Raw genomic sequence first — 169,400 nt, forward strand, 5'->3', positions numbered from 1 at the left:
TACGGGGTTTCATCATGACGGCACTCGCTGGCTTGGTTCGATGTCAGGATTTTACCCAGCCGCAGGCGTCTCGGCCGAGGTTTTTAGAGGTGGCCATAACTGATGAGTCCGACGCCGACCATGATTCGCGTCGTGAGAAGTTTCCCCGCCAGTGTCGAGGGCGTGCAATATAGAATAACCAGCACAGTGCCGACTGTCGGCGCCAGGGTATACAGGCTGGGGAACGGAGTATGCTCGTCATACAGGACAATGCTCGCTGCAATCAGGCCAAGCCCGAGCATTGCCAGGATCTCGTCACGCACCAGAGAACGCGATTCGCCCGATTTATTGGTGTACATGGCAGCCAGTGCGCCGATACCCATCTCCCATCCACGCATGGGCAGCAGATAAAACGTTGCGGTTGGATCGATAGTCGAGGCGAACTGCGCCAGTGAGAGACTCAGAATAATCAGCAAAGAGACGAGTATTGCCAGGATCGGTCTACCCAGACGCCACGTCATCAACAAGAATACCGGGAACAGAAGGTAATACTGCTCTTCGACCGCAAGACTCCATGTGTGAAGTAGTGGCTTGAGGTCGACGGCCGTCTCGAAATAACCGCTGGATTGCCAGAACAGGATATTGGACGAGAAGAGAATGACCGCAACGATGCTCTTGCTGAATTCCTTGAAATCCGAAGGGATCAACCACATCCACGCAAAAGGGATGGATATGGCCATTACCAGAAAGAGCGCCGGCAGAATCCGTCTCGCCCGCCGCTCATAGAAAGTGATGATACTGAATCGACCCTCTTCCATTTCCTTCAAAATAATGGAAGTGATCAGATAGCCGCTGATGACAAAAAAGATATCTACGCCAACATAACCACCGCTGAACAGCGAGAAGCCCGCGTGGAAAAGTATGACTGGAAGAACCGCAACGGCCCTGAGCCCGTCAATTTCGGCACGATAGTGCATGTGGTCGCAGACTGTATCAACATGGGATCGGAGACGGTGCGGACAGCACTATCCATTCTTGCAGTCGTAAAAACGGCTACGACGGCTACTTGTTTCCGAAATGTTAATCTCTGCCTTACATTCCAGTCTAGTTATTTAGAGCATGTGTTGTAAAAATATGAACAACCGTTTCAAGATTAATTTGTAAATATTACAAATTCCGAAGAAACAATATTTGAGGAAGAACAAATCGTTAGCATGTGCACTCATCTGCAGTGCTGATCGCCAAGCCACGCTCCACGCGCCGGCTATGACGAGGATATTGAGAAACCGCTGGCCTGACGTCTTGATGTGCCATGGATCACACTTGCTCGAGCGTGCGGGCCACCTCAGCCGCCACCGTCTCGCTGTATCGCCTCATGACCACAGGCTTGCGTCCAGGCCCATGCAGCTCATTGTCGGCCCTACCGCCTCGTGCGGCAGGTGATCCCCGCGCGCAGCGGAAAACCGATGAGCGCGCGCACTTGCGGCCCTTCGTCATCCTTGCCGTCGATACGTGTGGGAGGTGACGTGGAGCCGGCCATGACGCCGTAGCCATCGGAGTCGAGATACATCTGCGACTGCCCGGCTTCGCCTCCATACAGCGATTCGGCCGTGCCCCAGGTGTCCGCCAGGTGAGCCGGCAAGACGTCGGCCGCTGCTGGCCTGCATGCCAGCAAACATGCAGGCCAGCAGCGCGATGTGCCTGCCCGGCGCGGGCGGGAGTCTGGAATGACGTCCCATCCTCTCTCCCTTGTCGGCTTGTGCGCTCACGGCGTGAGCATCACCACCTCGTCATCCGGCCCCGGCTCGCACGCCGCGCCAAGCGGCTCCCAGCCGCGCCGCACGACGATGCGCCCCTTGTCGTGGCAGATCTCCACGCGCTGCGTCTGCGGCGCGCGCTGACGCGCGAAGGCTTCGATCGAGGCCGGCACGCTCACCTGCAACGCGAGGGCGTGCAGGTCGTCCACCGGATGGTCGTCCACGTGCACCAGCGGCACGAACTGCCCGGCGAACATCAGCAAGTGACCCGGCACCCTGACCGGCCCGGCGACGTAGCCCTGCGCGCGCAGCCAGTCCTGCGCCCGCTCGCGCACCTGCCCGCCCTGCACTGCCACGTCGCCCCAGGCGAGCGCCAGCATTTCGGCCACCCACTGGTTGCAGTTCTGGTAATCGGTGCTGAAGGCATAGGCGTTGGCGCTGTACTTCCCCGCCAGCAGCGCCAGCGCCAGCCCCTTGTCGCGCGCGGCGCGCTCGAGCTGCGCGCCGTCGTGCTCGGGCAGGAACAGCAGCGACACATGGCCGCTCGATGGCGCATCGGCCCCGAGCGCGAAGCCCGAGATGCCCTGGTCGAACAGGTGCGGACGGGCGTCGTCGCAGGCGTAGTACAGTTGGCGCACGGCCCAGGCGCCATCGGCATCGTCGCGTAGGGCGACGCCGGCATGCGAATACAGCAGGCCGAAGCGGCTCAGGTCCACGCCGGCACGGGAAATCAGGGCGACCTTGCCGCCCGAGCGTTCGAGTTCCTGGCGGACCACGCCGGCAAAGCGCAGCACGCGGTCCTGTTCGAGCGCGGTGATGTCGCTCTCGCGCTCGCAGAACGTCGGCAGGCCGGCCCAGGCCGCGCCGCTGAAGGTGGCGCAGAGGCCGAGCGCCAGCGCTGCCGTGGCGGCCGCCCTGCGCAGCCGCATCAGATGACGACTTTGCGCGACGCCAGGTCGCGCTGCCAGTCGTCCTGCAGGGCCAGGAAGAACGCGCGCTGGGTGTCGGCGTGGGCGAATTCGTAGCCGTAGACGCGCTCGTTCACGCGCACCACGTCGCCGGCATTGACCTGGCGCTGGGCCATGGCGCGGTTCGGCACGTCGAGGAAGAAGGTGCGGGCCTGGCCGGCTTCGGCACGCAGGGTCAGGCGGGTGGTGTCGGGCTTGTTCGGCGCGTTGGCGATGTCGATCACGCGGTAGTCGCCCGCCGCCACCTTGTCGTCGCCGCTCGAACTGGTGCTGGAATCGCTGATCGAATCCGAAATGCTGGCCGAGGACGCCGAGCCGGCGCTGGAGGCCGAGGAGGCGAAGCTTTCGGCCTGGACGGGAATGGCGCAGGCGGCCGCAAACACGGCCAGACACACGGAACGGGAGAGAATTTGCAAGGTCATAAGATGCTTTCATTGTCGAGCAGAACGCTCACATGGTACAAGCCATTGCCACGGATGACCATAGAATCGTCGCCCCGCGTTTGCCAAACCCTACGGATTCGTCGTCAGCGCGTCTGGATGCGCGCCACGCCGTGGATGGTGCAGCCACGGCTGACGTTGTCGAGGAAGCGGATCGCCTCGGTCATCGAGACGCCTGGCGGCAGCAGGCCGCCCAGCGCGGCGTTCTCGTTCAACCGGTCGATGCCGTAGGCGATGGCGCGCGACACGTCGCGCGCCATGCGGCCGTCGCTGTTGTACAGCGCGTCATAGACGCCGGCCGCTTCCCAGACCGGGACCAGGCCGGGGCTGCTGCTGTCTTCGAAGACCACGGCGGCCGGGCCGCCCTCGTCATCACGCACGAGTTGGAAGGTAAAGCTCAAGATCGTTCCTGTTGGTTGCCACTGGTTTCCCGCCGATTGCCGGCTTCGGCGCGATCCTAACATGGCCGGGAAATCGGCGTTGCGCTCGCGCGGGCAATCAGCGCAAGGCCCGCTCGAGCAGCTCGATCCAGTGCGTGACCGCTTTGTCGGTCCCCGACTGCAGGTGAGTCAGGCAGCCGATGTTCGCCGACACGATCTCCTCGGCGCCGGTCGCATCCAGGCTGGCCAGCTTGCGGTCGCGCAGGGCGTGCGCGATCTCCGGCTGCAGGACCGAATAGGCGCCGGCCGAGCCGCAGCACAGGTGGTTGTCGACGCACAGCACCACGTCCACGCCGGCCGCGTGCAGCACGCTTTCGACCTTGCCGCGGATTTGCTGGCCATGCTGCAAGGTGCAGGGCGGGTGATAGGCGACGCGCGGCGCGTTCTTCCCCTGCGTCCGCGCCCTGATCTGCTCCTCGAACTGCGGCAGGATCTCGGACAGGTCGCGCGTGATCTCGCTGATGCGGCGCGCCTTGTCGGCGTAAGCCGGATCGTGCGCCAGCAGGTGGCCGTATTCCTTGACCGTCACGCCGCAGCCGGAGGCGGTCATCACGATCGCCTCGACCTGGCCCTGCTCCACATGGGGCCACCAGGCGTCGACGTTGCGGCGCATGTCGTCCAGGCCGCCGTCCTGGTCGTTCATGTGGTAGCGCAGCGCGCCGCAGCAGCCGGCCCTGGGCGCCACCAGCAGCTGCACGCCGAGCAGGTCGAGCACGCGCGCGGTGGCCGCGTTGATGTTCGGCGCCATCGCCGGCTGCACGCAGCCGTCCAGCAACAGCATCTTGCGCGCATGGGCTCGGGTCGGCCACAGGCCGGCGGCGCGCGCCGGCTGCAGCTTGTCCTGCAGAGCGGCCGGCAACAGGGGTCGCAGCGCCTGCCCCGCCCTGAAGGCCGGCCGGAACACGCCGGCGCGCGGCAGGCATTCCTTGAGCGTGGTGCGCTTGATCCGTTCACTCAACGGGCGCGGCACGCGCTCGTCGACCAGCTTGCGGCCGATGTCGACCAGGCGGCCATACTTGACGCCGGACGGACAGGTGGTCTCGCAGTTGCGGCAGGTGAGGCAGCGGTCCAGGTGCAGCTGGGTCTTGCGGGTCGGCTGCGCGCCCTCGAGCACCTGCTTGATCAGGTAGATGCGTCCGCGCGGGCCATCGAGTTCGTCGCCCAGCAGCTGATAGGTCGGGCAGGTGGCGGTGCAGAAGCCGCAGTGTACGCAGGCGCGCAGGATCGCCGCGGCTTCCTCGCCTTCGCGCGTGCCCTTGATGAAGTCGGCAAGTAGGGTTTGCATGATCAGCTCGCGCTTTCTGGATAAAGGCGGCCCGGATTGAAGACGTGCGCGGGATCGAAGGCGTCCTTCATGCGCGCATGGATGCGCGCCAGCGCCGGCGCCAGCGGCTGGAACACGCCGCCGCCCTTGTCGCCGCCACGGAACAGGGTCGCATGGCCGCCGCAAGCCTGTACCGTTTGCCGGATCGCCTGGGCCGTCGCGGCGTCGCCATCGGCGCGCAGCCAGCGCTGGGCGCCGCCCCATTCGATCAGCTGGTCGCCGCCGAGCGCGAGCGCGCCGGTGGTCGACGGCACCGACAGGCGCCACAGGGGCGCCGCGTTGGCCATGGCATTGGAAAAGAAGGCATGACGCTGCTCGCGCACCTCCATCCAGAATGCCGCCGCATCGGGCACCGCTTCACCGCCCAGCAGCCGCATCGCGGCGTCGACCGCCGCCTCGGCGCCGGACAGGCGCAGCGCCAGCTGGCCGCCGCACCAGGCGCTGCCCGACAGGGGCAAGGGCTGGCCGCCCCATTCGTTCAGGCGCCGGATGGCGTCGATCTCGCTCATCTCGAAGCGCAGCGTGGCCTCGGCGAAGGGCCGCGGCAGCACCTTCAGCGACACTTCCAGCAGCAGGCCGAGCGTGCCCATCGAACCGGCCAGCATGCGCGAGACGTCGTAGCCGGCCACGTTCTTCATCACCTTGCCGCCGAACGCCAGCACGTCGCCCTTCCCGTCCAGCAGTCGGGCGCCGAGCACGAAATCGCGCGTGGCGCCGCTGCTGGCGCGCCGTGGACCGGAAAGGCCCGCCGCGACCGTGCCGCCCACGGTGGCGCCGGCGCCGAAATGCGGCGGCTCGAAGGCCAGCATCTGGTTGTGCCGGGCCAGCAGCGCCTCGATCTCGGCCAGCGGCGTGCCGCAGCGCGCCGTGATCACGAGTTCGGTCGGCTCGTAGTCGACGACACCGGCATGGTCGCGGGTGTCGAGGATGGCGGCCTGTGGCGCGGCATGCGCGCCGCCATACCAGTCCTTGGTGCCGCCGCCGCGGATGCACAGCGGCGCGCGATCGCGCGCCGCGGCCAGCACCTGCTCCTGGAATCGTTCGGTCGTGCCCATATCGGCCCTCGTTCAAAAACGCGGCAGGTCCGGGAACGGGACCTCGCCATGGTGCACGTGCAGCTTGCCGAATTCGGCGCAGCGGTGCGGGGTCGGGATCGCCTTGTCCGGATTGAGCAGCGCGACCGGGTCGAAGGCATGCTTGACTGCGAAGAAGGCGTCGAGCTCCTTGCGGCCGAACTGCACGCACATCGAGTTGATCTTTTCCATGCCCACGCCGTGCTCGCCGGTGATGGTGCCGCCTACTTCGACGCACAGCGCCAGGATCGCGGCCCCGAAGGCTTCGGCGCGCTCGAATTCGCCGGGCACGCTGACGTCGAACAGGATCAGCGGATGCATGTTGCCGTCGCCGGCGTGGAACACGTTCGAGCAGCGCAGGCCGTAGGTCTGTTCCATTGCTGCGATGCCGGCCAGCACCCGCGCCAGCTGCTTGCGCGGGATGGTGCCGTCCATGCAGTAATAGTCGGGCGAGATGCGGCCGGCCGCCGGAAAGGCGTTCTTGCGGCCGGACCAGAAGCGCACCCGCTCCGCTTCGCTCTGCGACACCGTGATCGCAGTGGCGCCGGCGCGCGCGAGCACCGCGCTCATGCGCGCGATCTCCTCGGCCACTTCGAGCGCCGTGCCGTCGGCCTCGCACAGCAGGATGGCGGCGGCATCGAGGTCGTAGCCGGCCCGCACGAAGGGCTCGACCATGCGCACCGAGGTGCGGTCCATCATCTCGAGGCCGGCCGGGATGATGCCGGCCGCGATCACGTCGGCCACCGCATTGCCGGCCGTGACGACGTCATTGAACGAGGCCATGATGACCTGGGCCAGCGCCGGCCTGGGCACCAGCTTGACGGTCACCTCGGTGACGATGCCGAGCATGCCTTCGGAACCGATGAACACGGCCAGCAGGTCGAGCCCCGGCGCGTCGAGCCCCGCGCCGCCCAGTTCGACGATGTCGCCCTCGATCGTGGCCACCCGCACCCGCAGCACGTTATGCACCGTCAGTCCGTATTTGAGGCAGTGCACGCCGCCCGAATTCTCGGCCACGTTGCCGCCGATGGTGCAGGCGATCTGCGACGACGGGTCGGGCGCGTAGTACAGGCCGAACGGCGCGGCGGCTTCGGAGATCGCCAGGTTGCGCACGCCCGGCTGGACGACGGCGGTGCGCGCCAGCGGGTCGACGCGCTTGATCTGGTTCATGCGCGCGGTGGACAGCACCACGCCATCGTGGATCGGCAGCGCGCCGCCCGACAGGCCGGTGCCGGCGCCGCGCGGCACGATCGGCACCTGCAACTCACGGCAGACCGCGAGGATGGCCAGCACCTGCGCTTCGTCGGTGGGCAGGGTCACGACCAGCGGCAGCTGGCGGTAGGCGGCCAGGCCGTCGCATTCATAGGGCCGGGTGTCTTCGGGGTCGGACAGCACAGAGGACGCCGGCAGGCGCGCGCGCAGGGCCGCCGCCACCTGGGCGCGCCGCGCCGCCGGGTCGGGATGGTGATCGGGATGGGAGGTTCGATCGAGCATGCTTTGATTGTAAGCAGAAGCGAGCACATTCGCCACGTTTTATCGTATCCTGACCCCATCGTTTTTTCTCACCAACGCATAAGGCAACATCATGGGCAACCGCCTCTCGAAAATCGCGACCCGCACCGGCGACGACGGCAGCACCGGCCTGGGTGACGGCAGCCGCACCGGCAAGGACAGCGCGCGCATCCACGCGCTGGGCGAAGTCGACGAACTCAACTCCTTCGTCGGCCTGCTGCTGTGCGAAGATATGCCAGCCGCATTGCGCGAAGAGCTGGTCTCGATCCAGCACGACCTGTTCGACCTGGGCGGCGAGCTGTGCATCCCCGGCTACCAGATGATCAAGGAAGAGCACGTGGTGCGCCTGGACGGCCTGCTCGAGAAGTACAACGCCGACCTGCCGGTCCTGAAGGAATTCATCCTGCCGGCCGGCTCGCGCGCGGCCGCCACCGCCCACGTCTGCCGCACCGTGTGCCGGCGCGCCGAGCGCGCCATCGTGGCGCTGTCCAAGGCGGAGCAGATCCACGCCCACCCGCGCCAGTACGTCAACCGCCTGTCCGACCTGATGTTCGTGCTGGCGCGCGTGCTGAACCGCCATGCGGGCGGCAGCGACGTGCTGTGGCAGCACGAACGCAAGCGGGGCTGATCCATGGACGGCAGGATGGATGACTTGATCGGCGTGTACGACGGCGCGCTCACGGCGCAGCAATGCGACGCCCTGCTGGCGCGCTTCGAGGCCAGCGACAAGGTCGTGCGCGGACGCACCGGCAACGGCGTCGACGTCGGCAAGAAGGACAGCTACGACATCACCATCAACCTGCACCGCGAGTGGGACGACGTCACCCAGCTGCTGCTCGAGACGATGACGCGCCACCTGGTGCAGTACGTCGACCGCTACCGCATGCTGCTGATGGGGTCCCTGTCGCCGACGCTGGCGCATCCGTCCACCGGCACGCCGACGGTATTGTCGATGGACAACTTCGAAGAAGTCGGCCGTCCGTATATCGAAGACCTGGTGCGCGTGCTGTACCGGCCCGGCACCATCAACCTGCAGAAATACCAGCGCGGCAGCGGCGGCTACCACCACTGGCATTCCGAGATCTATCCGCAGAACGCCAGCTGCGATTCGCTGCACCGGGTGCTGCTGTGGATGGTCTATCTCAACGACGTGGAAGATGGCGGCGAGACCGAGTTCCTGTACCAGGGCCGCAAGATCGTCCCAAAAAAGGGGCGGCTGGTGATCGCGCCGGCCGGCTTCACCCACACCCACCGCGGCAACATGGCCAAGAGCGGCGACAAGTACATCGCTACTTCCTGGATCCTGTACCAGCGCGCCGAGGCGCTGTTCGGCCAGCCAGGGTGACAAGAAACCGGTCCCACGACGGCGATTCGCCCCACCGTTCGAACAGGCGGCCAGACCCAGCAAAAAGCCCCGCTTTCGCGAGAAAGCGGGGCTTTTTGCTGGTGCGCCCGGAGCGGTCAGCCGTTGTTCACCACCAGCCGCGGTTCGCCCTGCGCCACCAGGCGTGCGCGGATCGACGCCGCGATGCCCTTGGCATCCAGGCCCACCGACGCCAGCAGCGCTGCCGGATCGCCCTGGTCGATGAAGTTGTCGGGCAGGCCCAGGTTCAGTACCGGCTTGGCAATGCCCGCCGCTGCCAGCGCTTCCATCACGGCGGCGCCGGCGCCGCCCATGATGCAGCCCTCTTCCACCGTCACCAGTAAATCGTGCTCCTGCGCCAGGCGCTTGACCAGTTCGACGTCGAGCGGCTTCACGAAGCGCATATTGGCCACCGTCGCATCGAGCTCGTCGCCCGCCTTGATGCTCGGCGCCACCATCGAGCCGAAGGCCAGGATCGCGACGTCCTTGCCGGTGCGGCGCACCTCGCCCTTGCCGATCTCGATCGACACGAGCTTGTCCTCGATCTGGGCGCCGACGCCGGCGCCGCGCGGATAGCGCACCGCGGCCGGGCCGGGGTAGTGATAGGCGGTGGTCAGCATCTGGCGGCACTCGTTCTCGTCCGAGGCAGCCATCACGACCATGTTCGGGATGCAGCGCAGGTAGGCCAGGTCGTAGTTGCCGGCGTGGGTCGCGCCGTCGGCGCCCACCAGGCCCGCACGGTCCAGCGCGAAGGTCACGTCCAGGTTCTGCAGCGCCACGTCGTGGATCAGCTGGTCGTAGGCGCGCTGCAAAAAGGTCGAGTAGATCGCGATCACGGGCTTCAAGCCCTCGGTGGCGATACCGGCGCCGAAGGTCACCGAGTGCTGCTCGGCGATGCCGACGTCGAAGTAGCGCTGCGGGTACTCCTGGTGGAAGCGCACCATGCCCGAGCCTTCGCGCATGGCCGGCGTGATGCCGACCAGGCGTTTATCTGCGGCTGCCATGTCGCACAGCCAGTTGCCGAACACCTCGGTATACGTGATCTTGCCCGGCGCGGCGGCCGGCTTGATGCCCTCGAGGTGGTTGAACTTGCCGGTTCCGTGGTACAGGATCGGCTCGGCCTCGGCCAACTTGTAGCCCTGGCCCTTCTTGGTCACCACGTGCAGGAATTGCGGGCCCTTGAGCTTCTTGATGTTTTCCAGCGTCGGGATCAGGGAATCGAGGTCGTGGCCGTCGATCGGGCCGATGTAGTTGAAGCCGAATTCCTCGAACATCGTGGCCGGGACCACCATGCCCTTGGCATGCTCTTCCAGCTTGCGCGCGAGATCGAGCACCGGCGCCGGCAGCACGCTCTTGCCCACGTTCTTGGCGGCGGCGTAGAACTGGCCCGACAGCAGGCGCGCCAGGTAGCGGTTCAGGGCGCCGACCGGCGGCGAGATCGACATGTCGTTGTCGTTCAGGATGACCAGCAGGTTGACGTCTTCTTCCACGCCCGCGTTGTTCAGGGCCTCGAACGCCATGCCGGCGGTCATGGAGCCGTCGCCGATGACGGCGATCGCATGGCGGTCCTCGCCCTTGATCCTGGCCGCGGTGGCCATGCCCAGCGCCGCCGAGATCGAGGTCGACGAATGGGCGGTGCCGAAGGTGTCGTATTCGCTTTCGTCGCGCTTGGGGAAGCCCGACAGGCCGTTCAGCTGGCGCAACGTGGGCATGCGGCCGCGGCGGCCGGTGAGGATCTTGTGCGAATAGGTCTGGTGGCCGACGTCCCACACGATGCGGTCGCGCGGCGTGTCGTACACGTAGTGCAGCGCGATCGTCAGCTCCACCGTGCCCAGGTTGGACGACAGGTGGCCGCCAGTCTTCGATACCGACTCGAGCAGGAACTGGCGCAGTTCGTGCGCCAGCGGGATGAGCTGGGTGCGCGGCAATTTGCGCAGGTCGGATGGGTCGTTGATTTTTTCTAGCAGGTTCATTTAAGCCTTCCGCTGCACGATCAGGTCTGCCAGTTCGCGCAGACGCTGTGCTTTGTCTCCAAATGGCGCCAGCGCTTCGTGCGCGTCACGCCGCAGTTGTTCGGCCAGCGCGCGCGATGGCTCCAGGCCGAGGATCGACACATAGGTCGGTTTGTTGTCGGCCGCGTCCTTGCCGGCGGTCTTGCCCAGCGTGGCCGAATCGGCGGTGGCGTCGAGCACGTCGTCGACCACCTGGAACGCCAGTCCCACCGCGGCGGAATAGGCATCTAATGCTTGCAGCTCTTCCTGGGCCAGGTCGCGGCCGGCGAGCGCGCCGAGCAGCACCGACACGCGCAGCATGGCGCCGGTCTTCAGTTGGTGCATGCGCTCGAGCTGCTCGCGGGTGAGCGCCAGGCCGACGCTATCGAGGTCGATCGCCTGGCCGCCGCACATGCCGTTCGAGCCGGCGGCCTGCGCCAGCAGGCGCACCATCGTCAACTGGCGCGCCGGCGGCAGCGCCGCGACATCAAGGCCGGCCACCACCTCGAAGGCTTGCGCCTGCAGGGTGTCGCCGACCAGCAGCGCGGTCGCTTCGTCATAGGCCACGTGCACCGTCGGCTTGCCGCGGCGCAGGGCGTCGTCGTCCATGCACGGCATGTCGTCGTGCACCAGCGAATACACGTGGATCATCTCGACCGCGCTCGCGACCCGGGCTAGCGCCGAGGGGTCGGCGTCGAACAGCGCGCCGGCGGCATACGCCAGCAGCGGGCGCACGCGCTTGCCGCCGCCGAGCGTGGTGTAGCGCATCGCCTGGTGCAGCTTGTGCGGCTCCCGGTCGGCCGGCGGTAGGAACGCGTCGAGCGCTTCCTCCACGCTGGCCTGGACGGCGCGCGTCCAGGCGCTGAAATCCTGCGCCGCATCGAGGCCGGTCTTCATTGCGCCGCCTCGTCGTCGCTGAATGGCTTGAGCATGTCGCCTTCGAGCACCTTGACCTGCGACTCGACTTTTTCGAGCTGGGCCGCGCAATACCTGACCAGTTCGGAGCCGCGCGCATAGGCCGCGACCGAGGCTTCCAGCGGCAAGGCGCCGGATTCCATCTGTGTCACGAGCTGGGCCAGTTCGGCCATCGCCTGCTCGAAGGATTGCGGTGCGGTCGTCCCGGCAGCCACCGCTGCCGCGGGCGCGCCGTCCGCCGTCATATTCTTTGCCATAAGTCGCTATCGTGAGGCGCCCAGTTGTGCGCCGTGGGTCAGTCCAATCGCGTATTTTAGATCAATCCCACCCCACGGGGGGTGCACATTGCAGCATTCACAACTAGTAAGTGTGAGCAAATGCGTCAAGAATCCGGCCGACGCCCCGCTATTTGTCGCCTCGCTGCCCTTTTTTCAATATGAAAACCATGCCTCATCGGCAATACATCAAACGCCGCGCACCACAATCTCGCGCCGGCCCAGGACGGTAGAGCCCGTTACGCAGTATAATCTCCGGTTCTGTCCGAAATACCGTATTCCTCTACTTAAATACTGGTCTTTGGATTCTTTCTCTTCTTTGGAAGCTACCTTAAAGGGGGGTTGGGATGTCCGATCTGGCTACCCACGCCAAGCTGGCGCGCTCGAACGCACAGCTTCCGGTAAATGTTTATTTTGACGACGCGCTCCTCAGGCGCGAGATGCAGCAACTGTTCCACAATGGCCCGCGCTACATCGGCCATGAATTGATGGTGCCGGAAACCGGGGACTTCGCGACGCTCGCCTCCGAACACGAAGGCCGCATGCTGGTGCGTAACCCGGGAGGCATCGAAGTGCTTTCCAACGTCTGCCGTCACCGCCAGGCGCTGATGTTCAATGGCCGCGGCAATGCGAAGAACATCGTCTGCCCGCTGCACCGCTGGACCTATGACCTGAAGGGCGAATTGATCGGCGCACCGCATTTCGCGGACACGCCGTGCCTGAACCTGTCCAGGACCGCGCTGCAGAACTGGAACGGCCTGCTGTTCGAACAGAACGGCTACAACGTGATGGAAAAGCTCGGCAAGCTGTCGGTGACGAAGGACCTCGATTTTTCGGGCTATATGTTCGACCACGTCGAGATCCACGAGTGCGACTACAACTGGAAGACCTTCATCGAGGTCTACCTGGAGGACTACCACGTCGAGCCCTTCCACCCGGGCCTGGGCAACTTCGTCTCGTGCGACGACCTGAAATGGGAATTCGGCAGCGACTACAGCGTGCAGACCGTGGGCGTGAACCGCGCGCTGCAGAAGGCCGGCTCGCCGGCGTACAAGCGCTGGCAGGAGCAGGTCCTGAAGTTCAACAACGGCCAGCCGCCGAAGTACGGTGCGATCTGGCTCACCCTGTACCCGAACATCATGGTCGAGTGGTACCCGAACGTGCTGGTGGTGTCGACCCTGTGGCCGGACGGCCCGCAGAAGACCCGCAACGTGGTCGAGTTCTACTACCCCGAAGAGATCGCGCTGTTCGAGCGCGAATTCGTCGAGGCCGAGCGCGCCGCCTATATGGAAACGGCGGTCGAGGACGACGAGATCGGCCTGCGCATGGACGCCGGCCGCAAGATCCTGCTGGCGCGCGGCGTCAACGAGGTCGGTCCATACCAGTCGCCGATGGAAGACGGCATGCAGCACTTCCACGAGTGGTATCGCAGCAGGATCGCCTTGTAACTCATGTCGTAAAACCGGCGCCGCACCCTGGCGTCACGGACCGCGCGGCGCGCATGCCGCGCGGTCTTTCACTGGAAATCCGATGGCTTCCCTCTGGATGTTGTACGCCAGCTTCGCGTTCGCCGCCATGGGCGCGGGCGTGAAGCTGGCTTCCGAGTTCTATTCCACCTCCGAACTCCTGATGTACCGGGGCCTGGTCGGCACCCTCATCCTGCTGTTCATGGTGCGCCGCCAGGGCGGCACCTTCAAGACGGATTTCGGCAAGGCGCACCTGTGGCGCAGCCTGGTCGGCGTGACCTCGCTGTGGCTGTGGTTCTTCGCGATCGGCCGCCTGCCGCTGGCCACCGCGATGACGCTCAACTACATGGCCCCGATCTGGATCGCGGCCTGGATGTTCGCCATGGGCTGGTGGACCAAGACCAAGCATGCCGAATGGCCGCTGGTGGTGGCGATCGCCTCCAGCTTCTTCGGCGTGACCATGGTGCTGCAGCCGGCGGTCGAGAGCCAGCAGTGGCTGGGCGGCCTGGCCGGCGTGTGCTCGTCGATGATCTCGGCCATGGCCTATATGCAGGTGCGCAAGCTCGGCCAGCTGGGCGAGCCCGAGTACCGCGTGGTGTTCTATTTTTCGCTGACGACGACCCTGGTCGGCCTGGCCGCCACCGTGGGCGGCGACGGCCCGCAGGGCGCCCTGTTCCATGCGCACACGATGTACGGGGCCCTGCTGCTCCTGGGAATCGGCGGCGCCGCCCTGATCGCCCAGATGTGCATGACCCGCGCCTACCGCGTGGGCAAGGTGCTGGTGGTGGCCAACCTGCAGTACACCGGCATCGTGTTCTCCACCCTGTGGGGCTTGATCCTTTGGGGCGACGCCTTCGACTGGCACGTGTGGCTGGGCATCGGCGTGATCCTGTTCTCGGGACTGGCCGCGACGTTCTACAATACCCGCAAGACGGCGCGCGGCGCCGTCGTCAAGGACCAGGACCCCGTGGTCAGCGAATCGTAGAAGGAGACGTCACGTCATGTTCAAGACCCTGATTTCGGCCAGCGAACTGGCCACCCGTATCGACGACCCCAAGTGGGTGGTGGTGGACTGCCGCCACGACCTGGTGAATCTCGCCGCCGGCCGCGAAGGCTATGCCGCCGGCCACCTGCCGAACGCGGTGTTCGCCGACATCGAGACCGTGCTGTCGGGCGCCAAACATGGGCCCGACGGCGCGTTCCGCGGCCGTCATCCGCTGCCCGAGAAGGAAGCGCTGGCCGAGGCCCTGCGCGCGTTCGGCATCGACGACGACACGCAGGTGGTCGCCTACGACGCCCACGGCGGCATGTTCGCGGCGCGCCTGTGGTGGCTGCTGCGCTGGCTGGGCCACGAGGCGGTGGCGGTGCTCGACGGCGGCATGACGGCCTGGCAGGCGCTGGGCCAGCCCTTGTCGACTGAAACGCCGGCCAGGCCGCGCGGATCGCTGGGCATCCGCGCGCCCTTCGTGCCCACGGTAACGGTGCGCGAGGTGATGGACAACCTGGAGAGCGGCCAGCGCATCGTGATCGACGCCCGCGCGGCCGACCGCTTCCGCGGCGAGAACGAAACCATCGACCCGGTGGGCGGCCACATCCCGGGCGCGAAGAACCGCTTCTTCAAGGACAACCTGCAGTCCGACGGCCGGTTCAAGGATGCTGGCCAGCTACGCGCCGAGTTCGGCGCACTGGTGGATGATCCGCAACGCGCCATCATGCAGTGCGGCTCGGGCGTGACCGCCTGCCACAACCTGCTGGCGCTGGAAGTGGCGGGCATGCCGGGGGCGAGCCTGTATCCGGGATCGTGGAGCGAGTGGGTCGGCGATTCGTCTCGGCCGGTCGCGAAAGGCGCGGATTAAGCGTGTTGCCTTGGATTCCCGCCTGCGCGGGAACGACGTGCTGGCGTATGTGGACTACGTGCGTCGATATCGTCGTCTAGCTCATGAACCGTCGTTCCCGCGAAGGCGGGAACCCAAGTGAACCTTCTCAGCCACCAGCCTCAAAACGCGTGCAACGCCACCACGATCGCCACGCCAAGGCCGATCAGGAACACCTGCGGCACGGATTCCTTCAGCGTCGCCCGGCGCTGCATCTGCGGCATCAGGTCGCTCACCGCGATATAGATGAAGCCCGACGAGGCGAACACCAGCACGTAGGGAATCAGGCCGCTGGCCTGGTCCAGCGTGAAGTAGCCCAGCAGGCCGCCCGCCACCGCCAGCAGGCTGCACAGCAGGTTGAACACGTAGGCGCGCAGGCGCGAGAAGCCGGCGTTGAGCAGGACGATGAAGTCGCCGATTTCTTGCGGGATCTCGTGGGCGACGATGGCCAGGGCGGTCACGATGCCGACTTCCGGGTCGGCCAGGAAGGCCGCCGCGATCAGGATGCCGTCGGTGAAGTTGTGCATGCCGTCGCCGAGCAGGATCATCCAGCCCGACTTGCCGGCCTCGCGCGCGTCATGGCCGTGGGCGTGGTGGTGTCCGTCGCCTTCGTGGTGGTGCGAATGGCGCAGCAGCGCCACTTTTTCCAATAAAAAGAACGCCAGCAGCCCCCCCAGCAGGGTGGCGAACAGGCTCTTGATGTCGGCGCCCGATTCGAAGGCTTCGGGCAGCGCGTGCAGCAGCGACGTCGCCAGCATGATGCCGACCGACAGGCTGACCATCTTTTCGACCACTTTCGACAGCAGGGCGAACGAGAAAAGCGCAGCCCCCGAAATGCTGACGACGCCGGCGATCACGGTGGCCAGCAGGATGGAACTCAGGGTCGGGTCGAAAAGCGGGTCGATTTGAAAGCCTCTTGTTCTGTTCTTGCGACGATCCGCAAACCGGGCATTGTACCGCTCCCGGCCCGCGGTCGTCCAAGAGCCTGTCTAAAGAGACAGGCACACAGGCGTCAGGCGACGCCGTGCTTGCGGAACCAGGCCAGCGCGCGGTTCCAGCCGTCCCTGGCGTCGGCCTCGTTGTAGTTCGGGCGGTAGTCGGCGTGGAAGGCGTGGTCGGCATCCGGATACACGTGGATGGTCGAGCGGCTGTTGCCCTTGTCGAGCGCGGCCTGCATGCGCTTGACCGTGTCCAGCGGGATGCCGCCGTCCTTGCCGCCGTACAGGCCCAGCACCGGCACCTTGAGGTTCTGGGCGACGTCGACCGGGTGTTTCGGCGTGTTGGGGGTCACCTCGCCCACCAGGCGGCCATACCAGGCCACGCCGGCCTTGACGTCGAGGTTGTGCGCCGCGTACAGCCAGGTGATGCGCCCGCCCCAGCAGAAACCGGTGATGCCCAGTTTGCTGGTGTCGCCGCCGCGCTGCTTGGCCCAGGCCACCACGGTGTCGAGGTCGGACATGACCTGCGCGTCCGGGGTCCTGGACACGATGTTCTTCATCAGTTCGGCGGTGGACGGCGCCTTGGTGGCATCGCCCTGGCGCACGAACAGGTCGGGCGCGATCGCCATATAACCCTGCTTGGCGAAGCGGCGCGCCACGTCCTTGATGTGTTCATGCACGCCGAAGATCTCGGACACCACCAGGATGACCGGGACGTTGGTCTTGCCGCGCGGCTGGGCGCGGTACACGGGCACGTCCTGACCCTCGATGACGAGGATGCTGTCGGCCGCGTCGAGGCCTTCGGTATCGGTCTGGATCTGGGTCTGCGCGACCACCGGCAGCGCGGCCGCGGCAAAGCCGGTGCCGATCGCCGCCTTCAAAAAGTCGCGCCGCTTCACGCCGTCGTCATAGGCGCTGGCGCCCAGCAGGCTGTGGGCATCGTTGACGAGATCTTTCATGAACATCCCTTTCTGGACAGAGTTGGACAGGATTGCCAGTTTAGCATCGCCCGGGCCAATTGCACGCGCCGCACGGATGGGCAAGACGATGGTTCCCTAGCACCGATCTGCCGCCAGCCTGCTTGCCAATGCCTCGCGGGCGCGCGCGGGCAAGCTCGTTTTGCTGGACAATCCGTCTACCTGAACCCGCAAGCCGCCTGAGTTTATACTTGTCGGCTCGTATCGGACAACACAGGGATTTTCGTGCACCGGCTGGAAGACTATTTCACGCAACTGCAATCGACCTTGCCGCCGGACGGCCCGGGCTTCAGCGCCGCCGTCCTGTGCGAAGGCAAGCCCGTATTCGAGCTTCACCACGGCATGGCGTCGCTCGAACTGAAGGTGCCCTTGTCCTCGGACTCGGCCTATTACCTCGCATCCGAATCCAAGCAGTTCACCGCTGCCTGCGTGCTGTCGCTGGTGCGCGAGGGCGCCATCGCGCTCGATGACGACGTCTGCGCCTACCTGCCGGAGCTGGCGAAGTTCGAACAGCCCTTCCCGCTGCGCAGCCTGCTCAACCACAGCAGCGGCATTCCCGACTATTTCCAGTTCATCGAATGCCAGTTGGCGCGCCACGAGGCCGACTACTTCGACAACCGGATGATTCTCGCGCTGATCGCGCGCCTCGACACCGTCGTCTTCCCCACCTCGACCGGGTACCGCTACAGCAACAGCAACTACATCCTGCTCGCCGCCCTGGTGGAACGCCTGGGCGGCATGCCGCTCGCCCGCTACGCCCGAGATAAGCTGTTCGATCCGCTGGGCATGCGGCGCATCGCGTTCGACGAGGACCGCTTCAGCATCATCGAACACCGGGTCTTCAGTTACGAGGCCGATCCCGCGCGTCCCTTCGGCTACAGGCAGCACCTGGGCAATGCCAACACGGTCGGCGACGGCGGCGTGTATGCCAGCATCAACGAGCTGCTACGCTGGGAAAAAGATTGGCACCGCCAGTGGGCCGATCCATCGAGCCTGCTGCATGCGATGCTGCAGCCGTCACCCTTGCTGGACGGTTCGGCGCCGGCTTACCGCTTCGGGCTGGAGGTGATCCAGCGCGCAGGCCATGACGTCGTGTTCCACGGCGGCGGGCTGTGGGGATTCAATACGCTCATCCTGAGGATTCCGGCGCTGCGGATGTCGGTGATCCACCTGGCCAACTGCGAGACGGCGCAGCCGGACCAGCAGCAGATCCTGGCCGCCGCCCTGGACTGAGCACCGCAACGGCACCGACGACAGGAGACAACGATGTTTTCGCACGTATTCATCGGCACCAACCACTTCGAACGCACGTTCCGGCTGTATGCGGCGCTGATGGAAGCGCTCGGCAATCCGCTGCGCTTCTGCGACCGCGAACGGCCGTGGGCAGGATGGCAATCGCATCCCGGCCCACGCCCCCTGCTGCTGATCGGGGCGCCGTATGACGGCAATCCTCACGTGGCAGGCAACGGCCAGATGGTGGCGCTGACGGCCGCGGATCGGCTCACCGTGGACCTGGCCTACCGGGCCGCAATCGATCACGGCGCGATGCCGGAAGGCGCGCCGGGGCTGCGTCCCGAATACCATCCGCATTACTACGCGGCCTATTTCAGGGACACCGAGGGCAACAAGGTCTGCGTCGTCTGCCACGATCCGGCGCCGGGCGTGCAGCCGCAGGCCTAGTGTCCTGAATTGAAGATTCGTTGCATTGTCGGCCTGGATGACTTCCGGCTGTGGAAGGCCCGTTGATCACCCTTAGTGGGCTTCCTCCCAGTTCTTGCCCACGCCCGTCTCCGCCAGCAGCGGCACGTTCAGCCTGGCCACGCCCGCCATCAGCTCCGGCAGCTTGACCCGCACCAGTTCCAGCTCACCTTCCGGCACTTCGAGCACCAGTTCGTCGTGCACCTGCATGATCATGCGCGTGCCCAGCCCATCGCTTTCAATCCAATTCTGCACCGCGATCATCGCCAATTTGATCAGGTCGGCCGCCGTGCCCTGCATCGGCGCATTGATCGCCGCGCGTTCGGCGCCGGCGCGGCGCGGGCCGTTCGGCGAATTGATCTCGGGCAGCCACAGGCGGCGGCCGAACACGGTTTCGACGTAGCCGCGCGCCTTCGCTTCCAGGCGCGTGTTGTCCATGTACTGCTTCACGCCCGAGAAACGCGCGAAATAGCGCTCGATGTAGTTGGCGGCCGCGGCGCGTTCGATGCCCAGGTTGCCGGCCAGGCCGAAGGCGCTCATGCCGTAGATCAGGCCGAAGTTGATCACCTTGGCGTAGCGGCGCTGCTCGCTCTGCACGTCGGCGGGCGGGATGCCGAAGATCTCGGCGGCGGTGGCGCGGTGGATGTCTTCGCCGTCGGCGAAGGCCTTCAGCATCGCCGCATCGCCCGAGATGTGCGCCATGATGCGCAGTTCGATCTGCGAATAATCGGCCGAGACGATCATGTGGCCGGGGGCGGCGATGAAGGCTTCGCGGATGCGGCGGCCTTCGGCGTTGCGCACCGGGATGTTCTGCAGGTTCGGCTCGTTCGACGACAGGCGGCCGGTGATCGCCACCGCTTGCGCATAATTGGTGTGCACGCGGCCGGTGTTCGGGTTGACCATCTTCGGCAGCTTGTCGGTATAGGTCGACTTGAGCTTCGACATGCCGCGGTGCTCGAGCAGGATCTTCGGCAGCGGATAATCCTCGGCCAGCTTTTGCAGCACCTCTTCGTCGGTCGACGGCGCGCCGGTGGCGGTCTTCTTGATCACCGGCAGGCCGAGCTTGCCGAAGAAGATCTCGCCGATCTGTTTCGGCGAACCCAGGTTGAACGGGCCGCCGGCCGCCTCGTAGGCCTGCTGTTCCAGCTCCATCATGCGCTTGCCCAGTTCGCCCGATTGCACGTCGAGCAGTGCGCTGTCGATCAGCACGCCGTTGCGCTCGATCTTGTGCAGCACTTCCATGGTCGGCATCTCGATCTCGCGGTAGATGTAGGCCAGGCCCTTGTCCTTCTCGACTTCCGGCAGCATGCTCTGGTGCAGGCGCAGGGTGATGTCCGAATCCTCGGCGGCATACTCGGTGGCGCGCGCCAGCTCGACCTGGTCGAAGCAGATCTGCTTGGCGCCCTTGCCGCACACGTCCACGTAGGGAATCGTGGTGTAGCCGAGGTGGCGCATCGCCATCGTGTCCATATCGTGCGGCTTGTGCGATTCGAACACGTAGGATTGCAGCAGCGTGTCGTGCGCGACGCCGCGCAACACCACGCCGTGGTTGGCGAAGATGTGCATGTCGTATTTGAGGTTCTGACCCACCTTCGGCTTGGCCGGGTTTTCCAGCCAGCCGCGCATCTTTTCCAGCACGTGCTCGCGCGACAGCTGGTCCGGCGCGCCGGCGTAGCGGTGCGCCACCGGGATGTAGGCGCCCTTGCCCACCTCGACCGACAGCGAAATGCCGACCATCTCGGCCATCATCGGGTCGAGCGAGGTGGTTTCGGTGTCGACCGAGGTCAGTTCGGCCGCGTCGACCAGCGCCAGCCATTTGTCGAGCTGCTCGTCGGTGAGGATCGTTTCGTATTCACCCTTGATGACCGGCATGCCTGCCAGGGTGGCCGCGCCTTCGGGCGAATTGAGCGGTCCACCGCCCGGCGCGCTGCCGGCGGCCGGACGCACGCTGCCGTCGCCCGGCCTGGCGCCGCCCAGGTCGCGCAGCATGGTCTTGAAACCATAGCGCTGGAAAAAATCACGCAGCGCCTCGGCGTCCTCCGGACGGCCCACCAGTGTTTCCTCGAACGAGACCACGTGCTTGACCAGGTCGCAGTCGGTCTTGACGGTGATCAGCTCGCGGCCTTTCGGCAGCCATTCCAGGGCCGCCTGCAGGTTGGCGCCGACCGCGCCGCCAATGCTGGCCGCGTTCTGGATCACGCCATCGAGCGAGCCGTGCAGGGTGAGCCACTTGACCGCGGTCTTGGGGCCGCACTTGGCCACGCCCGGCACGTTGTCGACGGTGTCGCCGACCAGGGTCAGGTAATCGATGATGCGGTTCGGCGGCACGCCGAACTTGGCCAGCACGCCGGCCTCGTCCATGCGCTCGTTGGTCATGGTATTGATCAGCATGACCTTGTCGTTGACCAGCTGGGCCAGGTCCTTGTCGCCGGTCGAGACCACGGTCTTCATGCCGCGCGCCGTGGCCTGCACCGCCAGGGTGCCGATCACGTCGTCCGCTTCGACGCCGTCGACCATCAGGATCGGCCAGCCCATGTAGCGCACCACTTCGTGGATCGGTTCGATCTGCTTGCCCAGGTCTTCCGGCATCGAGGCGCGCGTGGCCTTGTATTCGGGATACAGGTCGTCGCGGAAGGTCTTGCCCTTGGCATCGAAGACGCAGGCGATATAGGCGGCCGGAAAGTCGGCGCGCAGGCGGCGCAGCATATTGACCATGCCGTGCATGGCCCCGGTCGGGAAGCCGTCCGGGCTGCGCAGGTCGGGCAGCGCGTGGAAGGCGCGATAAAGATAACTGGAACCGTCAACGAGCAGCAGGGTATTGTCCATAGGGGGGCGACATTCAGGAATTCAGCAGGCGGCGCCATCCGTGGCGCCAGGGTAAGCGCCATTATCGCAGAATCCGCATCAGCGCCCGTGCCTGAGCTTCAAGGCACCAGCCCCTTTGAAACATAAGGTTTTGGCACACTTTTCACTGGGCAGGGACGCTGTTTGCTACAATGGACTAAACGACATTAGGTGACCATCATGCTGCGCTCGACACCCCGCTCCGCCCTCCTGACGCTTTGCCTGCTCGCCGGCTCGGCCGCGGCCCAGCAATCGGCGTTGCCTCCGACGCAACCGACGCCGACCCCGCCGCAGAACCAGCAGCGCCCCAGCGATGCGCCGCCCCAACTCGAACGCATCGAGCCGGGCAGCGACACGCCGGCCACCACGATTCCGCCGCGCCAGCGCACCAAGATCACCGAGCGCCGCAGCAATGACGGCACGGTCACCCAGGTCGAAGTAGAAAGCGGCCCGAGCCGCTACACCATGAAGCCCAACGTTGCACCAGGCAATGCCCAACCCGGCGATGCCACCAGCAATGACATCCGTGCCCCACAATGGACGGTGATGGAATTCGACTTTGGCAATCCCAAGAAGCAGGACACAGCCGATCAGCCGGTCGCGCCGGCCCCCGCGCGTCCGGGCGTACCCGCCCGCGCCGACGTGCCGCCGCCGCCCGCGCTGGAGCCGACCACCAAACAATGATCCCCACGGCCGCGGCGCGAAGTCGCGGCGGCGGGTTCTCACCTACTCTTTTGTTAGCACATGGCAGTATTTACCGCGGTCTCGCTGGATGACCTTCACCAGTGGATCAAGCAGTACCCGCTCGGCCAGGCCGTCGGGCTCGAAGGCATTTCCTCCGGCATCGATAACAGCAATTTTTTCTTGAACACAGAGCGCGGCCAATATGTGCTGACGATCTTCGAGAACCTGCGCTTCGACCAGCTCCCCTTCTACGTCAAGCTGATGGCGCACCTGGCCGAACGCGGCATTCCGGTGCCGGCGCCGGTGCCGAACGTGGACGGCGAACTGGTGGTCGCGCTGCACGACAAGCCGGCGATCATCGTCAGCCGCCTGCAAGGCAGCTCCCAGCTCGACCCGCAGCCGGTGCACTGCGCCGAAGTGGGCCGCATGCTGGCGCGCATGCACCTGGCGGCCCGGGATTTCGCCCTGCACCAACCCAATCTGCGCGGGCTGGACTGGTGGGTGGAGACCGCGCCGGCCGTCCTGCCGTACCTGGACGAAGCCGAAGCGGCGCTGCTGCGCGCCGAAGTGGCGTACCAGAGCGCGTTCGCCACCAGTGCGACTTACGCGAAGCTGGCGCGCGGGCCGGTGCACGCCGACCTGTTCCGCAACAACGTGATGTTCGAGGGCGAGCGCCTGAGCGGCTGCTTCGACTTCTATTTCGCCGGCGTCGACACCTGGCTGTACGACGTCGCCGTGACCGTCAACGACTGGTGCGTCGACCTGGCGACGGGCGTTCTTGACGCGGCCCGGGTGCGTGCACTGCTGGACGCCTACCATGAGGTGCGGCTATTCACCGACGACGAGCGCGCCGCCTGGCAGCCGATGCTGCGCGCCGGCGCGCTTCGCTTCTGGCTGTCGCGCCTGTATGATCTGCATCTTCCCCGTGCGGCCGAGCTGTTGACGCCGCACGATCCGACCCATTTCGAACGCATCCTGCGCGAGCGTATCGCTTGCCCGGCGCCGAATTTGCCCTAAATGAACAATTTGCCTGCTATCACCGGCTGGATCTGGCTCAAACGCGGCGCCAGCCTGTTCCGTCAACAACCCGCGGCCCTCACCACGCTGCTGTTCGCGAACATCCTCATCAGCATCCTGATCAGCGCCGTGCCACTGCTGGGTCCGATGGTGGCGGTGATCCTGATTCCCTCGTTCTCGATGGCCTTCATGATGGGATGCTCGATGATCGAGAGCGGCCAGCGCGTCTCGCCCGCGGTGCTGCTGACGGGATTCCGCAAGCCGGTATTGCGCGAACTGTGCAAGGTCGGCGTGGTCTACCTGGCCGTGTCGCTGGTGCTGGCGCTGATCACCCGTTTCGCCGTCGATGCGACGTTCTGGGAGCAGGTCCGGGCCCAGGGCACGACCGGCACCCCGGCCGTGCTGGCGGGATCGGACGTGCTGGCGATGTTCCTGATCTTTGCGATCGACGTCGCGGCGCTGATCTCGCTGTGCTTCGCCGCCCCGCTCACCTATTGGCAAAAGATGCCGCCGTTCAAGGCGGTGTTCTACAGCTTCTTTGCCGTCAAGCGCAGCGCCGGCGTGTTCCTGGTGCTGCTGCTGGCCTGGTTCGCGATCTTCTTCGCCGTGTGCATGGTGATCGCCATGCTGCTGGGCGGGAACAATCTGGCGCGGGTGGTGATCATGTGGGTGATCTTCCTGTTCATCCTGCTGCTGCAGTGCGCGATGTATGTGGGGTATCGGGAGATTTTCGGCAAACCGGAAACGGCGCCGGGCGACAAGGTCAGCCTGGATAAGTAAAGCCGTCAAACGCCTGGACGGCGTATGGCCGTCCACCCTGCCCCACGGCGCCAACGACGGCGTCGCACGCGATCAGCGGCCGAGCTTCTCCAGCTTGGCGATCGACAGGTCCAGCACCTTCATCCCGGCCGAACCGAAATTGATCTGGGCCCGCGCCGCGCCGGCGCCGCCTTCGATGTTGACGATCACGCCTTCGCCGAACTTGGCGTGCGATACCGATTCACCCACGCGCCAGCCGCTGCCGCGGCCGTTATCCGACTTCGATTTCTGCGTGATCTGCTGCGCGATCTTGTTGTCGCTGCCGCCTTCGCGGAACTTGGCGTCGTCCCAGGCCGTCGTCTGCTTGCGGCCAGCGAACCAGGCGGTCTGCACGCGCGGCGACAGCCACTTGAGCGCTTCTTCGGGCAACTCGTCGAAGAAGCGCGACTTCATGTTGAAGCGGGTCTGGCCGTGCAGCATGCGCTGCTGGGTAAAGCTCATGTACAGGCGCCGGCGCGCGCGCGTGATCGCCACGTACATCAGGCGCCGCTCCTCGTCCACACCCTCGGCTTCGCGCGCGCTGCTCTCGTGCGGGAACAGGCCTTCTTCGAGGCCGGTGATGAATACCGCGTCGAATTCCAGGCCCTTGGCCGAGTGCACCGTCATCAGCTGCAACGCCTCTTGCCCGGCCTGGGCCTGGGCGTCGCCCGCCTCGAGCGAGGCATGCGACAGGAAGGCGGACAAGGGCGACATCACGGTCGGCAGCGGCGCGCCGCCGTCGATGACCTCGATGCCGTCCTGGTATACCACCGCCTCGCCGGCCTGGGCCTGGGATGGCGGGCCGAGGTGGGCCGGCGCACCGATGCCGAAGCCCTCCTCCTGCACGAACTGGGTCGCGGCGTTGACCATCTGCTCCAGATTCTCGATGCGGTCGGCGCCTTCCTTCTCGTTGCCGTAATGCGTGAGCAGGGTGCTGCGCTCGAGCACCACGCGCACCAGTTCGGGCAGCGGCAATTGCTGGGTCTCGAAACGCGCGCCTTCGATCAATTTGACGAACGCGCCCAGCGCGGTGCCGGCCTTGCCGGTCATGTAGGGCACGGCCGCGTACAGCGAAATGCCGTAGCTGTCGGCCGCCATCTGCAACTGCTCGATCGAGCGCGCGCCGATGCCGCGGGTGGGGAAGTTCACCACCCGCAGGAAAGCCGAATCGTTGTGCGGATTGTCCATCAGCTGCAGGTAGGCGATGGCGTGCTTGACCTCGGCGCGCTGGAAGTAGCGCAGGCCGCCGTAGACGGTGTACGGCAGGCCGGCCGCGAACAGCGCGTGCTCGATCACGCGGCTCTGGGCATTGCTGCGATAGAGGATGGCGATCTCGTTGCGCGGCATGCCCTCGCTCATGAGGCTTTTCGCTTCTTCGATGATCCACTGCGCTTCTTCGAGGTCGGACGAGGCCTCGTACACGCGCACCGGCTCGCCCTGGCCGGCATCCGTGCGCAGGTTCTTGCCCAGGCGCTTGGTGTTGTTGGCGATCAGGTAGTTGGCGCTGTCGAGGATGTGACCATGCGAGCGGTAGTTCTGCTCCAGCTTGATCAGGTTCTTGACCTGGTAGTCGCGCTCGAAGGCCGACATATTGCCGACGTTGGCGCCGCGGAAGGCATAGATGCTCTGGTCGTCGTCGCCGACGGCGAAGATGGCGCCGCCACCGGTCTCGCCCTGCCCCGCCAGCATTTTCAGCAGGTTGTATTGCAGGTCATTGGTGTCCTGGAACTCGTCGACCAGGATGTGGCGGAACCGCATCTGGTAGTGATGGCGCAGCGGGCCGTTGCGCGCCAGCAGTTCATACGAACGCAGCAGCAGCTCGGCGAAATCGACCACGCCCTCGCGCTGGCACTGTTGATCGTACAACTCATACAACTCGACCATGCGGCGCTCGATCGGGTCATACGCCTCGACCTGCGAGGCACGCAAGCCCTGGTCCTTGGCGTTGTTGATGAAGTACATCAGGGTCTTGGCCGGATACTTTTCGTCGTCAACATTGTGCGCCTTGAGCATGCGCTTGATGAGCGACAACTGGTCTTGCGAGTCGAGGATCTGGAAAGTCTGCGGCAGCGCGGCGTCGCGGTAATGCGTGCGCAGCAACCGGTTGCACAGGCCGTGGAAGGTGCCGATCCACATGCCGCGCGTATTGATCGGCAGCATCGCCGACAAGCGCGTGAGCATCTCCTTCGCCGCCTTGTTCGTGAACGTCACCGCCATGATGCCGGCCGGCGACACCTGGTTGGTCTGGATCAGCCAGGCGATGCGCGTGGTCAGCACGCGCGTCTTGCCGGAACCGGCGCCGGCAAGGATCAGCGCGCTCTGCGAAGGCAGTGTAACCGCGGCAAGTTGTTCGGGATTGAGGTTGTGAAGAAGGGTCTGCATCCGGCCATTATACTGCCGCGATTTACTGTATGCCCATCCAGTTCGCGCCGCCGCCACGTTTGCCGGCCGCGCTCAGGTCAAGGTCAGGGTGAGTTCAGGGTAAAAACCGCTCGACCCGCACGACCGCATCGCCGTCGCCCTGGAAGGATGCGGCCTTCGTCTCGATGCGCGCCAGCTGGTCCATGGCCGACGAGCAGGCGAAACCATATTTGGCGCGCACCCGCTCGCTGGCGGCGCCCAGCCCGCTGCGGCTGCGCGCCAGGAAATCGGCGAGCGCGTACGGCGTGCCGGCGTCCAGGTGATCCTTGATGGCCGTCGACGGCGAGTAGCAGTCGTCGGTGCTGGCATCCGGCCAGCGAACCAGAAACCGTACTTCAGGCATGATTCTCTCCTCTATCACGTTCTTCACTGAGGTTATTCACTGAGGTCCTTCACTGCGGCCGATGAAGGCTTCCCGTTCGAAATCCCACAGCGCGACCCGTTCAGCGCCGCGCCGCAGCGCGACGGCGCTGCCCGCTTGCGTGCGTCCGAACGCGGCGCAGGCGATGCCGCGCGCCGCGAAGCGCGCCAGCACGGCGTCGAGGTGCTCGTCGGCGACGCTGAGCAGGAAGCCGTAGCTGGGGAAGACGCCCAGCCAGCGCGCCAGGTCGACGCCGTCCGGACGCGGGATCAGGTCGACGTCGATGACGGCGCCGAGGCCCGAGCATTCGAGCAGCATCAGCGCCGTCCCGACGACGCCCGCCATGCTGATGTCCTTGGCCGCCGCCGCCAGGCCGTCCTCGGCCAGCGCCGGCAGGATCTCGAGGTCGGCGCGCAGGCGCTCCGGCGGCGCGCCGACGCTCGCGTTCCAATAGGCATACGGTTCGTGGAAGCGTCCGCGCAGGTCGATCGCGGCGACCAGGTGCTGGCCAGGGCCCGCATCGAAGCTGGTGAGCAGGCGCCGCGCGCGGCCGACGATGGCGACCGACAGCTGTTCGCGCTCGCTGCGCCGGTTGCTGTGGCCGCCGACGATGGGAACGCCGTATGCGAGCGAGGCCGCCGCCAGCCCTTCCAGCACCGGGGTGGCGGCGTCGCCTCCGCGGCTCCACAGCGCATCGACGACGGCGGTGGGCCGTCCCCCCATGGCATAGATGTCGCTGACGTTGACCATCACCCCGCAATACCCGGCGAACCAGGGTTCGCGCTCGACGAATTCGTTCAGGAAGCCTTCGATCGCGAACAGCAGGTAGCCGTCGCCGTCGGGGATCGCCGCGCAATCGTCGCCGATGGCGATGCCGCTGGGCGCCGCCCCGCGCAAGGCCGGCAGCACGTCCTCGATGTCGCGCTTGTGCGCGAAACCCGGGCTCGCGCGCAGCGACGCGGCGAGCGCTTCCAGCATCGTCTCTTTCATGGCGCCGGCCGCTTTTCGTAGGTGGACAGGGTCGAGCAGGCGCCGCAGCGTCCGCACCCCGCCTTGATCTCGGCCGCGCGCAGATTGCCGCGCTCGAGGATCCCGGCCAGCGGCGCGAGGATGGCGCGCATGAAGGCGGCGTCGGGCGCCGGATGGTCTTCCAGCGGGGTGCCGGTGACGGGCACGAACGGCACCACGAAGGGATACACGCCCATGCCCACCAGGCGCTCGCTCATGGCCAGGATGGCCTCGGGCGTGTCGCCCAGCCCGGCCAGGATATAGGTGCTGACCTGGCCCGGGCCGAACACCGCGACCGCGGCCTCGAAGGCGCTGAAATAGCGCTCGAGCGGCACGCTCGCCTTGCCCGGCATGATGCGCGCGCGCACCGCCGGCGTCACCGCTTCCAGGTGCATGCCCAATGAGTCGACGCCGGCATCGCGCATGCGCCGGAACCACGCGTCGTCGTCGGGCGGCTCGCACTGGCCCTGGATCGGCAGGTCGACCGCCGCCTTGACTGCGAACGCGCTCTCGCACAGGATGCGCGCGCCGCGGTCAGTGGCGTTCGGGGTGCCGGTGGTCATGACCATATGTTTCACGCCGTCGAGCAGCACCGCGGCGCGCGCGACTTCGGCCAGCTGCTCCGGCGTCTTGCGCAGGATGGTGCGGCCGGCCGCCAGCGACTGGCCGATCGCGCAGAACTGGCAGGACTTGCGCCGGCTTTCATAGCGGATGCAGCTTTGCAGGACCGTGGTGGCCAGCACGTCGGCGCCGTGCAGGGTGGCGATCTTGGAGTACGGCACGCCGTCGTAGGTTTGCAGCTTGTAGAAGCGCGGCTGGCGCGGAAAGGACACCACGGCCAGCTCGACCCCGTCACGTACGATGCGCGTCGAGCCGTCGGCGCGCGGCGTTGCGACGTAGGGCGAGCTCCAGGCGCCGGCCGTGTGCACCGGGATCATCACCGTGTGGCCGTCGATCGTGACCGCCTTGTGGTCGGTCGGGCCGGCGCCGCCGCGCCGGCTCGGCGCGCCGATGCTGGTGTCGTCCAGCCGCAGTCCGACCGACTGCAGCTGGGCGATCAACTGCTGGTTCATGGGGTTCATGGCTGCTCCAGTGCTTGGGGTGGAATGTGCGCGCCGCGCGGCTCGACCGCCTGCGCCTGCATGGGCTGCATGGGCTGCATGGGCGCCGTCTGGCGCGGATCGATCAAGAGGCTCAGGAGTTCGGGCCGCGCGTAGTGGCCGACCGAATCCATCATGCGCTTGCGTTTCGTGTTCAAGGCCAGGTCCAGGTCGGCCACGACCATGCCTTCGCCGCTGCGCAGCGGCTCGGCCAGCAGCTTGCCCTCGGGCGAGACGATGGCGGTGAAGCAGCCTCCGCGCAGCGCCTTGCGGCGTTCGGGCTCGGGCGTGATCGCCTCGATCTGGGCGTCGGTGAGCCAGCCGGTGGCGTTCACGACGAAGCAGCCCGACTCGAGCGCATGGTGGCGGATGGTCACTTCCATCTGGTCGGCGAAGACCTGCCCCACCATCGAGCCGGGGAACTGGGCGGCATGGATTTCCTCGTGCTGCGCCATCAGCGCGTAGCGCGCCAGGGGATTGTAGTGTTCCCAGCAAGCCAGCGCGCCGAGGCGGCCGACCGCGCTGTCCACCACCTTCAGGCCGCTGGCGTCGCCCTGGCCCCAGACCATCCGCTCGTGATAGGTCGGCGTGATCTTGCGCCGCTTGAGGATCAATTCGCCGTCGGCGTCGAACACCAGCTGCGTGTTGTACAGCGAGCCGTGGTCGCGCTCGTTCACGCCGAGCACCACGACGACGCCGTGGCGCCGGGCCGCGGCGCCGACGGCGTGGGTCACCGGCCCCGGCACCGTCACCGCACGCTCATACAGCAGCAGGTGCTCGGGACCCTGCTCGAAAGGCGGCTGGATGAAGGAGAAGTAGGGATAGTAGGGCACGAAGGTCTCCGGGAACACCGCCAGTTGCGCGCCCCGCGACGCGGCCTGCGCGATGGCGTCGCAGACCTTCGCGACGGTGCCGTCGGCGCTGTCCAGGTCCGGCGCGATCTGCACCGCCGCCGCCCTGACCACCCTGTTCGCTTGATTCATGGTGCCGCCCTCCTTCGCTGCCTACAGGGTCCAGGTATCGATGACGACCGCGTTGTCGCGCAGGTGCAGCAGCTTCAGGTCGAGCACATCGAGCGGGCTGATCGGACGGATGCCTTCGATCAGCGCCGGCTCGCCATGGCCGTACAGCGCCTGCAGCGCGAAGCGGCAGGCATACACCTTGCCGCCCTCTTCCATGAACTTGGTGAGCTGCCTGCTGTAGTTCTGGTGGCCCGGGAAAGCTTCGTCGCCGATGGTCGGGAAGCCGCGCTGGATGCCCAGGGTCACGCCCGGTCCGTACATCAGGATCGAGGTTTCGTAGCCCTTGCGCTGCAGGCGGGTGGCCTGCAGCATGTTGACGAAGCCGATCGATCCTTCGTACGCCACCGTGTGGAAGGTCACCAGCGCTTTCTCGCCCGGCTTCGCCTTGACGTCCTCGAATACCTTCTCCTCGTAGTCCACGAAGAAGTCGCCTTTCTGGTGCTTGGCTTGGGTAACTGCTGGCATGGTAGTGCTCCTGTCTAGTGGTTGAATTGGTGCGGGGAACCGACGTCCGCACAGGGGAATTGATTGCATGCTCCGTGCCAGTCAATGCCGCGAAGGACAGGCATTGAATGGAGCGTTGTCCATTCAAGCCGCCGTCCAAGAGGCATGCCGGCGCGGTGCGCGACAGCGATCCGGTCAAACCGTGCAGTCAATGACGACGGCATCACCGGAGCGCGGCGCGCCTGGCCTGCGGTATGCCTGGCATGCGGCGGTGCGGCGCATGCCACATGACGGCGCGCGCTGCACCGCCGCATGTCAGGCATACCGCAGCGCCGGTGCGCCGCCTTGCGCCAGCGCGGCGATGTGCGCCGCCAGGTATTCGGCATCGCGCGCCACGCCCGAGAAGCGGCCCGAACCCCAGGTATGCAGCCAGGGCAGGCCGAGGAAGTACAGTCCCGGCTGGCCACTGATGCCGCGCGCATGGACCGGATGGCCGCGCCCATTGAAGACCGGCGCATTGACCCATTTGAAATCCGGCGCGAAGCCGATGCACCAGATCACGGCCGTGACGCCCTCGGCGCGCAGGTCGAGCGTGTCCTCCTGCGCGCTGTCCGGCTCCCATGGCGCCACGTAGGCGGCGCCGGGCGGCGCGGCGATGCCCTGGGACGCGATCCAGTGGTCGATCGAGGCATTGATGCGGTTGTAGACATGGTCGGCCTGGTCCAGGTTGGCCTTCAGGTTGGGGGCGAAAGCGAGACGCGTTCCCTCCAGGCCGGTCAGGGCGCCGTGCAGCCGCATGCCCTGCAGTGCGAAGGCGCGCAGGTCGATGTCGCGCCCGCCGTCGCGCCCGGTGACGTAGTGGTTGGTGTTGTCGCGCACGCCTTCACGCAACGGATGCTCGCCGACCGCCTTGTCGTAATAGCCCATGTCGGCCAGCCAGTCGACCACGTCGCGGCCGCGATAAAAGCGCGCGCAGCGCGGCGCGTCGCCGGTGGCCAGGTGGACCCGGCGGCCGGCCAGGTGCAGGTCTTCCGCGATCTGCGCGCCGGACTGGCCTGAGCCGACCACCAGCACCGCGCCGTCGGGCAGGCTGTGCGGGTTGCGGTAGTCGGCCGAGTGCAGCTGCACGATGCCGGCCGGCAGGCGTTCGGCCAGGCGCGGCACGATCGGCTCCTGGTAGCAGCCGGAGGCCACCACGACCTGGCCCGCGGTGGTCGCGCCGATGCTGGTGCGCAGCGCGAAGCCGCCGCCCGCAAGCGGCGCCACCTCGCGCACCTCGACGCCCTCGCGCACCGGCGCGTTCACCTTGGCGATGAAGCCGTCCAGGTAGTCGACGATCTGCTCGCGCTTCATGAAGCCGTGCGGATCGTCGCCGGCATACGGATGGCCTGGCAGCTGGCATTGCCAGTTCGGGGTCACCAGCGAGAACGCGTCCCAGCGCTGGGTGCGCCAGGCATGCGCCTGCGCGTGCTTTTCGAACACGACGTGGCCGATGCCGGCCTGCTGCAGGTAGTAGCTCATGGACAGGCCGGCCTGGCCACCGCCGACGATGGCGACGTCGACATGCGCATCGAGCGCAGGCAGGATGGTGGGGATGGTCATGCGGTTTCTCCGGTAGGAAGGTTGGAAGGCGACGCCGGCCTGGCCGACCGGCCGGCGTAGCCGGCTTGCGGGGTGTGGCAGGGCGGATAGCTGGCCAGGTCGGCCTGCATCAGGTGATGCGGCCGTCCCAGCAGGGTTTCCTCGTGCAGCACATGCCAGTCGAGGCGCTGGAACAGGGGCACGTTCTGGCTTTGCACGTGGGCGCGAAACACGCGGCAGCCCAGCGCGCCGGCGCTGGCGACCGCCAGGCGGATGAGGGTGACGCCGAGCCGGGCGTGCTTGCGCCATGCGGGATCGACGGCCAGCCGCGAACCGAACCACAGGCCCCCGCCCTCGTCGTGGATGCGCACGGTGCCGATCACCTGGTCGGGCAGGCCGGCCAGGCACGACAGCGCGACCAGCAGCTGCGCGCGCTCGTCGACCGCGTCGCGGTCGTCATGCGCGAAGATGCCCTGCTCTTCGCAGAACACGGCGCGGCGCAGGCGGTAGGCTTGTTCCGATTCCCATGGCAGGGTGACCCATTTCACGCGAAACTCGCTGGGCAGATAGGCGAGAGGCAGCTCGTTCATCATGATCGTTCTCCTGGCGGGCGATGCATGGATTGAATGCATGGGGCGTGCCAATCAATCGCGCCGCAGGCTGGACTTGACTGCAGGCGCCTGCGGTCATTCCGGGCCACGGCGCGCCCGCCGCTTCTGGCACGCGCCTTGCATCGGGCCAGAGGAGGAAGGCGGTTTTTCGCGTCATCCGCGCTTTCCATACATTCGCTCCATACAATCGGCGCTAGGTGTCGCTGCACGATGGCGCGCAGTGGCGCATCATGCGGGTGCGCGTGAGCCTTTTCGGTGCCTGCGCGAGCGCAACAACGTCATGGAGGCCAGCAGCAATGAGCAAGAAATTCGATGGCTGGATGCCCAGGCTGAGGAAGACCAGCGCGCCCGGCGCCCTGCCCTTCTACCAGCAGATCGCCAATGCGATTGCCGACGACATCACGACCGGGCGCCTGATGCCGGAACAGCGGCTGCCGGCGCAGCGCCGGCTGGCCGCCGGCCTCGGGATCGACTTCACCACGGTGGCGCGCGCCTATGTCGAGGCGCAGCGGCGCGGGCTGGTCGATTCCACGGTGGGACGCGGCACATTCGTGTGCGGCAAGCGACGTCCCGCCATCCCGCGCGCGGTCGAAGGACGGCCGAACATCGACCTGTCGATGAACATGCCGCCCGAGCCGGCGTCGCCCGAACTGGCGCAGCTGATGCAGGACGGCTATGCGGAAGTCGGCGCCCACCTGCGCGACCTGCTGCGCTACCAGGACTTCTGCGGCTCGCGCGCCGATCGCGAGGCCGGCGCGCTATGGCTGCGGCGGCGCGGCCTGGTGGTTCCCGAGGAACGGGTGCTGGTCACGCCGGGCGCCCAGTGCGCGCTGCTGGCGGTGCTGGGCGCGATCGCGCCCGCGGGCTCGGTCGTGTGCTGCGAGGAGCTGACCTATCCCGGATTGCGGGCGCTGGCCGGCCAGCTGGGCCTGAAACTGGTGGGGCTGCCGATGGACGGCGAAGGCATCGATGCGGTCGCCTTCGCGGCCGCCTGCGCCCAGTACGCGCCGAAGGCGCTGTATTGCAATCCGACCCTGCTCAATCCGACCACGGCGGTGATGTCGGCGCAGCGGCGCCAGGCGCTGGTGGAAGTGGCGCGCTTTCATGGCGTGGCGATCATCGAGGACGACGCCTACGGCTTCCTGCCGCGCTCCGGCCCGCCGCCGCTGGCCAGCATGGGGCCGGACATCACCTTCTATATCGCTGGCCTCGCCAAATGCGTGGGCGCGGGCCTGCGCGTCGCCTTCCTGGTCGCCCCCGACGCCCATTCCACGGCGCGCCTGACGGCTGCCATCCGCGCCACCACGACCATGGTCTCACCCATCACGGCGGCGCTGGCGACGCGCTGGATTCGCGACGGCACGGCCGACCTGATGCTGGCCGCTATCCGCAAGGAATGCGCGGTGCGCCACAAGATCGCGCTGCGCGCCCTGCCCGACGCGACGGTTGACGCGACGCCGGACAGTTTTCATTTATGGCTGCGCCTGCCCGCGCCGTGGGGCCGCCGCCAATTCGCGGAAACGATGGCCGCGGCGGGGGTGGCGGTGGTGGCCAGCGATGCGTTCGCCGTCGGGGCGCCGGGCATGGCGCCGGAGGCGGTGCGGGTGTGCGTAGGCGGCATGGCCGACCGCTACCAGATCCAGCACGCGCTGGAACTCATGGGGCAGGCGCTGCGCCACCCGCCGCCGTGCGTCGCGCATGGCGTGTGAACGCCGTCGCGCCGGGGCGCCGGGACGCTACACGCGCCTGACGAGCAGCGCGACGTCGATCTGGTCGTCGGCGCGCACCACCACCCGTTGGCCAACCACGGCGCTGCGGATGGGCGCGGCCAGGACTTCGCCGTTGCTGGTCAGCCTGGCCAGCACGCGCAGGTTGCCATGGTGATCCATGCGGACGATCGTGAACTGCAGGGCCCATGGCGTATCGCCGTGGACGCCACGCAAGGTGATGCGCTCGGCATTCTGCGCAACCACGACCGGTTTACTGACCTCGCCGAACATGTCCAGCTTCAGCGCCACCTCGAAGCCCGTATGGTGGTTGGTATGGCCGATCCCGGCCGGAGGCAAGGGACGGGCTTGCGCGGCGGAGCCGACCATTCCCGCGACCGCGGCAACAGGCAGGGCAAGGCAAAGTCGGCGGCGCATGCGGCTGGAAGATGGTGCGCTCATGGCGGTAGCTTTCCGGGAAGTCACGATGATTCCATGCTCGCATCTTCTTGCACGGATAACAATGTCGTGCGCATGAAATTTACCTGTCAGCCTTCCGACCGGGTCGTCTGGTACTGCGGCAGGCCGTCCTGCAGCTTCAGCCAGCCCAGCCGGCTGCGCACAAAAGTGTGATCGGCCGGCGGCACCAGTTCCGGGTCATCGAGGCTGGCGGTGGCAAGGTCGATCTCGTCGGGCCAGCGTTCGTCGTGCCAGGTGAGCGTGGTGCCGCACGACGGGCAAAAACTGCGCAGCGCATGTTCGCTGGAACGGAACCGTTGCGGCGCGCTGGCGGTCCAGTGCAGGCTGGTCGTCCTGACGCTGAACCAGGCGACGGCCGGGGCTCCCGATGCCTTGCGACAATCGGTGCAATGGCACAGCGTGCTGTTGAATGGTTCACCGTGCGCCTCGAAGCGCACCGCGCCGCAGAAGCATCCACCTTGCAAGCTCATCTGACCCTCCTGTTGCATCGTCGTCGATTTCCAATAGGAAAACACATTAACATCGCGCAACTTGTTACGAATGGGATTCTCAGCCGCGCGCCCCCATCTTGTCTTTTCGCTTATTTTAATAACAGATTCGCGACAAGGTCGCGAACCCCGTCGCATGTGCATTCATTCGAGTCCAGGCGTGCGCGCCGGCCATTGTGCCGACGCCGCGCCGGGGCGAAACCTAAGGAGAATACTATGTTGGGTCGTGTAGTTACCGTGGCCGCACTGGCCGTTGGCGGCGCAATGCTGTCGAAGAAACTCAAGCGTAATCGTGGTTTTGGCACCAGCTCGTCGATCGTCGAGACGATTGAAGTCAACGTGCCTGTGCGCACTGCCTACAATCAGTTCACCCAGTTCGAAGACTTCCCGCAATTCATGAAGAGCGTGAAAGAGATTCGCCAGCTGGACGACAAGCACCTGCACTGGAAGGCCAACGTGGCCGGCGAAGACAAGGAATGGGATGCCGAGATCACCGAGCAGATCCCGGACAACCGCATCGCCTGGCGCAGCACCACCGGCGTCAAGAACGGCGGCGTGGTCACCTTCCACAAGATCTCGGACACCGTCACCCGCATCGCGCTGCAGATGGACTACGAGCCCGAAGGCCCGCTGGAAACCCTGGGCGACGCCCTGGGCGCCGTGCGCATGGAAACGCGTTCCAACCTGGCCAACTTCAAGGAGCTGCTCGAGAAGCGCGGCAGCGAAACCGGCGGCTGGCGCGGCAAGATCGAGCAGCACTGATCGATCAGCACCGCGCGGCGCCTGCCGGATCTGTTGACACCGTTCGCCGGCGTCACCAGGTCGCCCCCGCGAAGGCGGGGGCCGGCTTTCGCATGCGCTAGCATGCATGCGCCGTCGCGATGCACGCAGACCTGGATTCCCGCCTGCGCGGGAATGACGTCTCCAGGGCTTACAAGCTAACCTGACATCATGGCCGACGGCTGTTCACCGCCTTTGTCGTCACCGGCAACTCCACCCTCTCCACCGGCGTCTCCTGTGCCGCGATGAACACTTCCAATGCCCGCGACAGGTCGTCGACGACCCGGCTGCCATACGCTTCTTCGATCAATCGGTACTGCTGCTCGATCAGCGGCGCGATCTCGTCGATCAGCTTGTCCCCTTTCGGCGCCAGCCGTACCCAGATGCGGCGCTGGTCGGCCGCCACGCGCTGGCGCGCGATCAGGCCCAGTTCTTCCATGCGCGACAGCACGCCGGTCATGCTGGGACTCAGGATCTGGCACAGCTCGCACATCTCGCGCGGCTCCAGCTGCCCGTGCTCGTCCAGCACGCGCAGGATGCGCCATTGCTGCTCGGTGACGCCGAAGTGATTGAGGACGGGACGGAAATGCGACATCAACGATTCGCGGGCTTTCAGGAAAAGCTGGGGCAGGTTGCGGTGTGTGATACGGCGGGCCAATGCGTGCTCCGTGTTAAGTGTGTCTACATCAAGAATGATCGCACAAGCACCAGCGCTTGACTTACTAAGATATTAGTGATTTACTGCGAATATCTTAGTGAGTCTTTCTTGACTCGTAAATTTTTTCGAATGCGGTCGATGCCGTGATTATCCGAGAGCGCCCTTCCGGGCTCAAGCTGTTCCTCCAGTTGCGCGGCTCGGTGCTGCCCCGCATCCTGCCCACTCTGCTGGTCAATATCGCGGTGGCTACCCTGGTCACCTGGTCGCACGGCGACCTGTGGGACCTCAAGATCACCCTCACCACGATACCGTTCACGCTGATCGGGCTGCCGATCGCGATCTTCCTTGGCTTTCGCAACAATTCCGCCTATGACCGTTTCTGGGAAGGCCGCAAGCTGTGGGGCGAGCTGGTGCTGCGCTGCCGTAACCTGGCGCGCCAGTCCACGAGCCTGATCAACGATCCCCGGCCTGCCTTGGCAAGCAATGGTTTGCAGGATACACGGGTTCGCATCGTCTACCGCGCAATCGCCTTTGTCCACGCGCTGCGCGACCACCTGCGCGACCAGCCCGACTCGCCGTATGCGGCCAACTTCCTGCTGCCGGACGAGTACGAAGACATGGCGCGCGCACGCAACAAGCCCGACAGCCTGATGCGCCACATGGGCGCCGACCTGCAACGCTGCATCAAGGAGGGGCGCATCGACGCCTGCCTGGCGGCCAACATCGACAACAACTTGTCGGCGCTGACAGCCGCCTCCGCATCGTGCGAGCGCATCAAGAACACGCCGATTCCTTATTCGTACACGCTGCTGCTGCACCGCACCGCCTATATCTACTGCTTCCTGCTGCCTTTCGGCCTGGTCGACTCGATCGGCTTCATGACGCCGTTCGTGGTCGCCATCGTGGCCTACACGTTCTTCGGTCTGGACGCGCTGGGCGACGAACTGGAAGAGCCGTTCGGCATGGAAGCGAACGACCTGCCGCTCGACGCCATGTGCCGCGCCATCGAGATCGACCTGCGCAGCGCGCTGCGCGACGAACACGTGCCGCCGCCGCTGCAGCCGGTCGACTACTGCCTGACCTGAACCCCGATAGTCAATAAGAAAAACAAAGCCACACCGAGTCCGTCCCTGAGGAGAAACCATGCAACACGATCACCACCTTGCCCACGACCGCGTCCGCCTGCCGCAGCTGCGCGAACGCATCACCAGCGCTGCCCGCGCCGCCGAATGGATCCAGGACGGCATGACCGTCGGCACCAGCGGCTTCACCCGCGCCGGCGACGCCAAGGCGGTGCCGCTGGCGCTGGCCGAACGCGCACGCAGCGCGCCGCTGGCGATCACCCTGATCACCGGCGCCTCGCTCGGCGGCGAGACCGACGCGGCGCTGACCCAGGCCGGCGCGCTGGCGCGCCGCATGCCGTTCCAGACCGACCCCACCCTGCGCGCCGCGATCAACCGCGGCGAGGTCATGTTCACCGACCAGCACCTGTCCGAGACCGTCGAGCTGCTGCGCACGCGCCAGATCGCGCCGGTGGACGTCGCCATCATCGAGGCGATCGCGATCACCGAGAGCGGCGCCATCATCCCGACCACCTCGGTCGGCAACAGCGCCAGCTTCGCGATCCTGGCCGACAAGGTGATCATCGAGATCAACCTCTCCCAATCGCCGGCGCTCGAAGGCCTGCACGACATCTTCATCCCCAAGCACCGCCCGCAGCGCGAGCCGATGCCGCTCATGAACGTCAGCGACCGCATCGGCACGACGGCGATCGTCATTCCGCCCGAGAAGATCGTGGCCATCGTCATGACCGAGAAGCACGACAGCGCCTCCACCATCCAGCCGCCGGACGACGACACCGCCGCCATCGCCGGCCACCTGACCGGTTTCTTCAACGGCGAGATCGCCGCCGGCCGCCTGACCGAGCGCCTGATGCCGCTCCAGGCCGGCATCGGCACCATCGCCAACGCCGTGCTGGCCGGCCTGATCGACGGCCCGTTCAAGGGCCTCACCATGTATTCAGAAGTGCTGCAGGATTCGACGTTCGACCTGTTCGACGCCGGCAAGCTCGATTTCGCTTCCGGTTCGTCGATCACCCTGTCGGAGGAAAAGGGGCGGCAGGTATTCGCCGAGCTGCAAAAGTACAAGGACCGCCTGGTCTTGCGCCCGCAGGAAGTGAGCAACCATCCGGAAGTCATCCGCCGCCTTGGGATCATCGCCATCAACACGGCGCTCGAGTTCGACATCTACGGCAACATCAACTCGACCCACGTGGGCGGCACCCACATGATGAACGGCATCGGCGGCTCGGGCGACTTCGCGCGCAACGCCTATCTATCGGTGTTCGCGACCAAGTCGACGGCCAAGGGCGGCAAGATCTCGAGCATCGTGCCGATGGTCTCGCACGTCGACCATACCGAGCATGACGTCGACGTGGTGGTGACCGAGGTCGGCCTGGCCGACCTGCGCGGCCTGGCCCCGCGCGAGCGCGCCCAACGCATCATCGACCATTGCGTGGCCGAGCCGTACAGGCAGATGCTGCGCGACTACGTCGGGCAAGCGAACGGGCGCGGCGGCCACACGCCGCACGTGCTGGAGAAGGCGTATTCGTGGCATGAGCGGTACCGCGCGACCGGTTCGATGCTGCCGACGCCGCAGCAGCCCTGATCAGGCCCTGATCACGGCCGCGGCGCCGCCTGCGCCAGTCCCCTGGCGCGCGCATCGCGAATCAGTGCGCGCACGGTCTTGTCGGCGGCCTTGCTCTCGCGCTCCATTTCCTTGCCCAGTTCGCCCATGCGCCGGCCCAGCTTTTCCATCGGCTGGTTGGCGCTTTCCATCTGGCGGCCGATGTCTTCCATCGAGGCGCGCTGCTGGCGCGCCTGCGGGCCGTTGTAGGCGTCGCTGATACGCACGCCCGCGTCGGACATGCGCTTGCCGGTCTCGGCCATCTTTTGCTGGATGAGGCGGCGCTCCCCGTCATCCTCGGCCGCGGCCATCTGCCGGCTGAGCTCGTCCATATGCCGGCTCAGCGCCTGCATGCCGTCGTCGACCTCGCGCATGTCGCGCTCGCTCGGCAGGTTCGCGGGCCTGGCGGCGGCGCGCTCCATGTCGCGGCCCAGCGCTTCGACCTTCTTGCCGTGTTTTTCCATTTCCTTGCCATGGACGTTCATCAATTCGCCCAGCCGGTCGAGTGGGGCCCAGGCGGCGCGCGCCCGCCTGAGGGTCTCGGGGTCCTGGATCACGTAGCCGCGCCCGTCCGCGCGGAACCAGATGAATTCGCCCTTGATGGCGCGTTGGGCGGCGCGCACCTCGTCCCAGTCGTCGCTGCTGCCGCTGATGTCGAAGCCGCCGGATGTGTCGCGCACCAGGGCGTACGGCTCGTCCGCGGCCGCCACGCGCACCACGCGCGGCTTGCCGTCGGCCGCCGCCTGGGCCGGCATGGCGAACGCCGCCAGGGCGGCCAGGCCGAGAAGCGGAAGCGGAATCGGAAGCGCCAGTTTCCAGCGAGGCGATGCGGTGCGTGACATGGGTCGGTCTCCAGTGATGGGCCGGACGCGGCCGGCGATGCAGGCACTGTAGACAACACGGCATGCGCCGCCCAGCGCGCTGCGACAGACGGTCGAAATCGCGGAACAGGCGGTCAGGACGGCGCCAGAACGACAACGCGGCCCGAAGGCCGCGCAGGACAGGCATCGACGGCGGACCGGACGGCCCGCCGGCGAGGACGATCAGTACACCACGACCGAGCGGATCGACTCGCCTGACTTCATCAGGTCGAAGCCTTCGTTGATGCGCTCCAGCGGCAGGTGGTGGGTGATCAGGTCGTCGATATTGATCTTGTTTTCCATATACCAGTCGACGATCTTCGGCACGTCGGTACGGCCGCGCGCGCCACCGAAGGCCGAGCCCTTCCACTCGCGACCGGTCACCAGCTGGAACGGACGGGTGGAAATTTCTTGGCCGGCAGCCGCCACGCCGATGATGATCGACTGGCCCCAACCCTTGTGGCAGCACTCCAGCGCCTGGCGCATGGTGTTGACGTTGCCCACGCACTCGAAGCTGTAGTCGGCGCCGCCGTCGGTCAGCTGGACGATGCTGTCGACGACGTTCTCGACCGTGGTCGGGTTGATGAAATGGGTCATGCCGAACTTGCGCGCCATGGCTTCGCGTTCGGGGTTCAGGTCGACGCCGATGATCTTGTCGGCGCCAACCATCTTGGCGGCCTGGATCACGTTCAGGCCGATGCCGCCCAGGCCGAACACGACCACGTTGGCGCCCGCTTCGACCTTGGCGGTGAAGATCACGGCGCCGATGCCGGTGGTGACGCCGCAACCGATGTAGCAGATCTTGTCGAACGGCGCGTCATTGCGCACCTTGGCCAGCGCGATCTCGGGAACCACGATGTAGTTCGAGAAGGTCGAGGTGCCCATGTAATGGAAGATCGGCTTGCCGTCCAGCGAGAAACGCGAGGTCGCGTCGGGCATCAGGCCGCGGCCCTGGGTCGAGCGGATCGCCTGGCACAGGTTGGTCTTGCGCGACAGGCAGAATTTGCATTGGCGGCATTCCGGCGTGTACAGCGGAATCACATGATCGTCGCGGCGCAAACTGGTCACGCCGGGACCGACGTCGACCACCACGCCCGCGCCTTCATGGCCCAGGATGGCCGGGAAGATGCCTTCGGGATCGGCGCCCGACAGCGTGTAGTAGTCGGTATGGCAGATGCCGGTGGCCTTGACCTCGACCAGCACCTCGCCGGCCTTCGGACCTTCGAGTTCAACCTCTTCGATCGTGAGCGGATGGCCCGCCTTCCATGCAATTGCTGCCTTCGTTTTCATGTCGTATTCCCGTTACTTGAAGAAAAACCGCGCGTCCATGACCGCGCCGCAAAAGAGACATGATAACAAGCTTGCGCAATCACGTTCGGGTATGGCCCGGCAATCATTCGCCGGTGACGCCAGCGCCAGGCCCAGGTTTTTCTCGTCGCGGCCTGCGCGTCATGGCCGGCGCGTTATGGCCTGCCTGAGCGCGCCGGCCCGGGAAGCGTGAGCCGCATGCGCTGCTCCATCAGGTCCGAGCCCGGCCGCAAGGGTTCGCGCACGCCGGCCTCGACGAAGCCGGCGCGCTCATACAGGCGCAAGGCGTCGGCATTGGTGCAGGTCACGCCCAGCTGCAACGCCTGCGCGCCGCGCGCCGTGGCCCAGCGCACCGCATCGTCCAGCAAGGCGCCGGCCACGCCCTGCCCGCGTGCTTCGGGCGCCACCCACATCTGGAACAAGTTGACGATGGCGGGATCGTCGCCATCTTCCTTGGCCCAGGCCAGGCCGATGAACTCGCCATTCGCCTCGGCGGCCAGCGCGCGGTCGATGCCGGATGTGGTCGAGCGCGCCAGCCGCGCGGCCCAGGTCTCGGGCGCCAGCGCCTCTTCGGCGGCCAGCGTGCTGCCGAAGGCGTCCGGCGCATCGGCCAGCGCGCGCAGGCGGATCGCACGGTAGGCCGGCCATTCTTCGGCGCCAAACGGCCGGATGAAGAATGTGGGATGAACCATGGCGAGCTTTCGCTTATTGAGGGAAAACAATTCTAGCAGGCAGTATTCGGTCCATTGCCGAGCGCCCTGGAGCGCCGACGATTGGTATCAAAGCCCCTCACCGAGGAGAGAGGCCATGTCCGAACTGAACAAGCGCATCCTGCAGCAGGCGAATGCAGCGGTGATCTCGGCGAGATCGAATCGAAGGACGAGCAAGGCAACGTGGTTCAGAACGCCTACAGCGACGTCTGGCGTTTCCGCGACGGCGAGATGGCCGAGCTGCGCGCCTTCGTGGTGCCGGTCAAGAAGTGAGAAGGCCTAGTCTTTTTCCCAGTCCTGCATGCGGCGCTTGCGCGCCCGCCCGACCGCGATCCGGTTGCGCGTGGTGAAGGCGATCAGGCGCGCCACCACCACCGCCAGGTACATCAGCCCAACCAGCATCTCGACGCTGGCCAGCGCCCGCGCATGCACGGTCAGCGGGATCACGTCGCCGATGCCGGTGCTCGACAGCAGCGCGAAGCTCAGGTAGTTCAGTTCGGTCCAGGTGCGCGGCGCGGCCGCGTTGACGGCGGCCGCGAAGCTGCCGGGATGGAGTTCCTGCACCAGCATGTACATGTGGGTGAACGCCCATGCAAGCAGGGTAAACGTGGCGCCGGCCGCGAACAGCTCGTCGGTGGTGGCCAGCTCGTCGTCCATCATGTAGGCGATCAGGCTGCCCGCCGCATAGAAGTAGAACAGCGCCTCCAGGCCCGACGACCAGGCCAGCAACTGCGCCGGGCCGAACAGGATCTGCGCCAGCAGCAAGGCGATGATCGGCACCGCCAGCGCCCAGCTGACCCGCACCTCGCCCGGCGTGCGCCGCACCATGCGGATGGTAAAGGCCAGCACCACGATGCCGAAGGCATTGAAGGCTACCTGGCCGGCCGGCGTGCCCTCGATGAAGGGATAGGCCAGCATGCCGACCAGCTGGACCAGCAACAGGATGGCGGACGGGTGACGGCGGGTGTGGGCAAACAGCAGCAATGGGCGCATGGAGGGACGACGGGAATCACGATGCGCCTATTGTAGAGTCAGGCAGGCGGGAACAGCGCGCCAAATGCGCGCGCCGCCGCGCCGGGGTCACCCGATCCGTACACGCTCGTGATCGCCGCCACCAGGTCGATCCCGCGCGCTACCAGCGGCGCCGCATTCTCCGGGGTCATGCCGCCGATGACGACGATCGGCACCGTCAACTCGGCGCGCGCCTGGTCCAGCAACTCGGGCGGCGTCACGAAGGTGTACTTCTTGACCGGCGACGGATAAAAGCCGCCGAAGGCGACGTAGCTGGCGCCGGCCTGGACCGCCGCGCGCGCCAGGGCCAGTTCGCCGTAGCACGAGGCGCCGACGATCTTGTCCGCCCCCAGCAGCGCGCGCGCCTCGCGCACGCCCCCATCGGTATGGCCCAGGTGCACGCCGTCGGCGTCGATCGCCTGGCACAGGTCGACGTGGTCGTTGATGACCAGCGGCCGGCCATGGCGGCGGCACAGCGCCAGCAGCGCCGTCGCCTGCTCCCGGCGCAATGCGGGGCCGGCTTCCTTGTGGCGGTACTGGACCAGCGCAGCGCCGGCGCCAAGGGCGGCATCGGTCGCCAGGATCAGTTTTTCCGTATCGTCCCAGTTCGGGGTAACGAGGTACAAGCCGCGCATGTCGGCTCCTTTCAGGTTGTCGGTTGCAACAGGCGGCGCGGGATGCGCTGCCCTGGCGCCAGCGCATACGACTGCGCCAGCGTATGGTGGGTATAGGCCTGGGCCGCGTCGAGCGCCGCCTCCATATGCTCGCCCAACGCCAGCCGCGCCGCCAGCGCCGCGGCCAGCGTGCAGCCGCTGCCGTGGTAGCCGTGCGGCAGGCGCGGCCAGCGCCAGGCGCGCGCCTCGACGCCGTCGACCAGCCAGCGGTTGACGACGATGTCGCCCGCGGCGTGGCCGCCGGTCACCAGCGCCTGGCGGCCGGCCAGCCCGCCGTGCGCCTCCAGTGCCGCGCGCTCGGGCAGGTTGGGCAGCACGATCGTCGCCAGCGCCAGCAGTTCGCGCAGCGCGCCGACGGCGTCGCCCTGCCCCAGCGCATCGCCATGGCCGCTGGCCAGCACCGGATCGAGCACCACCGGCAAGGTGGGCCGGCGCGCGCGCAAGGCCCGGATGACGTCCGCGATCGCCGCCGCGTTGGCGGCGTTGCCGGGGATGCCAAGCTTGACCGCTCCGATCTCGAAGGCCGCCAGCAGCGGCGCCGCCTGGCGCGCGATCCAGGCGGCATCGACCGGGCGCGCCGCATGGACGCGGTTGTTGTCCTGCGCCGTCAGGGCGGTGGCCACCGGCAGCGGATGCGCGCCCTGCGCCGCGATCGCCAGGATGTCGGCGGCCAGACCGGCGCCGCCGCCGGGGTCGAGCCCGGCGAACACCAGCACGCAGGCGGTCATCCGGTGATCTTTCCTTCACTGGGTGACGAAGGCGAGGCGGCGAAGCGCTTGGGCATGCGGCCGGCGAGATACGCATCGCGCCCCGCCAGCACCGCATGCTTCATGGCGCGCGCCATGCGCACCGGGTCGCCCGCGGCGGCGATCGCGGTGTTCATCAACACGCCGTCGCAGCCCAGTTCCATCGCGATCGCGGCGTCCGACGCCGTGCCGACGCCGGCGTCGACCAGTACCGGCACCGTGGCCTGCTCGATGATCAACGACAGGTTCCACGGATTGAGGATGCCCATACCCGAGCCGATCAGGGACGCCAGCGGCATCACCGCCACACAGCCGATCTCCTGCAGGATGCGGGCCTGGATCGGATCGTCGCTGCAGTAGACCATGACGTCGAAGCCGTCCTTCACCAGGGCCTCCGCCGCGACCAGGGTCTCGGGCATGTGCGGGAACAGCGTCTTCTGGTCGCCCAGCACCTCGAGCTTGACCAGCTTGTGCCCGCCCAGCAGCTCGCGCGCCATCTGCAAGGTGTAGATCGCGTCCCTGGCGGTGTAGCAGCCGGCCGTGTTCGGCAAGATGGTGAAGTCGCTCGGGGGCAGCACGTCGAGCAGGCTCGGCGCGTTCGGGTCCTGGCCGATGTTCACGCGGCGGATCGCCACCGTGACGATCTCGGCGCCGGCGGCCAGCGTGGCTTCGCGGGTCTGCTCCAGGTCGCGGTACTTGCCGCTGCCGACCAGCAGGCGCGATCGGTAGGCGCGGCCGGCGATGGTCAGCGTGTCGTTCTTCAGCTCATTGCTCACTTCGTTCATTGCGTTCATCTTCATCCTCCTGTCAGCCGCCACCGATGGCGCGCACGATATCGACCCGGTCCCGTTCATTCAGGCGCCGGTGCAGCCATTGCTGGCGCGGCACCACTTCGCGGTTGACCGCGAGCGCCATCCCCTGCCCGCTCAGGCCCAGCTGCTCCAGCAGGCCGGACAGGGTTTGCCCGGGCGGCACCTGGCACGGCGCGCCGTTCACTTCGATCGGCGTCATTCACACCTCCCGGTACAGCTGGGCGCCGTTCTTCACGAACTCGATGGCCTTTTCCTGCATGCCCTGGGCCAGCGCGGACTCACCCTGCACGCCCCTGGCGGCGGCGTACTCGCGCACCTCCTGGGTGATCTTCATCGAGCAGAAATGCGGGCCGCACATCGAGCAGAAGTGGGCGACCTTGGCCGAATCCTTCGGCAGCGTCTCGTCGTGGAATTCGCGCGCCTTGTCCGGGTCGAGCCCGAGGTTGAACTGGTCTTCCCAGCGGAACTCGAAGCGCGCCTTCGACAGCGCGTTGTCGCGCAGCTGGGCGCCGGGATGGCCCTTGGCCAGGTCGGCCGCGTGCGCGGCGATCTTGTAGGTGATGATGCCGTCCTTGACGTCGTTCTTGTCGGGCAGGCCCAGGTGCTCCTTGGGCGTCACGTAGCACAGCATGGCGGTGCCGTACCAGCCGATATTGGCCGCGCCGATGCCCGAGGTGATGTGGTCGTAACCGGGAGCGATGTCGGTGGTGAGCGGTCCCAGCGTGTAGAACGGCGCCTCGTGGCACTGCTCCAGCTGCAGGTCCATGTTTTCCTTGATCAGGTGCAGCGGCACGTGGCCGGGGCCCTCGATGATGGTCTGCACGTCGTGCTTCCAGGCGATCTGGGTCAGCTCGCCCAGGGTCTTGAGCTCGGCCAGCTGGGCCTCGTCGTTGGCGTCGTAGATCGAACCGGGGCGCAGGCCGTCGCCCAGGCTGAACGAGACGTCATAGGCCTTCATGATCTCGCAGATGTCCTCGAAATGCGTGTACAGGAACGATTCGCGGTGGTGGGCCAGGCACCACTTGGCCATGATCGAGCCGCCGCGCGAGACGATGCCCGTCAGGCGATTGGCCGTCATGGGCACATACCGCAGCAGCACGCCGGCGTGGATGGTGAAGTAGTCGACGCCCTGCTCGGCCTGTTCGATCAGGGTGTCGCGGAAGATCTCCCACGTCAGGTCCTCGGCCTTGCCGTTGACCTTTTCCAGCGCCTGGTAGATCGGCACCGTGCCGATCGGCACCGGACTGTTACGCAGGATCCATTCGCGCGTCTCGTGGATGTGCTTGCCGGTCGACAGGTCCATCACCGTGTCGGCGCCCCAGCGGATGGCCCAGGTCATCTTTTCCACTTCCTCGCCGATCGACGAGGTGACGGCCGAGTTGCCGATATTGGCGTTGACCTTCACCAGGAAGTTGCGGCCGATGATCATCGGCTCCAGTTCCGGGTGGTTGATGTTGGCCGGGATCACGGCGCGGCCGCGCGCGACTTCCGAGCGCACGAATTCGGGCGTGATCTCGTGCGGGATGCTGGCGCCGAACGACTGGCCCGGATGCTGGCGGCCCAGCAGCGCCGCCACCCGCTGGCCCATCGGGCCCGAGGATTCCAGCGAGGCGATGTATTCCTTGCGCTGCATGTTTTCGCGCAGGGCAATGAATTCCATCTCGGGGGTGATGATGCCCTGGCGCGCGTAGTGCATCTGGGTGACGTTGCGCCCGCCATGGGCGCGGCGCGGCGCGCGCTGCAGGTTGAAGCGCAGCGCGGCCAGCTGCGGGTCGTTCAGCCGCGCCTGGCCGTAGCGCGAGGTCGGGCCGTCCAGCAGCTCGGTGTCGCCGCGCTCGGCGATCCATGCCTGGCGCATCGGCGCCAGACCGCTGCGGATGTCGATCGCCGTGCCCGGCTCGGTATACGGACCGGAGGTGTCATAGACGAACAGCGGCGGATTCGGTTCGGCGCCGAAGCTGTCGGGCGTGGGCGACTGGCTGATTTGGCGCATCGGCACGCGGATGTCGGGCCGGCTGCCTGCGATGTAAACCTTGCGCGAATTTGGTAGTGGATGGATGGCCGCGTCGTCCACCGTGGCGGTGGCGGCGTCGAATACCCGAGATGATTTCAGAGGTGCGTTCATGTGGCTCCCTTGCTTGCGGAGCCAGCAAAGGAGGTGCCGGTGAGTGCAAGGCGGAACGGATGTGCGCCCGCTTGCATCGATTCGGCTGCTTCCCTTCGCTGGCATTATCCAGATCAGGTTCGGAGGGTATTTCTCACCCACGCTCCACTGATATGGCGCGCAGGACCCCTAGCGTTCGCCGCCTGGGAGCCTGAGCTCCCGGACAGCAGGCCGATTATAGCCCAATCATTTTTCGATGGGCAGAAAATCCATCTGGTGTTGTCACAGCATCGGAGGCTCTTGCTCCAGCGCATGTAGGTGCAGCTCGCCGTTCACGGATCGCACCTCGACGAACGGCGTGCGCGCCGGCGCAATGGCCTGCGCAACCGGTGGCCCGCCGTCGACCGACACCTCGAGCTGCACGCTGTCGGCCGCGGTCTGGACGTCGACTGCGTCCGCGCGCGAGATCGTCCAGTCGGTGCTGACGCCGGAGCGCTGGTACACCTGCTTGCCGTCGACCCGCACGCTCACGGTATTGTTCTGGAAGCCTTCGCCCAGCCTCACGCGTAATGTCATGATTTTCTTCTCCTCATCGAGTGCCGGCGTCGGGTCGCCGGACCGGGCGCGCTCCGAGCACGCCGGTCCGGACAATCCCAGCGCCAGCATGAAGGCAATCCAGGCCTGGCGCTTCATTGCTCGTCAGGCTTGCTGGCAGGCTGGATCGACATCCGGTTCAGGCTATCCTGCGCTCCCCGTTCGTCCCCGGTCGCTTTCTGGATGCACGAAAGACTGTACAGCACCTGGTTTTCCGACACCGGGTCGAGCACGTGGGCGCCGGTCACGCTCGAGAGCAAGGCGATGCTTTCCTCGGCCCGGGCGGGACGCACGGTGACGGACCTGCCTTCGCCCGCATTGACAGTCTTGAATACCCGCGCCGCATTGATGCCCTTGACCATGCGCGCATAGGCGGCCAGTGGGTGCGCGCCGAAGCGGTCGATCACCTCGTCGAACGCGTCGTTGCCGGCACGCAGCGAAACGTTGTCCGAGCCCTGCAGGTAGAGCAGCACACCCTGGTCGTCGCCCATGAACAGGTCGGCCAGCGTGTCCTCGTCGCGGGTGACCGGGTAGCGCACCCGGATCGTCAGGATGTCGGACAGCACTTGCGAGCCGTCGAGCGCCGCATAGGCCGCGCGCACGCGGTAATGGCCCGGCTGGTCGAAGTAGAAGCCGCCCTTGCCGTAGCCGATGTAGGCGCTGTCGCGCACCTCGTCGTCCACGCCGAGCATTTTCTGGCGTTCGCCGACCAGGTGGTCGATCATCGGCTCGTAGGCGACGACCTGGCCGCCCGGCTTGCTGATGACGACCCTGACCAGGCCGAAATCGGGGTGCAGCCAGGTGTGGGCGCGGCGTCCGCGGGTGGTGGTGGCCTTGAGCTTGAGTTCGAGCACGACCGGTTCACCCAGCGCGAAGCTGCGCTGGTGGGTCGAGATTCCCAGCACCAGCCCCGACTCGTCCGAGATCGGATCGGCCAGCACTTCGCGGCCCAGCGACGAACCGACGATGAAGTTGTTGCCGCCCATGATGACGTCGTTGCGGAAGCCATGGCGCAGGTGGATCAGTTCCTCGTCGTCGAAGCGGAAGTCGAAGCTGCTCCAGAAACCGGCCGGGCCGCCTTTCGGGTAGTACCACGGGTAGTTCATCCACGACAGCGCATCCGGCCGGTCGGGCTTGGGCGGCGAGGCCAGCGACTTCTGCCAGGAGTGCAGCAGATTGAAGCAGTGGCCGAGTTCGTGCACATAGGTGTACAGCTGCAGCCGCTGCTGCTCGGCCGTGGCGCCGCCGATCCCCGCATGGAATACGGCGCAGCCCTGGCGCTGCCTGCCCTGCTGGTCGAACATGATGCCGTACAGGCCGGCGCCGTAGTCATGCTGCTGGGCCACCAGCTGCCAGACGCACCATTGCTGCACGTCGCTCCACAAGGTGAAGTGGGCCTGCATCGAGGCGTGCAGCTCGGCATTGCTCCAGGTGGCGTTGGGGCCGGCATCGCCGATATTGATCACATTGTTGCCGGCGGTCGGCACCATGCCGATGCCGGCCTCGCCGAAGGCGCTGACCACGTTCAGGTTGCGCGCGCTGCCGCCGGACGGCAGCGAACCGGTGTGATAGCTGGCGAACGGCGCGGTGGCGAGATCCGAGACGCTGTCGGTTTCGATGCGCACCGTGCGAAAGTGCAGGGACGAGAACGGGCAGTGATAGGACGCGCCCGGCGAATTGGTGACGGTAAAGAACTGCAGGGTCGCGGCCGCCTGCGGCTGCAGGATATTCGCCCGCGGGACGGTGACCTGCACCACCGGGGCGCCGGCCGCGAAGGTATAGCGGCCCATGCCCTTGACCACGACCTTGGCGGCGGACACGGTGACCGCCGGGCTGTCCACCACGAAGGAGCCGAAATACGAGGTGGTCTTGCCGACGGTGTGATAAAAGTCGCCGCTCACCCGTTTCATGGGCCGGCTGCGGTCGACGTCAACCCGCAATTCCACCTGGAACGCGCCCAGGGCCCCGGCATAACAGCCGCTCACCGCCTTCTTGATCGGCAGCGGGACCGGCGGAATCGGGAATGTCGGGATCGGCGCCGGTGGCGCGTGGGGAACGGCCGGCGCCTCGGGCATGGCGCCGGTGGGGGCGGCGTCGTGGGATTCGCCGAGTCCCAGTTCGCCGTTGGACAGGCCGGACACTTCTTCATAGCTCATCTGGCCACTGCTATCCAGAAGCGCCTCTTCGCCGGCATTTTCGACCCCGGTTGGATCAATTTGTGACATGATGACTCTCCTCGATGCAACATTCCTCGCACGGCCAGGCGGGCCGGCCGCGTTCCGGTCTTGCGAACTCGTCCTCCTTGAATGCCGATGTGCTGCTTGGACCGTGGTGGCGCGGCGCGCGATTCGTCCAGGCCGTCGACTTTCGGCGTGATCCGAGACGCGTTTAGAGGAAAATCAAATGAGCATCACAATGACCCCCAGCAGGAGCGAAAGGGACAGCGCGCAGCGCCGGTATCCGGCGATTCCGCCGAGTTAGGCTGGCGATGTAAGGTGACCTATAATGGTTCTTTCGCCAAAAATTTCACCTACCAGCACATCATGGAATTAGCCAAGTCTTTCGAGCCAGCCGATATTGAACAGTTCTGGCGCGCCGAGTGGGAAAAACGCGGTTACTTCACCGCCACCATGGACGAGGGCAAGCCGTCCTTCAGCATCCAGCTGCCGCCGCCGAACGTGACCGGCACCCTGCACATGGGCCACGCGTTCAACCAGACCATCATGGATGGCCTGACCCGCTATTACCGCATGCGCGGCTACAACACCGCCTGGGTGCCGGGCACCGACCACGCCGGCATCGCGACCCAGATCGTGGTCGAGCGCCAGCTCGACGCCCAGAAGATCTCGCGCCACGACCTCGGCCGCGACGCATTCCTGGAAAAAGTCTGGGAGTGGAAGGAAAAGTCGGGCAACACCATCACCGGCCAGATGCGCCGCCTGGGCGCCTCGGCCGACTGGCAGCGCGAATACTTCACGATGGACGACGCCCGCTCGAAGGCGGTGGTCGAAGTCTTCGTGCGCCTGTACGAGCAGGGCCTGATCTACCGCGGCAAGCGCCTGGTCAACTGGGACCCGGTGCTGGGCACGGCCGTCTCCGACCTCGAAGTCGATTCGCAGGAAGAAGACGGCTCGATGTGGTACATCCAGTATCCGCTGGCGGACGGCAGCGGCCACCTGACGGTCGCCACCACCCGTCCCGAGACCATGCTGGGCGACGTCGCGGTCGCGGTCGACCCGCTTGACGAACGCTATGCCCACCTGCACGGCAAGATGATCAAGCTGCCGTTGACCGGGCGCGAGATCCCGATCATTGCCGACAGCTACGTCGACAAGGAATTCGGCACCGGCTGCGTCAAGATCACGCCGGCCCACGACTTCAACGACTACGCCGTCGGCCAGCGCGCGAACCTGGAGCCGATCAATATCTTCACGCTGGACGCGAAGATCAACGACAACGCGCCAGAACAGTATCGCGGCCTGGACCGCTTCGCCGCGCGCAAGCAGATCGTCGCCGACCTGGAAGCGCTCGGCCTGATGGAGCAGATCAAGCCGCACAAGCTGATGGTTCCGCGCGGCGACCGCACCAACGTCGTGATCGAGCCGATGCTGACCGACCAGTGGTTCGTCGCCATGACCAAGCCGGCGCCCGAAGGCACCTTCAATCCGGGCAAGTCGATCACCGACGTGGCGCTGGAAAAAGTCGCCAATGGCGAGATCAAGTTCGTGCCCGAGAACTGGAGCACCACCTATAACCAGTGGCTGGGCAACATCCAGGACTGGTGCATCTCGCGTCAGCTGTGGTGGGGCCACCGCATCCCGGCCTGGTTCGCCGAGGACGGCAGCATCATCGTCGCGCGTGACGAGGAAGAAGCGAAAGCCAAGGCCGCCGCGCAAGGCGTCACGGGGGCGCTGCGCCGCGACGACGACGTGCTCGACACCTGGTTCTCGTCGGCCCTGGTGCCCTTCTCGACCATGGGCTGGCCCGAGGAAACGCCGGACATGAAGATGTTCCTGCCGTCGTCGGTGCTGGTCACCGGCTTCGACATCATCTTCTTCTGGGTGGCGCGCATGGTCATGATGACCGCCCACTTCACCGGCAAGGTGCCGTTCGAGACCGTGTACGTGCACGGCCTGGTGCGCGACTCGCAGGGCCAGAAGATGTCCAAGTCGAAGGGCAATACGCTCGACCCGATCGACCTGATTGATGGAATAGATCTCGATAGCCTGGTTGCCAAGCGCACCACCGGCCTGATGGACCCGCGCGCGGCCGAGAAAATCGCCAAGGCCACCCGCAAGGAATTCCCGGACGGAGTCCCGGCCTTCGGCACCGACGCCGTGCGCTTCACCATGGCGAGCTACGCTTCGCTGGGCCGCAACATCAACTTCGACCTGGGCCGCGCCGAGGGTTATCGCAACTTCTGCAACAAGCTGTGGAACGCGACCCGCTTCGTGATGATGAATACCGAAGGCAAGGATTGCAGCGCCCCGTTGCCTGAAGATCTGTCTCCGGCGGATCGCTGGATCATCTCGCTGATGAACCGCGTCGAACTGGACGTGGCCAAGGGCTTTGCCGACTACCGCTTCGACAACATCGCCAGCAGCATCTACAAATTCGTGTGGGACGAGTACTGCGACTGGTACCTGGAAGTGGCCAAGGTGCGCGTCCAGCAGGGCACCGAAGCGCAGCAGCGCGCTACCCGCCACACCCTGCTGCGGGTGCTGGAAGTGATCCTGCGCCTGGCGCATCCGATCATCCCGTTCGTGACCGAGGCGCTGTGGCAGAGCATCGCGCCGCTGGCCGGCAAGACCGGCGCGACCATCATGCTGCAGCCGTACCCGCTGGCCGACACCTCGCTGGTCGACGAGGAAGCCGAAGCCTGGATGGAGCAGTTCAAGACGCTGACCGACGCCACCCGCAACCTGCGCGGCGAGATGTCGCTGTCGCCGTCGGTGCGCGTGCCGCTGATCGTCGAGCCGGGCAACCAGGAAGACCGCGCGAAGATGGCGGTGTTCGCGCCGTACATCCAGCTGCTGGGCAAACTCGCCGAAGTGCAGATCGTCGACGCGCTGCCGGAATCGCCGGCCGCGGTGTCGATCGTCGGCACCACCAAGCTGATGCTGAAGGTCGAGATCGACGTCGCCGCCGAGCGCGAGCGCCTGTCGAAAGAGATCGCGCGCGTCTCCGGCGAGATCACCAAGGCCGAGGGCAAGCTGTCCAACGAGAGCTTTGTGGCGCGCGCGCCGGCCGCCGTGGTGGCGCAGGAGAAGGAACGCGTAGCGAACTTCTCGGCGACGCTGGCCAAGATGCAGGAACAGCTGGAGAAGCTGCCGGCCGCCTGATCGGCGCAGCCCAATGAGAAACGCGGCCTCGGCCGTAATGCCGTTAAGTTAAGCTGCTGAGCTAGCCGTCAAATACGTCGTCCCCGCGCAGGCGGGGACCCAAGTTCTGCAACCGTCGTCGAAACGCTTGCAAGATTGGGTCCCCACCTTCGTGGGGACGACGTTTTTACGCTAACTCAAAAAGACTTTCGCCTTAACTTAACGTCATTACGGCCTCGACCGCGTTTTTTTATTTCAGGTTCCGCCACCAGCGCCCACCCGCATGCGGCTGCTTCAAGTCCAGCGCCTCGCCCATCTCGGGTGTGGTCAGGCTGACGCCCTCGTCGTCGGCCAGCTGCGCGATGCGGTCGAACGGATCCTGCCAGCGATGCATCCCCAGGTCGAAGGTGCCATTATGCACCGGGAACAGCCAGTGCGCTTTCAGGTCGAGGAAGGCCTGCATGGTTTCCTCGGGCTGCATGTGGACGTCGGGCCAGCGCTTGTCGTAGGCGCCGGTTTCCAGCAGCGCCACGTCGAACGGGCCGAACCTGGCGCCGATCTCCTTGAAGCCCTTGAAGTAACCGGTGTCGCCGCTGAAGAACAGGCGCAGGTCGTCATGCTGGATCACCCACGATGCCCACAGGGTCGTGTTCGCATCGGCCAGGGTGCGGCCCGAGAAATGCTGGGCCGGCGTCGCCGTGAAGCGCACGTTGCCCACCTCCGTACCCTGCCACCAGTCGAACTGGCGCACCTTGGCCCGGTCCACGCCCCAGCCAACCAGCCGGTCGCCCACGCCGAGCGGCGTCAGGAACAGCGTCGTCTTGGCCGCCAGCGCCTTGATGGCGGCGTAGTCGAGATGGTCGTAGTGGTCGTGCGACAGGATCACCGCCTTGATCGGCGGCAGTTCGTCGATCGAGATCGGCGGCGCATGAAAGCGCGCCGGGCCGGCCCATTGCACGGGCGAGGCGCGTTCGGAAAACACCGGATCGGTAAGATAGAACTCGCCGCCGAGCTTGATCAGCATGGTCGAGTGGCCGAGCCGGTACAGCGTGTTGTCGGGCGCGGCCAGCAGTGCCGCCTGGCTCAGGGTGCGGACCGGTACCGCCTGCTCGGGAATCGTGCCCTGGGGCTTGTCGAACAGGAAAATCCACCACACCTTGGCCATCTCGCCAAGGCTCAGCTTGTGTATCTCGACCGGATTACGGTATTTCCCGTCATGGAATTGGGGCGAAGCCGACGCGGTGGCGGTGCCGGCGATGGAGGTGCAGGACGCCGTGATGGCGAGTGCTCCGAGAAAGAGAATGCCGAGGAGTAGGCGCATAGGTCGATAGTTGCGATAGTAGTCGTAAAGTACACTACACAGTGTAGTATCGAAATTTGAGAAAGTAAACTGCCGAGTGTAGAATTCGCGCATGCACACGCCCACCCGCCTGACCGACCGAAAACGCAGCGCCATCCTGGCCGCCGCTGCCGAGCAGTTTCGCGTCCATGGTTATGAAACCGCCAGCATGGACGGCATCGCCGCGCTCGCGGGCGTATCGAAGCGCACCGTGTACAACCACTTCGGCAGCAAGGAAGAACTGTTCGGCGAAACGGTGATGCAGATGTTCGAGCGCAGCGCGGGCCAGCTCGAACTGCGCTACCAGCCGGAGCGCAGCCTGCGCGAGCAACTGGTCGAATTGATGTCGCTGAAAATGCGCACCCTGGCCGATCCGGAATTCATCGCGCTGGCGCGGGTGGCGATCGGCGAGGCGATCCACGCGCCGGAGCGCACGCTGCCCATCCTTGCCCGCCTGGGCGAACGCGAGGAAGGCGTCACGGCCTGGATCCGCGCGGCGCAGGCCGACGGCAAACTCAAGGCGGGCGATCCGACGTTCGCCGCCACGCTGCTGCAGGGCCAGATCAAGACCTTCGCCTTCTGGCCGCAGATCGCGATGGGCGCCACGCCGCTCGCGCCGGCCGAGCAGGAGCGCGTCATCGACGCCGCGGTGTCGATGTTCCTGTCGTATTTCGCGGCCGGCTAGAAGCTGATCACGAAGCGGGCGCCCCGGCCCACCGATTTCGCATAGCGCACCGTGCCGCCGTTTTCATGGACCAGGTGGCCGGCGCCCTGCTCGGACTGCCGCTGGCCTGGATCGCGATCCAGCAGTACCTGAGCGGCTTCGCCACCCGCGCGCCAATCGGCGGCTGGACGCTGGCGCTGGGATTGCTGCTGTCCTGCGCGGTGACCCTGGCGGCCACGCTGCGCCACGCGCTGGCGGCGATGCGCCTGCGGCCGGCGCAGGCGCTGCGCGAGTAGCGTCTTACTTGACCGGCGTGTCGTCGAGGCGCACGCTCTCCTGCTGCGTGCGCGCCGCGGCGTTACGCTGCACCCAATAGTCGGCGTTCTTGATGCCGAGCGCCACCGGATCGAAGACCGGATCCTTGCCGGCTTTCTTCTGCGCTTCGTAGTCGCGCAGGCACTTGAAAGCGACGTTGCGCAGCAGGACGATCGCCACGATGTTCAACCAGGCCATCAGGCCGACGCCCAAGTCGCCCAGCGCCCAGGCGACATCGGCGGTCTTGATCGCGCCGTAGACGGTGGCGGCCACGATCGCGATCTTGAGCGCGAAATTGAGCCACGGATGGCGCGCGTGGCGGTCCATGTAGGCGATATTGGTCTCGGCGATATAGTAGTAAGCGACGATCGTGGTGAAGGCGAAGAACAGCAGCGCGATCGCCACGAACAGCGCGCCGAAGCCCGGCATCACGTTCTCGAGCGCGGTCTGCACATAGCCGGGGCCGGCCGCCACGCCCTGCACGCCGACGAACATCTGGGTGCCGTTCGGCGCCTCGACGTTGTACTGGCCGGTAATCAGGAGCATGAAGGCAGTGGCCGAGCACACGAACAGGGTGTCGATATAGACCGAGAAGCCCTGCACCAGGCCCTGCTTGGCCGGATGGCTGACTTCGGCGGCGGATGAGGCGTGCGGGCCGGTGCCCTGGCCCGCTTCGTTCGAGTACACGCCGCGCTTGACGCCCCACATGATGGCCATGCCGATGATGGCGCCAAAGCCGGCGTCAAGGCCGAAGGCGGAGCTGATGATCAGCGAGATCACCGCCGGCAACTGCTCGATGTGCAGGAACACGATGACGCAGGCCACCACGATATAGCCCAGCGCCATGAACGGCACCACCAGCTCGGCGAAGGTCGCGATGCGCTTGACGCCGCCGAAGATGATGAAGGCCAGCGCAATGGCCAGGACGGCGGCGGTGACGTTCGGATCGATGCCGACGGCCGTCTTCAGCCCCTCGGCGATCGAGTTGGCCTGCACGCCGGGCAGCAGCAGGCCGGTGGCGAACACCGTCGCGATCGCGAAGGTCCAGGCATACCATTTGACGCCCAGGCCCTTCTCGATGTAGAAGGCGGGACCGCCGCGGTACTGCTTGCCGATCTGCTCCTTGTAGACCTGGCCCAGCGTCGACTCGACGAACGCCGAGCTGGCGCCCAGGAAGGCCACCGCCCACATCCAGAACACCGCGCCGGGGCCGCCGAAGGTGATGGCGGTGGCCACGCCGGCGATGTTGCCGGTGCCGACCCGGCCGGCGAGCGTCATCGTCAGCGCCTGGAAGGAGGACACGCCCTGCTCCGAGCTTTTACCTTCAAGCATTAGGCGGGTCATCTCCCGCACGTGGCGCACCTGCAGGAAACGCGACCGGAGCGAGAAATACAGCCCCACGCCCAGGCACAGCGCGATCAGCGCGGGGCTCCAGATGATGCCATTGATGGCGTTTACCAGATCGTTCATGCAAAGTCCTTGTCGCGTAGGAGAGGTTGAAGATTTACCTTTGGTAAAGATGCCACAAGATACAATAGTTAGAGGGAAATTTGCATCGAAAAAAAATAGATTGGCCCCGCAATCGCCCCGCCGTTTTGTGAGAAATGGCGCCACATAAATACATGATACGATTTGCCTATGGACCGACGAAGCGACTACAAGACCTCCCTGCACATCGACGCCGTGATTCACGAGGCGTTTCCCGACCAGCGCGTCAACGCCGCGCGCCAGCTCGCCGAGCTCGGCGTGCCGCTGGAAGTGGCGATGCGCGTGCTGACCCGCCCGGCCGAGCGGCGCCACCAGGTGACCCCGGAAGACGTGCGCAACGCGCCATAGCGCCCCCGATTTGGAAGGAATCCTCGGATTCCGGCCATCCCGCCCGCAAGCGGCTTTGCTACACTCCGTCATACCAACAACAATACAGGAGACTCACCATGCGACATCTGATGCAAGCCGGCCTGATCGCCGCGGCCATGCTCGCCCTGCCCACCGCCGCATTGGCGCAGAACGCCTCGCCGGTCGGCGCCTGGAAGACCATCGACGACAAGACCGGCAAGCCGAAGGCGCTGGTGCGCATCAGCGAGGAAGGCGGCGTCCTGACCGGCAAGATCGAGAAGCTGTACCGCGAACCGTCCGAAGACCAGAACCCGAAATGCGTGAAATGCAGCGACGCGCGCAAGGACCAGCCGATCATCGGCATGACCATCCTGTCGGGCCTCAGGAAGGACGGCAACGAGTACACCGGCGGCGAGATCCTCGACCCGGCGGCCGGCAAGACCTACAAGAGCAAGGCCAGCCTGGCCGACAATGGCAACAAGCTCGAAGTGCGCGGCTATGTCGGCGCCCCGATGTTCGGCCGCACCCAGACCTGGCAGCGCGAACAATAAACCTCACGGCGGCCCGGCGACGGGCCGTTGTTCTTCCCGATGACGCTGAATCAAGCTTATATCTTCCTTGGCTTCGCCATCGTCGCCGAAGTGATCGGCACCACCGCCCTCAAGGCCTCCGACAGTTTTACCCGTCCCGTTCCGAGCCTGGTCACGGTCGGCTGCTACGCGCTGTCGTTCTACCTGCTCACCTTCAGCCTGCGCGTGCTGCCCACCGGCATCGCCTACGCGATCTGGTCCGGTGTCGGCATCGTGCTCATCTCGCTGGTCAGCTGGTTGTATTTCCGCCAAAGCCTGGACCTGGCGGCCATCGCCGGCCTGGCCCTGATCATCGCCGGGGTGCTGGTCATCAACCTGTTTTCGAAGAGCGTCGGTCACTAGGCACGCGCCAGGCAATGTCGGCTATGCTATCGTCAAGATCAAGTCGACCTCGCGTCAACCGCGACGTGTTGCCGGACGTTACTTCCAGCCCACCTTAGCTTAGGCGCCATGAAACCGACTTCCGTAGCGCGTGCCGCACGCCCCGTCTTCCGCGGACGGGCCATGCGCGTGATTCGCCTGCTCAGCCTGGCTGGCGGCGTCTTCGCCATCCTGTTGCCGGCCGCCTTGCTGGCCTCGACCGCGCACGGCATCCCGGACTGGATCGAGCCGTATATCGTGCTGGTCGGCGTGGCGCTCGGGTCGGGCGGCTTCTTCCTGGTCGCGATGGCCGGCCACCGCATGCACCGCGATTCCCTGCTGCGCTCGTTCGCCGCCCTGCTCCTGATGCTCCCCTTCGGCGCCAGCGGCATCGTGATCTGGCATGCCAGCAATATGCTGATGGTCTGTCTGTGCACCTTCCTGTTGATGCTGACGAGCCTGCTGTACCTCAGCTTCATCTATCCGCTGACCCATGTGCCGCAGCAGCCGATCGTGCCCAGGACGCCTGCCCGGCGCGCGCCCAGGCCGATCCAATGGCTCCCGGTGCGCCGCCAGCGCGAGCGCCGCGGCACCCAGCTCCTGTAGCCGGCCGCTACAGCCATCCCGCATCGCGCGCTATCCGATACGCTTCCACGCGGTTCCCGGCGCCCAGCTTGCTGATCGCTTCCGACAGATAGTTGCGCACCGTTCCCTCGGACAAGTGGACCTGGCGCGCGATCTCGCCGCTCGAGCGCCCCTCGCCGGCCAGGCGCAGCACCTGGCGTTCGCGCTCGGTCAGCGGGTCGCTGCCGGCGTTCCAGCTTTCCAGTGCCAACTCGGGCGCGATCGCGCGCCCGCCCGCATGCACGACGCGGATGGCGTCGGCCAGCGCGTCGACCGGCGCATCCTTGAGCAGGTAGCCGCGCACGCCGGCCTCCATGGCGCGCCGCAGGTAGCCGCTGCGAGCGAAGGTCGTCACCACCACGACCTTGCAGGCCAGCCTGCGCTCGGCCAGCGCCCGGGCCAGTTCGATGCCGGTCATGTGCGGCATCTCGATATCGGTCAGGACGATGTCGGGGATCAGCCGTTCGCACAGGTCCAGCGCCTCGCGGCCGTCGCAGGCGCCGGCCACCACTTCGACGTCCGGCTCCAGCCGCAGCAAGGCGCTCAGGGCGCCCAGCACCAGCTTCTGGTCTTCGGCGATCAGGACGCGGATCATGCCGGCACCTGCAGCTCGAGCGCCAGCCCGTCGCAAGCGCGCAGCGACAGGCGGCCGCCCAGCGCCGCCACGCGCTCCTGCATGCCGGCCAGTCCGTTGCCATGGAGCAGCGCATCGGTATCGCGCAGGCGCCCGTCGTCGCGCACGCGCAGCACGGCGTGGCCGTCCTCGCGGCGCAGCGACAGCGTGCAGCGCGACGCCTGGGCGTGGCGCACGATATTCGTCACCGCCTCGCGCAGCGCCAGCGCCACCACGTGCTCGGCGGCCGGGGCCAGGTCGATCGGCTCGACGCGCTCGTCCAGGGCGACATCGGCCGCCTGCAGGCTGGCGCGGGCGCTGGCCAGGGCCTGGGCCAGGCCGCTCTCGCGGTAGCCGGTAACGGCCGTGCGCACCTCGGCCAGGGCGGTGCGCGCGCTGGCCTCGATGTCGGCGATCTCGCGCGCACAGGCGGCGCTGTCGCGCCCCGCCAGCTTGCCCGCCAGCTCGGCCTTGAGGGCGATCAGCGACAGCGAGTGGCCGAGCAGGTCGTGCAGGTCGCGCGAGATGCGCTCGCGCTCGGCGATGCGCGCCATGTGCTCCACCTCTTCCTGCTTGCGCATGAGTTGGGCCCGCGCGCTGCGCTTGCGCTCATCCATGATGCACGACAGCCCGACCGGCAGGCCGGCCATCAGGATCGGCATCAAGAAGATGAGCTGCATCGGTCCGGCCAGGAACGAGACGGCGCCGCCGCAGGCGATCACGCCCAGCATGGCGCCGATGGCGCGGCCCGTTCCCGGGATCCGGGCGCACATGGCGCAGGCGAAGATGAAGAACGATGCGGCGCCCGGGTTCCAGCGCGCCCACAGCGTGCCAAGCAGGCAGCCGGCCGCCACGCAGGCGCCCACCTGCCAGCCGCGCGCCCAGAAGCTGGCGCAGTACAACGGAACGAAGGCGGCCAGGGTCAGCGCCAGCAGCGCCAGTTCGAGCGCGTCCGGCCTCACATAGGCGAACTTCCAGAACAGGTAGCCGAGCGACAGCAGCCAGACGTATTGCAGCCTGCCGTATTCGGGCGGAATCCAGGGCCGTGCCAGCGCTTGCCTGAGGGTCGTCGTCATGGTGGGCTCCATCCTTATTCGTGTTCCAGCAGGCGCACGTCGGCGAGTTCGAAGCGGTAGTCGCCCGGCTGCGGGCCGGCACTGAATGCTAGCATGGCGACGGCGGCCGGATCGATGCCGGCAAAGGCCGCCAGAGGCACGCTGACTTCTTCCCATTCCCCCTTGGCCACGAACGGCACCATACTCGGGCGCTGGTTGCCGGCGCCCATCAGCATCACCTGGTAGGTCTGGCCGTCGCCGCGCACCCTGAAGCGCAGCGTCTTCGCCGCGCTCAGGTCGGCCGGCTGCATCGGCTGGGCGCCGGGCATGAAGGCCACGCTGGACCAGGCGAACGGCAGACCCGGCGCCACCGTGGCGCTGACCGCCAGCGGCACTTGCCCATCGGTCAGCGGCGGCAGCACCTCGAGCCTGACGGTCGACTTGCCGCCCGCGAACTGGTCGGTCGACGGCAGCCAGCCGCTGCCGAACGGGCTGCCCAGGCGGCCGGCGCTGAAGTCGCTGATGCGGCCATCCGGCGGCAGCGCCTGGCGCGTGGCGCCGCGGCTCTCCTGCGCCACCCGCTGGCGCCGCGCATCGCGCAGGGGATTGGCGCTCTGGCCATCCTTCCAGACTTCGACGATATGGCGCGTGGCGCGTACGTCGGCCGCGGGATTTCCTTCGACCAGCAGCAGGTCGGCCTTGCAGCCCCTGGCGATGCAGCCGCGCCGGCCCAGCCTGAAGGCCGCGGCCGGCGCGCTGGTGGCGGCGGCCAGCGCCTCGACCGGGCTCAGGCCGGCCTCGACCAGCGCCGCCAGTTCGCGGTGCATGCTGACGCCGTACAGGGTGCCGGCGTTGCCCGCATCGGTTCCGGCCAGGACCGGCACGCCGGCCTTGCGCAGGGCGGCGGTGACGGCTTTCGGCGCCGCCAGCGCCTGTGGCCGCGCCTGTGCGCCATAGCGCGCCTTGAGCGTGGCGGCGCCTTCGCGGTCGATCAGCGCCGCCAGCCGGGCGTCGGCGAGCAGGTCGTCGCTGCGCACGCCGGCCATGCTTTCCAGGACCGTGAAGGTCGGAATCACGAAGGCGCCCCTGGTCCGGGCCAGCCGGGCCAGGCTGTCGACGGCCTGTCGATCGGGCGCGGCGCCCAGGAACAGGTGCACCAGGCCGTCGGCGCCGGCCTCCAGCGCGGCCCGCGCATCCCTCTCGTTGCTGACGTGGACCACGGCCAGCTTGCCGCGCAGGTGGGCGGCCTCGATCAGCGCCCTGGCGGTGGCCAGGTCGAGCGAGTTCTTCCTGCTCGTGCCCTGTCCGCCGGCTTCGAGCACGATCTTGATGAAGTCCGAGCCTTCGGCGATGCGGGCATCGACGAAGTCGCGCGCCTGTTCCGGCCGGCTCAGGGTCGGGATCGGCAGGCCGTACTGGGTGCCGTGGCCGTTCGGGGCCGTGGCCAGGGTGCCGGCCGAGAACATGTCGGCCCGCCCCGCATTGCGGCCGGCCGCCATGCTGGCCTTGACCTCCTGCATCAGCGGCACGGCGGTGAACATGTCGACCTGGGTGGTGACGCCGAACAGCAGCGGCAGGTCGAGCTGCTTGAACGCATGGGTGTGGGCGTCGATCAGGCCCGGCAACAGGGTGCGGCCGGCGCCCCCGACGATGCGGCTGCCTGCGGGCGGCGCGCCGCGAAAGTCGGCGTCGACGATGACGCCGCCGTCGAACAGCACCGAACGGCGTTCGTGCACGGCCTTGCCGTCGAAGACGCGCACGTCCTGGACCAGGGTGGCGGCGGCGAGGGCCAGGGTGGACAGGGTGAGGCCGGTGGCGGCGATGACGGCTTTCAGGACGGGGGTGGACATGGTTTCCTCACAGGGTTGGTGTAAGGCCAGTATGTCGCTGCGCTATCCATGCCGACAGAAGCGCTTGCCATCGATTCGGGATGACAACTGTCATCCGATCGGCGCACCGTTGATGTGAGTCATGCTCCCGCAAGAGGACACATTCCCGGCAGCTATGGTTTCCTGTGTGATATCTTGGCTTCACTGCCGAACCGGCAGGACGTTATCCAGTGCCAGCCATGACATCGAACACCATCATTCCCCTCGCAGCGCAAGGACTTGCCATGATGTTCCTTCGCCTGACCAGCCTGGTGGCCGGCGTGCTGGTGCTGATCTCACCGGCGATACTGATCCGCGTCGGCGGCATGCCCCCGGATACGGGCAGGGCCGGCGCGGCGCTGGCCTGCGTGGTGCTGGCGGCGAGCGGCTTCATCCTGGTCGGGATGGCCGGCCAGCGCCTGCGCCGTTCGACGCTGCTGCGCGCGCTGGCGGCGGTACTGCTGGGCGTGCCGACCTTGGCCAGCGCCGCCCTGCTGTGGCGCGGCGGTTCGGCGCAGGTGCTGTGGCTGGCCGGCGCCGTCATCGCCCTGAACGTGCTGCTGTACCTGACGGTCGTGTATCGCAGCGCGCCCGCCATGGCGCTCTTCGCACCGCGGCGGCGCGGTTCCTGACGCCCGCCTGCCGCTCAGGCCGGCGGTAGGCTGTCCCAGAGATCGCCCGTCGGGCTGATGCGCGGGGCGGTGACGCCGAAGTGCTGGTAGGCCAGCGGCGTGGCGATGCGCCCGCGCGGGGTGCGCTGCAGATAGCCCTGCTGGATCAGGTACGGCTCCAGCACGTCCTCGATGGTGTCGGCGGCCTCGCCGATCGCCGCCGCCAGGTTGCCGATGCCGACCGGGCCGCCGGCGAACTTGAACAGCACCGCCTCGAGCAGCTTGCGGTCCATCACGTCGAAGCCGACGGTGTCGACGTCGAGCATCTTGAGCGCGCGGTCGGCCGTCTCGCTCGTGATCTCGCCGTTGCCCTTCACTTCGGCATAGTCGCGCACCCGGCGCAGCAGGCGGTTGGCGATGCGCGGCGTGCCGCGCGCACGCTTGGCGACTTCGCGCGCGCCGTCCCCGTCGATCGGCGCGCCGAGCAGCGCGGCGCTGCGCGCCACGATCTTGGTCAGCTCCTCGACGTTGTAGAACTCCAGGCGCGCCACGATGCCGAAGCGGTCGCGCAGCGGATTGGTCAGCATGCCGGCGCGGGTGGTGGCGCCGACCAGGGTGAACGGCTGCAGGTCGAGCTTGACCGAGCGCGCAGCCGGCCCCTCGCCGATCATGATGTCGATCTGGTAGTCCTCGAGCGCCGGATACAGGATCTCTTCGACCACCGGCGACAGGCGGTGGATCTCGTCGATGAACAGCACGTCGTTCGGCTCGAGGTTGGTCAGCAGCGCCGCCAGGTCGCCAGGGCGCTCGAGCACCGGGCCCGAGGTCTGGCGCAGGTTGACGCCCATCTCGCGCGCGATGATGTGGGCCAGCGTGGTCTTGCCCAGGCCCGGCGGGCCGAACAGCAGGGTGTGGTCGAGCGCCTCGCGCCGCTTGCGCGCTGCTTGAATAAAGATCTCGAGCTGGTCGCGGATCTTTTCCTGGCCGACGTATTCGTCCAGCTGCTTCGGACGCAAGGCGCGTTCGATCGCCTCTTCGTTGGGCGAGGCCGGCGCGGCGTCGATCACGCGCTGTTCGGTGAAACTATCGGTCTGGATGCTCATCGCTTAATGTTCCGTTCAGCCTTTGGACAGCGCCTTCAGCGCGAACTTGATGCCGTCCGAGACGCTGGCGCCGGCGGGCATGTTCTTGATCGCGAGGAGCGCTTCCTTGTCAGAATACCCCAGCGCGGCCAGCGCATTGAGCACGTCCACCTGCGCGTCGTCACGGGCGGCGCCGGCGACCATGCCGATGTCGGCGCCGAGCTTGCCCTTCAGTTCGAGCAGCAGGCGTTCGGCCGTCTTCTTGCCGATGCCCGGCACCTTCACCAGGCGGCCGGTTTCCTGCAGGGTGACGGCCTGCGACAGCTCGGCCACCGTCATGCCGGACAGGATCGCCAGCGCCATGCGCGCGCCGATGCCGGTGATCTTGATCAGCTGGCGAAACAGCGCACGTTCGGACGCGCTGCCGAAGCCGAACAGCAGGTGCGCATCCTCGCGCACCACCAGGTGGGTGAACAGCACGACTTTTTCGCCGGTATGCGGCAGGTTATAGAAAGTGCTCATCGGCACGTCGACTTCGTAGCCGACGCCATTGCAATCGACCAGCACGTGCGGCGGCGCTTTTTCGAGCAGGATTCCAGAGAGGCGACCGATCATCGGTGTTCCTTACGTGTTTTATGAAACGAGGCGGCTGTTCTTCATGCGCAGCGCCTGCCCGGCGGGCGCTAGACCATTCAGCAGCGCCAGGGTGTCGATGCTGTGGGCGTGGCAGATGGCGACGCCCAGGGCGTCGGCGGCATCGGTGCCCGGCAGGCCCGGCAGCTTGAGCAGGCGCGCGACCATGTCCTGCACCTGCGGCTTGGCCGCCTTGCCGGTGCCGACCACGGCCTGCTTGACCTGCACCGCCGTGTATTCGGCCACGTCGAGGTCGGCGCTGACCAGGGCCGTGATCGCCGCGCCGCGCGCCTGCCCCAGGAGCAGGGTCGATTGCGGGTTCACGTTGACGAAGACTTTTTCGATGGCGGAGCAGGCTGGACGGTAGGTGGCGATGATTTCGCTGACGCCGTGCAGGATGACCTTGAGCCGCGGCGGCAACGCGCCCTCCAGCCCGGTCTTGATGGTGCCCGAGGCGATGTAGCGCAGCCTGGCGCCGTTTTTTTCGATGACGCCGAACCCCGTCGTGCGCAGGCCCGGGTCGATGCCGAGAATAATCATTACGGAATGTTACCCCGGCTGGGGGTGTTCGTGGGAAAAATACTGTGCAAAAACACAGGTCGGGCACGATTTAGAGCCTATCCCGGTAGGTGGGGGGAAGCTCATGGTGATGCATGGCGGGCGCGAGCAAGGCGCGAGGAGGCCGCATGGCGAGCCATGCAACGACGAGCAACGCCGCGCACGCCCGTCAGGCGCGCCAGGAGCGACTCCCACCTACCGGGATAGGCTCTTATCGCATGCCCGTGTTTGATGCACGCAGGGTTGGCGGGTTTCCCGCCGACCCTGCGGATATGCTGCCAATTAATGACGGAAGTGACGGGTACCCGTGTACAGCATCACCACGCCGCGCTCGTCGGCGGCGTCGATCACTTCCTGGTCGCGCATCGAGCCGCCCGGGTGGATCACGCAGGTCGCGCCGGCGTCGACCACCACGTCCAGGCCGTCGCGGAACGGGAAGAAGGCGTCCGACGCCACAGCCGAACCGGTGAGTGACAGACCGGCGTTCTGGGCCTTGATCGAGGCGATGCGGGCCGAGTCGATACGGCTCATCTGACCGGCGCCGACGCCCAGCGTCATGCCATTGGCGCAGAACACGATGGCGTTCGATTTTACGAACTTGGCCACGCGCCAGGCGAACATCATGTCTTGCAGCTGCTGCGGGGTAGGCTGCTTCTTGGTGACCACGCGCAGGTCGCCCAGGCCGACGTTTTTCGCATCCGGCGACTGCGCCAGCAGGCCGCCGCCGACGCGCTTGACGTCATAGGGGTTCTGGCCGGCGCCCAGCGCGATTTCCAGCAGGCGCACGTTCTGCTTGGCCGCCATGATCTGGCGTGCTTCCGCGGTAAACGATGGCGCGATCAGCACTTCGACGAACAGCTTGCTCAGCGCTTCGGCCGCCTTGCCGTCGACTTCGACGTTGAAGGCGATGATGCCGCCGAAGGCCGAGGTCGGATCGGTCTGCAGCGCGCGCGAGTAGGCGTCCAGGGCGTCAAAGCCGATCGCCACGCCGCACGGGTTGGCGTGCTTGACGATCACGCAACCGGCCGGCTGCTGCATGCCGCCCAGCGACTTGACGCATTCCCAGGCCGCATCCGCATCGGCGATATTGTTGTACGACAGTTCCTTGCCCTGCAGCTGGGTGTAGTTGGCCAGCGCACCGTCGACCGTGACGAGGTCGCGGTAGAAGGCCGCGTCCTGGTGCGGGTTCTCGCCGTAGCGCATGTCCTGGACTTTTTCGAAGCCCATGTTCAGGGTCTGCGGGAAGCGCGAGCGGGTCGCGTGCGCGCGGTCTTCGCCCAGGCTGGTCAGGTAATTGGTGATCGCACCGTCGTACTGCGCGGTGTGCGCGAACACCTTCTTGGCCAGGCGGAACCTGGTTTCATAGCTGACCGGGCCGGTGGCTTCGCCCTGGCCTTTCATCTCGGCCAGCACCACGCCATAGTCAAGCGGGTCGACGATCACGACCACGTCGCGGTGGTTCTTGGCCGCCGAACGCAGCATGGTCGGGCCGCCGATGTCGATGTTCTCGATCGCGTCTTCCAGCGAGCACTCTTGTTTGGCGACGGTCTGCTGGAACGGGTACAGGTTGACCACGACCATGTCGATCTGCGGAATGCCGTGCTCTTCCAGCTTGGCGACGTGCTCGGGGAAATCGCGGCGCGCCAGGATGCCGCCGTGCACTTTCGGGTGCAGGGTCTTGACGCGGCCATCCAGCATTTCCGGGAAACCGGTGTAGTCGGCCACTTCGGTCACCGGCACGCCGTTCTCCTGCAGCAGCTTGGCGGTGCCGCCGGTGGACAGGATGTTGACGCCGAGCGCCGAGAGCGCCCGGGCGAAATCGAGCACGCCGGTCTTGTCGGATACGGAAATGAGAGCTTGTTTGATCATGGTGTGGCCTATGGTTGAGAATTCCTGGCGGCGGGCAGGCGGATCGATGATCCGGTCGTGGCCGCGCTAGGTGCGCGGCCACGTGGGTCAGGCTCAGAGCAGCCCGTGCTCCTGCAGTTTCTTGCGCAAAGTGTTCCGGTTAATGCCCAGCATCTGCGCGGCGTGCGACTGGTTGCCGTCGGCGCGCGACATGACGACTTCGAGGACGGGCTTTTCGACGGTCAGCACCATCATGTCGTAGATGTTGGTCGGCTTTTGTTCGCCCAGATCGTTGAAATAGTCCTCGAGACTCTTCTGGACGACTTCCTGGATACTTTCTTTGCTCATGTCTTCTGCTGCTTCATCCTGGTTTAATGATTGCTCCGCTTCGCGAAGCGCGTCCCCGTGTTCTTGTTCTGGTGTGCTGCGTGCTGCCGGACTTGCCTACGCCGCGATCGCGTCGAGGTCAGGATGCGCGGGGCGGTATTGTAACCGCTCGCCATGCCTGTGCTGCGATTTGAAAAAGTCATCGACCGCCGCCAGTTGCTCGGCCGTCGATTCCAGCAGGTTCATGCGCTGCCGGAATTCCTCGCCGCCCGGCAAGTCCTGGACATACCAGCCGATGTGCTTGCGCGCGGTGCGCACGCCGACGTATTCGCCATAGAAGGCGTAATGGGCCGGCAAGTGCTCGTTCATCAACCCGCGCACCTCGTCCACCAGCGGCGCCGGCAGGTGTTCGCCGGTGCGCAGGTAATGGTCGATCTCGCGGCAGATCCAGGGACGGCCCTGGGCCGCACGGCCGATCATGACCGCGTCGGCGCCGGTATGGTCGAGCACGAATTTCGCCTTCTCGGGCGTCGTGATGTCGCCATTGGCCACCAGCGGGATGCTCACCGCTTCCTTCACGGCGCGGATGGTGTCGTACTCGGCCTCGCCCTTGTAGCCGTCGGCGCGGGTGCGGCCATGCAGGGTCAGCATCTGGATGCCGGCCTGCTCGGCCAGGCGCGCGATGCGCAGCGCGTTCCTGTTTTGGCGATCCCAGCCGGTGCGGAACTTCAGGGTGACCGGCACGTCGACCGCCTCGACCACGGCGTGCAGGATGCGCTCGACCAGGTCTTCGTGCTGCAACAGGGCCGAACCGCACCAGCTGTTGCACACCTTCTTGACCGGGCAACCCATATTGATGTCGATGATCTGGGCGCCGCGCTCGACGTTGAACTTCGCGCAATCGGCAAGGTCTTTAGGATCGGCGCCGGCGATCTGCACCGCCTTCGGCTCCATTTCGCCCGCATGGTCGATGCGGCGCGACGTCTTCTCGCTGGCCCACAGGCGCGGGTTCGACGCCGCCATTTCGGACACCGCATAGCCCGCGCCGAGCTGCTTGCACAGTTGCCGGAACGGACGGTCCGTCACTCCGGCCATGGGGGCGACAAAGACGTTATTACGCAGGTGATATGGACCTATTTGCACAGCAGAAAAACTCAGAAGTTTCTTGGGAACCTGCTATTTTACCCCAAGCGCTGCTCAAATTATCAGCAAAATTATCGGGATTGTTGCGCGTGCGATATTGGCAAGGCGAAGAAACAGGCGTTGTATCGCCGCTTGACGCGCATCGCTGTCAGGGCAATTCGTCCAGCGCCGGCGTGCGCCGGTCGTCGCGCAGGTGCTCGACATCGCCCCAGCCGACCAGCTTCAGTGCGCCCTGTTCGACGACGAAACGGTTGATGCTGGCGTTATGTATCTTGAAGTCGCGCGGCGTTTCCAGCGGCAGGCCGAGGGCGGACCTGTAGGCGCACTCGAGCACGCCGCCATGCGCCACCAGCGCCAGGGTCTGGCCGGGGTGGCGCGCCGCATGCCCCAGGATTGCCTGCGTCGCGCGCGCGAAGAAGCCGCGGAAGGTTTCGCCCTGATTCTTTCCTGGCGGCAGAACCGCATCGACGTTGCGCGCTTGCCAGGCAGCGAATTCGAGCGGAAAGCGGGCCGCGATTTCGCTGTAGAGCAAGCCTTCGAAGCCGCCGTAGCAGCGCTCGCGGAGCTGGGGATCGAGCCGCAGGCCTGCGCCATCGATCCCGCGCGGCCCGCGGGCGCTGATGATCGCCTCGGCCGTCTGCCGCGCGCGCGCCAGGTCGCTCGACACGACCAGGTCGATACGCTCGCCGGCCAGCGCCGCGCCGAGCGCCGCGGCCTGGCGCCCGCCTTCGGCATTGAGCGCGATGTCGAGATGGCCCTGCAGCCGGCGCTCGGCATTCCAGGCGGTTTCGCCATGGCGGATGAGGAGGATCGTGGTCGTGCCCGCAGGCGCGTCGTTCAAAGTCATGAGGTCCTTGCACCCGAACCTCGGGGCGGTCAAAAAAATCAGCCGATTACGTCGACAGGTCGGTCGACAGGTCCGTGGCCACGTCGGCCGTGGCCCGGGGATTGAGCGAATAGGTGCCGAAGATGCGCGCCTCGTCGAGGATATGTCCCTGGATCGCCATGCGCGCCTCGGATCCGGTGAAGCGCCCCTCCAGCGGCAGGCGCGGGATGTCGAGCGCATACAGCGTAAAGACATAATGGTGCACGTGCTCGTCGTTCCATGGCGGGTACGGGCCGTCATAGCCGTAGAACTCGCCCGCCATGTCGGGGTCGCCCGCGAGCCAGCCCGTATAGTCGTTGACCCCGTGGCGCAGCTTGTGCTCGGTGCCGTTCTTGATGGTGAAGGCGACTTCGGGACCGGGCTTGCCGTGCGGCGTGACCATGTCGGAAAACATGCCTTCGGCGAGCGACTTGAGACAGACCGGGATGTCGGCCAGCGTCCAATGGAAGAAATCGACGCGCGGCAAGGCGGCCGGCACGGTGCGGCCCTCCTTGTTGACGTCGCTGTCGTCGGACGGCACGTCGGGATCGTGGCAGATCAGCACCAGCGACTGCGTGCCGGCCGGCACCTCGTCCCAGGCGATATGGGGATTGCGGTTGCTCGACAACTTGACATGGGTGGCGGGGTCGCTGACCGCGAACGCGCAGGCGGCGGGGATGTCGCCCCCGTCGGTGAATGAGTCGCTCCAGATTCGCATACGTCCTCCCAGACTGTACGTTAGACCTTGGCGCCAGGCGCGGGTTTCAGCGCGCAGCTACGATCGGGTCAATACGCAGCCAGAATGTGACCGGGCCATCGTTGACGAGCGACACTTTCATATCAGCACCAAATACGCCGGTCTCGACAATGCCATGCCGCTCCCGCGCCTGGCGCACGACATGCCCGAACAGGCGCCGTCCGTCCTCCGGCGCGGCGGCCGGCGAGAACGAGGGGCGCGTGCCCGATTTGGTATCGGCCGCCAGCGTGAACTGCGGCACCAGCAGCAGGCCGCCGCCGCTGTCCGTCACGCTGCGGTTCATCTTGCCGGCTTCGTCGGAAAAAACGCGGTAGCCCAGCAACTTGGCCAACAGCAGGTCGGCCTCGCGTTCGGTATCGCCCTTTTCGGCGCACACCAGCACCATCAGGCCGGGGCCGATGGCGCCGACGGTCTGGCCGTCGACGCGCACCGCCGCTTCGCTCACGCGTTGCAGCAGGCCGATCATGCGGCCGGCGACAGGGTCACGCGGGCGAACTTGCGCTTGCCGACCTGCACCACGAGGGTGCCGGCCGCCAGTTGCAGGCCCTTGTCGCTGACCACGGCGCCGTCGATGCGCACGCCGCCCTGGTCGACCATGCGCATGGCTTCCGAGGTCGAGGCGCACAGGCCGGCGGCCTTCAGCAGTTGCGGCAGGCCCAGCGGTGCGCCGGAGAGCGACACTTCAGGCACGTCGTCCGGGATGCCGCCCTTGGAGCGGTTGACGAAATCGGCCAGCGCGTCGTCGGCCGCCCCGGCCGAGTGGAAGCGCGTGACGATTTCCTTGCCCAGCGCCACTTTCGCATCGCGCGGGTTGGCGCCGCCGTCGATCGTCGCCTTCAATTGCGCGATGTCGCTCTCCGAGCGGAAGGACAGCAAGTTGAAATACTTCCACATCATCTCGTCCGAGATGCTCATCAGCTTGCCGAACATGCTGTTCGGGGATTCGGTGATGCCAATATAGTTGTTCTTGGACTTGGACATCTTTTCGACGCCGTCCAGGCCTTCCAGCAGCGGCATGGTCAGGATGCACTGCGGTTCCTGGCCGTAGTCCTTCTGCAGCTCGCGGCCAACCAGCAAGTTAAATTTCTGGTCCGTTCCACCCAGCTCAAGATCTGACTGCAAAGCGACCGAATCGTAGCCCTGCATCAGCGGATAAAGGAACTCATGCACGGCGATCGGAGTCCCACTCTTGTAGCGCTTGGTAAAATCGTCGCGCTCCATCATGCGTGCGACGGTGTAGCGCGAGGCGAGCTGGATCATGCCGCGCGCGCCCAAAGGGTCGCACCATTCGGAGTTGTAGCGGATTTCCGTGCGGCCGGCGTCCAGCACCAGCGACGCCTGGCGGAAATACGTCATCGCGTTTTCCTCGACCTGCTCGCGGGTCAGTGGCGGACGCGTGGCGTTGCGACCCGACGGGTCGCCAATCATCGACGTGAAGTCACCGATCAGGAAAATTACCTGGTGACCCAGGTCTTGCAATTGACGCAACTTGTTCAGTACGACGGTATGGCCGAGATGTAAGTCTGGGGCCGTTGGATCCAGGCCCAGCTTGATGCGCAGCGGCTTGCCGGTCTGTTCCGATCGTGCCAGTTTCTGCGCAAAATCGCTCTCGACCAGCAGTTCGTCGACGCCGCGCTTGGCGATCGCGAGGGACTCGAGGACCTTGTCAGTCAGTGGCAAAGCTTTAATGGAAGTTGCCGGAGTGCTAGCACCAGCTGCAGTTGAGGTCATAAAAGTCGTGTAGGAAATTGGCTAAAACGGTTGTAGGACCACATCTTTTGGTATAATTCACGATCCTGTTTACATTTCCTTGAGAAAACTTTTCGGAAATGACAATACATGGCCCTTGAAAGTTCAGCCGCAAATTTTAACTGATTGCATGAACCCTATACAGAAAATCACTGGTAAAAGCCTGCTAGCGCTACTGCCGACGACCCGCAAAGCTCGCGTTTTGAGCGCCAGCGCCGTCTTCCTCAGCGTGTGCGCCTTCGGCGCAGTGGGTGTTTCCCCGATCGCTCCCGATCCCTCCGACCTGCCCGTCACCTCGGTTGCGCAAGACCTGGAACTGCCGAACCTGGCCGACCAGATCGCCGCGCTGCAGCAAGACGAGCAGCAATTCATCCACGAAGAACGCATCCGCCGCGGCGATTCGCTCGGCTCGCTCTTCACCCGCCTCGGCATCGAAGACGCGCAAGCGCAAAAGTTCGTTCGTTCGGACAAACTCGCCAAGCGCCTGCTGTCGCTCCAGACCGGCAAGCGCATCCAGGCCGAGACCGACGAGAACGGCCTGCTGCTGTCGATGCGCGCCACCGTCAGCGACGGCAAGAACGGCGAGGCACGCACGATCACCGTCCAGCGCAAGGGCGAGGAATTCGTCGCCATCGAGGCGCCGGCCAAGCTCGAGCGCCGCGTCGAGATGCGTTCGCGCGAGATCGCCAGTTCGCTGTATGCGGCCACCGACGCCAACGTCGATGGCGGCAGCATCCCGGATTCGATCGTCGGTCAGATCATCGAGATGTTCTCGACCAATATCGACTTCCGCAGCGACGTCAAGCGCGGCGACCGTTTCAATGTCGTGTACGAGACCTTCTGGCTCGACGGCGAACTGATCAAGACCGGTCGCATCCTGGCAGGCGAATTCGTCAACCGCGGCACCAGCTACCAGTCGGTCTGGTACGAAGATCCGGTCTCCAAGCAGGGTGGTTACTACTCGCTGGACGGCAAGTCGCTCAAGAAAGCCTTCCTCAAGTCGCCGATTCAATACTCGCGCGTCTCGTCGGGCTTCTCGATGCGCGTGCATCCGATCTCGGGCAAGTTCAAGGCGCACAAAGGCGTCGACTACGCCGCCGCCACCGGCACCCCGATCCGCGCCGTGGCCGATGCCACCGTCGACTTCGCGGGCAACGGCAATGGTTACGGCAATATGGTCGTCCTGAAGCACTGGTCGAGCTACAGCACCGCCTACGCTCACATGAGCCGTATCGCGCCAGGCCTGCGCAAGGGCGCCAAGATCAGCCAGGGCCAGGTGATCGGCTACGTCGGTTCGACCGGCTGGTCGACCGGCCCGCACCTGCACTATGAATTCCGCGTTGCAGGCGTGGCCAAGGACCCGAACAAGTTCAAGTCGCTGGCCCAGCAACCGCTGAACCAGGCCGAGCTGGCACGCTTCCGCATGGCGGCCGCCGAGATGAATCACCGCTTCTCGCTGATGGCGCCAAGCGGCTCGTCGATGGCGGCCCGCTAAGCTGCACCACGCTCTATTAAAAACGCCCTCCTCGCATTTCGATGCCGGAGGGCGTTTTCTTTTGTATGCTTGCTTGCCTTTAACTACTGGCACCCGAACCCGATACAACGATGACCGCGACACCTTCCCTCTATATCGGCCTGATGTCCGGCACCAGCCTCGACGGCGTCGACGGCGTGCTGGCCGACTTCGGCAATGGCGCCATCCAGACCCTGGCCGCCGCCTTCACGCCGCTCCCGGCGGCATTGCGCAGCGAGCTGATGGCCCTGCAGGCCGCCAGCGCCAACGAGCTGGAGCGCGAGGCGCTGGCCGCCAATGGGCTGGCGCTGGCCTATGCCGACTGCGTGCGCGCCCTGCTCCCATCCAGCCCCGGTCCGGTGGCCGCCGTCGCCGTCCACGGCCAGACCATCCGCCACCGTCCCGAGCTGGGATGGACGCGCCAGACCAATAACCCGGCCCTGCTGGCCGAACTGACCGGCCTGGACGTGATTGCCGACTTCCGCAGCCGCGACGTCGCCGCCGGCGGCCAGGGCGCGCCGCTGGTGCCGGCGTTCCACGACGCCGCCTTCGGCAAGCCGGGCACCGCGCGCGTGGTGGTGAATATCGGCGGCATCGGCAATATCAGCGTGCTGCATGGCGACGGCCGCGTGACCGGCTTCGATACCGGCCCGGGCAATGTCTTGCTCGACCTCTGGATTGCGCGCCACCATGGCCGCGCCTATGACGAGGACGGGGCCTGGGGCGCCAGCGGCGCGCTGCACCGGCCCCTGCTGGATGCCCTGCTCGACGAGCCGTATTTCCGCCAGCCGGCGCCCAAGAGTACCGGCCGCGACCTGTTCCACGCGGCATGGCTCGATGCCAGGCTCTCGCCCTTCGGCAGGCTCGCGCCGGCCGATGTGCAGGCGACCCTGGTGCAATTGACGGCGGTGACGATCGCACGCGCGATCCTCGACGAAGGCGTCACGCCGGAGGCGGTGTACGTCTGCGGCGGCGGGGCCTATAACGGCGCCCTGCTGCGCGCCATTGGCGCGGAGCTCGACGGTGTGAAAGTGGAATCGACGGCGGCCCTGGGCGTGGCGCCGAACCGGGTCGAGGCGCTCGCCTTCGCCTGGCTGGGCTGGCGCTTCACGCACCGCGAGCCGGGCAACCTGCCGGCCGTCACCGGCGCGCGCGGCCCGCGCATCCTGGGAGCGCTGTACCCGGCCTGAGGTTCAGGCAGCCAGGCCTTTTTGCAGCAACTGCGCCACCAGCTCGTTCAGGTCGACGTCCTGCTCCTTGCTCAGCGCCTGCAACTGCTTGACCAGGTCACCATTGAGCTTGACGGCGAACGGCACCAGGCCGAGCGCGCGGTCGCGTTCGCGTTGTTCGCGGCGATCCGCTGCAGGCGCATCGCCTGCCTTGCCGATGACGGCGCCCTTGGGCCCCATCTTGTTCATCAGCTTCTTTGCATCGTATTTCGCGAGATTGGTCTTGTCCATGAATTACCTTGATGTTGAATTGATATCTTGCGGCGTCAGTCGAGACGCTTGAGCCGCTGGCCGAGGATGCCCCATTGGCACGGCACGCCATCGACCAGGCCGCACAGCGCCCAGCCGGTGCCGATCTTTTCCACCGTGACGGTGGTCTCGATTTCCCGGGCCAGCTTGTCGGCCCAGCCTTTGGCGGCTCCCTGCCCCTTGAACAATTCCTTGCCCTCGTAAATCACGGTGGCGTCGAAGACGGGCATGGCGAATACGGTCATTGCTACCTCTCAGAGACGGTCATGCCGGCGCCGCGGACTGCTGCGCAGGCAGTAAACAACAAACGGCCCGCGCGAGCGGGCCGTCGATGATCCAGACCCGGGGCCTGGACATGCCGACAACGATTACGCCGAGAACGACGAACCGCAGCCGCAGGTCGAGGTGGCGTTCGGGTTCTTGATCACGAACTGGGCGCCTTCGAGGTCGTCCTTGTAATCGATCTCGGCGCCGACCAGGTACTGGTAGCTCATCGAGTCGATCAGCAGCTGGACGCCTGCCTTTTCCATCGTCGTGTCGTCGTCATTGACGATCTCGTCGAAGGTGAAACCATATTGGAAGCCCGAGCAACCGCCGCCCTGCACGAAGACGCGCAGCTTGAGGTCGGGGTTGCCTTCTTCTTCGATCAGCTGAGCAACCTTCTGCGCGGCGCTGTCGGTGAAGTTGATTGGTACGGGAATCGTGTCGAAATCTACTACTTCGGCGACTGCGGTCATGGGAAAGCTCCTGAATAAATCAAACACCGACCATTATAGACGGTTGGCGGAAGTCATGCTGCCGAGCCTTCGGCGACGTCGGCTAGATGAAACACCGGCTCGCTGGCCGGCTGGTGCGTTAATTTACCTGTTACCAACGCCCCGCCGTGCATCTCGAGCAAACGGTAGTGTACATCCCCATTGATGCGGCCTTTCGGCTGTAATTCAAGGAGTTCCGACGAATAAACCGCGCCGGCGATATACCCATTGACCACCAGGCTGGCGCAGCGCACTTCGCCTTCGATGCGCGCATGCTCCGACACGATCAGCATGCTGTCGGCGCCATCGGCCGCCACCACATTGCCGTGGACTTCACCGTCGATGCGCAGCCCGCCGGTGAAACTCAGGTCGCCCTCGATGCGGGCCGAGATACCGACCAGGCTGTCTATCTCGCTTTTCACTTGTCGACCAAACATGACGCACCTCTGAGGTTGACCGCTGGATTGAACGTGTCCAACAGTCAATTTACCCGGCTCAAAGGTCGTCGCTTTGATCTGCATCGGGTCACGCAACGGGCGTGGCCCCGGTCATTGTCTGTTATGGCAACAATGCGATCTGCTGCAAGCCTTTCGACTCTTCCAGGCCGAACATCAGGTTCATGCACTGCACGGCTTGGCCCGAGGCGCCCTTGACCAGGTTGTCCTGCACCACCAGGATCACGACGGTGTCCGTGCCTTCCGGACGGTGCAGCGCCAGGCGCAGCATGTTCGAACCGCGGGTCGAGCGCGTCTCTGGATGCGAGCCGAACGGCATGACGTCGACGAATTCGCTGTCCTGGTACTGTTGTTCAAACAGTGCCTGCAGGGCGGCGTTGTCGATCTCTTGCGTCAGGCGCGCGTACAGGGTCGCGTGCATGCCGCGGATCATCGGCACCAGGTGCGGAGTGAAGATCAGGCCGACCTTCTGGTCGGTATAGCGCGCCAGCTGGGCCGAGGTTTCCGGGGTATGGCGGTGACCATGGACGCCGTAGGCCTTGAAGTTGTCGCTCGACTCCGAGAACAGCGTGCCGATCTCGGCCTTGCGGCCGGCGCCGGAGACGCCCGACTTGCAGTCGGCGATCAGGCTGCCGGCGTCGATCAGGCCGGCCTTGAGCAGCGGATAGAAGCCCAGCTGCATCGTGGTCGGGTAGCAGCCCGGGTTGGCGATCAGGCGCGCGCCCTTGATGGCGTCGCGGTTCAGTTCCGGCAGGCCATAGACGGCTTCATTCAGCAGCTCGGGCGCGGTGTGCTCGATCTTGTACCATTTTTCGAAGACGGCGCGGTCCTTGATGCGGAAGTCCGCCGCCAGGTCGATCACCTTGACGCCGGCCGCCAGCAGCTCGGGCGCCTGGGCCATCGCCACGCCGTGCGGGGTGGCGAAGAACACCACGTCGCACTGCTTCAGGTCGGCCTTGTCGGGGCTCGAGAAGGCGATATCGACGCGGCCGCGCAGCGAAGGAAACATATCGGCTACCGGCAGGCCGTCTTCCTTGCGCGAGGTGATCGCCGTCAGTTGCACATCCGGATGAACGGCCAACAGCCGCAGCAATTCCACGCCCGTGTATCCGGTTCCGCCGACGATGCCAACTTTAATCATGTCTGTTCCTTCAGTAATGGTAAAAAAGCCCTTCCCAGGACGAGGCTGCATTTTAACAGCCTGTGAAACCCAGGTTGCACCTGTCCCGAGCCTGTTCCGCCCAGTAAGACTGGGCTCCATGCAAAAAGCCGCCCAACCTTGCGGCGGACGGCTTCTTTGGGTCCAACGCCCGAAGGCGCCGGAGAAGACTGCAGTGAAGCTGATTAACGCTTCGAGAATTGCTTTGCGCGACGTGCCTTGCGCAGACCAACTTTCTTACGCTCGACTTCACGGGCGTCACGGGTGACGAAACCGGCACGTGCCAGGTCGCCCTTGAGGCCTGCGTCGTAGTCGATCAGTGCGCGGGTGATGCCGTGACGGACGGCGCCAGCCTGGCCCGATTCGCCACCGCCGTGCACGTTGATCTTGATGTCGAAACGTTCGACGTTGCCGGTCAGTTCCAGCGGCTGACGGATCACCATCAGGCCGGTTTCACGCGAGAAGTATTCCGATGCCGGCTTACCGTTCACGATGATCTGGCCGGTGCCAGCTTTGATGAACACGCGAGCGACTGCACTCTTGCGACGGCCGGTGCCGTAGTTGTAGTTACCGATCATGTCAGTTCCTTAGAGGGTCAGTGCTTGTGGTTGCTGAGCAGCGTGCGGGTGCGAACCTTCCGCGTACACTTTCAGCTTCTTGATCATGGCGTAGCCGAGTGGGCCTTTAGGCAGCATGCCCTTGACAGCCTTCTCGAGTGCGCGACCTGGGAAACGCTGTTGCATTTTCAGGAAGTTGGTTTCGTAGATACCGCCCGGGTAGCCCGAGTGACGGTAGTACGTTTTCGCGGTGGCCTTGGTGCCGGTCACGCGCAGTTTGCCGGCGTTGATCACGACGATGAAATCGCCGGTGTCGACGTGCGGGGTGAACTCTGGCTTGTGCTTGCCGCGCAGTCGGAGTGCCACTTCGCTGGCAACACGTCCGAGGACCAGGTCCGTCGCGTCGATGACAAACCAGTCGCGCTGGACTTCGTGGCCCTTAGCGGAAAAAGTTTTCATGTTTAATCCAAAAGAAAAAATTGCTCAAATGGTGGTTCCGCACAAAGCTTCAGCGGACTCGTCCTTATTGTCTTTCCTGAGCAAACGGAAAGCCGGCAATCATACCCCTACTGCTGCCTTGCCGTCAATCCCCACCCGCATCGAGCGAGCACTTCCAGCGCGCTTGCGCACGGACACTACCCGGAACGCATGCCTTGATGCATAGTTGAAACAATCGGTTGACCGGGGAAACAGCGCGAACTTATCATCGTTGCAACCTGAGGAGATGCTGTGAAGAGATTCAAGATTCTGCCCGCCATATTGTGCCTGCCGCTGCTGGCGCCGGGCCTTGCCGGCGCCCAGTCCGCCGCCGGCGCGCCGGCGCCGTCGAAGACCGAGCGCAGCTGCCACCTGCCCGGCGTGGTCGAAGCGCTGCGCTGCGTCAGCGTCGACGTCCCGCTCGACTATGCCAAGCCGCAAGGCGCGCCACTGAAACTGCACGTGACCGTGGCCCCGGCCTATCGCCAGGGCACCCGCGGCGACCCGCTGTTCGTGCTGGCCGGCGGCCCCGGCCAGGCCGGCAGCGACGTCCTGCCCCTGCTCAAGCTCGCCTTCGACCGCGTGCGCGCCACCCGCGACATCGTCTTCATCGACCAGCGCGGCACCGGCCGCTCGGGCAAACTCGATTGCGAAAGCAAGCCGGAACACGAGCGCATGACCGACGACGAGCTGATGGCCGAACTGCGCGCCTGCATCGCCAACAACAAGCAGCCGCTGGCCGCCTACACCACGGCGGCGGCGGCGCGCGACCTGGAACAGGTGCGGCGCGCGCTGGGCTACCGCCAGGTGAACCTGTGGGGCGGCTCCTACGGCACGCGCCTGGGCCAGGCCTATGCGCGCGCTTATCCCGCCAGCGTGCGCAGCCTGGTGCTGGACGGCGTGGCCGCCCCCGACCAGGTGATCCCGGCCGGCGGGCGTGACAGCCAGGCCGCGCTCGACTCCTTGTTCGCCGCCTGCGCCAGGGACACCGCCTGCAACAAGGCCTATCCACGCCTGGCGGCGGAATTCGACGCGCTGGTTGCGAAGGTCGAAACGGGCAATGTGCGGCTGTCGCTGCCAAATCCGCGCACCGCCGAGCCGACCGAGTTCACCATGAGCCCGCAGCGCTTTCTCGGCACCGTGCACAACATCCTGTATGCGCCGGCCGATGCGCGCCGCCTGCCCTTCCTGATCCACAGCGCCAGCCGCGGGCGCTGGGAGCCGTTCGTCGCGCGCCAGAACCTGGCCGGCGACTTCGGCAACGACGCCAGCATGTCGATGCTGCTGCACTTCGCCGTGGTGTGCGCCGAAGACGTGCCGCGCTTTACGCCCGCGCTGATGAAAGCCGACGCCGCCGTGCTGGCGCGCCCGCTGGCCGAGATGATGCCCAGGCTGTGCCAGGACATCAAGGTGCCGGCGGTGCCACACGTCGCGCCATCGCGCATCGAAGCGCCGGCCCTGCTGCTGTCGGGCGCCCTCGATCCGGTCACGCCGCCGCACCGCGCAGAGGCGGCCGCCAAATCGATGGCCCGGGCCCAGCACGTCGTGGTCGCCAATGCCGGGCATGGTGTCTCGCAGCTCGGCTGCGCGCCGCGCCTGCTGCGCGCCTTCCTCGACCGGCCGCAGGACAAGCTCGACGCCGCCTGCATGGCCGAGGTGCCGGCCCCCACCTTCCAGCTCGGCAGCGCCGGGCCGCAACCTTGAATGTCGGAAACCCCATGATCGAAGTCCATGATGTACGCAAGCAGTTCGGCGCCGTCCAGGCGCTGGGCGGCGTTTCCTTCACCGCGCGCGACGGCCAGATCACCGCGCTGCTGGGCCCCAACGGCGCCGGCAAGACCACCCTGCTGCGCACCCTGGTCGGGCTGCTCAAACGCGACCACGGCAGCATCTCGATCGGCGGCGTCGACCCCGAGCAGGATCCGATGGCGGTACGCCGCAATATCGGCTTCCTGACCGACCAGTTCGGGCTGTACGAACGCCTCACCACGCGCGAATACCTGACCTACTTCGGCGAATTGAACGGCATGGACGGCGCCGCGCTGCGCAAGCGCGTCGGCGAAGTGTCGGAACTGCTCGGGATGGACGACATCCTCGAGCGCCAGACCAAGGGCTTCTCGCAGGGCCAGCGCATCAAGGTGGCGCTGGCGCGCACCCTGCTGCACCGCCCGCGCCACCTGCTGCTCGACGAACCGAGCCGCGGCCTGGACGTGATGAGCACGCGCGCGCTGCGCACCGCGCTGAACGCCCTGCGCGAGGACGGCTGCTGCGTGATCATGGCCACCCACGTGATGCAGGAGGTGATCCACCTGTGCGAGGACGTGATCGTCATCGCCAAAGGCCATACCGTGGCCCAGGGCTCGCCAGAAGAACTATGCCGGCGCACCGGCATCGCCGACCTGGAAGACGCGTTCGTCAGCCTGGTCGGCACCGAGGAAGGTATCGCATGAAGTCCAAACTCAAGGTCGTATTCCTGAAAGAGCTGCGCGAAACCCTGCGCGACCGGCGCACCTTCGGCTTTCTGGTGCTCGCGGTGCTGTTCTATCCGGCGATCCTCGGCGTCACGCTGCACCAGCTGATCGACAAGAGCACCCGCACCGAGCGCGAAGGCATCCACCTGACCGTGATCGGCGCCGCCAAGGCCCCGACCCTGATCGCCCAGCTGCGCGAACGCAGCGTGACGATCAACGAATCCGGCCCCATGACCGAGGAAGCGATCGGCGAACTCCTGCATGGCAAGAAGATCGCGGCCGTGCTGCGCCTGTCGGACGATTTCATCGACAACTACCAGTCGATGCGGCCCGCGCGCATCGAGCTGTGGTTCGACTCATCGGCCGAAAGCGGCCCGCAACGGCGCGAGCTCGAAGACATCCTGCAGGCCTATGGCAGCAATATCGCCAGCGCGCGCCTGCTGGCGCACGGCGTGTCCCCGGCCACGCTGGCGCCGATCCAGCTGCAACGCTACGACACCGGCACCAATGCCTCGCGCTCGGCCATGGTCATCGGCGGCCTGATCGGCTTCCTGTTCTTCCCGGCCTTCCTCCTGAACATGTCGTCGGCCGTCGACAGCACGGCCGGCGAACGCGAACGGCGCTCGCTGGAAGTGCTCATGGCGCAGCCGGCGCGCAGCTGGGAGCTGGTGGGCGGCAAGTGGCTCGCCTCGAGCGTGCTGGCCCTGCTGGGCGTCACCGTGGTGCTGATGCTGGGCCACGCGATCCTGCGCTGGCTGCCGCTGGAGGAAATCGGCATGTCGTGGAACCTCGGCTGGGGCGAGCTGCTGCTGGTCTGCCTGGCGACGATGCCGCTGGCGCTGCTGTCTTCCGCCCTGTACGTCGCCATGGCGATGAACGCCAAGACGTTCAAGGAAGCCCAGACCACGGTCAGCCTGGTGATGATCCTGCCGCTGCTCCCCGGCTTCGTGGTCTCGTTCATGGAACTCAAGACGGCGCAGTGGATGTACCTGACGCCGATGCTGTCGAACCAGACCCTGATCAAGGAACTGGCCAAGAGCGGCGACATCGGCTTCGCGCCGTTCGTGCTCACCTTCCTGTGTTCGCTGGTCCCGGCGCTCTTGATCGTCGCCTTCGCCAGCTGGCGCATGAAGAGCGAGAAGTACGTATTGGCTGTGTGATGCGCGCCGTCTGAACCCGGGGGCGAGCGGCCGCCTGCGCGCGGCCGGCGGCTGCCGTACAATCGACGTCCTTATCGACGCATCAGCAATACGGAGAATCGCAATGGAAGTGAAAGTCAGCTGGAACGGCCCGTCGGGCATGAGTTTCCGGGCCGAGACCGGCAGCGGCCACATGGTGGTCATGGACGGCGCGCCGGACGGCGGCGGCCATAACCTGGCGCCGCGCCCGATGGAAATGGTCCTGGCGGGCACCGGCGGCTGCACCGCCTACGACGTGGTCCTGATCCTCAAGCGCAGCCGCGAGGACGTGCGCGGCTGCGACGTGACGCTGCAAGCCGAACGCGCCGACCTTGATCCCAAGGTGTTTACGAAGATTAACTTCCACTTCACGGTCAGCGGCCGCAACCTGAAGCCGGCGACGGTGGAACGCGCGGTCAAGCTGTCGCACGAAAAATACTGCTCGGCGTCGATCATGCTGGCCAAGACGGCCGAGATCACGCATTCGTTCGAGATCGTCGAGATTTGATACGGCTCGCGCGATTGTCGGCCCAAACATCATTGTCGGCCTCCGCACGTCATTCCCGCGAAGGCGGGAATCCAAGTCCTCAGAGCCTAAGCGCTGCCACTGACGTTCGAGGTGGACGGTCGGTTGGATAATTGGGTTCCCGCCTCCGCGGGAACGACGTTCATGTGGCGCGGGCCGAACGCCGGCGCCGCAGGCCACATGTCGGCGGATCGAATCAGATCCGGTAAGCGGTCGTCGTCATCACCTTGGCCATCGCCCGCATCGCCACCTTGACCGGCAAGGGCAGCGAGGCCGCGCCCGCCGACTGCGCCGCGTTGGCGTGCGCGATCTCGTCGATGCGCATCTGGTCGACGATGGCGCGCGACCTGGCGTCCTGCACCGGCAACAGCTCGAGGTGACTGTTCAGGTGCGCCTCGACCTGGCGTTCGGTCTCGACCACGAAGCCCAGGCTGACCGGGTCGCCGATCCGGGCGGCCACGCTGCCCATCACGTAGGCGCCCGCATACCACAGCGGATTCAATACGCTCGGCTGCGACCCGAGCTCGGTCAGGCGCTCTGCGCACCACGCCAGGTGGTCTTCTTCCTCGCGCGCGGCGTGCTCGAACTGCGTGCGCACCGTTTGCGTATGGGCGAAGCTGGCCTGCGAATCGTAGAGCGCCTGCGCGCAGACCTCGCCCACGTGGTTCACCCGCATCAGGCCCGCGCTGTGGCGCCGCTCGGCTTCGCTCAATTCGCCGTCGATGGCGTGCGCGCCCGGGTTGGGGCGCGACATCGCCGCTACGCCGCCGACGACGCGCAAGGCCTTGTCGACGCCGACGATCAGTTGGTCCAGGGGGCTGATGAAACGGTTCGAAATCATGGTGTGCTCGATGTTCTGGTCGCTGAAGCGTTCATTATATGCCTTCGGCATCCGGCCCAGAGCCCGCCTCCGCCGCCACACCCTCCCGCGCTTCGCCCCGTTCCTGCTTGTTGCGCGCGATCCACCCGGCCAGCGGGCCTTCGGGCTCCAGTCCCGAGATGTTCTTGGCCACGCCCAGGTTCAATTCCAGCAGGAACGGCACCGACACCAGCGGCACGCCCGGGCAATGGCGCTCGAAGGCGTCCAGGAAGCGCGCCGACTCCACCGTCGGCATCACCTTCGCGCCGCTCATGAACTGCAGCACGCTGGTGATGGTGTGGCCCTTGCCCAGCGTATGGTAAATGAAGCGGTTGAACTCGCGGTCGACCGCCTTGAAGTCGATCGCCTCCTTGGTCATCAGGCCGGCCAGGTAGACCAGGCCCAGCGCGACGCGGAACCAGTCGGTGGATTCGGCCCGGCTGCGCCCTTCGCGCATCAGGACCAAGAGCTGTTCTTGGGTGAGGGAGTCCATGCAGCCATTATCCACGCTTTGCCCCGGCCTCGCACGCCATCCTTTATTGCAAGAAATTTATCGATAGAAAACCATCATGCGCCCTGTCACCGGATAATGCAGTCTGGGTGCCAGTTTGGACCGTGTGTCGCACCGCGCCCGCTGCGCCCGTGCCGATTGAATACAATGCCAGTGTGAAAAAGTGTTTGGCCTTGCGTAAAGCTGCGCGGGGCAGCAGCCAGGAGTTGTCATGCAATTGAAAATCCGCAATTTGTCCAAGACTTACGCCAACGGCGTGGTCGCGCTGGACCGAGTCACGCTCAACATCCCGGCCGGGATGTTCGGGCTGCTCGGTCCGAACGGCGCGGGCAAATCGACCCTGATGCGGATCCTGGCGACCCTGCAGGAGTGCGACTCCGGTTCAGTGTTCCTGGACGATATCGATGTCCTCGACGAGAAGGACGCGGTGCGCCGCATGCTGGGCTACCTGCCCCAGGATTTCGGCGTCTACCCCAAAGTGAGCGCTCACGAGCTGCTGGACCATTTTGCACAGCTGAAAGGCCTGTCGCACCGGGCGCGGCGGCGCGAAGTGGTCGACGGCCTGTTGCAGCAGACGAATCTGTGGGACGTGCGCGACCAGCGCCTGGGCACCTTCTCGGGCGGCATGCGCCAGCGCTTCGGCATTGCCCAGGCCCTGCTGGGTGACCCGCGCCTGATCATCGTCGACGAACCCACCGCCGGCCTCGATCCGCAGGAACGGGTGCGCTTCCACAACCTGCTGTCGGACATCGGCGAAGACCGCACCGTGCTGCTGTCGACCCACATCGTGTCCGACGTGGCCGACCTGTGCGCCAATATGGCGATCATCAACAAGGGCCAGGTGCTGCTGTGCGGCGAGCCGCAAGAGCTGATCTACGGGATCGAAGACTTCATCTGGGCCCGTTTCGTCACCAAGGCCGAGCTGCCCGCTTTCCAGTCGCGCTACAGCGTGATCTCGACCCGCCTGCTCAGCGGCCGCACCCTGATCCATGTATATTCCGAGGACGATCCGGGCGACGGCTTCGAGCCGGCGCGCGCCAGCCTGGAAGACGTCTATTTCGCCACCATCGCCGGCCGCCACAACCCGGCCGCCGGGAACTGCTGACCGTGCGCGCCCTGTTCGTCATCGCCCGCTTCGAAGCGGGCCAGCGCCTGCGGCGGCTCTCGACCTGGGTCTATTTCGCCGTCTTCGTGGCGCTCGCCATGGCCTGGATGGCCGCGTCGGGGGGCGCCTTCCGCGACCTGATCGTCACCTTCGGCAGCCGGGTCCTGATCGACGCCCCGCGCCAGATCGCGATCGCGACGGCGCTGCTCGGCAGCCTGGGCACGGTGGTCGCGGCGGCGGTGATGGGCCGCGCGGTGCAGCAGGACTTCGAGCACGAGATGCACCACTTCTTCTTCAGCGCGCCGCTCACCAAGGCCGACTACGTGTTCGGCCGCTTCCTGGGCGCGTTTGCGACCCTGGCGGTGATCTTTTCCGGCATCCTGATCGGGCTGTGGCTCGGCACCTTCATTCCCGGCATCACGCCCGACCGCCTGGGCGGGTCCCTGCCTTCGGCCTGGATCAAGCCCTACCTGTTCACGCTGCTGCCCAACCTGTTCATCTTCGGCGCGATCTTCTTCGTGCTCGCCGCGCTCACCCGGCGCATGCTGCCGGTCTACGTGGCCGCCGTGGTCATGACCATCGGCTACACCGTCGCGCCGTCGCTGGCGCGCGACCTCGACTTCAAGACCCTGGCCGCCCTGATCGACCCGTTCGGCACCACCGCCCTGCTCTTGCTGACCGAGTACTGGCCGCTGGCCGAGCGCAACCTCAATCCGGTCGGCCTGCACGGCGTGTACCTGCTCAACCGCCTGCTGTGGTGCGGCTTCGCACTGCTGGTGCTGCTGCTCGGCTACTGGCGCTTCCAGTTCATCGGCGAGGCCGACGTGCCGGCGCGCACGCGCGGCCGCGGCCAGGCCGAGACACCGGTCGAACTGTCGCAGGCCGCGCGCGACACCACCGCGCAACCCGATTTCGCAGCGCGCAGCCTGGCGCTGCTGCTGTTCAAGTCGGCGCGGGGCGAACTGCGCGAGATGACCCGCAACGCCTATTTCGCGGCGCTCGCCACCGGCGGCGTGCTGGCCCTGGTCGCCGGCGGGATCGACCTCGACGCCAACTACGGCGCCGTCAACTATCCGGTCACCTACATCATGCTGATGCTGATCCGCGCGGTCTTCGGCATGTTCATGCTGGCCATCACGATCTTCTATGCCGGTGAACTGGTCTGGCGCGAACGCGAGACGCGCGTGGCCCAGATGTTCGACGCGCTGCCGGTGCCGAGCTGGCTGCCGCTGGCCGGCAAGACCCTGGCCCTGGTCGGCCTGCAGGCGCTGCTGCTGCTGCTGGCCATGGTCACCTGCATGCTGATCCAGCTGTTCAAGGGCTACTTCCAGCTCGAACCGGGGCTTTACCTGCACACGCTGTTTACCATCCTGCTGCCGAACTACGCGCTGATCGCGGTGCTGGCGATCGCGGTGCAGGTCGCCGTCAACCACAAGTACCTGGCCAACTTTTTCATGATCGCCTGGCTGGTGGCGGCGCTGCTCTTGAACGGCGCCGGCCAGGACCATCCGCTGCTGCTGTACGGGGCCTGGCGCGACCTGGCGTATTCGCCGATGAACGGCTTTGGCCACCACCTGCTGCGCGAGCGCTTCTATCTGCTGTACTGGAGTGGCGCGGCGCTGATGCTGCTGGCGCTGGCGCGCGCGCTGTGGCCGCGCGGCGTCGACGACGCCTGGCGCGAGCGCCTGCGCCTGGCGCGCCGCAACCTGACACCAAAGGTGCTGACGTGCTTCGGCCTCGGGGGCGCCGTGTTCGCAGGCGCCGGCGCTTTCCTGGCCTGGGAGCTGTCGAGCGGCGGCTACCTGACGCCCTGGCGCAGCGAGCTGCTGCGCGCCGAGTACGAGAAGCGCTACCACGGCTACGCGCGGCTGCCGCAGCCGCGCATCGCCGACGTCAGGCTCGACGCCGCCATCGATCCCGCACGGCGCGCCCTGCACGTCAAGGGCAGCTACCGGCTCGAGAACCGCAGCGGCGCGCCGATCCGCGACCTGGTGCTGTACCAGCAGCGCGGCGCGCGCTTGACGCCGCGCTTCGGCCAGCCGGCGGCGGCGATCGCGCTCGACGCCGACCGCGGCTTCTACCACTACCGCCTGGCCACCCCGCTGGCGCCTGGCGCGCGCCTGGACTTCGATTTCGAACTCGACTACGCGCCGCGCGGCCTGCTGGGCCTGGGCAGCGACACGCCGGTCGTCGCCAACGGCACCTTCTTCACCAACGACGTCATGCCGCGCATCGGCTATCAGCCGTCGGTGGAACTGCGCGACGCGCGCGACCGGCGCCGCCACGGACTGGCCGCGCGCGCGCCGATGCCGGCACGCGACGACCCGGCCGGCCGCGCCAACCACCGCCTTGGCGTCGACGCCGACTGGATCGGCTTCGAGGCCACCGTCAGCACCAGCGCGGACCAGGTCGCGATCGCGCCCGGCACCCTGGTGCGCGAATGGAACGAGGGCGGACGGCGCCACTTCCGCTACAGGATGGACCGCTTGATGCCGAACGCCTACGCCTTCCAGTCGGCGCGCTACGAAGTGCGCCACGACCGCTGGCAGGACGTGACGATCGACGTCTACTACCAGCCGGGGCACGACGTCAACGTCGAGCGCCTCATCCGCGGCGCTCAGGCCGGGCTGGACTACGGCGCGCGCCATGTCGGCCGCTATCCGCTGCGCGAGCTGCGCATCGTCGAAATCCCGCGCACCGTCCGCACCACGCAGTCTTTCCCGGGCCTGATCCCATTGTCCGAAAGCGGCGCCTTCAACGCACGCGTCGATCCCGGCTCGGCGAGGGACCTCGACTACCCGTTCTACGTCAGCGCCCGCGAGACCGCGCGCCAGTGGTGGGGCCAGCAGCTGGTCGGCGCCGATACGCGCGGCGCCACCCTGCTGACCGAGAGCGTGTCCGAATACACGGCGCTGATGGTGATGAAGCACGCCTTCGGCGCGGACAAGATGCGGCGCTTCCTGCGCCATGACCTGGAAGCCTACCTGATGGGCCGCGCCCAGGAACAGGGGAAGGAACTGCCGCTGGCCCACAACGAGAACCAGCGCTACATCCATCATCACAAGGGCGGCCTGGCGCTGTACCTGCTGCAGGACATGCTGGGCGAGGACGTCGTGGGTGGCGTGCTGCGCGGCCTGCTGCGGCAATACGCCTACCGCGGCGCGCCCTACCCGACCGCTTCCAGCCTGGTCGGCGCCTTGCGCGCGGTGACCCCGAAGGACAAGGCCTACCTGATCGACGACCTGTTCGAATCGATCGTGTTCTACGAGAACCGCGCCGCCAGCGCCGTCGCGCGCCGCCGCCCGGACGGCAAAGTCGAGGTCACGATCGACGCCTACGCCGGCAAGCTGAGGATGACGGAACAGGGCGAGGAGCGGCCGCTGCCGCTGAACGACTACGTCGAGTTCGGCGTGGATGATCGCAATGGCAACCCCCTGGCGCGTGAACGGCGCCTAGTGACCCGGTCCGCGCAGCAGCTGACCCTGGTGGTCGACGGCGCGCCGGGCCGCGCCGGCATCGACCCTGACAACAAATTGATCGATCGCAAACCGAATGACAATATGCTGTCTGTCGACAATCAATAGTTCTCGCGCTATGATCGAGTCAAAATACTAGGAGAGAGCACCATGTCTACTGCCGTCACGGAAATCGCCGAACGACTCAAGCTGCTGAGCCCGGCCGAGAAACAGGAAGTCATGCAGCTGTTGCTACAGGATATCGATGGACCGGACCAGGACGCCGATGAAGCGTGGCGCAACGAAGTGGTGCGGCGCGTAAAAGCGATCCGCAATGGCGAGGCCGCAATTCTCGCGCTGAAGGAATGGCAAGATTAAGCAGCCTGCATCGATGATGCCGGCATAAAAAAACCGCGGCCAGCCGCGGTTTTTTTACGTCCGGGCCGGGCGCGATGCGCCCGCCCTCGCCCTGTCACTTCTTCGCGGCGGCCGCGGTCGCCTTCTTGGCCGGCGCCTTTTTTGCCGCCGCCTTTTTTGCCGGCGCCTTCTTGGCCGCCGGCTTGGCTGCCGCCTTGCGCGCCGCCGCCTTCACCGGCGCCGCCGCGCCATCGGCGCCGTCCGCGCCGGCCGCGGCCTCATCGTCCGCCTTGCCCGCCTTGGCCTTGGCGGCCGCGCCCGGCTTGGCCTTGCGCTCTTCGAACTCGAAGCTGATCTTGTTGTCCTTGCCGCGCACCAGGAAGGCCTTGAAAGCCCGACGGGTACGCTGCGAAACGAAGCCCGGCAGCAGATCGGTCTTGCCTTCGTTCAACAGCTTGGCCATCTGTTCCGGCACGATTTCCTGCTGCAGGATGATGCGTCCGCTGCGGAAGTCGCAGGTCTTGGGCTTGGCCACGCTGTGCTCGCACACGTAGGCGAGCGGCATTTCGTACACCCCGCCGTTGCATTTCGGGCAAGGCCCGACCGGGGTCTGGCCGCTGAAGTCCACGCCTTCGCCCTCTTCGCCTTCATCGTCCTGGCCGAAGTCGAACTCGAGCTTGAAGTTCTTGATCTCTTCATCGCGCACGATGCGCAGGATGGCGGCGAACGGACGGCCCATCTTCGAGCGGAAGCCCTGCAGCGGACCGATGGTGCGGTTCTTCAGCAGTTCTTCGACTTCCTCGATCTCGAACTGGCGGCTGCCCGGCGTCTTGCTCATCGAGAAGTCGCACTTGGTGCAGGCGAAGCGGCGGTAGTTTTCCTTGACCACGCCGCCGCAGTTCGGGCAGGGATTGACCAGCGTCGCGTACTCGCCCGGAATCGTGTCGTTGTCGTATTCCTTGGCGCGCTTGACGATGATCTGGGTCATCTGCTGGATTTCACGCATGAATTCTTCGCGCGAGATCTTGCCCTTCTCCATTTGCGACAGCTTGAATTCCCATTCGCCGGTCAGCTCGGGCGCCGTGAGTTCGTTCACGCCCAGGCCACGCAGCAAGGTCATCAGCTGGAACGCTTTCGCGGTCGGCATCAGCTCGCGCCCTTCGCGCAGCAGGTATTTCTCGGTCAACAAGCCCTCGATGATGGCCGCGCGCGTGGCCGGCGTGCCCAGGCCCTTGCCGGCCATCGCATCGCGCAGCTCGTCGGAGTCGACCAGCTTGCCCGCGCCTTCCATCGCCGACAGCAAGGTCGCTTCGTTGTAGCGCGCCGGCGGCTTGGTGACCAGGCCGTTGGCCGTGATCTTGTCAGTGAGCACCTTCTCGCCCTTGGCCACCGGCACCAGGTTGGCGCCGTCCTTGTCGTCGCCTAGATCCTTGCCATACACGGCCATCCAGCCCGGGTTGGTCATGACCTTGCCCTCGGTCTTGAACTGGTGGCCCGAGACTTCGGTAAAGCGGGTCGTGACCAGGAACTCGGCAGCCGGGAAGAACACGGCCAGGAAGCGGCGCGTGACCAGGTCGTACAGCTTCTGTTCCGGCTCGGAGAGGTTCTTGGGCACCACGCCGGTCGGGATGATGGCGAAGTGATCCGAGATCTTGGTGTTGTCGAAGATGCGCTTGTTCGGCTTGACCCAGCCGTTTTTGCTGATCTGCTTGGCGAACCCGTTGTAGTTATTGGTCTCGGCCAGCGCTTCCAGGGTCGACTTGACGGTGTCGATGTAATCCTCGGGCAGGTGGCGCGAATCGGTACGCGGGTAGGTCAGCACCTTGTGCTTCTCGTACAGCGCCTGGGCCAGGCCCAGCGTGTTCTTGGCCGAGAAGCCGAAGCGGCCGTTGGCCTCGCGCTGCAGGCTCGTCAAATCGAACAGGCCCGGCGCCATCGACGTGGTCGGCTTGCTTTCTTCGGTGACGTTGCCCTGCTTGCCGCGGCAGGCGGCCGCGATCGAGTCGGCGGCCGCTTTGCTCCACAGGCGCTCGGCGCGCTTCTCGGGATCGTTCTCGTCCTTCTTGAACTTCTGGTCGAGCCAGCGCCCCTCGTAGACGCCGGCGGCGCACACGAACTCGGCGCGCACTTCCCAGTAGTCGCGCGGCACGAACTTCTTGATCTTCTCTTCGCGCTCGACCACGATCGACAGGGTCGGGGTCTGCACCCGGCCCACCGTCGTCAGGTAGAAGCCGCCCTCTTTCGAGTTGAAGGCGGTCATGGCGCGGGTGCCGTTGATGCCGATCAGCCAATCGGCTTCGGAACGGCAGCGCGCGGCGTCGGCCAGCGGCAGCATCTCTTCGTCGCTGCGCAGGTTATTGAAGCCTTCGCGGATCGCGTTGGCCGTCATCGACTGCAGCCACAGGCGCTTGACCGGCTGCTTGGCTTTCGCGTTCTGGGCGATCAGGCGGAAGATGAGTTCTCCTTCGCGGCCCGCGTCACATGCGTTGATCAGGGTGGTGACGTCCTTGCGCTTGATCAGCTTGTTCAACACCTTGAGGCGCGATTCGGTCTTGGCAATCGGGTTCAGCGCGAAATAAGGCGGGATCATCGGCAGGTGGGTAAAGCTCCACTTGCCGCGCTTGACGTCGTGTTCTTCGGGCACCGCGATCTCGAGCAGGTGGCCGACGGCGGACGAGAGGACGTATTCGTCCGATTCGAAGTACTCATCGTGCTTGGTGAAGCCGCCCAGCGTCTTCGCGATATCGTTCGCGACCGACGGTTTCTCGGCGATGATGAGGGATTTGGTCATAGTGATTCTCGTCGTGCTATCTATATAGTGTGGGCTTGCGCATCATACATGCTCGCAACCGGGCCGGTGAAATACCGACCATAGTGTCTGATTGGTAACTGTCAAGATGAAGCGGCCAATGATAAGCGCGTTATCGCGCTCCCTGCAAGTACACCTTGTGCTGCAGGACGGTGCGATGCGCACCGCATGCCGCCTCTTCGCTGCGCAAAAATGGGGCACAAGAAATGCAAAACGGGGCGTCAGCCCCGTTCATGGATGGTGCGGCGCGGTGCGCCGTTCAATGCAGCAGACGCGGTTCCTGCTCGTCATCGTCGCTGAACAGGTCGTCGAACATCAGCGCGTCCGGTTCCTTGCCCTGGCTCCAGAGCACCATCAGCACGATGATCTTGAGCTTGCTCAAGGCGATGGGCGATTCGTCGCAGGCCAGCGCCCGCTCGATCACGATCTCGCGCTGGATGGGGCCGAGCACCTTGGCGCTTTCGAGGAAGGCGATGAAGCCGATCGCGGCGCTGCCCAGCTCGATGTATTCCTCGTCCACGTAGTAGCGCATGCCGGTGGAGGCATCGATCGTGTCGGGCAGGGGCGCATCGGTCAGCCCGGTCAGCCAGTCCAGCGCTTCCGAGATTTCGATGTCGTCGAAGCCGATGGCGGACAGCTTGCGAGCCAGCGCTGCCGGCTCGGGGCAGGCGTCGGGACGGTAGTACGTCTCGTAGAGATAGACCAGGATGTCGAACATAGTGACGCTACTGTAGCAGCTAAACTTCGTGCGGCACAAGTAGAGCATGCCTGTCGCGCTGCCTCGTGGAAAAAACGTTGTATCCAAGCCTTGTTCGATCAACCAGTTTGCCAAAAACCATTAAAAACAAGAACATACCATTCGCATATCTGCCGTGATGCAGTACATGCAATCTACGGAATGCATCCAAAACAGCGCGATTCGGTGCAGGCCTAACGCCAGAGGCGCTGCACCCTTCCACCCGGCAATTGAGCGATCAAGCCCGACAGTTCCAGCGCCAGCAACCGCCCGCCGAGTTCGCCCGGAGTCACACCCAGCCGCCCCAGCAAATCGTCGAGCGCCACCGGATCGGAACCCAGCGCGGCCAGCAGGCCGGCATCCGGCGGCGGCGCCGTCTCGCGCGGCGCGGCGTATTGTTGCGGGCCGCCGGCCGCCAGCGGCGACACCCGCATCGCCGCCAGCACCTCGTCCACCGTCTCGACCAGTTGCGCGCCGTCGCGGATCAGCCGGTGGCAGCCCTTGGCCAGCGCGGAGTGGATCGAGCCGGGCAAGGCGAACACCTCCCTGCCCTGCTCCGCCGCCATCTGAGCCGTGATCAGCGAGCCGGACTGGGCTGCGGCCTCGATCACCAGCACGCCGGCCGCCAGGCCGCTGATCACGCGGTTGCGGCGCGGGAAATTGGCGGCCAGCGGCGGCGTGCCGAGCGCGTACTCGCTGACCAGGCAACCGTGTTCGGCGATGCGGTGGGCGAGCAGCCGGTTGCGCGCCGGGTAGACGCGGTCGAGGCCGGTGCCGACCACGGCGATGGTGGCGCCAGGGCCGCGCAGCGCGCCCTCGTGGGCGGCGGTGTCGATGCCCAGCGCCAGCCCCGACACCACGCACAGGCCGGCGCCGGACAGGGCCGCGGCAAAAGATTCGGCGTCGAGCTTGCCCTGCACGCTGGCGTTGCGGCTGCCGACCACGGCGACCAGGGGCCGCGCCAGCAGCTCGATGCGGCCGGCGGCGTACAGCAGCAGCGGCGGATCGGCGATCTCGGCCAGCGCCGGCGGGTACAGGGGATCGTGGAAGGTGATCAGGTGGTGGCCGGGCCGGGCCAGCCAGGCCAGGGTGGCCTCGACCAGGGCCGTCAAGGCGGGCGTGAACGGCGTGCGCAAGGCTTGCGCCTGGCTGGCCGACACGTGGGCCGCCAGCGCCGCCGGCCCGGCCCGGAAAATGGCGCCGGGCGAGCCGAAGGCGGCCAACAGCGCATGCGCGCTGCGGCAGCCCACCCCGTCCGCCTGTTCCAGGCGCAGCCAGTCGGCGATCAGGGTGGTGCGCTCGGAATTGGGATGGGGTTCCGTGTCTTGCACGGCCTGGGTTACTCCGGTGATTTGGCCACGTCGCCCACCTGCACCGGCGCCGTCACCTGCATGACCAAGCCGTACGAAACGTTCTTGAACACGCGGAAGATGAACAGGCTGCCGTATTGCTCGTCGGGCAGTTTCAACTGCTGCCGGCCCAGGCCCAGGAAGCCCCGGCTCCGTGGATCGGCCACAGTCTTCCCGAGATGATAGAGCTGCAGCACGGCGCCGACATCGAGTCCGTCAACCGTGCCCCGGTTGACAGTAACGACCTGGCTCTGCCCGGCGTAGGTCACGCCCGCGTAGATCGACATGACGCGGCCGTCGATGGGTTGCAGCGGCGCATGCGGCATGTAGTTGCGCACCGGCGTCGGCGGCGCCGGCACCAGGAGGTCGCCCACGCCCATCTCCTGCACGGTATCGACCACCTGGAAGGTATGCACGTCGACGCCGGGCGCGGCCGGCTTGACCAGCTTGACGGTGCCCAGGAAGGCGGCTTCGTGCGCCACTACCAGGCCGGTCTGCGGGTCCGTCAGCGTGGCGCCGGGGCGGAATACCTGGAACACGCTCTCGCCCCCGATCGCGCCGTGCACGTAGACGCGGTCGCCTTCGCCCAGGTAGACGCGGCCCTCCTGCGAGGCGGCGATGCGCGGCGCGCCCGCCAGCTCGTCGGCCTCGACCACCAGCGGCTGGGTCAGATAGGGTTCGATGGCGCCTGCGGGAATCGCCGGCACGGCGTCGCGCGCCAGGCCTTCGCTGCGCACCTGCGGCGACAGGCGGGTCAACGGAGGCGCACCGCGGCCGTCGCCGGCGCCGCCGCTGCCGGGCTGCTGCAGGCTCAGGCGGCCACGCGCGCGGTCGAACCAGATGGTCTGGCCCGGATAGATCCAGTGCGGGTTGCGGATTTCGTCGCGGTTCATGCCCCAGACCTGGGGCCAGCACCAGGGGTTGCGCAAGAAGGAGCCAGAAATATCCCACAAGGTATCGCCCTTGACCACGACGTGCTTGTCGGGTGCGTCCGGGCGGAAGCTGCAGGCGGCAGTAGCGGACAAGGCGGGCATCGGGGTCTGGGCCGAGGCGCCGGCGGCGCATGCGAGTAACGCCGCCGCAGCAGCACGGGCCACGACTGTGCTAAAATTTTTCATTGAAGACGTCCGTTTAATGCGGCGTAAGATTATCTTGATGCCGCTAGATAGCAGCTGCATCCAAGGTCATGATGCTGAACAGGCCGCTTCGTCATCGGCCAGCCACAGCCAGATATGGCACGACGTACCGCTCCCCGCTCACGGAAGGGTTGCTGTATAGAATCAAATTCTGCACATAAATCCCTGAACTAGCAAGCAAACCGAGGTCTGCGCGCCAGGGCGTGTGGTGGGTTTGCGTCCTGTCTTGTCTGCAAGCCAAGTACCCGTTCAACCTAGACAACTCCACCGACATCCGATCCGATATGGCACTTCTCGACATCCTCCGCTACCCCGACCCGCGCCTGCACAAGGTCGCCAAGCCGGTCACCGAATTCGGTACCGAGCGCCTGCGCAAGCTGGTGGCCGACATGGCGGAAACCATGTATGACGCCCCCGGCGTCGGCCTGGCCGCCACCCAGGTGGACGTGCACGAGCGCGTGGTCACCATCGACGTGACCGAAGCGCAAGAACAGCTGATGGTCTTCATCAATCCCGAGATCACCTGGGCCAGCGACGAAAAGCAGGTCTACGACGAGGGCTGCCTGTCGGTGCCCGGCGTCTACGACGGCGTCGAGCGCCCGGCCCGGATCAAGGTGCGCGCGCTCGACGTCGACGGCAAGCCGTTCGAAGTCGATGCCGACGGGCTGTTGGCCGTGTGCATCCAGCACGAGATGGACCACCTGATGGGCAAGGTTTTCGTCGAATACCTGTCGCCGCTCAAGCGCAACCGCATCAAGGCCAAGCTGCAGAAGGAAGAACGCGGCATGCAGCGCGACGCCGCCCAGCGCGCCGCGCGCCATTGATCGCGATGAAGGTCGTTTTCGCCGGCACGCCCGAGTTCGCCGCCGTCGCCCTGCGCGCCCTGCACGAGGCCGGCTTCGAGATCCCGCTGGTGCTGACCCAGCCCGACCGTCCCGCCGGCCGCGGCATGCAGCTGCAGGCGTCGAGCGTCAAGCAGTACGCGCTGGCGCACGGCATGCCGGTGGCGCAGCCGCTGTCGCTGCGCATGGACGCCAAGGATCCCGAGCGCGCCGCCCAGGCCCGCGCCGCGCACGAACGATTGCAATCGATCGACTACGACGTGATGGTGGTCGCGGCCTATGGCCTGATCCTGCCGCGCAGCACGCTCGACATCCGTCCCTGCATCAACATCCACGGTTCGCTGCTGCCGCGCTGGCGCGGCGCCGCGCCGATCCACCGCGCGATCGAATCGGGCGACCCCGAGACCGGCGTGACCATCATGGAGATGGAAGAAGGCCTGGATACGGGGCCGATGCTGACCATGGAGCGCCTGCCGATCGAACCGTTCGATACCACCGGCAGCCTGCACGACAAGCTGGCCGCGCTGGGCGGACGCATGATCGTCGACGCGCTGCGCGAGATGGCGGCCGGCGGCCTGCAGGCCGTGGCGCAACCGGACCAAGGCGTGACCTACGCCGCCAAGATCGGCAAGGAAGAAGCGAAGCTCGATTTCAGCCTGCCGGCTGAGGTATTGGCGCGCAAGGTGCGCGCCTTCAATCCGTTCCCCGGCGCGAACGGCGTGGTCGATGGCGTGGCGGTGAAATTCTGGTCCGCCGAAGCGGTGGAAGGTGGCGGCGCGGCGGGCGCGGTCTTGCAAGCCGACGCGGGCGGCATCGTGGTCGCTTGCGGAGAAGGCGCGCTGCGCCTGAACGAATTGCAAAAGCCGGGCGGCAAGCGCCTGAAGGCGGCGGAATTCCTCAAAGGGTTTCCGCTCGCGGGATTGACGTTCGCCTGAGCCGTTCGCTACGCTGCAGACACCGTTTTCAAGGCACGTGCGTTTTGCCACCGGCAGAAAGAACTCCCCGCGCAGGCGGGGACGACGCTCTTGACCTCACGACGGGACGACGTGCCATGCTTGAAGACGATGGCGTCGCGCCCACGCCCACGCGATCGGATTATTCCGCCTGCGACGTACGCTGGGCGTCCATATGTTCACGCAACACCTGGTTGATACGGGTTTGATAGCCGGGACCTGCGGCCTTGAACCATTCGAGCATGTCCACATCCAGGCGGATCGTGACGATCTGTTTCACACCGTTGCTGGCGACTTGTGGCTTTGACGACATTGCTGGCTCCGGGTTGCGGTCCATAGGCTGATCCCAATCCGGTTGGTATTCTTTGTTCATGCGGTTATCCCATCATATACGTTCGCCACTCGTGGCGGCGGAACTTGATTGTCGTCTCGCCATGTATCGTAAAGATTGCAGCGACCCCGCCAAATGTAACGCTATGTAACGCATGCGGCATTGAATACATAACGATACATACAGGACCCCATCGCCGGGCCAATCCTGCCGCTTGACGTATAATCGTAGACCGCCCAACGTCAACCGGTCTGTCAAACCGCACCTTCGGAAAATACACGATGAACGCCCGTACCAATCCCGTCTCCCCGGTCGAAACCCAGCTGCGCGAGATCCTCGCGCGCCGCATCATGATCCTGGATGGCGCGATGGGCACCATCATCCAGCAGTACAAGCTCGATGAAGCGGCCTACCGCGGCGAGCGTTTCGCGACCTTCGCGGCGCCCGAGGGAGCCGGCCAGCGCGAACTGTTCGTGAAAGGGAATAACGAGCTGCTCACGCTCACCCAACCGCACGTGATCCAGGAAATCCACGAACGCTATCTCGCCGCCGGCGCCGACCTGCTCGAGACCAATACCTTCGGCGCCACCGGCGTGGCGCAGGAGGATTACCACATGGCGCACCTGGCCTACGAGATGAACGTCGAAGCGGCGAAGCTCGCGCGCGCCGCCTGCGACAAATATTCGACTCCCGACAAGCCGCGCTTCGTCGCCGGCGCCCTGGGACCGACCCCGAAGACCGCCTCGATCTCGCCGGACGTCAACGATCCGGCGGCGCGCAACATCACCTTCGACCAGCTGGTCGCCTCCTACCATGAACAGGTGCGCGGCCTGGTCGACGGCGGCGCCGACCTGCTGCTGGTTGAGACCATCTTCGACACCCTGAACTGCAAGGCGGCGCTGTTCGCGATCGACCAGTATTTCGACGAGCATCCCGACACGCCGCGCCTGCCCCTGATGATCTCGGGCACCGTCACCGACGCCTCGGGCCGCATCCTGTCGGGCCAGACCGTGCCCGCCTTCTGGAATTCGGTGCGGCATGCCAAGCCCTTGACGATTGGCCTGAACTGCGCGCTCGGCGCGGCGCTGATGCGCCCCTACGCGCAAGAGCTGTCGCAAATCGCCGATACGTTCGTCTGCATCTACCCGAACGCCGGCCTGCCCAACCCGATGAGCGACACCGGCTTCGACGAGCTGCCGGCCGACACCTCGGCCCTGCTGCGCGAATTCGCCGACGCCGGGTTCATCAACATCGCCGGCGGCTGCTGCGGCACCACGCCCGAGCACATCGCGGCGATCGCGAAGATGCTGGAAACCCAGGCTCCGCGCCAGGTGCCCGACGTGCCGGTCGCGATGCGCCTGTCGGGCCTGGAGCCGTTCACCATCGACGAATCGTCGCTGTTCGTGAACGTCGGCGAGCGCACCAACGTCACCGGCTCGAAGGCGTTCGCGCGCATGATCCTGAACGAGCAGTTCGACGAGGCGCTGTCGGTGGCGCGCCAGCAGGTCGAGAACGGCGCCCAGGTCATCGACATCAACATGGACGAGGCGATGCTCGATTCGCAGGCGGCCATGACGCGCTTCCTGAACCTGATCGCCTCGGAACCGGACATCTCGCGCGTGCCGGTGATGATCGACTCTTCCAAGTGGTCGGTGATCGAGGCGGGCCTGAAATGCGTGCAGGGCAAGGCCATCGTCAACTCGATCTCGATGAAGGAAGGCCTGGAGGAATTCATCCGCCAGGCGCGGCTGTGCCGCCGCTATGGCGCCGCCGTGATCGTGATGGCGTTCGACGAGCAGGGCCAGGCCGACACCTTCGCGCGCAAGATCGAGATCTGCGAGCGCGCCTACAAGGTGCTGACCGAACAGGTGGGCTTCCCGCCCGAGGACATCATCTTCGACCCGAACATCTTCGCCATCGCCACCGGCATCGAAGAGCACGACAACTACGCCAACGACTTCATCGAGGCATGCGCCTGGATCCGCGACAACCTGCCGCACGCGAAGATCTCGGGCGGCGTGTCGAACGTCTCGTTCAGCTTCCGCGGCAACGACCCGGCGCGCGAGGCGATCCACACCGTGTTCCTGTACCACGCGATCAAGGCCGGCCTCACGATGGGCATCGTCAACGCCGGCATGGTCGGCGTCTACGACGACCTCGATCCCGAACTGCGCGAGCGCGTGGAAGACGTGGTGCTCAATCGCCGCAAGGACGCGACCGAGCGCATGATCGAATTCGCCGGCACGCTCAAGGCCGGCGGCGCCAGGCAGGAACAGAACCTCGAGTGGAGGAACAGCCCGGTCGAGAAGCGCCTGGCGCACGCGCTGGTGCACGGCATCACGCAGTGGATCGTCGACGACACCGAAGAGATGCGCCAGCAGGTGGCCGCGGCCAACGGCCGCCCGATCCACGTGATCGAAGGTCCGCTGATGGACGGCATGAACATCGTCGGCGACCTCTTCGGCCAGGGCAAGATGTTCCTGCCGCAGGTGGTCAAGTCGGCGCGCGTGATGAAGCAGGCCGTGGCGCACCTGGTGCCGTTCATCGAAGAAGAAAAGGCGGCCGAAGAAGCCCGCACCGGCATTGTCGCCAAGCCCAAGGGCAAGATGGTGATCGCCACCGTCAAGGGCGACGTGCACGACATCGGCAAGAACATCGTCTCGGTGGTCCTGCAGTGCAACAACTTCGAGATCGTGAACATGGGCGTGATGGTCCCTTGCGCCGACATTCTGGCCAAGGCCAAGGAAGAAAACGCCGACATGGTCGGCCTGTCGGGCCTGATCACGCCGTCGCTCGAAGAGATGGCGCACGTCGCGCGCGAGATGCAGCGCGACCCGTGGTTCCGCGAGCGCCAGGTGCCGCTCCTGATCGGCGGCGCCACCACCAGCCGCGCCCACACCGCGGTCAAGATCGCGCCGCACTACGACGGTCCGGTGATCTACGTGCCGGATGCGTCGCGCTCGGTCTCGGTCGGCCAGGCGCTGGTGAGCGACGAAACGAAGGGCGCCTACCTCATCGAACTGGCCCAGGACTACGAACGCATCCGCATCCAGCACGCCGGCAAGAAGGCGCTGCCGATGCTGCCTCTCGAGCAGGCGCGCGCCAACAAGGCGAAGCTGGAGTTCGCGCCGGTCAAGCCGAAGTTCATCGGGCGCCGCGTGTTCAAGAACGTCGACCTGGGCCTGATCGCGCGTTACATCGACTGGGGCCCGTTCTTCCAGACCTGGGACCTGGCCGGCCCCTTCCCCGCCATCCTCACCGATGACGTGGTGGGCGAAGCCGCTACCAGGGTGTATGCCGAAGGCCAGGCGATGCTCAAGAAGATCATCGAAGGCCGCTGGCTCACCGCCAACGGCGCGATCGCCCTGCTCCCGGCCAATACGGTCAACGACGACGACATCGAGGTGTATACCGACGAATCGCGCGAGCAGGTGGCGTTTACCTATTACGGCCTGCGCCAGCAGGGCGTCAGGCCGGTTATCGACGGCGTGCAGCGCCCCAACCAGTGCCTGGCCGACTTCATCGCACCCAAAGACAGCGGCATCCCGGACTACATCGGCATGTTCGCCGTGACCGCTGGCCTCGGCATCGAGAAGCACGAGCAGCGCTTCGAGGCGGCGCATGACGACTATTCGTCGATCATGCTCAAGTCGCTGGCCGACCGCCTGGCCGAAGCCTTCGCCGAATACATGCACGAGCGCGTGCGCACCGACCTGTGGGGCTATGCGGCCAACGAAGACCTGCCGAGCGAGGCGCTGATCGCCGAGGAGTACCAGGGCATCCGCCCGGCGCCGGGCTATCCGGCCTGCCCCGAGCACACGGTCAAGGCCGATATGTTCCGCACGCTGCAGGCCGGCGAAATCGGCATGGAGCTGACCGAGTCGTTCGCGATGTATCCGGGCGCGGCGGTGTCGGGCTTTTACTTTGCGCACCCGGCATCGAAGTATTTCGTGGTCGGGAAGATCGGCAACGACCAGGTCGAGGACATGGCGCGGCGGCGCGGGATGGACAAGCTCGACGTCGAACGGCACCTGGCGCCGAACCTGTAATCGCCGTAAGCGCGCAGCGGAGCGCAAGAGAATATCTGCTGCGTAAAAACGTCGTTCCCGCGAAGGCGGGAACCTAAGTTTGTTTGCGCCGACAATACGTTTGCCGAGATCAGCTTCGCCGAAGACTTGGGTTCCCGCCTTCGCGGGAACGACGGTTTCAAGCTAACTCAAATCGCGTAGCGCACCACCTTGTCGCTCCACTCGAACGCCGACACCTCGAGCTCGGCCAGGTCGTCGCCCTCCATCGACAGGCTCCTGAGGCCCGCCAGCATGTCGTCGCCCTGGTCGTCCATGCGCTCGATCGATTCTGCCAGTTTCAACAGCTCGCCGAAGAAGCCGCCCCGCCGCAGGAGCGCGGTGCGCACTTCGTCGATCACGGGGATCTGTTCCACGATGTCCATCATCGGGATGCAGAACAGCGTGTCCATCAAGGACATCATGCCGACCGTGAAGGCGACGTCGGCGACGTTCTTCTGGCCGGGGCGCAGGCGCTGGGCCAGTAACTCCATCAGGCGCGCGCGCGTGGTGGCCAGCAGCAGGAGCGGGCTCTGGCTGTGGCCGTGCACGTCCGGCTCGGCATACAGCAGGATCTGCAGCCAGCGCTGCAGCTGGCGCCTGCCCAGCAGGGTCAAGGCCTGGCTGATCGATTCGATGCGCCGCGCCGCGCCCACGGCCGGCGTGTTCACCAGGCGCAGCAGGTTCAGGCCAATGGTCACCTCGCGCTTGACCACGCGCTCGATCTCGGCGTTGTCGGCGTCGGACGCCACCAGGTTCACCAGGTCGAGCACCGTCGCCTGCGACGGCGACAGCTTGCGGCCGGCCAGCACCGCCGGCTTGGAGAAATAATAACCCTGGAAGTAGTCGAAGCCGATCTCCAGGCAGGTGCGGTATTCGCTGTGGTGTTCGACTTTTTCGGCCACCAGGCGCTTGCCCGTGGTGCGCAGGCGCGACGCCAGCGACAGCAGGGTCACGACCGGCAGCGCGCGCAGGTCCATCTTGACGAAGTCGATCACCGGCAGCAGACGCGACAGCGCCGGACCGTGGGCCGCCGCCTCGGCTGCGAAGCGGAAGCCATGCCTGCCCAGGGCGCGCATGCGTTCGATGACGGCGTCATCCGGCTCGACCGAACCGACGATCTCGAGCACCGTGCGCTCGCGCGGCAGCAGCGCGAACACATCGCTCATCAGGACGTCCTGGTCGACGTTGATGAAGGCGTTGGCGTCGCCGATCGCGCGCGGCAGGCCGAGCTGGGACGCATGGTGGATGACGCTGGCGCTGGCCGACAGGCCCGAATCGAAATGGGCCGGGCCCTGGGCGCTGCCGCGAAACAGCAGTTCGTAGCCGAACAGCGCCTGGTTGCGGTCCAGCACCGGCTGGCGCGCGAGGTAGAAATGGCGCATGCGGAGCGGCTGGGAGGCCTCGTCGAGGCTGGCGGTATCGGTCATCTCGTTCTCATTCTCGCGTCAATCGGACTACTTTACCGCATCCGTCCCGGTATGTGTCTTCTCGGCACTAATTTATTGAAGGAACGATGTTCGCGAAACATCGACGTTGCCAGGATCGACACGCGCCGCCGCCCCCTCCCCGCCCTCGCCGGGCGCCTTGGCGGGGCGTCAGGTTCATCTACTGAGGGAGTCCATCGACGAACACCTTCAGTTCGCCGGGCGCGAAATGGGTCCACTCCTCGTTCGTCGTCAGCGGCTCGGTGACGATGATCGCGACCCGGTCGTTGGGCGTGGTCACCTGCGAAAAGTCGACCGACAGGTCTTCGTCGGACAGACGGGCCGTCACGAAGGGATACTTGCGCACCACGTAGCACAGCTTGGTCGAGCAATGGGTGAACAGCGCGGCGCCGTCGGACAGCATCATATTGAAGGTGCCGTGCGCGGCGATGCCGGGGATGACGCGCTCGAGCAGTGCGCGCAAGTCCTCGCGGCTTGGCGCGGTGTCGCCGAATTCGCGGCGCATGCTTTGCAGCAGATAGCAGAAGGCCAGTTCGCTGTCGGTGGTGCCGACCGGACGATAGGGCCCGTCAAGCACGGGCGCGAAATCCTTGAGGTCGCCGTTGTGGGCGAACACCCAGTAGCGGCCCCACAGCTCGCGCACGAAGGGATGGCAGTTTTCCAGCGCCACCTGGCCGACGGTGGCCTTGCGGATGTGGGCGATGACGTTGGTCGACTTGATCGGATAACGCTTGATCAGTTCGGCGATCGGCGAGGCGATGGCGGCCTGGTGATCGACGAAGTGGCGTACCCCGCTGCCTTCGAAAAAGGCGATTCCCCAGCCGTCGTGGTGGGTGTCGGTACGGCCGCCGCGGTGGGCGAAGCCGGTAAAAGAGAAGACAATGTCGGTGGGGACATTGCAGTTCATTCCGAGAAGCTGGCACATGGCGCGCAGCTTACCATGCTGGATAAAAAAAGCGCCATTGCCCGCTGGTGGCGATGGCGCTCGGGGACTTCAGTGGACCGCTGTCGTTGCTCAATGCAGGACGACGGGCTGGCTCATCAGGGTGTCATACGAACCCAGGAAGTCGTCGATCTCTTCCATGGTGGGTTCGCTGGCAATCAGGTTGTTGACATCGCGCCGGAACGATTGCGCGAGGCGGCCGCCGATGAAGGCCTCACGCCGGCCGGCCTTGTCGACGATCTCGAAGCCGCCAAACCGCAGCGCTTCGAGTTCACGGTCGACACCGAACTCGACGACGCTGTACTGTTCGCTGTTATAGATCATGTTCATGATGACTCCTTCGATCAGAAATTAGTGCAACCCTGCCGCATGGCGGCGTACGGCAGGCTGTTCACTTCGCTTCAGAGGTGGGGCTGTTCGAACCGATTTCAAGTCCGTCACGCGTGGACGGTCGGGTTCAGTGCCAACAGCTGATCGTATGGCGGCGCTACAAGCCACGATCGCAACTGATCAAGGTGTTCGCTGCTCGCCAGACCGAGGAACAAGCGTCCCGGGCGTTGGCGCAGCAGTCGGTTCAATGTTACACGCAAAACGAGATTGCCGTCGCAGCACAAACAACCGGGAGCGATGCGCACGACTTGCAGGCCGGGCCCGGTCTCGAGCGGCGTAGCGGCCACGCCCAGGCCTTCGAGGATGACGGCGCTGAAGTTGGGAGGCGCGTCTGCGCCGGCGCCAGGCGCGCCAGGAACGGAAGCGGCATCGGGAGGAACGGCCAGCAGCGCCGCGATCGCCTGCTCGCGCGCGGCGGCGCTGGCGCCGGTAACGAGGACGGTGGCCGTGCGGGCCATCATCCCCCTTTCTTGGCGAGCTTGCCCGGTTCGACGCCCAGCTGCTTGAGTTTGCGGTACAGGTGGGTGCGTTCGAGGCCGGTCTTTTCGGCCACGCGCGTCATGCTGCCGCCTTCGCGGCCCAGGTGGTGCTCGAAATACATGCGCTCGAAGGCGTCGCGCGCCTCGCGCAGCGGCAGGTCAAACGACAGCGTGTAGCCGGTGCCCTCGCCTTGCGACACCGCATGCACCATGCGCGAGCCGTTGCCCATGCCGACGCCGGGGCCGGGCTGGGCGCCGGGGGCCGCGAACATCGGCGCGCTGGGGGCGGCGATGGCGGCATCGTTGGCCACCGGCGGCGCGCTCGGCGCGATCGGGCGCGGCGGCGCCATCGGTGCGCGCGCCACCTCTTGCGCGCGGCTCAGGCCCTGCTGGACCGCCTTGAGCAGCTTTTGCAGGGCGATCGGCTTTTCGAGGAAATTCAGGGCGCCGATACGGGTCGCCTCGACCGCCGTGTCGATGGTCGCATGACCCGACATCATGATGACCGGCATGGTCAACATGCCGTCGCGCTGCCATTCCTTGAGCAGGGTCACGCCATCGGTATCCGGCATCCAGATGTCGAGCAGCACCAGGTCTGGCGTCGCGGCCGCACGCGCCTCGCGCGCCTGCTGCGCGTTCTCGGCCAGGGTGATGGCATGACCTTCGTCACCGAGAATCTCCGACAGGAGCTCCCGGATGCCCATTTCATCGTCAACTACGAGTATGTTCGCCATCTTTTCTACCTTCCTGATCTTCTACCCGTCATGTGTGCAATTTTATAAGTTTTTTTGCACTTAAGCCAAGTTTGCTGATGGGGCTGCATCTGAGTGTCTCAAATAGTGGTGGCTGGAACGACCAGGCTTGATTCAACGAATCTTCATTTCAGGACACTTCAGCTAACTTTAGCAGCAAAATCGACACTGCCGCGCCAGTTCCATCGCTGCGGTTGCCTACGTCGATCCGGCCGCCGTGTTCGTCCACGATTTTCTTGACCATGGGCAGGCCCAGGCCGGTGCCGCGGGCCTTGGTGGTGACGTAGGGTTCGAAAGCGCGCGCCAGGATACGCGGCGCGAAACCGGGGCCGTTGTCGACGATCGCCAGGCGCACCGCGGTGCCCGCCAGCCCGTCGGCGCCGGTGTAGTGGATCGCCTCGGTGCTCACGTCCACGCGCGGTGGCGGCGCATCCGGGCCGCGGTCGACCAGCGCGTCCTGGGCGTTCTGTACCAGGTTGTGGATCACCTGGCGCAACTGGGTGGCGTCGCCCATCACGCGCGGCAGGTGCGGCGCCAGGCTGGCATGGATGACGTCGTGGCCGTCCTCGGCCAGGTAAAGGTTCAGTATCTCTTCGATCAGGCCGTTCAGGTCGAGCGGCCCGAGCATGGCCGGCGGCGTGCGTGCGTAGTCGCGGAAGTCATCGACCATGCGCTTCATGGCGTCGACCTGGTTGACGATGGTGGTGGTGCCGCGCTTGAGCAGCTCGGCCTCTTTCGGCGGCAGGCTGTCCTCGAGCTTCATCTGCATGCGCTCGGCCGCCAGCTGGATCGGCGTGAGCGGGTTCTTGATCTCGTGCGCCAGGCGCCGCGCGACTTCACCCCAGGCCACCGAGCGCTGGGCCGTGATCACGTCCGAGATATCGTCGAACACGACGATGAAGCCGCTGTCGGCGCCCACCGGCAGGCGCGAGCCGCGCGCCAGCAGCACCAGGTCGTGGTCGTGTTCGTCGCCGCTGCCGCGGCGCGGAATCTCGATCTGCTGCTGCCAGTGCGCGCGCTTGCGCCGCTCGGCCGCCGAGTGCGCGCTCTGGGCCGAGAAGGCGCGCGTGATGCAGTTCGAGAAGTGTTCCAGGCCCGGGATCCGGGCCAGCGGCCCGGCCATCGCGCCGGGTTCCACCTGCAGGATGCGGTAGGCGGCGTCGTTCGAGTTCACCACCAGGCCCTCGGCGTCGAGCACGATCACGCCGGCCGACATATTGGCCAGCACCGATTCGAGGTGGGCCTTGGCGCTTTGCAACGCGGCGCGGTTGCGCTCGACCGCGCTCCTGGCCTCGAACAGCTGGCCGGTCATGGCATTGAACGATTGCGTCAGCGTGCCCAGCTCGTCGTTGGTCTGGACGATCGGCCGCGGCGACAGGTCGCCCTCGGCCACCGCCTGCGTGCCCTCGGCCAGCACCAGGAGCGGCTGCGCCAGGTTGCTGGCGATGAGGAAGGCGCTGCCGACGGCGCCGAAGATCGCCAGCAGCAGCGTCAGGGTCAGCATGCCGATGTACATCTTGCGCAGGCCCGTGCGCGCTTCCAGGCGCAGCCGGTATTCGCTGTAGGCCGAGCGCAGCACCTCGGCGTTCGAGGCCAGGTTGACCGGCACCGACTGCAGCAGCTGCAGGTAGCGCTGCGGGGCGCCGGGCGGCTCGGGCACGGCCAGCACCACGCGCAGGCGCAGGCCCGTGACGGCGTCGAGCGCGCTCGAGACGCCGTCGAGCCCCTCCTCGCTCAGGTCGCGATCGACGCCGCCTTCGGCCAGCGCATACCCGCCCGGCATGGCGGCGCTCTTGAGCATGCGCTCATTGGGCGCGTCGTCCGCGAGATTGGCGCCGCGGTCTTCCAGCGCCGCGGCCAGCACCGCGCCCCTCTCGTCGACCAGCATCGCGCTCTGCAGGCCGCTGGTCTCGGCCAGCAGGCGCGCCAGCACCGGCTGCGCGCTCATGTCGCCCTGGCTGGCCAGCGTCGCGGCGGCGGTCTGCGCAGTCGCGCCCAGTTCGGCCAGCGATTCGTCGAGCGCGGCGCGGCCCAGGTTCAGGCCCGATTCGATCGCCGACTCGATCTTGACGTCGAACCAGGAATCGATCGAATGCGAGACAAAATTGACCGACACCATGAAGATGACGACGCCGGGCAGGATGCCGATGCCGGCGAACAGCAGCACCAGTCGCGCCATCAGGCGCGAGCCGAACTTGCCGGCCTTGTAGCGCGAGTACAGGCGGCCCAGGGCGACCGCGACGAAGATCAGCAGCACGAAGGCCACCGTGCCGTTCAGTCCGATCAGCCAGGCGTAGTAGCGGCCGAGGAATTCGGAATTGGCCGAGGCCGAGGCCAGCAGGAACAGCAGGATCGACACCACGGCTGCGCCCACGACGAGGGCGTAGCGCAAGACCTGATTGACCGGTCTACTCTGCACGATAGGTAAAGGTCTTGCGGCTGGACGTCAGGCGCCAGTCGGAATCGTTGAAGGCGTTGACCTGCAGGGGTTTTTGCAGGTATTCGCGGTCCATGTACATGCGCAGCGAGACTTCGTAGACTTCGCCCGGCTTGAGCTTGCCCTTGGGCGCGATCAGCCAGCGGGTCGGCCTGCGCACCATGAACATCGCGTCTTCGAAGCTCTGGAAGCGCTCCTGGAAGGAGCCGACCACCGTCACGTAATACTGCCGCGTGAGCACGTCGTAGGAAATGCGGATGGTGCGCTTGGCGGACACCGCCCGCTCGTCGCGCCACCACCAGCGCGGCCGCACCAGCTCGATCTCGGTGGTGAAATGCAGTTGCACGCCGTGCTGGAGTGCGTCGCGCAGGCCGCTATTGAGCTCGAAATCGTAGACCGTGTTGAGCCGGTAGCCGTCGTCGCTGGCTTCGATCGCGGCGCGGGTGATCTCGATCCCGTCGGCCGCCTGCGCCGGTACCCACGCACCAACGCACGCAAGCGCCAGCAGCAGCTGGCAGGCGAGGAGGCGTAAAAGTCGTAACGTCACGGGTGAGCCGGGGCCTTAAAAATGCGCGTAATGTAAAAGAACTTACGCCGCTTTCTTCTGGAACAGGGCGTAGAACAAACCGTCATGATCCTGTCCGGCGCCGCGGAGCGGCAGGAGTTGGCCCGGCGCATCGAGGCGGACTGCGTCGTGGCGAGCCGCGAAAGCGGCTGCCTGCGCCTCCGATTCCTGGGGCCAGAGCGAACATGTCACGAACAGCAATTTACCATCGGGCAGCAACATCTGCCAAAGATTGTCGAGTATTTTGGAAGAAAGTGTTGCAAGTTGGGATGTATCCGACTTGCGGCGCAGCCAGCGGATATCCGGGTGGCGGCGCACGATGCCGGAGGCGGTGCACGGCACGTCGGCCAGGATGCGATCGTATTGACGGCCGTCCCACCAATCCCGGCTGCCGGCGTCGGCGGCCAGCAGCGTCGCGGGGAGGCCCAGGCGGCCCAGGTTGTCGCGCACGCGCGCCAGGCGCGCCGGGTCGGCGTCGACCGCGGTCAGCTGCACGTCGGCCGTCTCGAGGATGTGCCCGCTCTTGCCGCCGGGGGCGGCGCAGGCGTCCAGCACGCGCATGCCGTCCTTCAGGTCGAGCAGCGGCGCGGCCAGCTGGGCGCCGGCGTCCTGCACCGACACCATGCCATCGGCGAAGCCCGGGATCTGCGCCACGTTGATGGCCTGGGCCAGGCGCACCGCGCCTGGCCCCACCTGCGCGGCCTGCAGGCCGGCGGCGTCCAGGATCTCCAGATAGGCGGCGACGCTGGCCTTGCGGCGGTTGACGCGCAGCGTCAGCGGCGGATGGACATTGCCGGCCTCGAGCAGCGCTTCCCACTCGCGCGGATAGGATGCGCGCATGGTGTCGATCCACCACTGCGGATAATTGAAGCGCGCCAGCGGCTCGCGCAGCGCCTGCCCGACCAGCGCCTCGCGCTCGCGCAGGAAGCGCCGCAGCACGGCATTGACCATGGCCTTGGCATGGGCGAAATCGGGATGGGCCGCGGCCGCGCTGACGGCCTGGTCGACCACGGTGAAGGCTTCGTAGGGGGCGGCCTGGCCCTCGGGCGGATCGAGCAGCGAGATGGCCGCGCACAACAGGCCGCCCAGCATCGGCGGCTCCGGCGCCTTGCTGGTCATCAGGCCGAGCAGGGTCTCGCTGCGGCCCAGCTGGCGCATGGTGCGGTAGGCGATGTCCTGGATCGCGCCGCGCGCCTGCGGCGTGGCGTCGTAGGCGGCGAACACGCCGGCCAGGGCCTGCGGCAGCGCGCTGCCGCCGCGCACGCGCGCCACGGCGCTGGCGGCGCCCAGCAGCGCCAGCGCCAGCGAGTCGGACTTGAGGTCGGGACGGTAGTCGCGCTGTGGCGCGACCTTGACTTCATGGCTCGGGCGCAGGCGCTGGGCCGCAGCGTCGCGCCCCGCGCCCGCCGCGCGTGGCTGGTGGCCGGCGAAGTCGCCACCCTGGACCCGCGGCGGCTTGCCGACCGGACGGCGGTCGGGATCGGACGGGCTGGGCTGGCCGGATGCGCTCGGGCCGGGCTTGCCATGACCGCCCTGCGCCCGCCCCGGGCCGGTTGCCGCAGCGCCGGCCGGGACCGGAGCATGGCCCACCGCGCGGCCGCCCGCGCCCGCGGCGCGCCGGTCGGCGCCGGGCCTGGCCTTGGGTTTCAGGGTGAGCGTTGGACGCTTGTCAGTCATGGCGAATAAAATGTTGCGAAAATGGGCTCCCATTGTAACGGTTATGCCTTTGGCGACGCTTAATATGGTTGCCGAACCGCCAATCGCGAACGCCGTGGCCAGCCAAAGCGTGGCATCAAACTAGTATAATGTCCGCTGTTTGCCTGCTCATCCTCCCGAGAACGGGCGCCGTCCAGCATCTACTTTTTTCGACCATTCCATGCTCGCCCAACAAAAACAACAAATCGTTGCCCTGTTCCAGGCAGCCCTCGCCCCGATCGTCGCCGGCACCGACCTCGTGCCCAATGTGGTGCTGGAGCGTCCGCGCGATCCCTCGCACGGCGACATCGCCTGCAATATCGCCATGCAGCTGGCCAAGCCGCTCAAGACCAATCCGCGCGAACTGGCCACCCGCCTGGTCGCCGCGCTGCAGGCCGAGCCGGGCGCGCAGGGCTTGATCGAAGCGGCGGACGTCGCCGGCCCCGGCTTCATCAACCTGCGCGTGGCCGCCGCCGCCAAGCAGGCGGTGGTGCGCCACGTGCTCGAGCAGGGTGAAACCTTCGGCCGCGCCAGCGGCGCCAGCGGCCACCATGCGATCATCGAATTCGTCTCGGCCAACCCGACCGGTCCGCTGCATGTCGGCCACGGCCGCCAGGCCGCGCTGGGCGATGCGCTGTCGTCGCTGTTCGAGTCGCAAGGCATCGAAGTGACGCGCGAGTTCTACTACAACGACGCCGGCGTCCAGATCGCCACCCTGGCCTCCTCGGTGCAGGCGCGCGCGCGCGGCTTCAAGCCGGGCGACGCCGAATGGCCCGAGTCGGCCTATAACGGCGACTACATCGCCGACATCGCGGCCGACTTCCTGGCGCAAAAGACCGTGTCGGCCAGCGACGGCGAACCCGCCACCGCCAGCGGCGACGTCGAAGACATCGAATCGATCCGCCGCTTCGCCGTGACCTACCTGCGCAACGAGCAGGACCAGGACCTGCAGGCGTTCGGCGTCAGGTTCGACAACTACTACCTCGAATCGTCGCTGTACGCCGACGGCAAGGTGGAAGCCGCGGTGCAGGCCCTGGTCGATGCAGGCAAGACGTATGAAGACGGCGGCGCCCTCTGGCTCAGGACCACCGACTACGGCGACGACAAGGACCGCGTGATGCGCAAGTCCGACGGCACCTATACCTATTTCGTGCCCGACGTCGCCTACCACATCCAGAAATTCCGCCGCGGCTTCGACCAGGCGATCAACATCCAGGGCAGCGACCACCACGGCACCATCGCGCGCGTGCGCGCCGGCCTGCAGGCGGTGAACATCGGCATCCCGCAGGGCTATCCCGACTACGTGCTGCACAAGATGGTCACCGTGATGAAGAACGGCGAAGAGGTCAAGATCTCCAAGCGCGCCGGTTCCTACGTCACCGTGCGCGACCTGATCGAATGGTCGGGCAATGGCGACGTCACGCGCGGCCGCGACGCGGTGCGTTTCTTCCTGATTTCGCGCAAGGCCGACACCGAGTTCGTGTTCGACGTTGACGTCGCCCTCGCGACCAATGACGAAAATCCGGTCTACTACGTGCAGTACGCCCACGCGCGCATCTGCTCGGCGCTGGCCAACTGGGGCGGCGACGTCGCCAGCCTGGCCAAGGTCGACCTGGCGCCGCTGACCGAACCGCACGAATCGCAGCTGCTGGCCAAGCTGGCGGCCTACCCCGAGATGCTGCAGCGCGCGCAGGCCGAGCTCGGCCCGCACCAGGTCGCGTTCTACCTGCGCGAACTGGCCGGCGAGCTGCACAGCTACTACTTCGCGCACAAGTGGCTGCTCGACGACGATGAGTCGCTCAAGCTGGCCCGCCTGGCGCTGGCCGCCGCCACCCGCCAGGTGCTGCGCAACGGCCTGGCCCTGATCGGCGTCTCGGCGCCGGACAAGATGTAAAGCGCAGGCATTCCTGGAACCGAAGCCCACCGTCTCATTACCAGAAAGCGTCATGACCGTCATCCGTACCTTCTCGAAGCATAGCCAACGCTACCAGCGCGGCAGCACCCTGACCGGCGTCATCATCGGCCTGATCGTCGGGCTGGGCATCGCGGTGGCGGTCGCGCTCGTGATCACCAAGGGCGCCTCGCCGTTCACCGACCGTTCCAACAAGATGGGCCGCCCGGCCGACCTCGAGCCGAGCCAGGCGTCCGACCCCAACAAGCCGCTGTACGGCAACCGGGGGCCGGTGCCGCAGACGCCGGCCCAGCCGAGCGCGCCGGCGGCCGCGCCGGCGCCGTCACAACAGCGGCAGCCGCCCGATTCGGACCCGCTGGGCGCCGCCATCGCCGGCATGCAGGAGCCGCGCTCGAGCGCGCCGCCACCGCCGCCGGGCCCGGTCAACACTGCCGCTCCGGCCCCCGGCGCGGCGGCGGTGACCGACGGCTACATCTATTACCTGCAGGCCGGCGCCTTCCGCGAGATGTCGGATGCCGAGAACACCCGCGCCAAACTGGCCCTGCTCGGCTTCGAAGCCGCGATCAGCGATCGCAGCACCGACAGCGGCGTGCTGCACCGCGTGCGGGTCGGCCCCTACACGCAAGTCGAGGCCGTCAACAAGGCGCGCGCCAAGCTGCTCGACAGCGGCATCGACGTCGCCATCGTGCGCAACCAGCGTTAAGCCCATGTCGACGCGGCAGGAAGAGCGCGTCTTCATCACCGGCGCATCGAGCGGCATCGGCGCCGCCCTGGCGCGCGACTATGCGGCGCGCGGCGCGACGCTCGGCCTGCTGGCGCGGCGGCGCGACCACCTGCTGGCGCTGGCCGCCTCGCTGCCCCACCCCGAACGGCATCACATCTACGCGGTCGACGTGCTCGACCGCGATGGCCTGGCCGCTGCCGCCCATGACTTCATCGCCGCCAACGGCGGCGCCGACGTCGTCATCGCCAGCGCCGGCATCTCGCACGGCACGCTCACCGACCGCGCGGCCGACCTGGCCGTGTTCGACGTGGTGTTCGCCACCAACGTGAACGCCACGGTCGCCACCTTCGCCCCGTTCATCGGCGCCATGCGGCAGCAGGCCACGCCCTGCCGCCTGGTGGGCATCGGCAGCGTGGCGGGAGTGCGCGGCATGCGCGGCGCCGGCGCCTACTGCGCCAGCAAGGCCGCCGTGCACAGCTACTGCGAAGCGCTGCGGGTCGAGCTGCACGGCACCAACATCCGGGTGGTGACGATCGCCCCCGGTTATATCGACACCCCCATGACCAGCAAGAACCGTTTTCCCATGCCCTTCCTGATGCCCGCCGACCGCTTCGCGGCGCAAGCCGCCGCCGTGATCGCGCGCGGCGACAGCTACCACGTCCTGCCCTGGCAGATGGGCGTCGTCGCCAAGCTGCTGCGCCTGCTGCCCGACTTCCTGTTCGACCGCCTGTTCGCGCGCGCGCCGACCAAACAGCGCCAGGGGGAGGCATGAACGCCGACCGCATCCGCTCGCTGTCGAAGGCGGGCGTGGCGGTCGAAGTCGTGGCGCAGACCGGCTCCACCAATGCCGACCTGCTGGCGCGCGCGGCGCTGCTTCCCGCGCCGCTGCTGCTGGTCGCCGAACACCAGAGCGCCGGCCGCGGCCGCGCCGGGCGCAGCTGGCTGTCTTCGCCCGAAGCTTCGCTGACCTTTTCGCTGGCCTGGAAATTCGATGGCGGCCCGCAGGCGCTGGTCGGCCTGCCGCTGGCGATCGGCGTGGCGCTGGCCGAGACGCTCGGCGCGCTGGGCCAGCAAGTCCAGCTGAAATGGCCGAACGACTTGCTCAAGGATGGCGACAAGCTGGCCGGCATCCTGATCGAAACCCAGTCCGCGCCCGACGGCGGCACCTGGACCGTGATCGGCATCGGCCTGAACCTTCTGATGCCGGAAGAGATGGAAGCGCAACTGGGACGCAGCGCCGCCGGCGTGCCCTGGCTGGCGCGCATGGAGCGCGACGTCCTGATGGCGGCCCTGCTCGACGGCCTGGTCGCGGCGCTGGCGGAATTTTCCGCGCGTGGCTTCGCGGCCTTCGCCGCGCGCTGGAACCTGCGCCACGCCTGGCAGGGAGAGACCGTGGTCTTGCTCGACCACGGCGCCGTGCTGCATGAGGGCCGCGCCGCCGGCGTGGACGACAGCGGCCGCCTGCTGCTCGACACGCCGGACGGCCGGATCACGGTGATGGCCGGCGACGTCTCGCTGCGGGTGAAAACATGATGCTGCTGGTCGACGCGGGCAATACCCGCGTCAAGTGGGCGCTGGCCGACGCCGCCTGCGCGCCCGGCGCGTGGCTGCATCACGGCGCCGTCGTGCACGCGCAGCTGGACGACGCGGCTGCCCGATGGCCGGCCGCCGGCGTGACCCGCGCGCTGGTGTCGAACGTGGCCGGCCCGCAGCTGGCCGAACGCATCGCGGCGCTGCTGCCGGCGGGGATCGAGCTCGAATGGTTCGCCTCCACCGCGCAGCGCGCTGGCCTCTGCAACGGCTACCGCGAGCCGCACCGGCTGGGCTGCGACCGCTTCGCCGCCGCCATCGGCGCGCGCGCCCTGGCGCCCGGCCAGGACCTGATCGTCGCCACTTGCGGCACCGCGACCACGGTCGACGCGGTCACGGCCGATGGCCGGTTCGTGGGCGGCATGATCCTGCCCGGCCTGGCCCTGATGGCGTCCAGCCTGGCCGGCAATACGGCGCAGCTGCCGCAGGTGGCCCCGGGCGCCGTGCCGGCGCTATTCGGCGACAACACCAACGACGCGATTCTCTCCGGCGTGCTGTCGGCCCAGGCCGGCGCGATCGAACGCGCCGTGGCTGGACACCGCGCCGCCGCCTGCATCGTCTCCGGCGGCGCGGCGCCGTATGTCGCCCCGGCGCTCAAGATCCCGCACCGGGTGGTCGATAATATCGTGCTGGTCGGCCTGCAGGCCGCGGCCACCTGGACAGAGGGAGGAGCACAGTGCTGAAATTCTTATTCTGGGCGCTGCTGGCGGCGAACGCGGCGCTGCTGGCCTACGGCCAGGGCGCCCTCGGCCAGCCGGGAACCGGCGAGCGCGAGCCGGCGCGGCTGAACAACCAGCTCGCACCCGAACGCATCACGCAGCTGACGGCGGTCGAGGCCATGCGTGCGCTGGACGAAGCCGCGCAGGCCAACGACACCACCCAGGCCGCCGACACCGCCCGCGCCGAAGATGCCGTGGCGCCGGCCCCCGCGCCGGTCGCGAACGCGCCGGACCTGGTCGCCTGTGTCCAGGCCGGCCCCTTCGGCGCGGCCGATTCGCGCCGCTTCGAAGCGCGCGTCGCCAGCCTGGAGCTGGCCGCGCGCCAGACCCGGGTCCAGGTGCCCTTCCAGGAAGTGACCAGCCGCCTGGTCTACCTGCCGCCGAACGGCGGCCGTGAAGGCGCCCAGCGCCGTGCGGCCGACCTCAAGGAACGCGGTGTCGAGAATTTTTACATCATGCAGGGCGACTCGCCGCTGCGCGGGGCGATCTCGCTGGGCGTATTCAAGACCGACAGCGCGGCTCAGAAGCTGGTAGCGCAGTTGCAGCGCCAGGGCGTGCGCGGCGTGCAGGTATTACCGCGCGGGCAGCAGGTCATGCGCGCCGCCTATCGGTATCGCGCGATCGAACCGGCGCAGCGCGCCAGGCTGGCGGGCATCGCCGCCGACTACCCGGACGCGGGCCTGCGGGAATGCGGCTGACCGCGCGGTCGTCCGATCGACTCGAAGCGCACCTGCGGGTGCGCTTTTTTTTACAAAAGCGACTGGCAGGCGGCCTGTGAGTGTCGAAAATCTTTACACAAGAATTTCCTTCAGAAAATAATATTAATCAAAACAATCACTTATATTTCTGGCACGCAACTTGCTTTATATCAAAATACGTTGCTCAAATTTAATTCTCAGGGGATATCATGAAAAAGACCGTCGTCGCTGCACTGTTCGCCGTTGCCTGCGCCATCTCGACCTCCGCATCCGCCGAGACCATCAATCTGGATGGCTCGTTCGGCAGCACCCTGTCGAACAAGACTTACGATGCCGTCTTCAAATCGAACCTGGATGGCCAGTATGAACTGAACAGCCTGTCGTTCTCCTTCTCGTTCCTCGACAACGGCGGCGCCTTCATGTCGCAGGGCCCGGTGAAGACCAGCTACCAGGCGGGCGACTACACGTGGTCGAAATCGCTCGGCGCCTACGTGCGTAAGGTCGATATCGGCCAGACGGTCACCAAGACCAGCGCACAGGAAACCGCGCAACTGTCGTTCGGCGACCTGGTGCTCGGCAGCGGCGCGACCACGCTCAGCGAGACGACCGAACATGGCGGCTCGAGCACCGTGCGCAACTATGACGGCACCCAGTGCTTCATGTTCAAGTGCAAATACTTCAAGTCGGACGTGAAAACCCAGACCACCATCGTGACCAAGGACTACACGGGCGGCTTCACGATCTCCGGCTTCATCGATGACCAGGATCTCCTCGCCCAAATGTTCGACAACGGCGACCTGCGCCTGACCCTGAAAGTCGTCGGCGACCTGTTGCTGACCGACAGCAACCTTATGCTGGACTACACGAAAGTGGAAGAACCCGCCGAAGAACCGGCCGAAGTGCCCGAGCCATCGAGCCTGCTGCTGGCAGGCGCCGGCCTGGCTGCCGTCGGCGTTGCCCGCCGCCGCCGTACCGGCGCCGCACGCGCATAAGCGGAATCCTTTGCGCTGGAGGAATGGCCGGTTCGCCGGCCATTTTTCATGGCGCCGGCGTCAGCGCCGGACGACGATCGGCTTGAAACCGAGGCTCGCAGGCAATGCCCGCATCGCCTCCACCGCTTCGGCGCGGCTGCCATAGGGACCGCCGTAGAGACGGTTCAGGGAACCCACCTTCACCACTTCGAGCTTGCCCAGCTCGACGCCGGCATTGGTGACCTTTTCGCTCATGGCTTCGGCGGTGCCGGCCCGGCCATAGGCGCCGAGCTGGATGAAATAGCGTCCGGCGCCGGCAGCTGCGGGCGCCGCCGTGGGCGCCGGCCCAGTCTGGCTCACCAGCGCCGCGCTGTCGGAACGGATCCGGTCTTCCAGCATCAGCGCTTCGATCTCGGGCGGCGCCGATTGCGCGATCGACGCGACTTCGCGCCGCGCGGCCGCGATCCGGGCCGGCGCAACGATCGAATCGCCCGGGAACAGGCGCTCGACCTCGACTTCGTGGCTGCCCTTGCCCAGCAGGCCGAGCTTGAGTGCCGCCGTGTACGAGACGTCGATGATCCGGCTTGCGTGGAAAGGGCCGCGGTCGTTGATGCGCACCACCACCGAATTGCCGGTGTCGAGGCTGGTGACGCGCACGTAGGACGGAATCGGCAGGGTCGGATGCGCGGCCGTCATCTTGTACATATCGTACAGTTCGCCCGACGCCGTGCGCTGGCCATGAAACTTGACGCCATACCAGGTGCTCACGCCACGCGCGGTGTAGGGCTCGTTGTTCCCCAGCGGCGTATAGGTCTTGCCGAGCACCGTGTAGGGGCGGCCGGTCCACTTGTTGAAGGGCTCGGCCTTGACCACGGCGTCCGGCACGTCGAGCAGGCCGTCGGGGATGTTGTCGCCCGGGCCGTCATCCTTGTAGTAGCCGCCGCGGCCCGACTTAGCGGGCGGCAATTGGGGCGCAGTGCCGTGCTTGGCGGTCGGCTTGTGTGGCCACGGCAAGGGATTGAGCCGCTTGTGCTCCCCGGTGCTGCTGCAGGCCGATACGAAAATGGCAACCGGTATGACCGCCAGGAAGCTTGTACGAACGCCCATTGGCTGTCCTTTATGAAATCTATGTCTGCACCAGTTTACGATGTCTTTGAATACTCATCAATATGCCGGCGCCAAGGCCGAGCGTGATAAAGGCCGTGCCGCCATAGCTCATGAAGGGTAGCGGCACCCCTACTACAGGCAATATCCCTGCGACCATGCCCATATTAACAAAGGCATACGTAAAGAAAATCATCGCGATCGAACCGGCCAGCAAGCGGCCGAAGGTGTTCGGCGCATTCGCCGCGATCATCAGGCCGCGTCCGATCAGCAGCAGGTAGACGAACAGCAGGAACAGGTTGCCGGCCAGGCCGAACTCCTCCGAATACACCGAGAACACGAAGTCGGTGGTGCGTTCCGGCACGAATTCCAGGTAGCCCTGGGTGCCCTGCATATAGCCCTTGCCGGTCAGGCCGCCCGAGCCGATCGCGATGATCGACTGGATGATGTGGAAGCCCTTGCCCAGCGGGTCGGAGGTCGGATCGATCAGGGTCATCACCCGCTGGCGCTGGTAGTCGTGCATCATCGACCAGCCGATCGGCAGGAAGGCGACGATACTCACCGTCACCGCGGCGATCGCCTTCCACGACAGGCCGGCCAGGAAGATCACGTACAGGCCCGACGACGCGACCAGCAGCGAGGTGCCCAGGTCGGGCTGCTCCATGATGAGGGCGACCGGGATCATCAGGATCACGGCGGCCACGATGTAATGCTTCCAGCCGGCGACCTGGGCCCGGGTCTGGAAGTACCAGGCCAGCATCAGCGGCAGGCCGATCTTCATGATCTCGGACGGCTGGATGTCGATGACGCCGATGTGCAGCCAGCGCTGCGCACCCTTCTTGATCAGGCCGAACATCGCGACCGCGACCAGCAAGGCCACGCCGGCCGCATAGACCGGCACCGCAAGCCGCATCAGGGTTTGCGGCGCGATGTTCGCGGCCACCCACATGACGGCGAAGGAGAGCAGGAAGTTGCGGATCTGGTGCTCGACCCGGTCCGGGAAATTGGCGCCGGCCGACATCATGGTGACCATGCTGATCGTCACCAGCACGGCCAGGATCAGGGTCAGCGGCAGGTCGAACACCGTGAAGTACGGGCGCAGGCGGCGGCGCAGCGAGCGCCGTTCTGGTATATGGGCCATGGCTTATTCGGTACGGGTGGCGGTGGCGGGGGCCGCGACGGCGACCATCCGGGCCGGCGCAGGGGACGGCGCGGAGGCAGGCGCAGGGGCGGACGCCTTGACGGTGGCCGGACGGGCGCCGCCCTTCGGTTCCGGCGGCGGCGCCGGACGCTTGCCGAGGATCGCGTAGTCGAGCACCTTGCGCGCGATCGGCGCCGCCACGACGCCGCCGAAGCCGGCGTTCTCGACGATCATCGCCAGCGCGATGCGCGGCTGCTCGACCGGCGCGAAAGCGGTGAACAGCGCATTGTCGCGATGGCGCTCGTCGATCGCGTTGGCGTCGTACTTCTTGCCGCGCAGGCCGATCACCTGCGCGGTGCCGGTCTTGCCGGCCGAGGAATACGCGGCGCCGGAGAAGGCGCGTTGTCCGGTGCCTTCGCGCATCACGCCGGCCATCGCATCCTTGATGAAATCGAGGTGCTCCTGCTTCATCGACAGGCGCCGGGTTTCCTTGGGCACGGTCAGGGTGCGCTCGCGGGTCACGCCATCCTCGATCATCTTGACCAGGTGCGGCTTCATCACCACGCCGTCATTGGCCAGGATCGCGGTCGCATGCGCCAGCTGCAGCATCGTGTAGTGGTTGAAACCCTGGCCGATCGAAATCGAGATGGTGTCGCCGCCCACCCATTTCTGGGCTGCGCGGTTGCGCTTGAAGCGCTCGGCCTTCCACTCCTTCGACGGCAGCACGCCGACTTTTTCATGATCGAGGTCGATCCCGGTCGGCTGGCCGAAGCCGAACTCGCGCATGAATTTCGAGATGTTGTCGATCCCCATCTCGTTGCCCAGCTGGTAGTAATAGGTGTCGCAGGAGTGTGCGATCGAATGGTACATATTGACGATGCCGTGGCCGCCCGGCTTGTCGTCGTTGAAACGGTGCCCGCCCAGCATGAAGAAACCGGGGTCGCGGATCGCATCCTGCGGGCGGCGGTAGCCCATCTCGAGCGCCGCCAGCGACATGAAGGGCTTGAAGGTCGAACCGGGCGGATAGGTGCCCGACAGCGGACGGTTCATCAGCGGCCGGTCGAGCGAGGTGTTCAGCTCGTTCCAGCTCTGGTAGTCGATGCCGTCGACGAACAGGTTCGGATCGAAGCCGGGGCGCGAGACATAGGCCAGCACGTCGCCGGTCGACGGTTCGATCGCCACCAGCGCGCCACGCTGGTCGCCGAATGCTTCCTCGGCGATCTTTTGCAGCTCGATGTCGATCGACAGGATCAGGTTGCTGCCCGGGACCGGCGCGGTGCGCTTGAGCGTGCGGATCGCGCGCCCGCCGGCCGAGCGCTCGACCTGCTCGTAACCGGTGACGCCGTGCAGCTGGCGCTCGTAGCGCTTCTCGACGCCCTCCTTGCCGATATGGTCGGTGCCGTTGTAGTTGGCGGCGTCGTCGCCCTCCTCGATCGCGGCGGCTTCCTTGGCGTTGATGCGGCCGATGTAGCCGATCACGTGCGAGGCCACCTCGCCCATCGGATACTGGCGGAACAGGCGGGCCTGCACCTCGACGCCGGGAAAGCGGAAGCGCTGGGCGGTGAAACGCGCCACCTCGTCGTCGGTCAGGCGGGTGCGCAGCGGCACGCTGGCGAAGCTGCGCGACTCTTCGCGCAGGCGCTTGAAGCGGCGCCGGTCGCGCGCGTCGATCGCGACCAGCTTGGCCAGCTCGTCGATCACCGACTCCATGTCGGCCTGCAGCTTGGACGGCGTGATCTCGAGCGTGTAGGCGGAATAGTTGCGCGCCAGGACCACGCCATTGCGGTCCACGATCAGGCCGCGGTTGGGCACGATCGGCACCAGCGCGATACGGTTGTCCTCGGCCTGCGCCGCGTACTGGTCGTGGTGCAGCACCTGCAGCCAGACCACGCGCGCGACCAGCAGGCCGAAGCAGATGAAGACGAGCGCCACCAGCGCTGTGAGGCGCATCCGGAACTGGTGGATCTCGCGGTCGCTATCCTTGAACTCGGTCATTCCTGGGCAAACCTGGTCAGATGGGACGGGTATGGTCGCGGTCGACGGCGCGCCGCTGGGGCGCCAGCAGCAGCCAGGTGATCACCGGCCACAGGGCCACCGCCACCACGCTCTCGATGAACTGCAGCAGGCCGGGGAAGCGGCCTGATACCAGCATGTGCACCACCAGCTGGATCGCCTGCGCCAGCAGCAGCAGCGGGAACATGTGCATCGCCTGGGTCAGCAGCGGGAACCACAGCACGCGGCGGTGGATCATGATGGCCAGGTAGGACAGCACGGTGTAGGCGAGCGCGTTCTCGCCCAGCAGGCTGGCGTCGTGCACGTCCATCAACAGGCCCATGCAGAAGGCGACGCCGATGCCGACCTTGCGCGGCTGGTGGATGCCCCAGAACACCAGCACCAGCGCGACGAAGTCGGGCGCCCCCACCCAGCGCCCCCAGGGCATCAGGTTGAGCATGAAGGCGCACACCAGGCTGAAGGCAATGAACAGCGGGCTGACGGGCAGCAGGATGTAATGGGGACGGCGACCGGGCATGGCGGCTTACTCCGTTCGGGCGGCCGGCGCAGGCGCGGTCGCGGTCGTTGCAGGTGGCGTGGCGGGCGGCGCCGCCGGACGTGGCGCGGCCTGGGCCGCGGACGGCGTTGCAGGTGGCGTCGCCGCAGGCTGGCCGGCCGGCGCCGGCGCGCCGTTCGTGGTGGTTGCGGCCGGCGCGGTGACCGGGGCTGCGGGCACGCCGGCCGCCGGCAGCGGCGCGGCCGGCAGCGGCGGTTGCGGCACCGGCGCCATCTTCGGCATAGTGCGCCGGGTGGTGGCCGCAGACGGCGTTTCGGGCGCCGGGCGCGGCGGCAAGGCATGGTGCGACATGATCACCAGCACCTGGCGATTGCGGTCGATGCCGGCCAGCGGCTGGCCGACCACGCGGCCGAACGAGCCGGCGGCCTTCTCGACCTGGGTCACGCGCGCCACCGCCAGGCCGGCCGGGTACATTCCGTCCAGCCCCGACGTCACCAGCACGTCGCCGACCTGGATGTCGGCATCCTGGGCCACGAAGCGCAGGTCGAGCAGGCCCGTATTGCCGCGGCCATAGACGATGCTGCGTAAACCACTGCGCAGCACCTGCACCGGAATGGCCTGGTCCTTGTCGGTCAGCAGCGTGACTTCGGAGGTGAACGGGAACACGCGGGTGACCTGGCCGACCACGCCGGCATAGTCGATCACCGGCAGGCCGAGCGACACGTCGTCGCGCGAACCGCGGTTGATCACGATGCGGCGGGTGGACGGGTCGCGCGCGTCGTACAGGATCTCGGCCATCTGCGACTGCACCGGCAACTGCTGCCTGGCTTCCATCAGGCGCCGCAGATGCGCGTTCTCGGCCATCTGGAACTGGGCCTGCTGCAGCAACTGGGCGCGCGCCAGCTCCTGGTGCTTGAGCGCCTGCACTTCCTTCTGCAAGGTCGACAGCGACGAGAAATAATCACCCATATTGGCCAGCGCCTCGCGCGGCATCAGGGCCGCCATCTGCATCGGATAGAGCACGGTCGCGGCTACCTGGCGCACGCCGGAGAGCAATCCCATGCGGGCGTCGACGAACAGCAATACGATGGCGATCAGTGCGCAGACCATCGCCTTGACTCGTGCTGGGGCGCCTTGTTTGAACAGCGGCGGAGGACTGTATTCCATGACGTCCGTTGGTGATAACGCAGACGGTCAATGCCAAGGCGGGCAGATGCGCGCAGCTTGTGACCGCACGCCCTGCCCGCCCCGGTTGACCACGCGCGTCTTATTCGTACGAGAAGATCGAACCAAGCTTGTCCATGCGCTCGAGCGCCATGCCCGAGCCGCGCACCACACAAGTGAGCGGATCTTCGGCGGCCAGCACCGGCAGGCCGGTTTCTTCCATCAGGAGGCGGTCGAGATCGCGCAGCAGCGCGCCACCGCCGGTCAGCATCATGCCTTTTTCGGCGATGTCGGCGCCCAGCTCCGGCGGCGCCTGCTCCAGCGCGTTCTTCACCGCCGACACGATCTGGTTCAGCGGATCGGTGAGGGCTTCCAGGATCTCGTTGCTCGAAATGGTGAACGAGCGCGGGATGCCTTCCGACAGGTTGCGGCCCTTGACTTCCATTTCCTTGACTTCCGAGCCCGGGAACGCCGAACCGATCGCCTTCTTGATCGCCTCGGCGGTCTGTTCGCCGATCAGCATGCCGTAGTTGCGGCGGATGTAGTTGACGATGGCTTCGTCGAACTTGTCGCCGCCCACGCGCACCGAGCCTTTATAGACCATGCCGCCCAGCGAGATGATGCCCACCTCGGTGGTGCCGCCGCCGATGTCCACGACCATCGAGCCGGTCGCTTCCGAGACCGGCAGGCCGGCGCCGATCGCGGCCGCCATCGGCTCTTCGATCAGGTAGACCTGCGAGGCGCCGGCGCCGAGCGCCGATTCGCGGATCGCGCGGCGCTCGACCTGGGTCGAGCCGCAAGGCACGCAGATGATGATGCGCGGAGACGGCCGGAAGAATTTCGAGTCGTGCACCATGCGGATGAACTGCTTGAGCATCTGCTCGGTGACGGTGAAGTCGGCGATCACGCCATCCTTCATCGGGCGGATCGCTTCGATATTGCCGGGCACCTTGCCCAGCATCTGCTTGGCTTCCTTGCCGACTGCCTGGATGGTCTTCTTGCCGTTCGGGCCACCTTCCTGGCGGATCGCGACCACCGACGGCTCGTCCAGGACGATGCCAAGGCCGCGGACGTAGATCAGCGTATTAGCGGTGCCGAGGTCGATCGCCAGGTCATTCGAAAAGTAGCTGCGTAAAAAACCAAACATGGGTGTCCTGATGCGCATCAATGTGCGCCTAAACATTGATCGGGGATTCTGTGCCGCACCTGCCACGCATGGGCACCGCGGACTTCGCATGCGCGGCGCCAGCTTTCGGCACGACAACGCATTAGCCCGCCATTCTACCTTATAATTTGTCGTTTACATGCTGAATACCGATGGTTTTCCCCACCGAATTGCAAGCGATTTGAACGGTGTTTGCAGGGTTTTAACGCCTATACGGGGCCGTTCGCTGACAACTTGCTAACATTCATTATTCGCCGACTCACTTTCTGCGCGCTGACGGCGTGCCATATAGCCATGTCCCTGACCCTTTCCGACGTAAAACGCATCGCCAATCTGGCCCAGCTCGACATGGATGACGCCCATGCCGAAACCGCGCTGGCCGAGCTGAACGGCATCTTCGCGCTGGCCGAGCAGATGCAGGCGGTCGATACCACCGGCGTGGCGCCGCTGGCCCAGCCGCTGTCGGCCGTCCTGGCCCTGCCGCTGCGCCTGCGCGACGACGTGGTCACCGAAGAAAACCGCCGCGACGAGTACCAGGCGCCGGCGCCAAAGGCGCAGGATGGCCTGTACCTGGTGCCGAAGGTCATCGAGTAATCCGCCCCAGAACATCGCTAAAGAATCGACACGCATATGCATAACAAGACCATCAAGGAGCTGTCCGCGCTCCTGCACGCGAAACAGGTGTCCGCGACCGAACTGGCGCGCCACTACCTCGGCCGCATCGACGCGAGCGGGCACAACGCCTTCCTGCACGTGGACCACGAGCTGACGCTGGCCCAGGCCGCGCAAGCCGACGAGCGCCTGGCGCAGGGCACGGCCGGCCCGCTGACCGGCGTGCCGATCGCGCACAAGGACATTTTCGTCACCCGCGGCTGGCGCACCACGGCCGGCTCGAAGATGCTGGACGGTTACGTCAGTCCCTTCGATGCGACCGTCGTCGACCGCCTCAAGGCGGCCGGCATGGTCACCCTGGGCAAGGTGAACCTGGACGAATTCGCGATGGGTTCGGCCAACGAGAACTCGGCCTACGGCGCGGTGAAGAACCCGTGGGACGCCAGCGCCGTGCCGGGCGGTTCGTCGGGCGGCTCGGCCGCCGCGATCGCCGCGCGCCTGGCGCCGGCCGCCACCGCGACCGACACCGGCGGCTCGATCCGCCAGCCGGCCGCCTTCTGCGGCGTCACCGGCATCAAGCCGACCTATGGCCGCGTGTCGCGCTTCGGCATGATCGCCTTCGCCTCGTCGCTGGACCAGGGAGGCCCGATCGCCCAGACCGCCGAGGATTGCGCGCTGCTGCTGAACGAAATGAGCGGCTTCGACGAGCGCGATTCGACCAGCCTCACGGTCGAACAGGGCAATGTGCGCGAAGACTACACGCGCGACCTTGACAAGCCGCTGACCGGCCTGCGCATCGGCGTGCCTTCGGAATACTTCGGCGAAGGCCTGGCTGGCGACGTCGAAGCCGCGGTGCGCGCGGCGCTCGAGCAGTTCGTGAAACTGGGCGCGGTATTGGTCGACATCTCGCTACCGAAGACGGCGCTGTCGATTCCGACCTATTACATCATCGCGCCGGCGGAAGCCTCGTCGAACCTGTCGCGCTTCGACGGCGTGCGCTACGGCCACCGCGCTTCGGAGTACAAGGATTTGCAGGACATGTACCGCAAAACCCGCGCCGAAGGCTTCGGCAGCGAGGTCAAGCGCCGCATCATGGTCGGCACCTATGTGCTGTGCCACGGCTACTACGACGCCTATTACGTGCAGGCGCAAAAGATCCGGCGCCTGATCGCGGACGACTTCCAGGCCGCCTTCGCCGACAAGTGCGACGTGATCATGGGGCCGGTGGCGCCGACGGTGGCCTGGGACCTGGGCGCCAAGGCCAATGACCCGGTGGCGAACTACCTGGCCGACATCTTCACGCTGTCGACCAGCCTGGCCGGCCTGCCCGGCATGTCGATCCCGTGCGGTTTCGGCGCGGGCGACAAGAACGGCAAGCGCCCGGTGGGCCTGCAAATCATCGGCAACTACTTCGCCGAGGCGAAGCTGCTGAACATCGCGCACCAGTACCAGCAGGCGACCGACTGGCACCAGCGGTCGCCAGACGGCATCTAACGCGTAGGGTTGGCGGCTCTGCCGCCGACGCGTTCAATCAGCGCCAGCACAGAATAGAGAGAAATACTATGCAATGGGAAGTCGTCATCGGTCTTGAGAACCACGTCCAGCTCACGACCCAATCGAAAATCTTCAGCGGCAGCTCGATCCGCTTCGGCGCCGAGCCGAACACGCAGGCCAGCCCGGTCGACCTGGCGTTGCCGGGCGTGCTGCCGGTGCTGAACCGCGGCGCGGTCGAGCGCGCGATCCGGTTCGGCCTGGCGGTCGGCGCGAAAATCGCGCCGCAGTCGGTCTTCGCGCGCAAGAACTACTTTTATCCCGACCTGCCGAAGGGTTACCAGATCAGCCAGTTCGAGGATCCGGTGGTCCAGGGCGGCACCATCAGCTTCGCCTACGAGAAGGACGGCAAGCTCGAGACCAAGACCGTCAACCTGACCCGCGCCCACCTCGAGGAAGACGCCGGCAAATCGCTGCACGAGGACTATGCCGGCATGACCGGCATCGACCTGAACCGCGCCGGCACGCCGCTGCTCGAGATCGTGTCCGAGCCCGAGATGCGCAGCGCCGCCGAGGCGGTGGCGTATGCCAAGGCGCTGCACTCGCTGGTGATGTGGCTGGGCGTCTGCGACGGCAACATGCAGGAGGGGTCGTTCCGCTGCGACGTCAACGTCTCGGTGCGGCCTGTCGGCCAGAAGGAATTCGGCACCCGTTGCGAGATCAAGAACCTGAACTCGTTCCGCTTCATGGAAGAGGCGATCCACTATGAAGTGCGGCGCCAGATCGAGCTGATCGAGGATGGCGGCAAGGTGATCCAGGCGACGCGCCTGTGGGACCCGGACCGCAAGGAAACGCGCTCGATGCGCACCAAGGAAGACGCGCAGGATTACCGCTACTTCCCCGACCCGGACCTGCCTCCGCTGGTCATCGGCCAGGACTGGATCGACCGCGTGCAGGCCGACATGCCCGAGCTGCCGGGCGCGCTGCGCGCGCGCTTCACGGGCGAGTACGGCCTGCCGGAGTACGACAGCCTGGTCCTGACCTCGTCGAAGGCGATGGCGGGCTACTACGAAGCCGTGGTGGCCAAGGCCGGCAAGGAAAACGCCAAGGCGGCCGCCAACTGGATGATGGGCGACGTCTCGTCGACCCTGAACCGCGAAGGCGTGGACATCGGCGAGGCGCCGGTGAGCGCGGCGCAACTGGCGCTGCTGCTCAAGCGCATCGCCGACGGCACGATCTCGAACAAGGCCGGCAAGGAAGTCTTCGCCGCCATGTGGGAAGCCGGCTCGGATGACGAGCACCTGGCCGACACCGTGATCGAGCAGAAGGGCCTGAAGCAGATCTCGGACACGGGCGCGCTGGAAGCGATCGTCGACGACGTCCTGGCCGCCAACGCCAAGTCGGTCGAACAATACCGCGCCGGCAAGGAAGCCGCCATCAACGCCCTGATCGGCCAGACGATGAAGGCATCGAAGGGCAAGGCCAATCCAGCCCAGGTCACCGAACTGCTGAAACAAAAACTCGCCGGCTAAATCCCTAGCCCATCGACAATGAGGGTCAGAGTAGAATTGTTGAGCAATTTCCCAAAATTGCCGGCAATTCGACTATGACCCTCATTGTTTTCGCACCCAAGAAATTACCCACACCTCGGACTCTGTCCCTACTTATTGTACGCATAAGAGAAATTGCTCAATAATTTGACTCTGACCCTATTTATTTAGATGGGCAAAGCTTCCCCGGAGTCAGCAATTTTTAGGCGCAATCCGAACGCACTGAGCCGATTCCAATCTCTTGTATCAAAAGGAAATTGAATCGAATCCGAAGAGCAAGAAAATAAATAGGGTCAGTGTCGAATTAATTGGCAATTCTAGAAAATTGCTCAATCAATCGACTCTGACCCTAATTATTTTGCAAGACTTTCCGCAAATCCAAATTAGGGTCAGAGTCGAATTGTTTGACAACTTTGGGGAATTGCCCAACAAATCTACTCTGACCCTAATTGTTGGGTAATTGCTCTAGATGCCGTAGCGGGTGCGGTAGGCGGCGACGGCGTCCTTGTGCTGGGACAGGCGCGCGTCCTGGGTGTGGGTGTCGAGGTAGGTGAACAGGTCGGTCAGGTTGGCGATCGAGATCACCGGGATGTTGAATTCGCGCGATACTTCCTGCACCGCCGACAGTTCGGACAAGGCGTCGTCCTTGCCCGAGCGCTCCATGCGGTCCAGGGCGATCAGCACGGCGGCCGGTTCGGCGCCGGCGGCGCGGATCATCGTCACCGATTCGCGCACCGAGGTGCCGGCCGAGATCACGTCGTCGATGATCACCACTTTACCCTGCAGCTTGGCGCCGACGATGGTGCCGCCCTCGCCATGGTCCTTCGCTTCCTTGCGGTTGTAGGCGAACGAGGTGTCGCGGCCCTTCGCGGCCAGGGCCACGGCCGTGGCGCTGGCCAGGGTGATGCCCTTGTAGGCCGGGCCGAACAGCATGTCGAATTCGACGCCCGAGTCGAGCAGGGTCTGGGCATAGAACTGGGCGAGCTTGCCCAGCGTGGCGCCGTCGTGGAACAGGCCGGCGTTGAAGAAGTACGGCGACAGGCGGCCGGCCTTGGTCGTGAATTGGCCGAACCTCAATACCTCGGCCTCGACCGAAAACCCGATAAACTGCTGGCGCAGATCGCTCATATACCTTCTCCCTGAATGTCGAAAGCGGCTATTTTAATCCGTCGCGGCGCCGGCCGCGACCTCCCGCGCCACCTCGTCCGGATTGACCGGCTTGACCAGGTGGCGCTCGAAGCCGGCCGCGCTGCTGCGCGCATGGTCGGCCGCCAGCCCGTAGCCGCTCAGCGCCACCAGGCGGCAGCCCTGCCCGCCGGGCAGCGCGCGGATGCGCGCGGCGAGCTGGTAGCCGTCCAGCACCGGCAGGCCGATGTCGAGCAAGGCGATCGTGGGCCTGAAGCGATCCAGTGCCGCCAGCGCGCCGACCGGATCGTGGTACACCTCGACCGTATGGCCGTGCGCACGCAGCAGGCGGCCCAGGGTGTCGGCGCCGTCGGCATTGTCGTCCACCAGCAGCACCCGCTGCGTGGTCACATCCGGCATCGCCACCGGCGCCGGTTCCGATGGCGCCGGCGCCTGGGGCCCGCTGCATAGCGGCAGGCGCACCACGAACTCGCTGCCCAGGCCGCGGCCCTCGCTGTGCGCATGGACGCTGCCGCCATGCAGTTCGACGATGTTCTTCACCAGCGCCAGCCCGATCCCGAGCCCGCCTTCGGCGCGGTCGATGCTGCGCTTGCCCTGGAAGAACAGCTCGAACACCTGTTCGCGCACCTCGGGCGCAAGGCCGATGCCGGTGTCGCGCACGCTGATCTCGACCGCATCGAGCCCATCGCGCCGCACGCGCAGCCACAGCCGGCCACCCGGCTCGGTGTAGCGCGCCGCATTGGTCAGCAGGTTCGACACCACCTGCGCCAGCCGCACCGGATCGCCCGCCCACGCCAGGCCGGGCTCGAGTTCGACCTCGAGGCGGTGGCGGCGCTGCTCGATCAGCAGGCTCGCCATCTCGACCGCCTTGTCGATCACCCGCGCCAGTTCGACCCGCTCGACCTTGAGCTCGATCTTGCCGCGCGTGACGCGCGAGACGTCGAGCAGGTCGTCCACCAGCCGCACCAGGTGGTCCACCTGGCGCTGGATGATCTCGCGCTCGCGCCCGTGCGCGCCATCGTCCCGCATGCGCATCAGCTGCAGCGCGGTGACGATCGGCGACAGGGGATTTCTCAGTTCGTGGCCCAGCATGGCCAGGAACTCGTCCTTGGCCCGGCTGGCCGCGCTCAAGTCCACCAGCAACTGCTCGCGGTCGCAGTGGGCGCGCTCGATCGCCTGGCGGCTGCGCACGTGCTCCGTCACCTCGACCGCGACCACGATCACGCCGTCCGGCCGGCCATCGCCCCCCGCCAGCGGCTCCAGGCTGAACTTGAAATAGCGCTCGTCAGGCTGGCCCTGGGGATCGAGGCGGATGAGGGCCAGCTCTTGCGCATGATACGGTTCACCGGTGGCGAACACGCGCGCGATGTGCTCGGCCACGCCGCTGCCGGCCAGGCGCGGAAAGGCCTCCACGAAGGTGAGGCCGACCAGCTCGTCGCAGTCGACCAGTTCGCGATAGCGCCGGTTGGCCAGCTGAAAGCGCAGCTCGGGGCCCATCAGCAAGGCCGCGGCGACGGGGGCGTTGAGCAGCATCGCATTGCGCTGGGCCAGCGCCACGTCGCGCTCGTGCCGCGCGGTCGCGTCGCGCGTGAAGCAGCGGGTGTAACGCAGCTGGCCGTTCTCGAAATGCCCGTTCGAGTGGATCAGCACGTGCTTGATCGCGCCATCCTTGCAGCGCAGCCGCGCCGGCTGGTCATACAGCGTCCCGCCCGACAGCAGGGTCGCCAGCATGTAATCGATCGTGGCCGGATCGTCGTGGAATTCGGCGATGTGGCGGCCGACGTATTCGTCCCACGCATAGCCCAGCAGCTGCAGTTCGGCGCGGTTGGCCCACAGGATGGTGCCGTCCGGGCCGACCCGGTGCAGGCCTTCGACGGCGTTTTCCACGAAGTCGGCCAGTTCGGCGTACGATGCGGCGGGCAGGCAAACGCCGTTATCGACGCTACCCGCGAGTAGCGGTTTGTCAGTGTTCATGGACTTGGAAAGGAGACAGGGCAGCGTCAGGAGCGACACGGCGCGCGGTGCAGGAGCGTGCCCAGTGCAACAGATTGTTGCCCATTATCATGCTCCATCTTACATTTATGTAACAGTTGCAGGCATGACGAGCGGTTGAAAAACGCGCTACACTGTCCGGCTTGTTTTCGGACGTCTAAGTCCGCTGATCGTTACCGTCCTACATCACCATGCCACGAATTATTTCCGCGAACCTGAACGGCATCCGTTCCGCCCACAAGAAGGGTTTCTTCGAGTGGCTCGCCACGCAGGATGCCGACTACATCTGCGTCCAGGAGCTCAAGGCCCAGGAGGCCGACATGACCGAAGACTTCCTGCGCCCTCACGGCTACCACGGCCACTTCCACTACGCCGAGAAGAAGGGCTATTCGGGCACCGGCATCTACAGCCGCACCGCCCCGGACAAGCACCGCATCGGCTTCGGCTGCGTCGAATTCGACGCCGAAGGCCGCTATACGCGCTGCGATTTCGGCGACCTGACCGTGATCTCGCTGTACGCGCCGTCGGGCTCCTCGTCGCCCGAGCGCCAGCTGGCCAAGTTCCGCTTCATGGAAGTGTTCCTGCCGCACCTGCAGGAACTGCAGGCCGAGGGCCGCGAAATCGTGATCTGCGGCGACTGGAACATCGCCCACAAGGAGATCGACCTCAAGAACTGGAAGGGCAACCTGAAGAACTCAGGCTTCCTGCCCGAGGAACGCGCCTGGATGACGCGCATATTCGATGACCTGGGCCTGGTCGACGTGCACCGCGGCCTGGACCCGCGCCCCGAGCAGTACACCTGGTGGAGCAACCGCGGCCAGGCCTATGCCAAGAACGTGGGCTGGCGCATCGACTACCACGTCGCCACCCCGGGCATCGCCCGGTGCGCCAAGACCGTGTCGGTCTACAGGGACGTCAAGTTCTCGGACCACGCTCCCTTGATCATCGACTACGCACGCTAGTCAGGGCCAATCCAGGCTGAATGCGCTGCTGAAGCTGCGGGGCTGGCCGCTCAAGGGGTCGTCAAAGGCGATCGAACGCGCCAGCAGCTGCAGCGGCGCGCCGAAATCGTCGCCCTTGCACGGCAGCGCCACCGGATAGAAGACGTCGTTCACGATCGGCGCGCCGAGCCGCGACAGGTGCAGCCGCAGCTGGTGCTTGCGGCCCGTGTGCGGATGCAGGCGATAACGCGCGAGAATCCCGCGCTGTTCGATCAGCTCGATCAGCGTCTCCGAATTCGGCTCGCCCTCCACCTCTTCGCTGACGAAAAACTGCTGCGCATCCTGCATGCGGCTGCGGTAGGTAAAGGGGAACGTGCGTCCCGCCATCATCGGCGCCAGCGCCTCGTAGGTCTTGCTCACCACCCGCTTCTGGAACATCGACTGATACGCTCCGCGCGATGCGGGATTGTGCGAGAAGATCACCACGCCCGCGGTCTCGCGATCGAGCCGGTGGATCGGCACCAGGTGCGGCAGATCGGTCGCCCGCTTCAGGCGCACCAGCAGCGTCTCTTTCAAAAAGCGCCCGGTCGGGATGGTCGGCAGGAAGTGCGGCTTGTCGGCCACCAGGATGTGCTCGTCCCGGAACAGCACGTTCTCACGAAACGGGATCGGCGTCTCGGCCTGTTCCAGCTCGCGGTAATACCAGATGCGCATGCCCTGGCGCACGTGGCTGTCGGCGGCCAAGGGCTCGCCCCTGGCGTCGACGATCTCGCCGCGGTCCAGGCGCGCGGCCCAGGCCTCGCGGCTCACGTCTGGAAACCGCTCGGCGAGAAAACGCAGCATGCCGCCGGCGCGCGTCTCGGTCAGCCACAGGTAGCTGGGCGAGACGCCGTCGCGGATCGGCAGCGGCACATGGGCATTGGCCTCGGCCTGCCGCCCCTTGACGGCTACACGGCCCATCGCCGCCTCACTCAATGCCCCGTCACTTCAGGGCGGCGCTCTGGTAGGCCGGCAGCCTGGCGACGCTGGTGTTCTTGGCGCGCGCATACAGCGGCAGCAGCACGTTCATGTGCGCTTCCATGTCCTTGATGCGGGTCTCGCCGCCCGGGTGGGTCGAGAGGATCTCGAGCGGCGCGCTCTGGTTCAGCGCCGCCATCTTGCGCCACAGCGCGATGCCGGCGCGCGGGTCGTAGCCGGCGCGCGACGAGATGTCCAGGCCCACCAGGTCGGCCTCGCGCTCTTCGTCGCGCGAGAACTTCAGCACCAGGAACTGGCCGGCATAGTTGGCCGCGGTGCCGGTGATGTTGGGATCGACCCCGAAAATCCCCGACAGCAGCGCGCCGCCGACGCGGGCGCCGAGTGCGGTGACGTTGGTCTTGGCCAGGCGCTCGCGCCCATGCTCGCGCAGCGCATGCGCGATCTCATGGCCCATCACGGCCGCCACCTCGTCGTCGTTCAGGTTCAGCTGCTCGATGATGCCGGTGTAGAAGCCGATGCGACCGCCCGGCATGCAGAAGGCGTTCACCTGATTCGACTTGAACAGGTTGACCTGCCACTCCCACTTGCTCGCGGCCGGATTCCAGCGCGTGGTCTGCGGAATGATGCGCTGGGCGATGGCGCGCAGGCGCTTGAGCTGCGGATCGTTTTCCGAGGCCAGCACGCCCTTCTGCCTGGCCTCGCCGATCATTTCCGTGTACTGCTGGCGCGCGGCCTCGTTGACCTGTTCTTCCGGCGCCAGCACGCGCATGCGCGACAGCGGCTTGACCGCGATGCCGTCCTGGACCACCGGGCTATTGTCCTGGGCAAGGCCCAGGCTGGTGGCGCTCATCAAGGTGAGGCAAAGGGCAAGGCGTTTCAGTTTTATCATCTCGGCACCGACAGGCTGTTGTTAGCAGCGCTATCCTCTCAGGAATTATTCAAAATGGGCAACACGCCCACACGGATTGGCGAGGATCATCGCGTATCCGCCCCGTTCGCTCAAGCCGCGAACGCACATAAGGCGTATCACGGCGCCGTTAATTTCTTGCGTAGACGAAACACTGCCAGGCTGCCGCGCAGGTTGGGCAGGAAGCGAACGACCTCGCCATCGGCCAGCGCCACGCATTCCAGCACTTCGAGGCCGCACGACACTGCCAGTTCCTGAAAATCGTAAATCGTGGCATACCGCACGTTGGGCGTGTCATACCATTTATAGGGTAGCGAGCGCGACATCGGCATGCGGCCCTTGAGCAGCGCCAGGCGGTGCGGCCAGTGGGCGAAGTTGGGGAAAGACACGATCGCCTCGCTGCCTACCCGCACGATGTCGCGCAGCAGCCGTTCAACGTGCTGCATCATCTGCAGCGAATTCAGGCACAGCACGGTGTCGAAGGTGTTATCGCCAAACAGCCCCAAGCCCTTTTCCATGTCGTGCTGGATCACGTTGATGCCGCGCGCGGTGCTTTCCAGCACCTTGTCGTCGGCGATCTCGATGCCGTAGCCGGTGCAGCGCTTGCCCGACTCCAGGTAGCGCAGCATGGCGCCGTCGCCGCAGCCGACGTCCAGCACGTGGGCGCCGTCGCCCACCCAGTGGGCGATGAAGGCCAGGTCGGGCCGCAGCGTGTTCAGGTCGGTGAAATTCATGCGGCCTCCTGCGTGGACTGCAGTTCGCCGGCGATGCGGTCGTAATAGGCGCGCACCACGTTCATGTAGCGCGCGTCTTCCAGCAGGAAGGCGTCGTGGCCGTGCGGCGCGTCGACCTCGGCATAGCTCACGCGGCGCCGGTTCGACACCAGGGCCTCGACGATCTCGCGGCTGCGCTCGGGCGAGAAGCGCCAGTCGGTGCTGAACGAGGCGACCAGGAACTGGGCCTGCGTTCCGGCCAGCGCCTTCGTCAGGTCGCCGCCATGCGCGCGCGCCGGGTCGAAATAGTCGAGCGCCTTGGTAATCAGGAGATAGGTGTTGGCGTCGAAGTATTCCGAAAACTTGTCGCCCTGGTAGCGCAGATAGGATTCGATTTCGAAGTCGATGCCGAAGTCGAAGTTGTAGTCGTTGGTCTGGGCCGCGTTGCGCAGCTTGCGCCCGAATTTTTCCGCCATGTCGTCGTTCGACAGATAGGTGATGTGGCCGATCATGCGCGCCACTTTCAGGCCGTTCTTCGGCACCACGCCGTGCTCGTAGAAGTCGCCGCCGCGGTAGTCGGGATCGGTCAGGATCGCCTGGCGCGCGACGTCGTTGAAGGCGATGTTCTGGGCCGACAGCTTGGGCGTCGAGGCGATCACGATGCAGTGGCGCAGGCGCTCGGGGAACAGGATGCTCCACGACAGGGCCTGCATGCCGCCCAGCGAACCGCCCATCACGGCGGCGAATTGCTCGATGCCGAGGCGGTCGGCCAGGCGCGCCTGGGCCGCCACCCAGTCCTCCACCGTCACCAGGGGGAAGGCGGCGCCATACGGCTTGCCGGTGGCGGGATTGACGTGCATCGGACCGGTCGAGCCGAAGCAGGAGCCGAGGTTGTTGATGCCGATGACGAAGAAGCGGTCGGTGTCGACCGGCTTGCCCGGCCCCACCATATTGTCCCACCAGCCGGCGCTCTTCGGCGTCGCGTAGTGGCCGGCCACGTGGTGCGAGGCGTTCAGCGCGTGGCAGATCAGCACCGCGTTCGACTTGTCGGCGTTGAGCGTGCCATAGGTTTCATACATCAGCGTGTAGTCGCCGAGCTGGGCGCCGCTTTGCAACAGCAAAGGCTCGGCGAAATGCATTGCCTGTGGTGTGACTATTCCAAGAGATCCCATGGAGGTATTCAAAAGTGTTGGGTAATGCGGTGGTGATGCTGGCGACGGCCGGGACCGAACCGTCGCCACAACGTCAGAGGGCTTGCAGCTGCTCGACCGCGCTGGCGATCTCGCCCGGCTCCATCGCGCGCAGGATGCGCCGGGTACGGGTGGTGACCGCGCCCAGGTCGGTATTCAGTATTTCTTGTTTCACCGCCAGCAGCTGCGCCGGATGCATCGAGAACTCGCGCAAGCCCATGCCCAGCAACAGGCGGGTGAGCTTGACGTCGCCGGCCATTTCGCCGCATACGGCCACGTCCAGGCCGGCCTTGTGGCCGGTGGCGATGGTCGAGGCGATCAGCTGCAACACGGCCGGGTGCAGCGGATTATACAGGTGCGCCACCTCGTAATCGACCCGGTCGATCGCCAGCAGATACTGGATCAGGTCGTTGGTGCCGATCGACAGGAAATCCATGCGCCGCACGAACAGCGGCAGCGCCAGCGCCGCGGCCGGGATCTCGATCATGGCGCCGACCTCGATGCCCTCGTCGAATTTGATGCCCTCGGCGCGCAGCTGGGACTTGGCCTGCTCGATCATGTTCAGGGTCTGGTCGATCTCGAAGGCATGCGCCAGCATCGGGATCAGGATCCTCACCTTGCCGAAGCTCGAGGCGCGCAGGATGGCCCGCAATTGGGTCAGGAACATCTGCGGCTCGGCCAGGCAGTAGCGGATCGCGCGCAGGCCCAGCGCCGGATTGAGCGCGGTCTGGTCGGTCTGGTCGAGCGGCTTGTCGGCGCCGACGTCGAGCGTGCGGATCGTCACCGGGCGGCCCTTCATCGCCAGCACCGCCTTGCGGTACTGCTCGAACTGTTCGTCCTCGCCCGGAATCCGCAGGCCCTGCGGGCCGCGGCCCATGAACAGGAATTCGGAGCGGAACAGGCCGACGCCGTTGGCGCCCGCTTCGAGCGCAGCCGGACAATCGTCGGGCAGCTCGATATTGGCCAGCAGCGTGATGGCGGTGCCGTCCCGGGTGACGGCCGGGGTCTTCTTGAGCTTGAGCAGGCGTTTGCGCGCCTTGGCCAGCGCCGTCTGGCGCTCGCGGTACTGCTCCAGCACCAGCTGGCTCGGATTGCAGATCACCACGCCGGCGTCGCCGTCGACGATCACCCAGTCGTCCTGCTCGACCAGGCGCGACGCCTGGTCCATGCCCACCACGGCCGGGATGTCGAGGCTGCGCGCGACGATCGCGGTGTGCGAGTTCTGGCCGCCGACGTCGGTGACGAAGCCGATGAAGGTGCGCGGTCCGCCGTCGCGGTCGCGGAAGGCCAGCATGTCGGCCGGCGAAATGTCGTGGGCCACCACGATCATCTGCGGCGGCGGCTGGTCTTCGTCGATCGCGATCGGCGGCACGTTCAGCGCGGTGCCGGTCAGGACCTTCAATACCCGCTCGGCCACCTGCTGGATGTCGTACTTGCGCTCGCGCAGGTATTCGTCCTCGATCTCGTCGAACTGGGCCGACAGGTCGTCGATCTGGGTCACCAGCGCCCATTCGGCGTTGTAGTGGCGCGCGCGGATGATGTCGAGCGGCGCTTCCGACACCATCGGATCGGACAGGATCAGGGCGTGGACGTCGATGAAGGCGCCCAGCTCGGTGGGGGCGTCCTTGGGCAGGTCGGTCCACAGTTCCTGCAGGTTGCGGTGCACGGCGGCGATCGCGTTTTGCAGGCGGCGCACTTCGTTTTCCACCTGGTCGTCGGCGACCAGGTAGTGCTTGACGTCGAGCGCGGCCGGGGTGAGCAGGTGGGCGCGGCCGATCGCGATCCCGCGCGAGACCGGAATGCCATGGAGAAGGAAGGAGGCCATGCTGACGTCTCCTGAGCGAGGTGCCGCTTCACGCGGCATTACTCGCCTTCGCCGAACTTGTCGTTGACCAGGGCGGACAGGGCCGCGACCGCGGCTTCCTCGTCCTTGCCGTCGGCTTCCAGGGTCACCTTGGCGCCCTGGCCGGCGGCCAGCATCATGACGCCCATGATCGACTTGGCATTGATGCGGCGTCCGTTGCGGGTGAGCCAGACGTCGCTCTGGTATTTCGCGGCCAGCTGTGTGAATTTGGCGGATGCGCGGGCATGCAGGCCCAGCTTGTTGATGATCTCGAGTTCTTGTTGAATCATATTCGCTTTATCGTTGGTCTTGTCGAATCGCGCCGCTGGCGCGCGCAGCTGGCCTGCCGCCTGCCCTACCCCACCCGGATCCGGTTATCCACCCGCACCGCGCCGTTCTGGGCGCCCGCCAGCGCCATCTCGACCACGACGTCGAGCGTGTCGCGCCGATACGTGATCGCACGCAGCAGCATCGGCAGGCTGATCCCGGCGATGACTTCCACGTGGCCGGCGTCGGCCAGCGAGTTGCAGCAATTGGACGGCGTGCCGCCCTTGACGTCGGTGATCACCAGCACGCCGTCGCCTTCGTCGAGGCGCGCGATCGCCTCCCGGGCCAGGCTGTTGACCTCGCCGATATCCTGGTCGGCGGCCACGTCGATCGCCTCGAAGCGCTCGGTCGGGCCGCGGAACACGTGCGCCACTGCCGCGATGAATGCCTGGCCCAGCGGCGCGTGGGTCAGGAGCAGGATGCCTACCATGATGTCAGTCGCTTACCTTTTGTTCGACCGCGTCGATGAACATCGCGGCCACGTCGAATCCGGTCTGATCGTGGATCTCCTGGAAACAGGTCGGGCTGGTCACGTTGACTTCGGTGAGGAAGTCGCCGATCACGTCTAATCCTACCAGCAACAGGCCACGCTCGGCCAGCACCGGGCCCACGGCTTCGGCGATCTCACGCTCGCGCGGGCTGATCGGCTGGGCCACGCCCAGGCCGCCGGCGGCCAGGTTGCCGCGCACTTCGCCGCCTTGCGGAATGCGCGCCAGCACGAAGGGCACCGGCTTGCCGCCGATGACCAGCACACGCTTGTCGCCCTTCTCGATGGCCGGGATGAACTTCTGGGCCATGATGGTGTTGCGGCCGTTGTCGGTGAGGGTCTCGATGATTGCCCCCAGGTTCAGGCCATCGCTCTTCACGCGGAAGATGCCGGCGCCGCCCATGCCGTCCAGCGGCTTGAAGATGACGTCGCCATGCTTGACATGGAAGGCGCGCAGGCGCGCCGCATCCGAGGTGACCATGGTCGGCGAAGTGTGTTCGCTAAACTTGCCGATGGCCAATTTCTCATTGTGGTCGCGGATCGCGCGCGGGCTGTTGATCACGCGCGCGCCCTGGCGCTCGGCCAGTTCCAGCAGATAGGTGCCGTATACGTATTCCATGTCGAACGGCGGATCCTTGCGCTCGATGATGGCGTCGAATTCTCCGAGGTTCACATCCTCGGCCGGGTCAAGGCGGTACCACGCGTCCTGGTCTCCGGTGAGATGGATCCGCGCCACGCGCGCACTGACCACGCCTTCTTCGAGCAGCATGTCGCGCTGCTCGAAGTGGTAGACGGCATGGCCGCGCCGCGCTGCCTCGCGCATCATGGCGAAGGTCGAATCCTTGTAAATCTTGAATCCGGACAGAGGGTCGGCAAGAAAGGCGATTTTCATGGGGCTTCCATTCGGGGTAATGCCCTGATTTTAGCCCGAATTACGGAAACTCGCGGCCGATGCCCCAGGCCGGCCCCATCCATTCATATTTGACGGGCGTTGCGGCAATCTGCCCGGTTTTGACGCCACGCGACTGAGGCACATCAAACTTCTCGCTACGATCACGGGTGAGCATGAATAGTATGGATACCCAACCAAGCCAACAGGCCGAGCAGGAGCGTATCGAAGATGTCTACCGCAACTGGCATGGGGGCGCCCCGCTGGCGCGCTATGCCTGGCACCGGCCCGAGATCCTGCAGCAGGTGGCGGCGCGTTCGCGCGGCTTTGCAGACTTGCTCTCCAGCACGGTCGGCGCAGATTTGTCTGATGTGCAAGTGCTGGATGTCGGCTGCGGCACCGGCAGTTTCCTGCGCCAGATGATCGACTGGGGCGCCACGCCGGCCAGGCTCACCGGCACCGAGCTGCAAAAAGACCGGCTCGACCATGCGCGGCGGCGCACTGCCCACGGCGTGCGCTGGCACCTGGGCACGCTCGACGCGCTGCCGCAGGCCAGCTACGACCTCATCACGGCGCAGACGGTGTTTTCCTCGGTACTCGATCCCGTCCTGCGGCGCGAGCTGGCGGCCCAGATGTGGCGCATGCTGCGCCCGGGCGGCTGGTGCCTCGTGTTCGATTTCCGCTATGACAACCCAAGCAACCGCAACGTGCGCAAGGTCACCCGCGCCGAGCTCCAAGACTGGTGGCCGGGCAGCGAGCAGCGCTACCGCAGCATGGTGCTGGCGCCGCCGCTCCACCGTGTGCTGGCCGCCGCGCCGTATGTCGTGTCCGAACTGCTGACGGCGCTGGTGCCGGTGCTGCGCTCGCACTTCATGTATGCCGTCAGAAAGTCCGACTGACGCTACTGCCCGCATCGATGGCGGCACCCGGCCGCCACCGAGGGCAATTAATAGACTTCCGGATTCGGATCCGTGCGTTCCATTTCCAGCGACGCCGCCAGCATGCCCAGCCGCGCCACCACGCCATACACATAGAAACGGTTCGGCGCCGCCGTGCCCGGCTTGGCCTTCAGGTCCGGCACCGCATGCTGCTGGGCGAAGGCCAGCGGCACGTATTGCGAACCCGGCGAATTCAGGTTCTGGTCAATGCCGCGCTCGGCATGCACGCGATAGAAACCGCCCACCACGTAGCGGTCGATCATGTACACCACCGGCTCGGCCACGGCGTCGTCGATCGACTCGAAGGTCGGCACGCCTTCCTGGATGATCAGGTCGGTCACTGCCACGCCATCCTTGATCACCGACATGCGCGCGCGCTGGGCCGGCGTCAGGTCGCGCACCTCGCTGGCATCCTTGATCGTCATCACGCCCATGCCATAGGTGCCGGCATCGGGCTTCAGGATCACGAAGGGCTTGCGCTCCTTCATGCCATATTCCTTGTATTTCTTCTTGATCTTCGAGAACAGCGCCGCGACGTTGTCGGCCAGCTCCTCGGTGCCGACGTTCTCGCGCAGGTCGACTTCACCGCACTTGCTGTGCAGCGGATTGACCAGCCAGGGATCGATGTCGATCAGCTTGCCGAACTTCTTGGCGACCTCGTCGAACGCCTTCAGGTGGTTGCTCTTGCGGCGCAGCGCCCAGCCGGCGTGCAGCGGCGGCAGCAGCGACTGCTCGTGCACATTCTCGAGGATGGCCGGAATGCCGCCCGACAGATCGTTGTTGAGCAGGATGGTGCAAGGATCGAAGTCGGCCAGGCCGACGCGGCGCCCGTTGGGCGAGCGCACCAGCGGCTCGATCACCAGCATATTGCCGTCAGGCAGGGCCAACGGCGTCGGTTCGGTGACGTCCGGCGAGAACGACCCCAGGCGCACGTGCAGGCCGGTCTGGCGGAAGATCTGCATCAGGCGCGCCACGTTCTGCAGGTACATTGGATTGCGCGTACGCGTCTCGGGCACCAGGATCAGGTTGCGCGCGTCCGGGCAATACTTGTCGATCGCGGCCATGGCGGCTTGCACCGCCAGCGGCAGCATCTCGGTCGGCAGGTTGTTGAAGCCGCCCGGGAACAGGTTGGTATCGACCGGCGCCAGCTTGTAACCGGCGTTGCGCAGGTCGACCGAGCAATAGAACGGCGGCGTGTGCTCCTGCCACTCGAGCCGGAACCAGCGCTCGATGGCGGGGGTGGCTTCGAGGATTTTCTTTTCCAGATCGAGCAGAGGACCGGTCTGGGCGGTGGCGAGGTGCGGAACCATGTATGCGGATTTCCCTGTTATGCGCGACTTCTTGCGCCGTTTGTTATTTGTTAAGCTGGATATGACATATGGGGTGCGCCTGTTCTTTTTAAAGAGGTGTTATCAAGAACACAAAAAGGCGCCCGAAGGCGCCTTTCTGACCGATATCCGGGGATATCAGTAACGGTACGCCGATTCGCCGTGGCTGGTGATATCCAGGCCTTCGCGTTCTTCGTCTTCAGGCACACGCAGACCGATCACGATGTCGACCAGCTTGAAAGCGATGAAGGCGACGATGGCCGACCAGGCGACGGTCACGACCACGCCGTGCGCCTGCACCAGCACCTGGCTGCCGATCGAATAGCTGGTGTTCATGGCATTGGTGGTGTAATCCCACACGCCCTGGCCGCCCAGCGACGGCGCCGCGAACACGCCGGTCAGCAGCGCACCCAGGATGCCGCCCACACCGTGCACGCCGAACACGTCGAGCGAATCGTCGGCGCCCAGCATGCGCTTCAGGCCGGTCACGCCCCACAGGCAGATGATACCAGCCAGCAGGCCCATGACCAAGGCGCCCATCGGCCCCACGAAACCGGCGCCCGGGGTGATCGCCACCAGGCCCGAGATGGCGCCCGAGGCGGCGCCCAGCATCGATGGCTTGCGCTTGAAGATCCATTCGCCGGCCGCCCACGCGACGGTGGCGGCGGCGGTCGCCAGCAGGGTGTTGATGAAGGCCAGCGCCGCGACGTCGCCCGCTTCGAGCGCCGAACCGGCGTTGAAGCCGAACCAGCCGACCCACAGCAGCGAGGCGCCGACCATGGTCATGGGCAGCGAGTGCGGAGCCATCGATTCCTTGCCGTAGCCGATGCGCTTGCCGATCACGTAGGCGCCGACCAGGCCGGCAACGGCGGAATTGATGTGCACCACGGTGCCGCCCGCGAAGTCGAGCGCGCCCTGTTGCCACAGGTAGCCGGCGCCGGCGGTGACGGTGGCCAGCGAGGCGGCATCGGTGATCGCGTCCGGACCGGCCCAGAACCAGACCATGTGCGCCATCGGCAGGTAAGCGAAGGTGAACCAGATCACTACGAAAGCCAGCACCGCCGCGAAGCGCGCGCGCTCGGCGAAGGAACCGACGATCAGCGCGCAGGTGATGGCGGCAAAGGTGCCCTGGAAGGCGACGAAGATGAACTCCGGGATCATCACTTCCTTGGTGAAGGTGGCGCCCATCGAGAACGTGCCGGCAACCGGATCCCAGATGCCTTGCAGGAAGGCGCGGTCGAAGCCGCCGATGAACGCGTTACCAGAGGTAAAGGCAAGCGAGTAGCCGTACAGGCACCACAGCACGATGATCAGCGAAAACACCACCATGACCTGCATCAGGACCGACAACATGTTCTTGGCGCGCACCATGCCGCCGTAGAACAGCGCCAGGCCCGGGATCACCATCATGACCACCAGCAGCGTGGCGACGAACATCCAGGCGGTATCCCCCTTGTTGATCGAAGGCGCCGCCATGGCCGGGAGCGCCAGGCCCAGGCCCAGCATGGCGGTCAGGATTTTTGTAGTTATCTGCTTCATGAAAACTTCCTTCTTACAATGCGTCGTTGCCGGTCTCGCCGGTGCGGATACGGATGACCTGGTTCAGGTCGGCCACGAAGATCTTGCCGTCACCGATCTTGCCAGTGCGGGCGGCGCCCTGGATCGCGTCGATCACCTGGTCGACGACAGCATCGTCGACGGCGGCTTCGATCTTGATCTTGGGCAGGAAGTCGACGACGTACTCGGCGCCACGGTACAACTCGGTGTGACCCTTCTGGCGACCGAAACCCTTCACTTCGGTCACGGTCATGCCTTGCACGTTGATTTCCGACAGCGCTTCACGCACCTCGTCGAGCTTGAAGGGCTTGATGATGGCGGTAATCATTTTCATGGTATTGCCTCTTTTGCTATCAAAAAGTTTTTGACACGGACAGCACGGCGGCTGACTTGCCCAGATTCTTGCCTTCCGGACTCAGATAAGCGTCGGTATTCGCCTTGTGCCAGGCCAGGGCCACGGTGGCGACCCCGAAGTCCTTCGTCACGCCGATCTTGTAATCGGTGTACGACGCCGGGCTATTGTTTTTCACGCGCTGGCGGCCAACGTGCAGGTTCAGCAGGAAGCCGTTGCCGACGTCGATGTCGGCGCCCACGTCCAGGTACCCGCTGCGCTTGCTGTCGGTGGTGCCGAACAGATTGGTCGTCGAGTGCGAATACTTGATATACGCCGGCCCGAAGCCGAGCTTGCCGTAGATTTCAAACGTATTTGCGTTCGGATCCAGGCTGTTATCCGGATACCAGTAATACAGGCCGCCGACGTCGTAGCTGACCTCGTTGGTCAACTGGCCACGCTTGCCGGCATACACATCCCATTCAATATTGCCGTCGCCACCCAGATCCTTCGTCCACTTGATAGTGGAGAGCCAGGTGCCTACGTAAAAGCCGGATGGGCCGTGTACGTAGTCGACGCCGCCGGACAGGGCGGGGTCGGAATCGGTTTGCGACAGGCCGCGGTAACGGTAGTCGCTGGTGAGGCCCACGTTGTAGCTCACCTGATGTTCGGCGGGTTGTTCCTGTGCCATGGCCGGGATGCTGGTGAAAGCCAGAATCGCCAGGCTGATTGCGTTGATTTTTGCATTGCACTTCATGACAAACCCCCTTGGACAGTTACTGCGTTTAGAATCCTTGTTCGTGCTTTATCTCCCCCTTCATTTAGCAGGATGTGTGCCAGCGCATAAAGCGGTGAAAATGGCCTTGTTTTTTTGGTAAACGCACCACAGATACGACTTGCTTTAACACAACCGAGCGCGAACGGCGTCCGCCGTGTTGCGTGACGCACCAAAACAGGCTGACTTGCACCACCTTGGTGCATGCAGCCCGGCAGAAAGGGATACGGACATGAACAACAGCAACTTCTTCAGCGACTTGCAGGGCAAGATCAACCAGGCACTCGAAAGTGGGCCGGCCAAGGACATCGAGCGCAACGTCAAGGCGGCGATGACCTCGGGCTTCGCCAAGCTCGACCTGGTCACGCGAGAGGAATTCGACATCCAGGCCCAGGTGCTGGCCAAGACCCGCACCAAGCTGGAGGCGCTCGAGCTGCGCGTGATCGAGCTGGAAGCCCGCCTGGCGTCCGGCGCCTCGGCATCGACCGCGTCGGCCACCCCGCGGCCTGGCGCGGCGCCGTCGGCCACCGCACCGTTCCCGGCCCAGCCCGAAGATCCGACCATCGTGCTGCCGCCGCACCTGGACAAATCGGGCGATACGCCGATCAACAAACCCTAATGGCGGGTGCATTCATGGACAGGGCAACCGACATGAATGCACCAGAATCGCCAGCCGGCACCCTGCCCGCGCAGGAAGTGTCGCTGGACGTGCTGCGCGAAAAATACGCGCGCGGCGACGAGCGCACGATCGGGGACGTGCAGCGGCGCATCGCGCGCGCCCTGGCCGCCCTCGAGCCGGCAGCGCAGCGCGCCGACTGCGAGCGCCGTTACCTGCAAGCCCAGCAACAGGGCTTCGTTCCCGCCGGCCGCATCGCGTCCAACGCCGGCCTTGGCCTGTCGGCCACGCTCATCAACTGTTTCGTCCAGCCGGTCGGCGACTCGATCTCCGGCACCAGCGACGGCCTGCCCGGCATCTACACCGCGCTCAGCGAAGCCGCCGAGACGATGCGCCGCGGCGGCGGGGTCGGCTACGATTTTTCCGCGATCCGCCCGCTCGGCAGCAAGGTCGCCGGCACCGCCTCGCGCGCCTCCGGCCCGGTGTCGTACATGGAAGTGTTCGACGCCTCCTGCCGCACGGTCGAGTCAAGCGGCGCGCGGCGCGGCGCCCAGATGGGCGTGCTGCGGGTCGACCATCCCGACATCGAGCGCTTCATCGCGGCCAAGGACACCGGGCGCCTGACCAATTTCAATCTCTCGGTCGGCGTGACCGAGGCCTTCATGCGCGCGGTCGAGGCGGACGCGGCGTTCGCGCTGGTGCATGCGGCCGAGCCGGGCGACGAGATTCTCGCCGCCGGCGGCCACCGTCGCGAAGACGGCGCATGGATCTACCGCAGCCTGCGCGCGCGCGACCTGTGGGAGCGCATCATGGTGTCGACCTACGACCACGCCGAGCCGGGCGTGCTGTTCGTCGACCGCATGAACGCCGAGAACAACCTCTGGTACGCCGAAGAGCTGCGCGCCACCAATCCCTGCGGCGAGCAACCGCTGCCGCCGTATGGCTGCTGCGACCTCGGCTCGCTCAACCTCACCGCCTTCGTCGACGCGCCGTTCACCGTCGATGCGCGGCTGGACTTCGAGCGCCTGCGCGCGGTGGCCACCGTCGCGGTGCGCATGCTCGACCTGGTGCTGGACGCCACCGAATGGCCGCTGCCGCAGCAGGCCGAAGAGGCGCGCGCCAAGCGCCGCATCGGCCTGGGCTTTTTGGGCCTGGGCAGCGCGCTGGCGATGCTGGGCCTGCGCTACGATTCCGACGCAGGCCGGGCCATGGCGGCGCGCATCGCCACCGAGCTGCGCGACGCGGCCTACGCGGCCTCGATCGAACTGGCGCGCGAAAAGGGCGCCTTTCCGCTGTTCGACGCCGCCAAGTACCTGCGCGGGCAGTTCGCCCTCCGCCTGCCCGCGGCGCTGCGCGACGGCATTCGCGAGCACGGCATCCGCAACTCGCACCTGCTGTCGATCGCGCCGACCGGCACCATCTCGCTGGCCGTCGCCGACAATGCCTCGAACGGCATCGAGCCGCCCTATTCCTGGACCTACCGGCGCAGGAAGCGCACGGAGGACGGCGGCACGCGCAGCTACGAGGTGTGCGACCACGCCTGGCGCCTCTACCGCCAGTTGCATGGCGACGCTCCCTTGCCTCCAAGCTTCGTCACCGCGCTCGAGATGCGCGCGCTGGACCACCTGCGCATGGTGGAGGCGGTCCAGCCCTTCATCGACACCGCGATCTCCAAGACTGTCAACGTGCCCGAGGATTACCCCTATGACGACTTCCGCGACCTGTACCTGCAAGCCTGGCGCGCCGGCCTGAAAGGGCTGGCGACCTATCGCCCGAACCCGATACTGGGAAGCGTTCTGTCGGTCGCGCCAGCGACGGACGACGCATCGGTCGCGCCAGCGGCAGACGACGCGTCAGTCGCGCCAGCGACGGACGACGCCTCGGCCACGCCGGCGGCGGACGACGACCCGCTGCGCAGGCGCTTCGAGCACCGCCCGCTGGGCGAGCTGGAGTCGGTGACCTCGAAGATCGAATACTCGACCCACGAAGGCCGCAAGACGGTCTACCTGACGGTGAGTTTCCTGCGCGCCGAAGGAGCATGGGATGGCCGCCGGGTCACGATCGAGCGGCCCTTCGAGTTCTTCATGCCGGCCAACCAGCGCACCGGCGGGCACCAGTGGATCACGGCCTCGATGCGGCTCCTGTCGATGGTGGCACGCGCCGGCGGCCCGATCGCGCGCGCCCTGGCCGACATGCGCGAGGTGGTATGGGAAAAGGGGCCGGTGCGCTGCGGCCACATCGTGCGCGACGACGGCGTGCAGGTGCCGGTGTACCACGATTCCGAAGTCGCGGCGATCTCCTTCATGCTGCAGCGGATCCTGATCCGGCGCGGCTTCCTCGACGAGCAGGGCAACCAGGTGCCGGTGGACGCGCTCGCGCGCGGCCTCGAACGGCGCATGCAAGGCGCGGCGCCGGGGCCGCGCTTGCAGGCGGAGGCGCCGGCCGAACCGCTGCCCGTCCTGAACGGCGCGAAATGCCCGGAATGCGGCGCGCTGGCGCTGCGCAAGGTCGATGGCTGCTCGCGCTGCGCGTCGTGCCACTACGTCGGCGAGTGCGGCTGACCGGTGCTTTGAAAAGAGGCGTCCGCGGGGCCGGTTCGGGCATACTGGCGCGGCCGCAACCAACCCGATGCAACGATGAGTTATGACGCCCTCAAGCACCTCCACATGACCTTCGCCGTGTTGAGCGGCGCCCTGTTCCTCGTCCGCGGTCTGTGGATGCTGGCCGAATCGACACGCCTGGAGCAGCGCTGGGTGAAGATCGCGCCGCATGCGATCGACACCCTGCTGCTGGCCAGCGCCATCGGCCTGGCGGTATGGAGCAGCCAGTATCCGGGCCAATCGCCTTGGCTGACCGCCAAGCTGCTGGCCCTGGTCGCCTATATCGGCCTGGGCACGGTGGCGCTCAGGCGCGGCCGCACGCGCCAGGCGCGCGCCCTGGCCTTCGTCGCCGCGCTGGCCTGCTACACCTACATCCTGGCGGTGGCGGTCACCAGGAATCCGCTGCTCGCCGCGTGAGTTGCCTCGTGAGTCGCCTCGTGAGTCGCCATTCTCCGGTCAAGCGTCAGCGGCGCTTCAGCTGCGCCAGGTGCGCCGTCACCTGCTTCATCTCGCGCCGCGCGAGCGGCGGGACGCCCGCCAGCGCCGCCTGGTAGGCCGCGATCGCGCGCGGCCGGTCGCGGCGCGCTTCGTAGACTTCGCCCAGCGTCTTGTAGACATAGGGCTTGGGGGCGATCGCCGCCGCCCGCTCCAACTGCAGCGCGGCTTCGGCCAGCCGTCCCTGGGCTCGCGCAACCTGCGCCAGTCCGTAGGGTCCCTGCTCGCTGGACGGCAGCCGGCGGCTCAGTTCCTGGAACAGCCTGCGGCTCTGCGCATAGCGGCCGGCGCCGAGGTGGGCGCTCGCCAGGGTCAGCAGCAATTCGCGCTGGCTGCTCTGCACCAGTTCATACTGCGTCAGGTCGGCTGCCAGAATGTGCTGCTCGGCGTCGTCCAGCTTTCCTTCTTCGACAGCGGACATGGCGCGCATCAGGCGGGTCAGGTCGGGATCGAGGCGCCACGCTTCGGCAGCCAGTTCGCGCGCGCGCCCCTCGCTGCCCCCCAGGAAGAATGGCGCGTCGAGATAAAAGCGCATCAGCGTCACGCGGGCGCGGTAATTCATCGGATCGAAGCGGATCGCGCGCTCCAGGGTGTCGCGCGTGGCATGCGCATTGCGCACGAACGCAACCAGGCCGCCGGCGCGCGACTGCGCCAGCATGACGTTCCCCAGCGCTTCGGCGCAGACGCTGCTGTCCGGATTGGCCCGGACGCAGCGATCGGCTTCGGTGCGCGCCTGCGGCAAGTCGTCCGGCTCGCCCCGGGCGATGCGCAGGTCGACCGACGCGGCCAGCGCCGTCGCATCGGTGGCATTGCGCGCCAGCCTGGCCTCGATCGCGCTGTTCGCCTCTCCATAGCGCTTCTGGTGCATCAACCGCGCAATCGGGTCGGTTTGGGCGGCATCTGCGGCGCCATTCCATACGCCCAACAGCAACACCAGCACCCACCATGCCAAGCTCCTAGCCAGCATTGCACTCCTCTCGTCCCAACCCGGCCCTGTTTGTCGCGGCCAGTCCCGCTTCTGCGGTCAGATAATGTTGTTATTTAATATAGAACAAATCCTCACATGAAAGTTATGAACGAGTCAATGCAGCCGGGATACCCATGATCACAACGGTTACGGTCGGCCCCACATCGCAGGATGCGCAAGCTCAGCGGGATGGGCGTGCAGCGCGATACTTCGCCAGCTCGGCCCTGAGCCAGGCGGCGCTGGCGACGGGCGCATTGCCGCCGCAGCGGACCTGGTAGGGCTTACCGCTGAGGCTGCTTTCGCTGGCGGCGCGCGCGATGAAATCCTCGCTCGATGCGACCAGGTCGCGCTTGAGCAGGTAATCGTATTTACGCTGGAGATGGCTGGCCGCCTTTGCGGCTTCGTGCCAGCTGCCGTTGCGCTGGAAGCTGCAGCCGGAGGCGGTGAGGTAGCCGATCAGGTGGGCGATTTCCTGGCGTGCGGCGGGGGGCGGTTCGGCATGCGCGAACAGCGGCGAGATGATCAACAGGATTGCGGTGAGCCGTTTCATCGTGTGAGCAGGAGTGGCGATGGAGAGGAAGGTGCAGATGAAGGTGGAGATGAATGAGCGCCAGTATGCCGCCATCTCCGCATTCATGCGAGGTCGCGCCAATCGAACGGCGCATGCGGCGCGGATAGCGTGGCGGTAAGGCCATCGTTTCGGTCGTCGTGCACTGGATGTACCGCTTCGGGCCGAAGTCGTCGATCCCGCACGGGACCTTACAAATCGACGGCAATACCATCCAGTTCATCATCCCTTACGCGACCGGGCCGTTCCGCAATACCTGGCGCTACGATCCGGCCGCCGCGTCCTGGCAATGCGTGCTCGAATCCAGCCTGCCGGATGGAACGTGGAAGCACTTCGAGCACTATGACGTCACGCATGACCGAGGGTAAGTGAGGGCGAGTGAGCGCCAGGCCGCTGCAGCGGCCTGGGCGCCCTGCGTCATTCGACGCTGACCTCCTTGCGATTATCGCGCGACACGCGGTCGATCATCTTGTTGTAGGGATCGACGCCCACCTCGAACGGCTGCTCCTTCACCGTAACCGTCACCACCGGGTCGTCGCCGGAGAGCACGCGCTTTTCCAGGAGCAGCACTTTTTCGTCGGCTTCCTTGCCGCCCCTGGGACGGGCGAACACGCCGATCTCCACCGGCTCGTCGTAGGCGCGCGCGGTTTCCTTGCCCTTGCCGTCGGCTTCCCTCTTGGCCAGGTGCAGCGTCATCGTCACGTCCCACTGGCCGTCCGGGCGCTTCTTCGCCGAAGCCTGCGTCACGCGGTTATCGTAGAACACGATTTTCTCGAACATGTCCGAGATCAGGGCGTGCTTGTCGGCCGGCGCCTCCGCGCGGATGTAGTCGAGCAGCTCCTTCGAGGTGGTGAACGGCGACTCCTGGTAGCCCTTGTCTTCCAGGAAGCGCTTGAGCGCGCGGTTGAGCGCCTGTTCGCCGATCTCGTCGCGCAGGCGATAGAAGATCAGGCTGCCCTTGCGGTAGTGGATGTAGTCCTGGTTTTCCACGCGCATGAGCGGCAGCTCATCGATCGCCTCGCCGCCGCGCGAACGCAGGTAGCGATCGAGCTCGTAGCGCAGGAAGCGGCGCATCTGGTGGCGTCCGTACTCCTTCTCCATCACCATCAGCGCCGAGTACTGCGACAGCGATTCGATCAGCATGCTCGAGCCCTGCACGTTGGCGGCCGTGACCTGGTGGCCCCACCACTGGTGCGCCATCTCGTGGGCCGTCACGTAGAACACGTAGTCGATGTCTTCCTTGTCGCGCAGGTCGGCGATGAAGCCGATCGACTCCGAGAACGGGATCGTGTTGGCGAACGACTGGGCGAAGGACTGGTAGTTGGGGAACTCCAGGATGCGCACCTGCTTGTGCTGGTATGGCGTGAACTCGGTGGTGAAGTAGTCCAGCGACTTGCGGGTGGCCTCGATCATCCGGTCCACGTTATACCCGTGCTTGGCGTCGTGGTAGATCTCGATCGGGATCCCGTTCCAGTCGCCCTTCGTCACTTGCCAGCGCGCCGACAGGTAGGCGAAGAACGGCATCATCTTCTGGTCCATCTTGTAGTGGTAGTAGTTGCGGCCGTTCTCCTTCCACGACCGTTGCAGGTAGCCCGGCGCCAGCGCGATCTGGTCGCCGCTGGTCGACACCGTGGTCTCGAAGTCGATCCAGTCCGCGCCGCCGCCGAACATGGAGTTGGCGCGCGCCGCCTCGTCCTCGAGCCTGGCCATGCGCTCCGGCTCGCCCAGCCCACGCTTGCGGCGCTCGTTGCGGTCCCTCAGCTCGAAGTCGGCCTGGTAGCCGATCATCGGGAACAACTCATGGTTGTTGAAGAACGTGCCGTTCAGGTTGAAGGTGTCGGCCTTGCCAGAATTCGAGAAGCCCTGGCGGTGCGCGTCGACCGTGAAGTCGAGCGGCAGGCGCGCGCCCGGCGCCAGGGGTGCGGCCAGTTTCAGGATCCTGAAGCCCGATTCCGTGTCGTCCAGCACCACCTGGTGCGGCGGCAGCTTGCCCAGGGTGGTGACGACGTCGGGATTGAACTGCAGGCGCAGGGTATCGAGCGGCTGGCCGGTCTTGTTCTCCAGGACGTAGTTGCCCTTGACGGTCACGCGGCGCTGCTCCGGATAGATGTCGACCGCGGCGCGCACGTCGATGACCTTCGGATGCGGCAGGTCCTTGTACTGGCGGTAGTTCTTCTCGTACCTGGCCTGCTTGTCCATGCTCACGTTCTTGGCTTCGTAGCCGCCCAGGGTCACGGTGTGATGGAAGATCCAGCCCCCGACGAGGGCGAAGGCGATCGTGCACAGCGCCAGCCCCACGCCCGCGCCGCCTCTCAGGCGGCGGCCCGCTTCGCGCACCCGCGCACGCCACGCGACCGACAGGCCGCGCACCCAGAAGGCTTGGGCCACGATCAGCGCCGCCAGGCAGAACAGGGTCCAGTACAGCGCGAACCAGGCCCAGCCCGTGACGAAATGGCCGAAGCCGTTCATGTCCGAATACGGCGTCTCGGGCAGCAGCGCGATGTTGTACAGGTTGTGATCGAAGTGCATCACCGACAGGACGATCTGCGCGATCAACAGGACGATCACCAGCAGGTAGCCGATGAACTTATTGTTGGTGACGACCTGCAGCACGATGGCGATCAGCGCCATCAGGACGAACGGCAGGCCGGCCATGAACACGCCCTGGACGTACACCCCGAATTCGACCGGCGCCCCGCCGCGCAGCAGCTGGATCGCGATCGCGGTCAGGATGCCGGCGAACAGGAAGACGAGCACCACGCCCACCAGCGCCAGGCTCTTGGCGACCAGCGGCGCCCAGTTCGGCATCGGCATGGCGTCGCTCACGTCGGCGATCCTGGCCTGGCGTTCCTTGAAGATCAATTCGCCCGCATAGAAGGTGACGATGATAATCAGGAGGAAGTTGAACGACCCTTTCAGCAGCTCGATCATCAGGTGGGTGCGCGGATAGACGTCGGTGCCGAACATCTCGTCCAGCACGCTCGCACTGCCGACCATGTTCAGCACGCCGAACAGCAGCAGGACGAGGAACGGCACGCTTCTGAACACCGCGACGGCGTCGAAGGCGAAGATGTGCCAGCACTGGATCCAGCGCGTGGCGCTCGTGAACTGCGGCGCGACGCGCGGCAACGCCACTTGCACCGGCGCGAAGGTAGGCAGTGCCTGCGCCTTGGCCTTGCCGAACAGGCGCTTGCCGGTGCCGGCGCGCTGCGGCTTGAACAGGGCCAGGGTCAGGCCGACCAGCACCAGCGCGACCGCGCTCCACAGCAGGCGGTTGGCCAGCATGTAACCCCGGACGTCGGGCAGGCCGGCATTCGATTCGGCGGTCGAGAAATAGCGCGTGGCGCGGCCAAGGGCGCGCAGGCCGAAGGGGTCGGCCAGAACGGCGATCCACTCGTTGTCGATGTTCGCGGTGAAGCTGCCGGCCACGATCCAGAGCACGAAGAACCCCATCACGCCGACGTACACCATCATGATCGAGCGCGTGGTGGCGGCCAGCAGCATCAGCAAGGCGCCGATGAAGAACAGGTTGGGCACGACCAGCACGCCCAGCGCCCACAGGTAGGCCGCGCCGGGGAAAGGACCGACGCGCTGGACGTCGACCCAGGGCATCAGGGGGCCGAGCATCATGCCGAGCACGATCATGGCGAAGATGAGCAGGCAGGCCACCAGGCCGGCGGCAAAGCGGCCGATCAGGTAGTCGTGCTTTTTCATCGGCGTGGCGAACAGCATGTCGGAAATGCCGACTTCGGCGTCGCGCAGCACGCCGCCGGCGATGAAGATGGTGACGACGAACATCGACATCAGGCTGAAGATGCCGAGCAGCTGCGCGACCACGGTCGGCGCGTTGCGGTTGACGTTGCCGATGCTGCCGCCGACCTGGATCGCATCGCTGGTGGTGGCGCCGAAGGCCAGCGCGCCGAAGATCAGCGCGCACACCCACAGCAAGGGCTGGCGCAGCTGGAAGTCCAGCTCGAACTTGAAGAATTCTCTCAGCATGCCGCGCTCCTCACGCCGTCACCGGCGCAACCTGGGCGGACGCCGCCTGGCCGGCCGCGCGGCTGGCGTTGCGGATCTGCAGGAAGTAGACGTCTTCCAGGTCCGGCTCGACGCTGACGAAACCGTCGTCCGGCTGCGACTCGGCATACACGTTGATCTGCGGCCGGCCCGCCACCAGGCGGGTGGACAGCACGTTGAAGCGCTCCTGGTATTCGGGCAGGGCTTCCTGGGTGACGGTGCGGCGCCACACGCGGCTTTTCAGGGTATCGATCGCGGCCTGCGGCTCGCCCTGCAGCAACACCGTGCCCCTGGCGATCATGGCCATGCGCGGGCACAGGTCGGTCACGTCCTCGACGATGTGGGTCGACAGGATGACCACCACCTGCTCGCCGATCTTGGCCAGCAGGTTCAGGAAGCGATTGCGCTCGTCGGGATCGAGGCCCGCGGTCGGTTCGTCGACGATGACCAGGCGCGGCGCGCCGAGCAGCGCCTGGGCGATGCCGAAGCGCTGGCGCATGCCGCCCGAATACGTGCCCAGGCCGCGCTTCCTCGCTTCCCACAGATTGGTCTGGTGCAGCAGGGCGTCGACGATCTCGCGGCGCTCGCCCTTGCCGGTCAGGCCTTTCAGGACGGCGAAGTGGTTCAGCAGCTTTTCCGCGCTGACCTTCGGATAGACCCCGAAGTCCTGCGGCAGGTAGCCGAGCTGACGGCGCAGGCTCTCCTTATCCTTCAGCACGTCGAGGCCGTGGAAGTGGATGCTGCCGCTGTCGGGATCCTGCAAGGTGGCGATGGTGCGCATCAGCGAGGACTTGCCGGCGCCGTTTGGACCGAGCAGGCCGAACATGCCGTTCGGGATTTCGAGGCTGACATTGTTGATGGCCTTTACGCCATTGGCATACGTCTTGTTGAGCTGCTTGATCGATAACATCGGCGGTCACTCCTGGGATGGTGATGATGGTGGTTCTTTCCTTGCAGACAATGTAGCGTTAATGGAATGCAATGTCTGTTTTTTGTGACAGATGGTCGATATCGGGGAATGGACGACGTTATCGGATGCTCGTGCAGACGTCATGCATATTAGACACGCAGGCCTGCGCATGCCTCGCGCATTGGACGTGGGCCGCTTGCGCTGACGCAGCTTCACGATTGGTCGATTGCAAATCAGGCATCGGCACCAATGCTAGAGTTTCAACGCGCGAAATTGCGCTGTCGGCGGCCGTGGATGTCCGCCATACGAAGCCGATCGCCAAGCCATGAGGGAACGATATGATCCGTATCAGTGGGACAGGAGTGAGCGGCAGCGACGACTTCACCGTAACAGGCTTCGTGACGCTGGTTGCCGACCCGGGGACCGGAATCCGCAAAGTCACGCTCCTCGACCGCTTCAACTTCACCGTGCTCTCGGCGATCTTCGAATGCCCCGATGAGGCAGAGATCCGCATCGAGCGGATCGAGCGCGAACGCCTGCCGTTCCGGCTCAGGGCCATGGATTGCCAGACAGGCGCAGAGTTCGAACTCCCCGAGCCAGTCTGGGGGATCGCGGCCGTGCCTGGACAGGAATCCTTCCCCCTTCCTGGCAGCGCCTTGCTTTGCCTGGACAACTCCGCCTGCGTCGAGGCCGAGTCGGAGGCGCAGCGCTCACGAAATCGCATTTCGGAGCTGTGCAGTAACGCGCGGGCGCTAAGAGATGAAGTCAATAATTTGCGTATGTGGGCAGCAATATTTCTGGTTTTATCAGTAGCCGCTGCCATTCTTGCGGTAGCGTCGGCGTTCATCCCTTTCATCGGGGGAGCGCTCGCCTTCGGATTTGCTGTTGCGGCAATTGTTTTTTTGGGCCTATCGGTAAGCTATTTTCGCCGGGCCGATGAAGCGGAGGGCAGATTACGTGCAGTCGAGAATGCGATCGCAGGCGCAAGAAGGGTGTTCGACGCCGCAGTCGACGACGTCCTGCGGACATGCTCAAGAGACTGCCGGACGGTGGATTTGAACGTGCCCGATTGCTGAGTGCGGAGCCAGGCAGGTAGCATGACACACCTGTCCGTTCTCAACGGACGGCTACGCATGCGCCTTACGATAGGGCCTTTCCAGCTTCATGCGGAAGGAATACGATGAGTCTTGCCGTCCTCAGAAGCCGTGCCCTGGCCGGCATGGAAGCGCCCGCCGTCAACGTCGAGGTGCACCTGGCCAACGGCCTGCCGGGCATCGCAAAGGTGCAACCGTAATAGAACTCGTCGGCAAAAGTGTCTGGTGTCGCGAAACCTGCTACGCATGCACTTTGGATAACGAGCAAAAAGTTTTCATTATGTAATGTACCGACGGTCACCGACGGTGTACACTTGTCAATCAACTGGTACGAGGCACTGATGGCTCATCTATATAATCGAAATGCGTTTGCTAGCGGATTCACCTTATCGTCACCTTTAGTGTCAACCTATTGTCAATTGTGCTGCATAGAGATGATGCTAATCCAGTACTTAAAAAACAATGGCACGCCGACACAGGGCACACATAATGTCCCAGTTTTACTTACCACCTTGGCGCTACGGCCAGAAATAGCCCCCTCCGATGTAGGAACCATAAATGGGTTGTCTGGCGGTTTGGCGACAAGATTATCAGCATTGAAACGTCAAGGTGTTAGTTCGCTAGGCCCAGTGAGACCGTCTTCATATCCAGATATCCGCTACGTTCGCCACAACAGCGATTTTCCTAATTATTGCTCAACAAGTGCAGACATCGCGGCTCTACAGTCCCACGTTCAGCAAATCTACACCACTCTGCTTTCAATTACCAAAGAGCCTGTATGACTATTCAAGAATTGCTCGATACCTGCCGGGCCAATTTCGCCAACGTCGAAATCGCTTACGTTCATCCGACGCTTTATGTGTTTTGCCTCTCAGATGATTTTGCTGGACGTGACGAAGATTATCAAATTGAATATTTCCTAAAGAAATGTGGCGTATCCGAAGAGTCCTTTAATCGTTTAGTTGCGACGGCGACCGTGTCATTATGCTTGCTGAGCGAGGCCGAGCGCAAATCGAGATATGCGTTTGTAGATTCGACTCCAGGTTCGCAACATTGGCTTCCATTTTTGGATAGCGAAACTAGGGATAAACTACCTCCAGCACCATTAGGGCCAATACCTGCACTTCATTTTTACGGTTACAAAGGTGGTCAGGCACGAACCACAGTGCTCGCGATGCTTGCGAAGAGCTTAGCTGAAGACGGCTATAGGATTCTTATTATTGATGCCGATACTGAGGCTCCCTCATTAGACTTTCTTTTCGAAACAAGTAGTCCTAATGTTGAGTCGACGCTTATGGGGTTAAGCGGTTGGGCGGAAGAAATATCTCCGCTTGCGGCATACGCTTCGCCTCAATCAAACGGGATAATCGAAATTATCCCGTGTCGTCCCCGTAGTAGCCAATACGATATGGATTTCGCAGCGTTCGCACTTCGAGTCGGCCTCGATGTGTCGATGTTAAGAAATGCCCTTGAGAAGCTGAAGAAGTTTGTCATCAATCCTGACTCGACAGCCAAATATGACCTAGTTATATTTGACCACCGTACTGGGATTGCCTCGTCTGTACTGCCGATTATCCGTAATTGGGGCGGCCCAACTGTGGTATCGGTTCGGCCAGATGGCTTGTCCGAGCAGGCAATGGGAGCGTTTGAGACCTTATTTTCTCAGTTTCCCGAGAACCCAGGGGCCTATGTATGTTTCTCCATTGATAATGACGATACAGAAGAAAAAATCTTCGACCGCAGGGGAGAACACATTCACAGTCTACTTGAACAAGTTGCTAAGGGATTGGCAAGAGGGGCTGAAGAAGACACGCTTTTACCCATCGAGGACCTATATAGGTATTGGATAGGCTGGTATTACGATAAACAGTTTATTGGAACTATATCTCCTGACGTAACTAAGCTGAACGTCGTTAACCAGTCCTCTATTCGTCAGTTACGGGAAGTTCTATCGTTGTCAAAGGCTGCTATGGGGCCCTCAATCGGAGCTAAACTCAACGATGAGCGCTCACCGAGTGGTGCCACCGATAGCGGTTGGTTTATCGAGACTAGCGATATTGCAAAACTTTTTTCCCCTTCCTCTCCAGTGAATTACATTATTGGCAGGAAAGGAACAGGAAAAACTCGTCTTTATCGCGAGATGGTTGCTCGAAAAATTGCCGAACCATTATTTGCAGCAGCGGATTTCGAGCAAGGCGGTATGAGAAGCCAGAGCGTGGCGTATTCACAGCTAATTGCCGCGTGCGAAAATGACTATGGACGTTTTTGGTGGGCACTACTCGGCTTAGGACTTAGCTTACCTGCCACAATCGACGATGGAGGTTTAAACTCTGCGGTTGCGTCTTTTGCGGCACTGCAAGTTGAAGTGCGGCGCGAAAGAAGTACGCCGCATTACGTAGCAAGTCAGCTATCGACAATCAGTAAAGAACGGATATTCTTAATTGATGGTATCGAAACGGCGGTACCGGCTGCGAAATTACGTACGTTTATCGAAGAGTTGCTCATATTTATGCTAACTCTTCAGTCTGACGCGAATTTCCGTACGAAACTCCAGGCTCGGCTCTTCTTGCGAAGTGACCTACTGAATAACGCTTCGCAGAATGTTGAGCAGCAGACTAGCCAAAGAATCGTAGAGCTTCGCTGGGATAGCGACAGTATCTTCAACTATGTTCTTGCAAAAATATATAGCATGCGCTGGTATACGGAGAAGTTTCCTAACACTTGTGCAAAGATTGAACAGAATCTCAGTGTTATTCGCGCTGGCCGTCTCAACGCGAACGTATATGAAGAAATACTTCTAGAAATTTTCCCTCAAAAGTTGAGGCGCAGCAATCTTCAAACCTTAACCTTCTTCGAAACTTATTTCTCGGACGCTAGCGGTAAGTTTGATTACGGTTCGTCATTCTATCCTCGACTTTTCGAGACATTCCTTGTTGAGATTGCCTCAATTTCGCGCGAGCTAGAAGATAAGGGAGAGGCAACTTTAGAAAACGGCAGAGTACTCCATACTATCGTTCTTGACGCTCATGCTAAAGCTTCCTCACATTTTGTGAACGAAGTCAAACAAGAGCTTTACGTATTACTCGATTTGTCTCAAGATGATGCAGAAAATAGAAGATTAGTAGATGCCCTTATTGCTGCGCTAGAGGGAAAGGCCACACCATTCGCTCAGGAAGCTCTAATTCGTGATTTAGAATTGTTGAGCATCGGAATTGATAGTGTAAAGCTCAGAAGCGTTCTTCAACTAATGACTGAGGTCGGAATTTTCGAAAAGCATCCAAAATTCGTTGGTCAGTTAAGAGCTGGACGTTTGTACAAGAGCGCGCTTCGGATGAAATATGTCCGGTAAGTAAATAGCCAATACAAATCTAAGCCCCGGCTGGGAACTGCCGGGGCTTTCTTTTTCTTTTTTCTGTATAGCTACACAAGCTCAGTCATTGAAGACTTAGCTAAGAATGAGCCCGACGCTTTCGGGCTATCTTTTTATTCAGCAAAGCTGTACCGAAATCCGTAATGCTCAACGATGTGCCTTGGAATATCGCCCCAAGTCCCATCTCGGAATGCCTGCTGCACGTCATTTTTTGTATATTCGCAATCAACGGTGCGAGACTGCGGACTGTTCATAACTGGCATTTCAATCACGGCATCTTTGTATTTTTCATCTTCAAACTCTGAAAAATACGCCTCCGCATCCGCGCGCTCCTTTGCTAGCCGCCGTTCTTTCTTCGCTTCGAGTTCAGTCTTCGCTTCAACCTCAGATTTCTGTCTGTTGGTTGGTTGATTTAGGTCATCGACTGAAATGTGCGCACACTGGAGCCGGTATGACTGGCTTGTGCGATTTGCTAGCCAACCCAATTTCTTAACATATCCAAGTTGCACTAGCCCTGGACCCGTACCTTTGCCTGACTCATTGGAAATCAAGCGTGAGACGAGTGCACGGTCGGGCAGCCCGTTAGAGAAAAATCCGCACATCTCCGCAATTCGGTCGAGGCTTGGATAAGCGATGCCCGACGACCTATCTGCATGTTTCGCGAGAATGAGCAAGACTTTAAGCTGCCGAGGCTTGAGGCGTTTGTCGAGCACTGCGTCAAATGGAATAACGGAAAAAGAGCCGCCAAACCAAGCGGTATTTTTTGTCTTGCTGGTGGTATTCATATAAAGGTCCATATTGATTGAGGGAGAATCAAGTTCTATCCTTGATACAACCTATAGGACGGTGTTTTATATTTTTGAAGCCCTCGCGGTTGCCTCATTTTGTAAGTCTCGCGGCCTAGCCGCGTGGCCCATATACGACGAAGTCGTACGCCGCGCAGCGGCAATGCGCCAAGGTGATGACTTTCTTATCTCGGAAATTGCCGGCGCTACTGGTCTGATAGGGTGGTATTGGTATGTTCAAGGTTAGGTAGTATTTCCAGTACAACCTATAGCATATGTATTGAGCGTACAACCGATATAGAGATGAGGTTGTACGTCGCATACAAGAGTTCGAAGTAGCTCTTCGTTTGATATTGGACGGCAGGGTAGTAATCGAGATAGAGAGTTATCCATATCGATGTCCTCCGCCCTTATAACAGGCGAGAGAGGGCATCGATGTGGGTAACTCGTACAGGATTCGCGGAATATCCCACCCTGCCCCAGCAGGGCACAATCGGCCGTGAAAACGGTGTGAGCGACAGCGAACATCCTCGCCCCAGCGAGGACCGGCGGGGGCCGCTGGTGGACGACATGCAGCCCCAGCTGCATTCGCCTCCAGTGGGGTGCAGCCCGGGGACGGCCGCAGGGCGGGGGGCCCCATGATCCGGCAAAGCCGGAACATGGGGCCCCCCGGCCGAAGTGCCGGGCCCCGCCGGGGCGAGAATGGCGGCGTACAGCCGATATAGTGAGCGAGACGGCGTCCAGCCGGCGTAAAGCGAACGGTCGAGGGCGAGCGTCAGCGAGCGCGTGAGCGCAGCGAACAATTCTTTATCGGAGTGGCTACACGGTGTATGTCCATAAACAGGGAGTACACCGAATGAACCACAATAAACTCAAGGCCGCGCAAAACGAATTGGAAGTCCTCAAAGCACTTGCAAATTGCGGCTGGATGATAACCAGCCAAATAGCGTCATGGGTCTGGATAGACAGTACAAAGCATGTGGCAATCAATAAAGCCCAGCTTGTCTTGAAAAGGCTTGCAGCAAAAAAACAAGTTCTGGAAAGACAAACTCCGGTTGGCGTGAAAGCGTGGGTTTTAACAGAGCCAGGGGCCGGGAGAGTTAATGCTGAACTAGAGAGCCAAGGATATAGCCGAGGATGGGCGCATCATGGTTATGATTTGTCGACGCTCCATTTTCAAAAGCAGATTACGGTAGTCGAATATTTGATTGAACATCGGACAGCTGGACTAGCTGTAGTCGGGAAAGCGGGGTTGCGCGCTGGGTTGCTCGAGAAACAATTTCAGGAGTTCGATGCAGTGACCGTAAATTTTGACAGTGGCTATACGATTGGAGTACTCGTAGTAAGCAACAGCGCAGAGAGCACACTGGACAGAATTGCGCGGTGCCGAGGTATCTGCAAAACACACCTGATTGGCGACCCATTGATAATTAGCGGTTGCGAAAAAAAACTTAGGTCACGGAAAGTTTAGGTCCATTCAGTGAAAAGCCTCGCTCGGGCGGGGCTTTTCTTATGCTAAAATCGAACGGCAGTTCGAACCTAATTGGAAAATATAAATGACCCTTACGCCCCTCTTCTCCTCTTTGTTCAGCCATATCGTAAATATTGACGGTACGCCGATGATACCTGATACGAACATTGATATTAACGGAAACCCGTTTGGTGTTGCTGATAATCATTTTTCGACGGACACAACAACTGATATGTTCGGCGATTCCGGTTCGCTCAGCAGCTTTAGCGCCTTCGATAATTGACGCCTCTCATTGTTCAGAGGTCCTTACGTTCAATCTGTCTTTTTTAAGAATTGCGCTGCGTGGGACATAAGCTCTGGCAGTTCATCAAAATTTATGTATTCTTCCCAGTCTAGCGGCTGGGAATTCGGTTCCGTAATATGCTTGTAGAAGAAGATTGCGTTCTGCTTTTCAGGATACACAACGATTCTCCGAACGACACTTAAAATCTTTTCGCGCAATTCCGCACGAAACTCGATTTCTTTCTCATCCTGCACCCGCTGATAATCGTCGAGGAAAACGCTAGTCATCATCGAACCGATAGTCTGGTTTGTGAGTTGCAATTCGCCGATTTTCCGTTGAACCTGCTGCAATTCCATACTAAGCTCATTCAGTGCCTTTTCCGTGCCGGTCAGCCGCTCGATTAGCAAAGGCGAATCGGTTGTTGCGATGGCGTTGACCAGTCGCTCAGCCTCTGCCTTCTTTGTTGACAGATCAAGCGCCAACATTGCCTGGCGACCCTTCAATCTCTGCGCTTCCTCGTCCGTGCGGATTTGCGGATAGGCTTCGACGTAGATGTTCGTTAGCAGCGCTTTCTCAAGCAGCGGCCCGGCTACGCTGGTGCACTTCGTCGCGCCGCTTACGCGCTGGGCGCACATGTAAATGAAGTATCCCTGCTGCTTGGTGGACGCTTTGTTTTTGCGAACCATGGAGGCACCACAGGCACCACAAGTGAGAATTCCTTGGAATAGGTTCTTATAATGTTTGTCGCGCCTCCTCGGAACCTTTTCACGTTGAGATTTAATTGAGTTCGCCAGCGCAAAATCTTCGTCAGAAATAACGCGCGGGTAATAGTTGGGCCAAGGTTCGCTAATTGGGACTCGTTTGCCGTCTTTTTGTTGGTGCGGATGATGCTCGCCAATAACGGCGCGATTTCGAACGATTTTTGTTATAAGACTTTGGCTCCACAAAGCCGCCTTTCCCGGATGCGGCCACTTTTCAGCATTGGCGCGGCGGGCGATAGCGACATTGCCGTAACCTTTCAGCGTCAATTCGAAGACTCGCCGTACAGATTCGGCCCGCTCCTCGATAATGTCGAACCCTGAGCGGTCGGCGCGAGCAGTCAACCAGCGCGGACATTCTCTTGTAAGAACGGGTTCGCGGCGAGCGACTTTCGCTTTCCATGCCTCCCCAATTCGTTTCGATTTGGAAAGCGATTCATTATGGGCACGAAACATCGTTGCCATTGAAAGAAATAGCATCGATATATCGTCGACGGAATCATTGTTATAAACCTTTTCATCGTCCAAGGTTACTACCTGAATTCCAGCCCTGATAAGCTCTTCCAATTGACGGAACGCGACAATTGGCTTTGCTCGTGACAATCGGTCGAATTGCTCAACTAGCAAGAAAGAGCCGCGTTCGACCTTGCCAGCCTCGACGGCCTCTATGAACGCGCCCAACTGGCCTGTGGTCACGTTGGAGCGGTCGTAACCCGATACGCCAAGGTCTTGAAAGGTGAGCCGGTCATCAAGGGTTAGGTCGTGTTTGCGGGCGTAGGTGCGGGCTTTCTCGGTCTGGCGTCTCAGGCTGTCACCGTCGGCCTGCGCACGGGTGGAAAAGCGGATGTAGCTGTATGCGGTGGGCACTTGAATTCCTGTTGCTGACTGGAAAGTTCCATTATAGCCCTACGATTGCGATCGTCGGCCTGCCCGATACCGAAGTGCGCGAAGCGAAAGACCGCGTGCGCGCGGCGCTGCAGAATTCCGGCTTCGATATACCGGCGCGCCGCATCACGATCAACCTGGCGCCGGCCGACCTGCCGAAAGAGTCCGGCCGCTTCGACCTGCCGATCGCGCTGGGCATCCTGGCCGCCTCGCGCCAGATCCGCGACGACGCGCTGCACCGCTACGAATTTGCGGGGGAACTATCGCTGTCGGGCGAACTGCGTCCGGTGCGCGGCGCGCTGGCGATGGCGTTCGCAATGGCGCGCGACGGCCATGACGAGCGGCGCGCCTTCATCCTGCCGCTGGCCAATGCCGACGAAGCGGCGCTGGTCGAGGCAGCCGCCATCTACCCGGCGCGCACCCTGCTCGAGGTCTGCGCGCACTTCGCCAACGGGCCCGACGCGCCGAAGCTGGCGCGCCACCATGGCCCCGGGTTATCACATGCGCCGCGGTATCCCGACTTCGCCGAGGTCAAGGGCCAGCAGCACGCCAAGCGCGCGCTCGAGGTGGCGGCCGCCGGATCCCATTCCGTCCTGCTGGTCGGCCCGCCAGGCGCGGGCAAGAGCATGCTGGCGGCGCGCCTGCCCGGCCTGCTGCCGCCGATGAGCGAAGCCGAGGCGCTCGAATCGGCCGCCGTGCAGTCGCTGGCCGGCGGCTTCGCGCCCGAGCGCTGGCGCCAGCGGCCGTTTCGCAGTCCGCATCACACCACGTCCGGCGTGGCCCTGGTCGGCGGCGGCAACCTGCCGCGCCCGGGCGAGGTGTCGCTGGCCCATCGCGGGGTGCTGTTTCTCGACGAGCTGCCCGAGTTCGACCGCCGCGTACTGGAAGTGCTGCGCGAACCGCTGGAGTCGGGATCGATCACGATCTCGCGCGCGGCCCACCAGGCCGATTTCCCGGCCTGCTTCCAGCTGATCGCGGCGATGAATCCCTGTCCCTGCGGCTGGCTCGGCCACGCCAGCGGCAAGTGCCGCTGCACGCCGGACGCGGTGCTGCGCTACCAGGGACGCATATCGGGGCCCCTGCTCGACCGCATCGACATCCAGCTGCCGGTGATGGCCATGGCGCCCGACAGCATGGGAGCGCAGGCCGATGGCGAACCGAGTGCAAGCATCGCGCAGCGGGTGGCGCTGGCCCATGCGCGCCAGCTCGCGCGCCAGGGTCGGCCCAACAGCCAGCTGGGACCAGGGGAGATCGACCGCTACTGCGCGCCCGACGACGCCGGGCGCCGGTTGCTGCATGACGCGGCCCGGCACCTGCACTGGTCGGCGCGGGCCTACCACCGCGCGCTCAAGGTGGCGCGCACGATCGCCGACCTGGCCGAACTGGACGAGGTAGGTTCGAAGCACGTGGCCGAGGCGATCGGCTACCGGCGCGCGCTGCGCGACGATTGAGCCTCCCTACGTTCGGGTATTCAGGCCAGGGCTGCCTGTTCCCGCGCCGCGCGCTTGATCGCCTGCGGCGGTTGCCCGAAGGCGCGCAGGAAAGCGCGCCGCATGCGCTCGGGGTCGGCGAAGCCCGTCTCGCGCGCGACCGCGTCGATCGAGTGGTTGCTGGTCTCGATCATGGCGCGCGCCGCCTCGACCCGCAGCACCTCGATCGCGCGCGCCGGCGATTGCCCGGTCTCGCGGCGGAAGGTGCGGCTGAACTGGCGCGTGCTGAGGTTGGCCGCCCCGGCCAGCTCATCGACCGACAGCGGCCGCCGCAGGTGGCTCTTGGCATAGGTGAGCGCCTGCTGGATGCGGTCCGATTTCGGCTCCAGCTCGAGCAGGGCCGAGAACTGCGACTGGCCGCCGCTGCGGCGGTGGTGGACCACCATCTGGCGCGCGATGTGCTTCGACGCGTCCTTGCCCAGGTCTTCCTCCACCATCGCCAGGCACAGGTCGATGCAGGCGGTCATGCCGGCCGAGGTCCACACGCGGCCGTCGTTGATGTAGATGCGGTCTTCCTCGATGCGCGACTTCGGGCAGGCGCGCTGCAGGTCGCGCGCCAGCGCCCAGTGGGTGGTTGCGCGGCGGCCGTCGATCAGGCCGGCCTCGGCCAGGATGAAGGCGCCGGTGCAGACGCTGGCGGTGCGGCGCGCGACCGCGCTGGCGTCGCGCAGGAAGTTCAGGAACGGCGTGCTCGACTTGAAGCCGACCGGGGTCATGATGCCGGCCACGATCAGGGTGTCGTAGTCGCGCCGGTCGAAGGCGTCGGTGAACACGCCGACGCCGGACGAGCTGGCAAGCACGCCGCCGTGCTCGGACAGCATGGTCATGTCATAGAACGGTCCCCCGTCGAGACCGTTGGCGATCTCGAAGACGGTAGTGGCCATCAGGTCGAGCGCCTGGAAGCCGGGCGGGAGCAGGAATCCGATTCTGCGTTTCATGATGATCCTTGAATGCGCGACAGGGAAAATAATACGCCAAGACGCGCCGGGCGGGCCGAAGTCCCTTTTCTTCGACAGAGGCCGGCCCGCCCGGCGCGTCGTTTCCTTGCTACGAAAGCCAGCCCGCGGCCAAGCAATACCGTCGCCGCTCGCTCCCCAAAAACGGCAAGAGAGGCAGCCGCTGCTGCTACTATCGTGCCATGCGACCACCGAATCCGCTCCGAATGCGCTTGCGCATCCTCGTCCCGGCCATGCTGGCGGCAAGCCTGCTGGCCGGCTGCAATCCCACCTATAACTGGCGCGAACACACGAGCCAGGAAGGCCGCTACAAGATCCTGTTCCCGGCCAAGCCGGCCACCTTCACACGCGCAGTGGACCTCGACGGCCTGCGGGTGGAGATGACCATGACGGCGGCCGAAGTCGACGGCTCCACCTTCGCCGTTGGCGCTGCCACGGCGCCCGATGCGGCGCGCGCCCGCGCCGCGCTGCCGGCGATGCGCCTGGCCCTGCTGCGCAATATCGGCGCCGGCGAGGATGCCGAGCCAGCGGCGCCGGCGCCGCAGGACGGCCTGCGGGTGGAGGCGGCGGGCGCCGCCAACGGCAAGCCGATGCGCCTGCATGGCCGCTTCGAGGCACGCGGCGAGCGCTTCTACCAGGTCATCGTGCTGGGCCCCGCGAATGCGACGCCGCCCGAGCAGGTCGACCAGTTCCTGTCCTCGTTCGCGCCCCTGTGAGACCTTCATGAATGCGCATCCACCCGCCTTGCGCCTGACCGGCCTGCGCAAGGATTTCGGCCGCCCCGCCGTCGATGGCCTCGACCTGGTCGTGCGGCGCGGCGAGTTCTACGCCCTGCTCGGCCCGAACGGCGCCGGCAAGACCACCACGCTGCGGCTGGTCGCCGGCCTGCTGGCGCCGGATGCCGGCAGCATCGAGGTGCTGGGCATCGACCTGGCCGGCGCGCCGGCGGCGGCCAAGGCCAGGATGGCCTACCTGCCGGACGAGCCGATGCTGTACGGGAAACTCAAACCGTTCGAGTACCTGGAATTCGTGGCCGGGCTGTGGGGCGTGCGTGCGGAAGAAGCCGAGCCGCGCGCCCGCGCGCTGCTCGACTGGCTCGACCTGAGCCGGCATGCGCACGAGCTGACCGAAGGATTCTCGCGCGGGATGAAGCAGAAGCTGGCCCTGGCCGGGGCCCTGGTCCACGAACCAGAACTACTGATCCTCGACGAGCCGCTCACCGGCCTGGATGCAGCCGCGGCGCGCCAGGTGAAGGACCTGCTGCTGGCCCACGTCGCCAAGGGCGGTACGGTCATCCTGACCACGCACATCCTCGAAGTGGCGGAGCGGCTGGCGCAGCGCATCGGGATCATCCGCCAGGGCCGCCTGATCGCCGAAGGCACGCTGGACGAGCTGCGCGCGCGCACCCGGGGCGGCAGCCTGGAAGACGTGTTCCTGCAGCTGACGGCCGCGCCATGAGGGCGGCGCCGGGCGGCGTCGGCTGGCTGCTGCGGCATGAGCTGCGGCTGGCCTGGTTCAATGCCGCGGGCGGCAAGAAAGACGCCGGCAAGCGGCGGCCCGGCAATGCCGCGATCGGCCTCGCGCTGTTCGGCTGGGCCGCCCTGCACCTGCTGGCATGGGTGGGCGTGCGCGCCCTGGCCGGCGTGGCGGGCGACGATCCGCGCATCCTGCTCGCCATCTCGGCCGCACTCGCGGGCGGCGCGACCTTCATGCTGTCGTCGGCGATCAAGTCCTGCGTGCTGGTGCTGTTCGAGCGCAGCGACCTCGACCTGCTGCTGTCGTCGCCCCTGCCCTCACACAGCATTTTTGCCGTGCGCCTGGCCGGCGTGGCGGCCAGCACCGCCGCCGTGTACCTGTTCTTCCTGGCGCCATTCGCCCATGCCGGCCTGCTGCAGGGGCAGTGGCGCTGGCTCGGCATTTATCCGGGCGTGATCTCGGTCGCGGTGCTGTGCAGCTGCGCGGCGATGCTGCTCACGCTCGGCCTGGTGCGCATGTTTGGCGCGCGCCGCACCCGCGTGGTGGCGCAGGTGATCGGTGCGCTGGCCGGGGCCTTGCTGGTCATCGCATCGCAGCTGCACGCGCTGTCGTCCAGGGATTCGCAAGGCCGCGCGCGCCAGGTGCTCGACGGCCTGTTGCGCCAGGACGGCATGAGCGAACACCCGTTGCTGCTGCCGGCGCGCGCCATGCTCGGCGAACCGCTGCCGATGCTGCTGCTGGCCACGCTGGCGGCCGTGGTATTCGCGCTGACGGCGCGGCGTACCCACCGCTTCTTCGCGCGTGGCTTGCAACTGGCGGCATCGGCGGCGCATGCAGGTGCGGCGCCCACGGCGCTGCTGCCTCGGTCTCTGCGCTTCGGGCGCAGCCTGTTCTATACCGTCGTCGTCAAGGAGTGGCGCCTGATCGTGCGCGATCCGCATCTGCTGTCGCAGGTGCTGCTGCAGCTGCTGTTCCTGCTGCCGCTGCTCTTCCTCATCTTCCAGCGCGCCGACGTGCAGGTGCAGGCGCTGGGCGCCGGCTTGACGATGCTGTGCGGCTCGCTGACCGGCGCGCTGGCATGGATCGCGCTGTCGGCCGAGGATGCCCCGGACCTGCTGCTGGCGTCGCCCGCGTCCCTATCGACGGTGCGGCGCGCCAAGCTGGCGGCGGCCGTCATGCCGGTGCTGGCGCTGGTGGCTGTCCCGCTGCTGTGGCTGACCGTGCGCACGCCGGCTGCGGGGCTGGCTGTCGGTTTCACGGTGTGCGGCGCCGTGCTGGGCGCCGGGCTGATCGTGTTCTGGTGCGGCCGGCCTGGCGTGCGCAGCAACTTCAAGGGACGCGGCAAGGGCGGCATCGTGATGAATATGCTCGAACTGTTCAACAACCTGGCCTGGGGAGCGCTGGGCTGGTTCCTCGCCGGGGCCACGCGCGCGCCGTTGTCGGATGTGAGCGCACTGGCGGTGGTGGGAAGCGGCGCGCTGGCCGTCGTCGTGCTCGGGGCGGCTTGGCTCCTGAAGGTAAAGCGGATCTGAACGTTGTGCGAGCGCGCGCACTGTGTGCCCGTGTCAGTCGTGCTATCGTTTAAACACTAACAAAACCAAGAGATAGCCATGTTGATTACCTTTAAATGCAGATCCTACCCAGAGGTCTTGATGTACCAGGAGCATGCCAAGCGCATTCTCGACCTGTTGCACAAGGATCCGGAACGCGGTGTCATCACCGCGGAAGAAGCGGAACGTGTGATCCCGCTGCTCGAGGCCGAGATCGAAGAGAGCCGCAAGCACCAGGCGACCGACCAGGTGGCGCAAGATGTCCAGGCGCACCATCGCGATGAAGATGATCACGAACATCAACCGATCGAGGTGGTCACCTTTTCGGCACGGATGTATCCGCTGCTGGAAATGATGCGATCGGCGCGGGATAACAAGACCGATATCTTGTGGGGTGTTTGAGCGGCAGGATGTGGGCGGGTTGAAAAGGTCGGCAGCCACATCACCGGCAACCCAAGGTCCGGACCAGCAGTACGCGTCGGCAACTCTGCGGTTCGGTTGGCCTCGGCTGCCCTGCGCTCTGCCGTCTACGCGTCGCAAGCGTACGCATTTCGATCGAGCATGCCATTCAACGTTTGTAGGCTCGAAAAGCAAAAAACCCCACCAGGATCACCTGGTGGGGTTTTTCTATATAACTAGCCTGACGATAACCTACTTTCACACTGGTTGCAGCACTATCATCGGCGCAAAGTCGTTTCACGGTCCTGTTCGGGATGGGAAGGGGTGGGACCGACTTGCTATGGTCATCAGGCTTGACTTGTACGAGCATTCGTTGAACGCGTCGGCGGCGAAGCCGCCAACCCTACGTCAAGCGAAGCTCTGAATCTGGAAGAAGTAAGTTGGGTTGTAGCTTTTGTATCGAGCAGTTGTACTCGACCTTGTGACTACCAAGGTTATAGGGACAAGCCGTACGGGCAATTAGTACTGGTTAGCTTAATGCATTACTGCACTTCCACACCCAGCCTATCAACGTCCTG

Annotated in this window: 160 protein-coding genes, 2 rRNA genes, 2 pseudogenes and 1 riboswitch; of the genes and pseudogenes, 61 read left to right on the forward strand and 103 right to left on the reverse strand. The window is 65.4% G+C overall.

What is annotated here, in order from left to right; all coding sequences use genetic code 11:
- Positions 1–83: 83 nt before the first annotated feature.
- The 8 genes from ACZ9AQ_RS15770 to ACZ9AQ_RS15805 all read right to left on the reverse strand — a co-directional run bounded on the left by ACZ9AQ_RS15770 (position 84) and on the right by ACZ9AQ_RS15805 (position 7,475).
- Entirely contained in the window at positions 84–956 is an 873-nt protein-coding gene (locus ACZ9AQ_RS15770) for an acyltransferase family protein (protein ID WP_429204459.1), read from the reverse strand.
- Positions 957–1,399: 443 nt separating this feature from the next.
- The gene (locus ACZ9AQ_RS15775) at positions 1,400–1,621 is read right to left on the reverse strand and encodes a hypothetical protein (RefSeq protein ID WP_429204461.1); all 222 of its coding nucleotides are present in this window, start codon (positions 1,619–1,621) and stop codon (positions 1,400–1,402) included.
- A 123-nt stretch (positions 1,622–1,744) separates the two neighbouring features.
- Positions 1,745–2,665: a DUF2145 domain-containing protein gene (locus tag ACZ9AQ_RS15780; protein WP_429204462.1), complete on the reverse strand. Its 921-nt coding sequence runs from the start codon at positions 2,663–2,665 to the stop codon at positions 1,745–1,747.
- Positions 2,665–3,126: a hypothetical protein gene (locus ACZ9AQ_RS15785; protein WP_429204463.1), complete on the reverse strand. Its 462-nt coding sequence runs from the start codon at positions 3,124–3,126 to the stop codon at positions 2,665–2,667. The genes ACZ9AQ_RS15780 and ACZ9AQ_RS15785 overlap by 1 nt, the downstream gene beginning before the upstream one ends.
- A gap of 104 nt (positions 3,127–3,230) precedes the next feature.
- Positions 3,231–3,545 (reverse strand): hypothetical protein, encoded by a 315-nt coding sequence (locus tag ACZ9AQ_RS15790; protein ID WP_429204464.1) that lies wholly within the window; start codon positions 3,543–3,545, stop codon positions 3,231–3,233.
- Between the two features lie 97 nt (positions 3,546–3,642).
- Positions 3,643–4,869, reverse strand: coding sequence for a glycolate oxidase subunit GlcF (glcF, locus tag ACZ9AQ_RS15795; RefSeq protein WP_429204465.1), 1,227 nt, complete (start codon positions 4,867–4,869; stop codon positions 3,643–3,645).
- 2 nt (positions 4,870–4,871) lie between these two features.
- Positions 4,872–5,963: a glycolate oxidase subunit GlcE gene (gene glcE / locus ACZ9AQ_RS15800; RefSeq protein WP_429204466.1), complete on the reverse strand. Its 1,092-nt coding sequence runs from the start codon at positions 5,961–5,963 to the stop codon at positions 4,872–4,874.
- A gap of 12 nt (positions 5,964–5,975) precedes the next feature.
- Entirely contained in the window at positions 5,976–7,475 is a 1,500-nt protein-coding gene (locus tag ACZ9AQ_RS15805; protein ID WP_429204468.1) for an FAD-linked oxidase C-terminal domain-containing protein, read from the reverse strand.
- 91 nt (positions 7,476–7,566) lie between these two features.
- Between ACZ9AQ_RS15805 and ACZ9AQ_RS15810 the strand changes: the two genes are divergently transcribed.
- Together ACZ9AQ_RS15810 and ACZ9AQ_RS15815 are read left to right on the forward strand one after the other, a co-directional pair.
- On the forward strand, positions 7,567–8,121 hold the full coding sequence (locus tag ACZ9AQ_RS15810; protein ID WP_429204470.1) for a cob(I)yrinic acid a,c-diamide adenosyltransferase: 555 nt from the start codon (positions 7,567–7,569) through the stop codon (positions 8,119–8,121).
- Between the two features lie 15 nt (positions 8,122–8,136).
- Complete coding sequence (locus ACZ9AQ_RS15815) at positions 8,137–8,838, forward strand: 2OG-Fe(II) oxygenase (RefSeq protein WP_429204471.1); 702 nt, start codon at positions 8,137–8,139, stop codon at positions 8,836–8,838.
- A gap of 116 nt (positions 8,839–8,954) precedes the next feature.
- On the opposite strand, the gene dxs is transcribed toward ACZ9AQ_RS15815, so the two are convergent.
- From dxs to ACZ9AQ_RS15830, 3 genes are read right to left on the reverse strand one after another with little or no spacing between them, the layout of a single operon-like run.
- Positions 8,955–10,829: a 1-deoxy-D-xylulose-5-phosphate synthase gene (gene dxs, locus ACZ9AQ_RS15820; RefSeq protein WP_429204473.1), complete on the reverse strand. Its 1,875-nt coding sequence runs from the start codon at positions 10,827–10,829 to the stop codon at positions 8,955–8,957.
- A complete protein-coding gene (locus ACZ9AQ_RS15825; protein WP_429204475.1) occupies positions 10,830–11,744 on the reverse strand; it encodes a polyprenyl synthetase family protein in 915 nt (304 codons plus the stop codon). It lies immediately after the preceding gene.
- Positions 11,741–12,007, reverse strand: coding sequence for an exodeoxyribonuclease VII small subunit (locus ACZ9AQ_RS15830; protein ID WP_429204692.1), 267 nt, complete (start codon positions 12,005–12,007; stop codon positions 11,741–11,743). The genes ACZ9AQ_RS15825 and ACZ9AQ_RS15830 overlap by 4 nt, the downstream gene beginning before the upstream one ends.
- 377 nt (positions 12,008–12,384) lie before the next feature.
- Here ACZ9AQ_RS15830 and ACZ9AQ_RS15835 point away from each other — a divergent pair, with 377 nt between their 5' ends.
- From ACZ9AQ_RS15835 to ACZ9AQ_RS15845, 3 genes are all read left to right on the forward strand, one after another.
- Positions 12,385–13,485, forward strand: coding sequence for an aromatic ring-hydroxylating oxygenase subunit alpha (locus tag ACZ9AQ_RS15835; RefSeq protein ID WP_429204477.1), 1,101 nt, complete (start codon positions 12,385–12,387; stop codon positions 13,483–13,485).
- A gap of 82 nt (positions 13,486–13,567) precedes the next feature.
- Complete coding sequence (locus ACZ9AQ_RS15840) at positions 13,568–14,488, forward strand: DMT family transporter (protein ID WP_429204478.1); 921 nt, start codon at positions 13,568–13,570, stop codon at positions 14,486–14,488.
- 16 nt (positions 14,489–14,504) lie between these two features.
- A complete protein-coding gene (locus ACZ9AQ_RS15845) occupies positions 14,505–15,359 on the forward strand; it encodes a sulfurtransferase (RefSeq protein ID WP_429204480.1) in 855 nt (284 codons plus the stop codon).
- Between the two features lie 140 nt (positions 15,360–15,499).
- On the opposite strand, the gene ACZ9AQ_RS15850 is transcribed toward ACZ9AQ_RS15845, so the two are convergent.
- A complete protein-coding gene (locus tag ACZ9AQ_RS15850) occupies positions 15,500–16,234 on the reverse strand; it encodes a ZIP family metal transporter (protein WP_429204482.1) in 735 nt (244 codons plus the stop codon).
- 155 nt (positions 16,235–16,389) lie between these two features.
- Positions 16,390–17,274, reverse strand: a complete 885-nt coding sequence (locus ACZ9AQ_RS15855; protein WP_429204483.1) for a dienelactone hydrolase family protein — start codon at positions 17,272–17,274, stop codon at positions 16,390–16,392.
- A 243-nt stretch (positions 17,275–17,517) separates the two neighbouring features.
- Here ACZ9AQ_RS15855 and ACZ9AQ_RS15860 point away from each other — a divergent pair, with 243 nt between their 5' ends.
- On the forward strand, positions 17,518–18,525 hold the full coding sequence (locus tag ACZ9AQ_RS15860) for a serine hydrolase domain-containing protein (RefSeq protein ID WP_429204484.1): 1,008 nt from the start codon (positions 17,518–17,520) through the stop codon (positions 18,523–18,525).
- A 33-nt stretch (positions 18,526–18,558) separates the two neighbouring features.
- On the forward strand, positions 18,559–18,972 hold the full coding sequence (locus ACZ9AQ_RS15865) for a VOC family protein (protein ID WP_429204485.1): 414 nt from the start codon (positions 18,559–18,561) through the stop codon (positions 18,970–18,972).
- A gap of 72 nt (positions 18,973–19,044) precedes the next feature.
- Here ACZ9AQ_RS15865 and polA read toward each other — a convergent pair whose 3' ends face one another.
- Positions 19,045–21,816 carry a DNA polymerase I gene (gene polA / locus ACZ9AQ_RS15870; protein ID WP_429204486.1) on the reverse strand — a complete coding sequence of 924 codons (2,772 nt, stop codon included), beginning with the start codon at positions 21,814–21,816 and terminating at the stop codon, positions 19,045–19,047.
- A gap of 198 nt (positions 21,817–22,014) precedes the next feature.
- On the opposite strand from polA, the gene ACZ9AQ_RS15875 reads away from it, so the two are divergent.
- Genes ACZ9AQ_RS15875 through ACZ9AQ_RS15885 form a run of 3 tightly spaced genes read left to right on the forward strand, consistent with a single transcriptional unit; the run spans position 22,015 to position 24,315 of the window.
- Positions 22,015–22,518, forward strand: coding sequence for a hypothetical protein (locus ACZ9AQ_RS15875; protein ID WP_429204694.1), 504 nt, complete (start codon positions 22,015–22,017; stop codon positions 22,516–22,518).
- 60 nt (positions 22,519–22,578) lie between these two features.
- A complete protein-coding gene (locus ACZ9AQ_RS15880; RefSeq protein ID WP_429204488.1) occupies positions 22,579–23,535 on the forward strand; it encodes a homoserine kinase in 957 nt (318 codons plus the stop codon).
- Complete coding sequence (locus ACZ9AQ_RS15885; protein WP_429204489.1) at positions 23,536–24,315, forward strand: BPSS1780 family membrane protein; 780 nt, start codon at positions 23,536–23,538, stop codon at positions 24,313–24,315.
- A 72-nt stretch (positions 24,316–24,387) separates the two neighbouring features.
- Here ACZ9AQ_RS15885 and ACZ9AQ_RS15890 read toward each other — a convergent pair whose 3' ends face one another.
- The 8 genes from ACZ9AQ_RS15890 to ACZ9AQ_RS15925 all read right to left on the reverse strand — a co-directional run bounded on the left by ACZ9AQ_RS15890 (position 24,388) and on the right by ACZ9AQ_RS15925 (position 32,863).
- Complete coding sequence (locus tag ACZ9AQ_RS15890) at positions 24,388–26,715, reverse strand: UvrD-helicase domain-containing protein (RefSeq protein WP_429204490.1); 2,328 nt, start codon at positions 26,713–26,715, stop codon at positions 24,388–24,390.
- A 94-nt stretch (positions 26,716–26,809) separates the two neighbouring features.
- Positions 26,810–27,097 (reverse strand): MSMEG_0570 family nitrogen starvation response protein, encoded by a 288-nt coding sequence (locus tag ACZ9AQ_RS15895; protein ID WP_429204492.1) that lies wholly within the window; start codon positions 27,095–27,097, stop codon positions 26,810–26,812.
- A gap of 36 nt (positions 27,098–27,133) precedes the next feature.
- A complete protein-coding gene (locus ACZ9AQ_RS15900) occupies positions 27,134–28,105 on the reverse strand; it encodes a sll0787 family AIR synthase-like protein (RefSeq protein ID WP_429204494.1) in 972 nt (323 codons plus the stop codon).
- Positions 28,102–29,205: an MSMEG_0568 family radical SAM protein gene (locus ACZ9AQ_RS15905; RefSeq protein ID WP_429204495.1), complete on the reverse strand. Its 1,104-nt coding sequence runs from the start codon at positions 29,203–29,205 to the stop codon at positions 28,102–28,104. The genes ACZ9AQ_RS15900 and ACZ9AQ_RS15905 overlap by 4 nt, the downstream gene beginning before the upstream one ends.
- The gene (locus tag ACZ9AQ_RS15910; protein ID WP_429204497.1) at positions 29,202–30,206 is read right to left on the reverse strand and encodes a Nit6803 family nitrilase; all 1,005 of its coding nucleotides are present in this window, start codon (positions 30,204–30,206) and stop codon (positions 29,202–29,204) included. The genes ACZ9AQ_RS15905 and ACZ9AQ_RS15910 overlap by 4 nt, the downstream gene beginning before the upstream one ends.
- A gap of 21 nt (positions 30,207–30,227) precedes the next feature.
- Entirely contained in the window at positions 30,228–30,710 is a 483-nt protein-coding gene (locus ACZ9AQ_RS15915; protein WP_429204499.1) for an MSMEG_0572/Sll0783 family nitrogen starvation response protein, read from the reverse strand.
- 294 nt (positions 30,711–31,004) lie between these two features.
- The gene (locus ACZ9AQ_RS15920; protein WP_429204501.1) at positions 31,005–32,291 is read right to left on the reverse strand and encodes an MSMEG_0569 family flavin-dependent oxidoreductase; all 1,287 of its coding nucleotides are present in this window, start codon (positions 32,289–32,291) and stop codon (positions 31,005–31,007) included.
- Entirely contained in the window at positions 32,288–32,863 is a 576-nt protein-coding gene (locus tag ACZ9AQ_RS15925) for an MSMEG_0567/Sll0786 family nitrogen starvation N-acetyltransferase (RefSeq protein WP_429204503.1), read from the reverse strand. The genes ACZ9AQ_RS15920 and ACZ9AQ_RS15925 overlap by 4 nt, the downstream gene beginning before the upstream one ends.
- A gap of 314 nt (positions 32,864–33,177) precedes the next feature.
- On the opposite strand from ACZ9AQ_RS15925, the gene ACZ9AQ_RS15930 reads away from it, so the two are divergent.
- Complete coding sequence (locus ACZ9AQ_RS15930; RefSeq protein ID WP_429204505.1) at positions 33,178–34,590, forward strand: aminotransferase-like domain-containing protein; 1,413 nt, start codon at positions 33,178–33,180, stop codon at positions 34,588–34,590.
- A gap of 27 nt (positions 34,591–34,617) precedes the next feature.
- Here ACZ9AQ_RS15930 and ACZ9AQ_RS15935 read toward each other — a convergent pair whose 3' ends face one another.
- On the reverse strand, positions 34,618–35,049 hold the full coding sequence (locus ACZ9AQ_RS15935; RefSeq protein ID WP_429204507.1) for a hypothetical protein: 432 nt from the start codon (positions 35,047–35,049) through the stop codon (positions 34,618–34,620).
- A gap of 86 nt (positions 35,050–35,135) precedes the next feature.
- Positions 35,136–35,537, reverse strand: a complete 402-nt coding sequence (locus ACZ9AQ_RS15940) for a GFA family protein (RefSeq protein ID WP_429204508.1) — start codon at positions 35,535–35,537, stop codon at positions 35,136–35,138.
- Between the two features lie 234 nt (positions 35,538–35,771).
- Between ACZ9AQ_RS15940 and ACZ9AQ_RS15945 the strand changes: the two genes are divergently transcribed.
- The gene (locus ACZ9AQ_RS15945; RefSeq protein ID WP_429204510.1) at positions 35,772–36,317 is read left to right on the forward strand and encodes an SRPBCC family protein; all 546 of its coding nucleotides are present in this window, start codon (positions 35,772–35,774) and stop codon (positions 36,315–36,317) included.
- Between the two features lie 187 nt (positions 36,318–36,504).
- Here ACZ9AQ_RS15945 and hpaR read toward each other — a convergent pair whose 3' ends face one another.
- The gene (gene hpaR, locus ACZ9AQ_RS15950) at positions 36,505–36,993 is read right to left on the reverse strand and encodes a homoprotocatechuate degradation operon regulator HpaR (protein WP_429204511.1); all 489 of its coding nucleotides are present in this window, start codon (positions 36,991–36,993) and stop codon (positions 36,505–36,507) included.
- Positions 36,994–37,136: 143 nt separating this feature from the next.
- On the opposite strand from hpaR, the gene ACZ9AQ_RS15955 reads away from it, so the two are divergent.
- Together ACZ9AQ_RS15955 and ACZ9AQ_RS15960 are read left to right on the forward strand one after the other, a co-directional pair.
- Positions 37,137–38,078 (forward strand): bestrophin family protein, encoded by a 942-nt coding sequence (locus tag ACZ9AQ_RS15955; protein ID WP_429204512.1) that lies wholly within the window; start codon positions 37,137–37,139, stop codon positions 38,076–38,078.
- A gap of 58 nt (positions 38,079–38,136) precedes the next feature.
- A complete protein-coding gene (locus ACZ9AQ_RS15960) occupies positions 38,137–39,660 on the forward strand; it encodes an acetyl-CoA hydrolase/transferase family protein (RefSeq protein ID WP_429204514.1) in 1,524 nt (507 codons plus the stop codon).
- An 11-nt stretch (positions 39,661–39,671) separates the two neighbouring features.
- Here ACZ9AQ_RS15960 and ACZ9AQ_RS15965 read toward each other — a convergent pair whose 3' ends face one another.
- The 3 genes from ACZ9AQ_RS15965 to ACZ9AQ_RS15975 all read right to left on the reverse strand — a co-directional run bounded on the left by ACZ9AQ_RS15965 (position 39,672) and on the right by ACZ9AQ_RS15975 (position 42,538).
- Positions 39,672–40,520: a hypothetical protein gene (locus ACZ9AQ_RS15965; RefSeq protein WP_429204516.1), complete on the reverse strand. Its 849-nt coding sequence runs from the start codon at positions 40,518–40,520 to the stop codon at positions 39,672–39,674.
- Positions 40,521–40,721: 201 nt separating this feature from the next.
- Entirely contained in the window at positions 40,722–41,828 is a 1,107-nt protein-coding gene (locus ACZ9AQ_RS15970) for an S-(hydroxymethyl)glutathione dehydrogenase/class III alcohol dehydrogenase (RefSeq protein WP_429204518.1), read from the reverse strand.
- 173 nt (positions 41,829–42,001) lie between these two features.
- Complete coding sequence (locus ACZ9AQ_RS15975; RefSeq protein ID WP_429204520.1) at positions 42,002–42,538, reverse strand: GNAT family N-acetyltransferase; 537 nt, start codon at positions 42,536–42,538, stop codon at positions 42,002–42,004.
- 81 nt (positions 42,539–42,619) lie between these two features.
- Here ACZ9AQ_RS15975 and ACZ9AQ_RS15980 point away from each other — a divergent pair, with 81 nt between their 5' ends.
- The gene (locus ACZ9AQ_RS15980) at positions 42,620–42,829 is read left to right on the forward strand and encodes a hypothetical protein (protein ID WP_429204521.1); all 210 of its coding nucleotides are present in this window, start codon (positions 42,620–42,622) and stop codon (positions 42,827–42,829) included.
- Positions 42,830–42,835: 6 nt separating this feature from the next.
- Here ACZ9AQ_RS15980 and ACZ9AQ_RS15985 read toward each other — a convergent pair whose 3' ends face one another.
- The 8 genes from ACZ9AQ_RS15985 to ACZ9AQ_RS16020 form a co-directional block, all read right to left on the reverse strand.
- Positions 42,836–43,549: an ion channel gene (locus ACZ9AQ_RS15985; RefSeq protein WP_429204522.1), complete on the reverse strand. Its 714-nt coding sequence runs from the start codon at positions 43,547–43,549 to the stop codon at positions 42,836–42,838.
- A gap of 38 nt (positions 43,550–43,587) precedes the next feature.
- Positions 43,588–44,202, reverse strand: coding sequence for a thiamine phosphate synthase (gene thiE, locus ACZ9AQ_RS15990; RefSeq protein ID WP_429204524.1), 615 nt, complete (start codon positions 44,200–44,202; stop codon positions 43,588–43,590).
- An 11-nt stretch (positions 44,203–44,213) separates the two neighbouring features.
- Complete coding sequence (locus ACZ9AQ_RS15995) at positions 44,214–44,969, reverse strand: bifunctional hydroxymethylpyrimidine kinase/phosphomethylpyrimidine kinase (protein WP_429204526.1); 756 nt, start codon at positions 44,967–44,969, stop codon at positions 44,214–44,216.
- Positions 44,966–45,772, reverse strand: a complete 807-nt coding sequence (locus tag ACZ9AQ_RS16000) for a thiazole synthase (RefSeq protein WP_429204695.1) — start codon at positions 45,770–45,772, stop codon at positions 44,966–44,968. Before ACZ9AQ_RS16000 ends, ACZ9AQ_RS15995 begins: the two co-directional genes overlap by 4 nt.
- A 22-nt stretch (positions 45,773–45,794) precedes the next feature.
- A complete protein-coding gene (gene thiS, locus ACZ9AQ_RS16005; RefSeq protein WP_429204527.1) occupies positions 45,795–45,998 on the reverse strand; it encodes a sulfur carrier protein ThiS in 204 nt (67 codons plus the stop codon).
- A complete protein-coding gene (gene thiC / locus ACZ9AQ_RS16010) occupies positions 45,999–47,924 on the reverse strand; it encodes a phosphomethylpyrimidine synthase ThiC (protein WP_429204529.1) in 1,926 nt (641 codons plus the stop codon).
- A gap of 73 nt (positions 47,925–47,997) precedes the next feature.
- Positions 47,998–48,104, reverse strand: a riboswitch (TPP riboswitch).
- Between the two features lie 81 nt (positions 48,105–48,185).
- Positions 48,186–48,596 carry a hypothetical protein gene (locus ACZ9AQ_RS16015; RefSeq protein ID WP_429204530.1) on the reverse strand — a complete coding sequence of 137 codons (411 nt, stop codon included), beginning with the start codon at positions 48,594–48,596 and terminating at the stop codon, positions 48,186–48,188.
- Positions 48,593–50,722: a hypothetical protein gene (locus ACZ9AQ_RS16020; RefSeq protein ID WP_429204532.1), complete on the reverse strand. Its 2,130-nt coding sequence runs from the start codon at positions 50,720–50,722 to the stop codon at positions 48,593–48,595. Before ACZ9AQ_RS16020 ends, ACZ9AQ_RS16015 begins: the two co-directional genes overlap by 4 nt.
- A 318-nt stretch (positions 50,723–51,040) precedes the next feature.
- Here ACZ9AQ_RS16020 and ACZ9AQ_RS16025 point away from each other — a divergent pair, with 318 nt between their 5' ends.
- The gene (locus ACZ9AQ_RS16025; protein ID WP_429204534.1) at positions 51,041–53,839 is read left to right on the forward strand and encodes a valine--tRNA ligase; all 2,799 of its coding nucleotides are present in this window, start codon (positions 51,041–51,043) and stop codon (positions 53,837–53,839) included.
- A gap of 229 nt (positions 53,840–54,068) precedes the next feature.
- Here ACZ9AQ_RS16025 and ACZ9AQ_RS16030 read toward each other — a convergent pair whose 3' ends face one another.
- On the reverse strand, positions 54,069–55,139 hold the full coding sequence (locus ACZ9AQ_RS16030; protein ID WP_429204535.1) for an MBL fold metallo-hydrolase: 1,071 nt from the start codon (positions 55,137–55,139) through the stop codon (positions 54,069–54,071).
- Positions 55,140–55,230: 91 nt separating this feature from the next.
- Here ACZ9AQ_RS16030 and ACZ9AQ_RS16035 point away from each other — a divergent pair, with 91 nt between their 5' ends.
- Positions 55,231–55,842 (forward strand): TetR/AcrR family transcriptional regulator, encoded by a 612-nt coding sequence (locus tag ACZ9AQ_RS16035; RefSeq protein WP_429204537.1) that lies wholly within the window; start codon positions 55,231–55,233, stop codon positions 55,840–55,842.
- Positions 55,843–55,907: 65 nt separating this feature from the next.
- A complete protein-coding gene (locus tag ACZ9AQ_RS16040) occupies positions 55,908–56,117 on the forward strand; it encodes a hypothetical protein (RefSeq protein WP_429204538.1) in 210 nt (69 codons plus the stop codon).
- A 4-nt stretch (positions 56,118–56,121) separates the two neighbouring features.
- Here the strand turns inward: ACZ9AQ_RS16040 and ACZ9AQ_RS16045 are convergent, their stop codons facing one another.
- Positions 56,122–57,606, reverse strand: coding sequence for an alanine/glycine:cation symporter family protein (locus ACZ9AQ_RS16045; RefSeq protein WP_429204540.1), 1,485 nt, complete (start codon positions 57,604–57,606; stop codon positions 56,122–56,124).
- A gap of 168 nt (positions 57,607–57,774) precedes the next feature.
- Between ACZ9AQ_RS16045 and ACZ9AQ_RS16050 the strand changes: the two genes are divergently transcribed.
- The 4 genes from ACZ9AQ_RS16050 (at position 57,775) to ACZ9AQ_RS16065 (ending at position 59,528) form a co-directional block, all read left to right on the forward strand.
- Entirely contained in the window at positions 57,775–57,972 is a 198-nt protein-coding gene (locus tag ACZ9AQ_RS16050; RefSeq protein ID WP_429204542.1) for a hypothetical protein, read from the forward strand.
- 98 nt (positions 57,973–58,070) lie between these two features.
- Positions 58,071–58,523, forward strand: a complete 453-nt coding sequence (locus tag ACZ9AQ_RS16055; RefSeq protein ID WP_429204544.1) for a DUF2147 domain-containing protein — start codon at positions 58,071–58,073, stop codon at positions 58,521–58,523.
- Between the two features lie 39 nt (positions 58,524–58,562).
- Complete coding sequence (locus ACZ9AQ_RS16060; RefSeq protein ID WP_429204545.1) at positions 58,563–58,904, forward strand: SMR family transporter; 342 nt, start codon at positions 58,563–58,565, stop codon at positions 58,902–58,904.
- Positions 58,905–59,066: 162 nt separating this feature from the next.
- Positions 59,067–59,528: a hypothetical protein gene (locus tag ACZ9AQ_RS16065; protein ID WP_429204547.1), complete on the forward strand. Its 462-nt coding sequence runs from the start codon at positions 59,067–59,069 to the stop codon at positions 59,526–59,528.
- A 7-nt stretch (positions 59,529–59,535) separates the two neighbouring features.
- Here the strand turns inward: ACZ9AQ_RS16065 and ACZ9AQ_RS16070 are convergent, their stop codons facing one another.
- Genes ACZ9AQ_RS16070 through ACZ9AQ_RS16080 form a run of 3 tightly spaced genes read right to left on the reverse strand, consistent with a single transcriptional unit; the run spans position 59,536 to position 63,064 of the window.
- A complete protein-coding gene (locus ACZ9AQ_RS16070) occupies positions 59,536–60,141 on the reverse strand; it encodes a response regulator transcription factor (RefSeq protein WP_429204548.1) in 606 nt (201 codons plus the stop codon).
- A complete protein-coding gene (locus ACZ9AQ_RS16075) occupies positions 60,138–61,235 on the reverse strand; it encodes a sensor histidine kinase (RefSeq protein ID WP_429204550.1) in 1,098 nt (365 codons plus the stop codon). The genes ACZ9AQ_RS16070 and ACZ9AQ_RS16075 overlap by 4 nt, the downstream gene beginning before the upstream one ends.
- A gap of 14 nt (positions 61,236–61,249) precedes the next feature.
- Complete coding sequence (locus ACZ9AQ_RS16080) at positions 61,250–63,064, reverse strand: CIA30 family protein (protein ID WP_429204551.1); 1,815 nt, start codon at positions 63,062–63,064, stop codon at positions 61,250–61,252.
- A 263-nt stretch (positions 63,065–63,327) separates the two neighbouring features.
- Between ACZ9AQ_RS16080 and ACZ9AQ_RS16085 the strand changes: the two genes are divergently transcribed.
- Entirely contained in the window at positions 63,328–63,714 is a 387-nt protein-coding gene (locus tag ACZ9AQ_RS16085) for a hypothetical protein (RefSeq protein WP_429204553.1), read from the forward strand.
- 14 nt (positions 63,715–63,728) lie between these two features.
- On the opposite strand, the gene ruvB is transcribed toward ACZ9AQ_RS16085, so the two are convergent.
- The 10 genes from ruvB to tyrS form a co-directional block, all read right to left on the reverse strand.
- Positions 63,729–64,796: a Holliday junction branch migration DNA helicase RuvB gene (ruvB, locus tag ACZ9AQ_RS16090; RefSeq protein WP_429204554.1), complete on the reverse strand. Its 1,068-nt coding sequence runs from the start codon at positions 64,794–64,796 to the stop codon at positions 63,729–63,731.
- Between the two features lie 15 nt (positions 64,797–64,811).
- Complete coding sequence (ruvA, locus tag ACZ9AQ_RS16095; protein ID WP_429204555.1) at positions 64,812–65,390, reverse strand: Holliday junction branch migration protein RuvA; 579 nt, start codon at positions 65,388–65,390, stop codon at positions 64,812–64,814.
- 18 nt (positions 65,391–65,408) lie between these two features.
- Positions 65,409–65,948, reverse strand: a complete 540-nt coding sequence (gene ruvC / locus ACZ9AQ_RS16100) for a crossover junction endodeoxyribonuclease RuvC (protein ID WP_429204557.1) — start codon at positions 65,946–65,948, stop codon at positions 65,409–65,411.
- 300 nt (positions 65,949–66,248) lie between these two features.
- Positions 66,249–67,835 (reverse strand): bifunctional phosphoribosylaminoimidazolecarboxamide formyltransferase/IMP cyclohydrolase, encoded by a 1,587-nt coding sequence (gene purH, locus ACZ9AQ_RS16105; protein ID WP_429204558.1) that lies wholly within the window; start codon positions 67,833–67,835, stop codon positions 66,249–66,251.
- Between the two features lie 93 nt (positions 67,836–67,928).
- Entirely contained in the window at positions 67,929–68,162 is a 234-nt protein-coding gene (locus ACZ9AQ_RS16110; RefSeq protein ID WP_005667930.1) for a helix-turn-helix domain-containing protein, read from the reverse strand.
- A 96-nt stretch (positions 68,163–68,258) separates the two neighbouring features.
- Positions 68,259–69,284 (reverse strand): tRNA dihydrouridine synthase DusB, encoded by a 1,026-nt coding sequence (dusB, locus tag ACZ9AQ_RS16115; protein ID WP_429204561.1) that lies wholly within the window; start codon positions 69,282–69,284, stop codon positions 68,259–68,261.
- Positions 69,285–69,432: 148 nt separating this feature from the next.
- Positions 69,433–70,131, reverse strand: coding sequence for a histidine phosphatase family protein (locus ACZ9AQ_RS16120; protein WP_429204562.1), 699 nt, complete (start codon positions 70,129–70,131; stop codon positions 69,433–69,435).
- Between the two features lie 46 nt (positions 70,132–70,177).
- Positions 70,178–70,867 (reverse strand): YbhB/YbcL family Raf kinase inhibitor-like protein, encoded by a 690-nt coding sequence (locus ACZ9AQ_RS16125; RefSeq protein WP_429204564.1) that lies wholly within the window; start codon positions 70,865–70,867, stop codon positions 70,178–70,180.
- A 46-nt stretch (positions 70,868–70,913) separates the two neighbouring features.
- Entirely contained in the window at positions 70,914–71,372 is a 459-nt protein-coding gene (gene dtd, locus ACZ9AQ_RS16130) for a D-aminoacyl-tRNA deacylase (RefSeq protein WP_429204566.1), read from the reverse strand.
- Entirely contained in the window at positions 71,369–72,637 is a 1,269-nt protein-coding gene (gene tyrS / locus ACZ9AQ_RS16135) for a tyrosine--tRNA ligase (protein WP_429204567.1), read from the reverse strand. The genes dtd and tyrS overlap by 4 nt, the downstream gene beginning before the upstream one ends.
- Before the next feature lie 148 nt (positions 72,638–72,785).
- Here tyrS and ACZ9AQ_RS16140 point away from each other — a divergent pair, with 148 nt between their 5' ends.
- Complete coding sequence (locus ACZ9AQ_RS16140) at positions 72,786–74,150, forward strand: peptidoglycan DD-metalloendopeptidase family protein (protein ID WP_429204568.1); 1,365 nt, start codon at positions 72,786–72,788, stop codon at positions 74,148–74,150.
- Between the two features lie 110 nt (positions 74,151–74,260).
- On the forward strand, positions 74,261–75,358 hold the full coding sequence (locus ACZ9AQ_RS16145) for an anhydro-N-acetylmuramic acid kinase (protein ID WP_429204569.1): 1,098 nt from the start codon (positions 74,261–74,263) through the stop codon (positions 75,356–75,358).
- Positions 75,359–75,361: 3 nt separating this feature from the next.
- Here the strand turns inward: ACZ9AQ_RS16145 and ACZ9AQ_RS16150 are convergent, their stop codons facing one another.
- The 7 genes from ACZ9AQ_RS16150 to rplM form a co-directional block, all read right to left on the reverse strand.
- On the reverse strand, positions 75,362–75,628 hold the full coding sequence (locus ACZ9AQ_RS16150) for a hypothetical protein (RefSeq protein WP_429204571.1): 267 nt from the start codon (positions 75,626–75,628) through the stop codon (positions 75,362–75,364).
- Between the two features lie 35 nt (positions 75,629–75,663).
- Positions 75,664–75,891, reverse strand: a complete 228-nt coding sequence (locus tag ACZ9AQ_RS16155) for a hypothetical protein (RefSeq protein WP_429204572.1) — start codon at positions 75,889–75,891, stop codon at positions 75,664–75,666.
- Positions 75,892–76,014: 123 nt separating this feature from the next.
- Positions 76,015–76,383 carry an iron-sulfur cluster insertion protein ErpA gene (gene erpA / locus ACZ9AQ_RS16160; RefSeq protein WP_306391765.1) on the reverse strand — a complete coding sequence of 123 codons (369 nt, stop codon included), beginning with the start codon at positions 76,381–76,383 and terminating at the stop codon, positions 76,015–76,017.
- A gap of 53 nt (positions 76,384–76,436) precedes the next feature.
- Entirely contained in the window at positions 76,437–76,838 is a 402-nt protein-coding gene (locus ACZ9AQ_RS16165) for a bactofilin family protein (protein WP_429204696.1), read from the reverse strand.
- Between the two features lie 121 nt (positions 76,839–76,959).
- Complete coding sequence (gene argC / locus ACZ9AQ_RS16170) at positions 76,960–77,997, reverse strand: N-acetyl-gamma-glutamyl-phosphate reductase (protein ID WP_429204574.1); 1,038 nt, start codon at positions 77,995–77,997, stop codon at positions 76,960–76,962.
- 203 nt (positions 77,998–78,200) lie between these two features.
- Complete coding sequence (gene rpsI, locus ACZ9AQ_RS16175; protein WP_429204576.1) at positions 78,201–78,593, reverse strand: 30S ribosomal protein S9; 393 nt, start codon at positions 78,591–78,593, stop codon at positions 78,201–78,203.
- A gap of 9 nt (positions 78,594–78,602) precedes the next feature.
- On the reverse strand, positions 78,603–79,031 hold the full coding sequence (gene rplM, locus ACZ9AQ_RS16180) for a 50S ribosomal protein L13 (RefSeq protein WP_123069984.1): 429 nt from the start codon (positions 79,029–79,031) through the stop codon (positions 78,603–78,605).
- 270 nt (positions 79,032–79,301) lie between these two features.
- Here rplM and ACZ9AQ_RS16185 point away from each other — a divergent pair, with 270 nt between their 5' ends.
- The 4 genes from ACZ9AQ_RS16185 (at position 79,302) to ACZ9AQ_RS16200 (ending at position 83,206) form a co-directional block, all read left to right on the forward strand.
- Positions 79,302–80,753, forward strand: a complete 1,452-nt coding sequence (locus ACZ9AQ_RS16185; RefSeq protein WP_429204578.1) for an alpha/beta hydrolase — start codon at positions 79,302–79,304, stop codon at positions 80,751–80,753.
- A 14-nt stretch (positions 80,754–80,767) separates the two neighbouring features.
- Positions 80,768–81,499: an ABC transporter ATP-binding protein gene (locus ACZ9AQ_RS16190; RefSeq protein WP_429204580.1), complete on the forward strand. Its 732-nt coding sequence runs from the start codon at positions 80,768–80,770 to the stop codon at positions 81,497–81,499.
- Positions 81,496–82,680: an ABC transporter permease gene (locus ACZ9AQ_RS16195; RefSeq protein WP_429204582.1), complete on the forward strand. Its 1,185-nt coding sequence runs from the start codon at positions 81,496–81,498 to the stop codon at positions 82,678–82,680. Before ACZ9AQ_RS16190 ends, ACZ9AQ_RS16195 begins: the two co-directional genes overlap by 4 nt.
- Before the next feature lie 103 nt (positions 82,681–82,783).
- Complete coding sequence (locus ACZ9AQ_RS16200; protein WP_429204583.1) at positions 82,784–83,206, forward strand: OsmC family protein; 423 nt, start codon at positions 82,784–82,786, stop codon at positions 83,204–83,206.
- 214 nt (positions 83,207–83,420) lie between these two features.
- On the opposite strand, the gene coq7 is transcribed toward ACZ9AQ_RS16200, so the two are convergent.
- Together coq7 and ACZ9AQ_RS16210 are read right to left on the reverse strand one after the other, a co-directional pair.
- Positions 83,421–84,065 carry a 2-polyprenyl-3-methyl-6-methoxy-1,4-benzoquinone monooxygenase gene (gene coq7, locus ACZ9AQ_RS16205; RefSeq protein ID WP_429204585.1) on the reverse strand — a complete coding sequence of 215 codons (645 nt, stop codon included), beginning with the start codon at positions 84,063–84,065 and terminating at the stop codon, positions 83,421–83,423.
- 34 nt (positions 84,066–84,099) lie between these two features.
- Positions 84,100–84,576, reverse strand: coding sequence for a hypothetical protein (locus ACZ9AQ_RS16210; RefSeq protein ID WP_429204586.1), 477 nt, complete (start codon positions 84,574–84,576; stop codon positions 84,100–84,102).
- A 229-nt stretch (positions 84,577–84,805) separates the two neighbouring features.
- On the opposite strand from ACZ9AQ_RS16210, the gene ACZ9AQ_RS16215 reads away from it, so the two are divergent.
- Genes ACZ9AQ_RS16215 through ACZ9AQ_RS16225 form a run of 3 tightly spaced genes read left to right on the forward strand, consistent with a single transcriptional unit; the run spans position 84,806 to position 89,532 of the window.
- Complete coding sequence (locus ACZ9AQ_RS16215) at positions 84,806–85,699, forward strand: ABC transporter ATP-binding protein (RefSeq protein WP_429204588.1); 894 nt, start codon at positions 84,806–84,808, stop codon at positions 85,697–85,699.
- Positions 85,700–85,701: 2 nt separating this feature from the next.
- Positions 85,702–89,283 carry a hypothetical protein gene (locus ACZ9AQ_RS16220; RefSeq protein WP_429204589.1) on the forward strand — a complete coding sequence of 1,194 codons (3,582 nt, stop codon included), beginning with the start codon at positions 85,702–85,704 and terminating at the stop codon, positions 89,281–89,283.
- A 42-nt stretch (positions 89,284–89,325) separates the two neighbouring features.
- Positions 89,326–89,532, forward strand: coding sequence for an addiction module protein (locus tag ACZ9AQ_RS16225; protein ID WP_429204591.1), 207 nt, complete (start codon positions 89,326–89,328; stop codon positions 89,530–89,532).
- 94 nt (positions 89,533–89,626) lie between these two features.
- Here ACZ9AQ_RS16225 and ACZ9AQ_RS16230 read toward each other — a convergent pair whose 3' ends face one another.
- The 4 genes from ACZ9AQ_RS16230 to ACZ9AQ_RS16245 all read right to left on the reverse strand — a co-directional run bounded on the left by ACZ9AQ_RS16230 (position 89,627) and on the right by ACZ9AQ_RS16245 (position 95,523).
- A complete protein-coding gene (locus ACZ9AQ_RS16230; RefSeq protein WP_429204593.1) occupies positions 89,627–92,302 on the reverse strand; it encodes a DNA topoisomerase III in 2,676 nt (891 codons plus the stop codon).
- A 277-nt stretch (positions 92,303–92,579) separates the two neighbouring features.
- Positions 92,580–93,038, reverse strand: a complete 459-nt coding sequence (locus ACZ9AQ_RS16235) for a Smg family protein (protein ID WP_429204595.1) — start codon at positions 93,036–93,038, stop codon at positions 92,580–92,582.
- Between the two features lie 212 nt (positions 93,039–93,250).
- Positions 93,251–94,387 (reverse strand): DNA-processing protein DprA, encoded by a 1,137-nt coding sequence (gene dprA, locus ACZ9AQ_RS16240; protein WP_429204596.1) that lies wholly within the window; start codon positions 94,385–94,387, stop codon positions 93,251–93,253.
- A gap of 8 nt (positions 94,388–94,395) precedes the next feature.
- The gene (locus tag ACZ9AQ_RS16245) at positions 94,396–95,523 is read right to left on the reverse strand and encodes a LysM peptidoglycan-binding domain-containing protein (RefSeq protein WP_429204597.1); all 1,128 of its coding nucleotides are present in this window, start codon (positions 95,521–95,523) and stop codon (positions 94,396–94,398) included.
- A 302-nt stretch (positions 95,524–95,825) separates the two neighbouring features.
- Here ACZ9AQ_RS16245 and def point away from each other — a divergent pair, with 302 nt between their 5' ends.
- Together def and fmt are read left to right on the forward strand one after the other, a co-directional pair.
- Positions 95,826–96,365, forward strand: a complete 540-nt coding sequence (gene def / locus ACZ9AQ_RS16250; RefSeq protein WP_429204599.1) for a peptide deformylase — start codon at positions 95,826–95,828, stop codon at positions 96,363–96,365.
- A 5-nt stretch (positions 96,366–96,370) separates the two neighbouring features.
- The gene (fmt, locus tag ACZ9AQ_RS16255; protein ID WP_429204600.1) at positions 96,371–97,318 is read left to right on the forward strand and encodes a methionyl-tRNA formyltransferase; all 948 of its coding nucleotides are present in this window, start codon (positions 96,371–96,373) and stop codon (positions 97,316–97,318) included.
- A 160-nt stretch (positions 97,319–97,478) separates the two neighbouring features.
- Here fmt and ACZ9AQ_RS16260 read toward each other — a convergent pair whose 3' ends face one another.
- Positions 97,479–97,709: a BrnA antitoxin family protein gene (locus ACZ9AQ_RS16260; protein WP_429204602.1), complete on the reverse strand. Its 231-nt coding sequence runs from the start codon at positions 97,707–97,709 to the stop codon at positions 97,479–97,481.
- A 239-nt stretch (positions 97,710–97,948) separates the two neighbouring features.
- On the opposite strand from ACZ9AQ_RS16260, the gene metH reads away from it, so the two are divergent.
- Entirely contained in the window at positions 97,949–101,716 is a 3,768-nt protein-coding gene (gene metH, locus ACZ9AQ_RS16265; RefSeq protein ID WP_429204603.1) for a methionine synthase, read from the forward strand.
- 167 nt (positions 101,717–101,883) lie between these two features.
- Here the strand turns inward: metH and ACZ9AQ_RS16270 are convergent, their stop codons facing one another.
- From ACZ9AQ_RS16270 to rsmB, 8 genes are all read right to left on the reverse strand, one after another.
- Positions 101,884–103,161: an EAL and HDOD domain-containing protein gene (locus tag ACZ9AQ_RS16270; RefSeq protein WP_429204604.1), complete on the reverse strand. Its 1,278-nt coding sequence runs from the start codon at positions 103,159–103,161 to the stop codon at positions 101,884–101,886.
- A gap of 178 nt (positions 103,162–103,339) precedes the next feature.
- On the reverse strand, positions 103,340–104,104 hold the full coding sequence (locus ACZ9AQ_RS16275; RefSeq protein ID WP_429204606.1) for a class II glutamine amidotransferase: 765 nt from the start codon (positions 104,102–104,104) through the stop codon (positions 103,340–103,342).
- Positions 104,105–104,194: 90 nt separating this feature from the next.
- The gene (locus ACZ9AQ_RS16280; RefSeq protein WP_005667861.1) at positions 104,195–104,452 is read right to left on the reverse strand and encodes a BTH_I0359 family protein; all 258 of its coding nucleotides are present in this window, start codon (positions 104,450–104,452) and stop codon (positions 104,195–104,197) included.
- A 107-nt stretch (positions 104,453–104,559) separates the two neighbouring features.
- A complete protein-coding gene (locus tag ACZ9AQ_RS16285) occupies positions 104,560–104,973 on the reverse strand; it encodes a GTPase (RefSeq protein WP_429204608.1) in 414 nt (137 codons plus the stop codon).
- Positions 104,970–105,725 (reverse strand): response regulator, encoded by a 756-nt coding sequence (locus ACZ9AQ_RS16290; RefSeq protein WP_429204610.1) that lies wholly within the window; start codon positions 105,723–105,725, stop codon positions 104,970–104,972. Before ACZ9AQ_RS16290 ends, ACZ9AQ_RS16285 begins: the two co-directional genes overlap by 4 nt.
- Positions 105,726–105,873: 148 nt before the next feature.
- Positions 105,874–108,162, reverse strand: coding sequence for a sensor histidine kinase (locus ACZ9AQ_RS16295; RefSeq protein WP_429204611.1), 2,289 nt, complete (start codon positions 108,160–108,162; stop codon positions 105,874–105,876).
- A complete protein-coding gene (locus ACZ9AQ_RS16300) occupies positions 108,152–108,727 on the reverse strand; it encodes a DUF4390 domain-containing protein (RefSeq protein ID WP_429204613.1) in 576 nt (191 codons plus the stop codon). The genes ACZ9AQ_RS16295 and ACZ9AQ_RS16300 overlap by 11 nt, the downstream gene beginning before the upstream one ends.
- Positions 108,728–108,769: 42 nt before the next feature.
- Positions 108,770–110,422, reverse strand: coding sequence for a 16S rRNA (cytosine(967)-C(5))-methyltransferase RsmB (rsmB, locus tag ACZ9AQ_RS16305; protein ID WP_429204615.1), 1,653 nt, complete (start codon positions 110,420–110,422; stop codon positions 108,770–108,772).
- 199 nt (positions 110,423–110,621) lie between these two features.
- On the opposite strand from rsmB, the gene argS reads away from it, so the two are divergent.
- The 7 genes from argS to ACZ9AQ_RS16340 all read left to right on the forward strand — a co-directional run bounded on the left by argS (position 110,622) and on the right by ACZ9AQ_RS16340 (position 117,075).
- A complete protein-coding gene (gene argS, locus ACZ9AQ_RS16310) occupies positions 110,622–112,334 on the forward strand; it encodes an arginine--tRNA ligase (RefSeq protein WP_429204617.1) in 1,713 nt (570 codons plus the stop codon).
- A gap of 52 nt (positions 112,335–112,386) precedes the next feature.
- Positions 112,387–113,055, forward strand: coding sequence for an SPOR domain-containing protein (locus tag ACZ9AQ_RS16315; protein WP_429204619.1), 669 nt, complete (start codon positions 112,387–112,389; stop codon positions 113,053–113,055).
- Positions 113,056–113,059: 4 nt separating this feature from the next.
- Complete coding sequence (locus ACZ9AQ_RS16320; RefSeq protein WP_429204620.1) at positions 113,060–113,848, forward strand: SDR family oxidoreductase; 789 nt, start codon at positions 113,060–113,062, stop codon at positions 113,846–113,848.
- Positions 113,845–114,609: a biotin--[acetyl-CoA-carboxylase] ligase gene (locus ACZ9AQ_RS16325; RefSeq protein ID WP_429204622.1), complete on the forward strand. Its 765-nt coding sequence runs from the start codon at positions 113,845–113,847 to the stop codon at positions 114,607–114,609. Before ACZ9AQ_RS16320 ends, ACZ9AQ_RS16325 begins: the two co-directional genes overlap by 4 nt.
- Positions 114,606–115,349 (forward strand): type III pantothenate kinase, encoded by a 744-nt coding sequence (locus tag ACZ9AQ_RS16330; protein WP_429204623.1) that lies wholly within the window; start codon positions 114,606–114,608, stop codon positions 115,347–115,349. Before ACZ9AQ_RS16325 ends, ACZ9AQ_RS16330 begins: the two co-directional genes overlap by 4 nt.
- Positions 115,343–116,083 carry an SPOR domain-containing protein gene (locus tag ACZ9AQ_RS16335; protein WP_429204625.1) on the forward strand — a complete coding sequence of 247 codons (741 nt, stop codon included), beginning with the start codon at positions 115,343–115,345 and terminating at the stop codon, positions 116,081–116,083. The genes ACZ9AQ_RS16330 and ACZ9AQ_RS16335 overlap by 7 nt, the downstream gene beginning before the upstream one ends.
- Positions 116,084–116,292: 209 nt before the next feature.
- Entirely contained in the window at positions 116,293–117,075 is a 783-nt protein-coding gene (locus ACZ9AQ_RS16340; RefSeq protein WP_429204626.1) for a PEP-CTERM sorting domain-containing protein, read from the forward strand.
- Between the two features lie 60 nt (positions 117,076–117,135).
- On the opposite strand, the gene ACZ9AQ_RS16345 is transcribed toward ACZ9AQ_RS16340, so the two are convergent.
- From ACZ9AQ_RS16345 to ACZ9AQ_RS16370, 6 genes are all read right to left on the reverse strand, one after another.
- Positions 117,136–118,161 carry a septal ring lytic transglycosylase RlpA family protein gene (locus ACZ9AQ_RS16345; protein ID WP_429204628.1) on the reverse strand — a complete coding sequence of 342 codons (1,026 nt, stop codon included), beginning with the start codon at positions 118,159–118,161 and terminating at the stop codon, positions 117,136–117,138.
- Between the two features lie 19 nt (positions 118,162–118,180).
- Complete coding sequence (rodA, locus tag ACZ9AQ_RS16350; RefSeq protein WP_429204630.1) at positions 118,181–119,299, reverse strand: rod shape-determining protein RodA; 1,119 nt, start codon at positions 119,297–119,299, stop codon at positions 118,181–118,183.
- A 3-nt stretch (positions 119,300–119,302) separates the two neighbouring features.
- Positions 119,303–121,294, reverse strand: coding sequence for a penicillin-binding protein 2 (gene mrdA / locus ACZ9AQ_RS16355; RefSeq protein ID WP_429204631.1), 1,992 nt, complete (start codon positions 121,292–121,294; stop codon positions 119,303–119,305).
- 16 nt (positions 121,295–121,310) lie between these two features.
- Positions 121,311–121,829 carry a rod shape-determining protein MreD gene (gene mreD / locus ACZ9AQ_RS16360; RefSeq protein WP_429204633.1) on the reverse strand — a complete coding sequence of 173 codons (519 nt, stop codon included), beginning with the start codon at positions 121,827–121,829 and terminating at the stop codon, positions 121,311–121,313.
- A gap of 6 nt (positions 121,830–121,835) precedes the next feature.
- Positions 121,836–122,975, reverse strand: a complete 1,140-nt coding sequence (gene mreC, locus ACZ9AQ_RS16365) for a rod shape-determining protein MreC (protein WP_429204634.1) — start codon at positions 122,973–122,975, stop codon at positions 121,836–121,838.
- A gap of 100 nt (positions 122,976–123,075) precedes the next feature.
- The gene (locus tag ACZ9AQ_RS16370; protein WP_005667820.1) at positions 123,076–124,119 is read right to left on the reverse strand and encodes a rod shape-determining protein; all 1,044 of its coding nucleotides are present in this window, start codon (positions 124,117–124,119) and stop codon (positions 123,076–123,078) included.
- A gap of 312 nt (positions 124,120–124,431) precedes the next feature.
- Here ACZ9AQ_RS16370 and gatC point away from each other — a divergent pair, with 312 nt between their 5' ends.
- The 3 genes from gatC to gatB are packed head-to-tail and all read left to right on the forward strand — an operon-like array spanning position 124,432 to position 127,772.
- Positions 124,432–124,731 (forward strand): Asp-tRNA(Asn)/Glu-tRNA(Gln) amidotransferase subunit GatC, encoded by a 300-nt coding sequence (gatC, locus tag ACZ9AQ_RS16375; protein ID WP_429204635.1) that lies wholly within the window; start codon positions 124,432–124,434, stop codon positions 124,729–124,731.
- A gap of 36 nt (positions 124,732–124,767) precedes the next feature.
- Positions 124,768–126,243 carry an Asp-tRNA(Asn)/Glu-tRNA(Gln) amidotransferase subunit GatA gene (gene gatA / locus ACZ9AQ_RS16380; RefSeq protein ID WP_429204637.1) on the forward strand — a complete coding sequence of 492 codons (1,476 nt, stop codon included), beginning with the start codon at positions 124,768–124,770 and terminating at the stop codon, positions 126,241–126,243.
- 53 nt (positions 126,244–126,296) lie between these two features.
- Positions 126,297–127,772, forward strand: a complete 1,476-nt coding sequence (gene gatB, locus ACZ9AQ_RS16385) for an Asp-tRNA(Asn)/Glu-tRNA(Gln) amidotransferase subunit GatB (RefSeq protein ID WP_429204698.1) — start codon at positions 126,297–126,299, stop codon at positions 127,770–127,772.
- A gap of 483 nt (positions 127,773–128,255) precedes the next feature.
- Here gatB and pyrE read toward each other — a convergent pair whose 3' ends face one another.
- Together pyrE and ACZ9AQ_RS16395 are read right to left on the reverse strand one after the other, a co-directional pair.
- Positions 128,256–128,918, reverse strand: a complete 663-nt coding sequence (pyrE, locus tag ACZ9AQ_RS16390) for an orotate phosphoribosyltransferase (protein WP_429204638.1) — start codon at positions 128,916–128,918, stop codon at positions 128,256–128,258.
- Positions 128,919–128,951: 33 nt separating this feature from the next.
- A complete protein-coding gene (locus ACZ9AQ_RS16395) occupies positions 128,952–130,910 on the reverse strand; it encodes a hybrid sensor histidine kinase/response regulator (protein WP_429204639.1) in 1,959 nt (652 codons plus the stop codon).
- 209 nt (positions 130,911–131,119) lie between these two features.
- Here ACZ9AQ_RS16395 and ACZ9AQ_RS16400 point away from each other — a divergent pair, with 209 nt between their 5' ends.
- Positions 131,120–131,890, forward strand: a complete 771-nt coding sequence (locus tag ACZ9AQ_RS16400; RefSeq protein ID WP_429204641.1) for an exodeoxyribonuclease III — start codon at positions 131,120–131,122, stop codon at positions 131,888–131,890.
- Here ACZ9AQ_RS16400 and ACZ9AQ_RS16405 read toward each other — a convergent pair whose 3' ends face one another.
- From ACZ9AQ_RS16405 to ACZ9AQ_RS16445, 9 genes are all read right to left on the reverse strand, one after another.
- Positions 131,891–132,829 carry a pseudouridine synthase gene (locus ACZ9AQ_RS16405; protein WP_429204643.1) on the reverse strand — a complete coding sequence of 313 codons (939 nt, stop codon included), beginning with the start codon at positions 132,827–132,829 and terminating at the stop codon, positions 131,891–131,893.
- A gap of 22 nt (positions 132,830–132,851) precedes the next feature.
- Positions 132,852–133,736 (reverse strand): M48 family metallopeptidase, encoded by an 885-nt coding sequence (locus ACZ9AQ_RS16410; RefSeq protein ID WP_429204645.1) that lies wholly within the window; start codon positions 133,734–133,736, stop codon positions 132,852–132,854.
- Positions 133,737–133,873: 137 nt separating this feature from the next.
- Complete coding sequence (gene metW / locus ACZ9AQ_RS16415) at positions 133,874–134,488, reverse strand: methionine biosynthesis protein MetW (protein ID WP_429204647.1); 615 nt, start codon at positions 134,486–134,488, stop codon at positions 133,874–133,876.
- Positions 134,485–135,639 (reverse strand): homoserine O-succinyltransferase MetX, encoded by a 1,155-nt coding sequence (gene metX, locus ACZ9AQ_RS16420; protein ID WP_429204649.1) that lies wholly within the window; start codon positions 135,637–135,639, stop codon positions 134,485–134,487. The genes metW and metX overlap by 4 nt, the downstream gene beginning before the upstream one ends.
- 73 nt (positions 135,640–135,712) lie before the next feature.
- Positions 135,713–137,482 (reverse strand): phosphoenolpyruvate--protein phosphotransferase, encoded by a 1,770-nt coding sequence (ptsP, locus tag ACZ9AQ_RS16425; RefSeq protein WP_429204650.1) that lies wholly within the window; start codon positions 137,480–137,482, stop codon positions 135,713–135,715.
- A gap of 38 nt (positions 137,483–137,520) precedes the next feature.
- Positions 137,521–137,790, reverse strand: a complete 270-nt coding sequence (locus ACZ9AQ_RS16430) for an HPr family phosphocarrier protein (protein ID WP_429204651.1) — start codon at positions 137,788–137,790, stop codon at positions 137,521–137,523.
- Between the two features lie 65 nt (positions 137,791–137,855).
- Entirely contained in the window at positions 137,856–138,257 is a 402-nt protein-coding gene (locus tag ACZ9AQ_RS16435; protein WP_429204652.1) for a PTS sugar transporter subunit IIA, read from the reverse strand.
- A 4-nt stretch (positions 138,258–138,261) separates the two neighbouring features.
- Complete coding sequence (gshB, locus tag ACZ9AQ_RS16440; protein ID WP_429204653.1) at positions 138,262–139,206, reverse strand: glutathione synthase; 945 nt, start codon at positions 139,204–139,206, stop codon at positions 138,262–138,264.
- Between the two features lie 40 nt (positions 139,207–139,246).
- The gene (locus ACZ9AQ_RS16445) at positions 139,247–139,381 is read right to left on the reverse strand and encodes a hypothetical protein (protein ID WP_429204655.1); all 135 of its coding nucleotides are present in this window, start codon (positions 139,379–139,381) and stop codon (positions 139,247–139,249) included.
- 7 nt (positions 139,382–139,388) lie between these two features.
- On the opposite strand from ACZ9AQ_RS16445, the gene ACZ9AQ_RS16450 reads away from it, so the two are divergent.
- Entirely contained in the window at positions 139,389–140,102 is a 714-nt protein-coding gene (locus ACZ9AQ_RS16450) for a class I SAM-dependent methyltransferase (RefSeq protein WP_429204656.1), read from the forward strand.
- 47 nt (positions 140,103–140,149) lie between these two features.
- On the opposite strand, the gene gshA is transcribed toward ACZ9AQ_RS16450, so the two are convergent.
- The 4 genes from gshA to ACZ9AQ_RS16470 form a co-directional block, all read right to left on the reverse strand.
- A complete protein-coding gene (gshA, locus tag ACZ9AQ_RS16455; protein WP_429204658.1) occupies positions 140,150–141,451 on the reverse strand; it encodes a glutamate--cysteine ligase in 1,302 nt (433 codons plus the stop codon).
- Positions 141,452–141,607: 156 nt separating this feature from the next.
- Complete coding sequence (amt, locus tag ACZ9AQ_RS16460; protein ID WP_429204659.1) at positions 141,608–143,008, reverse strand: ammonium transporter; 1,401 nt, start codon at positions 143,006–143,008, stop codon at positions 141,608–141,610.
- A 13-nt stretch (positions 143,009–143,021) separates the two neighbouring features.
- Positions 143,022–143,360 (reverse strand): P-II family nitrogen regulator, encoded by a 339-nt coding sequence (gene glnK, locus ACZ9AQ_RS16465; protein WP_005667790.1) that lies wholly within the window; start codon positions 143,358–143,360, stop codon positions 143,022–143,024.
- 19 nt (positions 143,361–143,379) lie between these two features.
- The gene (locus ACZ9AQ_RS16470; RefSeq protein ID WP_429204660.1) at positions 143,380–144,114 is read right to left on the reverse strand and encodes a TorF family putative porin; all 735 of its coding nucleotides are present in this window, start codon (positions 144,112–144,114) and stop codon (positions 143,380–143,382) included.
- Positions 144,115–144,364: 250 nt separating this feature from the next.
- Between ACZ9AQ_RS16470 and ACZ9AQ_RS16475 the strand changes: the two are divergent.
- The 3 genes and pseudogenes from ACZ9AQ_RS16475 to ACZ9AQ_RS16485 all read left to right on the forward strand — a co-directional run.
- Positions 144,365–144,592: pseudogene (locus ACZ9AQ_RS16475) on the forward strand (accessory factor UbiK family protein); the annotation flags it as partial.
- 191 nt (positions 144,593–144,783) lie between these two features.
- On the forward strand, positions 144,784–147,309 hold the full coding sequence (locus tag ACZ9AQ_RS16480) for an adenosylcobalamin-dependent ribonucleoside-diphosphate reductase (RefSeq protein ID WP_429204661.1): 2,526 nt from the start codon (positions 144,784–144,786) through the stop codon (positions 147,307–147,309).
- Between the two features lie 75 nt (positions 147,310–147,384).
- Positions 147,385–147,765, forward strand: coding sequence for a SirB2 family protein (locus ACZ9AQ_RS16485; RefSeq protein ID WP_429204663.1), 381 nt, complete (start codon positions 147,385–147,387; stop codon positions 147,763–147,765).
- 46 nt (positions 147,766–147,811) lie between these two features.
- On the opposite strand, the gene ACZ9AQ_RS16490 is transcribed toward ACZ9AQ_RS16485, so the two are convergent.
- Together ACZ9AQ_RS16490 and ACZ9AQ_RS16495 are read right to left on the reverse strand one after the other, a co-directional pair.
- Positions 147,812–148,810: a tetratricopeptide repeat protein gene (locus ACZ9AQ_RS16490; RefSeq protein WP_429204665.1), complete on the reverse strand. Its 999-nt coding sequence runs from the start codon at positions 148,808–148,810 to the stop codon at positions 147,812–147,814.
- Positions 148,811–148,991: 181 nt separating this feature from the next.
- Positions 148,992–149,435: a YfeK family protein gene (locus ACZ9AQ_RS16495; RefSeq protein ID WP_429204667.1), complete on the reverse strand. Its 444-nt coding sequence runs from the start codon at positions 149,433–149,435 to the stop codon at positions 148,992–148,994.
- Between the two features lie 92 nt (positions 149,436–149,527).
- Between ACZ9AQ_RS16495 and ACZ9AQ_RS16500 the strand changes: the two genes are divergently transcribed.
- The gene (locus tag ACZ9AQ_RS16500; protein WP_429204668.1) at positions 149,528–149,746 is read left to right on the forward strand and encodes a hypothetical protein; all 219 of its coding nucleotides are present in this window, start codon (positions 149,528–149,530) and stop codon (positions 149,744–149,746) included.
- Positions 149,747–149,795: 49 nt separating this feature from the next.
- Here the strand turns inward: ACZ9AQ_RS16500 and ACZ9AQ_RS16505 are convergent, their stop codons facing one another.
- Both ACZ9AQ_RS16505 and ACZ9AQ_RS16510 read right to left on the reverse strand, forming a co-directional pair.
- Entirely contained in the window at positions 149,796–153,377 is a 3,582-nt protein-coding gene (locus ACZ9AQ_RS16505; RefSeq protein ID WP_429204670.1) for a M1 family aminopeptidase, read from the reverse strand.
- A gap of 10 nt (positions 153,378–153,387) precedes the next feature.
- A complete protein-coding gene (locus ACZ9AQ_RS16510; RefSeq protein WP_429204671.1) occupies positions 153,388–154,305 on the reverse strand; it encodes an ABC transporter ATP-binding protein in 918 nt (305 codons plus the stop codon).
- 338 nt (positions 154,306–154,643) lie between these two features.
- Here ACZ9AQ_RS16510 and ACZ9AQ_RS16515 point away from each other — a divergent pair, with 338 nt between their 5' ends.
- The 3 genes and pseudogenes from ACZ9AQ_RS16515 to ACZ9AQ_RS16525 all read left to right on the forward strand — a co-directional run bounded on the left by ACZ9AQ_RS16515 (position 154,644) and on the right by ACZ9AQ_RS16525 (position 158,748).
- Positions 154,644–155,381, forward strand: coding sequence for a hypothetical protein (locus ACZ9AQ_RS16515; protein ID WP_429204672.1), 738 nt, complete (start codon positions 154,644–154,646; stop codon positions 155,379–155,381).
- 104 nt (positions 155,382–155,485) lie between these two features.
- Positions 155,486–155,575: pseudogene (locus ACZ9AQ_RS16520) on the forward strand (magnesium chelatase domain-containing protein); the annotation flags it as partial.
- A gap of 602 nt (positions 155,576–156,177) precedes the next feature.
- Complete coding sequence (locus ACZ9AQ_RS16525; RefSeq protein ID WP_429204673.1) at positions 156,178–158,748, forward strand: MinD/ParA family ATP-binding protein; 2,571 nt, start codon at positions 156,178–156,180, stop codon at positions 158,746–158,748.
- A 134-nt stretch (positions 158,749–158,882) separates the two neighbouring features.
- On the opposite strand, the gene ACZ9AQ_RS16530 is transcribed toward ACZ9AQ_RS16525, so the two are convergent.
- Positions 158,883–159,554 carry a helix-turn-helix domain-containing protein gene (locus ACZ9AQ_RS16530; protein ID WP_429204675.1) on the reverse strand — a complete coding sequence of 224 codons (672 nt, stop codon included), beginning with the start codon at positions 159,552–159,554 and terminating at the stop codon, positions 158,883–158,885.
- Positions 159,555–160,410: 856 nt separating this feature from the next.
- On the opposite strand from ACZ9AQ_RS16530, the gene ACZ9AQ_RS16535 reads away from it, so the two are divergent.
- Together ACZ9AQ_RS16535 and ACZ9AQ_RS16540 are read left to right on the forward strand one after the other, a co-directional pair.
- On the forward strand, positions 160,411–161,025 hold the full coding sequence (locus tag ACZ9AQ_RS16535; RefSeq protein WP_429204676.1) for a hypothetical protein: 615 nt from the start codon (positions 160,411–160,413) through the stop codon (positions 161,023–161,025).
- A gap of 85 nt (positions 161,026–161,110) precedes the next feature.
- A complete protein-coding gene (locus ACZ9AQ_RS16540) occupies positions 161,111–161,308 on the forward strand; it encodes a hypothetical protein (protein WP_429204678.1) in 198 nt (65 codons plus the stop codon).
- Between the two features lie 29 nt (positions 161,309–161,337).
- On the opposite strand, the gene ACZ9AQ_RS16545 is transcribed toward ACZ9AQ_RS16540, so the two are convergent.
- Positions 161,338–162,933 (reverse strand): recombinase family protein, encoded by a 1,596-nt coding sequence (locus ACZ9AQ_RS16545; protein WP_429204680.1) that lies wholly within the window; start codon positions 162,931–162,933, stop codon positions 161,338–161,340.
- Here ACZ9AQ_RS16545 and ACZ9AQ_RS16550 point away from each other — a divergent pair.
- Entirely contained in the window at positions 162,921–164,402 is a 1,482-nt protein-coding gene (locus ACZ9AQ_RS16550) for a YifB family Mg chelatase-like AAA ATPase (RefSeq protein ID WP_429204682.1), read from the forward strand. The two genes, ACZ9AQ_RS16545 and ACZ9AQ_RS16550, sit on opposite strands and share 13 nt — an antisense overlap.
- A 20-nt stretch (positions 164,403–164,422) precedes the next feature.
- Here ACZ9AQ_RS16550 and ACZ9AQ_RS16555 read toward each other — a convergent pair whose 3' ends face one another.
- On the reverse strand, positions 164,423–165,379 hold the full coding sequence (locus ACZ9AQ_RS16555) for a GlxA family transcriptional regulator (protein WP_429204684.1): 957 nt from the start codon (positions 165,377–165,379) through the stop codon (positions 164,423–164,425).
- A gap of 224 nt (positions 165,380–165,603) precedes the next feature.
- Between ACZ9AQ_RS16555 and ACZ9AQ_RS16560 the strand changes: the two genes are divergently transcribed.
- From ACZ9AQ_RS16560 to ACZ9AQ_RS16575, 4 genes are all read left to right on the forward strand, one after another.
- The gene (locus ACZ9AQ_RS16560) at positions 165,604–166,113 is read left to right on the forward strand and encodes a hypothetical protein (RefSeq protein WP_429204685.1); all 510 of its coding nucleotides are present in this window, start codon (positions 165,604–165,606) and stop codon (positions 166,111–166,113) included.
- Between the two features lie 7 nt (positions 166,114–166,120).
- Entirely contained in the window at positions 166,121–166,855 is a 735-nt protein-coding gene (locus tag ACZ9AQ_RS16565) for an ABC transporter ATP-binding protein (protein ID WP_429204687.1), read from the forward strand.
- A complete protein-coding gene (locus ACZ9AQ_RS16570) occupies positions 166,852–168,405 on the forward strand; it encodes a putative ABC transporter permease subunit (RefSeq protein ID WP_429204689.1) in 1,554 nt (517 codons plus the stop codon). Before ACZ9AQ_RS16565 ends, ACZ9AQ_RS16570 begins: the two co-directional genes overlap by 4 nt.
- Before the next feature lie 78 nt (positions 168,406–168,483).
- Positions 168,484–168,825, forward strand: coding sequence for a DUF1840 domain-containing protein (locus tag ACZ9AQ_RS16575; protein WP_429204690.1), 342 nt, complete (start codon positions 168,484–168,486; stop codon positions 168,823–168,825).
- A 236-nt stretch (positions 168,826–169,061) separates the two neighbouring features.
- Here ACZ9AQ_RS16575 and rrf read toward each other — a convergent pair.
- Together rrf and ACZ9AQ_RS16585 are read right to left on the reverse strand one after the other, a co-directional pair.
- Positions 169,062–169,174, reverse strand: a 5S ribosomal RNA gene (gene rrf / locus ACZ9AQ_RS16580).
- Positions 169,175–169,320: 146 nt separating this feature from the next.
- Positions 169,321–169,400 (reverse strand): 23S ribosomal RNA (locus ACZ9AQ_RS16585); the annotation flags it as partial.

The organism is Massilia sp. UYP34 (genome assembly GCF_056279385.1).

Bases quoted from the DNA above. Each gene is read 5' to 3' on its own strand.
- ACZ9AQ_RS16085 (WP_429204553.1), top strand. From the start codon at position 63,328: ATGATGTTCCTTCGCCTGACCAGCCTGGTGGCCGGCGTGCTGGTGCTG.
- ACZ9AQ_RS16430 (WP_429204651.1), bottom strand. From the start codon at position 137,790: ATGATTCAACAAGAACTCGAGATCATCAACAAGCTGGGCCTGCATGCC.
- ACZ9AQ_RS16505 (WP_429204670.1), bottom strand. From the start codon at position 153,377: ATGCTGAGAGAATTCTTCAAGTTCGAGCTGGACTTCCAGCTGCGCCAG.
- ACZ9AQ_RS16395 (WP_429204639.1), bottom strand. From the start codon at position 130,910: ATGAACACTGACAAACCGCTACTCGCGGGTAGCGTCGATAACGGCGTT.
- ACZ9AQ_RS16225 (WP_429204591.1), top strand. From the start codon at position 89,326: ATGTCTACTGCCGTCACGGAAATCGCCGAACGACTCAAGCTGCTGAGC.
- mrdA (WP_429204631.1), bottom strand. From the start codon at position 121,294: ATGACCGAGTTCAAGGATAGCGACCGCGAGATCCACCAGTTCCGGATG.
- ACZ9AQ_RS16030 (WP_429204535.1), bottom strand. From the start codon at position 55,139: ATGCGCCTACTCCTCGGCATTCTCTTTCTCGGAGCACTCGCCATCACG.
- ACZ9AQ_RS16210 (WP_429204586.1), bottom strand. From the start codon at position 84,576: ATGGACTCCCTCACCCAAGAACAGCTCTTGGTCCTGATGCGCGAAGGG.
- gshB (WP_429204653.1), bottom strand. From the start codon at position 139,206: ATGAAAATCGCCTTTCTTGCCGACCCTCTGTCCGGATTCAAGATTTAC.
- rodA (WP_429204630.1), bottom strand. From the start codon at position 119,299: ATGGCCCATATACCAGAACGGCGCTCGCTGCGCCGCCGCCTGCGCCCG.
- mreC (WP_429204634.1), bottom strand. From the start codon at position 122,975: ATGGAATACAGTCCTCCGCCGCTGTTCAAACAAGGCGCCCCAGCACGA.
- ACZ9AQ_RS16020 (WP_429204532.1), bottom strand. From the start codon at position 50,722: ATGTCACAAATTGATCCAACCGGGGTCGAAAATGCCGGCGAAGAGGCG.
- ACZ9AQ_RS15785 (WP_429204463.1), bottom strand. From the start codon at position 3,126: ATGACCTTGCAAATTCTCTCCCGTTCCGTGTGTCTGGCCGTGTTTGCG.
- ACZ9AQ_RS16405 (WP_429204643.1), bottom strand. From the start codon at position 132,829: ATGGGCCGTGTAGCCGTCAAGGGGCGGCAGGCCGAGGCCAATGCCCAT.
- ACZ9AQ_RS16450 (WP_429204656.1), top strand. From the start codon at position 139,389: ATGGATACCCAACCAAGCCAACAGGCCGAGCAGGAGCGTATCGAAGAT.
- ACZ9AQ_RS15970 (WP_429204518.1), bottom strand. From the start codon at position 41,828: ATGAAAACGAAGGCAGCAATTGCATGGAAGGCGGGCCATCCGCTCACG.
- ACZ9AQ_RS16060 (WP_429204545.1), top strand. From the start codon at position 58,563: ATGACGCTGAATCAAGCTTATATCTTCCTTGGCTTCGCCATCGTCGCC.
- ACZ9AQ_RS15905 (WP_429204495.1), bottom strand. From the start codon at position 29,205: ATGAACCCCATGAACCAGCAGTTGATCGCCCAGCTGCAGTCGGTCGGA.
- dxs (WP_429204473.1), bottom strand. From the start codon at position 10,829: ATGAACCTGCTAGAAAAAATCAACGACCCATCCGACCTGCGCAAATTG.
- metH (WP_429204603.1), top strand. From the start codon at position 97,949: ATGAACGCCCGTACCAATCCCGTCTCCCCGGTCGAAACCCAGCTGCGC.
- ACZ9AQ_RS16535 (WP_429204676.1), top strand. From the start codon at position 160,411: ATGAACCACAATAAACTCAAGGCCGCGCAAAACGAATTGGAAGTCCTC.
- glcE (WP_429204466.1), bottom strand. From the start codon at position 5,963: ATGGGCACGACCGAACGATTCCAGGAGCAGGTGCTGGCCGCGGCGCGC.
- ACZ9AQ_RS15770 (WP_429204459.1), bottom strand. From the start codon at position 956: ATGCACTATCGTGCCGAAATTGACGGGCTCAGGGCCGTTGCGGTTCTT.
- ACZ9AQ_RS16525 (WP_429204673.1), top strand. From the start codon at position 156,178: ATGACTATTCAAGAATTGCTCGATACCTGCCGGGCCAATTTCGCCAAC.
- ACZ9AQ_RS16050 (WP_429204542.1), top strand. From the start codon at position 57,775: ATGGACCGACGAAGCGACTACAAGACCTCCCTGCACATCGACGCCGTG.
- ACZ9AQ_RS16345 (WP_429204628.1), bottom strand. From the start codon at position 118,161: ATGGGCGTTCGTACAAGCTTCCTGGCGGTCATACCGGTTGCCATTTTC.
- amt (WP_429204659.1), bottom strand. From the start codon at position 143,008: ATGAAGCAGATAACTACAAAAATCCTGACCGCCATGCTGGGCCTGGGC.
- ACZ9AQ_RS16165 (WP_429204696.1), bottom strand. From the start codon at position 76,838: ATGTTTGGTCGACAAGTGAAAAGCGAGATAGACAGCCTGGTCGGTATC.
- ACZ9AQ_RS16245 (WP_429204597.1), bottom strand. From the start codon at position 95,523: ATGAAAAATTTTAGCACAGTCGTGGCCCGTGCTGCTGCGGCGGCGTTA.
- ACZ9AQ_RS16575 (WP_429204690.1), top strand. From the start codon at position 168,484: ATGTTGATTACCTTTAAATGCAGATCCTACCCAGAGGTCTTGATGTAC.
- ACZ9AQ_RS16065 (WP_429204547.1), top strand. From the start codon at position 59,067: ATGCGCGTGATTCGCCTGCTCAGCCTGGCTGGCGGCGTCTTCGCCATC.
- ACZ9AQ_RS15935 (WP_429204507.1), bottom strand. From the start codon at position 35,049: ATGAGCGCACCATCTTCCAGCCGCATGCGCCGCCGACTTTGCCTTGCC.
- ptsP (WP_429204650.1), bottom strand. From the start codon at position 137,482: ATGGCCTCCTTCCTTCTCCATGGCATTCCGGTCTCGCGCGGGATCGCG.
- ACZ9AQ_RS16445 (WP_429204655.1), bottom strand. From the start codon at position 139,381: ATGCTCACCCGTGATCGTAGCGAGAAGTTTGATGTGCCTCAGTCGCGT.
- ACZ9AQ_RS16540 (WP_429204678.1), top strand. From the start codon at position 161,111: ATGACCCTTACGCCCCTCTTCTCCTCTTTGTTCAGCCATATCGTAAAT.
- gatA (WP_429204637.1), top strand. From the start codon at position 124,768: ATGCATAACAAGACCATCAAGGAGCTGTCCGCGCTCCTGCACGCGAAA.
- ACZ9AQ_RS16400 (WP_429204641.1), top strand. From the start codon at position 131,120: ATGCCACGAATTATTTCCGCGAACCTGAACGGCATCCGTTCCGCCCAC.
- dtd (WP_429204566.1), bottom strand. From the start codon at position 71,372: ATGATCGGCCTGCTGCAACGCGTGAGCGAAGCGGCGGTGCGCGTCGAC.
- ACZ9AQ_RS16480 (WP_429204661.1), top strand. From the start codon at position 144,784: ATGAATGCACCAGAATCGCCAGCCGGCACCCTGCCCGCGCAGGAAGTG.
- ACZ9AQ_RS15915 (WP_429204499.1), bottom strand. From the start codon at position 30,710: ATGCCAGCAGTTACCCAAGCCAAGCACCAGAAAGGCGACTTCTTCGTG.
- ACZ9AQ_RS16075 (WP_429204550.1), bottom strand. From the start codon at position 61,235: ATGACGACGACCCTCAGGCAAGCGCTGGCACGGCCCTGGATTCCGCCC.
- ACZ9AQ_RS15940 (WP_429204508.1), bottom strand. From the start codon at position 35,537: ATGAGCTTGCAAGGTGGATGCTTCTGCGGCGCGGTGCGCTTCGAGGCG.
- ACZ9AQ_RS15805 (WP_429204468.1), bottom strand. From the start codon at position 7,475: ATGCTCGATCGAACCTCCCATCCCGATCACCATCCCGACCCGGCGGCG.
- ACZ9AQ_RS16340 (WP_429204626.1), top strand. From the start codon at position 116,293: ATGAAAAAGACCGTCGTCGCTGCACTGTTCGCCGTTGCCTGCGCCATC.
- ACZ9AQ_RS15885 (WP_429204489.1), top strand. From the start codon at position 23,536: ATGAACAATTTGCCTGCTATCACCGGCTGGATCTGGCTCAAACGCGGC.
- ACZ9AQ_RS16015 (WP_429204530.1), bottom strand. From the start codon at position 48,596: ATGAAGCGCCAGGCCTGGATTGCCTTCATGCTGGCGCTGGGATTGTCC.
- ACZ9AQ_RS15825 (WP_429204475.1), bottom strand. From the start codon at position 11,744: ATGAAGACCGGCCTCGATGCGGCGCAGGATTTCAGCGCCTGGACGCGC.
- coq7 (WP_429204585.1), bottom strand. From the start codon at position 84,065: ATGATTTCGAACCGTTTCATCAGCCCCCTGGACCAACTGATCGTCGGC.
- thiS (WP_429204527.1), bottom strand. From the start codon at position 45,998: ATGACGCCGATCGAAGTGAACGGCGCGCCGTGCCAGGTGCCGCCCGGG.
- ACZ9AQ_RS15925 (WP_429204503.1), bottom strand. From the start codon at position 32,863: ATGATGAACGAGCTGCCTCTCGCCTATCTGCCCAGCGAGTTTCGCGTG.
- ACZ9AQ_RS16500 (WP_429204668.1), top strand. From the start codon at position 149,528: ATGTACCGCTTCGGGCCGAAGTCGTCGATCCCGCACGGGACCTTACAA.
- ACZ9AQ_RS16495 (WP_429204667.1), bottom strand. From the start codon at position 149,435: ATGGCGGCATACTGGCGCTCATTCATCTCCACCTTCATCTGCACCTTC.
- ACZ9AQ_RS15855 (WP_429204483.1), bottom strand. From the start codon at position 17,274: ATGAAAGATCTCGTCAACGATGCCCACAGCCTGCTGGGCGCCAGCGCC.
- ACZ9AQ_RS16145 (WP_429204569.1), top strand. From the start codon at position 74,261: ATGACCGCGACACCTTCCCTCTATATCGGCCTGATGTCCGGCACCAGC.
- ACZ9AQ_RS16320 (WP_429204620.1), top strand. From the start codon at position 113,060: ATGTCGACGCGGCAGGAAGAGCGCGTCTTCATCACCGGCGCATCGAGC.
- rsmB (WP_429204615.1), bottom strand. From the start codon at position 110,422: ATGACTGACAAGCGTCCAACGCTCACCCTGAAACCCAAGGCCAGGCCC.
- ACZ9AQ_RS15930 (WP_429204505.1), top strand. From the start codon at position 33,178: ATGAGCAAGAAATTCGATGGCTGGATGCCCAGGCTGAGGAAGACCAGC.
- ACZ9AQ_RS16560 (WP_429204685.1), top strand. From the start codon at position 165,604: ATGCGCTTGCGCATCCTCGTCCCGGCCATGCTGGCGGCAAGCCTGCTG.
- ACZ9AQ_RS16260 (WP_429204602.1), bottom strand. From the start codon at position 97,709: ATGAACAAAGAATACCAACCGGATTGGGATCAGCCTATGGACCGCAAC.
- ACZ9AQ_RS15780 (WP_429204462.1), bottom strand. From the start codon at position 2,665: ATGCGGCTGCGCAGGGCGGCCGCCACGGCAGCGCTGGCGCTCGGCCTC.
- ACZ9AQ_RS16570 (WP_429204689.1), top strand. From the start codon at position 166,852: ATGAGGGCGGCGCCGGGCGGCGTCGGCTGGCTGCTGCGGCATGAGCTG.
- ACZ9AQ_RS15865 (WP_429204485.1), top strand. From the start codon at position 18,559: ATGTTTTCGCACGTATTCATCGGCACCAACCACTTCGAACGCACGTTC.
- ACZ9AQ_RS15945 (WP_429204510.1), top strand. From the start codon at position 35,772: ATGTTGGGTCGTGTAGTTACCGTGGCCGCACTGGCCGTTGGCGGCGCA.
- ACZ9AQ_RS16410 (WP_429204645.1), bottom strand. From the start codon at position 133,736: ATGATAAAACTGAAACGCCTTGCCCTTTGCCTCACCTTGATGAGCGCC.
- tyrS (WP_429204567.1), bottom strand. From the start codon at position 72,637: ATGACCTCAACTGCAGCTGGTGCTAGCACTCCGGCAACTTCCATTAAA.
- thiE (WP_429204524.1), bottom strand. From the start codon at position 44,202: ATGCGCGGCTTGTACCTCGTTACCCCGAACTGGGACGATACGGAAAAA.
- ACZ9AQ_RS15840 (WP_429204478.1), top strand. From the start codon at position 13,568: ATGGCTTCCCTCTGGATGTTGTACGCCAGCTTCGCGTTCGCCGCCATG.
- ACZ9AQ_RS16330 (WP_429204623.1), top strand. From the start codon at position 114,606: ATGATGCTGCTGGTCGACGCGGGCAATACCCGCGTCAAGTGGGCGCTG.
- def (WP_429204599.1), top strand. From the start codon at position 95,826: ATGGCACTTCTCGACATCCTCCGCTACCCCGACCCGCGCCTGCACAAG.
- mreD (WP_429204633.1), bottom strand. From the start codon at position 121,829: ATGCCCGGTCGCCGTCCCCATTACATCCTGCTGCCCGTCAGCCCGCTG.
- ACZ9AQ_RS16275 (WP_429204606.1), bottom strand. From the start codon at position 104,104: ATGTGCCAGCTTCTCGGAATGAACTGCAATGTCCCCACCGACATTGTC.
- ACZ9AQ_RS15880 (WP_429204488.1), top strand. From the start codon at position 22,579: ATGGCAGTATTTACCGCGGTCTCGCTGGATGACCTTCACCAGTGGATC.
- ACZ9AQ_RS16195 (WP_429204582.1), top strand. From the start codon at position 81,496: ATGAAGTCCAAACTCAAGGTCGTATTCCTGAAAGAGCTGCGCGAAACC.
- ACZ9AQ_RS16280 (WP_005667861.1), bottom strand. From the start codon at position 104,452: ATGAACATGATCTATAACAGCGAACAGTACAGCGTCGTCGAGTTCGGT.
- ACZ9AQ_RS16485 (WP_429204663.1), top strand. From the start codon at position 147,385: ATGAGTTATGACGCCCTCAAGCACCTCCACATGACCTTCGCCGTGTTG.
- fmt (WP_429204600.1), top strand. From the start codon at position 96,371: ATGAAGGTCGTTTTCGCCGGCACGCCCGAGTTCGCCGCCGTCGCCCTG.
- ACZ9AQ_RS16285 (WP_429204608.1), bottom strand. From the start codon at position 104,973: ATGATGGCCCGCACGGCCACCGTCCTCGTTACCGGCGCCAGCGCCGCC.
- ACZ9AQ_RS15965 (WP_429204516.1), bottom strand. From the start codon at position 40,520: ATGTCACGCACCGCATCGCCTCGCTGGAAACTGGCGCTTCCGATTCCG.
- ACZ9AQ_RS16125 (WP_429204564.1), bottom strand. From the start codon at position 70,867: ATGCGAATCTGGAGCGACTCATTCACCGACGGGGGCGACATCCCCGCC.
- ACZ9AQ_RS16315 (WP_429204619.1), top strand. From the start codon at position 112,387: ATGACCGTCATCCGTACCTTCTCGAAGCATAGCCAACGCTACCAGCGC.
- thiC (WP_429204529.1), bottom strand. From the start codon at position 47,924: ATGAACGCACCTCTGAAATCATCTCGGGTATTCGACGCCGCCACCGCC.
- pyrE (WP_429204638.1), bottom strand. From the start codon at position 128,918: ATGAGCGATCTGCGCCAGCAGTTTATCGGGTTTTCGGTCGAGGCCGAG.
- ACZ9AQ_RS16515 (WP_429204672.1), top strand. From the start codon at position 154,644: ATGATCCGTATCAGTGGGACAGGAGTGAGCGGCAGCGACGACTTCACC.
- ACZ9AQ_RS16370 (WP_005667820.1), bottom strand. From the start codon at position 124,119: ATGTTTGGTTTTTTACGCAGCTACTTTTCGAATGACCTGGCGATCGAC.
- ACZ9AQ_RS16140 (WP_429204568.1), top strand. From the start codon at position 72,786: ATGAACCCTATACAGAAAATCACTGGTAAAAGCCTGCTAGCGCTACTG.
- ACZ9AQ_RS16290 (WP_429204610.1), bottom strand. From the start codon at position 105,725: ATGGCGAACATACTCGTAGTTGACGATGAAATGGGCATCCGGGAGCTC.
- ACZ9AQ_RS16270 (WP_429204604.1), bottom strand. From the start codon at position 103,161: ATGACCGATACCGCCAGCCTCGACGAGGCCTCCCAGCCGCTCCGCATG.
- argC (WP_429204574.1), bottom strand. From the start codon at position 77,997: ATGATTAAAGTTGGCATCGTCGGCGGAACCGGATACACGGGCGTGGAA.
- ACZ9AQ_RS16155 (WP_429204572.1), bottom strand. From the start codon at position 75,891: ATGACCGTATTCGCCATGCCCGTCTTCGACGCCACCGTGATTTACGAG.
- ACZ9AQ_RS16325 (WP_429204622.1), top strand. From the start codon at position 113,845: ATGAACGCCGACCGCATCCGCTCGCTGTCGAAGGCGGGCGTGGCGGTC.
- ACZ9AQ_RS16055 (WP_429204544.1), top strand. From the start codon at position 58,071: ATGCGACATCTGATGCAAGCCGGCCTGATCGCCGCGGCCATGCTCGCC.
- ACZ9AQ_RS16025 (WP_429204534.1), top strand. From the start codon at position 51,041: ATGGAATTAGCCAAGTCTTTCGAGCCAGCCGATATTGAACAGTTCTGG.
- ACZ9AQ_RS15995 (WP_429204526.1), bottom strand. From the start codon at position 44,969: ATGACCGCCTGCGTGCTGGTGTTCGCCGGGCTCGACCCCGGCGGCGGC.
- ACZ9AQ_RS16110 (WP_005667930.1), bottom strand. From the start codon at position 68,162: ATGAGCAAAGAAAGTATCCAGGAAGTCGTCCAGAAGAGTCTCGAGGAC.
- ACZ9AQ_RS16550 (WP_429204682.1), top strand. From the start codon at position 162,921: ATGCGGTGGGCACTTGAATTCCTGTTGCTGACTGGAAAGTTCCATTAT.
- ACZ9AQ_RS15890 (WP_429204490.1), bottom strand. From the start codon at position 26,715: ATGCAGACCCTTCTTCACAACCTCAATCCCGAACAACTTGCCGCGGTT.
- ACZ9AQ_RS16120 (WP_429204562.1), bottom strand. From the start codon at position 70,131: ATGACTTTGAACGACGCGCCTGCGGGCACGACCACGATCCTCCTCATC.
- glnK (WP_005667790.1), bottom strand. From the start codon at position 143,360: ATGAAAATGATTACCGCCATCATCAAGCCCTTCAAGCTCGACGAGGTG.
- ACZ9AQ_RS16235 (WP_429204595.1), bottom strand. From the start codon at position 93,038: ATGTTCGACATCCTGGTCTATCTCTACGAGACGTACTACCGTCCCGAC.
- ruvB (WP_429204554.1), bottom strand. From the start codon at position 64,796: ATGAGCATCCAGACCGATAGTTTCACCGAACAGCGCGTGATCGACGCC.
- gatC (WP_429204635.1), top strand. From the start codon at position 124,432: ATGTCCCTGACCCTTTCCGACGTAAAACGCATCGCCAATCTGGCCCAG.
- ACZ9AQ_RS15975 (WP_429204520.1), bottom strand. From the start codon at position 42,538: ATGGTTCATCCCACATTCTTCATCCGGCCGTTTGGCGCCGAAGAATGG.
- purH (WP_429204558.1), bottom strand. From the start codon at position 67,835: ATGATCAAACAAGCTCTCATTTCCGTATCCGACAAGACCGGCGTGCTC.
- ACZ9AQ_RS15830 (WP_429204692.1), bottom strand. From the start codon at position 12,007: ATGACGGCGGACGGCGCGCCCGCGGCAGCGGTGGCTGCCGGGACGACC.
- ACZ9AQ_RS16190 (WP_429204580.1), top strand. From the start codon at position 80,768: ATGATCGAAGTCCATGATGTACGCAAGCAGTTCGGCGCCGTCCAGGCG.
- metX (WP_429204649.1), bottom strand. From the start codon at position 135,639: ATGGGATCTCTTGGAATAGTCACACCACAGGCAATGCATTTCGCCGAG.
- ACZ9AQ_RS15835 (WP_429204477.1), top strand. From the start codon at position 12,385: ATGTCCGATCTGGCTACCCACGCCAAGCTGGCGCGCTCGAACGCACAG.
- ACZ9AQ_RS16490 (WP_429204665.1), bottom strand. From the start codon at position 148,810: ATGCTGGCTAGGAGCTTGGCATGGTGGGTGCTGGTGTTGCTGTTGGGC.
- ACZ9AQ_RS16200 (WP_429204583.1), top strand. From the start codon at position 82,784: ATGGAAGTGAAAGTCAGCTGGAACGGCCCGTCGGGCATGAGTTTCCGG.
- ACZ9AQ_RS15810 (WP_429204470.1), top strand. From the start codon at position 7,567: ATGGGCAACCGCCTCTCGAAAATCGCGACCCGCACCGGCGACGACGGC.
- metW (WP_429204647.1), bottom strand. From the start codon at position 134,488: ATGAATTTCACCGACCTGAACACGCTGCGGCCCGACCTGGCCTTCATC.
- ACZ9AQ_RS15895 (WP_429204492.1), bottom strand. From the start codon at position 27,097: ATGCCTGAAGTACGGTTTCTGGTTCGCTGGCCGGATGCCAGCACCGAC.
- ACZ9AQ_RS15910 (WP_429204497.1), bottom strand. From the start codon at position 30,206: ATGAATCAAGCGAACAGGGTGGTCAGGGCGGCGGCGGTGCAGATCGCG.
- ACZ9AQ_RS16150 (WP_429204571.1), bottom strand. From the start codon at position 75,628: ATGGACAAGACCAATCTCGCGAAATACGATGCAAAGAAGCTGATGAAC.
- rpsI (WP_429204576.1), bottom strand. From the start codon at position 78,593: ATGATCGGTAACTACAACTACGGCACCGGCCGTCGCAAGAGTGCAGTC.
- rplM (WP_123069984.1), bottom strand. From the start codon at position 79,031: ATGAAAACTTTTTCCGCTAAGGGCCACGAAGTCCAGCGCGACTGGTTT.
- ACZ9AQ_RS16555 (WP_429204684.1), bottom strand. From the start codon at position 165,379: ATGAAACGCAGAATCGGATTCCTGCTCCCGCCCGGCTTCCAGGCGCTC.
- ACZ9AQ_RS15985 (WP_429204522.1), bottom strand. From the start codon at position 43,549: ATGCGCCCATTGCTGCTGTTTGCCCACACCCGCCGTCACCCGTCCGCC.
- polA (WP_429204486.1), bottom strand. From the start codon at position 21,816: ATGGACAATACCCTGCTGCTCGTTGACGGTTCCAGTTATCTTTATCGC.
- ACZ9AQ_RS15845 (WP_429204480.1), top strand. From the start codon at position 14,505: ATGTTCAAGACCCTGATTTCGGCCAGCGAACTGGCCACCCGTATCGAC.
- ACZ9AQ_RS16230 (WP_429204593.1), bottom strand. From the start codon at position 92,302: ATGACCAAATCCCTCATCATCGCCGAGAAACCGTCGGTCGCGAACGAT.
- ACZ9AQ_RS16045 (WP_429204540.1), bottom strand. From the start codon at position 57,606: ATGAACGATCTGGTAAACGCCATCAATGGCATCATCTGGAGCCCCGCG.
- ACZ9AQ_RS16530 (WP_429204675.1), bottom strand. From the start codon at position 159,554: ATGAATACCACCAGCAAGACAAAAAATACCGCTTGGTTTGGCGGCTCT.
- ruvC (WP_429204557.1), bottom strand. From the start codon at position 65,948: ATGATTATTCTCGGCATCGACCCGGGCCTGCGCACGACGGGGTTCGGC.
- ACZ9AQ_RS16035 (WP_429204537.1), top strand. From the start codon at position 55,231: ATGCACACGCCCACCCGCCTGACCGACCGAAAACGCAGCGCCATCCTG.
- ACZ9AQ_RS15960 (WP_429204514.1), top strand. From the start codon at position 38,137: ATGCAACACGATCACCACCTTGCCCACGACCGCGTCCGCCTGCCGCAG.
- ACZ9AQ_RS16070 (WP_429204548.1), bottom strand. From the start codon at position 60,141: ATGATCCGCGTCCTGATCGCCGAAGACCAGAAGCTGGTGCTGGGCGCC.
- erpA (WP_306391765.1), bottom strand. From the start codon at position 76,383: ATGACCGCAGTCGCCGAAGTAGTAGATTTCGACACGATTCCCGTACCA.
- ruvA (WP_429204555.1), bottom strand. From the start codon at position 65,390: ATGATCGGTCGCCTCTCTGGAATCCTGCTCGAAAAAGCGCCGCCGCAC.
- ACZ9AQ_RS16435 (WP_429204652.1), bottom strand. From the start codon at position 138,257: ATGGTAGGCATCCTGCTCCTGACCCACGCGCCGCTGGGCCAGGCATTC.
- gshA (WP_429204658.1), bottom strand. From the start codon at position 141,451: ATGGTTCCGCACCTCGCCACCGCCCAGACCGGTCCTCTGCTCGATCTG.
- ACZ9AQ_RS16470 (WP_429204660.1), bottom strand. From the start codon at position 144,114: ATGAAGTGCAATGCAAAAATCAACGCAATCAGCCTGGCGATTCTGGCT.
- argS (WP_429204617.1), top strand. From the start codon at position 110,622: ATGCTCGCCCAACAAAAACAACAAATCGTTGCCCTGTTCCAGGCAGCC.
- ACZ9AQ_RS16080 (WP_429204551.1), bottom strand. From the start codon at position 63,064: ATGTCCACCCCCGTCCTGAAAGCCGTCATCGCCGCCACCGGCCTCACC.
- ACZ9AQ_RS16040 (WP_429204538.1), top strand. From the start codon at position 55,908: ATGGACCAGGTGGCCGGCGCCCTGCTCGGACTGCCGCTGGCCTGGATC.
- ACZ9AQ_RS15815 (WP_429204471.1), top strand. From the start codon at position 8,137: ATGGATGACTTGATCGGCGTGTACGACGGCGCGCTCACGGCGCAGCAA.
- ACZ9AQ_RS16215 (WP_429204588.1), top strand. From the start codon at position 84,806: ATGCAATTGAAAATCCGCAATTTGTCCAAGACTTACGCCAACGGCGTG.
- ACZ9AQ_RS16510 (WP_429204671.1), bottom strand. From the start codon at position 154,305: ATGTTATCGATCAAGCAGCTCAACAAGACGTATGCCAATGGCGTAAAG.
- ACZ9AQ_RS16565 (WP_429204687.1), top strand. From the start codon at position 166,121: ATGAATGCGCATCCACCCGCCTTGCGCCTGACCGGCCTGCGCAAGGAT.
- glcF (WP_429204465.1), bottom strand. From the start codon at position 4,869: ATGCAAACCCTACTTGCCGACTTCATCAAGGGCACGCGCGAAGGCGAG.
- ACZ9AQ_RS16000 (WP_429204695.1), bottom strand. From the start codon at position 45,772: ATGAACGAAGTGAGCAATGAGCTGAAGAACGACACGCTGACCATCGCC.
- ACZ9AQ_RS15920 (WP_429204501.1), bottom strand. From the start codon at position 32,291: ATGACCATCCCCACCATCCTGCCTGCGCTCGATGCGCATGTCGACGTC.
- ACZ9AQ_RS15900 (WP_429204494.1), bottom strand. From the start codon at position 28,105: ATGAAAGAGACGATGCTGGAAGCGCTCGCCGCGTCGCTGCGCGCGAGC.
- ACZ9AQ_RS15875 (WP_429204694.1), top strand. From the start codon at position 22,015: ATGCTGCGCTCGACACCCCGCTCCGCCCTCCTGACGCTTTGCCTGCTC.